A 199,908-nucleotide genomic window follows, 5' to 3' on the forward strand; every position below is an offset into this window, starting at 1 on the left:
TTACCTTCCGCATGAACCTGAACGCGGGTAGCCTGCGCATGTTTGCGTACATTCAGTAGTCCCTCCCGGATACAGGCGAGCAGTTCCACTTGTTCCTTGGCAGAGAACGTTACACCCCTGAGGTCCCAATGAATCTGTGCGCCAGGTACCGTTTCCTTGACGAGCACTTCGACCTGCGCATGCAGTGAAATAATCTCGGGTGCCACCGTAGAGGAGGGAACAAAACGCAACTGGGCAATAGCTTGCCTTACATATGTATTGACTTCATGCACGGTTTTTTGAATCTCCTGGATCTCATGCTCATATCCGCTCCCTGCCAGACTACGGCCTGCTTTATCGGTCTTCACTGACAGCAGGAAAAGAGACTGAGATATGCCGTCGTGAAGTTCCCGTGCCAATTGGTCACGAGCCTCCAGCGCTGCTTTCGCCGCACGTTCCTGCTCCAGAGCAGCCCTGGCACCTTCGAGCATGTGGAACAATCGGCTGAGCAGTGTCACGCTGACGAGGTAAACGATAAGGGGTGTTAACCAGTTTCCTGCATCCATCGATAGGTATGGCATCAGAAACTGATGGCGAATGTATTCCCAAATGCCAACCGTGAATGTGGGGATCAGCAGAATCATCCATTTGATTTGTTTATAGGACATGAATGCAGAACTCCTTTGATCTAGGATTAGCTTAATTAGGTACTTTATTTATACAGGGATGGGACCATTATAACGCAAGGTTGTCCAAGACCCTAGTCTGTGTCTTTGGGGAATGCTGGGGAGGATCAGGGAGTATTTAGAAGGATATCTAAGAACGATAAGGGGTGAAATGTTGTCACGCTAGGTGAGGGTTGGTGTGACCAGCTGAGGAAGGCTGAGTCCGTTTTCCCTATCGGAGAAGGTCCTCTATACTTAATATAGAACGTGAATTCATTACAAAACATGTTAAGGAGTGACGCAACAACATGAGTCAAGAAGTATTGGAACGTCGCAGTGAATTGCTCAAAAAGAACATTCATCAGATGCTTGTTCAAGACAATCAGCACGGTATCAGTCGCCAAGACAACATGTTTTTGCAGCAGATGATTAAAGAGCTGCATCAGACCTCACATGAGCTGAATACCAAATCTTAATGTAGAATCTGCACGAGAATGAAGTTGTCTGGTGTACGATTCATTCCATGAAAATGAAAATGGCGCTATCTCCGATCAGACCGGGGATAGCGCTTTGACTTTTTCAGGGGGGATAGAAGAAGCTCCATTTATTTTACTGCAACTGTTGCTGAGCGGTTCTTTTCTCAATATATTGAATGAACAACTCGGCTAGCTCCGGATCGAACTGTGTACCCGAACATGAGCGTAGCTCCCGAATCGCTTCTTCCACGTTCTTGGTTTCCTGATACGGCCGCTCTGTCGTCATGGCATCAAAGGAGTCAATCACGGTCAGCATCCGGCAGAGCCGGGGAATCTCGTTACCCTTCAGGCCGTAAGGATAGCCTTTGCCATCATAACGCTCGTGGTGAAGTTCAATATACGGAATCAGATCGGCGAAGCGATCGTTCGTGATCACCATTTTTTTGCCCCAGGTGACATGTCCTTTGATCGTTTCCCATTCTTCTGCGGTGAGCTTGTCCTTTTTGTTCAGAATGGACCAAGGAATCTCCAGTTTGCCGATGTCATGAATCAGTGCTCCCAGCACGAAACGACGTTTTTCCGCATTGTCCAGTGCGAGCAATTCACTGATATCCAGTGCATATTTGTAGACCCTTTTGGAATGTTTAAACGTATCCATATCCTTGTATCTGAACAGATTGAGCTGCTGCTCGATGTCACGAACGTCCTGTACCAGATCAATCTCATGTTCCATGCCATCATTGCTGCCGTGGCGGTGCACGTTGTTCTTGCCCTGTTTCTTCGCATAATACAGTGCTTTATCCGCCTGATCCACCAGCTGGGATTTGTTATACATATCCACCTGATAGGGCGCGACGCCAGCAGAGAAGGAGAGACAACCGTGTGGAAACACTTCAACGCCTTCAAACGGCGTGTCGTTCAGTTGTTTACGCAGTTTGTTCATGAACCTGTAGGATTCGTCCAACTCCATGCCTGGCATGAGCAAAGTAAACTCTTCCCCTCCATAACGAAAGGCGGTAACAGGTGTGCCTTCCGTCTTTCGCATCAGAAAATCCCCCAGCAGGGCTAGCAGACTGTCACCTTGAAGGTGGCCAAACCGATCGTTATACTTTTTGAAATCATCAATATCAATAAGCCCCAGACAGAGCGGTGTTCCCTGCGTACGAGCGGTAGTCAGTTCATTTTCCAACATACTTTCAAAATAACTATGGTTGAACAGACCTGTGCGTTGATCCGTGTTAGCCTTCTCCTCAATGGTCTGATACATGACAAACAACTGCTTGAATGCATGGGAGAGCAGAATACTGAGACTCAGATACAACAACAGACCGAGCACGCCATTGTGTACAACCAGAATCGTCAGGACAAGTGCCAGAATCAGCGTACATAAATAAACCAGCAGGGATTCGGTAACGAATGCCCGCTTCATCTGCTGTAATGCATCCTTTGTTGAGAAATGAAAGAATAAGCCAAGTGTGATCGTGTTGATGATGAAGTAGGCTGCGAGCGCTGCAAAATAAGGAATCAGATTATAGCCATCCAGAGTTCCCGATTGCCCGCCAGTCCACTCAAAAACGGCAGCTGCTCCTGTAATCATGAGACTGTAGATGCTGAAATTGACAATGTGTTTCCACCAGGTGAGCTTGCGCTCTTTGATTAACAGGATGATGGAGACAGGAAGCAGTACAGATAAACTGAAAGCTCCGCCAAACATGAATATACAGGCAAGGTATACCGATGAATCCATGGATTGCTGATTGCCTTTGGGTGGAATCTGGAACGTGAAATAATCCAGAATTAACGCCGCACCCAGCATGGTGTAGACCATGACCCAATCCGCCGTGGTTAGATGAAGGTAAGACCACTTGTTCATGTACAGAAAAACACCGATCCCGGTACAACTAAGCAAAATAACATACAGACTGCTTCGATCTGCCTTATGGATAAGGTTACGAATAAAGTTCATAAAAATCTCCTGCTTGGGTTTAGTCTAATCTTGATGTGTTTATAATTGGTGTTCTTGTATCGGTGTATACTATATAGATGTATAACATACCAAGTTGCCTGGCAAAAATCCAGAAAGAAAAAACAGGCCGCTGGCAGCCTGTTTGTCTTGTTTGGCGGTATGGATACTAGCCGCCCAGCTTGTATCCCGAAGTTAACGCTACAACGACAGAAGCCACGATGATTGCGTTGATGACAATGCGGGAATATTTCACACCTTCAAATTTTTTCATGGAGAAGACCTCCCTTCCTTGGAGTCTACCTGTTTCTTCAAGCCTGATGAGTTTTAGCAGGTTGCACAGCCTTTTTGTCCCGATTCACCATCATGTATTGGATAAAAAGGAATATGCCAACGTTCATGACCACATCACCGATACTGATCACCTGAGTCCGTGGATAAGGGCTGGAGAGTGGGATGATATCACCGAGAAAAGGCAGATTTGTAGATGCATCCATCATAAAATGCTTTGATACGGCGCCGCCTTCCCGGAGCATGTCTACATAATAGGGTCCCAGTACAGCGGAGGCTTCCACAGAAACAGGCATGCGCCCACCGTTTACTGCCATCACGGCAAAATTGAGAAATACCCCAACCCAGATGAGCATGAAACCGGTATGGTGTCTGTTGAGCCACAGGAAAGCGAGCCCTGTGATGTAGACGGCAGCAAAGAGATATCCATTAATGGATGCCACCCATTCGAAACGTTCCTGGAGATAGAAAATAAAGAACTGGATTAGCAACAATACAGGGAAAATCCAGCCGCTTCGCAGCTTGAGTGCTGCAAACTGGTTGAGCCCATGCCGCAACCCGCCCCGAAAAAATCCAACGATCAAGCCTAGTAGAATACCGTCATATACCATGGAGTAACTCCTGTTCGTGCGGAGATATGCAATATGATTGCGTGTTTGTGTACATATAGGATTCGACCTTATATTGGTAATTCCTGCATGGGGAAAATGATTTTTTAGAAGAAATTTGCAAAATGCTGAACAAAAAACCGCCTTTACGAATCCAGGGGGCGAAATCCCTGTAAAATTCGGTAAAGACGGAGGTTTATAATGGCAAAATACGAGCTTTAATTCGGTTGGAGATGGAACTTATCTTATTCGGAACCACCGTTCAGATAGTTGAAGAAAGGTTGGTCGACCCAGAAGTCATACGTCGTAATGTCTGCATCGGGTGCCAGCTTCAGGAAACCTTCCCGAATGGCTTTGGCATTCTCTTTCAGAGAGAAGGACTGAGCATAGTAATTGCCAAGCGCGATCTTATTATTGGAAATGACCGGATAGTTCGCCAATGCGGTTGGTGAATAATACAACGGTTGCCACCAGGAGCTGAGAATCAGTGGAAAGGTACTGTCACTGTTCTTTTTAGCATATTTCAGCACAATGTCATTGAAGCGAACTTTGTCTGCCACATTGTTGAACTCAAACTGAATATCATATTCCTTCGCAGAAGCGATATAGTTGCCGTTCTCGATCTGTGTCACTTTATAATCAGGCGTTTCCTTTGGCTCGCCCCATTCCTTCAAATAAATGAAGGCAGATGTCTTCGGCTGGAATTGCACATCAGCATCAATACCTTCGCTACGCAGCAAACCAACCAACTGTACAGCATGTTGAATATTATCGTGGCCGTAGGTAAGTGTCAGTTCATCGATAAAGTTGGAATCAAAGCGGCTATCCTTCAGATTGTAACCTGTTACGAGATCATCTCGCAGGGCCTGATCCACAATTTTTCTCAGCTCAGGTGATTCGATCAGATCCGCTGTGCGATATGCAGCATACAATTTGGAATAGATGTCCGCATCGCCGGAACGCCCAATCTCATGTTTGTATTTCCCTTGACTGACCAGTACGCGTCCAAGCAAAGTATTAGCGAAATCTTTACTTGCTACGCCACCCTTAAGGAGAGCGGGGTACAGGCTTTCGGGAATGAGGCCTGTATCAATAGCCGCAGCCAGTTCCTGTGCGGCTTGTCCCTGAACACGGTTCGGGTTAATGCCAGCTTTGGCAAGCGCTTTGGCTGTTTTCTCTGTGGGATATGTATAAGCGAGTTCCTTGAATCCGGCTGCTTTCACCGCGATGAAGACGGCAGTATAAGTGCTCAGTTGATCCTTGGCACGTACTTCTGTGCCTGTAAGAACCCCACTATTGAATAAGGATACGGCAGCATCATAGGAAGAATCACCAGAGGCCAGATCGGTAAAGACAGGAGCTTTGGCTGCACTGTCACTTGCTTGAGTTGCTTCCGTGATGGCTGCAATGGCTTGAATGAAATCACCTTTGGTAATCTGTTGCGGCAATTGAATTTTGTATTTCGCTTGCAAGAATTGAGCAAAATCCGCTGCGCTTTCCGTGTAAGCAACTGGCGCCTGAGCTACCGGTCCTTTGACACTTTGTGAGGTGGTGGGTTTAGCCGGAGTTGCAGATGCTGCAGAAGCGGAAGCGGGCAAGCTAAGACTGCCTAGTGTTACCGGAGCGGCGAGTAGGGCCGCCAACGTGATCTGGGTGATTTTTTTCAAATGAATAGCCTCCTTAAAATGGGTTGGAAAATAATCAGCTTTGGGTTATAATTCTGACAATTCCTATCAGAATAGAATAATTGGATTGACTTTAGCACGGAGACGCGCTGGATGTCAACGAAAAAAAGCTTGATACAGAACGGTTTCCAATGCTTGGTAGAAAGCGAATTGTCAATTATATTCTATTTGAGTGTATACGCTCAAAGATTTATTGACAAGGATCGACAGTATCCGCTAGGATAAGAAAAAAGAATGTTGAAAAGGGGTATTTTCAAAATGAAAAGAGGTTTATCGTTCGTCTTATCGATCATCATGTTGGCTATTTTGTTGGCAGCTTGTGGGAATTCGGCTTCCAAAGACGAACAATCCGCCCAAGGCAGTGATTCGGAGAAATCTCTTCGGATGGCCCTTGTACTTCCCGAAAAAATAGGGGTTAACCCTTTCTTTGTACAGATGGATGAAGGTTTCAAAAAAGCAGGCGAAGAATTCAAAGTAGACACCAAGACGATTGAATCGACAGATCCGGCAGCATTTGAACAAAATCTGCGTGCTGCGGTTGCCGAGAATTATGATCTGATTATTACAGCCACTTTCCAGGCGGAAGATGCATTGAAGAAAGTCGCAGCAGAGAATCCGGACAAGTCCTTTGCGATTGTAGATACAACCGTTGATCTGCCTAACGTTCGTAGCGTTGGTTTCCGTGAATATGAAGGGGCGTACCTGCTCGGTGCAGCTGCTGGATTGTCCACCAAAACAGACAAAGTCGGCATGATTGCAGCAATGGATGTACCATTGATTAAGAAATATACGGAAGGTTTCAAAGCGGGATTGGAATCCGTGAATCCAGATGCAGAATTCCTCGTGAACTATGTAGGTGGATTTAATGACCCGGCCAAAGCAAAAGAATTGGCGCTGGTACAATTCGGCAAAGGCGCTGACTTCATCGCTGGCGCATCCGCTGTAGGCGATCTCGGCGTGTTCGAAGCAGCCAAAGAAAAAGGCTTCTACACTTCCGGTCAGGATACGGACCGTACTGTTGAAGACCCGGAACATATCGTATTGTCTCAATTGAAATCAACGGATACCGTTGCTTATGAGACTGTGAAAGATTTTGTAGAAGGCAACTTCAAAGCAGGTGCAGTAAACTATGGTTTGAAAGAAGACGGTGTAGGCCTGACGTACGTTACACGTGATAGCGAATCTCCGCTGAATGCTTTTGTTGGACAAGAAGTGATCGACAAGGTTAAAGCAATCAAGGATGATATCGTATCCGGCAAAATTGTAGTCAAAGATCCATTGCAACAATAGTTTTGAATGTTCTTTTCAATGAATGAGTGATGGAATTGATCAGCCGGCTGCCCGATCAGGCAGCCGGTTTTGCTGCTATTAAATGACCAGTATATGTTCAACTTATCGTTTACACGGTAACGAAGAGGACAGAAATAACCTGATGAAGCACAGCGTTCGCCTTTATCACCGGATTTTCCCCTTTATAAAAGGGAATCAAAAATCTGGGGATAACAGCGATCGGAAGGTTGTTCTGTCATCGTAGTGGCGAGTGTAACCTTTTTAAGTTGAACTGAGGGGAGCGAACGCGAGATATGCTGTTGGAGATGGAGCACATTACGAAGAAATACGGCGGCTTCACCGCTAACCGTGACATCCGTTTTAATTTGCGTGAGGGAGAGATTCATGCCCTTGTAGGTGAGAACGGGGCCGGTAAAACAACCTTGATGCGTATGTTGTATGGTATGGAACAGCCTACGTCGGGCACAATCAAAGTCCGTGGACGTGAGGTGAGCTTTGCCACGCCGTCTCAGGCGATGGCAAGTGGCATCGGTATGGTGCATCAGCATTTCATGCTGTTCCCTTCCTTTACGGTGGCGGAGAACATCGTGATCGGACGTGAACCGGCTAAGGCAGGCGCATTTGACCGCAAAAAAGCAGCGGCTCAGGTAAATGAGCTGGGCAGACAATATGGCATGCCGGTTGACCCGTGGAAAAAAGTATCCGAGTGCCCGCTTGGCATGCAGCAGCGTGTTGAAATTCTCAAGGTGCTGCATCAGGGCGCAGACATCATTATATTGGATGAACCTTCGGCGGTACTGACACCGCTTGAAGTGAAGGAACTGCTGGCGAATATGAAATCTCTCGCCAAGCTGGGCAAAACCTTTGTACTGATCACGCACAAGCTGCAAGAAGTCATGGATGTAGCAGACCGGATCACGGTGCTTCGGGATGGTCAGGTGACAGGTACGTTGGAAGCGAAGGATACACATGTGGAGGAATTGTCCCGTCTGATGGTTGGTCGTGAACTTGTGCGTATGGACAAGCAGCCATCGGTTCCAGCCGAAGCCGTGCTTCAAGTGGAAGGGGTTAATCTGTCCGGAGCGAAGGATCGTTCGGCGCTCAAGGAGATCCATATGGAGGTTCGAAAAGGTGAGGTCGTTGGTATAGCGGGTATCTCGGGTAACGGCCAGTCGGAACTGATTCAGGTCATTGCCGGACTACGTAAGGCGGATAGTGGTCGCGTTGTGCTCTCCGGGCAGGATACAACCAACTGGCCTGTACGGCGAATAAGGGAGCATGGACTTGCTCATATTCCGGAAGATCGCTACATGTGGGGAGCGGCCAAGGATGCGAGCGTTCGCGAGAACGGGCTAATGGGACACCATCATCGCTTACAGTCACGCGGCATTATCAAAGCCAAAGCAGCAAGAACGATGGTAGAGAGCTGGATCAAACAGTTCAGCATCAAGACAGGTTCTGCGGAAACCAAGGCACAGTTCCTGTCCGGAGGAAACTTGCAGAAGCTGATTGCTGCCCGTGAATTTGCACAGGATACACCGTTTCTAATTGCAGCCGAACCAACACGTGGTGTGGATATCGGTGCTATGGAGACGATTCATGCCGAATTGCTGCGCAAACGCAGTGAGGGTGCGGGCATTCTGCTCATTTCATCGGAGTTGTCGGAGATTTTGCAATTATCTGATCGGATTATTGTCATGTATGAAGGCGAAATTGCCGGAGAACTGAGAGCAGAAGAAGCGACTGAGGAACAGATCAGCTTGTTAATGGCAGGAGGGAAAGAGCGGATATGAATCGGGTAAAAGAAACACTTCGCGGACTCGTACAGCCGCTGCTTGCCGTATTCATCGGTCTGATTGCAGGGGCTGTAGCGATTCTGATCGTTGGCGGTAATGTGGTAGATACGTATGCGGAGATGTGGAAAGGAGCCTTCGGCAACTTCTACTTCTTCACCAATACGTTGGCTCGTTCCACACCAATCATCTTGGCGGGGCTTGGCGTAGCATTGGCATTCCGTGCCGGATTTTTCAATATGGGAGCCGAAGGTCAGATGATTCTTGGCGGGCTCAGTGCGGCGCTCACGGCGCTTTATCTGCCAGGCCCGGGCTGGTTTGTGTGTATTGCTGCGATTGTGGCTGGTATTGTTGCCGGTGGAATCTGGTCCCTGTTTGCAGGTTGGCTGGATGCTCGGTTTGGCATGAACTTGTTGATCACAACCTTACTACTTAATTATATTGCCATTTATTTTGGCGGCTACATGGTCTCCTATCCATTCAAGGATCGGACTGGATCTGCAGCGATGGCTCAGACACCCATGATTGATCAGAGTATCTGGTTGCCGAAGTTGTTCCAAGGCATGGGGCTGCATGCCGGCTTCATTATTGCCATTGTAGCGGCTATTCTGATCTACTGGTTCACACATAAAACGGTGACTGGTTACGAGATCCGCATGCTCGGCAGCAACCCATCCTTTGCAACCTACGGTGGTGTTCGCCGCATTCGCATGATGATGTTGTCCATGGTCATTAGTGGTGGACTTGCTGGACTCGCGGGTGCGGGGGAAGTGCTCGGTACACAGTACCGTTTCCTTGATGGCTCATTGTCATCGGCGAGTTACGCATGGAGCGGCATTATGGCAACGCTACTTGCCCGCTCGCATCCACTCGGTACAGCTGTGGCAGCTATTTTGCTGGCTGCGTTACAGACAGGTGCCATGGGGATGGAACGGAATACGGATGTGCCGCTGGAAGTTGGCAGTGTCATCCAGGCTGTATTGACGTTATTTGTATCAGCTCAGATCGGTTATTCATTCCTGAAGCGGAGAAAGGAGAAAAAGTCCAATGCAACAACTGTTTGATGCAGCCATGTTTGGCTCAACCTTGCGGATTATGACTCCAATCCTGCTTGCAGCGCTCGGTGGGGCTTTATGTTCCCGTGTCGGTCTGTTTAACGTGGGTCTTGAAGGACTGGTTCTGATCGGTGCGTTCTCCGCCATTGTCGGTAATTACCTGTTTGGCAATGTTCTGTTGGCTGTACTCTTTTCCATTATTATTGTGATGTTATTCTCGGCGCTCTTTGCCTTTATAAGTATTAACCTCAAGGCTAACGCCATCGTGGTCGGGATCTCGCTAAACTTCCTGGCTGCGGGGGTGACGACCTTTGCACTGCGTGCGATTTTTGATGTAAAAGGTGCATACTACGACAAAGACATGGTGGGACTTCCCAAGTGGGATATTCCGCTGATTAAGGACATCCCGTGGGTCAGCGATGTAATATCGGGACATAGTCCCCTGGTTTACCTCGGCATTGTGCTCGTGATTGCATTGCAATTTTATCTGTTCAAAAGTGTATCCGGCTTCCGCCTGCGCTCCGTCGGTGAGAACCCGATTGCAGCACAGAGCATTGGAATCAAGGTTCGCGGTATCCAGTATGGTGCCGTTCTGATGTGCGGTGTGTTGTGTGCTCTGGCTGGAGCACAGTTGTCGCTTGGTCAGGTGACGATGTTTACCGAAGGCATGACCGCGGGTCGTGGTTTTATCGCACTGGTAGCAACGATGCTGGGGCAAGCGAATCCGCTAGGCGTGATGGGCTCCAGTGTGCTGTTCGGCTTCATGGAAGCATTGAGTATTCGTCTGCAAGGATTCTCCTTGCCAACGCATTTCACGTTGATGTTGCCGTATATTGTAACGCTGGTCGCAATGTTCTTTTTCAAAGACCGTACCTATGCACAGGATGCACTGAAAGCGGGCGGAAGCTCGCGTTAATTCCTGAATGTCTATGTTAGAGGCAGAAGAAGAAGGAGGAATTCCACTTGCATAACAAGGCTGAACGTTTGAAAAAAAGTAAAACTCCGGCACCCAAAACAGGCAACGATCACGGAGATCGGCTGCCGCCAGGACAGATGCTGACGGAGAAATTCCCGATTCTGCATGAAGGGGAAGTGCCGGAATATGACCTGTCCACCTGGGACTTGAAGGTATTTGGCGAAGTGGAAGAAGAGAAGGTGTTCTCCCTAGCTGAGTTGCAGGCAATGCCTCAGGTGAACACAGTGAGTGATATTCACTGTGTCACACGCTGGTCGAAATTCGATACGCCGTGGGAAGGGATTCGCTTCTCCGATTTTGTGAAACTTCTGGGGGTTAAGCCGGAAGCGAAATACGTCATGATCCATGCGGATCATGATTATGAAACGAATGTACCGCTTGAAGAATTGATGCATGATGACGTACTGCTTGCATTCAAATATAACGGCGAGCCACTAACGCCCAAACATGGTTTTCCGCTGCGTATGGTCGTGCCACAACTCTACTTCTGGAAGAGTGCCAAGTGGATACGTGGTCTGGAGTTTATGACAGAAGATCGGAACGGATTCTGGGAAGTGAATGGTTTCCACCATTTTGCTGATCCGTTCAAGGAACAACGCTTCTCGGGTGAAGATCTGCCGATTCCGGAAGACGAGTGGACGAAGAAGGAGTTTGATTGATATGTTGATGCCTATTTTGCAGATTCATTCGGAAGACATGCCGGCATACGCCATCGTCTGTGGTGATCCGGCACGTGCGGAGAAGATTTCCGGCAAGCTGGAGCAGGCGAGAGAACTGGCGTTCAGTCGGGAGTATCGTACATTTGTTGGATTGTATGAAGGGGTACAGATCGCTGTGGTCAGCCATGGTGTAGGTTCACCTGGAGCAGCTGTCTGCTTCGAGGAATTGATTCGCGCGGGTGTAACAACTCTGATTCGTGTTGGTACAGCGGGATCGTATACAGCGGACTATCCAGCAGGCAGTGTGATTGTGAGTACAGCCGCTGTTCGTACGGACGGATTGACTCGCCAACTGGTGCCGGATGGTTTCCCAGCGGTAGCGGACATTGGGGTGACACAAGCGTTGATCGAAGCTGCTCGTGAGAAAGAAAGCGCGGATGCTGCAACATTTGCAGGCAAAGTGGGCGTTGGTATCACCGTAACGCTGGATGCGTTCTTTGCAGGCGTGGAAGAGATTCCACACCGCAAGTACAAGCAGGCTGGAGCACTTGCGGCTGAGATGGAAATCGCGGCGCTCTACATCGTCAGCACCTTGCGTGGCGCTCGCGCCGGAGCGATTGTCGCGATCGATGGATTCGCGGACAGTGATCTGGCTGCCGAGTATGATCCGCATACGGATGCGGTTGGACAAGCGGTGGAGCGCGAGATTAATGCAGCGCTACATGCGCTAGTCGCGCTTGCTCGTCAGGATCAGGCTTAGGTTGGTTAAAACAAGTATGCATTTTTGCTCAGTGTTACAAGCAAACCAGTAGATGATGTCCATTTGAGGTGGATAATATAAAAAGGGCGTCCCGTAAGGTCATGAATATGACCCAAGGGGCGTCCTTTCCTTTTAAGTTTTCCGTTTATAGTTAAGTGGCGCCTTTTTAAATAAACTGAAAAAGAAGAGGGGATGCAGGTACAGTAGCGAATTGTATTTCATGGCATGTTATTAAATTAGGAGAGTGATTAAATATGGGCTGGAGTAAATTACGTGAAATTCCTAATGAATACAGCGATGAGGTACAGCGGATTGATGAGCAACTTTTGAAACTGGTTGCAGCCAGAAAGGACATAACCGGAGCAGTCCAATACCAACCTCCTCAAAATACCATCGATGAATGGGTGAGCTTACTGGATATGAAGGAGGAAGATATCCGATATGTTCTCCGTAGCGTGCAACCGATGCCGCAAAGACACTACTTTCCAAGTGAACCTCTTCAATTGACAAGTGTGGTGCCGATTATGAAGAAAATGATTAAAGATTCGTGTGAGTATATGATCACGCATTCGATGCAATATGAAGGCGAAAGCCTCGTATATGTGGAGATTCAATATAAGGGGAATGAAGCTGAGCGTATACAAATGGTTCCACATTTGGCTCTGGAAATATTCAGCGAACAGAGACATATCACCATGAGACATGGCAGTCGTGGAGGAGGTGGGGAGACTCAAATTAGTTTCCGAGTGGTTCCTGCTCTTCCTTCTTCTCTGGAAAACGTTCGATTCTCCTTGATTCCCTCAATACCAGAGATGGAATACAAAGTAGAGGAAATCATTTTGGATAAACAGGTTGATTTCGATTAACGGGGAACAGGATATATCATGAAAAATGACGTATGGATAATGCGCATGTATTAAGGGCGCAAAATCTATACGTCATTATGTTTATCTGGGTAAATAACACCTTGTTCTTTCTCAAATTCATCAATATGTTGTTCAATAAGATACTCAATCTGCATTGCAATAGATCGTTTGTTTTTGTCCGCAATAACTTTAATTTTCTCAAAATTCTTTTCTCGCAACCTAAGTGTAAAAACTCTTTTATCTGTAGCCATGAAATAAAATCTCCTTAAAAAGTAATGTTCATATTGTATCATTAATTCAAGTAACACATAACTTGGGGACGGCCTGATCCTCAAAGAGAATGATAATGCAGAAAGTGGGCACGTTATATAAAGGAACATCAACCATGAATACGAAAAAGGGAGGACTCTATGATGACACAGAACAATCAACCTCAGGACGAGGCGGAAATTCGCAACAAGCTGGATGAAGACGGGGATTCCTTGATGGAGAAAAAGAAGATTTTGAGCGGAGTGGACATTGAGCCGCAGGCGGATGAATGGGCCGCGAAGCCATCACCTGTTGCTTTTAATGAAGGAAATACTTCTTCGAAAAAATAAGCAACATGAGCATCACATTCGCTTTGTGGAATGAAAATAAATTTAGCGAAGCAGGTACCCTTATGGTATCTGCTTTTTGGTTGTATAATAATGTAAAATTCAGTAGATGAAAGAGTGATGGGGATGAGTACAGGTACGATTAACATCAGAAAGGCAGAAATGAGGGACTACTCTGGCGTGTCATTATTGATGGATGAGTTGCACCAGATGCATGTCGAGGGGCGGCCCGATCTATACAGAGCGTTAGAGACCAGAATGGAGGAAAAGGAGTTCACCGAACTGCTGGAAACGGATAAGCGTTACCTGTATGTTGCCGAGTCTTCGGAAACGGGTTTGATTCTGGGTTACGGGAGTGCGCAGTTAAGTGTTATTCAAGATAACTCGTTGATGGTGGATCGTAAGTTGCTGTACATCCATGAACTTGTAGTGGATACCAAGCATCGGGGCCAAGGAACAGGCAAACAGTTACTACAAGCATTCATCGAGCTAGGGAGAGAGCTTCAGGCAGACAGCGTGGAATTATCCGTGTCGACTTTTAATTCTGGGGCACAGGCTTTCTATGAACAGATGGGTCTGGTCGTACGCAGTAGCAGGATGGAGTATACCTTGTAAGGCACAACCAGTGGAGTGAAAGGAACATCGGCATGGAGGGGAGGGGAACGAAGGATATGGGAAGTATTAATGAAAAAGAACAACTTAGCGAGAATAACATTTTGCAATCTTCTGAGGATGTGGAATATCTTGTTCGCAGTGTGCAGAAACTGTTGGAAGAGCCTGACGCAGTAATACAATCTTGGGAAGTTGAACCCATCAATCCGGGACGTCTTAATTTCACCACATCAGGTATTTATCGAATTCGTGGAACAGCTACTGCAGCTGGAGCATTACTATCATGGTCACTTATCTTGAAATGTATTAAACCGGACTCAGCAGAGAAGGAAGATGTTACATACCATAACTATTGGAAAAGAGAAGCTGAGATATTCTCATCAGGAATACTGGATCATTTGCCGGGACGTATCATAGCTCCGCGTTGTTTCTCTGTACAGTACAGATTGGACCACACCATTGGGTTGTGGATGGAAGATGTGTCTTGTCATTCGAAGTGTGATCATGTCTGGCCCCTGGATGATTGGGGATGGATTGCGGAACGCCTTGGTGAGTTTCACGGAGCCTATCTGACGGGAGCCCCATTACCTCAACAAGAATGGATCTGCCCGAGTTGGCTCAAATCTTGGGTTAGGGGATGTCGTCAGTATGCTCCTGTAATCCAAAAGCAAGCCCATTCAATCTGGCAGTGGTTCAACCAATATAGCGAGCAGTTGGACAAGGTTATAAATACACTGGACCAATTACCACGAGTATTGTCACATCAGGATTTGGGGCAAGGCAATATATTTATGCCAACAGAACGTCTGGACGATAGCGTACTTACTCTTATTGATTGGCAATTCATGAGTATTTCTGGTGTTGGTGAAGAATTAGGAAAGCTATTTGGAGTTAATGCAAGTTTGGGTCATATTGCAGCAGAGGACATATTTACAGCTAAAGAGGAAATGTTCGATCGCTACATGTATGGACTTCGGACAGCGGGGTGGATGGGCGATGAAAGACTTGCAAGGTACGGCTACTGTGTCGCCATTGCAGCTCGAAGTATGTGGGAAGTCCCTGAGTGGTTGAAATGGGTGGAACAGTCCCAGTCTGTTTCAGATATTAATGATGAGTTTAATCGGAAAATGAGTGTCCGTAGTCAGATCATTACTCTTCAGATAGAGATGTCATTCGAGGCAGCTGAACTATCTCATGCTCTATTTAATTAGGTAGGGATTCATCCATTTTAATAAAATATCAGAATACTCTTGAATACCCCCATGGGGTATGTTACTCTTAGAAAAGAACGAAAGAAAAGGGGTGTTCATGATGGATCATCAGAGCCATCCCGAGGAACCTTTGCAATCCTCCAAGTCAGATTCAACGGAAGCTTTGGCTACAGTCCAAGAAGAAGCGGTATCCTGTCATGCCGAGGGCAGTGATGGGAAGCATGTGCGCAAGAGTCACCATTCGCAGGAGATGAAGAGTAACCTGGTTTCTCGTTTGAACCGTGTGGAAGGTCAGATTCGCGGGATCAAAGGATTGATCGAGAAGGATACGTATTGTGATGATGTGCTGACGCAGATCGCGGCGGCTCAGTCTGCTCTTAATTCAGTAGGCAAACTTTTGCTTGAAGGCCATATGAAGAGCTGTATCGTTGAGCGTATTCAGGCTGGTGAACATGAGGTTGTGGATGAACTGCTGGTTACGATGCGGAAGTTAATGAAGTAAGCTGAATCAATTCACCTATTTAATTTATCATTTAATATACCCCAAGGAGGAATTTACAATGTCTAATGTTACGTTGAACGTTACGGGAATGTCTTGCAATCACTGTGTGAAGTCGGTTGAAGAAGCTGTGAAGAATACCGGTGCGAGTGGTAAGGTTGATCTGGCAGCGGGAACAGTAGCGGTGGAATATGATGAGCAGACGGTGAACGTGGATCAGATCAAAGCTGCGATTGAAGATCAGGGATACGATGTAGTCTAACGGGATCACAGGCTTAAACCGAACATGCTCATGGGCGAAAAAGAGGTCAGAGTACCTTTTTCCAAGAGTCAGGTTTAAGCCTAATTTTCTGTCTGATATATACCCCTCGGGGGTATAGTGCAATGCAACATACAAAAATTGAATTGACATGAAAGGAGCTGACATGATGGATAACTCAACGAATAAACCAATGGATAGATCATCCGAACCCACACCAATGCCACCTATGGCAGAAGCACCAGGACTGAAGGCAACACTTCACATCACGGGGATGACCTGTGCTGCGTGTTCGACGCGAGTGGAGAAGGGATTGACCCGCATGGAAGGGGTACATGAGGCCAATGTGAACCTTGCGATTGAACAGGCAACCGTATCTTATGATCCGAAGACAACCAACGTGAATGCGTTGCGGGATAAAGTAGAGGCTCTTGGCTACGGTACGGTGTCCGAATCAGTTGATTTGAACATCACCGGTATGACGTGTGCCGCCTGTTCTGCCCGGATTGAAAAAGGTCTTTCCCGACTACCGGGGGTATCTCAGGCGAATGTTAATCTGGCGCTGGAAACAGGGCATATCGAATATGCCGCTGGTGCATTGAAACCTTCGGATATTACCGCCAAGATCAAGCAGATGGGCTACGGTGCTGAACTACAATTGACGCAAGAAGAGACCACATCGGTTCGTGAACGTGAGCTGCAACGCAAAAAGTGGAAATGGATGATCTCTGCGTTGTTATCGATTCCTTTGCTGTGGGCAATGGTGGGGCATTTCTCGTTCACATCCGGAATCTATGTCCCAGATCTGTTCATGAACCCTTGGTTCCAGCTGATTCTGGCAACGCCAGTACAGTTCGTGATTGGATGGCAATTCTATGTGGGGGCATACAAAGCCTTACGTAACGGCAGTGCCAATATGGACGTTCTCGTGGCACTGGGTACCAGCGCAGCGTTTTTCTACAGTCTGTATCTGACGTTATCCAGTGGGTACTTACCTTCTACGACGACGATGGATCACGGCGCAATGGGAACGAGCACAGCCGCCATGCCTTCGGTAGAACTCTATTATGAGACAAGTGCAATTCTAATTACGTTAATTTTACTGGGAAAATGGTTCGAAGCTGTGGCGAAAGGTCGCTCTTCACAGGCGATCAAAAGCCTGATTGAACTGGCTCCACGTGAAGCCCGTGTCATCCGTGATGGACAGGAAGTTATGGTTCCAGCCGCATATGTTGCGGTGGGTGATCTGATCCTGGTGAAGCCGGGGGACAGTATCCCGGTGGATGGTATTGTTGAAGAGGGCCAATCCTCTGTGGATGAATCCATGTTAAGCGGAGAGAGCCTTCCCGTGGATAAAAAGCCAGGAGATCCCGTTACAGGTGCTACGCTGAACAAAAACGGGGTATTACGACTACGTGCGACCCGAGTGGGATCGGACACGGCTTTGTCCCAGATTATTAAAGTAGTCGAGCAAGCTCAGGGCTCCAAAGCACCGATCCAGCGGATTGCAGATGTCATATCGGGTATATTTGTTCCGATTGTCGTGGGTATTGCCGCGCTGACATTCTTGATCTGGTATCTGTTTGCAAGTCCAGGTGACTTCGCTGGTTCCCTTGAAAAAGCGATTGCCGTGCTTGTCATTGCCTGTCCATGTGCACTGGGGCTGGCAACACCGACCTCTGTCATGGCTGGATCAGGACGTGCGGCTGAATATGGCATTCTGTTCAAGGGCGGCGAACATCTGGAGTCGGCACAACAGATTCAGACCGTGGTGCTCGACAAAACAGGTACAGTGACCCAAGGTAAACCCGTCCTTACTGATGTTGTTACGGCTCCGAATTGGACGGAATCCGATCTGCTTGAGCGAGTGGGAGCGGCCGAACAGAGTTCCGAGCATCCGCTGGCAGAGGCGATTGTTGCGGGTATACGTGCCAAGGGTCTGGAGTTAACCCCAACAGAGAAGTTTGAGAACATACCGGGATACGGCGTGCGAGCTTCATTAAAAGGACAGGAAATTCTGGTCGGCACACGGCGGCTGCTTGCGGATGAACAGGTGAATGTCTCAGAGGAAACTGTTCAGCAAATGAACCGACTGGAAGAGCAGGGACGTACAGCGATGTTGGTTGCGGTGGATGGTCAGTGGGCAGGTATCGTGGCTGTGGCTGATACCATCAAGGATACCTCTCGCGAAGCCATCGGTCGTCTTCAGGCGATGGGGATCGATGTTATCATGATCACGGGAGACAATGAGCGAACAGCTCGCGCTGTAGCAGAACAAGCAGGGATCCGTAAAGTTCTGGCTGAGGTTCTGCCGGAAGGCAAAGCAGCGGAAGTGAAGAAACTTCAGGAGAGTGGCCTGAAAGTTGCGATGGTAGGTGACGGCATTAATGATGCTCCGGCACTTGCTACTGCTGATATTGGGATGGCCATCGGAACAGGAACGGATGTAGCGATGGAAGCGGCGGATATTACGTTGATGCGTGGTGATCTGAACAGCATTGCAGATGCGATTGAGATGAGCCGGCGCACGATGGGTAACATCAAACAAAACCTGTTCTGGGCACTTGGATACAACGTTATTGGTATTCCTATTGCGGCAGTTGGCTTCCTGGCTCCATGGCTGGCAGGGGCAGCGATGGCGTTCAGCTCCGTGTCGGTTGTACTGAATTCGCTGCGTCTGCAACGCATGAAGCTGAAGAGAAGTGAATAACTGACCTTTGTTTGGAGATATATTCAACGCCTCATTGTCAATGAAGTGAGGATGAATAAATACGCGGTTCGCTGCGGCGGACCGTGTTTTTTTGTTGAGAAAAAATACAGTTGAGTCGCCAGAAAGTAAGCCTGAATCGTTGGTATAGATGTTCTTTTCTACAGAGAAATGATAGCATAATGCTCTTTTGTGAAAATGGATCAATTGCATTCATGAATAAAGCTTATATTTTCTGAATTTTTCAAAAATGAGTTGACAATATGGACATATTCACATAAAATTTAAACGATCGTTTGATTCAAACAACTGTTTAAATCAAATTAGAACTATTTGAGTAATGGAGGACACCTTTTATGTTACAGGCTTTACGTACATTGTTTAAAAAACCGCCAGTGATTGTAGGGATCGTAACAGCACTTATGTTCCAAGTGATCTTTAGCGTGATCTGGATGACCGCATATTCGGGAGTAAACGACCGCACGAAGGAATTGACGGTTGCGATTGTGAATGAGGACGGCGAAATGTCCAAAGGCATCGCAGATTCCCTCGCAGGAACACTACCTTTCCACACCGTATCTAATCTGAGTGCGGCTGAAGCGTTGGACCAGCTGAATCATCACCAAGTACACATGGTGCTCGATATCCCGGCTGGATTTAACGAATTGCTTCAGACGGCTGGCTCAACCGCCGAGATTAAATACACCATTAATGAAGCGAACCCGGTTACGATCAAAAGCATGATGCAAGGTGTATCACAAAGTGTGACAAACACAATTAACAAACAAGCTACAGCACAAGGGGTACAGACAGTGTTGACCGCTTCAGGCGCGCCTGCCGAACAGGCTGCTGAAGCCGCTACAAACCTGACTACCCGAGTGGAAGGAACGACAACGTCCATCAACCCGGTTAACGGGATGAATAATCAGATGGTGCCAATGATGATGGTACTGGCTTCCTATGTAGGTGCCATGATCATGGGGATGAACCTCCAGACAGCCATGGGTATGCTGTCATCTACCTATTCCCGCTTGACTTTGTTTGGCGCGAGAGTAGTCATTAACGTGGGTTCTGCATTGGTCGTTTCCTTGCTGGGATCATCGCTGATCGTGGCACTGGGAGGACAGATTGCACAAGGATTCGTTGCATTCTGGTTGTTCCAGGCGCTCTTCCTGTGCACGTTCATGTTCTTCTCCCAGTTTTTCCTGATCTGCTTCGGACCAGCAGGAAGTCTGTTCAACATCATCTCACTGTCCTTGCAACTGGTATCTTCCGGCGCAATGGTACCGCGTGAATTGCTGAACAGTTTCTATAGCGGCATTGGGCAGTACCTGCCTGCAACATACGCCGTTCAGGGTATTCTGAGCGTGCAGTTGGGAGGCCCAGGAGTTCAGTCTGCTGCGGGCTCTATCGTGATTGTATTGTTGGTTGCCGTTGCGTTGTCACTGGTTGTGACGTTGTTGAAAAAACAACGCATGCCAGCTATGGCTCCAAGCCCTGCTCAAGCAAACAACTAATACAGCAGATGCATACCACTGCATCATAGGATAGGACAAGCACCCCGATGATTTTCATCGGGGTGCTTGGTGTAATATAATAGACAGATGAATCGCTGGCTGCAGTCCTTGAGCTGGAGCGAATAAGATGAACGGACAAGAGGGAGCGGGACGGAATGACGGAACCGGAGTTGGATATCAAAACGAGGATATTGCTTGCAGCCAAAAAGCTTTTTGCACAGCAAGGGTATGACGGGACGAGTGTTCGTCAAATATGTGATGAGGCAGGTGCCAATGTGTCGTTGGTGTCTTATCATTTTGGCGGCAAAGAAAAGGTGTTCGAAGCATTATTTGAGCATTTTTTCCCGGGGCATATGATGAACTCGCTGGCGGAAGAGTCGATGTCCTCGCCTGTGGAAGGTATCCGCCGAATTATTGGTGAAGTTGTGAAGTTCACGATGACGGATCGGGAGATGAGTGATATTGTGCAGCTTGAAATTACACTGCGTACACATCGTACAGCTACCGTATTTCGTTTTCTAGACCCTGTCTGGACCCGAGTGAGGGAACTGCTGCAAGAGGGTAAGGATCAGGGATTGTTCCAGGTCGAGTCCGTATCTTATGCGATGCTTCAGGTTATGGGCGTGGCTTTGGCGCACAAACGGGCCAAGAATTCACGATTTGGCTTTGATTATCAGGATATGAATACAGACGAGCTCGCTGAGCAGACGATTGAGTTCGTACTTCGAGGATTGGGAGTGAACCACCATGAATGAAACCATTGAGTTGATGATGAAACACCGCTCTGTACGCAAATTCAAGCCAGACCCGGTAAGTGAAGAGCAGCTTGCAGCCATCGTAGCGGCTGGACAGATGGCTTCCTCTTCAAGTAGTGTGCAAGCCTATACCGTAATTGCTGTGACTGACTTAGAGAAAAAAGCCAAGCTGGCTGAATTGGCAGGCAACCAGGCCTATGTCAATGAATGCCCGGTGTTTCTCGTATGGTGTGCTGATCTGTATCGGCTGAGTGATGCTGCGAAACGTCATCTTCCTGAGAAGGAATCGTATGCCGATTCAACCGAGAATTTCATGGTAGCCACGATTGATGCTGCTCTGGCTTCCCAGAATGCCGCTCTTGCAGCAGAGTCGCTTGGTTTCGGAATCGTATATATCGGCGGGCTTCGGACCCGGATTGAGGAAGTAGCCGAGTTGTTGGGATTGCCGGAAGGGGTATATCCGGTGTATGGCATGTGTATTGGTGTTGCAGATCAGGAAACGGGGATTCGTCCACGTCTGCCACTGAATGCAGTTCTGCATCATAATCGCTATAATGCCGAGCAGAGCATCAAGGGTGTTGAGCAGTATGATGAGACAACGACGGCCTACATGAAAGAACGGACTAACGGTGAAAGAACAACTCCATGGTCCGAACTGATGGCGAAGCGTCTGACTGAGCCGACAAGGTTGCAAGTGAGACCGTTCCTGGAAGGCAAAGGCTTCTTGAAGCGTTAAGTTGAACTGAAGGTAGTTACACTTGCCACTCCGATGACAGAACAACCTTCCGATCGCTGTTATCCCCAGATTTTTTGATCCAATTTTTGTGAAGGTGAAAATCTAGCGATAGCGTATGCTTCCGAAGTAGCTTTCTTTCAGAAAGCTTTTAGGCGACCGCTCTGCTTCCTCAGGTTATTTCTGTCCTCTACGTTCCTGTGTAAAAATTCAGTTCAACTGATATATATAGTAAATTAGAAGTCAGTCGGAGCGAAACCGACTGGCTTCTTTGTGCTTTGTTGTAAAGTGCTGTGTTGGCAGGGCAAGCGAGAGTGCTTGCTGCTACCAGCTGGTAATCAAGTTAAGCCATAGAAACGCTTTGTGTTCTGATAAAAGAGACGGGCTGCCCGCTCGGTTCCCATGCCAGTGATCTCACTCCATGCCTGGATGACCTGTCTGGTCATGGCAGGGTGTGTCATTCGTCCCTGAAATGGTCCTTCGAAGGGCCAAGGTCCGTCGGTCTCGGCCATCACTTGTTCCGATGGATATTGCCGGGCGAGTTCGCGAATCTCTTCTTCATACAGAATATCCGGCGTGAAGGAAATGAAATAACCGTTGTCCGCCATGCGCCTTACGGTTTGGCGAGAACCTTTGAACCAGTGGAAATGAGCACGTCGGAACTGATATTGCTCCAGCAGATCACAGACGATATCGGCATCATCGTATACCGCATGAAGGACAAGTGGTTTGTTGTGCTTTTTGGCAAGTTGGATGAAACGTTCAAGCAGCTTGATATACCCGCTCTGATCGAAGTGCTGCCCTGCCTGCTCCGCTTCCTGACGATTGTAATAGGGAAGGCCGACTTCTCCTATGGCTGTGGCTTGTCCCATATGCTTCTCGATCCATTGGAAGAACAGGTCCATTTCTGCAACGGATGGTAGTTCCTGTTCCGGATGGAAACCGAAGGCCGGATAGATGTTGCGTGGATGTTGCTTTGCAAGCTCCAGGTTGGCCTGGGCAGAAGCGAGATTCATGGACACGGCGATGACTGCCTCGACTTGTTGAGACGGGAAAGATAGCAGCATCTCGCGTTGTTCGTCAGGGGTATACTGATCGAAGTGAATATGAGCATCAATTAATGGTGCAAAAGCTTGAGAATGCACGCGGGAATTCCTCCTTGTGGTCATTTATATTCTAACTATGTTACGCAGAATTTCTTATGGTGGATCACCCAATAAAGGAAAATAATAACTTTAAAAACCCGCGCTATTATTATAGGCGGGCTTTCTGCTGTTCTTCTCTCATCCACTGAGCAATCTGCCGTTTACGCTCCAGAAAAGCGGATTCCTCCGTAATTTCTTCTCGTCTTGGGCGATCAAAAGGAACATGTACCTCGTGCAACACTGTTGCAGGTCGGTTGGATAATACATAGACCCGATCCGCTAGCAGTAATGCTTCTTCGATATTATGGGTGATGAACAGCACCGAGCGGCGGTTCTGTTCCCAGATATCAAGTAGCCAGCGCTGCATGTCGCTACGTGTCAGTGCATCCAGTGCGCTGAAGGGTTCGTCCAGTAGCATCAGCTCCTGCGGACTGAGCAGGGCGCGCAGAAAAGCAGCACGCTGCTGCATTCCGCCCGACAGCATATGAGGATAGGCCTGCTCAAACCCGGCAAGACCCACGCTGCTTAACCACTTACGAGCTTCCGCAAGTGCTTCGGCCCGAGGGGGAGCACTTGAAGCTACTTCACCAGCAAGCAGTACATTGTCTTCAATGGTACGCCAAGGGAAAAGAGCGGGTTGTTGCGGCATATAACTAATCTTGCCACGCTGTCCCGTTACATTCTGACCGTTCATAAGCACTTGGCCTTCCTGTGGCTTCAGCAGACCACCGATGATATGGAACAGGGTGCTTTTGCCACAGCCAGAAGGTCCAACGATAGCAACAAACTCGCCTTGCTCCACAGTCAGGGACAGGCCGTTCAGAACCGGTAACCTGCTCCGCCGTTCACGGAATGATGCATGAACATTAACAACGTCCAGTGCAGGTGGAACCGGAGCAGGAGTGGCAGGTCGATCAGGCGTAGCCGGGTGGAGTTTTTCATCGTACTTTGGCTCCATTACACTTGCTCCTCGTCCAGGCTGGACTTGTTTTTCCTGTTGCCGATTCATATGGTCATCACTTCCTAATATACAGATTACATCTTTACTACCGCTTCTGTGGCCGCCAGCGCACGAGCAGCTTCTCCAGTAGTGCAATGAGCAGGAAGAGCAGTAAGCTGAGAGCGACAATAATCATGATTGCCACGAATAAACGATCGGTGCGATAAGCCGACTTTTGCAGCATCATATAATAACCAATACCCTTGTCTGCACCAATCCATTCGGCAATGATGGCACCCATCACGCTATAGGTAGCGGCGATTTTGACACCGGAGAACACGGATGGCAGCGCATGGGGAAGCTCCAGCTTCCAGAAAATCTGATGACGTTTCGCACCAGCCATGCGCATATAGTTCATCATCGCCGCGTCAGTACGGGTCAAGCCATCCATCGCCGCCACTGCAACAGGGAAGAAGCAGACGAGGATGATCGTAATCAGCTTGGGCAACAGCCCGAATCCGAACCAGATTAACAGGAGTGGCGCGAGCGCGATGGTCGGGATATTTTGACTAAGAATAAGTAAAGGGTACAGGGCTGACTTGAGAAAAGGGACCAAATGCAGCACCATCGCTATCAGTAATCCGACCGCTGTGCCAGCCGCGAATCCAATCAGCGTTAACTGAATGGTTGCGGAAGCGTGCATGCCAAGCCGTTCGGCCTGGGTTGCCGCTTCGCGGGCGATGTCGGACGGTGCAGGCAGCATCCATTTCTCAATATGGAAGAGGGAGACGGCTCCCTGCCATATCGCTATAAAGAGAATAACCGCCACAATGGGCGGCCATACACTTTTGAAATAGGCAGGCATTAGCGATACTTCTCCGTCAGGGTGTCCATGCTGAAGCCGGTAGGGCTATGGGCGATTTTGATCTGGGAGATGATGCTTGGGCTGCCAGCCTCCACGAGTACCTCGTGCATTTTACGGACAACCTCCAGCAGTTCCTCCAGTTCCCCCTCCATCGTGGTGTCGAGCGCGTTCACCTGATATTTCAGGCCGGATTGCTGAATAACTTCAATGGCGCGATCTACATAAGGGTAAGAATTCTCGCCATTTGGCGTTTTGGGAATAACCTGAATGCTAAGTAATGTGCTTGCCATGAGAGATCACTTTTCCTTTCGTGATAAATTGCATGAATTGAACCAGGTTTACACTCATCACTCCGATTGCAGTACCCTCTTACGATCACTGTTATCCCCGGATTTCTTTAATGAATTTCAATGGAGGAAATCCGGGGATAAAGGTGAGCGCTTCGCTTCTTCAGATGGGTTCTGCACTCTTCGTTCTTGTGTAAAAAAGTTAAACTTAAGCAAATTTTATTGGGGTAAAAAATCGTTCGTATATGCCTTGCTCACGTCGATCTGTTCATCCAGCAGTTTTTTGCTAAACATCCAGTCGGTGTAATTCTGCCATACTTCCTGCTTTTGCTCACCCCAGCGCGGGGCGTCATCCGTGTACTTTGGACTAAGCCATTTCTGGCTTGCCAGTACCAAGTCTTTATCTAGATCCGGTACGGCCTTGATCAGAATGTTCGCTGCGTCTTCGGGATGATCAATCGCATATTGATACCCTTCTGAAGTGGCTTTCAGGAATGCTTTCACCAACTCAGGGTCGTTTTGGATCGTCTGCTCGTTTGTTACAAGGACAGGTGTGTAGTAATCCAATGCATCTGAATAATCCTTCACATATAACATGTCGATCGGTTCTCCGCGCAGTTCGGCTTCAATACCTGTCCAGGCGTAGAAAATCCACGCGAAATCAATGTCCCGTTTCACTGCGGTGAAAAAGTCAGCGTCACCCATATTAATGTTTTTCACTTTGGATACATCGGCTCCGTCGCCTTCCATAATGGATTGCATCACGGCTTCTTCGACTGGGGAACCCCAACCGCCATAGGTTTTACCTTCAAAATCTTTCGGTGATTTGATATTCCGATCCGCCGGAGCAGCGAACCCGGATGTATTATGCTGAATAACTGCTGCGATGGAGACCAATGGAACACCCTGTGTGCGGGCTTGAGTTACACTCTCCTGATAACTTACGCCAAAAGGCACTTCATTCGAGGCAACCATTGTATCTGCGCCACCGGCACCTGGTTGTACAATCTCTACATTCAAGCCCTCAGCCTTGTAAAAACCTTGATCTACAGCCGCATATAGGCCGGTATGATTCGTATTCGGTGTCCAGTCGAGCACCACTTTAATATCTTTCAGGGCGGCAGTGTCACCTTTGTTACTGCTTTCCGCATTTGTGTTGCTGTTCTGTTCTGCCGGGGCAGCTTCTTTGCCGCCACATGCGGCTACAGTCACCATAAGCACGCATAAGAGCATCAATCCCATCGTTCTACGCCATTTCATCTGTAATTCTCTCCTTCGATATGTCCGGCCGAGTGGCACGGGGTACTCCTTGGCTTCATATCCAATCATCTTGCATAAATCAACAGATTTATACCAGTTGAGATCTGAATAACGTCACTTTTTTTAGCTCTCTGGCTATATAAAAGAACATTAAAAAAGCGTCCCGTATTCCGGGACGCGTGCAGGCGTTAGAGAGGTGGCGTTCAGCCATAGGGCTGTGCCATTTCGATATACTCCGATTCCTACGCTGGCATGATCCAGATCAGGTCTAAGGGTTAGTATCTTGGTGGGATACACTCTCAGCCGGCCAATTCCGACTCCCCTGGGAAACTATGAAGTTACGGGCATTACTAGGTGTAATTATAGGCCAGCGGGTGGAACGTGTCCAGTCAGGAACTGGATGGGGACACGTATGAACTTATCAAACAGGCCGTTATACATATGTATATCAGCCTGTTTAGATGTGTTATTTTCATTAATTATCGTGGCGAATCATATAAGGCAATCTGGCTGAGTGCAAATGCATCGGATTTTGGGGCATAACCTACCTGTTTCTGAGTGGTTTCCAGATTCAATCGTTTAAACCGATTATTCGAGATCCCATGCAGTATGGTGAAGGGCTCCAGATTGGTAGCTGTAATTGCTTTGAACATCAAATCACACAAGTCAGCCGGACTAATATACGCGCTCATATCCCTTGCTTCCAGCGCTGGTCCGTCCGGTTGAAAATCATCATATGCACCTATACGTATTGCTACACTTTGTAAACCTTCGGTATACGCAAAATAGGAAGCGAGCGATTCTCCAAAACATTTGCTAACCCCGTACAAATTCCGTGGGTGTGTTGGCATGTCCGGATAGACTTGAGCATCAATGGGATACCCCTCAATCGTCTGTGCACTGCTCGCCAGAATGACTCTTTGCACACCTTGGTCCTTAGCTGCACGGAATACATTAAATGTACCTTTGATATTGATGTCCAACAACGATTCATAGAATCCGGCATTCGGGGAAGGGTCTCCCGCCAGATGTACTACCACATCCATGCCTTCGCAAGCATGCTGACAGGCTTCAGGGTCTGTCACATCCAGTGTCATGATCTCATGGTCGGTTTCTTGATACGTATGCAGTCTGTCGATATTCAAATCCGTTAGTCGCAGGTGATATGCTTCTGACAAGTGTTGGGACAAGTCCCGGCCAATTTTCCCGGCTGCGCCGGTAATTAAAATGTTCATGAAATCAACTCCAATTCTTAGCGCTGGAAGAACTCAATCCATTCCTTTTCAGGTCCATAGATGAAGAAATAGCGGTAACCGTTAGGCAGTGTAATAATCTCTCCATCAATAAATACGGCTTTGGTGGCTTGGATGCGTTTGTACTCAGAATCAAGATCATCTACATGGATCGCAAAATGGTGTACCGTACCTTCGGAAGGCAGCTTGTCGCTGTAACCTTGAATTAACTCAATCTCAGTCTCATTACTTCCATTGAAGCCAAGGAAGGCGAGCTGAATGACGCCGTTGGTATGGGTTACCCGGTCTTTCAATTCAAGACCAACAATCTCCGTATAGAAACGCAGCGTGGTCTCCAGATCACGCACAGCAATGCCGACGTGGTCAATGCGTTTTTGAAAACTCATAATCCAAATCCTCCTTATACTATGAATCTTTCTACCATTTTAAGGGATATCATAGGGCTGTACTACATGGTTGTCAAATCCGGTTTTAATTTGGAAAAATTATAATTGTTCACAGAATGTTCACTTATGTGGTGGGTTTCCTCATCTCTATAATTACGAAGGTAAACAGAGAGGATGAGAGAATTGCCAACAAGCAAGAAGGAACAAATTATTTTCGGATTAATGATGTGTACAGGAATGGTCTTGGTCATGATGTTCTTCAATCTATGGCACAGTGGGTTACTCGGCAAAATGTCCCCGCTTGAGATACTGCTTCAATTCATATTATGTTTTGTCATCGCGTTTCTGGTGGAGTCTTTCATTGTTGGCCCTGTGGCGAGAAAGATTGCATTTTCTATGCCCTTCGACAAGTCCAATAAGATTCTAGGTGTGCTGGCTATGTCATTTTTTATGGTGATTGGCATGGTTCTGATCATGTCTTTGTATGGAATGATCTCGGCATATCTCGCTGATCAATTAAGTGGGTCATCCGTACTCCGTACGTATCTCCATACAATCGCTCGTAACTTCAGCCTGGCGCTTCCATATCAATTGATCATTTTGGGACCACTCGTACGATATGTATTCGGTAAATTCATCAAGGATAACGGGCCCGTAATGCCTGTCGTTAACAAAAGTGTGTGATTCGGTTGGCCATAAGTATTTCCTGGGCAATCTTGTGCAAAAGAATAGATATTATTCTCACCTTTAATGAAAGGTGAGAGAGAGGCAAAAATAGGGCACTTGCCACGATGATTACAGCGCTAACGAATCGAGTACACCTTATTAGTCCAGTTTTTAGGGAATAAAAAATCTAACGAATCTCAGCGGCGTTATTATGCAAAAAACCTCCAACGAGACCTTGAATTTGAGATAATTATCTATAATAACGTCTCTAGGATTCGTTAGATTTCAAACATGCAGAAATGGAGGGAAATAGCGTGTGCTAGGTTCGTTACAACAGAGTAACGCTACAAAAAAATGTCCACCGTCAGGTCATGACAGTAGACATTTCAATCTCAATCTCAATAATAGGTAATTCTAATTCTCAGGACTGCAACGACACATAACTGTTAAGTCGCTGGATCGACCACATGTTTGTTCTGCCATTGATACGTGATCACGCTAATGACAAGCAGGCCAACTGCAAAGATCGCAAGCATCCATGCAGACTGATTAACTGCCAGATGATCAAGACTCCATCCCGTAGTCAAAGGCAGAATGGCACCGCCAACTCCACCTGAGGCAATCAAAATGCTGGGTGTGGATTCTTCTGTTCCGGGCAGCAGTTTACTGGCGAAGACAAGGGCAATGGAAAAAATACCTGACATCGCAAGTCCAAGCAGCAAGATGATGAGAAATGCAGACCAAATTTGGTTTGTAAATGGAAATACCATTAACAAAAGAACAGATGCAAGACAACTGTACAGGACATAGACGCGGTATTGGAATTTCTCTGCGATATACCCGGCGAAGAGTCGTCCCACGGACATGGCAATCCAGAAACAGGTGACACTAAGCGCTGCTCCGGCTTCCTTCATGTTCATTTTCTCAATCAGAATCGCTGGCATGAAGTTCGCAAGACTCATCTCTGTGCCAACATATAGGAAGAAGAAGAGGACGAATAATACCAGAAGAGTTCTGTTACGGCCACGATAGGTTGGACTGGATGTACTTGCAGATGCGGGATGCATCTCACCCGATGTCCCAGCAGTGTGGGCATGTACTGAACCGTTATTAGAACTACGTCGCTCCAGAAACTTATCGAGTTCACCGAATGATCCTTTTGCCCAGAAAACAAAGGTCAGCGCTGCGCAGATCGCAACAACGAGAAAAGAAAGGCGCCAGTATCCGGCAGCAATCAGACCGCTGGCAATGAGCGGCATGACCATCGCTCCGATCCCAAATAACACTTCCAGTCGACTCATGGCAACGGCTGTATTGTCTTTAATTGCAGCGATGATAATGGTGCCAATAACAGCTTCAACCATTCCGAATCCAAAGCCGGCAGCGGGTGCAATGACGAACATCCAGCCCCATGGTGGCAACAACATATAGGATAATTCTGCAATGCAGAGCAACGCTGTGGCGATTAACAGGCCTCCCCGTTTACCAAAGCGTCTGTTCAGCCATGGAGATAACAATACACCACCGAGGAATCCGGCAAATTGAGCAAAGATCAGCGTTCCGCCTTGGCTATAATCTTTGCCGTAATGTTCAAGTGCAACCGGTAAAATGGAACCGAGCACAACGTGGGCAAGTCCAATCAGGAAATAGGACAGACATCCGATCCAAAGTAATTTTTTCATAAAGAACTCCTTCTACTTATATACATAAATTGAGGATCACAATAAAGCGCAATCTTGAAGACAAAGTCTATCATAACAGGACATGTTACGATGTGCCATGAATTCCTGATCGATACAGAAGGTTGCAATTTGGTCCGGCGTTCGTATATACTGAGACCAACAATTACAGATCGGACCATGCCGTTGAAGAGCATCCAACTCGGAGGCGTTTTCGCCAGGGGAGCGATATTTCCCCAAGTTAACCGGAACCGCCCGTTATCGCGGACCAAGAGGCTGGAAGCAGGATATCCTGATTCAGCAAGTTGGGTGGCACCGCGAGCAGAGCGCTCCTCGTCCCAAGGGATGAGGGCGCTCTTTGTATTTTTACAGCCAAAGGAGACGGTGACCATGTTAGAAATGAAATGGATTCGGGCACATGCAGAAGAGGTTCAGGCCGCAGCAGACGGAAAAAAAATCAAGATCAACATTCGCACATTGTTAGAGCGTGATGAAGAACGTAGAACACTTTTGCAGGAAATGGAAGAAGGTCGCAGATTGCGCAATACGTTATCTGCAGACATTGGCAGACTCATGCAAGCTGGGAGTCGGGAACAGGCAGAGGGTTTGCGGGCCCAGGTGAAACAGATCAATGAACAGTTGGAATACGTGGAAGTGAAGCTCGCCCCTGTGCAGGAGGAAGTAACCAAGCTGCAATGGCTGGTACCCAATATCGTATCCCCGGATACCCCGAAAGGCACGTCGGATGCGGATAATGTGGAGCTGCGACGTGTGGGAGAGGTGCCAACGTTCGAGTATAACACCAAAGATCACGTGGAGCTTGGGGAGTTGCATGATCTGATCGATATTCCTCGTGGAGTTAAGATTGGCGGTACGCGAAGCTATGTATTGAAAGGTGCGGGCCTGTTATTGCATCGGGCAGTACAGCAACTTGCGCTTGATCTGCTGCTAAAGCACGGGTTTACACCGATGGAGGTACCGCTGATGGTCAGGGAGGATGCGCTGGTGAACACCGGATTCTTCCCAACCGGTCGAGATCAGGTCTATGAACTCGAAGGGGAGAACAAGTGGCTGGTGGGAACTTCTGAAGTGCCGCTGGTCTCGTATTATGCCGATGAGATTGTTGATGTTCAAGAGCCTGTGAAGCTGGCCGCGGTATCGACGTGTTTCCGCAGTGAAGTTGGCTCCGGCGGACGTGATGTACGCGGTTTGTACCGTGTGCATCAGTTTGCCAAAGTGGAGCAGGTCATCCTCTGTGCTCCTGATGCAGAAGAATCGGAGCGCATGCTGCAAGAGATTACGGGACACGCCGAGGAATTGCTGCAATTACTTGAACTGCCTTATCGTGTTGTCGCTGTGTGTACCGGGGATATGTCGCAGAAAACGTACAAACAGTATGACATCGAGACCTGGATGCCAAGCCGCGGTGCATATGGAGAAACGCATTCGTCGTCGAATCTGCATGATTTCCAGGCTCGCCGTTCAAATATTCGTTGCCTCGATGCCGAAGGCAAGTTGGCCTACTGTCACACGCTCAATAATACGGCGGTGGCATCGCCGCGTATCCTGATTCCGTTGCTTGAGAATCATCAGCAGGAGGATGGAAGCATTCACATTCCGCCAGCCCTGCGGCCCTACATGGGCGGGGCCGAGAGCTTGATTTTGCCAGAGCAGGATGAAGTGAAGTAGAGAGGTTAGGTAACGCTCTAGGAAGTGAAGAATCAGCAAAGGAACCCCTTGACAGGGGTTCCTTCTAATTAAACATATGATCTGTTACCCACTGGTACTCTTGTTCAAGTCGAGCTGCCAATTTGGGATCTTCTTCGGCTGCAACTTTTCTCATGTATGTTAAATCAATCGTATCAAATTGACTGTAAATCAGGTAACGTGCCCACTCCAAGCTTCGGGCATCTGTCCAGTACTCGGAGGCTCTCAATCGATCCAAAATAAGGTCGTCTATTCCAATTACGTAACAGTAGCCTTCAGGTGTTAATAATTTGATAATCTTGTCTTTTGAACCTTCCAGTGTATCAGAAGGTATTTCGATAGGGATGTCCATTTCGGAGACATAATAATGTCTTCCTTCGTGAACGAAACCCAGATGATCAAATAAACTTCGGGCCAAATCATCTCTGATCATGACCAGATCAACATCAGCTGTCTTGTAACTTCCAGAAGTGTATAGTTCAACAGCATGTCCTCCAACAATAATGGCTGGATCTGCATCTAAATCATCAAGAATAGGAGTAATAATACCCATCACATAGAACTCTTTTAAATCACTTTTGGTCACATCAGCTGCAAGTTCCTTCAATTTTTGTTTAGCCCATTTAATTCTTTCCTGCATTTCTGGTGTTTGAATACGTTCCATGGTTCACCTATATTCTTTAACGCAGCTTCCATTCACGCTCGTTAATGATTTCAATTTGTCCAGATTCAAGGGCTTTTTTGAAACGATTGCGGGCTGTTTTCATCAATAGAACCATTTCGTCTTCAGGACGAATCTTGGTGGATGTCGAAGTGACTATAGCTTTCATACGTTTACGGTTATTTTTAGGTGAAACCATATCAAGCAAATTCTTTTCGATCATACATACCCCACCCCCATCTTTTAGGTTTATTAAAACAGTATTACGCGGCCTTCCCATATTATACAATGAAAATCATGAATTGTTCCAAGACTCCCACTTACGAAATTCAACTTTATGCAATTCGTATCCGATATAATATAATAGAAGTAAAATATTGGATTATGGGAGATGGAGATAGAAATGAGTAGAATCAAACTGGCGCTTCGAGGCACACTTGCTCTAATTATGACATTAACAATACTGGTCCCTTCGTTGGCCTTGGCGGCTACTGGTGACGTGAAGTCGATTGAAATAACCAATAGCAGCCCGCAGAAGATGAGTGTTTCCGAAACAGCTGCGCTTCAGGTGATGGCAACGGTAGAAGGTTTTGATAACAAGCAGGATGTTACCGAGGGCGTGACTTGGTCCACCAGTAATGCAGCGGTTGCGACGATGGTGAAAGGCAAAGTCAAGGCTGTAGCCGCAGGCGAAGCAACCATTTTTGCAGAGGTAGACGGGGCTAAAGCCCAGTTGGTTGTCAAGGTGCAGGAGAAAATCAAAAGCATCAAAGCTTCACCGAAATCCTACAGTTTCGTTAAAGGCAGTGAAAGTACACTTCCCAAAGTAAGCATTGTACGGGCGAACGGCAAGGAAGAAGATGTGACGTCCGAGATTGTGTGGTCTGTATCCACTTCTTCGGCTGTGCTGGAAAACGGTAAAATCAAAGGCGTTACACCCGGCAGAGTAATGCTGCAAGGCAAATACGGCTCAGAGACAGTGAAAGTTCCCGTTGCCGTGACGGACGAGATTACCAAAGTTGAGGTCACTCCTGCCACAATGCAGTTGAACATCAAGAAGTCCAAGGCGTTGAAGGTCATCGGCACCTATGCGAATGGCAAAACCATTAACCTTTCGAAACAAGTGATATGGACCTCTTCCAATACAAATGTAGCTATCGTGAAAAATGGAGCAGTCAAAACGCTGACAGAAGGACAAGCCACCTTGACAGGAACTTATCAAAATCAGACAATAAAGGCAGAGGTTACCGTTGTACCTTTGCTCAAAAAGTTGATTACAGGCCAGAAAAAACTGGTTTTGTCCCCACAGGGAAGTACAACGCTGAGTGTGATGGCACAGTATGATACGGGTAAAACCACTGTTGTGACGAACAGCGCGGTGTGGAGCAGCACAAAGCCGGGCGTAGCGACAGTAACAAATGGCAAGATCGTGGCTGTAGGCAAAGGTAAAACGTCTATCACGGCCAAGTGGGGCAACAAAAAAGTGACGATCCCTGTTACGGTAAAATAAATCTTCATATAATGAAGTGCTTTGCATCAATTCAAAGATAAAATCAGTACATGACACGTTAAAATCATCAATATCATCAATGTAACAGACAACTAGGGGCGTAGACATACGCTCCTTTTTGGATATATAGAAATATGTATCTGGAATGTCTTCTGCTAGAACAACAATATAACTGGATTGGATGGGATGAATATGAAAGCTTCGATTATAAGCTCAGACTCTAACTCTAGTGATCTGGCTTACCTGAAATATCTTCTTTTATCCCTAAGTTCCACACTTACATTTCAACGGAGTACTACGATTGAGCGCATGAAGCAACGCACCTATGAAAAATACAGAGAAGGTTACCATTTAAAATGTCATGGTGAAGAGGAGGTGCCTGAATGAAAGATCCAATGCAACCAGAGAACTGGCCTGCCTGGGCGACAGAGTCGGTAGAGATTGCTCCGGCCAACCCCAACTGGGACGCACAGGCTCAGGAAGAAATCCGGCAACTCAAACGTCTTCTACAGCAGTTTAATATCCATCAATTCGAACATATAGGAAGCACGTCCATTCCAGGGTTACCCGCCAAACCCATTATTGATCTGATGGCAGAGGTACAGTCATGGGACGACATGGATCTGATTGCCGATCAGCTGAATCCGGCGGGCTGGAATTACGTTCCGCCTGAACTGGATGGACGGGAGTACAGACGATTCTGCGTCAGGGTTAAGGATGGAAAGAGAGCTGTACACCTTCATCTAATGCGCCCGGGAGAAGAACGCTGGGATCGTCAAATTCAGTTTCGGGATGTGCTGAGAAAACGCCCAGATCTGGTGGAAGCTTACGCCGTCCTGAAGACGAAGCTTGCTGATGAGAACAAGGAAGATAGGGAATCGTATACCGCTGCCAAAACGCAATTTATTTTACAAGTGCTTGATGAAGGCGTGTGATTGATTGAAAAGCGTACTTATCAGAGACAGGCTGATCTATTTCTTCGCAGTCATGATGACCATGGCGGCAGGACTCGCATCCAGACACTTTGGTGAACGAATGCCGGGTTGGGTACATGAACATTTCGGGGATGCATTATGGGCGGGCATGATTTATTTCGGAGTACGCATGGTGTGGCCTCATCGCAGCTTGGTATGGGCGATGTGTTTGAGCTGCGTATTCAGCTGGATGATTGAGTTCTCGCAGTTGATTCAGACGGCTTGGCTAATTGAGATACGCTCAACCGTATTAGGTGCTCTTATTCTGGGACATGGTTTTCTGTTAATCGATCTGATTCGATATTCGGTCGGTATTCTGTGCATGGTTATGATAGATCGTTATTTCCTGAGAAATAAGATGGCTGGATCATGAAATCAAGTGAATCATGGAGGTGTGCTGAATGAATGTAGAAAAACTTTTTGCCGAATCGCCGGAATTCGAAACACAGCGGTTAAAGCTGAGACGCCTTGCCATGGATGATCTCGATGAATATTATGCATTTGCCTCTGATCCGCGAGTGAGTCAGCAAAGCTTGTGGAACTGTCATGAGACGGTGGAGGATTCAATTCAATATATTCAGCGGGTACTGGATAATTATGAACGGAAAACGGTACATATCTGGGCTTTTGTCCTGAAGGAAACAGGGACCTTGATCGGGAGGGGGGGCGTCTTTCATCTCAACGAACCCATGCAGAGTGCTGAACTGGGATACGCGATAGCCAGCAGTCAATGGGGTAAGGGGCTTGCAGCAGAAGCGATGCAACCTATCGTGGATTATTGCTTTCGGGAACTGGACTGCAATCGGTTGGAGGGGAAATGTAATGCAGGCAACATAGGCTCTGCACGCGTAATGGAGAAGCTGGGCATGTCGTACGAAGGTTTGTTACGCAAACAGTTGAAGATCAAAGGTGTATTTACGGATCAAAAAGTGTACTCCCGTATCCGGGATGATCTATAATACTTCCAATGACACATAGGGTACATCGCAGAAATTGAAGGAGGCGGAACCATGATCTATAGTATTATTTCCCGTTCGTTGTGGGAGCAAGTGTCAAAGGGAAGTGAGTATGCACCAGATAGCCTAGAGACGGACGGATTCATTCATTGTTCCACCAAGGAACAGATCCCATGGGTAGCCGGGCAATATTATGCAGGCCGCACGGATTTATTATTACTTAGTATTGATGAGAAGGCGTTGAAGCCGGAACTGGTATATGAGGATCTCTACGAATTGAATGAGCTATTTCCACATATCTATGGAGAACTCAATCTGGATGCTGTGCGCAAAGTCATTCCATTTGAACCGAATGCAGACGGCACATTCTCATTTCCTGAATAAATAACATGTGACTCTTCTGTTTGGACGTGATCAGGGGACAACATACTTTTCCGAAGGGTGGTTAACGGATGGATATGAATCAGGTTTTTCTGGAGACAGCGGAGAAACAATTCCTGTATTACAAGCAGCTCGGGGAAAAAGCCATGGCACAACTGGAGTCCGAGCAATTGTTTCAATCCTGGAATGAAGACGCGAACAGCATTGCGGTAATTGTAAAACATCTATGGGGCAATATGCTGTCCCGTTGGACGGATGTACTGACAACAGATGGTGAGAAACCGTGGCGTGAGCGAGATGCTGAATTCGTGAATGATATTACATCCCGGGAAGAGTTGCTCGCTAAATGGGAAGAAGGCTGGACATGCCTACTCGAAGCCATTCGTTCGTTTACCCCGGAACAATTGTCTCATATCATATACATTCGAAATGAAGGTCATACCGTCATGGAGGCAATTATTCGGCAATTGGCGCATTATCCGTATCATGTCGGGCAGATTGTATTTGCCGCGAAAATGCTTAAAGAAACAGCTTGGGACAGTCTCTCCATTCCGAGAAACGGGTCTTCTCAATATAATGGCGGCAAATTTGCCAAGCCGAAGGCACGCAAACATTTTACAGAAGATGAACTTCATATAGAAAAAGGTGAGGAACAACAATGACTCAAATTGCATTGATTCGCCATGGAAGCACAGCGTGGAATAAGGAAAAACGTTCGCAGGGGCAGACGGATAACCCGCTGGATCAGGATGGCAGGGAACAGGCCGTTTTACTTGCTGCGAGACTAGCCGAAGAATCCTGGGATGCCATCTATGCAAGTGACTTGGAGCGTGCAAGTGAGACGGCTCGCATCATTGGTGATCGCTTGGGTATTCAAGAGATTCATCTGGACCCTAGACTTCGCGAGATGGGCGGAGGACAGGTCGAAGGAACGACGGAAGAGGAACGGTTAGCCAAGTGGGGAGTGGACTGGAGTACTCTGGATCTGGGACGTGAGCTTGCAGATGCAGGGACTGTTCGAGGCAGTGCGGTGCTTGAAGATATTGTACAGCAGCACCCCGATGGAAGAGTGATCGTTGTCAGTCACGGAGCCGTTCTGCGGAATACACTGCGAGGTCTGGTGCCTGAGCTTGATATCAGCGTGAAGCTGTCCAACACATCCATTACCCGGATTGCCAAGAAAGATGATACGTGGCAATGCGAACTATACAATTGCAGCGTGCATTTGAATTCGCCCAGGGAGTCTTAATAGATGGATGCTCTGACGTTAAAACAAAAATTACAGCATATTCAGTCGTCTAATCATTCCATTGATCATGAAGAACAGCCTTACGAATTGGCACTGCATATGATGCAGCATATTGGTAGTACTGACCCTGTCCTGCGGGATGAATTGATCTATGTTACGTTTGCAACCTGGATTGGACAGGGTGTATTTTCGGTAGATCAGCTAAGGCATGTGTTGCAGTTGGCGCTGGACGATCAGCACCTGTGCTATGGGATCGGAGAGCAGGGAACGGATAGTGTGTTTACGCGGACGTTCTCCGTATTGTTACTGCCTCCAATTCTGAATGTGGATCGTCAGCGACCTTTCCTGGACAAAGAGGATATCGCAGGGATTCATCATCGGTTGACTACATATCTGGAACGTGAAAAAGATGTTCGCGGCTACGCTGATAATAAGGGCTGGGCGCATGCCCCTGCACACGCGGCGGATGCGGTTGAAGACTTGGCACAATCGCCATATCTGGAGCGAACGGATCTGCTGGAACTTTTGCATGCACTCACTGTGAAAATAACGGAATCAAGTGTGGTTTACATCCATGATGAAGATCAGCGAATAGTGCATGCTGTAATTACCATTCTGCGTCGCAATCTGTTGGAGCCAAAGGATATTACGGTATGGATCGATTCCCTTCATCAAGGAGATCAGGCGGTGAACAGATCACTTCTGGAAACCAGTCATAGGAGCCTGAATGTGCGTCTGTTTTTGCAGACACTGTATCTCGCGATACGTACAGAAGAAGACGAGCCTTTTTCGTTGGTTCGTTCACTGGTATTGCAGGCATTGGAGAGAGATAAATAACGATACGCTAAACGTGTGGACAAAAGGGGAGATGGCGCATGACCAAATTGACGTATGCATGGACGGAAGAAATCTTATCTCCGCTGGGTGAGACAGCAGTTATCATTCAGTGCGGAGATCAATTGTCTGACGCGGTGCAACGCAGAGTGATGTCTGTATGTGCTTTGCTGGAAAAATGCACTCTGTCAGCCATGATCGAATGGGTGCCTTCATATACGTCCGTTACAGTATTTTATGATCCGTTCATCTCCCCGTACCCCGAGTTATGCCGTATTCTGCTTCAGCAGTTGAATCAAATGAAGGAATCCGTCCAAGACAAACCCAGAACGGTCACGATTCCCGTATGTTATGGTGGCGAGTGGGGGCCTGATCTGGACTACGTTGCCAGTGAACATGGACTGACCCCAGAAGACGTTATTGCGATTCATACATCCGGGGATTATCTCGTACATATGATTGGATTTGCACCGGGTTTTCCGTATCTCGGCGGGTTGTCTGAACAGATTGCTACGCCCAGACGGGCAACGCCAAGGCTTCGGGTTGAGGCGGGCACAGTAGGTATCGGTGGCAAACAGACGGGAATCTATCCAGTGGACACACCCGGAGGATGGCAATGTATTGGACGAACGCCACTCCAGTTGTTTCGGCCGGATGAGAACGTACCGAGTTTGCTGGCAGCAGGTGATCGGGTTCGATTTGAACAGATTACGATGCAGGACTATCTGGCGTTGAAGCGGAAGGAGGGCGAACGATGAGTATCGAAGTGATTCGCCCTGGTCTGATATCTACCGTTCAGGATGAAGGCAGAACCGGCTATCGCCGGTATGGTATTCATCCTGGCGGGGTCATGGACACCTTTGCAGCCAGAGCAGCCAATATGCTTGTGGCCAACTCCCGACATGCGGCAGTGCTTGAGATGACGATGACAGGGCCAGAGCTTCGATTTCAGGAGAGCCAGCTTATCTCATTATGTGGGGCCGATCTGACGGCAACGGTGGATCATCTGCCTGTACCTTTGTGGCGTCCGGTGCTGGTGCGGGCTGGAAGTGTACTGAAGTTTGGTCAATGTCGTCATGGTTTGCGTGGATATCTGGCGATTGCGGGTGGAATAGCTGTGCCTGAAGTGATGGGCAGTCGAAGTACAGACCTCAAGACAGGTCTTGGCGGTATGGATGGGCGAGCCTTACGCGTGGGGGATCTGTTATCCATAGGTGAACCTTCTGGTGAAGCGCAAGGTTGGATGCAGCGTATGGAGCAGCAGGTAAAGGAGAGTGAGCGGGACCACCGAATATTGGCGCCTGCGTGGCTTTTATCTGAACGGGAAAGACCTGACTATTATGGGCAACCTGTTATTCGTGTGATGGAGAGCAAGGATAGTTCGCTGTTCAGCCAAGAAAGTCTGGGACAATTCTATGCCGAAAAATACGTGATCACTTCACAATCCGATCGGATGGGCTATCGCTTGCAAGGCTCCAGACTGGAGCTGGATCAGGCCCTGGATCGGCTGTCAGAAGCCGTTACCTATGGCACAGTGCAGGTGCCACCTGATGGCCAGCCCATCATCTTGATGGCGGACCATCAGACGATTGGAGGTTATCCTGTCATTGCACAGGTAGCTCGGGTGGATATACCTATCCTGGCTCAGGCTAGGCCAGGAACCCAAATTTCTTTTAAAAAGATTATGCATGATCAAGCTGGACAGTTGTATATGGAACAGGAAATCAATATGCAGCTCATGGATAAGCTGATACGCAGAAGAATGGCAGGAATGGAGGGCACTTAATGAATACCCCCAAAACCTTGGATATCAATTGTGATCTGGGCGAAAGTTATGGTATATATCGTACTCTGTCGGACGAAGCCATTCTACCCTTGATTACATCAGCCAATATTGCCTGCGGGTTTCATGCAGGAGACCCGGCTACAATGCGGCTGACGGTGGAGAGGGCATTGGAGCATCGCGTTGCGATTGGAGCCCACCCCGGGTTGCCGGATTTGCAAGGGTTTGGCAGAAGACGTATGGACATTACCCCACGGGAAGCATATGACATGGTGGTATATCAGATGGGTGCGCTGGATGCCTTTGTCCGTGCAAGTGGGGGGCACATGCATCACGTAAAACCACATGGTGCCTTATACAATATGGCCGCAGAAGATGCAAAGCTTGCTGAAGCCATCGCCGAGGCGATCTATCAAGTAAAGCCTGACCTGTATTTGTATGGTCTGGCGGGTAGTGAGTTGATTCACGCTGCGGATCGCATCGGTATTCGCAGTGTGAGCGAGGTGTTTGCAGATCGAACCTATGGGGCGGATGGTAAGCTAACCTCTCGAAGCCAAGCAGGAGCTGTCATTGAAGAGTCGGGACAAGCGATTGCTCAAGTACTCCAGATGGTAAAAGACGGCGTGGTTGTATCCACGGACGGTACGCTGGTTCCCATTAAGGCAGAGACGGTCTGTATCCACGGTGACGGAGCGAATGCTCTCGCATTTGCTCAAGAGGTTCGTCGTGTGCTGGAATCGGAAGGCATTAAGTTATCCGTGCATACAACAGAATGATACGCCTGTTCAGCAGAACATTAGTAGTATCAGGTTGTTCGGATTGAACTTTGAAATCTTGGAATGACAAGGAGTGAATGAACAGAATGAAACCCATACGCAACTCGGCGAAAGCTGTCATTGTGCAGAATGGACAATTGTTGGTCATCCGGCTGGAAGATCAATATGGTACTGCTTATGTGTTCCCAGGTGGAGGACAGGAGAAAGGTGAAGAACTCAAGGATGCGGTCGCGCGCGAATGTCTGGAGGAGATTGGTCAGGCCGTGAACGTGGGAGAGCTGTTACATATCCGGGAGTATATCGGAAAAAATCATGAATTCGCCGAGTGGGATGCAGACATCCACCAGGTTGAATTTTATTTTGCGTGCAGCCTGATAGATCCGGAGGCAACCGTTTTTGAAGGCTCCAATCCAGACGACCACCAAGTCGCTGTGGAATGGATTGCACTTGAAGAGCTGTCCCAGATTCGTTTATATCCAAAAACAATTGGCGAATTGCTTCTTAAATCGGATTCTTCATCAATCTATCTTGGAGATCTGAATTAAAAAGATCCTAGGAACAATACGGGATAATCCCTTTATGTAAACATTTTAATAATCAGCTTTGCCGATTTTGTCACGTTTGCGTACAGGTTTAAGGGATTCACCATAGGTGAGGTGGGTACACTATAAGTACAGGCTTATTACAGAGTTGCATTAAGCTGTCTCTAGTTATAAGCGATTAATGAACTGTCATTAAACAAAAAGAGATAGTAACAATTACACTTCTCTTTGTACTTTTATTAATCAACCTTAATTGGGAGAACGGTAGACGTAGTGGAGGGGACGGAATCGATTCTGAGGAAGCGAAGTGTTCGCATGTATCTTGGATTTTCAATCATATATCCTTTGGAATTAAGCATTCACACGATAACGGAGAGGACAGAAGAAACCTGAAAAAGCGAAGCGCTCGCCTTTATCACCGGATTTTCCCTTTAGAAAAAGGGAATCAAAAAAATCTGGGGATAACAGCGATTGGAAGGTTGTTCTGTCATCGTAGTGCCAGTGTGAATCGGTTTTAATCCAATGCATATGAGGAAGAGATCAGGATCATTGAGAGATAACAGCGATCCAAAGAACGATCCGTACCCGAAACGGCCGCCTACAAGAGTCCTTCCAATATACCTCCAAAACCGAAAGGAGCACTTCCCATGAACCAGACTGAATTGGAACAAAACATTGTAAAAGCATTGGAAAACAACCCTTTTTGCAGCTTCTCCACTGTGGAGAATGGTAAACCGAAATCCCGCTATATGGCGCTTTTCAACGAAGGACTGAACATTCATCTGGCAACGAACCGCCGTACACACAAAGTAGAGGAACTGGAGAATAATCCGAATGTTAGCCTGCTACTTGGTTATGAGGCTGGTGGTTCCAAGGAAGTAGTTGAGATTGAAGGAACCTGTGAAGTGACAAAGAACGAAGGCTTGCGTGAGCAAGTGTGGAACGACGAACTGAAGGCGTGGTTCGATGGACCTAATGATCCAAACTATGTCATTCTGGACATTACCCCTACTCGTATTGAATACACAGGGAAAGATCATGAACATCATGTGTGGGAACAATAATCCGAATATGAACATAACCTCTGCAAAGTAGCGTCCTTATGCGAAAATACGCGCAGAGTTTAATCCAACCGTGAAAGCCATTATGGTTTCACGGTTTTTGGTATGGATGAATAACGCATAATTGGACATACATGTAAGACACATGTAATATACGTATTTTAAAGATAATAAGCACTATATACCTACTAAAATGTTGAAAAAATTGTCGAAATCACGCATGATAATGTAAACTCGCCTAGGTATGTGCGTGTAATGTAAAAAATAATGCTTTTCAATGGCTGAACATTGCGTTATGATTTGGAATGTAAACGACAAGCACAGACATAAATAGATGTTCATGTGAGATAAACTTACCTGAAATTCCGATGCATGTCATCAGAGCGTCAGTACGCACAACCCATGAAATCTATCTTTTTTCTGCGCTCTTCGTTTGCCCATTAATGCATGATTCAATGTACATAACCGGGAGGGGTTATTTTGAAAACGAGTAAAAAAGTATTATCAAGCCTGACTGCCGCTTTGGTTGCATTAAACGTGCTTGCGGTGTTTCCGGTACCTGTATCGGCTGCGGATGCTGCCAAAGTTAAACTGCGGATCATGGAAACCACAGACATTCATACCAATCTGGTTAACTATGACTACTATTCCGACAAAGAGACAGACCAGTATGGACTTGCCAAAACAGCTACACTGATTAAGAAAGCCCGTGACGAGGCGAAGAACAGCCTGCTGTTTGATAATGGGGATCTGATTCAGGGGAATCCGCTGGGAGACTACTCTGCGAAAATTGATCCACTGAAAAAGGGTGAGACTCACCCTGTATATAAAGCGATGAATCTGCTCGATTATGATGCAGGTAACATCGGTAACCATGAATTCAACTATGGTCTGGATTTCTTGGACATGACGCTGGAGGGAGCAAACTTCCCTTACATTAATGCCAATGTCTATGTAGACGATGGTGATGATGATGAGACAAATGACAAGAATTACTTCACACCGTATGAGATTTTGGATAAAAAAGTAACGGATGAGACTGGCAAAGAACATACGATCAAAGTGGGTGTGATCGGATTTGTGCCGCCTCAAATTATGCAGTGGGATAGCGCTAACCTTGAAGGTAAAGTGATCGCCAAGGATATTATTGCTACCGCGAAAAAATTCATTCCAAAAATGAAGGCCGAAGGTGCCGACATTATTGTAGCCATCCCTCACTCCGGATTTGAGGATATCCCTCAAACGGATCTGATGGAGAACTCAGTACTGTACCTGAGCCAGGTAGAAGGCATTAATGCGATTCTGTTTGGACATGCTCACAAAGTATTCCCAAGTGCTGATTTTGCCGGCAAAAAAGGGGTAGACCTTGAGAAAGGTACAATTAATGGCGTTCCTGCTGTAGAACCAGGGTTCTGGGGTGATCATCTTGGTATCATCGACCTGGATCTGGAGCTGGTTGATGGCAAATGGAAAGTGGTGGATTCCAAAACGGAAGCACGCCCAATCTATGACACAGCCAACAAAAAACCATTAGTAGAGGCTGATCAGGACATCATTGATGCGGTTCATGAAGAGCATGAAGGTACATTGGAGTATGTTCGTGGTCCGGTGGGCGAAACGACTGCACCTATTAACAGCTTCTTCGCTCTGGTTCAGGATGATCCATCCATTCAGATCGTAACGAATGCACAGAAATGGTATGTCGAAAAACATATGCAAGGTACGGAATATGAGAAAATCCCTGTATTGTCAGCAGGTGCACCATTCAAAGCCGGTGGACGTTCAGGCGCTTCGTATTACACGAATATCCCTAAAGGCACCATTGCGATCAAAAACGTTGCTGACCTGTACGTATATCCAAATACGGTACATGCTGTAATGGTTAACGGCGCAGAACTGAAAGAATGGCTGGAATGGTCTGCAGGCCAGTTCAACCAGATCGACCCGGCTAAAGGTGGACAACAACAACTGATCAACAATGACTTCCCAACGTACAACTTCGATGTTATTGATGGTGTAACGTATCAGATTGATGTGACGCAACCAGCCAAATACGATAGCAAAGCTACGATCGTTAATGCATCCGCAAGCCGGATCAAGGACCTGAGCTTTAACGGAAAACCGGTTGACCCAGCTCAAAAATTCATTGTAGCGACAAATAACTACCGTGCTTCTTCATCCAAACTGGCTAACCCGGACGGCAAACGGATCGTTCTGGCTGCACCGGATGAGAACCGTCAAGTGATCATCGACTACATCCGTGAGAATAAAACGATTAATCCGGCAGCGGACGGCAACTGGTCCCTGGCACCAATTAAACCATCTGCTGGTGTAACCGCAGCAGCACTGAATGATCTTGAAGTTGTGTTTGCTTCTTCCCCGGATGCGAAAGGTCTGGTTGAAGCGAACCCGGCGATGTCATTCATCGGTACAAACAATGAAGGTTTTGCAGAGTATGGCTTGAAACTGACAGGTGAAGCAACGACAACACCTGAAACAGGTACGGAGCCAGCTCCAACGCCTAAACCAACGCCAACACCGACGCCTAAGCCACAACCTGAGAAACCGGCAACCAACAACAAGGTTGTATATGTAGTGAAAAAAGGGGATAACCTGTACCGCATTGGTTTGAAATATGGTGTGGACTGGCGCAAACTTGCGACAGCTAACAAAATCTCAAATGTGCATAACCTGAAAGTTGGACAGAAAATCGTGATTCCCGCTTCTTAAAGTTTAATAAGTGGTGAGGAGACCGACAGTCATCAGACTGTCGGTCTTTTTTTCTGCAAATTTGAATATATTTGTTCCAAGAACCGTCATACAGGAAGTCATCAAAACAGTAGAGATTAATTTTAAGACCCATGATATAATATTTACAAACTTTGGGTATATACAAGTGAACATTAATGGACATGGAATCTAAATTGGCAAGGGGGGTCCTACATGAATTGCAGTGGCTGCAGTCCAATCTATCCTATAGAGGGCCAAGGTACCTTGTACTTGCGTCCCATTTCCCCCGCTTTGCTGGAAGCGCTACAAACGCCGGGAAGACTTATCGAGACGTCGGATGACATGATGTGGATGCATTTTTCGAATCTGGAGACGGTTCAGAGCTTAATAGAAAAGATCGGCGAAATTGATCCGACATTACGTGATTCCCTAACTGTTCAGATTATGCCTATATACGAACAGGCTAATGAAGAAAGCTGGATTAGTCTAACCATGCAGGAGTCCCGTTTCAAACATGCGGAGCTTGTTTCCATTATTCTGGAGCATCAATTCAGCAGTCATATGCAACCCATCGTTGATGCATCGGAGCAGATTATCGGATATGAGTTTTTGCTTCGTCCTGCTGAGAATGGAAAATCCTTCAGTTCCTATGAATTATTTGAAGTTGCGCGTGAGACCGGACTACATTCTTTTCTGGATCGATTGGCGCGTATTACTGCTATTGAGACCAGTGCCCTTTTTCTGCCGCATGGTGTCAAACGCTTCGTAAATTTCCTGCCTTCCTCCATATATAATCCCGAATATTGTCTGACACATACATTTGAAGCGATTGAACGCCTTTCGCTGGACCCTAAAGATTTTGTGTTTGAAGTCGTGGAAACAGAGCAGATTCAGCATATGCCCATCTTACAGCAAATATTTGAGGTATATCGTTCCCGTGGAATGTCGGTTGCACTGGATGATGTGGGTGCCGGATATTCGACAATAGAGTTGATGAATCGGTTAGAACCGGATTTTGTCAAAATAGATCGAAGTCTTATTGACCGTTGTGATCAGGATTCGACCAAACAACAGCAAATTCTTCATATTGTTGAGATGTCGAGTCGATTTGGAGGGCAAGTCCTTGCCGAGGGGATTGAACGGATGGAAGAGTTTGAATTCTGTCGTTCCATAGGTATTGAGCTTGCCCAGGGCTACTATTTTGGTAAACCCTCGGCACAACCGCCAGGCGGTCCGTACTCCAATACTTCATCTAATTCATGGAATAATTAGTAACCTGTACCTTGTACAAGTCGCTTCTGATCAGAGGTGGCTTGTTTGGCGTGCCTGCACATTTTTCTCTCAAATAAAAACCCTCATTTAGCCGATATATAAGATAAGCCTTTTAGATTGATCCATACATACAAAGAAAGAGGGCATTTTTACATTTTGAGGGGGAGAAAGACATGAGTGAAACTCAGGATAATAAACCAATGAAAGCAGCGAAACCTGCCAAACCAAAACATAATCAAAATAAAAAGAAGAAAAAGAAAGGTTTTGTCTGGAATATAAGGAACAAACTATTGGTCTCCTTCCTGGCCGTTCTACTCCTGCCAAGTTTGGCAATCGGCTTGATCACACTAACGATGGCTGAAGATGGCATACAAGAACAATTAGTGGATAGTGCCATGCAAAGTGTGAGCACTGCCAATACCATTGTAGAAAGCCAAGTGAATTACAAGATTCATGACATTAACTATTTCGCGGATGCCCTTGATCCGAGCCTGATCAAAGGGGAGAACGATAGTCCTGAGCTTCAGGTGAAGCTGGAGCAATACCTGGGCTTGCATCCTGATGCCATGAATATTTTTGTAGGAACAACAGATGGAGTCATGGTTCGAGGTAAACCAACAGCGAGCAGCACACGGGGAGATGCATATGATCCTAGGGAGCGGGAGTGGTACAAACTAGCGATGGACAAGCCAGGTACAGCTGTTGTATCAGCTGTGTCTGTTAATACCGATGGTGTTGCAGTTGTATTTATCTCCAAAACATTAAAGGATCAATCCGGTGTTATCGGTTTATCTCTGGACCTGACAGACCTGCAAGAGCAGGCATCCATTAAGGTAGGTAAAGAAGGCTACGTTATTATTATGGATGCAAACAAAAACTATGTCGTATCCCCTGTAGCAGATGCAGGTACGCCGGAAACGAGTGGCTTGCTGGATGAGATGTATGAAGGTCCAGAAGGTCAATTCGATTATGTGTTCAACGATCAACCGAAGATGATGATTTTTTCAACAAATGAAGCAACAGGCTGGAAAATTGCCGGCACGATGTTCAAGAGTGAAATAACTAATGCAAGTAAGGATATCCGCATGGTCACATTTATTGTTATTCTGGCGGCTACGTTCCTTACACTCCTCTTTATTATCTGGTTTACACGCTCCATGCTGCGTCCAATTAAACGACTGCAGGAATCAGCCAGAGCTGTAAGTAAAGGTGACTTGACCGTGAAAATGGAAACAGGACGTAAAGATGAAGTCGGAGAACTTGCGAAGTATTTTGAGCGTATGGTTGATAACCTGCGTATGATGATTCTGGGCGTACAGGAAACGACAGAGCAGGTATCTGCTTCTTCTCAAGAGTTGTCTGCCAGTGCAGAACAAACCACCAAAGCGATTGAACATTCAACACAGGCCATTCAGGAACTGGCTGAAGGTGCAGAGCAGCAGGTAAACAGCGTGAAAGACGGATCGGGACAGATGAGCCGAATGGCAGAAGATGTTCGAATGATGTCGGAGCGTGTGCAATCGATTACGGCCAATATGCGGCATACGTCCGGAGCGGCTTCTTCTGGGAATGAGGCAGCAGGACAGGCTGTGGAGCAGATGAACAGTATTCAGGAAACAGTGGAGCAGCTGGGAACGGTGGTTCAATCTCTGAATGCCCGTTCCGTTGAGATTGGTAGCATGGTTGATGTCATTGCATCCATCTCCAAACAAACGAACTTGCTCGCATTAAATGCTTCTATTGAAGCAGCAAGAGCGGGGGATGCGGGTCGTGGGTTTGCAGTTGTAGCCGGTGAGGTACGCAAACTGGCAGAAGAATCCGGAAGTTCGGCAGCGCAGATTGGTGAGGTGGTTCATAATATCCGTCAGGACATGGATGCCGCTTTAATCGCCATGAATGCGGCTCAGACTCGGGTAGGAGAAGGAATTCAGGCCGTGAATACGTCAGGACAATCCTTTGCTCAGATTCGGGAGGCGGTGGAAGATGCGGTTCATACATTGGATGACTTGTCCGCAACAACGAAGCAACTGGAGAGTGGTGCATCCCACGTTGCCAAGGCAATGAGTGATATTTCGAATGTGACGCAGGAATCGGCTGCAAATACAGAATCCGTGTCTGCATCTTCGCAAGAACAACTGGCATCGGTAGAAGAGATTGCATCATCGTCGGCACATCTGAACAGTATGGCAGAACAATTGCAAGGATTACTTGGCATGTTCAAGATGGTGGAGGATACGCCGAAGGATAAGGGCAAAGAGTAAATCCTAGCATTTCAACACCACAATTTACCACACATTTTATAATAGAAGAAAATAAAGATAGACAATGTTCCTGTAGCCCTGTATAAATATATCGTCTGGTTATTCCGCGCATATAGCGGTGTAATCTAACAATATAAGATCGAATTAACGAATAATATATTGATACAGGGTACAGCAGGAGGCTTTATGGTATACGTAGCAATACTGATTTTTGTAGTGACAATCACCTTGGTAATCTGGCAACCCCGTGGGTTGGGCATCGGTTGGACAGCCTCGGGTGGGGCATTACTTGCCCTGTTGTGTGGAGTCGTCAGCTTGAACGATGCCTCGGATGTGGCATCCATTGTATGGAATGCAACGCTGGCCTTTGTCGGCATTATTATGATTTCTCTCATTCTCGATGAGACGGGTTTCTTCGAATGGGCTGCCCTTCATATGGCGAGGCTGGCTGGAGGAGACGGTCGCAGACTGTTTTTCTACTCCATTCTGCTGGGAGCGGCGGTGTCTGCTCTGTTCGCGAATGATGGTGCGGCGCTCATTCTGACGCCAATTGTGCTGGCGATGGTGCGTGCATTGAAGTTTGATGAGCGTATGGTACTGGCTTTTGTGATGGCGAGTGGGTTTATCGCGGATACCACATCATTACCGCTGGTCGTCAGCAATCTGGTTAACATTGTATCGGCCGATTTCTTTGGTATTACCTTTGTGGAGTATGCGGTACGCATGGTTGTGCCCAATCTGTTCTCAATCGTAGCGAGTACGGGGATGTTGTTTTTGTTCTATCGCAAAAGCATACCTCTTCGCTATGATATTTCAGCAGCGCGTGATCCGAAGGAAGCGATACGTGATCCACGGATGTTCCGAATCGCTTGGTTCATGCTTGGGCTGTTACTCGTGGCCTATGCATCCAGTGAGTTTCTGCCGATTCCCGTGTCGGTTATCGTTGGCTCTGTTGCGCTGCTGTTCGCTTTATTGGCACGCAAGAGCGAGGCTGTTGATCTGAAACGCGTAATCAAGGAAGCACCTTGGTCGATTGTGGTGTTCTCGGTAGGCATGTATATCGTCGTATATGGACTGCGTAATGCAGGGTTAACGGATCATCTGAGCCGCTGGCTGGATGCCATAGCAGAGCATGGTCTGCTGGCTGCTTCGCTCGGGATGGGCATCATCGCTGCTGTATTATCCTCGGTGATGAACAACCTGCCGACCGTGTTGATTAACCTGCTAGCCATCCAGGGCGCGCATACCGAAGGTATTATTCAGGAAGCATTGATCTATGCCAATGTCATTGGTTCCGACCTGGGTCCCAAAATGACCCCGATTGGATCTCTTGCCACATTGCTGTGGCTGCATGTGTTATCCCGCAAAGGTGTGAAGATTACATGGGGGTATTATTTCAAGGCAGGCATCATCCTGACCATTCCGACATTGTTAATTACCCTAGCCGGGTTGGCATTGTGGTTATGGATTCTGGGTTAGTAAAATTAGATTTACATTAAGCATTAATAAGATAGTCTATTGTAATGTAAAAGGCTGCTCTCACAGCTGGTGCTAAGCACTGGCAGTGAGGCAGTTTTTTTGTTTCTTCTATAGAAGAATTGAATTCTCTATTTCAATTAAGCAGTTAAGCATTTACATAAGGCCAGCCCATTGTAGGGCTGGCCTTCTTTGCCTACTCCCCAGGCAGGAGATTGAAATGCCTGAGATCCAACGAGCGCTGACACAGCGAAGGGAACAAAATCGATTCTGAAGAAGCGAAGCGTTCGCCTGAAAGCTTTCTGTAAGAAAGCTGCATCGGAAGCATAAGCTGTCTCCTAATTACAACAATTAAAATTATTAATCAAAGAAATTTGGAGACAACAGCGATCAGAAGAACGATCCGTAACCGGAACGGCCACTCATGGTATGAGCTACTTCACAATACGGATTGAAACAACGTCCGTTCCCGAAGCGACCTCTTCAGGGCTTGATTAAATCCCAGATATTTCAATATACAGCCGATATTTTTAACATTGCGTTTACAAAACACTGATTTTAAGATGACATACCGAAACTACAATGAGTAAAGAGTTGATGGTGAACAAACAAATTCACAAAACGCCATCACTACATTGGGGGAGGAAAACAAAACATGTTTAAAAAGTTGCCGTTTATTTTGATGACCTTAACGTTCGTACTGGTTCTCGCAGCATGCGGATCGAAAAATGACGCTGGTACAGAGGGTGCCGCAAGCAATGGATCAGGAGAAGCTGCTACTGAGCTTAGCGGTAACATTCTGGCAGTCGGATCGACAGCATTGCTACCTCTGGTAGAACAAGCTGGACAGAAATTTATGGCAGTTGATGAATATAAGAACGTAACGGTTCAAGTTCAAGGTGGCGGTAGTGGTACTGGTTTGACACAAGTATCTGACGGACAAGCTACAATCGGTAACTCTGATGTATTTGCAGAAGAGAAACTGGAGGACGAAGCCAAAGTAAAAGAATTGGTTGACCATCAAGTAGCAGTAGTAGCCATGGCGCCAGTTAGCAACAAAGATGCAGGGGTAGAAGATTTGACGAAGCAACAACTGATCGACATCTTCTCCGGTAAAGTAACGAACTGGAAAGACGTTGGTGGTGCGGATCAAGCAATCGTTATTGTAAACCGTCCAAGTAGTTCAGGTACTCGTGCAACTTTCGAGAAGTATGCATTGGGTGCGAAAATGGATGATATCCAAGGTTCGATTCAAGAAGATTCTTCTGGTAACGTAAAAAAATTGGTATCTGAAACGCCAGGTGCTATTGGTTACCTCGCCCTGTCTTACTTGGATGACAGCTTGCAAGTGTTGAAATACGAAGGTGTAGAAGCAACAGTTGAGAACGTAGAAGCAGGAACTTATCCAGTATGGGCTTACGAGCACATGTACACAAAAGGTGAGCCTGATGCAGCAACAAAAGCATTCTTGGACTACATCTTGAGTGACGAAATTCAACAAAACGACGTGACAGAACTTGGATACATTCCAATGTCAGGTATGAAAGTAAAACGCGATGCAGCAGGTAATGTGGTTGAGTAATCTTTGAACTTGCGCATACAGCGAAAGAGGCGGACTTAGGTCCCGCCTCTTTACGCGGTTTGCTCTAAAATAATCCCATATTTTGCATTAATTCTACTATAGAAGGATGGTTGTTATGGAACAGACCGAAGGGGGAACGGTAATGAATAACAAGTTGAAACCGCGCCGGCCCTTAAAAGAGAAACATTATTGGGAAGAGTGGACGGGACGGATCTATACGTCGATTTGTGTCGTTTTCCTGATCGTTGTCATGTTTTCCATTGTTTATTTTGTAGCGTCCAAGGGACTATCGACATTTTTCCAAAATGGAATAAGCATAAGTGAATTTCTTGGTGGGAAAACGTGGAATCCAACTGGAGAGCCTGCGTTCTACGGGGCATTGCCGTTCATTACAGGTTCTTTCATTACAACCTTGCTTGCAGCATTGATCGCAAGTCCGCTTGGCCTGTGTGCAGCACTCTTCATGACAGAGATTGTACCGGGTAAAGGGAAAAAAATCTTGCAGCCTGCGATTGAGCTCTTGTCCGGAATTCCATCCGTTGTGTACGGATTTATCGGTCTGAGTGTCATCGTACCTTTGTTGCGCAGTATCTTCGGTGGAACAGGCGTCGGGATTGCAGCCGGATGTCTTGTTCTCGCGGTAATGATACTTCCTACGGTGACAAGTATTATGGCAGATGCCTTGTCCGCGTTGCCAAAAGGATTGCGAGAATCCTCCTACGCACTGGGTGCCACTCGCTGGCAAACCATCTACCGTGTCATTATTCCAACGACTTTGCCAGCTTTGTTGACAGGTGTCGTATTGGGGATGGCCCGTGCTTTTGGTGAGGCTCTTGCTGTGCAGATGGTTATCGGTAATGCACCGCATGTTCCAACATCCTTGCTCGAATCCGCTTCAACATTAACAAGTGTAATTACACTCAGCATGGGTAACACCACGATGGGTTCTGTTCATAACAATGCACTGTGGAGTATGGCGCTTGTCCTGTTGGTGATGACATTTGTCTTCGTCATTCTGGTTCGCCTGCTTGAAAGGAGAAACCGGGTATGAAAATGAAGGCAAAGACGGTAGATAAAATTGCAACATCCGTTATCGTTGTACTGGCCCTGTTCATTGTTATTCTATTGCTCGGTCTGCTTGGCTTCATCATGTATAGAGGTATTGGGCATATTAGCTGGAACTTCCTGACAAGCGCACCACAGTTGCTTAAGGGTGGCGGCGGGATTGGTCCACAGCTCTTCAACTCCATATTCTTGCTTGTCTTGACCTTGATTGTTACCATTCCACTCGGATGGGGCGGAGGGATTTACATGGCGGAGTACGCCAAACCAGGCAAGATTACCAGCTTCATTCGTCTGGTCGTTGAAGTATTGTCATCATTCCCATCCATCGTTATCGGTTTGTTTGGTCTCTTATTGCTTGTAAATACATTTGGTCTTGGTTTCTCCCTGATCTCAGGTGCCTTGGCTCTGGCGATCTTTAACTTGCCACTGATGGTACGGACAACGGAACAGGCCTTCCGGGCCGTTCCGAAGGAACAGAAGGAAGCAGGTCTGGCGCTTGGACTGTCCAAGTGGAAGATTATTACTTCGATTCTGCTACCTGTGGCATTGCCGAGTTTGATTACGGGTACGATCCTGGCTTCCGGCCGGATCTTCGGTGAAGCAGCAGCGCTGATGTTCACCGCAGGTATGAGTAGTCCACCATTGGACTTTACAGATTGGAATCCAACGAGTCCAAGATCACCGCTTAATCCTTTCCGTCCGGCAGAGACACTTGCTGTCCATATCTGGAAAGTGAATAGTGAAGGTATTGGGCCAGATTCCAAAGAAGTGGCAGCAGGGGCGTCCGCCGTGCTTGTCATTCTCGTGCTGGCGTTCAATCTAAGTGCACGCTGGATCGGTCGGGTTGTATTCCGCCGCATGACAGCTTCGAAATAAGGAGGAACCAACATGGCCATACCTTTTGGTACGGAACAGTTAAGCATATATTATGGACATTTCCAGGCAGTCAAGCAGATTAGCCTGACGTTTCCTGAAGCAAGCGTAACGGCTCTTATTGGGCCGTCTGGTTGCGGTAAATCCACGTTCCTCCGGTCGTTGAACCGGATGAACGACGAGATTGCCGGTTCCCGTACAGAGGGACATATCTGGATGGACGGTAACGACCTGAATGAGCCTGGAACCGATGTAATCAAGCTTCGTCAGAAGATTGGCATGGTGTGGCAGAAGCCGAATCCTTTTCATAAGTCCATCTACAACAATATCGCGTTTGGCCCCCGCTACCGCGGTACGAAGAGTAAGAAGGCACTGGATGAAATTGTGGAAAAAAGCTTGCGTCGTGCTGCGCTCTGGGACGAAGTGAAAGACAGGCTGAACGAGTCAGCTCTGTCTCTCTCGGGTGGACAACAGCAGCGTCTGTGTATCGCCCGCGCCCTGTCTGTTGATCCGCAGATTCTGCTGCTCGACGAGCCTGCATCTGCACTTGACCCGGTATCTACGGGTAAAGTTGAAGAGTTGATTACCGAGCTCAAGAAGGAGCTGCGGATCGTTATTGTTACCCATAACATGCAGCAGGCGGCGCGCATCTCGGATTATACAGCTTATTTCTATCTGGGAAGTATGGTTGAGCACGGGGATACAGAGCATATTTTCACGAACCCGGACAATCGTCTGACGCAAGAATACATTATGGGTCGTTTCGGTTAATTGGATCATGGAGTGTAACATAGAGCAATAGACAGAGAGATTAAGAAATAATAGAGACAAAAGAAAGCACAATGCCTGGACGGTTGTTCGGGGGTTGTGCTTTTTTAATTTATAATTTTAGTGGGATTTTCTGTATGCGGGATAAACATTATGCTACGATATTTAGTGTGAAGAGAACGTTTACATGACTTCGAAGGAGATGTTGATAATCACTACGAATCAGATGTCTTACGACCATATGGCAGCTCAGATTATACAGAACTACACTATTGAGAAACCTGTCGTTTCATATATTCGCCACAATGAGAATCTGACATATCATGTCGTCGATGAAGCAAGCGGGAAGAAGTATCTGTTACGTATCCATCAAGCCGCATATACAAGTATGACAGGCATTCAGCATACGCTTCCTGTTCTGAAGGCAGAGATGAACCTGCTTCATGAGTTAAATGCAACGACGGAATTGCGCGTGCAGCATCCGGTACGGAATGTATCGGGAGACTGGGTCACGGTATGGAAAAGTGAAGCGGGTAAAGAAATCTGCTGTACAGTACTGGAGTGGATTGAGGGAAGGGACATCCAGCAGGGAGAACGCCTGACAACAGAGCAGATCTATGATCTTGGGGCACAACTGCAGATGCTTCATCAATATGGGCGTGAGCAGAATCAGACAGATCGAACAAAGGTGCGGCCGGCATATGGCAACATCCATGAGAACTTGGTCATGCTAGGGCAGCTAGAGGAAGGCGTCCGACTGGGGATTTTTACAACGGAAGACTTCGACCTGCTTCGTGAGACGTTTGAGAACATTAATGAACAGTTAGAAACATACCCGCAGCACGCAGGAACATGGGGGATCATTCATGGGGATATTACTCGCAACAATCTGCTGATAACGGATCAGGGCATATCTATGATTGATTTTTGTCTATACGGGTATGGGTACTATCTTTTTGATGCTGGAGGAGCAGCACTTATATTCAACCGGGAGGAACGAGATATATTCTTATCCGGTTATACCAAACAGATCGCACCACTGACGGATCGTGATATCCGATTAATGGAAGGATTCATGTTGATTTTTACACTGGGTTATTATGCCTTTCAGATGGCGAATGAGTCGAGGCACGAATGGATGAAAGATCGCATGCCGAAGCTATGCAGCAAGTATTGCAGACCTTATGTACAGAACGAGAGCATATTTTATGAACTGTGATTTATAATCCAGATGTGCAGACTCGGATGGGTTAGTGAGCAGTGTGGATCAAAGATTATGGTTGCCTGAATACCCGAACGGTTTCATGGACAATATCATAAATAATAGTAAGCACATCATTGATTGAAGTAGAACGAAATGAGCTGTTTAAAAGATCTTTTTAACGTATTAATGTAATGAAAGCTGACAAAATATTCTGGTTATCATCGCTTCAATAGGAAATGAAGGAAATACACCCAAAGAAATCGTTAAGTTTGTTGACACTGATCTTCCGGTCGATTAATCTTAATGAAGAAGAAATTAATGACTTCCATGACTGTTCTGACATAAGCTCAGAATGGTTCCATATAGCGGATGATAACGAGCGGGAGAGACCTGGGTTAGCCGAGCACAATGGCTAGTATTCAGGCACCGAAGGAGCAAGCTGCTGCGCACCCGGCGCAGTGGTTAATCTCTCAGGTAAATGTACCATCGTTGGACGCAACTCTGGAGAGTGCGCGAACTGCGCCACCCAAGGGGTATATGATCAGTGGGACCGGTGAACTTGTCTGTAATCGCAGGCAATGCACCTTGTCGTGAGACACTGCTGATCGTGAAACTCTCAGGTATCGAGGACAGAGAGAGGGCCTGAGGCCTTCTTCTGTCCTTTTTTGATGTCATCATTCAGTAAATAAGGAACAATATGGATTAGATTCTGGATGGAAATGACGAATACAATTGGAGGGTTATAAAGTGCGATTTAAAGATGTTTTCTCAATTATTGGTCCGTCCATGACAGGGCCTTCAAGTTCACATACAGCTGGAGCGGCAAGGTTAGGGAGAATTGCTCGTCAGTGGCTTGGATGTACGCCAGAACGTGCCCGGCTGACGTTATATGGTTCATTCGCTGACACGTATCAGGGGCACGGAACAGATCTGGCACTGATCGGCGGTCTTTTGGACTATGTCACAGACGATCCACGTATCCCGGATGCAGAGCAATACGCAGAGGAAGCAGGCATGGAGGTTGAGTTTTATACAAGTGGCCTGCCTGCTCCTCATCCAAATACGGTCAAAATTGAGTTATGGCATGGAGAACGTGCCTGCTCCTTAATCGGTGCATCCATTGGTGGTGGCAGTGTATCGGTGCATGCGATGAATGATTTTCGTGTTCAGATTAGTGGTGAGTTTCCAACACTTGTTCTGCGACATGCGGACAAAGCAGGGGTGCTTGCATCTGTAACGTCCACGATCAGTTCATCCGGGGTTAACATCGGGTATATGCAGGTGGACCGGAAAGCCCGTGATGGCGAAGCGCTTACCGCGATGGAAATGGATGGTGTGCCTAATCCCGATATGCTCAGGCGTCTAAGGGAGCTGGACCATGTGCTGGACATTCGTGTTATCGATTTGAAGAGAGGAGTTGATTCGGATGCGGTTTAAACATTTGCACGAACTGAATACGATCTGTACAGCAGAATCCAAAACCATTGCTCAGCTGATGATCGAGGAGCAGGTTCAGGAGACCAATACACCGGAAGCGGATGTTGTGAAACAGATGTCTGAATATTATCAGGTGATGAAGGAAGCGGTACGCAAAGGGTTAACGGAAGATACGACATCACGCAGTGGGTTAACGGGTGGAGACGGTAAAAAAATGGCCGAGTACATTCGCAAGGGTGAGACTTGCTCAGGAGATGCTTCCGCACTTGCCATGGCGTATGCCCTGTGTGTATCTGAAGTGAATGCCTCCATGGGTCGGATCGTGGCAACACCAACAGCCGGTTCCTGCGGCATCATCCCCGGTGTTTTTATTAGCTCACAGGAGCGTTTTGGCTGGACGGACGAACATTTGGTGAACGGGTTGTTCTGTGCGGGAGCGATTGGTTATGTTATTGCCAACAATTCATTTATCTCCGGGGCCGAGGGTGGCTGTCAGGCGGAAGTGGGTTCCGCGATCGGCATGGCTGCGGGTGCCATGGTTGAACTGCGTGGAGGTACACCGGAACAGGTCGTTCATGCCGTTGGTTTGGCGTTAAAAAATACACTGGGCCTTATCTGCGATCCGGTCGCAGGCCTTGTTGAAATCCCGTGCATCGTCCGTAATGGACTGGGTGCGGTTACGGCGCTGGCTGCGGCTGACATGGCCTTGGCCGGAGTGCGTAGTGCCATTCCGTCAGACGAAGTCATCGACGTCATGCTGGAAGTAGGAAGTGCGATGCCGAGCCGCCATCGGGAGACAGCCCAGGGCGGACTGGCCCAGACGCCAACCGGCCGCAAAATGATGCAAAAGCTGGCTAAACCAAAGGCAAAGCGTGCCGAGCCTGAGCAGGAGTCGAAGCCAGCGGATTCTGACACAACTACAAGTGGGGCGGAAAATGCTCAAGTGGACAAGGATACTCAGGTTTAAGCTGAACCGGGACCACCGATATATAAATCAGTGACATTATTATGTATAACGGCGAATACAAAAATACAAAAACAAGCGTCCGCGAACCCGAATCCGGGTTATGCAGGACGCTTGTTTTATGCTGCCAGATGAAGCGAAGATAGGATACTTATATCAGATGAATGTGTATTATGACTCTAGTTCTGGCTCACAGCCGTACTCAGTACGGCATATCCATACGCAGGCAGTTCAATGGCGAGTACGCCATCTTCCTTGGCGGTACGATGGTTTCCGCCGAATAACTCGGTCCATTCTTCGTCATCAGCCTCCAGCTCGACAATAGCCGTCTCTTCTGACCGATTGAACAGAACCAGAATGCGTTCCTCCTCACTTTGCCGCTCAAATACCAGTTGGCTGCCATCGGGCCGAGCCTGCAGGAAACGAACGGTGCCTTCTGCACGCAGGGCAGGATGAGCATGACGCAGGGAGATTAGTTTCTGATAAAAGACGAGCAGCTCCCGGTCCTGCTTCGCTTCGTCCCATTCCATGCATTTACGGCAGCCCGGATCATGTTCGCCGTCCATGCCAATCTCGTCTCCGTAATAGATGCAAGGAGCACCCATGTAACTGAACTGGAATAACGCAGCCAGCTTCATCTTGCGTTGGTCGCCTTCACACAGCGTGAGCAGCCGTGGGGTATCGTGGCTGTCCAGCAAGTTGAACGCCACTTCGCTGGCCTGAAGCGGATAACGGGATAACTGTCGTCCGATGGAGTTCGCGAACTGTTCTGCGTGCATTGTATTTTTCACAAAGAAAGCATTTACGGCATCGGTAAACGGATAGTTCATGGACGCATCGAACTGGTCGCCTTGCAGCCAGGCAGAGGACTCATTCCATACTTCGCCCAGAATATAGGCATCCGGATTGGCGGCTTTGACTACACGGCGGAAATCACGCCAGAATGCATCGTCCACTTCGTCTGCGACATCCAGCCGCCATCCGTCCGCACCCACTTCCTTGATCCAATACTCGGCAACCTCCAGCAGATAGGCCTTAACCTCGGCATTCTCCGTATTCAGCTTTGGCATATGCGCTTCGAATCCGAAGGTCTCATACGTAGGAATGCCGTCCTTCACGTCCAGCGGGTATTCATGTACATGGAACCAGTCCTTATATTTGGATTGTTCTCCGTTCTTCTGCACATCCACAAACGGCGCAAATGTCTTCCCGGAATGGTTAAACACAGCATCCAGAAGTACACGAATTCCACGTGCATGGCATAGCTCGACCAGTCGTTTCACGGTATCTGCGTCACCAAAGTGCCGGTCTACCCGCAGGTAGTCCTCAGTATCGTATTTGTGATTGGTGGTGGCTTCGAAGATGGGTGTGAAGTAGATCGCATTAATGCCAAGATCGCTGATGTAATCCAGATGGTCGATCACGCCCTGAAGGTCACCGCCGAAGAAATTGAAAGGTGTTGGCTCGCCGCCCCACGGCTCTACCTTTTCCGGACTAATATCCGGGTTGCCGTTAGCGAATCGTTCAGGGAAAATCTGATAGAACACGGCATCCTTAACCCATGCAGGGGGTATGAATACAGCTCCGGCATGAATATAAGGGAACTGGAACATACGACCCGGATCGTCCGGCTCTTCTTCCTGGAAGTCCGTCTCGGTCATCCAGATCTGATCTTCGCCGCTTTTGAGCAGAAAAGAGTATTTGAGTCGGTGGTAGGGAGGTTTCACTTCACCCTCGTAGTAATCGAACATGGAGTCAGAGGTGAACTTGGTTAGGGGAACCAGCGCTTTGGTTGCATCCCACGCATATTTATCCCCGGTCAGGGCATGTACCTCGGTCAGATCATTCTTTTTGGCACGCAAACGCAGATGGATTGTATCTTGGTCATAGGCATAGGCCCAGTTTCGTTTCGGTTGATGATAGATGGCTTCCAGCAGCATAATGAATTTCCTCCCGTCAGGTGTGGATATAGTATGTACTTGGTAGACTTGATTAATATGACATTCCCCACGTTAATGAATACGCTATAATTAGAATGTGTGGTAACGTAAAGGACTTTAACATTGTTTCAACAAGACATGAATCCATATGTTATAGACAGCTTTTACCATGATGATGCTCAGATATATCATTAACCCAATGGGGGCAGAAAGGAAACGAATATTCGGATGAAAACCAAACTGTTATATATTGAAGATGATACGGAAATTGCGACTTGGGTCAGAGCCGATCTGGAGGAGCGCGGTTATGAGGTGGTATGGCTCGGCAGTGGTGAAGGTGCAGCGGAGGCTGCTGTCGGTTGCTCACTCATTATTCTGGATGTCATGCTGCCTGGGCTGGATGGATTTACGGTGGGACAGCGACTGAAAAAAGAACATCCCGCCGTGCCCATTGTCATGCTCTCGGCCAGAACGTCCATTGACGACAAGTTGCACGGTCTTGATTTTGCCGATGACTATGTGACCAAACCATTTCACCCCGATGAACTGGCTGCCCGGATTGAAGTACAACTGCGTAAGGCAGGAACGGCGGTATCCACGGATGCTGCCCTGAAGCTGGATCATCTCTCCATCTATGAGAAGGACAACCGGATCGTCAATGAGGAGACGGGAGATGAGATTATTTTATCGGGAAAACAGTTCCACATCTTCGCCTACCTGCTACGACATATGGGCATGATTCGAACCAAAGAGCAGATCTATGAAGCCGTCTGGAACGAGCCCTATCTGGATGGGGACAAGACTTTAATGGTACATATTCGGCATCTACGCGAAAAGCTGGAGCTTGATCCGGCCAATCCTGTAGTTATTCAGACGGTCCGTGGTGTGGGATATCGTGTGAAGAAGCCATGATTCGGTGGTTCAGAGAACGGAAGATCATGAAGGGAGAACGAAGTATGGATCAAAAGCAATCCGGGCGGCGCAAGCTTCGCTTTGGGCGATCCTTGATGTCCAGATACATCCTACTGATCTTGGCGGCTGTATTATTTGTGCCCGTTGTCCTTCCGATCATATCCGTTATATATATTGTCGTAGTGAATAACACGAATACGAACCGCGACGCGCCTTACGGTGATGTTACCCGGATCAGTAACCTCTGGTCACGTGAAGCGAAGACCCTGGATGGTGCTTCGGATGAAGAGATTAAGGCCCGGTTGGAGCAATTACATGGCTCGTATCCCAAATCTTCCATGTATCGTGTGAATGTGAGCGGTGAGACCCTCTTTATTCTCGGTGGTGAAGATGTAACGCTTCTGAAATCCACGTCGCCGGATGGCAGAACAGACACGACATTGAGATGGTCACTGGATTCCGGGCAAACGACAGAGACTCATATTCCATCCTTATGGAATGTAAACAATACGGTGCAATTCATGAAAGAAGCCTCCTTTCGCGATCCACTGACCGTAGTTGCATATATTGGCGGAGCTGAGCAGGACAAAGGACAGGGATTCATGATCATTGAAGTGCCGCGGTCACTTCTGCAAATGAATCAGAGTAACTGGCCGATGGAACTCTTGTATCTTGGTATCGTAATGACCCTCATCTTTCTGATCTTCATCATTATGTCGATTCTCTTCTTCGCACGCATTCGCAAACGACTTATTCGTTTGCAGACGGCCATGATGACCACAGGCAAGGAAGGCCTCCCGCTTCCGGTAGATATCCGCCGGTCAGACGAGATTGGTCAACTGGAAGAATCCTTCAATCAGATGGTGCATCAACTGTCCGACAGCCGCCACCGTGAACGAGAGGAAGAACAATTGCGCAAACGTCTCATTGCGGGGCTTTCTCACGATCTGCGTACCCCGCTAACGGTGATTCGTGGACATATGCATGCTTTGCACAAGGAAGAGCTGAGCGAGCAAGGTGACCGTTCATTACATCGCATGGAAGCAAAGATGGAGGACCTCGGTGGGCTCATTGACAACATGTTATCCTACAATTTGCTCACGAGTGGGAAGTATACACTGAAGCTGGAAGAGAAAGATATACTGCGGATCGTCAGGGAAACGGCGGCCGCCTGGTACCCGGTCTGGGAGAAAGAGCAATTTGAGATTGATATTGACCTGCCAGAGGAACCATTGATCTGGCATATGGATGAACAGGGCATGCGCCGTATTCTTGATAATTTGTTCCAAAACGTGATCCGTCATGCCGCCAGCGGGAAATATATTGGTATATCAACTCAGGAGATTCAGGGTGAGACGGCCGTCGTTATTCAGGATCGGGGTCCGGGAATGCAACCGAATTCCGACACAAAAGGCACAGGTCTAGGCTTATCCATTGTAGACCTGTTGATTCGTGAGATGGGCCTGCGCAAGCGGGTAGACAGTTCCAATACGGGTGTCCAGACATATATCTACAGTGGTAAGGGAAGCAACAAACCGCTGAAATAACTTTTTTAAACTAAACTTAAACTGGAGACTACCTTGGCTTTAACCTTGGAAGGTTACGATAGTTCCGAGGTGATCATACAGTGAGTGAAAATATTATTCAAACGGCGAATTTATGGAAAACATACCGGGACCGTGCAGCGGTCCGTGAACTTGATCTGCATATTAAAAAGGGAGATATCTACGGCTTCCTCGGTCCCAACGGTGCCGGCAAAACAACAACGATTCGCATGCTTCTCGGCTTGATTAAACCAACCAAAGGTGTGATCCGTATCTTCGACAAGGATATCCGCAAGGATCGCATGGATATTTTGCGGCATGTGGGTTCCTTGGTCGAATACCCGTCCTATTACGGACATCTGAACGCAGTAGAGAATCTGGAAACTTTGCGCCGCATCATCAATGTACCAAAATCAAGAATTGCTGAAGTGCTGTCCATTGTAGATCTGACCAAGGATGCCAAACGTTCAGTGAAGGGATATTCCCTTGGGATGAAGCAACGTCTGGGTATTGCCAGCGCTTTGCTGGGTGAACCGGAATTGCTGATTCTGGACGAACCAACGAATGGTCTTGATCCTGCCGGTATTCAGGAGATTCGGGAACTGATCAAACGCATGCCTCTGGAACATGGCATTACCGTTCTGGTTTCCAGCCACTTGCTGAGTGAAGTCGAACAGATGGCAAGTCGCGTTGGTATTATCCGTGAAGGCAAGATGGTGCTTCAGGATACCATCGCAAGTCTGCATAGTCAGACGGGTAGCTCTATCCGGTTAACGGTTTCCGAGCCGGAAGAGGCTATGAAGCTGGCGAGAGAACAGGGACAATTTGGTCAGCAACAAGGTTCTGCGTTAACGTTCCCTTATATGGATAACAGTTCAGTGGCACTGCTTGTGCGCCGATTAATTGAGCAGGATCATGATGTGTATCGTGTAGAGGAACAGCGTCAGTCGCTGGAAGATCTGTTCATGCGGGTCATTGGCGAGGGGGCTTCCATATGACCGGGCGTGCATTATCATCAGACTGGCTCAAGATTCGGGGGAAAGGGATCTGGTTTCTTGTCTTTCTGGCCCCTCTTGGATTAACAGCGATGCAGGCGCTTAATTTTGGCTTACGGCTGGACTATCTGAAAGAGCAGTATGCAGATAACCTGTGGGGCGGATTGCTGGGCAATGTGGTGGTCTTTGTGCCCTTGTCTCTGATGCTGGGAGCAACCATTCTTAGCTCCATGATCGCTAATGTTGAGCATGAACAGGGATCATGGAAACAGCTGCTCGCGATGCCGATTCCCAGACCAGCCGTGTATTTAGCCAAGTTCCTGCTTGCTTGTGTGCTGCTGGTGATCTCCTGCCTGCTGTTAACCGCAGGAATTGTGGGTCTGGGTCTGATCCTCGGATTCCATGCCAGCGAAATACCTTGGACACATGCGATCAAGCTGGGGCTATTGCCTTTGGCTGGTGCACTTCCCGTGTTGTCACTGGAGTTGTGGCTCACGATGGTTAACAAGAATCAGGCACTTCCCGTCACCCTGGGCATCGTTCTCGCGATAACGGGCATGTTCGCACTCAGTATCTCACCGAACTTTCCACTCGCTTGGGCACAGATGGCCTGGAATGGACCCAATCCATATCTGTATGCAGGCATGGGGGCAGGTCTAGGGTTATTGATTCTGTTGCTGGGTATGGTGCACTTTAGCCGGAAGGATGTGGCCTGACATGAGCTTTGCGACAACTTACTTCCGAATTTTGTCCGCTGAACGATTGAAAATGGGCAAGTCCCCCATATGGCTTCTGATTCTGCTGAGTCCACTCATTGCGCTGCTCATCGGACTGTTGTCTACTCCATCGGGAAATTGGCAGGTATTGATGAACACGATGGTTTTCCTGCACGGATTGTTATTATTACCGATGCTGACTGGCGTGTTTACGTCCTTTGTCTGCCGTTTTGAACATGCAGGTGGAGGGTGGAAGCAGATGCTGGTTTTACCGCTCACACGTTCAGGCGTATATGCAGGTAAACTGACGATTGTGCTCATGCTTCTGGCGGGTACACAAGTATTATTGCTGATGTCCATTCTGCTGGCAGGCATGATTCACGGCATTACGATACCTGTACCTTGGGGATTCTTGGCGAGCAAACTGCTGCTTGGGTTGCTAGCTTGTGTACCCTTGGCTGCCCTGCAGATGTTCGTTTCATTGGCGTGGAGCAGCTTTGCCGCACCGCTCGCACTGAATTTTGCACTGACCATACCGAATATTCTCATTGTAAACTCGGCGACATATGGGCCGTATTATCCATGGGCACAACCGATGATTCTGATGACACCCGTGGACGGCGCAGGTTTCGGAGCCTACAACGTGCCACTGATGACGATGCTGGCGGTTGTTGGAGGCAGTGCTGTTATTTTTATTGGAATCGGCATGATGTATTTTGCGAAAAAAGAAATATGAATAATCCGTTACACATTTGGTTATCGTAGATCAAAATCCTCTTTAAGCAAAACATGCAAAGCTCTATTGTATGTATGCTTCAGGAGGATTTTTTCTAATGTCTGACCCACCCATCATGAATGGTCAACTCCCGAATGATTTTGGCTGGTGCCCCGGCTACAAGTGTATTTTCGGGTACATCTTTGGTCACCGTGCTTCCTGCTGCCACAACTGCATTTCTGCCAATGGTCACTCCGGGCAAAATAAGCGCGCCTGTACCAATCCAGGCATTATCTTGAATCACAATCCGCTTGGCAGTCTGGCTCCCGTCATCCAGAGAGTCAATCCGGTGATAGGCACTGTCGAATATGCTAGTTCGAGGACCAATCATGACGTTATTGCCGATGGTCACTTCAACGTTAGCGGCAATCCCGACTCCTGCATTAATCATGACGTCATCGCCAATCGTTAATCGCGCGCCTTTGACTACGGTTAACTGGGTTCCCCATGGTTTGCCTATAATGTTAAGCCGTTTTCCCACCTGCAAGTCACCCAATCTATTCAGATAAACCTTACCCCTGATTCGTGGCAGCAGGCCCATAGAGGGCTGGATTTTACCAAAGATGGCCAAGCCTCTTAGTTTACCGTAAGCAATTTTAACTCTGTTGGGCAGCATGATTCATCCGTCCTCTCCGTAGTTGAAAATCGTTTTTTTAACGATTATAGCCTTTTTGATACAAATTGTATCGTTGATTTTATATCCAGGCATCGCAAGAGCAGATGATCTCTCTTTCCTTGAGAAGATTTTGCTTTAGGCGGGGGGCAGGTTTATCCTCTCAACTCCCTAACGAATCTAAGGAGTCTTATTCAAGGATTTGAAGTGATCTCAGAAATCTAAGAAACCTGAGACATGTTATATCCAATGAAACGACCGTTTGCAGCGTTTATGACAGGAGATTATGGGGATTAACGTGTCTGATGTTCTTTAAAATTTAAAAAGGCCACATGGACACCAAATAAGATGTCCTGAGTTCTTTAGAAAATCGTTTAGCCATTCGCCAGAATCAGCTGACTTGGAATTGAACTTCAAGCTTGTTAGAGGCTTACATTGATTCTTGTATAACTTGTCTTTCCTTGAAGACGTCTCCTGCGTAAAATCAAAATTTCCAAGTATTACATCACACATCATGTGAATTGGATCATAGATTGTAAGCAAAATGAGACGAGAATCTGGTAAAATAAAAAAAGCTGTTTCTAGGCTGGCTTACGTGGTTATTCGAGGGTAGGCCCATTTCTGTAAGGGATAATCTATCCCTGTTGTTAGATGAAGATATTGGCTGAGAAAAGAGGGGTAAGCCTTGGATATTAATAAAACGGAAACCCTAAAGCGCATTATTTCTGAGGGAAGTTCTTACCAATCACTGTTTTTTAACCATCCGGATGCCATTTATGTGATGGACATCCATGGAAACTATATTGATGCTAATCCCTCGGTAGAGCGGATATCAGGGTATACACTGGATGACTTGATTCGTATGAATCAGAGTGAGATCTGTCCTCCAGACAGTGAAAATTCACGGAAAGAATATATTAAAGAAGTGCTGGCTGGACGTTCAGTCAGTAATTCCATTACTTTTTATCATAAAGATGGTTCCCTGAAACAGGCAGAGATCACGTATGTGCCTATAACGGAGGGAAACGAAGTTGTAGGAATCTATGGTATTGCCAAAGATGTTACCGATATCCTGGAAGTGCAACGTGAGCTTAAGGAGGCACAGGAGAAATATCAGGTGCTGGCTGACCATGCGCAAGATCTGATTACGACTTGTTCTGCGGATGGAGAGTTGTTATATGTCTCCCCTTCCGTGTACGCCTTGCTCGGTTATAAGCCGGAGGAAGTCACGGGCAAGTCCTTCAAGGATTATTGTTATCCGGGAGACTATCCGGACCCTATGGATCTTTCCAAGATCGGCAATGGCTGCAAGATGCGTGTGTTGCACAAGAAGGGACACTATATCTGGATGGAGACATTGGCGAAACCTGTGGCTGGAGAGCGTGGCAAGAGTGTCCAGATTGTAAGCATCAGCAGGGATATCACCCAGCATAAGGATGCGGACAGACGTCTTCGGGAAAGCCGTCAGCGATACAGATCGTTGTTCGAACATAACCCGGCAGCTGTGTATTCATTGAATCTGGAAGGTAAATACAGCGCAGTGAACAGCAAACTGGTGCAAATGCTGGATATTCCGCGTAATAAGCTTATTGGCCAATCTTTTTTATCCAATCTGGATAAATGCGAAGTGCAATACGGCAAACATTATTTTGAAATGGTGAAGCAAGGCGAACCGCAATATTATGAGACACGAATCGTCAATTCAAGTGGTCGGAAGATTGAAGTATCTGTTACGAATGTGCCCATTATTGTGGATAAGGAAATGGTAGGCGTCTATGGGATCGTGTCCGATATTACCGAGCGCAAGGAATATACGGAACGGATTCAGGAGCTTAGCAAGCAACATGAGCTGATTCTCAACACGGTTACGGAAGGAATATTTGGTTTGGATGCGGATGGAATCACCATGTTTATGAATCCAGCAGCAGCTTCGATGTTCGGTTATGAGGCGAAAGAATTCATTGGCAAAAACTCACATCCAATCATCCATCACACCCGTGCAGACGGAAGTCATTTGCCACAAGAAGAGTGCCCGATCCACATGACCGTGTTGGATGGACAGAGACGTTCGATCAAGGAAGATGTGTTCTGGCGTAAAGATGGCAGCAGCTTTCTGGTGCAGTATCAGGTGACGCCGATTATTGAACAGGGACAGATTCAGGGTGCTGTGGTTGTGTTTAATGATGTGACTGGCGAACGTGAAATTGTACGTGCCAAAGAAACAGCTGAGCTGGCAGCTCAGGCCAAGTCAGAATTTCTGTCGATGGTTAGCCATGAGATCCGGACACCGATGAACGGGATCGTGGGGATGACAGAATTGTTGATCGGTACCGATTTATCGGAAGAACAGCGTGAATATGCCGAGATTATTCGAGACAGCGGCGATGCTCTGCTGAACATCCTTAATGATATTTTGGACTTCAGTAAGCTGGAATCCGGGAAAATGGCACTGGCTTATGAACCATTTGCATTACGCAAGATGCTGGAACAGGTTGCCGAGCTGTTTAAACCGCGTGCAGATGAGAAACATCTGGAGATCAGATATCGCCTCAATCCAAGCATCCCTGAGTTCATGGTCGGTGACGCTATACGTATCCGGCAGATTCTGGTGAACTTGGTTGGCAATGCGCTCAAGTTCACAGATCAGGGAAGTATTGATGTTAACGTAGATATTATCAAGGGCAGAAAGCCTGAAGACAGCGTTCTTGATTTTGCGGTGCAAGATACGGGAATTGGCATCCCGGCTGACAAGCTGGATCAGTTGTTTCAGTCCTTCTCTCAACTACACCCGGTGATTAACCGGAAGTATGGTGGTACCGGACTGGGACTGGTCATCTCCAAGCGACTCGTGGAGATCATGGGAGGCAGCATCAGTGTCGAGAGTATAGAAGGGGAGGGCTCAACCTTCCGGTTTGCTGTTCCTGCTGCGAGTGTAGATGCTTCAGCAGAACAGACAGCAAGTCAATTCCATCATGATCGTACACGTCAGAGTGATAAGGTCGCCATGCGTATTCTGGTGGCGGAGGATCATCCGGTGAACCGGAAGATTTTGCGAGAATATCTGGAGAAGCTCGGATACCAGGCAGATGTGTGTACTAATGGCGTGGAGGCAATTGATGCCATCTCTCAGAATGCTTATGATATTGTCCTGATGGATATTCATATGCCTGTGATGGATGGACTGAAGGCGACAGACCTGTTACACCGCCTAATTCCACAGGATCGCATACCTCCAATCATCGCAGTTACAGGCAATGCCAAACGTGAAGATAAGGAAGCTTGTCTGGAGATTGGTATGCGTGATTTTATTAGCAAACCGGTTATGCTGAGTGAGTTGAAGCGGGTGTTACAGCAATGGGGGCCAAGGGACGAACCTCAACTTGCGCCAAATTGAACAACTACTCAAATCAATTTCATAACTCACTAAAATAGATTTCTGTAACTAAATATAGACAAAATGAACCGTTTTGATCTATATCTAGCCTTGATTGAAGCAGCTGAAGGTATTATGAAATTGATTCATCTGGCTGTGAAAAATAATAAACGTAAACACGCCAATAATCCTCCACTGATGGAGTGTTATTGGCGTGTTTGCGTTGGCAGGCTTTTGAAGTTGAGCCGAAGCATACAAAAGTGGAGTAGTATACAAATGGCTTATACCAGTGTCAGACGATTGATGTTACCAGATAGGATTTCACAGGAATTGTTGAATTTCTCACGTTCCGTTGCATCCAGATTCAATTCGATAATCTCCTGAATGCCATTGCCACCGATGATTGCAGGAACACCGACGCAGACGTTGTGTTGCTCGTACTCTCCGTCCAGAATAGCCGATACGGCGATGATCTTGTGTTCGTCATTGAGGATGGAACGAGTGATGTGCGCGAGGGCATTGCCGATTCCGAATTGGGTAGAACCTTTACGGGTAAAGATTTCCCAACCGGCATCCTTCGTTTTGCGTGCAATATCGTCCAGATCCAGATGTTTGAAGCGCTCCTTGTGCTGATCCATGATGTGCATAATCGGTTTGCCACCGATGGTCACATGAGACCAGGCTACGAACTGGGATTCTCCATGCTCCCCGAGGGCATAACCGTGCACACTGCGTGGATCGATGGAGAAGACTTCAGACAGCAGCGTTTTAAGCCTTGAAGAGTCAATGGACGTTCCTGTGCCGATGACATGCTCACGCGGCAGACCAGATAATTTCCATACCATATAAGTTACTATGTCAACCGGATTGGCAGCGACGACAAAAATCCCGTTAAATCCACTTTTCATGATCGGGACCACGATGTCTTTAGCAATCGATTCCGCTTCCTCCAGAATATCCAGCCGTGTCTGTCCTGGCTTGGGATTCGCTCCGGCAGTTAAGACAATAACATCCATATTGCCACAATCCGCGTACGTGCCTGCATATACCTTGGTGCGGTTATGTGTGAAGTCCATACAATGGGAAAAATCCAATGCCTGTGCTACAGCACGGTCGTACGTCCGGTCCACCATCATAATTTCCCTGCATATCGATTGATTAATCATGGAATACGCACAACTCGAACCGACAAGACCCGCCCCGATCACCGCTACTTTGCCTGATTTGCCTAACACTGCCGTTCAGCCCCCATTTAGATTGATATTTATCCGTTACTAATGCGTCCTATGTTAAGTATAGTCCTTTATTTTATGCTGGAATGTACTTCTACGTTACATAAGATAACACATGGAAAAGCTGTGCAGCAATGATATCCGCTATCGCGGGAGCGTATTGGAGTAACGGAGTTAACAAAATTGACATGAATAATTCCTAATCATATGATTTGACGGCGTTTGCAACTGTGTCATTCGACATGACAGCATTCATGCTCATTGTCGGAATGGGGGTTATTTGTGCGGATCATATACCTGACAAAACTTCTTAGGAATCCGCAGAAACAGAACAAAACCGCCAAAGGGATCTGCCGAGAAGCTGACGAATACATACGGACAAGCAAAAGATAAGCCATACTTGATCCATGAGACAGGTTGCCCCGATCCGATGACGGTTCCAAAAAAAAGGAACGCTGAAGCCATAATGTTTTTATCCAAGAATCAATTTCATAACTCACTAAAGGTATTATGAAATTGATTCCCAAAAGACTTCATTCCGGGAGGGAATTAATGATGATTGAAGAAGCAGGAGCAACGACGGAAACGGCCAAGAGCCTGGGCATAGGTGCCAGTACTCTTCGTAAATATGCGGCGGCACTGGAAGAGCAGGGATACCGGTTCGAACGTTCCGCCAACAAATCCAGACTATTCAAGTCCGACGACATCGAATGCATTGAACGCCTGATGACTGAACTCAGAGAGCATAATCTACCCCTGGCTGATGCTGTGGTGACTGTATTGGCTCCAGAAGTACCTGTAGCTGTAGTAGAAGTAGATGTACCTGAGGTAGGGATCGAAGGTCTGTCAGAGTCGGAATGTGCAGCAACATCAATGTCATCCGTATTCCCTGAAGAACCTGAAATAATGGGTAATCTGAGATCCTATGAAGGTCTGGGGCAACTGGTAAGTGAGGTGACTTATGGTGCTGTAGAACAACAGCAGGATGATCGGGTACAGTTGCTGCAACAGCGGGTCGATGAACTGGAGCTGACCCTTCAGCATCTGGCGGAGACACATATGGCGCTCCAGGAACAGATGGAGAAACAGCGCCTGTGGATGAACGAGAAGCTGGAGGAAGAGCGAGATCGCGAACTCGTGACCAACTTGCGCAGCTTCCAGGGAAGAAAACGCAAACCAAAAGGAGTATCCCTGCGTATGTTGTTCGGGTTCCTACCCAAGAAGCATAAGGAAGCTTGAATGACAGGCTCTTGCTCATCGTGATTTTGCATTATGGGCCTGATATAATAAGCTCCATACAACATGAAGACTGGCAGCGGACTGCTCAGTATAGATAAAGACTGAGTGGATCAGGAAGCTGGCGTGGGAGGATCTGTGGAGCTGCGACGAAGTTGGCAAAGATTGCTCGGACTATGGACGGATCGTCCTCGGCGGGAAGGCACGACCATTGCTGAGCGTTATACAATAAAGGAATTGCTGGGTATGGGGAGCTATGGGCTGACATACCTGTGTACAGATGACCAGAATGGCAGGGAAGTGGCGTTGAAGGAGTCCAAACCTAGCAAGGGCAGACTCTCTGCGCACCTGTTGGAGCGGGAGGCGGACGTGATGAGGCGTCTGCATCATCCGGCGATCCCTGATCTATTGGATGTGTTCACATCCGGGAGACGAAGTTATATCGTTACCGAGTATATTCGTGGACAGACGCTGGAAGATTGCATATTTGAGCAAGGTCTTCGATATACGGAGCGGGAATGTCTGGAATTGGCAGGACAACTGCTGGTTCCGGTGGCTCATGTGCATGAGCAGGGATATATTCATGGAGATGTGCGGATTCCCAATGTTATTTTACGTGAAGGGGCGGTACATCTAATTGACTTTGGCCTGGCGAGACGCTTGGGGGAGCCGTTGTTGCCGGAGCTGAAGCGACGTATGCGTGAAGTCCCTGAGCCTGAAGATGAGCGGGCTACACCGGATCATGATTTGCAGGATATCGGCCACTTTCTTCTCTTCATGCTGTATTCGGCTTATGAGCCAGAGAAGGGCCGTGAACCCGCCAGCTGGCAGGAGGAACTTAAGCTTACGCCGGAATTGCACCAGATGCTGGAGCGACTCCTTGGACTCCGTCCAGGTTATGAGGGTGGGGCGACAGAGTTACAGGCGGAGATTGCGAATGTGTTGCTGAAATTACAATGAAATAAGCTCTGTAGGTGGACCTATATTTGTTATCCGTGACCTCTTCGTATGATATCTATAGGGGTCTTTTTCCTTTTTGCTATATAGAAACAAATAAAGGGGTGTTCTGCTGGCCGTAAGTACGGCTAGCGAACACCCCTTTATTACATATTCATTTATTGTAGCGTCTAATAAGCTGGCACGATCATTGCTCTTTAAAAGCAGTCGTGAGAGCAGCTTAGCTGGAGCTGTATTTTCTGCTTTTGTAATACCCGGAGCCACTGCGGCTGTCCCGGTATTTCACATCTGAAGAAGAATAGCGCTTGTAGGAACGCTTGCCTGAAGAACTGCTGTGACGTTTATAGGAGCGCCTGTCCGAGGAGCTGTAACGTTTGCGGTGAGATGAAGATTTGGAATCGATAAGTTTGCCGATAATCTTTTTGAACATGAGCTTTCACCCTTTCGACTTCAACTGTTTTAAGCATATACGTGGCTAGATCAGAAGGGGTTTCGATTTTTTCATGGATAATTGTATTCATTGGACAGGCGCTTGGCGTATAATAGGATGTTGCTGATTGCGCGGAATTTTTTATTTTGAGTGTTTAGCGTTACAATAGAGGACAGGATAAGATTTTAACGGACAGGAGTAGTTATTATGATTACATTGAAGACCAAAGAACAGATTGAATATATGAAAAAAGCCGGAGAAATTCTCGCCGCATGCCATAGAGAAATTGCAAAGATGATTCGTCCAGGCATTACGACACAGGAGATCGACCAGTTTGCAGAAGCTTTTATGAAGAAAAATGGCGCTACGCCGGAACAAAAGGGATATAACGGATACCAATATGCGACATGTGCGTCGGTTAATGATGTGATCTGTCACGGGTTTCCGGGAAAATATGCACTGAAAGACGGCGATATCGTTACAATCGACATGGTGGTTAATCTAAATGGCTGGCTGGCGGATTCGGCTTGGTCATATGCTGTAGGTGAAGTGACTCCGGAAGCACAACATCTGCTGGATGTAACCAAAAACTCTCTGTACAAAGGCATTGAACTTGCCGTGGTGGGCAACCGGGTCGGAGATATCTCCAATGCGATTCAAGTCTATGCAGAAGGTGAAGGCCTATCGGTTGTGCGTGAGTTTATTGGACACGGCATTGGTGAGAAGATGCATGAGGAACCACAAGTCCCTCACTACGGTCCGCCTCATCGGGGTCCGCGTCTCAAGGAAGGCATGGTTATTACGATCGAACCAATGCTGAATATTGGTACGTTCCGAAGTAAGCTGGATTCAGATGGATGGACTGCTCGTACTATGGATGGAAGTCTGTCTGCCCAGTATGAACATACGATTGCGATTACGGCGGATGGTCCAGTGATTTTGACAGCACAATAATAGCCAAAAGCAGCTACAATGTGACGATATTTGCATATTTCAAGGCGGCCCACGTTTGTGATCCGCCTGTTTCGGTTTAAACTATTAAGAAGTGATAACACAGAGCCAGTGGTAAGTGATCTCAGCTGACAAGGGTTAACCTTGCGTCCACTTGGCAACAAGGAGGTAATTTTGGTGTCTTTAAATAAACAGATCGTACTTGCGTCTCGTCCCGAAGGTGCCCCTTCCAAAGAGAATTTCAACTTCATTGATGCACCTCTTCCTGAACCGGAAGCTGGGCAAGTTCTGGTACGTACATTATATTTGTCGGTCGATCCGTACATGCGGGGCCGCATGAAAGATACAAAGTCCTATGCTGCACCGTACGCGTTAAATGAAGTGATCATGGGTGGAGCCATTGGGCAGGTTGTAGAATCTTCGGAACCCAATCTGCGCAAAGGAGATCTCGTATCCGGTATGTGGGGCTGGCAGCAATATGCCGCAGTGAATACGGGGGATCTGTCGCTGATCGATACGGAAGAAGCACCAATCACCGCTTACCTGGGTGCGCTAGGCCTGACGGGTCTGACGGCTTATTTTGGTATGGAGGACATCGGCAAACCGAAGGACGGCGAAACGGTCGTTGTATCGGGAGCAGCCGGAGCGGTTGGCATGATTGCAGGTCAGATTGGTAAAATTGTGGGAGCACGCGTGGTTGGTATTGCAGGCTCTGATGAGAAATGCGCTTATTTGAAAGAAAAGCTGGGCTTCGACGTGGTGTTGAACTACAAGAAGGAGCAGGATATGTCAGCGGCCATTGAACGGGCTTGCCCGGATGGTGTAGATGTCTACTTTGACAATGTGGGCGGTGACATCTCGGATGCAGTCTTGCGCCACATCAATCGGAATGCACGTATTCCGTTATGCGGTCAGATCTCATCCTATAATCTGGAGAAACCGGATATAGGCATGCGTCCACAGACGTTGCTGTTAACAAATACAGCATTAATGAAAGGTTTCCTGCTGGGTGACTATACGAAATCCTTCAAAGAAGGCCGCGCCAAGTTGGCGAAATGGATCAAGGAAGGTCATATCCAGTATGAAGAAAACATTGTGGACGGCTTCGAACAGACGCCGGAAGCATTCATGGGCCTCTTCTCGGGAGATAATCTGGGCAAGCAGCTGGTTAAGGTTGCAGATCCTGAATAGATATTGAATGGTTTACATGTACAAATTAGGTTGAAAACGAAAAGACACGTTCTGCACACCGAGGGTGCAGCAGAACGTGTCTTTTTATCTGTAAATCTGTGCGTGGTCTATGTAGGGTGACTAGTGTTCGGCGACCAGCACTTCTTTGTAGTGTTTGTACATATATACACGCCAGCGTACAATCATGCCAAAAGCCAGCAGGAAAAACAATCCGCCCGTTTGCGGAATACTTACATATCGCTGGATGACTTCATGCAGGATCAGGCGTACGGCCAACAATCCAAGCAAGATAAAAGCAAAGCTGCGAGAACGTGTGGCAAAAATTTCTTCACCTACTCGTTCAAACCGTGTACTGCGAATGAGGGGATAGGAAAAGAGGAACCAGCCCACCAGAAACGCAATGAATGCCCAGAGTAGAGGAACATGAGTCTCAGGTACAACAAACATGAGAAATCCTGTGCTCATGCCGAGCGGAGGAATAAGGATTTTACGAATGGTCACCGGTCTGTGACTGGCTTTCATGCGGATGAAGATGGCAAGCAGTGCCATGACAAGCATGCCCACGGTTGCTCCGATTTGCAGGTAGTACGGACTGATTTGAGCCACGTAGAACTCCCTCTTTCTGGAATAATATGTTATCCGGAGATCCGGAACCCAGTACGAATTGCCGGAATTTTCAGTTCCTATTATATCACAAACGTAGAAAGCCGATAGAAAGCTTAGTGTATCATATACCCGATATGTATTCACAGGGTGCATTTGAAAATTTTGTATTATTGTGCCCGTTGTAAGGCCGTTTATTCGATTAAGGGGAAATCATGCAATGATTGGACAACAATGGATGTATATCAAGCTTATCGGCTCACATCATAGAGGGTGGCTTATGGGTAATACAGATTGGTTAGTACATCTGGTCAGCCTTGTGTGTGCAAGTGTACTAGTTTTTTTGCTGGTTATCTACGGTTACATCTTATGGATGAAATATAGCAGTAGGCGCAGGGAAAAGGTTAAGACAGCGCTGATGCAGGAATTACTTTCCGAAGATTCGGTGTTACAGCGGTATTTGGGCCAAGGAGAAGTAAAAGTAGACTTATTGAATATGAGTGGAGATCAACAGAGCGTTTTGCAGCAGCTGTTATTGCAACGGCTTGCTCAAGGTCCGGTAGAGCACGAGACTCTGCGAATTCGTCTGTTATCCTGGCAAGTCTTTGGAAGTTCATACCGGTCGGTTCTGAAGACGAGAAAGTGGAGTGAACGGGTTAACACGTTGTTATATATTGAACAGTTTCATATGATAGAGCTTCTGCCCAGGTTAGAGGATATGCTGCGGGTTACTTCCTGTACGCCGCTTGAACGCTTCATCATTTTGCGCATATATGCCCGAACCGGTTATTTCAGAATCGTGAAGGAATTGTTGCGTGAGCAATATGTATGGTCCGATTCGCAGTATCTGCAGATTCTGTTGTTGCTTACCGATTCATCCTGGACTCGTCTGAAGGATCATTTCAAGGATGTACCTTATCAGGTCCAGTGTAATATCGTCCATGCCATTCGTATTCGGGATGACCAGACGGAGGGTGCTGTTGTTCTACTGGAGAAGCTCATTCTTGGAGAGGATGCGCTGCTGCGTACCCTCGCTTATCAGGCATTGGCTCAAGTGGGCAGAGGGCGTGAAGAGTTGCTGAAGGGGCTATTGCTGGTATGGAACGAATCTGGTGAGGAAAGGCAACGCTCGGAAAGACTAACAGTGACCCGGCTTATGGGTACTGTTCATGCGGATGCTTTTATTCCTAGACTGAAGATAATGATGGGTGATCCTTCTTTTCAGATCCGACAGGAAGCGGCGAATTCTCTTGCCCGGTACGAGCAGGGACTTGAAGAACTCCGGGAAACGGCTGTAAACCATCCGGATAAATATGCAAGGCAGATAGCGGAGGAAACGCTGGAAAGGATGCAGTATGGACGAAAGATGGATTGAGATGTTGCAGAGTTTTGTTTTGGCATGTTACGAGGGGGTATTTATCTATCTGGTGTTAGCGATTGTGATGTGCAGTGTTCTGGTAGTTGCTGCCGCTCGCACATTGATTCGCCAGAGGGATCTGGACCCGCTGCAATATCATGAGATGTTGGATGAAGAACTGGCTCCTGCGGTATCCCTGCTTGTCCCGATGCGTAATAGAGAGAATACGATCATACAGCGAATTAATTGTCTGCTGGATATTCAGTATGCACGCTATGAGGTTATTATCATTAATGATGGATCAGAGGATGGAACAATGCCACGGTTAATAGAAACCTATGATCTAGTGCCCATTCGGAGTAAAGTTCATTATTCGGGACTCGGCCAGGAGACGGCTCAGATTAAATGTGTCTACCAATCCAGGTTGCATCATCGTCTGATTGTGATCGACAAGGAATATGGAGGACGAATGGACTCCCTGAATGCAGGCCTGAATATCTCGCAATATCCTTATATCGCCTCTGTTGGACCCTGGACAGTTCTGGAACGGGATGCATTGGTGAAGATTATGAAACCCGTTATGGATGCTCTCCCAGGAGAAGAGGTCGTTGCTTGTAGTGGACGATTAGATCTCATGGCCCCCAGAAATACGGATCATGCAGATTTAACGGATAACAGCACAAGACTTACGGGCAGTACGTTGTATGTAATGCAGACCATTGAATACGTGCGTGCTTTTTTGATTAGTGGTGTGGGACTTGTTCGTTACAACATTAATGTGCTTTTATTTACGGCCCAAGTATTCGGTGTATTCAAAAAGAACCGGGTGTTGGAAGTTGGGGGTTACAAGCGCGACGACCAGGTCGCTCACATGGAACTGGTGATGCGGTTACAGAAACATATGAAGCAGATCCGGGAACATGGCCGTATTATATATATTCCCGATCCGATCTGCAGGGTAGAAGTACCCGGTACATGGCGTCAGCTGTGCAGACAGCGTATCGGTTGGCACATGCAGCTTGCAAGCAGTCTATGGACTCAGCGGAGCATGATCTTTAATCCGGCCTATGGCTGGATGGGGATGGTATCCATCCCTTATTTTATTCTGATCGAATTGTTGGGGCCTGTGATGGAACTGGGAGCGATTTTGCTGTTCATTGCAGGCATAGGGCTACAGTTGGTGGATATCAACCTATGCATCATTCTCGCTTTGCTGCTCACGCTCTATGGTTCACTGTTGTCCGCTGGTATGGTAATGTTCGAAGTATGGTGTTCACGCAAAGCGTACACGTCCAGAGCAGTGACGCGTCTGTTATTGTATGCTTGTTCGGAGACGTTCTGGTTCAGACCGCTGAACAATATATTCCGTATGTTTGGCATTTTGCAGGCTATGGGATTGCGGAAGGCAGAGGAAAAGGACAGCAGACATGGATTAGGGTAATCTAACGACCGATCCTGACAATACCTTGGAACAGAGCAAGGAGGAATACGCTTTATGAAAAAAAGTTACAGGCCAGCCACGATGTGGACGCTGGCTTGTTTTACAGTGGTATCGGTGGTGCTGGTTGTCCCCTGGATTATGTGGCAATCTCAGGCCCCTGTTCCACTGAACATTATGATTATTGACAAGAGCAGACCGGACTTGTCCTATCAGGGGCACAAGGGATTGGTCTGGCTTTTGAATCAACAGAAGATTGTACAGCACACAGGGGAATACTACTCGTATGAAGAGGATTATTACGGCTATGATCTTCAGGACGGGCTTCCACGAATGAAACAAATGCTGCCTGATGAGGTGACAGACACGGATCTGATCTATTTGACGGCGAATCGCAGTAGTCTGTCTGCACAGAAGAGTGCAGGGAAACAAGGCGGAATCTATGAAGGATTAACGATATATGATGTGCAGAAGATCCGCGAGGCTGCGTATAAAGGGGTAACGATTGTCGCCGAATACAGTGCCTTGGCAAATACGGCTTCGAAGATGACCAGGGAGCAACTGTATCCCAGTTTGGGAGTGAACAGCAGTGGATGGCAAGGGAAATCGGTATCTAATCTGCAAAGTATAGAAGAAGTCCCCCGGTGGGTTCGGGCGAATTATGAGCAGCGGGAGAAGAAGAAATGGTCATATTCCGGAGCAGGTATGCTGCTGATACATATGGATGGACAGGTCATGGTACTGGAGAAAGGTCCGGATGTGAAGACAGGCAATATACAGATTGCATTTACACCGGAAGGCAGCGATTGGAGCGGTATAACCCAGGATATACATTACAATGGCTGGTTCGATATCATTGTGCCGCAACAGAAGAATTCCATACTGGCCTGGTATAAGACGGATTTGACGAAGGCAGGCGAGCAGAAACTGGGGAATGCAGGAATACCCGCGGAATTTGCTGCACTTGTCCGCTACGATGACTATAATCGGTCGTATTACATGGCAGGGTCATTTGGTGAGATGAAGCATTATTCCTTCTGGCGCCGAATCCGGGGATGGGAGGTCGTCCGGTCCAAGCTTACGCCAGATCAGAAAGATATCCCTGACATGTTCTACTGGAAGGTGTACGTGCCAGTGATGAAGCATATTTTGAATGAAGTGCAGGATGGACGGCAGCAATGGCCATAGGGTGGGTGTAAAGAAAAACGTTCGGATGGAGAGCAGGTAGTGAAAGGCCGTTCTTCTGGAGTGAGGACCGGGAGATGTACATATTAGAGAAGCGCGTAGATGTGAGGGGCAGGAGTTTTGAGCGGAGCACGATATGTATCAGGCGGAAATTGAATTGCAATGTGTAATGCGATGCCGCTATGGCATCATGAACTGAAGTAACATATGTAGCAGACTCTAACGAACTTAGCACGTCTTATTCGGCCTAATTTGCTACGTTGGTAGATCTAACGAATCACAGACACGTTAAATGACGGAATATGCTCATTTTGTCTGTCCTACTGCCAGTTTTCTGCGAAATAGGATGTGTGGAGTTCGTTAGATTTTTCTATCCGCTCTAATTGGCGTTATAGAGTGTCCTGGGTTCGTTAGATTTTGGCAAGAAGGTGGAACAGCAACGTAAAAAGGACTGCAGAGGATCTGCAGTCCTTTTTCATGATACAACCCGTGCGTACTAGTTTTCGTGAAGATGCCGGAGTCCGTGCAGGAAGGCGGATACGGTCAGACGCAGACTTTCGTCCGGATCAAAGTTCATGCCGAAGCCGCCCTGTGCCTCAATGGAGGCAAATCCATGGCAGAGGCTGCGCAAACCACGAACGGCGTGCAATGCTTCCGCTTCGGTTAGCGGGTAGGGCTGCAAGCTGTGCAGCAGCAACTCCAGTGTGGCTGTGCTGGCCGCGGCGAGCTGTGGCTCCTCGCGGTCCGGGGCATGAAATGAGGCTTCGTAGAGCCCGGGGTGCTCGCGGACGAAGCCAATGTATGCCGCAGCGATGGCCTGAATGGCATCGTCGCCTGTGCGGTCAGCGATAGCCTCGGTTAATGCGCGGCTGAGCTGTTGTACGGACATCAGCGCCATTTCCTGGCGAAGCCCGGGAAGTCCGCTGATGTGGTTGTAGAGCGACGGCGAGCGCACATCCAGCCGCTGTGCCAACGCGGCGAGTGTCAGCGCCTGAAAGCCGTCGCTGTCAGCAAGCTGGATCGCGGCGCTGAGCAGAGCGCCGCGATCCAGCCCTTGCCGGGGGCTCATAGTTGCCCTCCGGCAAGATCAAACCGCTGCTGTGCATCAGCGGTTGCCGCGCGCATGGCGGCAGCGGGCTGGCGCAGCATCCGTCCGTGGCCTACAGCCAGCACGGACGGTTCCAGCTCCGCAAGACGCTTCGCGCTGGCCAGAGCCGCTTCGCGGTTCCACGTCGCCAGCGCGGGGAACGGGAAGAGCGGGCGCACGCGGCCGGATACGGCAAGGCCGCCTTGCAGCTGGTACGCGTCGCCAGCGATGAGCACGCGGCTGCGCGTATCCATGAAGGCCATATGCCCCGGCGTATGGCCTGGTGAGGCAATGGCGACTAGTGAACCAATCTGCTCACCGTCATCCAGCAAGTGGTTTGGCTGGGTTCGCACCGCTTTGGGCTTAGGCACTCCGCCGCGTACCGGAGTTTGTGGCTCACCGGGAAGAAGGGAAGTATCACCCGCCAATAGCCGGGCATCCCGTCTGGAGATGAAAACCTCGGCTTGGTGCATTGCCCCTTTGAGACGATCCAATGCACCAATATGGTCGCTATGCGCGTGAGTCAGAATGATCTTGGTAATGGGCTTTCCAAGGGACTGGGCAGTTGCCAAAATCCCCTTAAAACTGAACGGTATTCCGGCATCAATCAGGGTTAATCCATCTTCCTCTTCGACCAGGTATACGTTCACAGGGAAGAGTCTTGGAAAAAACGAAACTTGAACGACATCATATTCTCGGGTAATGCGCATCGTTGAACCCTCCTTAAAACTAATGGTATTAGTATAATAACTAATGTCATTAGTTTTAGCAATACATGTCGTTCATTTTATTCAAATAAAAAAAATTTAAAATAATGATGCACTTTACAAAAAAAGCGTTTTCAAATTGAAGATTACCGATTATAATAATCACGTAAGCCCTTTCATATGTCTATCTTATTGGAGCCCTTCGCGTAGCGAAAGGCTCACTTTTTTGTTCTTTTGGATTAAATGGAAGACGGGATGTTAATCCTAGCTTAATTGTGTTGATGAGCTGTAAGTATTGGTATAACAGGAAAAATCACGTTTGATCTCCATGCTGGGTGAAAGTTGACAAACATAACTGTTATTCATATAATGACAGTTATACTTACCTTGGGTTGGAGTTCATCGGTGTTGTAAGCCGGGAAGGAGTAAGTTATGAACAGCGAATTTACCATAGCGGTGCATTGTCTTGTTTTTCTGTCGATGAGAGATGAGTGTATGGCCAATAGTGAAGATTTGTCCCAGAGTGTGGGTACACACCCGGCCAGAGTCCGTAAGGTACTTAGTGTTCTGCGCAAGCATGGTTACCTGACGACCAAGGAAGGTGCTCATGGTGGGTACTTGCTTAGCCGTCCAAGTGAAGAGATCAAGCTGGGAGAATTGTACAGACTGGTAGCTGGTGGTTCACTCGGTCCCAACTGGTGCTCAGGGGAGTCCGGTTCATCGTGCGTGGTATCTTCCAATATGCAAGATGTGATGGGGAACATATATAACGGAGGCGAAGAGGCGCTCAGCGCTTATTTTGACCGTATATCCATTCAAGATGTGAAAGAGCGCATAGGTCATGGGGAAGCGATAACCTTGTCGCTAAATGGATTGCCTGCAAAGGAGAAGTCCTGACGGAGTCCACAACGAATGGTCCTTCATGACATGGCCTTGGTTTAGTCAGGCATGGTTGGACAAGTTATGGCATTGGCGTGTGCTCCGGTGAAAGATCCATTGATGTTCTCAGGCGATTCCGGGCATAACGTGAACACAGATGGGGAGAGATCGTCTGCGCTGATGTTATTTTCGGAAGGCAAATCCTTGGTAGAGTATACTTCAAGATCACCTTGCGAAAGTAAAAGAAGTATAAACAAATTAGATTCTGGGGAGTGGAACACATGTCAGGCATTGAAAAAAATGAAACACTTCGCGTTATTAGCGAACGCCATGCTGTCAAAAAGTACGAAAAAGGATTTGAATTGCCTGAAGCTGATCTCAATGCGATTCTGACAGCAGCTGCGGAAGCACCATCTTCATGGAACCTGCAACACTGGAGATTCCTCGTGATTGAATCCGAAGCAGACAAAGCGAAATTGCTGCCAGTTGCTTACGGTCAAAGTCAGATCGTGGAAAGTTCAGTTACGATTGCTGTTCTTGGAGATTTGGAAGCAAACCGTAACACCGTAATCTACGATCAAGCTGTTGAAGCAGGCGCACTGACTGCTGAGGTTCGTGACGCATTGGTTGGACAGATCAACGGTGCTTACCAAAGCCCGCAGATCGCTCGCGATGAAGCGATCCGCAATGCATCTTTTGCTTCCCAAAATATTATGCTTGCTGCACGCTCCCTGGGTTACGATACATGTCCAATCGGTGGATATAATCCACAAAAACTGATCGAAACATTCAACATTCCTGCACGATTTGTGCCTACGTTGTTGATTACTGTAGGTAAAGCTGCACAGCCAGCTCGCCCGTCAGGACGTTTACCGTTGTCTGAGGTTGTTGTTAAAGGTTCTTTCTAAGTTAGAAAGTTAAATCTGATGATTTTGCATCAGTGATATAAGTATAATACAAACAGCCGCACTTTCCTGTTGAGGGAAGGTGCGGCTGTTTGGCATATTGAGGTTGTATGGAAAAGTCTACTAACGGTGACTCCAATCGAGCGGATTCACCACTCAAGTGAGTTCTTAGCTCCTACCATGAAATGATTACTTCTCAGGTGTTTCCGGGATTTGTGGTGCATGGAACGATTCCATGTACTCGATTGCGTTAAACATCATCACTGCTGCTTCAGCGCGAGTAATCGTTTGTTTGGGATTGAAGTTTCCGTCGGCATCCAGTTCATTGATTTTGAGAACGAGTGAACGCTGAATGGCACCTTGATACTCTGGCGTAAGTTCCTGTTCGTCGGTAATGTCCACAGGTTTGATATTAATCATCGGCAGACCGCCTTTGGCCTCGATGCCTTGCATCAGGAACAGTGTGAATTGTTCACGAGTAAGCGGTTTGGACGGATCGATATCCTGTGACATCTGAATGCCATTATATTGTGCGCGGATAAATGCATCACTGTACCAAACGCCATCTTTTACATGAGAGAAGTGGTCACTTGGTAGCGGCTGTTTGATAAAACGGATCGTGTCCAGATTCAGATTCAGTCCGTCCGCAATCAGTTGAATACCCTGAGCGGTATTTAACTCCAGTTCAGGTTTGAACAAGCTGTCACTCACACCTTTGATGAATCCATCCTGATGGAGAGATTCGATTTTGTCTGCTCCTGCGATCCCTTGAATATCCGTGAATTGGGCCTGCGCAGCGTTGATCGGGCCTGCACTTAGAGACAGCGTGAGTAGAGCTCCAGCAGTTAATGTAGCAAGTATATTTTTTTTCATGATAGGTTCGCCTCACTTTTCCAGGGATGATCCCTTTATATAAAAGTTATTTGCTCCTATAGACGACCCTTCTGTTCAAAAGGTTGCTGCAATTTTCCAACTGAATTCATAATCATTTAGAAAGGGCTAAGTGAAGGCACTGCCTCTAACCTTTGGATTTATTTCGATAATCTGTGGGTGAACGTCCCATCATTTTGCTGAACAGACGGGAGAAGTAGTACGGGTCTTTAAATCCAAGCTCGGAACTGATCTGCTTCACGGTCCAATCGGTAAAATCCAGATAGCGGCAGGAATGCTGAATCTTAAGCCGTAGGAAATAATCGATGGGCGAATGCCCCGTAGCTTGCTTGAACAACTGTGAGTAATGAGGGACAGACAGTCGCGCGTGAGCCGCCAGTTCCTTGAGGGTGATTCCATTCTCCAGGTGCTCCAGCATATATTGAACGGATTGTTCAGCCGCACGTTTGCTGCTCACGATCCCACCATCTGTTCCTGTCGTCTCCGGTCCATAAGCGAGCATACCAAGCATATAACCGATAATCTGGGAGGCATATGTCATCGTCTGCATGGAGTAACCTGTCTCTAGTGCGCAGTAACATTCATGAAAAAGCTCAAGCCATTTTTGAGCCTTGGCCGGTGGCATGGTAGTGATATGATGGGTTAACAATGGTTCTATGTAAGTTAAAGCGTGTTCCCCGCGCAGATGAATCCAGAAGATGCTCCATGGTTCAGCTGTGTTGGCACCATACACATGAGGAACATGTGCAGGCAATATGACAAGGTTTCCCGCGCTGACATCATATGTCTTGCTGCCATCCATCGTATACCAGCCTGTGCCTTGGACACAGTACATCAGAATGTGTGATTCACAACCATCGGGACGATCACGGTAATGATGCTCCGCTTCGTGAAAATAACCGATATCGGTAACATATAGTCCGGACGTGACTGGATAAGCTGCGGTTTCTTGCAGCAGTGAGTCTGGAAGCACAATGAGTTTTTGCATACGAAATCCGTCAGATTTACGCTGTAGGGGTGGTCTGTTGTTAGGTCTCATACTTTGTATTATGGTGAGAGGGGATAAGGGAGTCAATGACGGATATGAGAGCGCTCACCGGGGTTGTTATCGATTTAGAAAGCCACGTTACAGGAAGTGAAGCAGTTGCCTGTGAATTGGGTAAGTACATATCAGTGGGAAGAATCAGAACAGTGAATATACAGGATAAGGGAGAGATTAGATATGGAACCAGTCACAACTCAGGAAACACTTTTCTATACAGGTACGTATGCGTCAGCGGATGAACCAGGAATATTCCTATGTGCGTTGAATGCGGATACAGGAGAGATGCGAATCGTCAATCACATGGATGGTGTGGATAATCCGTCTTATCTGGCACTATGCCCGGATGGAAACTGTCTGTATGTGGCGAGTGAGACGGACGAGGGAGAGGTGTTGGTCTATCGGAGAGATGCGGCAACGAGTGAGCTGCACTTGATGGATCGAAAACAGACCAGAGGGGCTTCTCCATGTTATGTGTCTGTCTCCACGGATGGTCAGTGGGTGTTCTCATCCAACTATAGCAGCGGCAGTGTCAATGTATTTCCTGTTGGCGATCAGGGGACGCTTGGTGAGATGAGTGCATGGGTGGAGCACACGGGAAGTGGAATCAACGAAGAACGCCAGGAAGGGCCGCATGCACACTCCATTCAACCAGATCCTTCCGGGCAGTATGCTGTCGTATGTGACCTCGGTCTGGATCAGATCATTGTGTATCGGTTGGAAGAGGGACGTCTGGTTACCCATCGTGAGATGGATCAGCCACCGGGCGCAGGGCCAAGACATCTTGTGTTCCATCCCAACTCGAAGTGGGCTTATGTGATCAACGAATTGGACAACACGGTCACGGCATTCCTGTACGATGAGCGCAGAGGGGAGTTCACTACGGTGCAGCACATTTCCACACTTCCAGAAGGGCATAAAGGAGAGGGTACGGCTGCAGATATTCGTGTATCTCCATGTGGACGTTTCCTGTATGCATCCAATCGGGGAGATGACAGCATCGTACTCTATCATATTGATCAGGAGAGCGGCGAGTTGGAAGCCGTAGAGTGGACATCCACGATTGGGCAGACACCACGTAACTTTAATATTTTGCCAGGCGGGATTCTGGTCGTGGCGAATCAGGACAGCAATAACCTCGTAGGTTTCCAGATCAGCGAAGAAGACGGACGTCTGACGCATAATGGATTCAAGCTGGAACTGCCTCGTCCGGTATGTATTGCGCCTGTAGTATAAGATGTAATACGGTGAAGTGAAAGTGGAATATTACATCTGAAAAGTGGTCTATAAGCTGTGAAATCATGGAGAAACACATGGTTTTACAGCTTTTTTAGGCTAACATGGGAATCGTCCCATATCCGTGAGTCAGTTGATTGCGGTTCCAGTCGACTGAAGCAATTCGAAGAACGGGCAACGGCTAGCCGAAGGAGAAATCCTTTGGCGTTTTTCATATGCCAACCATCCAATTACTAAATTAGACCTATAGATGGAATTATATGTTTAATTTAAAATAAATATATTAAAGCGCTTACATAAAAGATGGCGCTACAAGGGCATCGGGCTTACCAATACAATTGGGGAGGCAATTGTTTATGGGAAATCGTTCATCATTGTGGAAGCGCACATTACGTACAGCGGGAGTGTCCCTGCTGAGCTCCGTGCTACTGGTGACTTCGCTTGGCCTTGGTAACACGCCGGTTACACATGCAGCGGGTGCGAGGCAGATGGAATATCTGGATCGCGGTGTGGTGGCTGTGAAGACCGGGACAGGTGTGTTTGTCAGTTGGCGGCTTCTGGGTACGGAAGGTTCGAATGTATCATTTAACGTTTATCGGGATGGAACCAAAGTGAACGCTACGCCCATAACAAACAGCACCAACCTTCAGGATGCAAGCGGGACAAGCAGTTCCAAATACACGGTTCGCGCTGTAGTGAGTGGAACGGAGCAGGCTGCTTCAGCGGCAGCGAGCGTATGGGGCAATAATTATCTGTCCGTACCGCTTAGTGTACCCGCAGGTGGGACAACGCCTGATGGAGTAGCCTACACCTACAGTGCCAACGATGCCAGTGCAGGTGACCTGGATGGTGATGGTGAGTATGAATTGATCGTGAAGTGGGACCCCTCCAACTCCAAGGATAACTCCCAGAGCGGTTATACCGGGGAAGTGTTTATCGATGCCTACAAATTAAACGGAACACGCCTCTGGCGAATTAGTCTGGGCAAAAATATCCGTGCCGGCGCTCACTACACCCAATTCATGGTGTACGATCTCGACGGTGACGGCAAAGCCGAGGTTGCGATGAAAACAGCCGATGGCACAAAGGATGGTACTGGGGTGGTCATCGGTGATGCCAGCAAGGATTACCGCAATTCCAGCGGTTATGTATTATCTGGCCCCGAATTCCTGACGGTTTTCAATGGGCAGACCGGCAAAGCACTCTCCACGGTGAACTACGAACCGGCGCGCGGCAATGTGTCCGACTGGGGAGACAACTACGGCAACCGGGTGGACCGATTCCTTGCTGCCATTGCTTATCTGGATGGAGAGCGCCCAAGTCTGGTCATGGCGCGTGGGTACTACACCCGTACCGTACTGGTAGCTTATAACTGGCGGAATGGACAGCTAACCAAACAATGGACATTTGATTCCAATACCTCCGGTAACTCGGGTTATGCCGGGCAGGGCAATCATAATCTGAGTGTGGCGGACGTAGACGGAGATGGGAAAGACGAGATCGTTTATGGTGCGATGGCGGTGGACGATAACGGCAAAGGATTGTACACGACAGGACTTCATCATGGCGATGCCATGCATCTGAGTGACCTCGACCCGGACCGCCCTGGACTTGAGGTATTTCAGGTTCATGAGACACCGTCCAATGCCGGAGTGGAGTTCCGGGATGCAGGCACAGGTCAATTAATCTGGGGAGTCAAAACAACAAAGGATATTGGACGCGGCATGGCGGCAGATATCGATCCAAGATATAAAGGTGCCGAAGTATGGGCAGACGGCAGTCTGTATACGGCCAAAGGGCAGAAACTAGGAACAACCCTACCTTCCTCCACGAATTTTGGGATCTGGTGGGATGGTGATTTGCTTCGTGAACTGCTGGACAGCAACCGAATCGATAAGTGGAACTATGCCAATAACACAACGATGAACCTGCTCACCGCTTCCGGCGTATCTTCGAACAACGGAACCAAGTCTACGCCGAATCTGCAGGCCGATCTGTTCGGGGACTGGAGAGAAGAAGTGGTATGGCGGACGAATGACAGCTCAGCACTGCGGATCTATACCACAACAGCAGTTACGGACAAACGCATCTACACGCTGATGCATGATCCAGTGTACCGTCTTGGCATCGCTTGGCAAAATGTAGCCTACAATCAACCGCCGCACACCGGTTTTTATCTAGGGGAAGGCATGAACACACCACCCGTACCGAATATCCGGTATGCAGGCAGATGAGGAATGGACAAGGTGTGGCCGTCCAATTCCGTTCATGTTTACAATAGTCAGCGAAGCATAGGATTCGCTGAAGGGAACAACGGACGATGGTTCGTTGTTCCTCTTTTTTTGCCAATAGCCCAGAAATACGGTAAAAATCGGAAAAAACGTTTGACAGGTATATAGACTGCCTTTATTATACGTATATAACTTACTAAACAGGTAGGAATAATAAAAATGAATCTGTTTTCATTGTGAAAACGGTCATTTTACAGACAGATGCAACCATGCAACCTGAACAGAATAACGTTCTCACCGTATAGACGGAGGAACACCGCAGCGCATCCTTTCCGGATGAAGCATGCACGGCCTTAAGCCGGCATGACTTTATGGGGAGAAGTGCGCGGGGGTTCCTCCGTCTTCTTGTTTTTTTACGGGGCGTTCGATCCTGTTCAGCCGGCCTGAGGTAGTCATGCAGATCTATATCGGGGGGAGTATTATTCATGAAAAAGAGAATTCATAAGGGTATTTTGGTTGGTCTGGCACTGGTATTAACAGGAGTTCTGGCAGCATGCGGATCGGATAGCGGCGGGTCCAGTGCGGCAGGAACATCGGGGGGAGCGGAAGGCGGCACAGAAGGGCCCAAGGCCATCGAACTGCTGAATGTTTCCTATGATCCAACGCGGGAACTCTATGAACAATATAACAAAGCGTTTGCGGCGCATTGGTTGAAAGAGAAAGGCCAGGAAGTGACCATCAAGCAATCCCATGGGGGATCGGGCAAACAGAGTCGTTCTGTTATTGACGGACTGGATGCAGACGTGGTGACGCTGGCATTGGGATACGATATTGATGCGATTGAAGATAAAGGTCTGATTAACGAAGGTTGGCAGGATAAATACGAGCATAACAGCTCTCCGTATACCTCTACGATTGTATTCCTTGTGCGTAAGGGTAATCCAAAAGGCATCAAGGACTGGGATGATCTGATCAAAGGGGATACGCAAGTCATCACACCGAATCCCAAAACGTCCGGCGGGGCGCGCTGGAACTATCTGGCGGCATGGGGATATGCCCTTAAGCATAATAACAATGATGAAGAGAAAGCGAAGGAATTTGTTGGTGAATTGTTCAAACATGCGCCTGTGCTGGATTCGGGTGCTCGCGGATCTACGACAACGTTTGTTGAACGTGGCATCGGGGATGTGCTGCTTGCCTGGGAGAATGAAGCTTTCCTATCGGTAAAAGAGTTGGGTCCGGACAAATTCGATATTGTCGTGCCTTCGGTTAGTATCTTGGCTGAACCACCCGTTGCAATTGTGGACAAAAATGCAGACAAAAAAGGAAGCCGCGACGTGGCGGATGCCTATCTGAAATATTTGTACAGTGAAGAGGGACAGACGATTGCGGCTGAAAATTATTACCGCCCAACGCTGGACAGCGTGGAGGAAAAATTCAAGGATCAGTTCCCGGCGCTTGAACTGTTCACGTTGAAAGATGTATTCGGTACATGGCGGGATACTCAGGCCAAACATTTCAATGACGGTGGTATCTTCGACCAGATTTATGTTCCAGGCAGCTAAGGTTGCTCTGTTCAATGAACACCCGATCAATCGCGCTGTGAGCGGCCAACCAGCCCTACCGGCTGAAGGCAGAGAGGATGAACGTGCATGAGCAAGGTGATGGTGGCGCGGAGACGCACATTGCCGGGATTTGGATTAACGATGGGTTACAGTGTGTTCTACCTGAGCCTGGTTGTACTTATTCCACTGGCTGCGCTGTTGTTTAACTCAACAGGGCTGACGTGGGCAACCATGATTGAGGTTGCGACCAATCCCAGGGTGCTGGCCTCCTTCCAGGTCAGCTTTCTGACCGCAGGTGCAGCGGCCCTGATTGATCTCGTGCTGGGGTTACTCCTGGCATGGGTGCTTGTTCGGTATGAGTTTCCTGGCAAAAGGCTGTTTGATGCGGTCATTGATCTGCCTTTTGCCTTGCCAACAGCAGTAGCGGGGGTTGCCCTTACGGCGATCTATGCCGGCAATGGCTGGATTGGGCAGTTTGTAGAGCCTTTGGGCATTAAACTGGCCTATTCACAGGCCGGGATTACACTGGCGCTGATGTTTATCGGGATTCCGTTCGTGGTTCGCACAGTGCAACCGGTGTTGGAGGAGCTGGAGGCTGAGGTGGAAGAGGCGGCTGCCACACTGGGAGCAGGAAGATGGCGGATATTCCGTACCATTCTGCTGCCGGATCTGATTCCGCCACTGCTGACCGGGTTTGCTCTGGCTTTTGCCCGGGGCATTGGTGAATATGGCTCCGTTGTATTTATCTCAGGTAATATGCCGATGAAAACGGAAATTGCCCCCTTGCTGATCATGGCCAAGCTGGAACAGTTCGATTATGCAGGCGCTACAGCTGTAGCTCTGCTGTTGCTACTGGTTTCTTTCATCCTGCTGCTGATTATTAATTCCTTGCAGCGTTGGAGTCGGAAGGCGGGCAGGGCATGAGAATGAAACATGATGCAATAAGGATATTAGAAGACGTCACTCACCCAAACCAAAGGAGGTGCAGCATATGGCGGGTTCTGTCCCACTGAGCCCTGTTCCACCCGTACGAGCTGGCCGCGGAACGAACCGTGCAACAACGGAAGCTCCATGGGTCAAATGGTTATTGATTGGACTGGCGAGCTTGGTACTTATATGGCTGCTTATATTGCCACTGGCGATTGTGCTCATGGAGGCGTTGAAGCAGGGATGGGGCGTGTATATTGCCGCTCTTACCGAGCCGGATGCCATGTCTGCACTGAAACTCACATTATTGGTTGCGGCGATTACAGTGCCGCTGAATACGATATTTGGTGTGGCCGCTGCATGGGTCATTACCAAGTTTCAGTTCAAGGGCAAGGGACTTATGATCACCCTGATTGATCTTCCCTTTTCGATCTCGCCTGTGGTGGGCGGGTTGATCTTTGTATTGGTCTTTGGTTCAAATGGGTGGTTTGGGCCGTGGCTGTCCGAACATGATATCAAAATCATTTTTGCGCTGCCAGGCATTGTGATTGCAACGCTGTTTATTACCTTCCCCTTTGTAGCCAGGGAGTTGATTCCACTAATGGAGGACCAGGGAACCCGGGAAGAGGAAGCGGCGGTTACGCTGGGTGCTTCCGGGTGGCGAATCTTCTGGAGTGTAACCTTGCCCAACATCAAATGGGGGCTGTTGTACGGCATTATTCTGTGTAATGCCCGTGCTATGGGTGAGTTCGGAGCGGTATCTGTGGTATCCGGACATATCCGTGGAGAGACCAATACGCTGCCGCTACATGTGGAGATTTTGTATAACGAATATCAATTCTCAGCTTCGTTTGCCGTAGCTTCGCTGCTCCTGATTCTGGCTCTCGCCACGTTGCTGCTCAAGAGCTGGCTTGGACATAAAGCCGTTTCAGAAAAGTGATGATGAGAAGAAGAAAATACAGATTGACAGCTACTGGAAGCCCTGATAATGTATAAACCAAGTATATAGGTTGGATAAGAATGATTTATAAATCCGTTGGATGACAGCGTACTTAGGAATATGGCGGGCGGTAGCCCGAGAAGAGGAGGCGGCTCTATGGCTAAGCCGTTAAAAGTGGATGAGGTATGGTTGGACCGAATTGCCGGACAGCTGAATGACATGGAGTTTGGTTCTTTGCACATCGTGGTGCACGAAGGTCAGATTGTGCAGATGGAGCGGACCGAACGCAAGCGTTTTGAGAACACGCCCTCAGGCAGCGCCTCCAAATCCGGAAGCACGGCACGAAGCAGTTCAGCCCGTTCACTGCGCGGATCAAATGCGAGTGCAAAGGGATAGAGAGTTCTGTTGTGTCAGGGAAGGATTGGTGTATAGGAATACACATGTATAATCCAGAAATTCATGGGAAATGTATGTTTCACACTGTCCTACCTATTGCGCACGACTTGTTTCCTTATGCTCCTTATACCAATGATTTGCTTCAAGCAGCACCTGTTGCCCACCTGCATCCTTAAATTCTTCCACATAAGTATCGAAATACCCCACAGGCTGATCGCCTGTGATGATGGAGATATACGCTCTGTCTCTCATGCGAATCAGCTCAGATGAATATTCAATCAGGGCAGGGGTTGCAACCTCCAGGCGATTATAGATACCATTCTCCGTCAACCCTGAAGATGCAGCCCACTGTTCACGTTTGTCCGAGGGTACACCTGGAACCGTCATGCCAATACTTGAGCCGATCATATTCGTATAATTCTCCATTCGGTTGTATGGATAAAGTAAGTAGAACGAGCTTGAAGCATCGGCGCTCCAATTCCAGTGTTTTCCTGGAAGGCCATACTCCATTTTGATCTGCTCCACCGGATCGGGGTTGGCACTTACATAATCGAGGATCTCCAGAATTTTCTCCAGTTTTCCCGGCTCCTTTGCAGCCTCAGCGCCTATAGCAATAAAATTCATCAGCAGATTGTTCCCTTTTGAACCGCTACGTCCATCTGGACCAATAACAGGAGAACCAAATACAACCTTTGCAGTTGCGTTCTTCTGTAGCAGCTCATTGACATTGAACGAGGGTTCCACCGGGGTTTCCTCGCCATTTTCATTGAGGACACTGTAATCTCCCTCTTGATTCCAATGATAATAGTTGCCCATCGAGGTCATCCCAATTTTTCCATTAATAAAAGCATGGGATAGATGTTTATAACCGCCTTTGTTTTCACCGGTTATGAACTCAGGGTCGATAATCCCGTCCCGATACCATTTTTGCATATAAGTCAGGGCTTTTTTCATCTCCGGCTCCAAAGCACCGATCACAAGTTGGTTGTTTTTTTCATTAAAATACAGCTGCTCGGTGAAAACGGACTGTCCAAAAGAGCCAAACACTACATTTAAGCCCTCTCTGGATAGGCCATACGTATCCTGTTTACCATTCCCGTCCGGATCATCTTTGGCAAAAGCATACATAACCGTTTCAAATTCATCTAAAGTCTTCGGAACGTCCAGACCAAGCTTTTTAAGCCAATCCTCTCGGTATACGACTGGAGTTCGATAGATGTTGGTCTGATTGATGGCCGGTATTCCATATAAGGAGCCGTTTATTTTTCCATACTCTAAGTAACGTGAATCATAATCGCGAATCCGCTGTACGATATTTGGCGCATATTGCTCAAGTACATCCGGGGGGATTTCCGCTAAAACCCCTTGCATCTGATACTTAAGCAGATCATGCGGTTGTCTGATTCGGAACAGATCCGGTATTTTACCTTGAGCCAGCTCCAGATCAAGCAGTTCCTCGTACCGCTTGTTCTCCAGGTTCCATACCTCCAGATCGACATCAAACCGATCCTCAATATATGCAATCATCTCAGCGTCCTCAGGAACAGGGATATTCTGATGCATGGTCCAGGATATCGTATACTGCGATGCTGTATCCTTCTCAGGGCTTGCTAGATGGTCCTGCTGTTGCACTTGTGATCCTTCCCTGTTTAGAAAGGTACAACCACTTGTAAATGCGAGAAGGAGAAGCATTGCGGAATATAGACATATCTGTCTTGAAAGGTTGATGTTCATAGCAGCTCCTTTACTAATTTTAAATTCTATATAGGTTCAATTTAACATTTACACAATAACGGAGAGGACAGAAAGAACCTGAAGAAGCGAAGCGTTCGCCTTTATTCCCGGATTTCCCCTTTTAGAAAAGGGATCAAAGAAATCTGGGAATAACAGCGATCGGAAGGTTGTTCTGTCATCGGAGTGTCCGTGTAAATATTCCTAATTGACCCTATATAGATCCCTGTTCCATTAGACTGCGCATGAAGTTTTTTGGCGTACAGCCGTGAATTTCTTTGAACTTCTTAATGAAATAGGCAGGGGTACGGTAACCGACCGTACTTGCGACCTGCTCAACCGTAATCTCACGTTGTGTCATGAGTTCCCGTGCGCGTTCCATTCTTTGATTCGTAACATATTCGGAATAAACAATCCCGGTTTCTTCCTTGAACAGTTTACTGAGATATTTAGGGCTGATGAACACTTGCTCTGAGACATGATCCAGCGTGAGATCGCCCGATAAGTGCTCTTGAATATAGGCTTTGACAGCCGAGATGGTATCCACACTGCGCACCTCGCTGCGCTTCTCCATATGCATCACAAATTCGGTCACAAGATGAATCATCCACTCTGAATAGCGGTTGATATTGTAGAACAATGAAAATTGCTTGTACATACTTAATGAACTCGCTTCGGGGGGTTGCCAACGCACCTGATTAATACACTCAGCGTAAATAGATACCGTTTTTAATAAGATGATCCGACTGTATTCGGCTGAATAGGAGTCTTCCTTTAGTGCCGCGACCAATTCCTGAATGGCCTGAACTGTACCTTGCACATCCCGAGTCTGCAATTTCTTTTCAAAGTTTACGAGGTATGACTCCGGAATCTCCAGACTGCTGGCTTCCCTGCTCAGAAGATCAAGATCCTGAATGGCAGACTGCTCGGGAAAGAAGTAGCTGTATCGAATCAGGGTATTCGCTTGATGATAGCTTGTGTGAATCTTCGTGAAGTGTTCTACCCATCCGCCTAACGATAGTACAAATTCAAGACCAAATCTGCTGCTCGCCTCAGTGTGAATAAAGTCTACAATGTGATCAGAGAGAGGTTCTTCGGGTTGGTTGGTACAGATGATTACTGCTATTTTGTGATCCTGCAATTCCTCTGCCAGCAGTTGAGTTCCATCCATTTCTGCGATCTCCAGTTGCTGGATCATCGTATACAACGTATGCTGCAACTGTCGTGGCTGCAGATCCTTCCACTTCTCATTAACGGGGTCAATGACGATGCAACGGAAGCGAGAGTAGGCCATTGAAATGTGAACAGACTGGAGCTGTTCCGTAAGTTCCTCGGGTGTAAATCGATTATTTAACATATTGAGCATAATACTATGCTTAATCATTCTGTGATTGGCCTGTAAGGTTTCTTCAAGACTATCAACTTTATTGGACAGACTGTTAAACGTTGTATCGATGAACCGATATTCGTCCTGTTTTAAGCTGGTTGGGCTATCCATCCGGCTCTTGATGTTATTCAGGATTCGCTTAAGAGGACTATAGTTGGCCCTGGTAAAGATGGACGACATCGCTATTCCAACTGCAACAGCCAATAAACCGAGAAGAACCGAAATCTCCTTCAAGCTATCCAATTTATAATAGAAGCTTTCATTAGGTGTGGTTGTGTAAATTCTCCATGTATTTCCTTTAAATTGATCTTGGGTAACGACATGAGAGTCATAGTTAAATACAGGTGTGAAGCTCTCATCTGAAGAATGATAGGAAAGGAGCGACTGCGTTAGATTCTCCTCCGTGGAGGTGCCTAGCAACGTTTTGTCCGCTGCAGAAATGACGGTTCCATCCTGATCGATGATTAATGTATTCGCATAGTCAGCAGGGAGCATATTTTTAATGATCTGACTGATCGCTGATTCTTTGATATCAATCGCAATCATGGCCTTTCTGTCCTGTCCAGAAGATTGAAACGGGTAACTGTGGACATAGGAAATTAGAGGGCTCATCTTGCCCTGTTCCCGTGATTCGATATAAACATCCTGAGGCACCATACGAGTCTTCATCCATAAGGAGCTTTCTGGAGTCTCTTTCATTGCAGCAATCCAATCCGACGTATGATCCACACTCGAAGGCGTGTCCTCATAGAGCAATAGCCCATATACAGATGAGACGATGAAGTGGTTCTTCGTATCGTACACATGAATAGCTTCAATGAGATCGGAATAATTTTGCACCATATTTTTGAGGGACTGTTCGATGTCCAGGATTTTGCTATGGTTTCCTTTTAAGCTATCTAAGTCGATACTTGCAGCGTTACCGAGTGCCAGGGACAGATAGACCTGATTCACCTTCTGGATAACGGAGCTCTCAATATAATTAACAGTGCTTTTCAGCGACAATTGATTATTGATTCGGATCTCTTTGCTGTATTGATGGGAGAAGAAGAAATATAAAATGGAGCCGAAAAGAAGCGCAATGACAAGAACAACAGCGAGGTAGGAAAGAACCATCTTGGATCTCACAGACTGAAATGGCTTACGCATTCTTTTTTCCCCCTTCATTTCTCGTTTCTAAACAACTTCATCATTATATAGCAGGCCGAGGACTAGAAATCATGTTGATCGAAATTTAACAAACTCCCACTGAATAATTTACTTTCAGTTAATAAAGCGTTTACAAAAGTAGGTATTTTAATTGATAAATGTAGTATCTAACTCCATTTTTCTTGGCATATAAGCTCCGGAACATACGATTTTGATATAAAACGGAATTTGTTCTATAGATGCTAAACGCTCCCTAATGCTACAGTAACGGCAGATCAGACATCTGTATAGAGTCTTTCTTACTCATTTGCAGATGCAGAAGCAAAAAAATAATTTACCATAACAGGAGCGTGTATTTGCAAGCCATGAGAAAACCACTTAAAAAGTCACTGGCATTACTTCTAATGTTGTCTATGGTAGGTCCGACATTTGCAGAGAAGAGTTTTGCAGCCGATCAGAAGATTCAGTTCTCTGATATTAAGGGACACTGGGCGGAAGCGAATATTCAAGCATGGGGGGATGAAGGATTAATTCGAGGTTACCTGGATCGTTCATTCAAACCGAACACGTATATTACCAGAGCAGAATTTATGAATTTGGTAAACGGTGCTTTTGGATATTCCGGACAAGCTAAAATTACCTTTAACGATGTGTCTGAGAGTGCATGGTATTACGAAGCAATTTCTATTGCAAATGCGAATGGATATATAGATGGATACACCGATGGCACAATGAAGCCGCAAGATCCGATCACCCGTCAAGAAGCAGCTAAAGTGATCGCTGGCATTTTGAATTTGGAGTTAAATGAAACAGCAGCAAATGTATTTAGCGATTCATCGTCTATTGCGGCGTGGAGCAAGGGAGCTGTAGGTGGAGCGGCAGCAGCGAAAATTATCTCTGGTTATGCAGACGGAAGCTTCAAACCGCTTAATTCCATTACTCGTGCCGAAGCGGTGTCTGCGCTCGTTAAGGCGGTGGAAACAGATGCTACTACAGCTGCCAAACCAGCTAAGCCAAAAGGAACGGCAACCGTACTGAATGTTAATCCTCCAGCAGATGAAGCTCGGTTGTCCGCCGTGAAGCACGGAGCCAATGCCGGAGACGACACCTTAAAAAATATTGCGGAAACCAATCCGTTTATTGATATTTTGGACGGTTTTGATCAAGTGTGGTCCATGAACCAAGCGGATTGGAGAGATGGAACAGCGGCAACTAAAATTGGAGCTGACGGAAAAAATGCAAAGTATGGAGATGGACCGTCCCCATATTATGACGGCTTTAAGAATGATCCAACCGTAGCTGTCGCTGATCAGAAAACATATGCAAATGAAGAGATCCGAAACAAAGCAACTTGGGAAGCCAATATCAAATATGTAGAAAAGGTCACGCAAAATCGCACAGGTGAAGAGACATTGGCAGCCTATTATGATGACCAAAGAGATAAGATCTATAGCGTGATGGAGGGCTTTGGTCCGTTGGCTAACACGTATGTAGATATCATCAAGCCAAAGACAAACGTTGAACGAACGGTGGACGAGATGAATGTGGTATTGACCGAAGAAACAGTGGAAGATGAAAGCCAAGGCATTGGAGATTGGGAAGCAAAGACGGAACTTTCAGACTTGGTCAATTTAGTTGATCTGGCTCGATTCAAAATTCCTGCCTCATCTAATCCCTCTAAATATTTCTACTCTTCCCCTAGACCGTGGAGAATGAATTCCAATGGAGAAGTGAAAGAAGTTGTTGACAGCAAGGGACTGCCTGTATGGGAAACCTTGGGCGAAGGTGAGAAAAAAGAAGTACCTTTGGCTTCAGGCGGCACCAAATCAACAGGAGAAAAACATTACCAGCAATACGAAACCAACGTTAAGCTTATTCCTGCGTTAACTTATGTCAAACGAATCGCTGAGGATGGAAGAGGAAAAGATGGCGGATTTCCGAGCGGACATACCAGTGCAGCTTACTTATCCGTATTTCCTTTGGCATACGCTACACCAGAACGATTCACTGAATTGTTAACGAGAGCAGCTCAGTTGGGCGAGAATCGAATCGTAACGGGGATGCACTCACCGCTTGATGTTATAGGAGGAAGAATACAATCCACAGCCATGGCTGCATATGCACTTAATCAGGCTGAGAATAAAGATGTGTTAGAGAAAGGTTATGAGAATGCAGGAGAAGTATTTGGAGCTGCAGCCAAGGAAAAAAATATGAGTCTGTATGAGTATGCACATACCGTAACAGAGGATTACACGTTCAAGAGTGCTTACGATGAACACAAATGGGAAGATCATGATGCCAATAAAGCCTTCTATAGAGAAAAGATGACTTACGGTCTGCCACAAACCGGAACCAAAGGTTTGGCTCCAGTTGTCCCGCAAGGAGCAGAAGCCCTGTTGGAAACACGTCAACCGTATTTAACAGATGAGCAACGCAGACAAGTATTGTATACAACATCCATTGACTCTGGATATCCTGTACTGGATGAATCCAAAGGCTGGGGTAGAATTGATCTGGTCACGGCTGCGGATGGATACGGTGCATTCTTGAACAATGTAACTGTGGATATGGACGCTTCCAAAGGGCGCTTCAATGCACAAGACTGGTGGAGAAATGATATCACCGGTAGTGGAATGCTTACGAAAAAGGGAACAGGAACCCTTACATTGACAGGGAAAAATAGCTACAATGGCGGAACATTGCTGCAAGCAGGAACGCTGGTAGCCGAATCTGCAGCTGCTTTTGGTACAGGTGATCTGTATGTAGAAAATGGAACAGTTGTTGTAAATGTCGATGGAGCATTAACCTTGAATAGAAACTTCACCATGGATAAGGGGACACTGGAATTGGTTGTCGCTGATGGAAACAGTCAACTGAATGTTGGCAGAAAGCTCTATATTGATGGAGGAAACCTGAATCTGGACTTGTCCAACTATAAGATTGAAGGTTCCAAAGATATTACGTTAATTACGGCTAATGGAATTACAGGTGAGTTCGACAGTGTAACGGCAGATGGTTATGACGTGACTGTCACGTACGAAAATGGTCGTGTCATTGCACATGTTGTAGCCAAATAAGTGAAGTAATTATGCATGATACAAAGTGAACTAATAAACGGTACACATGCCACTTCGATGACAGGGTAACTTTACGATGATTCTTCGCAAGACAAAATAAGTAATATAGAAAAGAGCTGAAGCTACAATGTAGTTTCAGCTCTTTTTGCGTACAGACTTGCAGAATTTAGAGCGTGACTTCAAACTTACTGAAAGCCGAGGCGCCCTGAACAGGTACGGAGTAAGTAAGCGTACTGCACATTGGATGTTTGAGTAGGGGATCAGGATGCCGCGCGGCTTTACTATTTTCCTCTAACAATGAAATTTCGCTTCGTACGAGAGGGACACGGGGTGGTCCCTCTCAGTCGCGCTTGGAACAGAGCATGAGCAGCGATTGAGCGCTAACGAATCTGAGACACGTTATATCGAAATGTATGGCGTTTTAGAGCGTTTTTATCGAGCGATTTTGGGAAATAACGAATCTGAGGTTCTTTACAATTTTGAAAGAGGCTGTAGAGGTAATATAAGACGTCCTGTGTTCCTTAGAAAATCGACTGGCTACTCAATAGGAACAGCCAGACGGGAGCTCGATAATTTTGGGACACTGACATTCATCATCGTATAGCATGCCGAGTAAGGAGACACGACCTGATCGGTGGAAATCCAGTCGAGAGAGGAACGAGTCTCGTATCATCGAGGTGAGTATCTAAGTTTAATCATACGGAAGCGGCTGGATGCGTAGGTTATTCGTCGGTTTTGGTACCAGATGTACGACGTGTATTTCCTTCCATCTCCGCAGAGACTTGCTTCGTTGGTTCCAGATCCGTATGTCCTGCGTAGGGACGGTCACTGCGAGAGCGTGTCCCAGTCAACCCGAAACCCGAAGTAAATATAATCAGCTGTAATCCCAGAGCATAGGGAGCAGCAACAGGTCCAATCAGATGGAGCAAGGAGCATAGCGCGATCAGCAAGGAGAGCAATTTGGTTACTGTACGTGGCCTATCCCGGCGTGGGCTGGCCCAGAGCAGATAACCATATATTATGGTGATCATTAGGGAAACCGCGCGAATCCATGGCAAGATGCTCACCCATGAGTCTACAGGCACGTCCAACATTCGCTGACGAAATAACATATCTGTTACGAGAAACCCTGTGGCCGCCAGTGCGGTTGGTTCGGCTACGGGCCGAAGGATGGTCCAGAGCGCAGTGCCCCAATGATCTGCATGAGTATCCCGGCTGAGTTCATCCGATAATAAGGTGCATTCCCGTTCCAGTGCTCTGTGCATCAGTCCGATTCTGGCAGGATCATGATCCTTAATACAGTCACGGATCTGGTCCTGTAGCTGAGGGGATAGGTAAGATGCAGCTTTGCAGGCTAACATTGCTGTTATCAGATCATTATGTTCGCCTTCCGACCGTTCATAATTCCGATTTTCCTGGATGGTAAGTTGTCCCAAGAGGGCTGTACTTATGTATAATGTATCTCGTATCCTTTGCATTCGCCTTTCATGGCTGCGGCGAACTTCAGTGGCAGACCATATGTATATCCCCAGAAGCAAAGCCATGACTCCAAACAGCACAGCCACAGTGCCTGGGCGCGATGTTAGATCTTCAATCCAACGTTGAAACACTCTTGTTCCTCCTTTGCACCAACTTCATGTATCATGAAACACGCTTCACGTAAGCTTTCTCTCACTATTACACAGGAAGTAGATGAATTCAAGCAGAAAGGGGCACAATTCATGGATCATGTGAATATTGAACACACACCACCCGCAGCAGTGGAGTATCTTGCCTTGCGGCAGATTGCCGGCCTTAGTGCAATGAGCAGGGAAGGGGCGGAGATTGGATTACCGAATAGCCTGTTTGCCGTATGTCTGCGTGAAGAGGATATGCTGATAGGCATGGGGCGAGTGATTGGAGATGGAGGTTGTTTCTTTCAGGTCGTCGATATTGCTGTACACCCGGATGTTCAGGGAATGGGGTATGGAAAACTGATCATGAGCGAGATTATGAATTATCTGCGTAAAGCAGTTCCAGCCCGTGGTTTGGTCAGTCTGCTGGCGGATGTTCCGGCTGATCGGCTGTATGCTCAATTTGGATTTGAATACACCAGCCCAAAATCGGAGGGGATGTGGTGGAGGCAGGGAGACTAGCGAACTAGTTAAATAACATATTCGGCGAACCTTTGGATAAATCCAAAGGTTTTTTGCTTTACAACCAATTATTTACAGGTATAATGTAATTTAAAACCAATTTACGATTTACAAATTACGATATACGCGTGTACTCGTGAAGAATGGAGGAATTAAATATGTACAATGACCAGAAAGCTCAGTTTAACCAGATGGTGGAACGATCTGTGGAGCAGGCGAACAAAAATCTTTCGGGAGCCAAGGGAGTTGTTTCCGTTCGATTAAGTCAGGAAGAGATTGATATCATAGATCAGCTTGTATTTCTTGAATTAGCGAAAAACCGTTCTGATGCGACTGCAATGTTGATTAGGGAAGGCATACGAACCCATCAGACCTTATTGAACGAGATACGCGAGTATACGGCTGAACTGGAACGGGTAAAAGCCAAGATACAACAGACCATTCGAGATTCAGGTTTGGTTACGCGTCTGCATCGTATTAGTGATGATGAATCTGTTACGTACGAGGGAGAGGTGCGTGAAAAAGATGAAAAATGAAATTCGCGGCGACAGCTATCGAGCGGTTTTGCGCCTTCCTTCTTTTGTTGTGCTTCTTGTTGGTAGATTGGTTTCTGGCGCAGGTCAGATTTTATTTTCTATGGCGACGATGTGGTATATCCTCCAATTAACAGAGTCGGCACTCGCTGCGGCACTGATTCCGATGCTGCCGTACTTGATCTATGCATTTTTGGGCATTCCCCTGGCAACGATCAGTGATCGCCTGCCCAAAAAGCAACTTTTGATCTGGACAGATATATTGCGTGCAGGCATAGCCTGCATATTGGCGCTTTTGTTCATGACAGGATCCATGCTTCCGTGGCATATTTACGCAGCCAATCTGCTCATTGCAATCCTTGGTTTTTTGTTCAATCCGGCAACCCAGACAGTCATCCCCGCTATTTTGCCAGAACCTACAAAACAATTAGCTCCAGCCAATGCACTACTGAACTCTTCCTCCAAAACGATTGAATTGCTTGGATACGCCTTGGGGGGGATATTGATCGCGCTCATCTCCGTTCAGTCCATCCTGTTCATCTATGCCGTTACATTTCTGCTATCCGCCATATCCATTTTCTTTATCCGCATCCCTGTAACCAAAGTAGTGAAACAAAAAGGAGTCTCTGGTTTTGTTAAAGATAGCATGCAGGGAATTACATTCCTGTTTTCCCGTAAAATTTTGGCCTGTTGCATTATCTTTGGAGCTATTATCAATTTTGCGGGGGCGCCACTGCACATTTTCACGCCGATTTTTGCCAATATGGTGCTGCAAGCCGGACCACAAGGCTACGGTCTGCTTCAGTCAGCCTTTGCCGCTGGCAGTATTGCAGGTTCTCTGCTCAGTGGTAAATATGCCAAACGACTCTCGCTCGCTCACTGGTTTTTGATCAGTTATCTCATCTCAGGTACAAGTCTGCTGTTCATGCCGATGTTTCCTAACCTGTATATCGCGATTGCATGTTCATTTTTGTTGATGATGGGACTAGCTCTTGTGAATGTACCATTGGTTACTTCCATTCTTTTATCCACCCCGGAAGAAAAGAGAGGACGTGTCATGAACAGTATGGGTGTTTTGATGAGTGGCATTAGTAATCCGCTTGGGCTGTTGCTGGGAGGGTGGTTCATTGAAACGTACAACCCTTCATGGGTGTACATGGGGATTGGTACATTTGTTATTTGTATGGGCATGGCAAGCCTATTTGTCCGACCTTTCCGTGAAGAACGTAGCAAGCGTACCCAGCGTACCCGGCAACAAACGACCTCGATGTAGTCTGGAATCTGATGTCATATTGCACCTCTTTTTAGTCTGAGGAAACAAGTAATTTGACATGATCAGGCGAAATAAATGGATTAAGTAAATAATTTATGTAAAATAATTCAATTAAAAAGAAGGAATATCAAATTTTATGTAGAATTTGGTTTATAAGAGGGGGAGACAAATGGGAGGTAATATATCATGGAAAACAAGGAAATTTTATCTGTACAGGATTTGATGGCACTAGAGGTTGAAGAGGATAACAACATGTTTGAGGAAACAAGCTTGTGTACAGTGTGCAGCTGGACTAGCTCACAAACAATCGTTGTTGAGAGCTAGGAACTTCTTTACACGCTCTATTCACTGAATCATTTGAAAGATAAGTCTTTGATTTTCGCGCATTACTAAAATAATTGTACCTCCCCCTCTTACTTTATTCAAAAAGGAGTGATTCTCATTGAAATTCGCAAGCGTAACCCCCAAGAAGGACGCCTTTGAGAACGCTTTGGAACATATAATCCGGGAACTTCCCCAATCCATCCAATGGTCGAATGACGGCCATTGGATTTGTTTTAGACCGGAAGAATTAAGGCTTCCCGCACAGGGCTGGAAAATTCATCTGTCTGTTATCCCTGTGGAAGGAGCTGAATTGCTGCGACGCATTGCACCTGTTCTCACAGAAAATGATGTGCAATGGAAAGTAGTGAGCAGCGGTCTGAAACTGATTGAAACATCTAACGGTTCCATACCTCTCCCTCAGACTGGGAAGTGTGTCACCATCTATGCACGAGACGAAGAGCAATTCTTGAAGTTACTTGAGCTAATGCATTCATGTACAAGCGATCTGAAAGGACCAGCTATTCCGACAGATCGGGCATACCTAGGTAGCCAGTGTGTATTTTATCGTTATGGTGCATTCACTGATCGTTTCTACTATGACCGGTACTCGGGTGCAAAAGTGTATGCCATCCAGAATCCAGAAGGCATGCTGGAGGAGGATCGAAGAACACCTGGCAGGTATAAACCGGAGTGGGTGAATGAACCTGAGGAGTTACTGCGGATTCAAGCTATGGAGAAGAACCAGGCTGCTTCTCGTCACTCCGATTCCAATAACAATGAGTTTGGTATACGAAATATTCGTGTGAGACGTGTTCTCAAGAAGTCCGGCAAGGGAGGAGTATTTCTCATCTCTGGTACATCCTATGAACAGGCTGTCATGAAAGAAGCGGTTTACCGCATGCGTGTAGACGGTGGTGGGCGCTCTGCTCATAACTATTTGGACAATGAATATCGCGTGCTTGATCTGATGAAGGATACGGGGGTTACCCCAAGGCCGCTTGATCTGTTTAGTACTGAAAATAACCGCTATCTGATCCTGGAGTATTTTGAAAGCATCAGCTTGCGTGAATATATCCATCGCAGACATGTAGCCGCAGATTACAACCGGGCGGATATGCATCGGATGGGTATACATATTCTCAATATGGTGCAGCAATGTCACGATAAAGGAATTGTGATCAATGATCTGACGCCCAACAATATTGTTGTACTGACGGACGGAAGTGTACGCCTGATTGATCTTGAACTGGCTTATGTCAGAAGTGATGAGAGTCAGGCTGATCCATTGACTGGTCATACTCCGGGCTATGTACCACGGGGACGTGAGCACAGCAGGCGATCCAGTTATGCGGATGATCTGTATGCACTGGGAGGTGTCTTCTATTACATGGCTTCATCCATCGACCCCTATCTGAAATATCGGCAATCCCATCTGGAAGCTGCACAGGCTTATCTGAATCATCAGAGTATTACACAGCTTCGTGGCTTGGGAAGTCTGGGCATCGAGATCATGTCTGGCGGATATGTGGAGTTATCAGAAATTCGTGAAATACTGGTTGCATTGCTGGAGCAGCAAGAGGTCAATTCAGGAGGAAGCATGGATGTAATAGAGAAAAATGAATGCAATATGGAGCCAGAAGAAGTACTCCGTCAGGCCGAGCGTATGGTAAACACATTGTATACTTCTCTTGATTTTAATAGCCCCTTGCAACTGTTCCCGGAAAACAGCATGAGCAAGATGTTTCATCCGGCGAATTTCAACTTTGGCTGGACAGGGATGATCTTTGGTTTTAATCAGCTTGGTCAGATTACACAAAACAGACAATACCATCAATATGCACGTGAAGTATTGGAATGGATTTTGACGAATTACCCTTACGTTCCAGATGAGACACCTGTAGCATTATACTTTGGATATGGCGCTGTTCCCTGGGCAATGGCAGAGACGGCTGAACGAATAAATGATCCATCGTTGCTTCGACGTGCAGAGGATCTGGCATTGGAAATCACCCGGCATGAGCCGGTACAGACCAATATTAGTCATGGAGCAGCGGGGTTGGGATTGATGCTGCTTGAGATATACCGTATTGGTGGCCGTCCTGAACTACTGGCAAGAGCAGAGGCACTGGGTGTTTATATTTTGGAACAAGAAGAGCAGACAGATGAATCATTGAGTTTGTGGAAAGTGAAAGATAAATCGGACAAAAAAGGCCATTATTCCCTTGGATTTTCTCATGGCATCGCAGGTATCGGATATTATCTGCTTGCCTTGGCGGAGCGTACAGGAAAGGAAGCGTACTATTCTGCTGTGAAGCGAATTGTAGATACACTTGATCGTACGAGTCATGGAGGACAGAATGGCGTGAGCCTGTGGCCTGCATCCCCCGAAAAACCGGATACACTCTGGGTACATTGGTGTAATGGATCGGCGGGTATTGGGCGATTTTTGATGGCAGCGGCTGATATTTTGCAAGATCCCCTCTGTACCAGACTTGGACTTCAAGCAGCAGATGCAGTGGCACAGTCAACGGTATTTGCTTCTTTTGGGCAGTGTCACGGAATTGCAGGCAATGGAGATTTTCTGCTCTTGGCTAACCGCAAGTTCCCAGGCAGATATGAAACCAAACTAGCTGAGTATACACAGAGCTTGTATGTATTGCGAAGTGATCCACAGGAAGACATATGGATGTGGCCTCTGGAGGACATGGAGTCCTTCTCCCCGGATTATATGACCGGTTATATGGGGATCTATACATTCCTGCTACGCCGGTTTTATCCGTCTGTTGCATCCGAACCACTGGTTTATTCAGGTTTCGATTATAACAGGGAGGGGAAAGCGTATGATGCTAACATCCATATCTGATATCCTGCCGCAATGCCAGCACGAATCGGGGAAGACCGGGGATCGCTATTATGCAGTTGAACCTGGAAATGAGGATACCCTATCTTCGTTCATGATGATTGATCAGGGTGAGGGGCAGTACACATTGGATTTATGGAGTGAAGCACATTCCAATCCTTATTGGGGAGATCGGATGTCATCCGTTTTGGATAAAATCACATGGTCCTCTCTATATGCAACTGCTCCTGCCTCATTTCCGTGGGAGAAGCTTGGATACCGGGCGGATGTTCTTGCCCATCGGTATCGATTTTTCGGCAAGTTGAGGGACGTTCCCGTGCCGGCTATGCCTAATGAAGACGCGGTTTGGATGTCTGCGGAGGGGCAGGCGGATTCCCTTGCACACTTGCTCCAGGCCAGTGATCCTACCTGTCCAGGTTGGGAAGCTGCTCGTCAAGCTATCGGAGATATTTATCAAGGGGTATATGGCAAGTTGCTGAAAGGTTCCGGGCTTGTGGAACTGGAGGGAAGTAAGATTGGGGGCTGCCTGTTAAGCGATGAGTTTGGGAGTGTACTCCTTGCTCATATATTCACAATACCAGAAGCGAAACGTCAAGGATGGGCCCGATGGCTTGCTGCATATGGTCTCCATCGGTGCAGTTCAGATCCGGATCAGCGAATTAAAGCTTCACTTGATGCAAACAACCGGGGCAGTTATCAATTGATGACGGCGCTGAATTTACAACAGGTGCCTGAACTTATACACGTATGCCGAATCACGAAAGAGAGTGAACTTTCATGATGCCTGTCTCACTGGAAAGTACGGATTATCATGATCTGAGAAGTAAATGGTTTCGTGTGAGTCATGAACCTGGATTGTTTGTTGTTGAAGGGACATCAGATGTGGTGAAGCATGAAATTCACAAACTGAGAACGCATTGGCAGGATAAGGTTATACAAATTGCGGTTGGTGATCCGTATGCTACTCTCCCGCTGATCTATCAACTAAATCCATTTCAGCCAATAGATGATCTTGTGGCATGTAAAAATGCGTTATTGAGATTCCAAAGATCAGGGTGGACGCCTGGTAATCGGAAATGGGTTCTGGTTGAAGTATCTTCCTACCTTCACCCTGCGGATCTGGGAGCCATCCACTATATCCTGTATCGACAGAAACTAAGGGGAGTAAGTGTAGTGCTTTTTTTTCATCGCTATCCAACCATGGCGAATAATCCTGAGGATATACCCAGACTTCCGGTATCTATTGTCAGGGATACGCCCGATCAGACCCGACGTTTGTTGGAAGAACAGCTACAAATGGTAAGCAAGGATAATGGAAAGGAAAAAGAGGCAGCGTTGGCGCTCTACAATAGGCTGGCCTGGGTTTTGTTGTCCAAATCGGCTGATCCGGCCCGTTACAGGTCCTGTTTTCATTTTTTCGACCATAATTCTTTATTTCAACGGTTGTCGGCGACACAGCAGGCAGTACTCTGGTTTGAGTTGGGTCAGCTGTTGACCAAAAACGGGAAGCAGTATACCGAAGCACGACACTGTTATTCGAAAGCTCGGGAAATCATTGACCATGAAGAACTAACTGAAACGTATCGTACTGGGAAATGGGCTGCGCTTGATAATGGTGAGGCATTAATTGAGATGCAGGAGGGCAATGTAGAACGCGCAATTATGCTGGAGCAACAGGCGGGCCAGCGTATACGCCAGCTTTCTGATGGACCCGATAAGCGAGTTTTTCAGATTCAGACGTTACTAAACATTGCGGGCTTGCAGCTCCGGGCGGGTCTCTATGCAGAGGCAGGTAAGACGTTGCTGGCTGCGGAGAAGTTATGTGTTGATGCGTATGTAGATTGGCTGGGGCATGTACTGCAATTAAAAATGGTATTACATCAACAGCTGGGTGAGCAGGAGCAGGAATATGAACTGTTGATTCAGTTGTTACGTATGAAGACAAACACTATCCATTCCAAACTGCTTGGCCGTGCGGTGGAAATCGCTGGTGCGCTGATTACTCAAGGGTTAGAGGAACGGGCATCCCGAGTGTACCGTCTATTGATGATGGGGCTGCCGGTTGCCAGTCTGCCACAGATCAGATTGATTCGGGAAACATTAGGCAGACTGGGGACCGTTACTCCCCTAGATGCATACACGCAGGACCAGTATATTGATAAACTGGAATCGCAATTGGAGGGATGGGAGCAGTTAAAGTGCTGGAATGAGAGGAGGAAATCCGGTTGGGCTATCCATTCCTGACACGAATGAGTGTGAACAAGGAACGAACGAGTATGCTCTTAGGCTATGATGACAATACATGCGAATGGTGCAGTCTTGATGATACAGGCCGCATGGATAGCCGTCAGAGCCTTTCTGAACATGGGACAGAGTCAGATCAGCACACGCATCATATTCAGTTTATGGGCAGGAACCGTGTTCTGGTGATCACACAGGACAAGTCGGGGAAATGGCTTCATATATACGAGAATGAGAAGCAAGCAATTCTGGTTCAGAGCCTATTTGTGAAGTTTCCATTTCCTGTGATGCAGGCCGCTTGGCAAGAGGGGCAGTTAATTCTGCTATTTTCCATTAGACGTTCAGGAGCTGTCCGTATAGGTCTTTACGATCCCGAGAAGGATGAGGCGCGATGGGTTACTCCTGATCTGGACAACCCGCAATTTGTATTCTGGTCTGCATCAACACGAGAGGTTGGTGTAAACGTTGGTGGATTCGGAAGAGTGTACTCATATTCCAAAGATATCCTTCCATCATCCGAAATACCCTACACGGAGTATGCCTACCCTGTGATGGATAAGCAGGGGGATCTGATAGCCGTTTCTATTCCTGTGGAAGATGGCTTCCAGCCGGGATGGATCAGGCAGGGAGAGGATCGGGTGCATGAATGTTCAACGGATAGCCAACCCTTCTCTGAAATGATTAGAATGCAACTCGATCTACATCAACAGCTAGTCCTCTGCGAAGGGATAACCTGCGGCAGGTGGCAATATGTTCAATATACATTGGACAGAGAGAAGAGGTATGAGCTGTATGATTATCCGGGAATCTTGACACAGGCTGTACTCAGCAGGGACAGGCAGGGCTTGATCGGAAAATATGAATCTATCGTAAGTCCTCCGGTGCCGGGGATATACCGGTTTTTGGAACAAACGCGTACGATTACCCGTTTCCCGGTTGAGCGAGATGAGAGAATTGGCAAGCATCCTGACGAGGAACCCGATGTAATCTATGGATGGGTTCGTTATGGACATGAGATGATTCCGTACATGGACATACACCCGGAGGGCGCAGAACACGTGGTCATCTATCTTCATGGCGGACCTCATAATTGCCTGTTTGACAGCTTTAGTCCGGTCATCAGCGGATTATATCAGGCAGGAGTGCGGGTTATCGGGCTGAACTATCCCGGTAGTTCAGGGTTCGGCATGGATTACAGGATGCGCATTCAGAACGATTGGGGCGGCGTGGATGCAGATGTCATCCAGTTCATGCGGGAGCAGATGTTATCTTCCTATTCACACGTATCTCTCTATGGGGTGAGCTATGGGGCTTATCTGGCATTGCTGGTAGCAGGTAAAAGTCCGGCGTTATGGAGTACTGTGGTTGCCTGTGCACCCTTTACGGATCTGGAAGGACTGTACGCAGGCGGAGGAACGAAGCTGAGGTCATTCTTGGAAACTGAAATCGGTGAGCTTTTGCATGATCAATCTGCCCTGCGGGATAGAAGCCCAACAGCTTATGTATCCGGGCTCAGTGAGGTGAATATTCAGCTCATTCACGGTCAGTCTGATCAACTGTGTCCCGTAGAACAGACGGAGAGGTTATATCTGGACATCATGAAAAACAAGCAGATGTCTGGAGCTGTAGGCAGGATTGAGCTTCATATTGTACAGGATATGGCGCATGAGGCTTATTCGGAGCGAATCTGGGCGCAGAAGGCTGTTGATTTTCTAACCTATAGTAGAGTATCCACGTAGAAAAATACGTGATGTTGAAGCCGCAAATGCGGCTTTTTTGGCGATGTTTAAGGTAATGATATGGAAAGGAAAGCAGTTGGGGAAGTATTGTTCGTGGTCTGGTGCATAGTTTGAGAGGTTAAGCGGATGAACATTAACGTTTACAAGATGTCTCATCCGGTTTAAGATGGCGTGAGCCGTTTAAGGTATATAACAATAGGATTAAGTATTAAAATAACGGTAAGTTGATGAGAAGATATCTACAGAAAAGAGGGAATTTATATGAAAGTAGCCATTTTTGGAGCAACCGGAGCGATTGGTAAGACAATACTGTGGGAGCTGATGGATCGTGGGCATGAAGTGACAGCGGTGGTGCGTGACCCGTCCAAAATTGAGATGGTGCATGAGCGTTTGCGTGTAGAACAGGGAGATCTGCTTAACCCGGATCAGGTGGCTGATTTTGCAGCGGGTCAGGAAGCGGTTGTGAGTGCATATGGACCGAAGTTTGGTGGTGAAGAAGAGATGCTGGAAGTGACACGTTCGTTAATCGAGGGTGTGCGCCGGGCAAAAGCAGGACGTCTGGTTGTAGTTGGTGGAGCGGGAAGTTTGCTGACCGATTCCGGAGAGATGCTGATGGATACGCCGGGATTCCCGGAAGAAGTTAAGCCACTTGCGAAAGCCCATGCAGAAGCATATGACCTGATTGAAGCGTCAGGTATTCACTGGACCTACATGAGCCCTGCTGCAACAATCACAACAGGACGTCGGACTGGCCAGTTCCGAGTTGGTATGACCCGTGTGATTACAGATGATATCGGGGAAAGCTCAATTTCCGTTGGCGATTTTGCAGCGGCTTTGGTGGACGAACTGGACGATCCGCAGTTTATTCAGGCACGATTTACAGTAGGTTACTAAGCGTAGACAGGCTTTGGAATGGATAATTTAATCTGAAGGTCTCGTACACGGAATCGATAGAGTTTCCGATGATGTATCGATTGGATTGTGGTAACTGGATGGGGTAAGGGAATATAGTGATACACTTACAGAACACAGCGTTTAGGTGCGAAGTTGTTGCTTTTAGGTTTGAGATGAGCTTGTCACGGGGAGGGATGAACATTGTTTATCGTAACCGCTGAACAGATGAGAGCTGTGGACGAGCATACCATTCATCAGCTCGGTATTCCGGCAGCTAGTCTAATGGAGAATGCAGGCCGTGCCATAGCCGAGGAAGTCATCAAGCTGTGCCGGGAAGGGCAGGCAGAAGGCCGGCTTGTGGATTCAGGGCAGCTTGGCTATAGCAGCAAGACAGGTGTGAGGCGGGCACACACCGGGCCCGGTGATCGGCAAGGTTATGGTGGCGACATCATCGCCGATCCGGCGCTGGTGATGGAGCGTCCAGGAGATCAGCAGTGGTACATGCTGATCGGCAAGGGCAATAATGGCGGCGATGGACTGGTGGCCGCGCGCCATTTGGTTGAAGCAGGGCTTGGCGTGACATTGGTCTACGCCGATGCCCCTGAGGCACTGCGTGGCGAAGCTGCAGTGCAACGGGATGCCGCTGCTCAGCTCGGCATCCCTGCTCTTGTCCACGTGCGCGAAGCCGTGGACTTCAGCCGGTGCACAGGCATCGTGGATGCGCTGCTGGGCACCGGGTCGCGGGGAGCGCCGCGGGGGGCTTACGCGGCGCTGATTGAGGCGGCGAACGACAGCGGCAAGCCGGTCGTGTCTGCCGATGTGCCAAGCGGGCTGGACGCCGACACCGGAGAGGTGCACAAGCCCTGCATTCAAGCCCGGGTGACCGTATGTCTCGCGCTGCTTAAGCGCGGGCTGGTGCAGTACCCGGGCGCTTCTGCCGCGGGGCGCATTGTGGTGCGCGCCATCGGCATTCCCGCGCGGCTTGCGCCAGAGCATGGCCCCTCGGTCCGTCTGCTGACGGACGAGGTGCTGCGCGGTGCGCTGCGCGTGGATACAGGCCGCCGCCGGGCACCGGACGGTCACAAGGGCACCTACGGCCACGTACTGCTGGCCGCAGGAAGTCTGCCGATGAGCGGCGCTGGCCTGCTCTCGGCCAAAGCCGCGCTGCGCGCAGGTTGCGGGCTTGCCACATGGGCGCTGCCCGCGGCACTGCTGCCGCATGTCATCGGCACCGTGCCCGAACTCATGCTCGCTGCCGCCGCCGATGGCGACAGCGGCGAATGGAACGCGGCTTCCGCGGGCGTCGTGCTGCGTCTCGCGGAGAGCCGCGACGTGCTCGCGACCGGCCCGGGCCTCGGCCGCTTCAAAGGCGACACAGACTGGCTGCGCTGTCTGTGGCAACAAACGGATCGTCCGCTCGTCATCGACGCGGACGCCCTCAACATGCTGGCAGACGCTGGCCCACATGGGCCTCGCGACTGGGGCCAGCGAAGTGCGGCGACAATCCTGACGCCGCACCCTGGCGAAATGGGTCGACTGCTGGGCATGTCGACCCAAGAGGTGCAGCGTGACCGCATTGGACACGCTGCAAAATACGCCCGCGAGCAGGGCGTGACCCTTGTGCTCAAAGGAGCACGAACGGTCATCGCAACGCCATCCGGCGAGGCGTACATCAACACCACCGGGCACGCCGGCATGGCGACTGGCGGTGCCGGGGACGTATTGACCGGCATCATCGCCGGTCTGCTCGCCCAAGGGCTCAGCGCGGAGCAAGCCGCCACGTTCGGCGTATATCTCCACGGACAGGCCGCCGAACGAGCAGCCCTGCTGCGCGGTGACCCGTCGTCCCTGCTGGCCGGAGACATCATCGAAGCATTGTGAGGATGGGACAGGTATGGGACAAGCTCGCGGTTTTGGGTTACTGCCTATGCCGATTCATTTTCAAACTGCAAGTAATCCAACGAACCAAAGAACCAGCGCAACAGCGCATCAAAAGTAGATGAGTGCACGTTGATCATTGTCCATTATTCAATGATCAGTACTCAATGCCTAATGCCCAATGCCCTAACGAACCTGATTCACCTTATACCGCGCTTTACATCGAGGGTCAAAAGCTAACGAATCTCATCCACGTTATTTCTGCGTATTTCAGAGAAAACACTGAAAAACCAGGCTAAATTAGGGAATAGAGTGCCTGAGATTCGTTAGATTTAATAATCTGCAATTAATGGCCCAATAAGGTTTGCACGGTTCGTTAAACTTTGGATCTGAAACGCTGATGCCTTGTATCTATATAAGTTGAACTAAAAGAATATTTACACTAGACACTCTGTTGACAGAACAACCTTCCGATCGCTGTGATCCCCAGTTTTTTCTTTTATAAATTAGGAAATCCGGGGATAGCGTATGCTTCCGAAGCAGCTTTCTTTCAGAAAGCTTGTAGCTCCGCTTCTTCAGGTTTTTTCTGTCCTCTCCGTTTTTTGTATATGTTTAGTTCAATTTATATACTTTCATATCTTTGAAACGAATTAATTTTTTAGATGAAACGACAACGATCAGTTACTGAAAAGGGGAGCCCTGTCATGATTCATGACGGAGGCTCCCCTTTATTTGTTTGTTTGTATGCTCACGCTGCCTGATCCTGGCTCGGATCTAACCTGCCTATAATCTGCCTGAAATTTGCATCTAACCTGCATCTAATCTGCATCTAAACTACATCCGGCCTACGTCCGTCCCGAATTCTCCCGGCATCCTGCTTATAGCCGGAATCGCAGCAGTTCCTGATGCATCTCCGCACTGATATCACGCAATGACTTCACTTTGATACTTGCATCAGCGAAGGAACGTTGTTGTTCCGACGTGGAGGCGGTAATCTCTTCACTGCTGGCAGCCGACTGCTCGGTGATAGCACTGATATTTTCGATGGCCTGTTGCACCTGTGTACTGAGTTCATTGGAGTGTTGCATGTCCTCAGCAAGCTGGTGGATACCCGTACTAATACGCTCCACACTTTCACGAATGGCAGAGAAGGATTCACGAGTCTGGCTGGTAGCTTGTTCCTGTTCGCCGAATAACTGCATGCTCTGTGCTACCGAGTTCTTCACCTTGTCCATGGAAGCCGTGATCTCGCCCACAGCCGCGTAGATATGTTTCACCGATTGCGCAGATTGTTCGGCGAGTTTGTTCACCTCGCCCGCAACAACAGTGAAGCCACGTCCGGCTTCTCCAGCGCGAGCAGCTTCAATAGAGGCATTTAACGAGAGCATGGTCGTTTGTTTGGCAATCTCCGATACATATGCCGTCATCGTAGTGATTCGAACCGCGCTTTCTTCCAGTTCCCGCACCGTTTCTTCCACCTCGGACATCGCCATGCGATTCACTTCGGCCAGGCGGAGTTGCTCTGCTACAGCCTTATTACCTTCCTCAACGGTAGTTAATACTTCACGACCATCGATCACCGATTGGGAAGTGGCCTCCAGATTGCTATTGAAAGTAGACTGCATTTTGTCCACAACCATCACCGTCTCACTTAGATCCTCGGCAATCTTTTGACTGCCAATCGAGAGTTCCTCCGTGGTGCGGGATACTTGCTGCACGATCGCTTGGGCTGTATCATTACCGCGGTCAATATCTTGCGCCATCCGATCGACACGATGACCCGCTTCACCAATGGATTGAATAATGCCGCGGATATTATGAGTCATGATACCGAAGGAGCGACTCAGGTCATCGAGTTCATCTTTGCCCCGAGCTTCCGGTAATTGTCCGGTCAGGTCACCGTCCGCAATTTGTCCCGCGGCGTCTTTGAGCGTACGAATACGCCGGGCGATTTGGCGTGAAGTATACATATTAAACAGCATTACGGCGACGAGCAATACGATGGCTCCTACCAGAGCGGCTTGCCATGTTTGCTGAATGTCATGTTCCAAATCGACGGTGTATTGATCATAACGATCCCGAGTCATCTCATCTAACGAATAGATATCATTCTGTATGCCCCGAACCCGAGTGCTGTAACGTTTTGCTTCCGCACTGTTCATTGCACTCATCGCTTCAGTGGCTCCCTGGTTGAGAGCTTGTAATTTTGTCTCGATGGACTGTATTAGTTGTAACTGCTGATCGGTTTCAAGCAATCCGTCCGTGAGCTCCTGAATCATCGTTTGGCCTTCATCCAGCAAGCGGAGTACTGCGTCCTGATTTCCTGCTGTCATGGAGAACGAATAGACATCCAATGCCTGCTGGGTCTGAATCTGATTGGCATTCAGTTCACTAACCTTGAGCATGGCTGGTACCAGATTTTGATTTTTGGCATTCATACCGAGCAGTTGCATGATGATATAAGCGACCAGCACAAGGCTTAAAAGTAGTGAAATTAGAGCATTAAGTATCAGTTTTCCCTGTAGTTTCATGTGCGTACCTCCTTGTATCCGATGGGTTATTGATCAAGCTTAATTTTGATTTGACCGGAAGAGATCTTTGCCTTCAGATCTTCGAAGGTTTGCTGTTGTTCATCACTGAGCGTGATATTATGTAGAGCAGTCAGACCCACGGCGTTCTCCGCCAGCCCCTCCACGATTTCCTTTTGAGGGAAGGTATGATTGTTTTGGACAAACGTGTTAACGGCATTATAGATAGAGACATCCACATTTTTCAGCATGGACGTAAGAATGGCTTTTTCCGCCAAAAAGAATTGATCGGTATCTACACCGATGGCGTATTTCCCTAATTTCTGAATCTCCGTCAGTGCGCCCACACCTGTGAGACCGGCAGCCACATAGATCACGTCAGCGCCCTTTTCCTGAATCATCTGTGCAGCCAGTTGTTCACCGAGCTCGGCATTACCGAAGTCCCCTGCGTAGATAGCATCAACGGTTGCATCCGGCTTGACAGCCAGAACACCTTGTTTAAAACCCTGCTCGAAATTACGAAGGACCGGTATCTCCATTCCACCAAGGAAGCCGACATGATCTTCCTTTGAAGCCATAGCGGCAATAACACCTGCCAGATAACTCCCTTCTTCGGCCCGGAATGAAATGGAGGCGATGTTAGGCAGTTCGGACTGACTGTCAATCATGAGGAACTGTTGGTTAGGATATTTGGCTACAACTTTCTCCATATCCGCTTGAACTGTATCACTTAGGCCGATAATCAGATCGAATTTGGCTTCTGAAAACTCCTCAAATGCAGCTTCGGCAGTTAAATTGTCGCCCGGTTCACGATAGTCAAAGACAATGCTTTTCTCATTTCTGGCTTGAACCAGCCCATCAAAAGCAGCATCATTAAAAGAACGGTCACCCAGACCCACTTCCGTAAGCACGATCCCAACCTTTGTTCTTGTGTCTGTTGCCGTTGTTGTATTATTGGCTGAACATGCCCCCAGGATCAGTACCGTCAGGATCATCATTAGGGTGAGACCTAGACCTGCGCGTCTGTTCTTGTTTGTTTTCATGTGTGTTACCCTCATTTCTGTAGTCGCATTTTTCTTTTTTTGCATGGTTCCTTAGCTCCAGGGAATGACGTGTACATGATGACACGTATGGTGAGGATTTCCCTTTATCTATATCGGCAGAAAGGCACTGTGATTTATGGTATGTAGTGAAAATTTACGAAAAAATAAATATTTTTCATGAATTATACAGTATTTTTACATTTCTCTGGTTAAAAGGGTACATAAATATCTACAGTATGTTGTTTGCTGATGTTATAAGTCCAAAAAAGGCACAAGAGAGATGAAATGGATCATCTCTCTTGTGCCATAGAATAGCACCCTATACGGATGATAAGGTGATCATCCTATGATAAAAATTACGCGAGTTTTACCAAGCCGCAATCGAGCCATCCGCTCGGGTTTCCGTACCCCCGCATAATACGCCATTGTCCGGGTTGCGCCAGATGATCTGACCGCGTCCAAACTGAGATGGATCAAGCGCCACTTGAATATCATGTCCTTTGCGGGCGAGTGCCTGTGCAATGTGCTGCGGGAAACCCGGTTCCACGAGAATTGTTTTGCCTTTTGTCCACTGCCAGCGTGGAGAATCTAAGGCGGCCTGTGGGTTCAGATGATGATCGATCGTATTCATGACCACCTGTACATGACCCTGCGGCTGCATGAAACCACCCATGACACCGAATGGCCCGACCGCTTCGCTCCCGCGGGTGAGGAACCCCGGAATGATCGTGTGATACGTCCGTTTACCCGGCTCCAGGGCGTTTGCATGATTCGGGTCCAGTGAGAAATTATGTCCGCGGTTTTGCAGAGCAATGCCTGTCCCCGGAACAACAAGTCCGGACCCAAAGCCCATGTAGTTACTTTGGATAAAGGAGACCATGTTGCCTTCACCATCCGCTGTAGCCAGATAAACCGTTCCGCTTGCTCGTGGAACACCTACTTCGGGTGCACGTGCGGTAACACCAATGAGTTTGCGCCGTTCTTCCGCGTAGGCCTCGGACAGCAGTTCCTCCACCGTCACACCCATTTTGCGTTCTTCAGTAATATATTTCTCCCCGTCGGCAAATGCCAGCTTCATAGATTCAAGTTGCCGATGATATGCCAGAACGGATTCTTTCTCGTCAAAATCATATCCCTTCAGGAGATTAAGCGCCGCCAGAGCAATCAGTCCTTGTCCATTCGGCGGAATCTCCCACACATCGTATCCGCGATAGGAGACGGAGATGGGATCAACCCACTCGGGCTGGAATGCCGCCAGATCATCTTTGGTCAGATAACCACCGTGTTCTGCCATAAAGGAATGAATGCGCTCTGCCAGTTCTCCTTCGTAAAAGTCTCGCGCTTCGCTCTCGCCAATCTGGCGCAAAGTCGCCGCATGATCCGGCGATCGCCACATCTCTCCAGCTGCGGGAACACGCCCGCCTGGAGCAAATGTCTCAAACCACGCACGCCCTGCCTCCGCATCACCCTGGCGTGCATAAATCTCGGCTGCCCTTGCCCAGTGGCGGGCCAGCCCAGGCGCAAGCGGGTAACCTTCCTCCGCATAGCGGATGGCCGGTTCCAGCGCTTCCGCCAGCGTGAGCCGCCCAAAACGGCGGCTCAGCTCAGCCCAGCCCGCCGGTGCGCCAGGCACCGTCACCGGAACAACCCCAAGCTTCGGCATCTCCGTATAGCCTGCCGCTTGAAGCGCCTCAATGGATATGCCCTGAGGCGCAGGGCCGCTGGCATTCAGGCCATGCAGTTTGCCCTCGGTCCAGACGAGGGCAAAAGCATCGCCTCCAATGCCATTAGACGTAGGCTCCAGCACGGTGAGTGCTGCCGCAGTTGCAATGGCGGCATCAATGGCGTTGCCGCCTTTTTTCAAAACATCCAGACCGGCTTGTGCAGCCAGTGGCTGAGACGTGGCGACCATGCCTTGCTTGGCATACACAGGCACGCGGTAAGAGGGGTACGGTTGGTAGAGTGGGTCGAAGTTCATCAGGTTGTTCAGCTCCTTGTCGCTAGATGTCAGGCTCCGGCATAACCGGATCATACTCCTAACCCTCTTCGCAACTGGACACCCGATATCCTGCCACACCTGCCAAATCCAACCTGACATCAGCCTAAGTCGTTACCATATCGCCGCCATTTACATGAATGCATTCACCTGTGACGTAGGATGAATCGCGGGAAGCGAGATAAACGTAGGCTGCCGCCAGTTCGTAAGGCTGACCAGCTCGACCCATGGGTGTATCTGTTCCAAATACCTGTACATCCTCAGCGGAGAAACTGGCAGGGATGAGCGGTGTCCAGATGGGTCCCGGGGCGACGGAATTCACACGGATTCCCTGTGCAGCGAGTGATTGGGCGAGTACACGAGTCAGCGATACGACGGCTCCTTTGGTAGAAGAGTAGTCGATCAGTTGGGTATTGCCTTTATATGCTGTAATGGAAGCCGTATTGATAATGGAGGCACCTCTGCACAGATGGGGGAGAGCGGCCTGAATCAGAAAGAAATAAGCGAACACATTGGTCTGAAAGGTGTGATACAGCTGTTCTTCTGTAATATCAACGATGCTGGGCTGTACATACTGTACGCCATGATTGTTGACCAGAATATCGATCTTCCCGTAGGTTTCCATGGTTGTGCGAATAACGGCTTCACAGTTTTTCTTTAAGCGGAGATCAATCTCGATTAAGAGACAGCGCTGTCCCAGCTCTTCGATCCGTTCACGAGTCCTTTCGGCATCTGTCCGTTCATATAGATAAGCAATGACGATATCCGCACCTTCCTTGGCAAAAGCGATGGCGGCCGCCCGGCCGATTCCACTGTCACCACCCGTAATAATGGCAACTTTACCTTGGAGTTTGCAGCTGCCGATATAGGCAGGATCTTCACTGATCGGTTCAGGCACCATCAGGGTTTCCAGACCAGGTTGCTGGTCCTGATGCTGGGGTGGAAATGCCAGCTTTTGCTCCTTGCATACCGTTTTCTCACCATAAAAAGGATAGACAGGATTCATTCGCTTTACATCCTCCTCGAACGTTCATTGATACGGATAACCTATGCATTCGCCCAGAAGAAGGTGCGGGAGGAAGCAGCAGAGCGGTTGTTTTTTGCACAGAATATACCATAATAAGGATAGATCCTTAAATTGATGGAGGTGTCAGGAGCCACATGAATATTCAAGGAATTAATCATTTGTGCTTTTCCGTATCCAATCTGGAGCGGGCCATTACCTTTTATGAGCAGGCTCTCGGTGCCCGAATTCAGGTGAAAGGACGCAAACTGGCTTATTTTGAGCTTGCCGGTCTGTGGATTGCCCTGAATCAGGAGGATGTTATTCGCAACTATACGGAACGAACCTATACCCATATTGCATTTACCGTTACAGAAGAGGAGTTCGACGCGTCTGTGCAGCAGCTGCGAGCAGCGGGGGCTGACATTCTTCCCGGAAGGCCAAGAGATCCGCGGGATGCATTATCTGTATATTTTACCGATCCGGATGGTCATCTGTTCGAACTGCATACAGGTACGATGAAGCAAAGGCTGGATTATTATCGCGAAGACAAAGCTCATATGACCTTTTATACGTGAGTTTCATGTACAAATCGAGAAAATCTGGAATTATAACTCACATATCTATTGTCTAAACATTGGCATTACCTATAATATGGACAAATGGTACCTTAATTTACCAATGTTAAATTCGTTGGTTCCATTCCAAGGAGGTTTGTCATGATTCAGTTCCCTAAACCGGATGTTGAGCAATATTTTCAGACGTACCGTATTTCGCATTTTGCCGTATCGGCAGACGAGAAACGTTTGTTCATGGACAGCAATCTGAACGGTCAGCCGAATATTTGGGCGATGGATTTGCCTGGAGGATACCCGTATCCTTTAACGTACTTGAATCAGAGCAGTCAATTTATCAAAGCAGACCCGCAAGGACGTCATCTTCTTACCGCATTTGATCGAGATGGAGATGAGAACTATCATCTGTATGCACTTCCACCCGAGGGTGGCGTTCCACTGCCTGTGGTTTCGGCAGAACCAAATGATCGCTGTTATTTCTCTGAGTTGTCCGAGGATGGACAGCGTCTCTATTATGTCACCAGCGCGGGTAATCCAAATTATCTGAATTCACGCCGCATCGATCTGGAGACAGGGGAAGATGAACTGTTATACAGTGGAGAAGAGGTTACGAGCAGCCTGTTTGCTGTAAGCCCTGACGAGAAAAGTTTTGTTATTTTAAAGATGTACTCCAATACGTATCAGACGGCGCATCTGTATCGTAATAATGAAGAAATGGAGATTCTGCCAGCTTCAGAACGTCATAGTCAGGTATCTGATCTGATTTTTGCAGATGACAATCGTCTTCTGTTCATTACCAATGATGACTCCGCATACGCCTATGTGGCTGAATACCGTATCGATACCCGCGAATTCCGTTTATTGTGCAGAATCGAAGGGGAAGATGTGGAGTTCATCCGCTGGCATCAGGCTTCCGAGACCTTATATTTCTGGACACTCACAGGGCCGGAGAATCGTATGTACGTATTGGGCAAAAACGCCGATGAGCCTCGGCGCATAGAGATGCCGCTGGATACGATAGAACAGGTGAACGTTACGAAGGCTGGCAATGTATATATCCTCGGACGTGGAGCGATCCAACCGCATAACATTTATCGCAAAATCGCAGGTTCTGAGTCCTGGGAGCCGCTGACTGCCAATCGGGTAACCGGACTGGACCCAAGTGATCTCGTGTACCCTGACGTTATTCGGTATAACTCCTACGACGGACTGGAGATCGAAGCTCTCTTGTTCAAAGCAAAGCCAGAGCAGGCCAATGGCTACACCGTATTTTGGCCTCATGGTGGGCCGCAAGCATCCGAAGCGAAGTTTTTTCGGCCGATGTTCCAGATGATGCTCGCTCAGGGCTATCATGTCTTTGCACCGAATTTCCGGGGCAGTACCGGATATGGTGCGGAATTCGTCAAAATGGTTGAGCGTGATTGGGGTGAGGGTCCAAGGCTGGACTGTGTTTCCGGGATCAACTGGTTGTTTGATCAGGGAATTACATCGCCAGAGCGGTTGTTTGTGGTAGGTGGAAGTTACGGGGGATATATGACCCTGTTATTGGCAGGTCGCCATCCGGAGCTGTTCCGGGCTGCGGTCGATATTTTTGGGCCAAGTAACCTGTTCACATTCCTGGAATCCGTACCGGAAGACTGGAAGCCGATGATGGATAACTGGCTGGGTGACCCGGTCCGTGACCGCGAACGTTTAACGAAGGATTCACCCATTACGTATCTCGATCAGATGGTTAACCCCATGCTGGTCATTCAGGGTGCCAATGATCCAAGGGTCGTGAAGGCCGAATCTGATCAGATTGTGGCTGCGCTCCAGTCCAAGGGAGTTGATGTGGAATACATCGTTCTGGATGATGAGGGTCATGGCTTCTCCAGAAAAACAAACGAGATTCTCGTGTACCGCCGGATGCTGGAGTTTTTGCAGAAACATCAGGAGTCACCCGTCGCACAAGCTTAGTTGAGAGATTCCATCGTTGACTTAAATATAGTGAGATGAGGAAAACCGCCAAAGATCAAGGATGATCTTTGGCGGTTTTATGCGTGCGCCAGGATGTTGGGCGACATATATGGAATGATACATTCTACTAATCTAGCAATGTGACAATCGAATTAATGGACTGCTGCGCCCACTGTGCAAAAGGCAGGTCGGCTGCCCACGTCACTTGTCCTGTCGCTTTGGCTTCCCCCCACCACAAGATACGTTGATAGAGCAGATGCATGCTGAGACGTGTGCGGAAGTGTTGGCATTTCTCCTCATCTGCTGCACAGACCAGATCCCGGTAGCAGCGAAGGAACTGTGCGGCCAGTTCTGGTTGACCCTCACGAACATACCTGGTGGATATTTTGGTTAGGTCAGCTGTGCCGTCTCCGAAATAGGCAGTTGTAAAATCGAACAGACCACTAATTTGCCACCCTGAAGTACGGTCGTCCAGATTTTGAATCAGAACATTCTCGACCTTGAAGTCTCCCATGACAAAACCCGGAACAGCTTTGGAACGAAATGCCGGTTCAGCATTCTGGAATTGCTCGTCCACCCACTGAACATCTTCATCCGTAATTACCGAGTACTGTTCAGCATCATGTAACCAGTGACGAATGGTTCCGTACAACCAGTCCAGATAATCGCCTGCAAAGGAAACAATCTGCTGCGCTACAGGATCATATTCCCCTGCATCAGGAACCTTCCAGCGGTGCAGTTCTGCCAAAGTATGGGCAAACATACAGGCGATCTCTTCCTGATCTTGCTGTGACAGTGAAGCCTGGAATGCTGGATCATACAGGTGATTTCCGGGCAGGCGTGGCATTATGGCATAACTCCAGCCTAGCAGATGGGTATCTTCATGTAATAGATATGGATCAGGGACAGGAATGGACGTATGTTTCGCCAGTTGTTCTACAAAGAACTTTTCTTCCTGTAACTGTCCTGCATATAAAGGATTGCCTTTCAGAATATACTCTCCACGGGAAGAGCGAATGAGCAGTGTCTGACCCATAACACCTTTATCCGTTCGTCGATAATCTTCAAGTTTTCCCAGGTCAAGCTCATTCAGCGCATCCTGCAATGAAACTGCGGCCACTTCGCCAAGTTGATTGGAACCAAAATATATACGGGTTGTCATATGGCCGGACCCTCCTGGATTTTAGTCCTCATTCTCTTCGTCAGACAGGTCATACGTATCCTCATCGACCAATCCACGGATGAAAGCTTCAAAATTCGGCGCAAGATATGTAATCTCATAATCATTTTCTTGATCCACATGGACTACACAGGGTTCGCCTTCAGGACCACAGAAGCGATAATCCAGCATAACGACATCATGACCAGCGGATGGACAATCACAGATCACAATACCCAGATCGGGGTATCCCCAATCTTCGATCATGAACCGACTTCCCATCTCACCAGCGAGTGCGTATATTTTATCGTGTCCGATTCCCATAATGCTTGAAATGGCTATGTGATCCTCAGCCCAGGAAGTTGCTTCTTTGGTGGGAAATACAGTGAGTGCAGGGATACCGCCGTTCTGCGTATTCATTAGTTGAATATAGGATGCGGGCAGCTTGTAACCTAGTTCTTGCTCAATAGATACAATTTCTTCTTCGTCAAAAGGTTTTGATACATGGTTGTCCAGTGCATAATCGCTCTGTACCCAGAACGTTGCCGGATCATAGGTCCCTGAAGCGGCTCTTAGATGATTCTGTGTACCGCTCTGCTCTAAAGCTGCGATATTCTCCTCATGGCGTTGACGATCCAGCCGCATCTTCTCCGCTTGGGGACGAATCTGGCGAAGGAATTCAAGGGTAGATTCATCATGGGGCAGAAGTTCATCAGCTCTCTCAAAAGCCAGTAGTGCCTGTTCATAACTTGCGATGTAACAGTATGCGTAACCCAAGCGATATTGCCAGAGCGGGTCGTTTACCCCTTGCTCCTCTACAGACAACAAATGTTGAATAGCTTCGCGGTAACGTGCGTCATTATTATAGGCTCTGGCGAGTTGACCAATCAGATCATAATCCCGCTCTGAGACGGGGATACGTTCAATACGTTCAATAATCAGACTGAATTGGTCCTGCTCATGCCACAAGTTGATTTGTTCCAGCAGTTCTCTTTCCATGAATAGGCCTCACTTCCGTAGAGGGGTATGAATCTCTTTCATTATATAATAAGTGTGTGTTGGTTGGAGAATGTATAAATCAAGCTCTTCGTAGCATACTGTTTAAGTATACTTTAAGTTTAATTTATATAGTTTAAGTTATGTTTAACTTTATTTAAGTATTATGTTGAAAGTTAAACTTTACTATCCTATACTAGGAGTGTGAGGTGAGATGGATATGGGAATCACAAGAGTTGAGAAGAATATATTTAGTCAGAACACGGATGAGATCGCTTCTGAGTTAGTTCAGAGCTTGAGTAATTCGGATAATAGTATTTTACTTTTCAAAGTGCTGGCACTTGCAGTCAAAAATAATGCTGAATTTGTTCGTAGCCTGGATGAATCTATCTTTGAAGATGCTGATATTTTTAGAGAAAAGTATGTTACTCTTCTCAAACACGCGTTAAGTCAAGCAGTGGATGTACCGACAGGAATTACAGACAGTGGTGTTCCTTCTACTGAGGTTGTACGTTCTTATACTCCTAAAGAATTATCTGTGTTTTTTGGAGTGAGTATTACGACGATTTTCAACTGGATTGATCAAGGCCGTTTTATGGGGATTCAAAGAGCCGGGTCCAACAAACATAATCTCATCCCAGACGATACTACATATGTGTATGGATCAGGTAAGAGAACGACGATTAAAGACATTGTGACTATGTGGAAAAAAGAAGAGGCAGAACACCAATCCACAATAGAAGTCAGTGACCTGGATTACCACACGGGGCAAATTGCCTTATATGAAGATAAATACAAAGGGGAATTCGAACGGACACTCGGAACTAAATTGAACTTAACACCTGAAGAAGAAACCGATGCACAAGTTTGGAAACACCATTTGGGGAGGCAGCGTCTTGGCTTTAAAAATACCGAAAAGTAATTTTCGTTTTATTGAGAATGATTTTTCAGATATTATTATGGAGATTCGAGATGGTGCCCAGGGTCTTCCGAGCAGCGCTAGAACTATTCGTAAAACAATTGTCTTTAATGATTTATCGAAGATGTACTGTGTAGAGGAGATAGATCGAAACGGGGGATTCATCGAGTTATATTGGTATGATTGGTATGATGATCAAAAGGAGTTGATTATGAAATTCCATGCTCATTATCATCCTGATGAAACACCCGCTAATATCACGATGTATGACCCGTTTCATATTCATACAGCAAATGAAAGAAGATTGAACAATGAAAATTTCAAGAATTATATACGATTCTTGAATTTATTAGATTAAGAAATATCTCTATTAAGTTATAATAGTTCAACGCTGATATGATGTTTGTACATACGAATTAAACAACACTCCCTGAACTTAGGCATTATAGCCACAGTTCAGGGAGTGTTGTTTTTATTTATATTCTATTTTTTATTACAAATCGTCAAATCCGTTATCGTCGCCAACTTTACCGTAGTTACGGGATTTAGCTTCGAAGAAGTCGGTTTTGGTTGCATTCAATGCTTCATCGGAGAATGGTTTGATCCAAGGCATGCAGTTTACATCTACACCTTCATATGCTTTTTCCATACCCATCAGACGCAGACGTTTGTTGGCGATGTACTTGATGTAATCTTCCAACTCGTTCAGGTCAATACCACGTACGTTGCTGAGTGTGTAATGTGCCCAGTTGGTTTCAAGCTCAACAGCACGATGGATGGTTTTGTATACGTAGTCCATGTTCTCAGGTGTGTTCAGTTCAGGGAAGTCTACCAGCAACTGTTTGTACACTTCAGCGAAGAAGTAACAGTGTTGGTTTTCATCGCGCTGGATATACGAGATCATCTGGCTGGTTGCCATCATTTTCTGGTCACGGGCCAGGTTGTAGAAGAAGGCAAACGTACTATAGAAGAAGATTCCTTCGAGTACCAGATCGGCTACCATAGCCTGGAAGAACGTCTGTGGAGATGGCTCGTCCCGGAAGTTCTGATAGATATCAGCGATGAAACGGTTGCGGTCAAGCAGGACTGGATCATGTTTCCAGTATTCGAAAATTTCCTTTTGCTCCCGATCAGATACGATCGAGGACAGGACGTAGGAGTAGGATTGGTTATGAACGACTTCCTGTTGTCCGATAATGGCCGAGATCGCTTCGAGTGAAGAATCGGTAAAGTAACGTTTTACATCACCAACAAACATCGTCTGCATGGAATCAAGTACCGCGAGCAGGGAGATGTTGATTTTAAACGTACGTTGCTCTTCCTCGTCCAGTTGAGCAAACTGGGAAGCATCTTTGGACATTGGAATCTCGTCTGCGATCCAGTGGTTGAGCAGCAGTACTTTGTACAATTTGTACATATGAGGCATGCGAATGTCGTTCCAGTTTAGGATACCGGAGCATTCACCTTCAATAATACGGGTTGATTGGTTAGGGGCTTCGGTGTTGAAAATTTTCTGTACTTGCATAGTCCGTTCACTCCTTGAAATTTCATAATGTTCTGCTGACAGAACTTTGGGGACTCATCTATATCAACATCTTGCGATGCTGTGATCGTGTTTTAGGCAAAAAAGAACCAGGGCAACGCCATTTTGCAATCAAAACAGGATGCCCTGGTGGTCATCGTGAATCTAGTCAATCTTCTCTATCATGGATAAAACTTAGCTTGCGCAAGAATCGCATTCTTCAATGGTTAATGCCCGGCTACGAACGTAATACGTCGATTTCATGCCGGCTCTCCAAGCGTGCAAGTGCAGTTCCAGGAATTCCGTTGCTTTGATATCCGGACGAACATACAGGTTGAAGCTCTGTCCCTGATCGACGTGGCGCTGACGCGCAGCAGCCATATTGATGGAAGCATGTTGATCGACCATGAATGCCGTTTTGTAATACCAGATCGTTTTTTCGGACAGATCAGGTGCCGGATTGGCAATCTTGTATGTTGTTTTCTCTTCATAAGACAACAGCTCATAGAGCGGGTCAATGCTGGCCGTAGAGCCGGCAATGATGGACGTGGAACCGTTTGGTGCAATGGCGAACATCCAAGCATTACGAACACCGTTTTGCTGTACTTGGGTTTGCAGTTCTTTCCACTGTTCGGTTGTTACGAACTCGCCTACGCGCTCACCTGACGTGTACTCGCGTTGGTCGAAGTAGTGACCACTTTCCCAATCGGAACCTTTGAATTTCGGATAATGTCCTTTTTCTTTGGACAGCTCCATGCTGGCTTTCACAAGCAGGTAGTTAATTTTTTCGTACAGATTATCGTTATACGTTACCGCTTCATCAGATTCCCAGCGAATGCCTTCGAGGGCAAGCAGATGGTGAAGTCCGAATGTTCCCAGACCGACTGCGCGATATTGGCTGTTGGTGTATTGGGCTTGCAGCACTTCGATGTTGTTAATGTCGATAACGTTGTCCAGCATACGTACCTGAATCGGTACCAGACGCTCCAATACATTGTGAGGCACGGCACGTGCCAAGTGAATGGAGTTCAGGTTGCAGACAACAAAGTCGCCAGGCACTTTGGAAATCACGATGCGAGTTTGTCCATCTTTGGTTACGAGTTCTTCCTTTTCTACCACAGTGGCAGATTGGTTCTGCATGATCTCGGTACAAAGGTTGGAAGAGTAGACCATACCATGTGCACGGTTCGGGTTCGCACGGTTAACGGTATCCCGATAGAACATGTACGGTGTACCTGTTTCGAGCTGGGATTTCATCACACGTTTCATAATATCAATCGCCTGAACGGTGATACGGGACAACAGCGGGTGGTTAACTGCTTCTTCGTATTTATCACGGAACGCACCTTCACCAAATGACTCATCGTAGAAATCTTCCAATCCGAGTGGACGACCGTTCTCGTCTTTCCAACCCATCACTTTCTTCGTTTCGTGCGGGCAGAACAAGCTCCATTCGCCGCGGCTAGATACGCGCTCCATGAACAAGTCAGGCAGACAGATTCCGTGGAATACGTCATGTGCACGCATCCGCTCGTCACCGTTGTTCAGCTTCAGATCGAGGAACGCCAGAATGTCTTTGTGGAAGACATCCAGATATACGGCAATGGCACCTTTACGTGTACCAAGCTGGTCTACGCTGACCGCTGTATTGTTCAGTTGGCGAATCCAAGGTATTACACCGGAACTTGTGTTTTTGTGTCCACGGATATCTGATCCACGTGCTCTTACTTTACCGAGATAAACGCCGATGCCGCCGCCCATTTTGCTCAGACGTGCTACATCTGTATTGGAATCGAAGATACCTTCAAGTGAGTCGTCTACGGTATCAATGAAGCAGCTTGAGAGCTGTCCAGCTACTTTTTTACCGGCATTGGACATCGTAGGTGTAGCTGCTGTCATATACATGTTGCTCATCGCCCAGTAAGCTTCCTTAACGAGATCCATACGTTTCTCAGCAGGCTCCTGATGCATCAGGTACATGGCGATAACCATGTAACGCTCTTGAGGCAACTCCATCACTTTTCCGTCAAAATCGTGAGCGAGGTAACGTTCTGCCAGTGTGAGCAAGCCGATGTAATCGAAGAGCAGATCGTTGCGGTAGTCAATGCATTCAGCAAGTTCGTCGATCTGTTCTTTGGTGTAACATTCCAGCAATTCTTCACGGTAGATCCCTTTTTTCACGAGATCTACAAGAAGAGGGTGGAATGCGCCATAAGGCTCGTCCGGATAAGACTTGTATCTGCGGTTGGTAGCCGCTTTTTTGTACAGGGAAGTGAGCAGGGAGCGTGCCGCTGCAAATTTCCAGTTAGGCTCCTCTTTGGTTACCAGTTCCAGTGCGCTCATCATAAAAGCGTTGCTGATTTCGTCTCCGGTAACTTCATCACGACGGAGCTTGCTGTTTACCCCGCGTACCAGACGTTCCTTGTCGAGCATGTCCAGTCCTTCCAGAATACGGTCGGCATATACCGAGATGCGCATATCATCAAAGGCAAGCTGGCGGTTGTTCGGCTTGGTCACAACTTGTGGCATGAATATTCCTCGCTTTCGCATGTTTAAGAGATAAATTGGAGAAATTCTTTATATAAAGAATTGAGTGTCTTCTTACGGTGAGAAAAAGAAATAGGTTACGTTTTGCGGACTGAAACGGCGGTGACAAGTTCATGTCTTAAATCGCTCAACTTGAGGTGCACAAAGCAGCACAATGCAGAACATGCTCATATAAAAAGCATTCTCCCGCCTCGCGGCTGAAAATGCCCATGGATGCTCTGGCTTCCTTACTGTCTTAGAGGTTCAGGATATCGACAGAAAAGAGTGCTTATGTAAGCTTTTGTCTATATGCAGATGTGCCTGTAGTTTGAGGATACCGGATGCAGTCCAAACAGCCCCGTTAACCTCCGTGTCAACTCTGTTTCGAGAAAGCGATTTACACCTACAGGGACGTGCCTTTGGAGGTGATTTCATCCTGTTTTTCGCGAGATTGCAGAAGGTGACTATTAGAAGCGGAGAAATCTAGTGTTACTACATTTTGTAGCTGTCAACATACTGTAACCCAACATATTGTGTTTGTAAAGTGGGCAGAACCAGTAAAACGTAATTCCGAGTATACCATTTAAGCCAGGAATCCGCAAAGGAAAAGGACTGGAAGATTTGAAGATTTATCAAAAAAAATTTTTGAACAATTTGAATGACGTCTTCACGTCAGTTTGAATTGTAACGCATTCAACTGGTAGAATAAAAGTAGTCAAAAATCGACTAAAATCAGCGGCAGCGGTTGTTCACGGGGCCCAGAGGAGGCGGAGCAAAATGGCAATAGCAGAAGTGACTGTAATTCCAATCGGAACGGGTACAACCAGTCTAAGCAGTTATGTGGCGGACATGCAAAAGGTATTGGAACATCAACGGGGCATTACATATCAGCTAACTTCCATGAGCACCATTATTGAGGGACCGCTTAACGAGATCTTTACAGCAATTGCGGCTCTGCATGAAGCACCGTTTTTGTCAGGAGCTCAGCGTGTTTCCACATCCGTCAAGATTGACGACCGTCGTGATAAACCGGATGCCTCAAGTATACAGAAGTTACAATCGGTTCAGGATAAACTGTCGTCACATCAGGCAAGACCCAATTAGTTCCTAATGTAAATACTTTATATCCCTAAAGCGAATGTCAAAAAGACCAGTCTTTTAAAGAGCTGGCCTTTTTGTATACTCATTTAACATTTTAATTAATCTGCAACTACCAATGAGGCTCCAATTAACGTGGCGTTGGTGTAACCACCGCCAACATTTTCAAAAGAGAAGTTGGTAATTGGAGCACCGATAACAGTGGCATAATCACCATCAAGCAAATCTCCGGTCGTTGCAGGATATAACGCTATAATATCGTTTCCGTTCTCATCCATGACATGAACGATAGAGAAAGTTGCTCCGAGAGAGCTATCTTCTTCAACGGAAATGACTTCCCCGTTAACTTGTACGAAAGTATTGTAATAGTTGGCTACATTTTTATTCAGATGACGGGTCGTTACATTGGAGTCAACGAGCCCCTGTACCTTTTTGCTTAGTTCTGCCGTAATGGCCGGGAATACATCGTTATGTTTACCAAAGAAATCATAAGATGCCTGCTCCATAAAGGCTGTGTCTTCTGTAATGTAGGGAGTTAACTCATTAAAGAAATCCGCAGCTGATGTTGTGGCAGATGTATTTCCAGTCGTTGCAGTTGTTGCTGTTTGCTCCAGAGGAACAGTAATGCTTAGGGAATCCAAGATATCTTTGATCTCATCCTGATTATAAGTATCCTTGGCGTAGGTTAACGTCATGGTATAGAGTTCTGTATTGGTCGGAATCAGATATTGGACAAGGACAACATCTGTACCCGAGGTGTGTTTATAGGCTCCTTCCAAGACACCCGCGCTATATTCTTTATAAGGCTTGTTTGTATAGCTAGTTTTTTTATAATCGGAAATGCCGATGCTTGAACCGTTTTGTGTGTAATAATCCACTATATTATTGGCGTATTCTTCAGGATTGATTGAACCGGTTGAGCTGGCCTCAATCGTCAGATTAATATTATCTGCAAATGTGGCTGATGAAGATTGGTCTGAAAAAGCAGCTTTAATGGATGGAACATTCATTTGACTTGTATCTACGCTTTTCCAGGATTCAGGATATGCAAAAGAAAATCCTTCTCCACTATATGTAGTGTATTTCGTAGCTTTTGCTTCTGTTGAGACAGTTTCAGTTGCCTTGGATGCTTCGGTCGTTTGGCTATTGGTTGTTGTGTTTGTTTCTGAATTACCACAAGCACTAAGCAATGTGGCTAATGCCAAAATCGTAATAAGTTTCTTCATTATGTCTAATTTCTCCTAATGTGCTTCCCATCGGTTGGGATTTTTTCTAAGGTCTTCATTTCGTTTTGGATAATCTAGTTTAAGTGGTGAGCATAGAAACTCCTTTCTACTTTATTAGTAAAATAATAACATAAATAAAGATTTTAGTATTCATAATTACTAAAAAGGTAATTTATCTGTATTTAACAAGTTAGAAGCTAATAATATACCGTATTGGTATCCATTTTGAACGATAGTACATACATTTGATGGATATAACCGTGAGATTTAAGTATGACTTAAATGTATTTGAATATAACTTTCAGACTTAAGAACTGACCCTTTATGTAGGTGCAATTAACGAATCGTCGGTGGAAAAAACAGCCCATTTTCGACCTGAGCCCGGTCCCATGTGTGATTGGTGCATATAGTGAACTGTACCTCAAATCAAAGGAGGGGTTTACATGAGTGGAGTAGTAGGTGGATACGGCGGCGCATGGACATCGACTGGCGCGATCTTGGTTCTCTTTATCTTGTTGGTCATCATCTCTAAAGCATTCTTGATCTAATAAACCGCTTGGACCCTAATATATTTGCAAAGGAGGGTTCTGCATGAGCAACGTAGTTGAAGGCGTAGGATACGGCGGCTGGACATCGACTGGAGCAATCCTGGTTCTGTTCATTCTTCTCGTAATCATCACTAAATCATTCTGGGTATAATATGACGAGCTCTGCCGGGCAACCGGTGGGGTTTTTTTCTAGAGGACAAGCATGGTGGAGAGCCAGGAAGATAAGATAGCGTGTGGTTGAAAGGTAGAATTGGTGGAATTCAAGTAATGGAATGACGGCGTATGCTTGGAAAATGGGGAAGGTACCTAATGGCTAAACGCCCATTTTGTCAAAATGAGGGCGATAGCCCGGTCCAGAGGTAGGCTGAATACATAGCTTAGGGGTGTAGGCAAATGTTAAGGAGGAATGAACAATGAGCGAAGTAAAACCGAATTCACCGAACGGACAGGGACACGTATACGGACATATGGGAGGTTATGAGCATATGCAAGGATACCAATACACAGGTCATGAAATGCATGGGTATGGATATGGTTGTGGAACAATGCCAATGGGATATGGCTATGGATACGGACACCATGCCAATCAGGCTCCAATGATGCACGGTTATCAACAGGGTTGTGGAGTATCCTATGGTCATGGCGGCGGAAGCTGGGGTTCGATGGGTACGATCCTCGTACTGTTCATCTTGCTGGTCATTATCTCCAAAACGATGTTTATCTAAGAATTTGTGAGTGCAAGGAGACTTTGCTGATCGTGGATCGTTGCGATAGGTGCTCTAAATAAACTCCGAGTTTGAGTTCCATGTTGGGGCATAACGTACCTATGATTTAGAAAGGGACAGCGTAGGATTTCATCCTGCGGTGTCCCTTTTTTATTAAAATTAAGTGAAGGAGCGTTGGGAGTACTTTCTTTAACGAACTCCACAGCCTCTATTCCATGCATTTTTGCCATTTCACAAGTTTAACGAATCGCAGACGTCTTAATTCCTCAATCTGGGCATGTTTGGAGCCTATATCCATGAAGTGACATGGATTAACGTGTCTGAGATTCGTTAGATTTTACATAGCACAGAAATCCACAATATAAGGTGTGCATGATTCGTTAGCGTCTGGTGAGCGTAAACATTTGCTTTATAAGCAGGGGTTATTTGCACAATTGGAGAAGTAAGGAAGTAAGGAAGTAAGGAAGTAAGGAAGTAAGGAAGTAAGGAAGTAAGGAAGTAAGGAAGTAAGGAAGTAAGGAAGTAAGGAAGTATCGAGGAGTGCAGTCAGTGGGAGAACGGAAAAGTTTTAAAAGCAGAGCCGAATATATCTGGTTAGTCTGATAAGTGAAAGGAAGACTTTTCTCAATGGTGGGGGGCGATTGTCTGTAGATGTTGCTAAATTGAATATGTAGACATGGATAAACACCCGGAACCCAATTCCGGGTGCTTTGTGTATGTTTTCAATCTTCTCAAGAATAAGTGATATCCAAAACAACAAAAGCCCTACCTCTCTTTTGTCCTTGCGGCTCCGATGACCGCGCCAGTGTGAATGGGAACATCTTGTGAAACTCTGTACTACCGGGTTATTGTGATTCAGGTTCTTCAATCTTCATAGGTTAGTTGTGCTTAAAATTCGCTGCGGTCGCAGCATGAAGAAAATATTCCGGGGTTTAAAGAAGACAGAAATCATATGAGGTTGTTTAATACAACTTTTATAGTATACCACAGGTTGTAATTTTCTGCAATAAAAAGGAAAGCGCGACCAGAGCAACTATGTTTTCGGACTGTTTTTATGTTAGAAAGTGAAAGATTGTTTTGAAAAGATACAGAAAATTTTTCAAACTATTTCTTCATAGGGGTAATCCTCTTCAAAAGATTCTGCGTAGGTTATAATAAGAGGGAAGAAACAGAAAGGGGCCCTCGCATGACTGAATCGATGGAGGACAGCAGGTTAATGCGGCAGATCGCGGAACGTGATGCCTCCGCACTGGAGCTTTTATATGACCGTTATGAGCGAGCGGTGTATTCTTTTGCTTATCGGATCGTTGGTGATTCCATGACGGCAGAAGAGACCGTTCAGGAACTTTTTATGCGGGTCTGGAATAATGCTGATCGTTACGATGCCTCACAGGGGAAGCTGACCACATGGATGTTTGCGATTACGCGTAACATTGCAGTGGACATGCTGAGGCGGAGATCAAAAGGGGCAGCGGCTACTTCAGTTGAACACGAGACACTGGCGGCCTATGCCGATGAAGATACAAACACGGAAGAAGAAGTGCAGCGTAAATGGGAAGGTACCCGGATTAAAGAGGCGTTGTCCCAATTGAACGGTGATCAGCAACAAGTTATAGAATCGATATATTATGCGGGATTAACCCAGCAGGAAGTATCCAGCCGATTCGGGATTCCGCTGGGTACAGTAAAGAGCCGTGTCAGGCTTGCCATGCGACAGCTCCAAAAGTTGCTGGCCGATGCTGAATTGCATCCGGACGCGGGAAGGGAGGGCATACATCCATGATAGAACGACATGAGGAGTGGTCTGATCTGGCACCGATGTATGTGCTGGGCGGACTGGAAGCAGAGGAAGTGGCGGCGTTTGAAGCGCATATGGCAACTTGCGAACCTTGCCGCCAGGAGGTAAGGGAATTGCAGGAAGTGACTGGCTTCCTGCCACTTGCGGCGGAACCTGTAGCACCGCCGCCAGGCATGCGAGCACGTGTGCTGGGCAACGTGCTCGGACATGCGCAGGAGAGCGCCGAGGCGAAGCCAGCGGCTGCTCCTGCAGAGCCTGAAGCACCCGTGGTGCTTCAGGAGGATCTTGCGCCGCAGCACGAACGTGCGGCGCAGCCCGGGCCAGGCTTGCCGCCGGCAACGGCGGTGCCTGCGGCCCGGGTGGAAGAGGCTGCCCAGGCACAGCCATGGCAGCCACAAGCGCGCGCGCGTGCGCGCAGCAGCAGCGCCTGGCGCATAGCCAGTGCCGGCCTTGCGGCCGCGGCACTGTTGCTGGGCGTGTACACGGCGCAGCTGCAGAGCAAGATCGACTCGCTGACGCAGCAAGCGGCGGGCTCGTCGGCTACGCAAGAGCAACTGGTGCAGGCACAGGCACAGAATGCACAGCTGCAAGAGCAGCTGGCATCAGCTCTGGAACCTGCACAGGGCATGCAGACTGGCGAGGCAGTGAAGCTGAATCCTGCAACGCAGGACATTGTAGCTCAGGGTCTCGCAACCATCGTTATTGACAGCAAAGGCACTCACCTGGTTGTGCAGGCTGAGAACCTGCCGAACCTGGAAGGCAACGAGGCTTTTCAGGTCTGGTTGATCAAAGGAGATACCCCTCAGAATGCGGGTACTTTCCTTAGTCGTGACGGAACGGGAGCGGTATATTACACATTGGATTCGGCCAACGACTATGATACGGTTGCCATCACGCTTGAACCGGATGCAATGGGAGATGAGCCGCGCGGTACAATGATTCTGGCTGCCAAGATTAAAGGATAAATATAGGATATATCAGCAAAGGCTGCTCCGTCGTGGAGCAGCCTTTTTGTGTTCTCCAGTTCTGGTGCCCACCCATTGGATTTTATTAATTTTTTTAGTCGGAGCAACCGATAAACAAATAGAAGGCAATACCCTTAATCTCCCTGTGTCTCAAGGGAGAACTGGTTGCACATAGAGAGTGAGGGGTTCAGTTGGAAGCATACCGTTCATTTATCTTTCGCCTGATACGCAATTATCTGATCGGTTCACTGGCAGCTGTTTTTGTTGTCGGTACAGTAGTTATGGTATCTACTCTGCAAATACCCAATATTCAATTTGTTCGACTCATCTTCATTGTACTGATTTCACTCTTGTTCATGCTGGTTGCAGAATTAATTACGCTGTGGGTGCAGCTTGGCCCCATAAGACAATTTTTCACTTCCGAGCATCATGAGAGAGACGAATTAAACCACATGTATGAGAAAATTCATCGCTTCCCGGGACAGACCATATATCGGATCATGGGTCCGCACATGCTTGGTTTTTCACTTCCGGCAGCCGGATTAACGATATGGATGATATCCACAGGGTGGCTTGAATTCCCTTACTTGTATATTGTCGTGGCCGCTGCGTGTGCCTTTCTGATTGCCATCATGCATGCGCTGATAGAGTATTACCTAACGGTGCGGGCGATTAGACCCCTGTTACTTGAGATTCGTCATCGAGGCAAAGTCCAATACGGGATGGAACCTTCACTGGGAGGGCGCATCCTGGTATCGATCCAGCGTAAATTTCAGCTAAGTACGGCACTGATTGGATTATTTCCTCTATTTCTATTTTTCCTGGCTACATATATCAGACTTCAGTATATGGACAGTGAATTTGCGAAAGAGTACATACTGTGGGGAATTCTCATCGTTGTTCTGGGCGCGGGGTTTGCGCTGGTGGGAAGCTGGCTGTTGATTCGTGATGTTCGTGATCCAGTTGCTGAACTGACGCATGAGATGAACCGAATTCAGGGGGGAGATCTTGGCAGACGAGCTCCGGATCTATATGCGGATGAGTTTTCGGCACTGATCTCCGGCTTTAATATGATGATTAATCGGCTGGAGATGAGACAGGAACGCAATCGACAGTTATTGCAAAGTTATTTTTCTACGTTGGCTGCTGCTTTAGACGCCCGAGATAAGTACACGGCAGGACATTCCATGCGTGTGGCAGAGTATTCGCTGATGATTGGTAAGCTGAGCGGAATGAATGAGGAACAGGCGGATTTATTGTACAAATCAGCCCTGCTTCATGATATCGGGAAAATCGGCATACCTGATGAGGTACTGCTGAAGGATGGAAAACTAAGCGATGAGGAATTCGCGATTATTCGCACACATCCCGTGCAGGGAGAGAGTATTTTGTTGCAGATAGAGCCTATTGATGCCATGGCCGACTTTCTGCCAGGTGTACGATCTCACCATGAGAGATATGATGGCAAAGGATACCCGGATGGGATGGCTGGTGATGATATTCCCCTTTTTGGCCGCATCATTGCGGTAGCGGATGCCTTTGATGCCATGACGTCTGATCGACCATATCGGAATGGGATGAGTCACGAGAAAGCGCTAACGATTTTGGAAGAAGGAAAAGGGACCCAATGGGACCCCTATTTTGCAGGTTTGTTTATTGATGAATGGAGACGACAACAGCATCTTCAGAAACCATCGAAGTGAGGGATCAGTTGATCCCCTCTGTCCACTTCGATTCTTTTCTGCGTCTCCGGTGTAGAGCGAGGCCTGTTATGATAGTGAGAACACATTCGCCGAGTATGACTGCACCCAAGGCGTCATAGATCACATGTTGTTTGATCATTAGCGTGGATACGATAATGGTTGCTGCCCCGGCGGCCACCAAAATCTTGATGGGTTTGCGGATGCTTGGAACCGAGAGAACGGCACGCATAACCAGATAAGAGTGAAGAGAATGAATACTTGGGAAACAATTATAAGGACGATCCTGGCTGTAGAGCCATCCAAGAACAGATGCTCCCAGACCTGTACCCGTCAGTTCCGGGCGCGGTACCATGGTCTGAAAGTTGAAGTAGATCAGATAACAGATCCAGACACAGATATTCATGGATAACAAGACGCGGTAGTACGTCAGTCGATCCTTGGCACACAGGTAAGCGAGCACACCGAATACAAACGGGTACCAGCCCAAATATGGAATGGACATGGCAGGTACGTAGGGAATGATCCGGTCGAGCGGCGAATCAAGTACTACGAACCCGCGTTCTGGACTATTAAGAATATCATAGAACAGCCCCATGACGGCCAAAGACAGCATTAAACTCAATGACAGCCAATAGGATTTGCTTTTTAACAATTGCACAACATCTTTCTCCTTTCATTCATGTTCCGACGAACATGACCCCAGCAAATAACTATATAAGTTGCACTATACTTTCATTTACACGAGAACGGAGAGGACAGAAATAACCTGAAGAAGCGGAGCTAAAAGCTTTCTGAAAGAAAGCTGCATCGGAAGCATACGCTTCGCCTTTATCCACGGATTTTCCCTTTAAGAAAAGGGAATCGAAAAAATCTGGGGATAACAGCGATCAGAAGTTGTTCTGTCATCGGAGTGGCAAGTGTAATTATTCTTTAGTTCAATCTATATAGTAGTTTAAATTTAAACAACAATATATTCTACTACGACCAGCGCACAAATTGAATCCTGATTTGTGTATTTTTGTGTATTTTTTTGACGAAGAAGGAATGCGGAAGTTTCAATGGGCATGATATGATAGAGACACATACGGACGAAGTCACTTTGGCCAGTAAAGTCGGTACAACAGGAGTGAGTGAATGCAATTTTCAAAAATGTTCGTATTGAATATGGGGATGCTTATTACCATTGCATATCTTGCTAGTGTGTTCTATAAATATGTCGTAATACGTACCTCTTCCCGAGTGAAGCAGATCAGTTCCGTACTTGTCCTTATTTTTGCAGGTTGGATCAGTACGGTTTTTGGGTTTCAACTCACCGATGAAGTGGTCTTTGACCTTCGATATGTTCCTTTAATTGTTGCCGTTCTAACGTATAGACAACCCTATAGCGTAATCATCGTGGGTATTGGAATTGGGCTGTCGCGGCTGACTTTTGGCATCACGGATGCTACATTGGCGGCAGTACTTAACATGTCTATTTTGGGCGTGATATGTGCAGGTCTGAATATATGGATGAGACGCAGCAACTACAGGCTGATTATTAAAGGAATCCTTGTTACAGTTATCGTCAATGTGGTCAATAGTGTAAACATTGCTATCGTTGGTGTAATCCCGGCTACATACTTCTTTTCACATATTATGCCTTATACACTCCCTACAGGCATTTTGCTGAGCCTTATTTTTGCATTTATTTTACGTGATTTTCAGAATGAACAGAATCGAATTTTGCTGATCCAGAGTACAAACCGGCTTTTATCTGTGCAAAAGGAAGAGTTACAGAAAGCCCAGATTGTACTGGAGGATCGAGCGAAACAATTGATGATTGCCTCACAGTACAAATCCGAATTTCTCGCCAATATGTCCCATGAACTGCGTACACCACTGAACAGTGTCATTAACTTTGCCCAGATGATCAGCGAGAATGCGGACACGATGGATCAGGAGGATATTGTACGTTTTGCCAATATGATCGACCACTCCGGGCAGGAACTGCTCACGCTCATTAACGATATTCTGGATCTCTCCAAAGTAGAAGCGGGGCGGCTGGATATTGTACTGGAGGATATCAGTGTCGCACAACTTACAGAAGATGCCATGAGCCACTTTCAGCTCGTTGCCGAGAAAAAAGGTATTCAGTTGGTTCTGGACAAAAAACAGGGACTGCCCGAGACGCTCTGGTCTGATCCCCAGCGGGTTCAACAGATTTTGCGGAATCTGATGTCCAATGCCGTCAAGTTCACGCACCGGGGGAAGGTCACACTGACCGTAAGCACCAAGCAGATTAAGAATGCAGGTATTCAGAATCGATGGCTTATTTTCTCTGTTCAGGACACAGGCATTGGCATTGCTGAGGACAAGCATCATTCCATATTTGAAGCATTTCAGCAGGCTGACGGGTCGATTAGTCGAAAATTTGGCGGTACCGGACTAGGCCTGTCGATCAGTCGGGATTTAGCGAGATTACTGGGGGGATCGATTGAACTGGAGAGCACTGAAGGTAAAGGAAGCACCTTCCATCTCTATCTTCCGTTGGACCGTGAAAAAATGAGTTGACAACCTTCGCGCCGTGAGTAGAATTTGGGATGACAACTAGCATCGACCGGCTTTTGAGACCCGGTCTAAGGAGTGTATCCCCATACAGAAGACGGTCAACGTTAACCCTCCCCCGTTAGCAAGCAAACCACGGCGCAAGGGTTCGACACAACGCACGAATTTATCGATTGCAACATGGGAGGGTGTACCGGCAATTATTTTACAGACCTTGCTGGGCGGCCCGTTTTTAACCGGATTTCTGCTGTACCTTGGGGCCGGGTCGAGACATATCGGCTTTGTGCTCGCGATTACAACATTTGTGAACATTGCCCAGATCGGAGCAGCTTACTGGATGCAGCGTATTCGCAGCCGTAAACGCATGCTGCTGCTGTTCGTGGGCACACATCGTATTTTGTGGAGTGCAACGGGACTGATTCCGTTTATATTCCCCAAAGAGTGGTGGGTAAGTGTATATATTGGCGTGTATACGGTTGCTTTTATATCAAATACCATCGGCGGTATGATCTGGACTTCACTGATTGGCGATATCGTACCTGCCAAGGTGAGAGGGCGTTATTTTGGAATTCGAAATACGATTCTGAATGCTCTTGGAAGCGTATGCTTATTCGCAGGCGGTATTGTTTTGGACCGTTACCCCGGAGAAATGGGCTTTCTGATCCTGTTTATTCCGGTTTGGATCTGTGCCATTGCCAACACAGTCATTTATTTCTTCTATCCGGACGTGCCATTTGAACGTTCTACCGAAAAGGTTTTCTGGCGGATGTTCATCAAGCCGTTCCAGGATCGTTCTTTCCTGAAAGCAACGCTGTTCCTGGCTGTCTGGTTATTGATCCAGACCTTGATTGTTCCGCTCTATTCCTATGTTATGTTGGATCTATTGAATATTAATTATCAGACGGTATCCCTGATCACGGTAGTCCAGACGCTGGTTATGATGGCCGGTTTCTATGTCTGGGGCAATCTGAATGCCAGATTCAGCAACAAAACCCTCCTTTTCTGGACATTGCCAGTCATTGCACTCTCCTGTCTGTCGTGGGGTTTAATGTCGTTCATGCCTGTATTGATCGCGCTATTTCTATCGCATATCTTCCTTGGGATTGGTGTAGGTGGATTCAATCAGCTGGCATTTAACTTTACGATTGGAGACACACCCAAAAGTGAAAGACCAATGTTTGTCGCGGTGTATTCGGCTCTGACCGGAGTAACTTCGTTTCTTGGGCCGTTGTTGGGTGGCTGGTTGTATGAAAAGATGGAAACCTGGTCCGATGCGCTCGCTTGGATCTCAGCCTATGGATTTCAGGTGGGGGTTGGTGTCGTGATGCTGATTCTGACATTTACCCTTGGACGTCGTGTACTGTTAAAATAGAAACGATATAATTTCAACTAATGAATATTTACACTGGCACTTCGATGACAGAACAACCTTGTAAATGTTTAGATTGATCATATGTATCTGGTATGACTTCAAAAAAGATGGCGAAGTGGAGGGATGTATTTGAATCGTCTCGAACGGAAAGCCATGGTGATTGGAGCCACGGGGCTTGTAGGCGAATTACTGGTTCATAATCTGCTGGAGCACTCGGCATACAGCCTGGTTCGGGTTCTGGTTAGACGTCCGCTTGAGCTGCAACATCCCAAACTGGAACAGCATGTGGTGGACTGGGAACAGCTGGAGAGCCAAGACCACTTATTCGATGGAATCGATGACCTGTATTGTTGTTTGGGTACAACGATCAAAAAAGCAGGCAGTCAGGACAATTTTCGTCAGGTGGATTATCATTACCCGGTTCGTGCAGCTACTATTGCGAAGCAACAGGGTGTATCACAGATGATGGTGATCTCCTCCATGGGAGCGAGTGCAGATTCCCGGGTCTTTTACAGTCGGACCAAGGGGGAAATGGAGGATGCATTGTCCGATATCGGTTTTCAGTCATTGCATATCTTCCGCCCGTCCTTAATCCTGGGGGATCGAAACGAGAAGCGGTTTGGTGAGCAGATGGCTGCCCATGCCATGAAGTTTCTGGATCGCTGGATGAAAGGCAGAGCGGACAAATACCGGGCGGTCCACGCCGCAACCATTGCACAGGCCATGACCAATATTGCGATGGTGCAAGCCAAGGGAAACCATGTGTATCCGAATGATGTAATTCATGTCCTTGGTGTGGACGGGGGCTAAGAAACCTTTGAACGAGCTGTTTACTTCATGTGGCTGGTGAGGAGCGTTTCTCGCTTGAGGTAGATCGTGGTATAATAGGCAACAATAATAAGTTCGAACCCTGACTCCATGCGGCAGCAGGATAACGAACATGAAGGAGAACTCGTCCATGAAAAAACCAATCTCTACCGATCAGGCGCCAGGCGCCATTGGTCCATACAGTCAAGCCGTTGATGCAGGCGATTTCATCTACACTTCCGGGCAACTTGGCCTGAATCCTCAAACGGGAGAGTTCGGCGCAGATGTACAGGAGCAGACACGTCTGTCCCTGAGCAATGTAAAGGCTATCCTTGAAGCAGCAGGAACAAGTATGGATAAAATCGTGAAAACGACGGTGTTCCTGAAAGACATGAACGACTTCGTTCCTGTGAATGAAGTGTATAGCACGTTCTTCGAACAGCCTTATCCTGCACGCAGTGCAGTGGAAGTTGCTCGTTTGCCAAAAGATGCACTGGTGGAGATTGAGGTTATTGCCCTGAAATAGGACAACCTTCATTCGCTAAGGTATACATAAAAAGCCGATTTCAGGTCAAATGACCAGGATCGGCTTTTTGCATTTTTGCGTTATATTTAAGCGCTATATCGAAGGAGAAATCTTAATCGCGATCCTGATTACGGGCGAAGAACAGCCATACCGCATAGATGGCCAGTACGATCGCAATGATGATTGCCGTATAATATACGGAAGTGACATCCTTTTGTTTAAGTGCAATGGCGATATATGCCCATGTAAATACAAGTGGATATACACTGTCCCGATAACGGAAGCTAACGAGTACAGCCAGTACCATACCCACAATCAGCATAATGATCGTCCAGGTTGGTTCGCTGAGACCAAAACCATCCCAGCCAATTTTATATAACAGCACAGCTGCATTGACAATGGTTGCCACGCTAATCCATCCAAGATAAATGCTGAATGGCAGCTTCACAAGCCAGATCTCAGCAGTGGTTGGCACAGTAATGGTACGTGTTTTTACATACAGCATGATAAGGCACAACAGAAGCAGTACAATAATCAGTAAAGCGAGACCGGTCTGCAAGTTTTGAAAAGCAAAAATCCAGGCTACATTGAAGGCACAGCTTGCCAGAAACCAATACTCGAGACGGGTAATCGAGTCCCTTTTCCAGGAAGCGGGCACGAACTGATAGATTACGAACCCTGCTAATAGCAGGTAGATCAGACCCCATATAGAGAAGGCATAGCCTGAAGGTGTGAGCAGCACAGGGTACATATCCGATACTTCTTTGTTGGTCTTGCCCCCGATTGGCAGAGCGTTGGAAAGGTAGTTCACGATAATTACAGCGATAAAACCAATGGCGTTTAACCACTTGTACGGATTGTTACGTGACATTGAGTTTCCTCCTTGGTTTAACGAAATGAATGAACCACGGGTCAGTCTACAATGAATATACCCAGTTCTTGCACATTCTAATAACAGCCGCAAAAAATTCACAAGTTGATCTTTCAGATTCTTGTGCTCTGCCACTACGTTGGAGCGTTACTCTGTCCCAATGTACGCGAAACGAAGCGGAAATATGTCCATGCCCATGATGTCCCACTGGAAGAGGAGGCAGAGAATGCTCACAAGAGAAACGATGGAGCAACAGCAAACCTGGTTCTATGTAGTTGCATTGTTCTTAGGAGCAGCAATAGGGCTGAGTAATCCGGTATGGGGGAATGTTTTACACTACACCGTGTCCCCGGTTCTTGCCGTTCTGTTATATAGCATGTTTGTACAGATTCCCTTTCTACAGTTAAAAGAATCCTGGTCCAACCTTCGATTTATGGGGGCGCTACTGGTGGCTAATTTTATCGTTGTACCTGTAGTTGTTTGGTTGCTTACATTGGTCTTTCCACAATCACCAGGCGTTCTGATCGGAGTTTATCTGGTACTGTTAACACCCTGTATTGATTACGTCATTGTGTTCACACAACTCGGCAGGGGCAATGAGAAATTGATGCTGGCCGCAACCCCCCTTTTATTTGTTATACAAATGATCCTGTTGCCGTTTTATTTATGGTTATTGATGGGTGCTGAGGTGGCGCAGGTCATGCAGGTAGGGCCGTTCGTGGAGGCTTTTCTGTTCCTGATCGTTATTCCACTGCTGCTCGCTGTTTTTACACAAGTTCTCTCAAGAGGTAAAGCGAGCGGGGAGCGGGTCATAAATGCGACGGCATGGCTCCCGGTTCCGATGATGGCACTTGCGCTGATCGTGGTTGTCGCTTCCCAGATTGGCAAAGTCTACAATGATATGGCGATCATCGTGAACGTGATTCCGATCTATGTTTCTTTTCTAATCCTTATGCCTTGGATATCTCGACTCATTGCTACTTGGTTTGGATTAAATCCAGGCGCTGGGCGGGCGTTGATATTCAGTTCAGCCACACGGAATTCGCTGGTTGTTCTGCCACTGGCGCTGGCACTCCCGCCAGAATGGGCAACCATAGCCGCAGCTGTTATTGTTACACAGACGATGGTGGAGCTTGCAGGGGAGCTAATCTACATTCGACTTGTACCTGCGGTGATTTTGCGGGATCGGTGAGCAGACTAGGGTATATCTATGTTATGATATATCACAATTAATAAAACCATTTTTGGTAAATAAAAGGGAGGTGAGAATCCCTATTTATCGGAAGATTATGTTTTACCTGGATATTGTCCTATTACTGTTCAGCCTCATCTATTTCCCCGTAGTGGCTCATAAGACAGGAAATAATATGGCTTATGGATTTATGGCTGTGATTTTAATCGGGACAATATCTCGGAGCGTATCCTATCTTAGAAAAGAAAGAGCCAACAAGTCGTCATGATATAGGCTATTTTCTGTAAAAGTAAAATAAAAAGAGTACTTCCGATGGGTTATGCCGGGAGTACTCTTTTTAATTCGGATCAGGTACTCGTTACGTACCAGCCTCCAATAATGTTTTACGATATTCAGCTGGCGTGATGCCCTCCATTTTTTTGAACACTTTGCTGAAATACTTTTCATCCTGGAATCCAACCATCTCCGAGATTTTGGCAACTCGCAGGGAAGGGTTTTGCAGTAGCAGCTTGGCGTTATTGATTCGCAGTTTGCCCAAATATTCCGACCAGTTCAGACCAAATTGCTGTTTGAATTTACGGGAGATATACTCCCGGCTCAGATAGAAACGCGCGGCAATCTGCTGTAAGGACAGGTCCTCCTGATAATGGGCGTCCATATAACGTGCAATCTCACTCATGGGATCGGGATTGGCGTGGTGATGAGCGGTGAGCGCCTTTCCTGCGGCAAGCAGTCGTTGTTCCAATAATGAACGAAGCAGGGGGAAGGATAAAAGTCCTTCAGCGTCCAAAGGTAACTCGGCAAAGGGAATAGACTGTTCCTCCGTCACTTCTTCCTCTTTGAATGACGAACCTGCCGTATCATCAAGCCAGCGGCTCAGCATCCATTCCAGCTCGTCGATCCATTGCTGAATCTGCTCAGCACTGACAACTTCAAGATCAGTAATCGGGTCAATCCACTCGGCGACCGCAGCAGATACACTGGAAGACCGGCAGCTCATGGCTGCCATACGCAGGGGTTCTTCATGGGCGGTTAAACGCCTGATTTTCTTCCCATTTGATGATTCCACTGACGCATGGATTCGCTGTTTAATTTGCACAGCATTACGTCTCCACAACCTTGAACTTGCTTCCAGATAGGCCGCTGAGATTCCGCCAGGGTAGGACTCACAGGTGGAGATGCCAAAATGAAGCCTGCGCTGAATCGTCTGCTCCAATCCATGATTGACCTTGTCCAGAATATGTTCCAATGAAGTGGATGAACCCCAATGTAGCAGAACAATCTCGTCCGGTTGATCCAACTGACGAAACATTACACCTTCGTCTGGTGTGGATAACATCTCGGCACAGATATTGAGCACCGAGAACACAAGCAGATCTGGTTGACTACGGTATTTTGCCAGACAATCTGCATCCAGATGGGACAGGCTGGTGACAGCGACACTACAGACAGGGATTAGACAGGGGAGATTTAACTCATCCTGCAATCGCTGCATGTGTGATGGGCTGCTGCCTCTGCCGACGGCAAGTTCGGTGAGCAGACGATCCTGGTAGTGGGGACGCATTCGATTAACGACAATGGATTGCCTGGTGGATTGTATCCGAATGGCGTCTTCCTCTTCCCAAGCTGTAACGGCCTTTAATAGAGATGCATTCAGCTCATCTGCTTCCACAGGTTTCAGGAGGTAGTCCATGCCACCATGCCTGATTGCATGCCTCACGAGTTCAAAATCATCATATCCGCTGATAACCAGCACCTTGCTGTGTGGGGCATGAGTCGATATCCATTCAAGCAATGCCATACCGTCCTTGCCTGGCATACGCATGTCACTGAGTATGATTTGAGGTTGATGTACCGTGATGGCGGCGATGGCTTCATCCCCGTCTGCTGCTTCAAGTAATGTATCAATGCCAAACTCTTCCCAATGACCAAGCAACCTTATGGCATCGCGGACATGTTTTTCATCATCTACAAGCAGTGCCTTCATGTTGTTCACTCTCCCGCGTATAGTTTAACCGTGATCTTCACACCATTGGGTTCCCGATTACTGATCTCAAGCCTGGCTGAGTGACCGGGATGTGAGTTCAATTGAAGTCGGCGTATTACATTTCGTAGACCGATGGATTCAGACTCGTCGGATTCTTGTGTGGATAACCCGGTTGTTGTATGACTTTGATGCAGCCATCCGCGGATCTCCAGTAATTTATCTTCAGGTATGGAGGGGCCGTTATTATTCAGTTCTAATTCAATCCAATGATCGTTGATCCGGCGGCTGGATAGGGATATGTGACCTTTGCCTGGCTGAATATCTGCTCCATGTTTGAAATAGTTTTCAATTAAAGGTTGTAACGTCATTCTTGGCATTTCGACAGACAGGGTATCTTCGGCAAAATCCAAATCCACCTCAAGGCGGTCACCAAACCGCTCCTGCTGCAGTTCCAGATATAATCGGGCATGCTCGGCCTCTTCGCGTAAGGTCACGCGGGTCTGATCCCGCATGCTGTAGCGCAGCATTTTGGACAGGCTAGAGAGTAGTATATACGCCCGTTGTCCCTGCTGTTGAAGGGCAAGTGTACCGATCGATTGCAGTGTGTTATATAGAAAATGCGGATGAATCTGCGCTTGCAACGCTTTGAGCTGATTTGTCTTATTGGCGATTTCGAGTCGATATTCCCGCAAAATAAGATTATTTACCGTATCCATCATATCTCGGAAATGACGAGCGAGCACCCCGAATTCATCGCGACTGGATAGATGGATATCCACATGCAGACGCCCGGCTTGAATCTGGTTCATATACCGCATGAGTTGCTTGAGCGGACCGGTGATTCGGATGGAGATAAACAAGGTTGCAATAATGACTAATACAAGTGCTGCGATGGCAATCATCGCGTTATTCCGCGTAAGTGTGGTGGCTCTGGCATATAACGTCTCATTCGGAATCTGTTTGACGATGGTCCAGTCAGCGTACGTGCTGCCAAGTTGCTGGTATACATACATGGAACGATCCTGTTCAAAATGTCCTGCGACATTCTGGGCTGTACCTGCGCTAGATCGCGCGATATTCAGTTCACTAGCCGTTTCCTCTCGTAGTGCATCCGTATGATTGACCTCGGAACGTCCTTGGTAAATGATCTGATTCTGACCATCCACAACATAGATTTGTTCCTTAGCCGGATCATACAGCCTGCCACAGATTGCTGCAATGGTATTCATATTCAGATCAATGGCGAGTACACCCAGGCGCTCGGTGGACGGAATATCCTTGATCACCCGATGCAGGGTAATGACCGTTCTGGCAGGGTCATCGGGGGAGGCTGCCTTGAATCCGTACGTGTGACTCATATGTGCCGATTCCACCCAGATGTCCGGGCTATCACCGCCTGTTTTTCCATGAAGCGAGCCGGAATAGGCCTGTTTGCGTTCCTCCCGCTTCGGAAAGGGATTTGTAATCAAGGTGGATTGATTGGCGGCAAAAGAGTGCAAATACAGCTGGAATACATCCGGCACAGCCGCGCGTATCGTCTGCAAAGTGGTGTACACCTCGGCAACCGCACGATAATCACCAGGAATTTTTGCCAAGTTGCGCAGAAAGTTCGGGTCATTATACACAGCCAGCGACGCTCTGGCCACGTTATCCACATAGTTGTTGAGATTGGTGGACGCTTGGTAGATCAGGCGTTTGTTCTCTTCAACAGCCTGTTCCCGCAAGGCTGTCTTGGTCTGAATAAACGTCATGCTGATCGAAGCGAGCAGTGGAAGTGTGGTAGCGATGAGCATAAAGGCAATCAATTTGGTGCGTATACTGTAGTATTTGGACATCGGAACACCCCTTCTGGTTGCAGGTTAAGAGAGGACAATATTTTACCCCCAACTGTTCACGAGGGTCGGTGTTTCCCACGGCGATATTGGGGTTTAATAGAAAAAGAGACCAATTTCATCCATCTATAGAAGGGGAGAACGATATGAAGCATCGCAAATCTTCACAGCTGTTACAGCAGCTTGTGTTCGTGGGTCCCTCCATCGTGTTTTTTATTCTCATCATCGTGGTCCCTTTCCTGCTTGGCATGGTGTATTCCTTCACGGATTGGAACGGGGTATCCGAGAACATTAATTGGGTAGGATTCGATAACTTCGTGCATGTTTTTGCGAATGATCCCAAGTTCCAAACGGCATTTTGGTTTACGGTGCGCTTCACCGTGGTTGGTGTAGTACTGACCAATGTGATTGGATTTTTCCTGGCGTATTTCCTAACCAAACCGCTCAAGACGAGAAACATTCTGCGTACGATCTTTTTTATGCCTAACGTGATCGGTGGGTTGTTGCTCGGCTTTATCTGGCAGTTCATATTTGTGAAAGGGTTTTCAGCAGTAGGCGATGTAACCGGCTGGTCCTTCTTCAACCTTCCTTGGCTGGGAGACGAACCAACCGCCTTCTGGGGAATCGTGATTGTGTTTGTATGGCAGACCGCAGGATATCTGATGGTCATCTACATCTCATCTCTGACAAATGTATCCCCCGATCTGCTGGAAGCTGCAGAGATTGATGGCGCAAGCCGCTGGCAGGTACTGCGGAGCATCATTCTTCCGCTCATTATGCCGGGTGTGACAATCTGTTTGTTCCTGGCGATCTCCTGGTCGTTCAAAATGTTCGATCTCAATCTGTCGCTGACCAAAGGTGGACCGTTCGGATCAACAGAGTCGGTTGCACTTAATATTTACAATGAAGCCTTTGTGAATAACAGATATGGCATCGGAACCGCCAAAGCACTCGTGTTCTTCGTAATCGTTGCCATCATCACCATGATTCAGGTACGTCTGACGAAGAGCAAGGAGGTAGAAGCCTAATGGAGACGACGAAAAATTACCGCTTCAGTACCATTTTAACCGAGATTGTCATGGTACTCCTTGGACTTTTATTCCTGGTTCCGTTTTACTTCCTGTTTGTGAATTCGGTCAAAACCTTCGGTGATCTGCTAACCAATTCGGCTGCATGGCCGGAAGTGTTCCAGTGGGGCAACTATGCGAACGCTTGGGAGAAAATTAACTTCCCGTCCGCGCTGATGAACTCGCTTATCGTTACGGTGGTCAGCAATCTGTTGCTTGTGCTGATCAGTTCCATGGCCGCGTACCGAATGGTCCGCAGTGATACCCGGTTCAACCGGATTTTGTTCGGCATGTTCATTGCCGCCATGGTGATTCCGTTCCAGTCTATCATGATTCCACTCGTTACTGTAACCAGTAATCTGGGATTGATCGACAGCCTTGGCGGACTCATTATCTGTTATCTCGGTTTCGGGGCACCGATGTCTGTCTTCCTGTTTCACGGATTCGTAAAATCCGTCCCACTGGAGATTGAGGAAGCGGCACGGGTGGATGGAAGCTCTGCCTACGGGGTGTTCTTCCGGATCGTATTTCCACTCATGAAACCGATGTATGTAACCGTCATCATTCTGAACACACTCTGGATCTGGAATGATTATCTTCTCCCATCCCTGATCCTGCAAAGCTCCAACCTGCGTACGATCCCGATTGCGACCTTTGCACTCTTCGGTCAATATACGAAGCAATGGGATCTGGCTTTGCCGGCACTTGTGCTCGGCATCATGCCGATCATTATCTTCTTCCTGCTGATGCAGAAGTATATCATTCAGGGAATTACCGCTGGATCAGTTAAAGGGTAAGTGCGAGTGAAAGGGTCGCTGGCGGGATCAAGCGTGGAGTGCGAGTGCAGGTCGCTGCGGGATCAAGTTGCGCTTTCGGTCGCTGTTGCTCCTCGGTGGTCTGAATGTATTGGGGCAAGGAAGCCACCGAGTATCAAAGGCGAACGCTCCGCTCCTACATCGCATCCTTGATCCCTTTGCTCTCACCTCGCATGGAGGTATGCAAAGGGGGTCATGCCCGCATGGCTTGGGCATGACTCCTAGGGAAGAGAAAAGACAGATAAAGAGAAAAGACCAAGAAAGAAGCTTGTATAGCCAGGAACTTCTTCTACAGAGTGAAGTGATGGTATGCTCCCTGTTCAAAGCGCTAACGAATCCACCGCACCTTAATAGGTAGATAATCAAGGAATACAAATTTTAACGAACCTCAGTAACGTTATTCGGGTACAAAAAGGCGTCAGAGCCTTGAAATTCGACCAAAACAACGAAATAGCGTCTCTGTAATTCGTTAGGCTGAAGATCTGTGCAAATAGGTGCGAATAACGTGCGCTCAGTTCGTTAGAATGAAAACACGCATCAAGGGAAGGTTATTCTGTCATCGGAGTGCCAGAGTAAATATTCATTAGTGGAACTGTTATACTGAAACTACTATAGGGAGAGTGTATGTATGAAAAGAATGACGAAGTTGACGTTGCTTATGCTGATTGCTTTTTCGGTAATGCTCGCGGGTTGTGGCAATGGGGACAAGAGTGGCAGTCCGGTCAACACGGATGCTCAAGGTGGCGGCGAGGCTGCTGCCGGGGATAAAACCATTAAAATCTTCCAATTCAAAGTCGAGATTGCGGAAGCGCTCAATCGTCTTAAAGCGGAATATGAATCCTCCCATCCAGGCGTCAAACTGGACATTCAAACCGTAGGCGGCGGTAGTGACTACGGTGCTGCATTGAAAGCCAAGTTTGCCGCTGGCGAACAACCGGACATTTTCAACGTAGGTGGTTATCGTGAGCTGGATACATGGCTTGAATATCTGGAAGATCTGTCTGGAGAATCATGGGCCAAGGATGCACTCGAAGTAGCCAAAGAGCCAATGACCAAAGACGGCAAGCTATATGGACAGCCGCTGGCGCTGGAGGGTTATGGTTTCATTTATAACAAAGACCTCTTCCAAAAAGCTGGTATTACCGAAATTCCAACGACATTGGAACAATTGGATCAAGCTGCACAGAAACTTCAAGCCGCAGGGATTACGCCTTTCTCGAACGGATATCAGGAGTGGTGGGTGCTGGGCAATCATAACGTAAACGTCGCATTTGCAAATCAGGCAGATCCGGTGAAATTCATCCAGGGACTCAACGAAAGTACGGAGAAGATTCCTGGCAACCAAGTGTTCGCCGACTGGATCAACTTGCTCGACTTAACGCTGAAATACAGCAACAAAAACCCGCTGACAACCGACTACAATACGCAAGTTACGTTGTTTGCGAGTGGAGAAGCGGCGATGATGCAGCAAGGGAACTGGACTCAAGTACAGATCGATGGAATTGATCCAGATCTGAATCTGGGTATCCTGCCAATGCCAATTAACAATGAACCAAATGACAAATTGTTTGTCGGCGTGCCGAACTACTGGGTTGTGAATAAGAATTCCCAAGTGAAACCGGAAGCGAAAGAGTTTCTGGAGTGGCTCGTAACTTCGGATATCGGGAAACAATACATGACAAAAGAATTCAAATTCATCCCGGCGTTCAGTTCCATCACAGCATCCGAAGAGGATCTGGGTGACCTCGCCACAGAGATCATGAAGTATAGCCAGGAAAATAAAACACTCAGCTGGAACTTCAACCGCTTCCCTGAGGGGGTTCCACAAGAGTATGGCAGCACAATTCAGGCTTACGTTGCAGGCAAATCGGATAAAGCCGGATTGCTCGACGCATTGCAACAGAACTGGGATAGTCTGAAAAAATAACGGCTTCCCCTTCAATGAATGAAGGTGTGGATAAGTAAAAACATATAAAAAGGTGACTCCAGATTAATCGGAGTCGCCTTTTTTTAATGAGAAAATTTCCAGTTAAAAAGTGCAAATATGAACCCAAATATCGACTAATACAGATGGTCGGGTGTTTGTATGGTGTCTACAACCTGTTGTTAGTACACATCATGGCAACAAATAGCCAAACTTTAAATATTTGTAATTTTTAGATTGACAGTTCCATGTGATATCCATATTATAGAAAAATATAGCAGAAAGTAAAGATATTTGAATCGGAGGTGAAGTTCTTTATGAGGGATATTGTATTCCTGTGTGACAAGCGGATTAACACCAAAACAGGGTTTCTCGAAGCCTTGTCCAAAATTTCGGACACAACCAACATTTTGCTGGTGGAACAGGGCTATGAACAGTTTGCTACATTACCAGAAGGGCTGTTCAGTGCAGTGTTCGAAGTGGGTGATATTACTCGGATTGACCAGGTGGAAGAGGTTTTTGAGCGCATTTTGGATGAATATGATGTGGAGCGCATCATTGCCCCGACTGAAAATGTGGTGGAGACAGGCGGGTATCTCAGAACACGTTTTGGTATCCCTGGTATTCAAAAGAATCAGGCTGAGACGGTACGTAACAAATGGATCATGAAGGAGACATTGCGGCAGGCGGGAATCCACACGTCACAGACACGTATTGCGTCCAATGCAGTACAGATCAGAAAGATTGTCGCAGGCATTGGTTTTCCCATCATTATCAAACCGATTAGTGGGTGGGCGACGATCATGACGTACAAGCTCAATAATCAAGAGGAGCTTGAGCAGTATATCAACCATTCCTGGAATCGGGAATCAGTGCTCATTGAGGAATTTATTACGGGTAGGGAGTTTCATATTGACTCCATCGTTTCAGAAGGTGAGCTTGTATTTTCCTCCGTCTCTGAATATTTGTTTAATTGTCTTGAGATTGTCCAAAATGATCGCCCTTCCGGTACGATCTGTTATCCCACTAATACACATTATGAATATGTAGAACGGATGCAGTCGTTTAATGAAGAGATCATACGGACACTGGGGATACGTAACAGTGTGTTCCATGCAGAGGTATTTCTTTTGCCGAATGGGGAGATCTGTTTTGGAGAGATTGGAGCAAGAATTGGAGGGATTGTCATCATTCCACCTATGGTGTTGAATTCCCATCAGGTTAACTTGTTTGATGCAGCCATTCAAACGGAACTTGGAATATATGAAGCGCCAACTTCGGTTAATACAGGCAAGTACACCGGTGCGGTTAATTTTCCATCTGCTGTAGGCAAGATCGAAAGCATCTCATCCGCAGAAGATTTCAAATCGATGGAAGGACTCATTGATATTCGAATTAACTATACATCAGGCCAGTCCATTTCAGGTGGTCGAGATACGATGTCCAGATCCGGATTTGCCATTGTGGAAGGCCCGGATATTGAATTCGTTAGAAAACAACTTCTAGAATTACATGACAAGTTTGTCCTGGTTCACCATTAAACCATTCTAGGAGGGCTTTGGGTTGTTGCTAGATAACGCTGATGTGAAGAGATTGGATAGTCATGATTGGAGAAAGCAGGAATTTGAGCATTTTGAAAAGGATATGACCAGTGACAGCCCTCGGTTTCCCTGCATTTTCGGTTCCATGGGATTCAACCGCAATGAGTTGCGATTCTCCTTTTTGGATGATGTAGAAGACCATTCCATAGAAGAGCTTGCAAAGGCATTGAGAGAATATGTGGAACAGGCAAGGAGCTTCGGAAACTACACCTCCATGGTTACATTTTTTAATATTAATAAGGATCTATCCATCCATGAATATCAGCATACGTTTTGGTCCATCCTGACCCGGCTGCACACCATCGACTTGAAAGAATGGCCAGAATTCATACCGAATGAAGAGAATGATCCTTTGTGGGAATTTTGCTTTCATGGGGAACCCATTTTTGTCGTTTGTAATACACCAGCACATGAGGTGAGAAGGAGCAGACATGCCAATACATACATGATTACCTTTCAACCACGATGGGTCTTTGAATCGATTGGCTTGGGAACACCAAAAGGAGATAAATCCAAGGATTTGGTGCGAAGCTTGCTTCGGCAATACGATGCCATTGATCCATTCCCGCATCTAGGGATCTATGGGAATCCGAATAATCGAGAGTGGCTGCAATATTTTATTCCAGATACCAATGAAGTTTCTGCTACAGCGCAATGCCCATTTCATCATATGAGGAGGAATAGTATGAGTTCAGTTCAATATATTAAAGGGTCTGACATAACACTTGAAGAAGCTGTAATGCAGTTGCTGCCTGTAACCGGTTCGGTAGAGGTTCAAAGAGATACACCATTCAGGGAGCACAAATCCCACACCCATCCTACAGACGAGACACTTCTGATTATCAATGGAGATATTACCTTCTTCACAGAAGAAGGAGAACTGCATTGCACGCCAGGTGACCGCATTTTGCTTCCGGCTAATACGGTGCACTCCTCCAAAGCCGGGGAGAAGGGAACGTTGTATATTATCGCTTTGGAGTTTGTGGAGCAGCCGAAAGAAGAGGTTCTGGCATGACTCGTTCCTCCGTTGGTTTGCTCATGAGAAAAGGCTTATCCCTGCACGGGGATCATATTGAAGCTCTGGGAAGAATTTTCGAAGAGGTCCATTTATGGACCTCTGTTTCTGGATTTGAACAAGATCCTCGCTTTCGTTCTGTTCAGCATATTCCCAAGAATGAGAATGTGGAAGAAATGATCGTGCAGGCGAGACAAATAGGCGTTCCGTTTTTCATTACCTGGCAGGAGACGGATATTGTACTAAATGCGAGATTAAATGAAGGATTGGGAAGACAGGATATTCCTGTCCAAGCGGCCGAAATTGCCAGAGACAAGTCCAGACAGCGTCAGTTCCTGAAGCAAGAGGACGTGGCCTGTCCTGAATTTTATGCCGTAAATACGTTGGATGAGGCTGTTACAGCCGCAGCAAGTGTAGGCTATCCGGTAATTATTAAACCCACACTGGCCGCATCCAGTAGCCATGTTGCGCTCGTTCATTCGCTTGCCGAATTGAAGGAGGCCTTCGATAGCATATCGCAACTTGCCATTTCGCAATCCGGGCTATATTTTGATGAGGAATGTCCTGCAATAGCGCTGATTGAAGAGTTCCTGCCCGGGGAAGAGATTACGCTGGATGGCGTAGTTGTGAATGGACGGTTTTATCTGGGAGGAGTACATAACAAGCTCAGAATGCCAGGTCCGTACTTTGAAGAGGACGAATATACGCTACCTTTTCAGGGAGAATCCAATGTGGAACAAGAACTTTGCGAGATGGCTCAGCAGATATGCACAGGTCTGAAACTTGAAAATGGTCTGTTTAACGTTGAAGCCAGACAAAACGCCAATGATGAGTATAAAGTGGTGGAGTTCAGCTGTCGTATCAGTGGTGGGCATGTCTATCGCAATATACGTGATGTGTATGGGATTGATCTGGTGACCGCTCATGCTTATGGTCTTCAGGGCGAGGAAACGTTGGCTGTCCATTTTGCGAAAAGAACAGCTCCCAAGTGTGCTACCTGTATCAAATTTGTATACCGTGATGGCAAGGTGTTGAATAATGCCAGCGGTGAGGCAGCAGATGATGTCAGGTACCGGGCTTATTATCCAGTGGCTGCCAAAGGTAGAGTGGTCCATTCTGCTCCGAAAGGATTCGATATTACAGGTCTGCTGTCTGTGCGTACCCGATATGAGGGACCTGAGGACATCGAGTCGGTAAAACAAGCCGCAAGATCTCTGGAACAAAAGCTGGATTTGCAAGTTGCTGAGGTGAGACAGCTTCAATGATACAGACTATTTTGTTCATACTATTTCTGTCGATTACCCTATGTGGAGATACGATTCTAAATATTACTCTGATCTGGTCTGTACTGGAGCAGGGCGGATCTATTACTCATCTGAGTATTATTATTACGATCATGAGTTTGGTACCTATTTTATTGCAAAAATATAGCTTTTTTCTCAAAACTGCGCTTAAAGAACGACCCTTGCTGATTTTCAGCTTGGCACGCATCCTGGGTATTGTGTTTCTGCTTGTGTTTTTAATTCAATTTGCGGGCAACACCAATGTGTATGGCTTATATCTGATTGGTGGCGTATTCTCCGTGATTCTGTTTTTGACCAATCAGAGCCTGGAAATCTACATGTCCCAGATGGTGCTGGATGGGAAAATCAAATCACACAAGGCCTCGCATGACTTGCAGACTGCGATTCAGATTGGTGCATTTGGAGGAAGTGCCGTAAGTGGAGTTTTACTCAGTATAGGCGGGTTGCCAATGATCTCAACGGTACTGATGGTGACACTGGCTGTCGGTATGATGGCTCCATGGCTCATTCCGATTCTGTCTCGATCCGGTCAGGCTGAGCAGAACATACAGAAAGAAAAAACGGAGGCTCCGCAGATTACATACTCCGACGCCGTGCGAAAAAAAGTACTGAACATGACCATATTGGCGGTAGTTGTATTAACCGTGCAATTGGGAGCAATTAATTTTATCGTACCGATTTTGTTCCACGATATCTTCAATTGGGACTCATCCCGTTACGGGGCCATCGGAGCAGCGATGGGGCTAGGTGCCTTTCTTGCAACGCTGATTCGTAAGTGGGAACACCGAATTCCAATGTATCTATTTATACTGATCGGCGTGATCGATATCATCATTGGCACGGTACAGGTGTTTGCGGTGTCGTTAATCTGTGGATTCATGCTTGGGTTTGTGTTTAACCGGACTCGTATTATGCAAAGGTCTGTCATGTTTGATAACTTACGCAGCCGCGAAGAGACCATGAAGTGGTCGGGGAGATCAACGTTCGCCACTCAATTTACAAGATCAGTTGTCCCATTGGTACTGGCACTTCCGTTGTCCCTGATGGGGCAGGAGAATACAGGCGTGCTGTTAGGAACACTCGGTGTTACGGTGACGATAATCCTGTTTGTCGCCATCCGATTGGAGAACAGATTGCCGCTTCAAGGTACCGAACCGATTATTGCTGGGGACAGTAAACCTTCGGTTTGAAGCAGGGAAACAAAAGTAACAGTTGGAAAATGAATTGTACGAAGGGTCAGCCGGGTGCGTTCTGGTTGGCCTTTTTTTGTTTTATTCACTGGAATACATGTGGATAACCCAAAAAGTAGTTTAATGATCTCATGACGTATTTAACACAGAGTTAATACTATATGTGGATATCCTGTGTGTATAACACTCTAAATGTGGACAAGTATGGAGTAGTTGGAGTAAGAGATCATCTTTTGTTAACAGAAAAACTTGTTTTTATTTAACTAGTACTATATAGTTCTAAATATGACAAATCAAAAAATGAACACGGGACCTGCCAAATCCAAGAGTTCCAATCCGGTGAACCGGACCAAGGCAGTTGAAGTGGCGGCACAATTATTTCTGCGTCAGGGGTACAGCTACGTCAGCATGGATGAAGTCGTGCGAGTGAGTGGGGTATCGAAGTCAAATATTTATTATCATTTTAAAAACAAGGAGGAACTGCTCCAGGCCGTGGTACAATACTGGATTGCCCAGTATGAGTCGGAGCTGTATCTGCTGCTCAGTCAGCGTGAGCGAGGAGTGGAGGAGCGTATCTACTCATTTATGGCATTGCTGTCGGCAGGTATTGAGGGCCGAAATTACGAAGGGAGCTGTCCTTTTGTTACGTTATATATGCAGACACCAGACAGTGCACCCCAAGTGAAGGAAAGCATATCCAGATTCTTTCGTGAGCTTAGACCTATGGTGGAGAAGTTGTTTCAGCAAGGTTTGGATCGTGGTGAATTTCGCCAGGGAATCGAACCGGGACCGGCTGCGTTGTTGTTTATTGCAGCATTGGAAGGTTCACTGATCCTAGCGGGAACTGCCCGTGATGTTGGGATTATAGAACAATCGGCACGTACGTTTTGTCAGATGCTTCGTTAATCGAAGCTCTTTTTTTGAATATAACTAGTACTATATAGTACTAAAAGGAGCCGTAACAGAATGATTGTACATACTAACCGTGTATCCAATGAAGTAAACACAGCAGCAAATTCAACAAACATGAATCAGGTAATAAGAAAATCTGATATTGCAGCCACGACCATTTTTATGACAGGAAGCACAGGTTTTATCGGCAAAGAAACGGTCAAACAACTCACGCAGGGAGGCGTAAAATTGCTCTTGCTGGTTCGTTCGGAACAGCGAGCCAGAACTGTGCTGAAGGCTTATGGAGTGAAGGATTTCGACCGAATTACTTTTATTACAGGTGATTTGTCCATGTCGGGTCTTGGCCTTACCCCAGCGGATCGGGAGCGTGCTCTTGAAGCAAATGTGATCATTCATGCGGGAGGAACGATGGACGTCACTTTGGAACGAAAAGTAGCTGAGCAGATATTTATGAACGGGGCCAGAGAAGTCGCACAGCTAGCACAGGAAATCCATCGTACTCATGGATTGAGACACTTTATCCACGTTGTTGGTTATATGAGTCCTTATGGAGAGCGAAATGAACAGGGGAATTATCTACAGGTTGAGCATGTGGATAACAATGAAAGTGCATATGAAGAGATGAAGTTCCATGCCGATCTGCACATTCGCGAGCATGCAGAACAGCATCACTATCCCTTATCCGTTATAAATCCGAGTACAGTGGTTGGACCACGTCCCACAGGTGAAACCGAGCAAACGGGTGGGATTGGACTGCTCATTCAGGCGATTCAGAAAGGACTTATGCCGGTAGTGCCGGGAGGTTCATCCTATTGGTTACCGCTTGTGGAGAATGACATTGTTGCACAGACGCTTGTTTTTCTATCCAGGGAAGCTGCTCCAGTTGGAGGAACTTATCCACTGTTGGCGCGGAAGGAAGACAGTCCCAATATGAAGGAACTGCTGCAACTCTTGGCGCAGCAATTGGACGTACCCAAGCCCAAAGGGGCTGTGCCACTACCATGGATTCAATGGATCATGAAATCAGGTGGTACACGTATCAGTGGTGTTCCAGCGGAGTCGGTTGCTTTTATTACTAACAGGTCATTCCCGGTTGAAGAGACGGAGGCTCTGTTCACACGTATGGGGCAATCCTGGCCGGACATCCGGGAACAGCTTCCGCTGGTTACAGCCGATCTGGATTATCGTCTTCGTTATACGCCGTTACCTGAGGGTTTTCCGACAGATTATACCCGGTCACGGAGCGGAGATATGGCTATGCTTGGTTGGGAGGGTAAGGGAGAGCCTTGGATTATTGTACATGGTCTGCTTCAATCTGCGGATGAGATGTTACCGTTAGGAAAACAGCTTAGGGACCGGACCGGGAACCCGGTATGGTTAATCGATCTCGCTGGATTCGGACGGTCCCCGGTGCATCAGGGGGATGAAGCGTTTGAAGGTCAGGTGGATGCACTGCTTACGGTTCTTGGTGAGTTTGAAGGTCCGGTGAAGCTGGTGGGCCATTCAATAGGGGCTGCTATTGCAGCTGCGGCACAGATGCGTAGCGGGCGGACAGACATTCGGTTAGGTTTGCTTCAGCCAGTTGCCAACAATTCGAATCCGAATGTGCTAAGATGGCTTTCCCATTTGCCAAGAGGGGTGATGCGCTCCCTGCTGCGTGGACGATCGGAGAAAAGTTGGAATCAAATGTTCAGTTCACATAGCGGTGTAGGCGACAGCAGTGTTATGGCCCATACCATGGGCAAGAGAATACGTTCCAGTCTCCAATCCCCTCGCATTGCAGGAGCACATGCAGACTTGTTGCGCTGGATTCACTCGGGTCAGAGGAAAGGCGCCAGATCAACGTTGTGGGCGAAAATGGAAAGTCAGCATTATGCCAAGAATGCATTAGTTGTATGGGCCAATCAAGATCGGGAATATCACTATCCCCAGGATATGAACTCACAGGTCAAACGGATAGATGTACCCTATGGACATTACTTTCCGACGTTTCAGTATAAGGAAACAGCTGCAATTCTCGCCGAATGGGCCGATACCTTAAGGTGAGTTCAGGTTTGGACATGCAGGAATCCCGTGCCAATTGTCGAAAGGGTCAAGTCGACTTGTGAGAGCTGAACCAAAGACAGGAGAGATGAATGTATGAGCAAGCAACGTGTGGAAATCAGTAAAAATGTGCTAACGGAATGTCTCGGACTGCGCAGCGGAGAGAATCTGGTAGTTGTCGCAGACGATATGAAACGGGATCTGGCTGAATCCATCTATGAGGCAGGCAAAGCACTTGGTGCAGAGTCGGTCCTGTTAATTATGGAGGAACGCAGCAGATCTGGAGAAGAGCCACCTGCGCCGATTGCAGAGGCCATGATTCGAGCAGATGTAGCTGTGTGTGTAACGCGATATTCATTAACACATACCCAGGCACGCAAAAAAGCCGCTGCTTCAGGGACCAGAGTGGCAACCATGCCTGGTATGACAGAGGATATGTTTGTGAACGGAGCCATTACAGCTGAATATTCGCAAGTAAAGGCGTTGACAGAGAAGGTAACGGCTCTATTAACCGCAGGTCGCCATGTGCGAATAGAGAAGCAGGGCCATAGTCTTTCCTTTTCCATTGAAGATCGTGACGGTGTACCAAGCACAGGTATGTATTTGAACCCTGGTGAATCGGGCAACTTGCCGTCAGGAGAAGCCTATATTGCTCCCGTTGAGGGCAAGGGCGAGGGCAGTATTGTTGTAGATGGTTCCGTTGCTGGAATTGGGGCACTCCGTGAACCGATGTTATTGACCGTTAGTGAAGGACGGTTGGTGTCAGCTGAAGGACCAGATGGGGCTCAATTACTGGAAACGCTTGGTGAGGGCGACGGTCGTTTTCTCGGCGAATTCGGTATTGGTACCAATAACAAGGCACGAATCACGGGTGTAGTGCTGGAAGATGAGAAGGTGTATGGCACAATTCATGTAGCCTTTGGCAGCAATAACACATTCGGTGGAACAATTGCTGCGGGTGTTCATATTGATGCGGTTGTGCAAAAGCCTGATGTGTATATCGACGATAAGCTGATCATGCGTCAGGGTGAATTGGTCGAATAACTACAGTGAAGGAAATTGGGCATGTCCACAACGTGTCCACAGTAAGGGATAACTGAAGCGGAAATTCGGATTTTACGTCAGATTTACAAACAAATACACAACATGTCCACATTAAATTAATGAATATCCACATGAAACGCCAAAGATATCCACAACATGTGTGCAATATGTGCACAACTTATCCACAAATCAGGTATAACTCGTGTTTTCATCCGATAAAACAGTCGTTTTGGAGTAATAAAACAAGTTATCCACAGGAATATCGCTTTTTTGTTCCAAGTATTTGAAAACATAGAAACAGATCCATAATATATGGGGATAAAAAAAGACCAAAAATCGGCATAAAGCTGATCTTTGGTCTTTTTTTTGAATATAATTTTTCAATCCAATGTCAGGTTACTTACGCTCAATACTAAAACGACTAACTTCCACCACCCTCCATAATAGGGCAAATGAGCAGAGCGGAGACAGCAACCGTAATGCAACGTCTGTTGAAGTTGGCAAAATTGCTCTGAAGCCTAAACATTTGATCAAAAATAACCGATACACCAAAGTAACATCTAATGGGACGAAAGTACCTGTGGTGACTTGGTGAATGCGAACCACAAGCAGGTCACTTAGCCAAAATAAAGTGCTCTTCTTATGGTTTTGTTTTTATATTTTATAATGATCTGATTATACGGAATGAGAGGATATGGGGATAACTATGGACGAGGGAATGCAATATATTAATTTTTCGGTAGGAGACCAGATCTTTGCACTACGAATTGATGAAGTTCATGAGATCATCAGGATGGTGCAGGTAACAACAGTCCCATTTGGAAGCCCGGAGATCCGAGGTTTTGCTTCGTTGTATGGTAAGGTCGTTTCGGTTGTGAGTCTTCGTGTATTGTTAGGCATGCCAGACCAGGAGGATACCTCTTCTACACGTATTATTGTGGTGCCTTACAAAGGTGGATTTGTACCTTTGATCGTAGATATGGTCGATTCTGTCGTAAGTTACGATCGTTTCGAGGAACCAGCTGAGGAACACCGCCGTTTCATGCTTGGCGTTTTTGACAAAATCGGGTTCTGTGCAGATCACCGTGCAGGCATTTTGAACCTGGATGTATTACTGGGCAGCTTGATCAGATCATAGTAGTATAACGGTCCGTAATTCTTTCAATATTCAGTACAATCCTTCGGTTTACCCAAATGTTCCTCATCCGCTTTTCGGGAGAAGGGACATTTTTTTGTGCCGCTAGGGCGTTTTCAGACACGCCCTAACCATCGAAATAACCACTTTTTATGGGCAAAGGTTTTTAAATCCGGTCATTTTCGTATATGATGGAGAGTAACAATGCGAAGGGATGACGGGAGACTTTAATGATGCAATCGCTGTATGGAGTATGGCTTGGTGACGTATTTTTTTGTTTTTCCGGTGAAACATCGGAACCGCGTGTGGATGCATGGAGCCACGTGGTAAGAAGGTTGAATTTTGGCGACGGGGGTCGTCTGTTTCAGCCTGCCGCTCTGCGTCTTGCGGAGCTGCGCTGGCCGAATCCGCTGAGGAACAAGGCTGAAGCCAAGAACACGAAGCGGCGTCAGCTGCTGGGGCGCACATTGGAAGGATTGGCAGTCTCGCCTAAGGATGCCTTCAGGTTGCTGCTGCAATGGGATGACCGTTTGTTAAATGCAGCCGGAATTCAGGTTGGAGAAGAGATGCGTTACTGGATCAAAGCAGCGCAGTTCACACAGGAGCTGCTGTTGCGGGGAGCAATTGCTCCATCGGCTGAATTCGCAGCAAAGACCGGAGCACGGCGACGGACCGGGCAAGAGACATTAACAGGTGTATGGCGGCCACGCTTGCAGCAGGAGGAGGACATCGAACGCTTCCGCGATCTTGCAGAAGCGATGCCTCCAATTGGATTGGCTGCTCCTGGAGCTTATGCTTCATTGGAACCAGAAACGCGTGAAGAAGCAGGGGCTGCGGTATTATTTTCATTCATGAGTGGCATGATTCATGCTGTAGTGACAAGTGAACTGGAGGGCATGGACAGTGAACTGTCCCGTTATCGCACCCCATATCGACGCGGATCTTCGCCAGTAGCCGAACTCTGGTGGAACAGTCTGATCTCAATGTTCCGTCCTGTGACGGTGCAAGGGCCGACGGACGATATGACAGCGTTTATTCATACGCTGCAAGAAGTTGGTGGAACGTCAATGCCAATCGTGGGAGCAGAAGAGATGGCGCCTGCTGAAGGCCAATTAAAGCTGGTGCTCCGCTTGGAGCCTCCACTGGGCGAACATGAAACGATCTGGGGAATAAGCTTTTGGGTGGACAGTGAGCAGGAACCAAGCCTGAGGTTGCCTGCACGGACCATCTGGGCACATCCGGAGCGAGATCTGGACCGAGGTAAGGTGTTATATACCTCGGCGGCAGAGCAATTATTGATGGCACTCGGGCAAGCAGCAGAACTGGCACCTGAACTGGAGACGGCGCTGCTTACCGCCCGTCCGGAGGAAATTAAGCTGGAGCAGCAGGGTTTCTTCGAATTTCTCACGCATGCAGTTCCACGTTTGCAGAAGGCCGGGATAACCGTTCTCATGCCTTCTAGGTGGAGTCGTGCCGGGAAACGTCGTGCGGGACTACGTTTGCAGATGTTGAATCGGGGAACAGAGCGGTTGCCTGGAGCCACATCGGCACTGGGCATGGAACAATTGGTTGCTTTCAAGGCGGAGCCTATGCTGGATGGTAAACCGGTCACGGCGGAGGAACTGGCAGCGCTCGCTGAATCCACGGTCCCGTATGTTATGTTCCGCGGTGAATGGATTGAAGTGGATACAAAAGAGATTCGCCAAGTCCTGCGTTATATGAAAAAAGAAGAAGAACAATACATGCCTCTCTCCGAATGGCTGCATCTGGCAGCGGATGAAGGGGAGGATTCCGCATGGAAGGGTCTTTCCGTCTTTGGTGCCGAATCTGATGGGATGCTTGCTTTCCTGCTCGATGGACAGGTGCTTCGCAGCATTGAGCCTCGTCAGGTTCCGGCAGAATTGCATGGTGAACTAAGACCTTATCAGGAACGAGGCTACCAATGGTTATCCGCCATGCGCGAGTTGGGCTTTGGCGTATGTCTCGCGGACGATATGGGACTTGGGAAGACGATTCAGGTAATTACCTGTCTGCTGGACCGCAAACACGAGGAACGCCAGGCGGCTGAAGAGGAAGCCCGCGAGAATGAGCTGCTGAATGGATCAGATGATTCTTTCCCGGCGGATCAGCACACGAATGAGCAGCCTGTTCATCTGCCTGCACTTATTGTGTGCCCTACCTCGCTGCTTGGAAACTGGCAGCGTGAGCTGAAGCGGTTTGCCCCGGATCTGTCGCTATATATTCATCATGGCGGCCAACGGTTGCACGGGAATGATTTTCAGGCAGAAGCGCAGACGCATGACATTGTACTGACGACCTATCATCTGGCAGGCAGAGATGGCCCGGATCTGGCTTCATTGCACTGGTCCACCATTGTGCTGGATGAGGCACAATATATTAAGAACTACCGTACCAAACAAGCGCAAAGCGTCATGCGCTTGTCTACACTTCATCGTATTGCGATGACGGGAACGCCTGTAGAGAACCGGCTGAGCGAACTTTGGTCGATTTTCCAGTTTCTCAATCCGGGGTACCTGGGCACAGCTTCATCGTTCCGCCAGCGGTATACGGGACTGGGGCCATCCGAAGAAAATGCAGCATCCTTGCGTGAGCTTCATCGACTGGTATCTCCATTCATGCTGCGCAGGCTGAAAAGTGATCCGGATATTCGCAAGGATCTGCCAGAGAAGCTTGAACTGAAATCCTATTGTTCTCTTACGCCGGAGCAGACGGTGTTGTACCAGCGTGTGGTGGATGATCTGATGGGTGGTCTGGACGGCAGAAATGGCATTGCCCGGAAGGGGATTGTTCTGTCCTCCCTGACCAAGCTCAAGCAGATCTGTGATCATCCGGTGCTGGCGGACAGTAATCGGAAAGACCACGGTAAGGCAGAGGCATCCGGTAAGATGGAACGATTGCTTGAGCTGCTGGACGCCATCCGTGATAACGGGGAATCGGCCCTGATCTTCACGCAGTATGTCGCTATGGGAGATCTGCTGGTATCGAGGTTGAAACAGCGATATGAGGAAGAACCTTATTTCCTGCATGGTGGTGTGTCGAAGGCGCAAAGAGATGATATGGTGGAGACTTTCCAAAAAGGAGAGGGGCCGTCCATGTTTGTTCTATCTCTTCGTGCCGGAGGTGTGGGTCTGAATCTGACACGGGCGAGTCATGTCGTTCACTATGATCGGTGGTGGAATCCTGCGGTTGAGAATCAGGCGACGGACCGTGTATTCCGAATTGGACAGAATCGCAACGTGCAGGTGCATAAGTTGATCTGTCAGGGAACACTGGAAGAACGGATTGATGAGCTGATCGAAAGCAAGAAGGCACTCTCCGAGCAGGTCGTCGGTTCAGGTGAGAACTGGCTGACAGAGATGTCGGATGATGAGCTGCGTGGTCTAATCTCACTTCAGGGTGAGACGTGGCTGTGACCTTGAACTTTCAGAGGAATATAGATGTTGAGAAAGGGGGATTATTGTGAGCGAAAAATGGAAGATCGAGCTGCATATGTCCCCCGGTGGATGGACAGCAGAAGTCAATACAGCAGCGGAAGCGGACCAGGAAGTTTCCGTTTCCGCTTCCGCTGCTGAGGGCAAGACCGGATCGGCCGCAGGCATGTTCACGGTCACGGGAACGCCGGCGCGACTGAGCGAAGCCCAGCGCGAGGCTGTACTGGCTCAGCTGCGCAAACGCCCGCTGACGCTGTACGCCCTGCTGCGCGGCGGCCCGGCGCCCGAGGAACTTGCCGGGCTGCTGCCGGCTGCGCAAGCGCCCGATGGCTCGCCAGGCGCAGCAACGGCCAGCGCGGCCGTGGCGTGCACCTGCGGCCGCACTGGCTGCGCGCATGCCGCGGCCGCTGAGCGCGCCGTAGCCGCGCGCCTCGCGGCCGAGCCGCTGTTGCAGCTGGCGCACGCCGGCCTGCCGCGCGAAGCGCTGCTCGCCGGCGTGCTGGGGGCATGGGCGGAGGAACTCGCCCATGATCCCAGCGGCCCCGGCCGCGCAGCGGAAACGGCTGGCCGCCCGCAAGTGCGGGGCGGCGAAGGCGGCGCGGCCGTCGGCGAGTGGATCGCCGAGGCTGCCGCGGACGGCGCCATGCACCAGCCGGGGCCGGGCTTTGGCGCCGTTGAGGTGCGCCTCGCGCAGCCAGGCAAGCCGCCGGCGTTGCCGGAGCTGACGGCGCTGCTGCCGGGCGTGCCGGCCACCGCAGGGCTGGATTTGATCCGCGAGCGTGTAGCCGCGCGGATGTGGCAGGCTGTCCAGAAGAAGACGGACAGCCCGGCAACCAAATGATGCACCCATCAGAGCGGGGGAGATCTCAGATCACCCCTGCTTGTTTTTATTGCAGCATGTTGCATTATTCGATTTAATTCATTTCCCGGTACAAGATGAATTTTGTCTTTATCCAACAATGCCAATGCTCATTAGTAAAGTGCATCTCGGTATAATCGCTTTTTTGCATATTGGATATATGAAGGCATATTCCCACTTCACTTCTATTTGTGTACAGCACGGGGATGTTGCTCTAAAAGTCCAAAAAACGATCATACAGGCTGTACAGCCTGCATATGTTCATTCGGATCTCTTCTAAAGGACGTCTTTACCGGTGGAGCTTCGCTCCCAATTAAGGTATACTGTCGCAGGGAACACTGCACGCAGAGGACTATATAACATTTATATTATTGCGATAGGAGTTTTTACATGAAATCAACTACAGGAAGACAGCGCCGTATGGTGGTTATGCTGTCCTCATTGATGATATGCGGAGCATTGCTTGCCGCGTGCCAGAACGGTTCAGGCACAGAGGAGAGCCAGAATCCGAATGGAACAGGTAACACACAACAGGAGACGGACGGCACAACGGTTCATTTTACGGAGGATAAAGGAACGGATGGCGACAATGCTGGCGGCGATGACACATCATCTTCTGGCAACAGCGGTGAAGGCACGGATAGCGAGTCTGGGAATGCTTCAGCGGGCGAAGGGCAGGGCTCTTCGGACAATGGTAACGGGGCGACAGCGGAAGATCCATTGCTGGAGAAACGCAGTATCAGCGCACTGCAAACGACAATTGATGCAAAATCCGTGGTGACCAATGCCGAGTCTATGACCGTTATTGTGAACAAGCAACGGAGTCTGCCTGACGGTTACGAGCCGGACGATCTGGTAGAGCCGAATGTACCGTTCTCCTTCGACGAACCACACGAGAAGCGGCATATGCGCAAGGAAGCAGCGGAGGCACTGGAGAAGTTGTTTGCAGGTGCAAAAGCGGATGGCATTGAGCTTCGTGCGGTGTCCGGTTATCGTTCATATCAGCGTCAGGTATCCATCTATAACAATAATGTCAAAACCAAAGGTCAAGAATACACAGATCGCGTGAGCTCTGTGCCGGGCCGAAGCGAACATCAGACGGGTCTTGCCATTGATGTATCCAGCCCGAGTGTGGGCAATGTGTTGGAAGAGGTATTTGGCACATCGAAGGAAGGCCAGTGGTTGGCTGAACACGCTGCAGAATACGGATATGTCATCCGTTATCTGCAAGGTGAAGAAGATACCACAGGTTACGTCTATGAGCCTTGGCATATCCGGTACATCGGTACAGATTTGGCACCGGATGTGGCGAAGAGTGGGTTAACTCTGGAAGAATACTTCGATGAGGCTAATATCAAGTTGTAATTTGGATGTTTCATCCTTAAAGAAAAGATACTAATACTAATTCTCATAAATCCCCGAATGAACCGTCCTTGATCTAACCAATGGGTAGTCATTCAGGGGATTTTTTCTGTGCAAAAATGTTAATGGAGTTAAGATAGAATTAGACCTCATTCCATTGTTTTGGATGATGATAGACTGATATAATTCATGTTTAATCCGAAGAGACAAATACAACCAAAGCGAGGGACGAGAGAATGAGCAGACAGCAGGTATTTACGGGCTCCCCATGGGAACCATTGGTGGGATATTGCCGTGCCATCCGTGTAGGGAACCGAATTGAAGTGGCGGGTACAACCGCGATGCAAGATGGTGTAGTTGTTGGGGCGGGTGATCCGTATGCACAGACAAGGTTCGTTTTGCAGACGATCGAGAATGCACTGAAAGAACTGGGGGCTGACATGTCGCATGTGGTGAGAACCCGGATGTTTGTGACCGATATCTCCAGATGGGAGGAAGTTGGCAAGGCGCACGGTGAATTTTTTGGACAGATCCAGCCTGTAGCCACCATGGTTGAAGTTAGTGCACTCATTGATCCCTTGTTGATGGTTGAGATTGAAGTGGAAGCGATTGTTGAAGATGAAGTCCAAGCCGATTGATTCTGACCGTTATCCGGAAGATATCTAAGGAACACAGGACGTCTTATTTGGCCATCAGGTCCTCTTTCTAAAATGTAAGGAACATCAGACACGTTATTTCCCGAATTCCTCTGATAAAAATGCTGTAAACAGCTATTTATTCAAACATAGCGTGCCTGAGATTCCTTAGATTTCTGCGGGTGCTTCAAATCCTTGAATAAGACGCCTCAGATTCGTTAGCGTTAACTCCGCTTGCTCTTACATTCAGTATGCAACGTATTTCGTATGCAGCGCACATCGCACGTGTCTGCTCCGGACAAGTTTCAGGTACGCTTCGCTTTGAGCAAGTTTGAAGACACGATCTAAAAAACTAAAAACTAAAAACTAAAAACCAAAAACCAAAAACCAAAAACCAAAAACCAAAAACCAAAAACCAAAAACCAAAAACCAAAAACCAAAAACCAAAAACCAAAAACCAACAAACCAAAAAATAACCTTACCCGTGCTTGTCAGAAGACAAGCGGGTAAGGTTATTTTGAATTGACTTCGCCGCCTGGCCGCACGGCTGAGCTCTTGATGCGCCAAACTCATTACACCGCGCGCCAGGAGCTACATGCGGATGGCTGGTCATTATGATGCTACACACTCATAACCCCGTGCTAAGCGATGCACACGGTCGTCTGCAACAACATATAACATGTGTTTCAGCCAGACGTTTTTCTAACCGTATTATTTCGCTTCCAGCTCTGCTGCAGGTGTTTCAACAAACACTTTCCAAGCTGTTCCGATCGGAGGCAGGCTGCGTGTCAACACAGGGCTGTAGAACCCAATGACTTTAGCGCCTTTGGTCAGTTCTTCGGCTTTCACCGTTTCACCTTCGTGGTTCACGATCATCGTGTCTTTAGCAATGTTCAGCACGACATGGTCAGGAGCTGTTTCTGTTAAGCGTGTACCTGTAATCTCAATCTGTGAGATGCTGCCTTCAGCTGTTGTTACATTTTCAATCGTACCCGCTGTCCCCAGAACGTCTTTCAATTGTGATTCCGCAGCGTCATCCAGTACAGTGACTTTGTAAGTCGGCGTTTGTGGTGGCAGACTGCGGGTGGTAATCAGGGAATGTTCAGCTTCCACGTTCATGCCAATGGCCAGATCAGTCAGTGCAATCTCTTTCCCTTCAACTGAGATGAATTTCGTCTCATCGCTCAGATTGAGCACAATACCATCCGTACCTGCACCGCCAATCTGGATGGACTTATATTTATCTTGGTTCGAGATTCTGGTAATTACACCACGTTCAGTAACCGTCTTCACGTCCTCTTCACTGGTGATCGTCACCTGATTTCCTGTTGTGTTCACTTGTCCATGCAGTGCTTTTTCTGCAAAAGAAACCGGTACATACAATTTGCCGCCTGTGATTTCGGGCGCTGTACCCAGCGTGAGCAGCATTTTATTTACGGAATATTGATCCTTGCCTGTGATTACCTGTGTCCAGAGAGCACCACGAGTCAGCTCTGCAGTTTTAGTTTCTTTATTCCATTCCAGTTCAATACCCAGTGCGTCGGTAAGATCACGCAGCGGGATCATGGCTACTTTGCCATCTTTGTTCCAATAACCATCAGAAATGGTTGCACCATTCACGGATACGTTTACTACACTCACTGCGTTACTATCTGCTGAAACGGATGTTTGATGGACTGGTTGTGTGTTGTCCAGTGTTGCTGCATAAGCGGCTCCACCACCCAATGCCATGGATAGGGCCATCAGTGCACTTACTTTTTTCATGTTGTTGTTCATCAATATTCATCCCTTCTAATCTGTGTACTGACGCGGTAAAATCTTCCTTAGGGCCGCGCTTCAAGTTAATAGACGGGACAAATCGTCTAAGTGTTGCAGTTGAAATGCAATGAATGTAAGCGGTAGATTATTTTAAATTAGAAATATCGCTTGTATTGCAGGTTATCCGCAGCAGGATCAGGTTAATTTCAGGTAAGTGACCAAACCTTTGTCCTATTTCACATTCAAGTACGAGGAGGAACGGATTAGATGAGTGATATGTTGGTAGCGCTCTATCGTTTACCGGAGCAAGAGAGTGGACTGAGAGCGTTGGAGGAATCCTCCATTGTGATTCGAAGAGCCATTGCCCCAGAGAAACAGCTTGTACTGGATTGGGTGAGGTCACATTTTAGTCAGGCTTGGGTGGATGAATGTGAGGTCGCTTTTGCGCGTCAGCCGGTGTCCTGTTATATTGCGGTTGAACATGGGAAAATGATTGGATTTGCCTGTTACGAAGCGACGTGTCGCAACTTCTTCGGACCGACAGGTGTGAGCCAGGATGCACGGGGCAAAGGTGTAGGCACAGCCCTGTTACTGGCCTGTATGCATGCGATGAAGGCGGACGGTTACGGGTATGCGATTATCGGATCAGCGGGACCTGTGGATTTCTATGCCCGGACGCTGGGTGCCGTGAAGATTGAAAATTCAACGCCGGGTATTTACGAAGGCATGCTGCGGGCAGACTAGACGATAATGATGTTGTGGAAGTTGTGGAAAAGGAAGGGAGGACGATGATGAGCACGAAACAAATGTTACACATCGGAATGATCGGTACAGGATCAATTTCGGATCTTCATATGAGGTGTTATGCCAAAAACGAGGATGCCGTCATCTATGCCATCTGTGATCTGAACGAAGAGCGGGCTAAAGCTGCTGCGCAGAAGTATGATGCTCAATCCGTATACACTGATTATCGGGAGATGCTGGAGGACCCGCATGTGGATGCTGTCAGTATCTGTACCTGGAATAATACACATGCGGAATTTGCCATTGCTGCACTGGAGGCAGGCAAGCATGTATTGCTTGAGAAACCGGTCGCAACCAATGTGGAAGATGCGCTCCGGATTGAAGAAGCGGTTAAGAAGAGTGGCCGTACCTTTATCGTTGGATTTGTGCGTCGATATGATAACAATATGCAGATGATGCGCAGATTCATTGATGCCGGGGAGTTTGGTGAACTGTATTATGCCAAAGCTTCCATTCTGCGGCGTCATGGCAATCCAGGCGGTTGGTTTGCTGACAAAAGCCGTTCCGGCGGCGGCCCCCTGATTGATCTCGGCGTACATATTATCGACCAATGTTGGTACCTCATGGGTAGGCCGAAACCTGTTTCGGTCAGTGGTAATACGTATCGGAAGTTGGGCAATCGTGCCCATATCGAACATCTTTCTTTTTACAAAGCAGCCGACTACAGCGCAGCTGTGAATGACGTGGAAGATATGGCGAATGCACTTATTCGGTTTGAAAACGGGGCTTCGCTGGCGGTAGATGTGAGCTTTACCCTGCATGCACGCGGAGATGAATCTTCTGTGAAATTATACGGCGAGCGTGGTGGGTTCGAACTGGAGCCGGAGACACTGATCGTCACGGAGAAAAATAATACCATCCTGAATATTGAACCCCAGACGGACAATACGGGTCTCCATATTCATAGTGCATTCCAGAACCAGATTGACCACTTTGTGGATTGTTGTCTGAACGGTACAGAGCCGATCAGCCCAATTGCGGATGGTGTGGCTTCCACGCGCATGTTGTGCGGAATCTACGAATCCGCTGAGAAAGGGCAGGAGATTCGTCTGGATTGAGTTCATTTTACATGGCAGTTGTCCTTCATCATATTAAAAAGCATGCGTCTTCCGCGTGATCTGCGGTTACGCATGCTTTTTGGCATCAGGTCATTTATTCAGTGGTGAATTCTCGTACCCAGGGTCATCGTAATCCGTATCCTGCAGCCTTGGAAGCACGTTCATGCTCTCAATTGCCTGCCGGGTATCCGGCGTGCCATGGTCATACAGAAAGGTATACAGCAAGGTCATGCCATCTGAAAATTGCTCTGTTGCCTCATCGTGGTCTGCTGATTTGTAGGGTACGGGAGCCCGTTGCAATGTATAGGCATCGTCATCCTCCAGCACCTTCATCAGATCTTTTAATCGGCCCAACTGTTCGTCATCCACCAACACCTCAAAGGGTGTAGATTCGTTCTTTGTTTGCTCAATAAGATTATGTGTTACCGATACATACAGCTGTTGTTTGCCGTCCTGCATAATCCAACCCCCATTCTGAAATGGAAAAAAGACGCTTCTACTGTTAATAAACAGCAAAAAGCGCCCTGAAACGAGCTATAACGGTATCCCGTTTCGTTTATTTCCCAAATCTCCCCGTTACGGGCACCTGGCGGGTACCGGCCTCCATCGATCCTGAACACAGGGGACAGGCGGGAGGGCCTGATGATGCCTTCTTGGTTGCTTTAGAAGGCACAGCTGGCTTCTGTCTTAGCCACGCTTTACAGGTGGATGAACTGCACTTCCAGACCGCAACGGTCTCCGTACGTTCAGCATTACCTGAACCTGAAGTGTGCGACTGTGAACTGGAGGAACTCGCAGCTGTCGGACTTATGCCTGTGGTGCTGAATGCCTTATGATTGCGAATTTCACCACTGCCACGCCGTTCACCGAGGCGATCCTCATCACGTTCGTTGTGGACCTCGAAGTCACGACGGTCACTGTGACTGATGGCTCGGCGCTGTGCCACATCCCGACCTTCGGAACGTGCACCCGAGAGAGACGAGCGAGCATACTGTCCATTACCTTTCCCATATGAAGTCTGGCCGCTCGTCCGGCTCTCCTCACGAGGTTTACGTTTGTCCGGAACTTCCATGCCGAAGGCTTCAAGCAGGAAGCGGGACACATCCGCTGGCTTTCCGTGATGGCTCGCCGGTGAGGTAACGTACAAGTACTGCTTGGCCCGTGTGATGGCAACGTAGGCGAGCCTGCGTTCTTCCTCCAGTGCCATGTCCAGTTCGGCGTCTGTCTGTTGCACAGCAAGCGCAGCTTTCTGATCCTCGGGGATATCCTGGCGTAGTGCGGTACTGTGGGGCACAATGCCTTCACTGGCTCCGATCCAGTACACACAAGGGAACTCCAGTCCTTTGGCCCGGTGAATGGTCATCAGTTGCACTGCGTCACTGTCCTGTGCACGGCGCAGAGATTCCATCTCACGGTGTCTGCGGGAGAGCTCATCCGCGAATTGGATGAACTCTTCCACGGTTTCGAATTTTTTGACGGCAGCTTCAAATTCATCCAGGGTTTCCAGCATCGTTTCCTTATAATGGGTGAAGATGCTGGGATCACCACTTTCCATATACTTGTCGTAGAACTGCCTGCGCATCTCCTGAATGGCGATGATGGGTTTTAGTTTGTGCAGTGATTTGATCAGCTTGATGCGTTCCTTGACCTGTTCCTGCTGGAACGGTTTCAGCTTGTCCCATTTCACCAGATGAATGAGCGGATATTTCTTCGCCTGTTGTTGTTCACAGCGCTGAATCCACTCCAGCCCTGCATCCCGTGATACATAGAGCGGTCCCAATGCACTGGGGAGAGCATCCATGGCACGTGGATCAAGGGACAGACGCAGATGATCCATCAGGGGTCTGATGAGAGACTGGTCATAGAACACCGGAGAAGCACCATGCTGTACAAAAGGTACATCTTTCAACACAAGCTGCTCGAATACAGCCCGGCTGCTGCTTGCTGTCCGGTGAAGAATCGCAATATCACGATAGGTGTGTTGTCCTTCTTCAACCTGTTGACACAGCTGGTTTACGACCCATGCCGCTTCTTCCTCCGCATTGGATGGTGTGGCGAAACGGGGCGCATCGCCGCGGTTTCCGGCGGCACGCAGCCGTTTGTCACGTCTGCGTTTATTACGGGCGACCAGTTCACTTCCGAGTCCCAGAATGCGTGCATCACTACGATAATTGATATCCAGCGTCACAATGCGTGCACCGGGGTATACTTTATCGAATTCCAAAATCGATTCCTGGCGTGCGCCATTAAAGGTATAGATCGTCTGGTCATCGTCTCCCACAACCATCAGGTTGCGGTGAGCGGAAGCCAGTTTTTGCACAATTTCATACTGTAGGTGGTTGGTATCCTGAAACTCATCGACCATAATGTACTGAAAACGCTTCTGAAGCGGCCCCAGAACAGCAGGGTCACGAAGCAGGGCGGCTGCCCGCAGTAAAATATCATCAAAATCCATTTTGCCCCGATCCTGTTTCCAGGCTTCGTAACCTAGCAGAACACGCTTGGCATCGCGTTCTTCCTGCGATTTTTCAGGCAGGTCGGTTGTTTCCGATCCTTGCATCTTCCATGCGGACAGCATGGCCAGCAGACTTTCAGGCTGGAAGGCTTCACTCATGCCATTTTGGCGAAGAAGCATCTTCAGAACCGTATGCTGAGCCCGCGACTCGCCAAAGATCTCTTCCTGCACACCGTAATGACGCAATAATGTCAGGGCAAAAGAGTGAAAGGTACGAGCCTGCACGGCTCTCGCGGCTGCCGGGCGTATACCTGGCAAAGCCGCGATCCGGTCTTTCATCTCGGTGGCGGCCTTGTTCGTGAACGTCACCAGTAGGATACTGCCAGCATGTACGCCGCTGACTTCTATGAGGTAGCCAGCTCTTGCAGCCAGCACAGTTGTTTTGCCACAACCGGCTCCGGCGAGCGTCAGAATCGGTCCTCTGCCGTGACGGACTGCCGAGATTTGTGGTGCGTTTAACTTGATGCCTGCCTCTTCCAGAGAACGAAAATAAAAGGCATCCTGTTGCTCATTACCCACGAGTTGCCGACTGGTCTCCAGCGGAGCAGACGGGGACTGGGGCAGGGACGCCGCCGGGGTAACCCCGAGCGGACGGGGGTAGAACGTTGAGTTCGGACTTAACATGTTTCATCCACCTCTGTATGCATTCAGGGATAGGAATATCCCGGTTAAAAGTAAACCATTTGCCCTTTTCACAATCGCATTGTAAATTGGTATGATAGAGTTAGTTGCCTAATCAGGCGGTTAAGTATGGTCAAAGCTTCATTATACCCGAACATATGGTCTTGACGAAAGCCCCCGATTTCATCCAGTATCGGTATAAAACGGGCACCTGCACGAGATTACGCAACTTTTTGGCATGATATCGTATAAGTTATATGCCTGAGCATTTTGCATGAAAGATGTAATATGCTAATTTACTACAAGTATGTGTTCAAAAAGTCTGGTTTTCAGTACCTCTTATTCGGCTGAATCCCATATTCGATGCTGAGGATGCCACTGGCATCCTTCGTAATCAAAAGCGGACTTTTTGAATAACCTCTAAAATTTGAAATGATAATATTGGTTTTGACGGGACAGAGGAGGAATGGTCATGAAACTGCTTCAGCGCATCAAAGACGGAGCGAACAAAGCAACAGAGCGTGCCCAGCACGCCGTTGAGATTGGGAAACTGAACAACCAGATTGTGGGCTTGCAACAGGAACAGGAAGTCCATTTTACAGATATGGGTCGCATCTTCTATGAGGGTTATCGGGCACAGGATATGACGCGTGCGGAAAAAGAAATGGTGGATCTGTCGCAGCTCTGCGACGAATTGCAGGACGAGATTGATGGTCTGCGCAACAAGATTGCACAACTCAAGAACGAACGGTTGTGCGAGTGTGGACACGTCGCTTCCCTGGATGCCAACTTCTGCCCTAAATGCGGACGCAAGTTGGGTGAACTCAAGACGCCAGCACCTACAGTAGGAGCTGCAGGAGTCGCAGGAGCCACCACAGCCGCGAGACAGGAGGCAGCTGTAGCTCAGACCCAAACTCCAGAGCCGGACTTCTACGATGCGCCACCTGAATTGGAACTGGAGGAAGATGAGCCGTATCACACGGTCATTCCGTCCATAGCGGATCTGGAGACAGAATCAGAATATAACAGTACGGAATTTACCCAGGAAGAAAAGGAAGCGTTCGATGCAGAGTGGGAACGTCGCAGAGATGAAGAGATGCAACGGGAACGTGAGCGTCAGCAAGAACTGGACGAACGCATCCGCTACTGGAAAGAAAACAACCCGATCGTGAACACGGTGGACGTACAGACCGAAGTATCACGTGAAATGGTGAATTGTCAGATTTGTGCAGCCGAGCTGCCCAAAGGTTCGAAGTGGTGCCCGCGTTGTGGTGCTGAACAGATCTGATGCAGTAGAAGCACTGCTGCATCATTGTGAGGCAGTGCGGGTTGCTGACAGCATGGGGGGACGGGAATATGGACCAACTGCTGCATCATTTGCGTCATCTCGGGTTTACCGAGATGGAATCTAAAATTATGGTGGAACTCGCCCGTCAGGGATCAGCCTCAGGATATGAGGTTGCGAAGCGGCTGGGCGTGTCCCGTTCCAATGTATATGCGACCCTGCAACGGCTGGAACAGCGTGGGTTCTTGCGGTGTAGTCCGGGGGAGCCGGCGAAGTATAGTGTGCTGAAGCCAGAGGAGATGACACGTATGATCTCCGATCAAATGCGTACCTCGCTGGATTATGTCCAGAGCAGCATGCCCAAGAGTGAACCGGAGAAGCCGGTCTTCTATAACGTCGAAGGGGACAAAAATGTGTTTGAGAATCTGAGCCGTGAATTGGCCGAGGCTCAGCATGAGATTGTTGTAGACGTTTGGCGTGAAGAGGCAGAGTTGCTACGTAATGACTTACAGCAGGCTGAAGCTCGGGGTGTGCGGCTGTTATGGTCGTGTGATGGTGGCGAAGGTATGCTTGATCAGCCTGTCCCTTGGCCGGGACTACCTTTGTATGGCACAGGTAATGGTCGGAAATTTTCCCTGGTGGTGGATCGCCGCTGGTGCATGTTAGGCATGCGCGGTGAATCATGCGCCACACAGGCAGTGGTGACGGAGCATCCGGTGATGACTGGACTGCTGCTGAATCATTTTGCTCAAGAGCTGGTGTTGTACGAACTGGAACAGGATATGGGGGAGGAACTGGAGTCCCGCTATGGGCACCGGTACGAAGAACTCTCTGCGCGTTATTGGTCTTCTCCTTCAGGAGAAGGTGACCAGAGCTAGACAGATCGGCGACTAATTTATCTCTGATGGAGTGAACATGCCAGCACAAAGGTATATCTTGATGAAACGAATACGTGTGTACATAAAGCAGGCGCTGCCCGGAGGCAGACGCCTGTTTGTGCTGGTTTGAGATATGACAGTGATGTTCGTCACAGCATCTGTTTCCAGTCAAGTCGATAGTAAAGGTATGAAGTTATGCTATTTTTGAGAAAATGAAGCTATGAACATTCGATTGAACTGGATCGGGTTGAACTGGATCGTACATGATCACTCTTTGGGCACGTGATACAGAGCTTCCAGCACATCGATATAATAAGCTGTACCATGGGGTACAAATTCCGTTGCCCGAATCTCGCGAACGACACGCTCAGGTTTATAAGCTGCCTGATCGCTTAACGGGTGGGTCTGAACTCCAGTAGCTTGAATGACGTCTATCTCATTACGAAACAAAGCGAGTAGATCATCCAGCGGCACTTCATACAGGCTATCCACCTCGCTGGGCTGCAGAACGTAGGCTTCGAGCGGCTGGTTCAGACATAGTCCATAGACGGCGCTGAATTCCCGATCTATGAATGGGACACCACGGACCTCTCCTTGGAGCTGCTGTGTAGCCGTGAGTAGATAGGTTAATGCCTCGAATGGAGTATAAACACCCAGTTCTTCCTCCAGCTCACGACTGGCGTCTTGCAGTTGTTCACCTGCGGTAAGATGGCCTGCTGCTGTAATGTCGTAACATCCGGGGAAGGTATCCTTAATATCACGCCGCCGCTGAAAAAGAACCCGTCGTTGCTCGCCTTTGTCACGCACAATCCAGCAGTGGAATGAACGGTGCCAATATCCTTTGGCATGGACCTCGCTGCGTAGTGAAGTGCCGATCCAATTTTGCTTATCGTCATAAATGTCGAAACGTTCTGGTGTCATGAAACGTATCTCCTTATATAGCAGATTTTAAAGTTCAAAATTTCACAAAGTATGTTTTAAACGAAAGGGGAACGATCGTATGGAATGCATTGTACACTTTCAGGTGATTTATCCGCAACCTCAGGAACGTAAAAGTCTTAGAGGACTTATATTTGTAGGGCAAGGTCAGGAACCGGCTAACAGTCAGTTAAGCAGCATGTTTAAGGATATGGGATTTAATGTACGTTTGGAAGATGAGGCCCAATTGTTGTTCAAGCCAGTGGATGCTTCGGCAAACTTTGAATATATTCGCGTGACAGAACTGGATACCGGGGAAGAAGTTTACAAGGAAGATAAGGATCTGAAGTCGATCCTGGAGCATTTGCTGCCACGCCGGTTCTAGTTCATGAGCATGGCTGCAAATGACATTCACGGGGGAGCACGTGTAACACATGTATGTTAGGCACAAAAAAAGGCCCCACCTTTACGGTGGAACCATCAAACCTTTAAGCTGCGCAACCATTGTTAATGAAGCCCATATGGCTTTTCATACATACACCCTAGCAAGTAAGAGGTTGTCCCCCGCATCAGGATTTATATCCGTAATTCAACTCGGTGCGTCTTTAAACGTTCATTGTGATTATGCTAGAGCGCCGGTGCCTTCAGCTTCGAGCTCTGAAGTACAGTGTGAGCAGCGGGTAGCCGCGGCTGGAATTTCCGATAGGCAATACTTGCAAGCCTTGGTCGTTTTTTGCGGCTCGGGCTTTTTGTGTTCTTTGCTTTTGATATAGTTGATGCCCTTCACAAGCATGAAGATACAGAACGCAACGATAATAAAATCAATCATGACGTTGATGAACTGCCCGTAAGCAATTACGGTTGCGCCAGCTTCGTTGGCTTGTGCTAATGTCTTGATTTCCTGCCCGCTGGCGGTTTTCATATCCCAATCCAGATTGAAAATCTTCTGGCTGAAATCAACCCCTCCAAGCAGTTTTCCAACTGGAGGCATAATGATATCATTCACAAGGGACGTGACGATTTTACCAAAAGCAGCCCCAATAATGACACCGACCGCCAGATCGATGACGTTGCCGCGGACGGCAAATTCCTTGAATTCTTTAAGTACGCCTTTCATGTTTGCATATCTCCTTTGATCATTCAATTCAAAATATAGGTCGCGTTTCCATCCATTCTCCGTTCAGATCCGCGCTTCCGTTCTCATATTGTACATAAAAAATAGATTCCAATCACCCCCTGTTTGCAAATTAAGACAAGTTTCCGCAACTTCCATGAAAATACTTCTTTATTTCACGCCGCCGATTCGGTATACTTCTAACATTGTCAGTTATGTTTAACCTTTTACATTCAGGTTCGCGATCATACATTGTAACGAATCATGGAGCCAAAAAATTAAATATGCCGTTACTCGTATATGTGCAGGAATAGGCCTGCATGTCTCTACCCGATCACCGGAATGATCGGACTACGGGAAAGATGTTGCAATGTTTTGTATGGTTGGCATGAGATTATTCTCAGGCAGTTTGACTGAAGAGCAGGTTCAAGTAATTTCTATCTGTTTCTGATCACACTGTTTGGAGTTTCTCACGTCAGGAGTTATATCCTGTCATTCTGTCCATCCAGTACACTTGCAGCATCCATACGGCTTGTCCATATACGTACAAGTCCGTCTTTCCCGTCTCCGGTTATTCCGCAGCGTGTGAAAAGGCGGGCTTTTTGCTTTTTTACCATGCGATTGGAAGAGCGTGTGAGCTTCTGTGCGGAGGGCATTCAGGGGGAAGAATTACAATGCAATTGTTAAAAGACAAGGTAAGACAGGAAGGCATCGTCCTGTCCGAGCAAGTACTCAAAGTGGATTCATTCCTGAACCACCAGATGGACCCGGTTCTGATGAAGGAAGTGGGCAAGGAATTCATTCGCCGCTTTGAAGGTGAGAATATCACACGTGTGCTGACAATTGAGTCGTCAGGGATTGCACCAGGCATCATGACCGCTTTGGAGCTGAACGTACCGCTGATCTTTGCACGGAAGCAGAAGTCGCTCACACTGACGGAAGACATTCTGGTGGAGAAGGTCTACTCCTTCACGAAGCAGGAGACCAATGAAATCACCGTTGCCAAGAAATTCATGAAGCCTGGTGATCGCGTGCTGATCATTGATGATTTTCTGGCGAATGGTGAAGCAGCATTTGGTCTGGCTCGCATTGTGGAGCAAGTTGGAGCCGAAGTGGTGGGTATCGGTATTGTTATTGAAAAAGCATTCCAGCCGGGAGGTCGCTTGCTGAAAGAAGCAGGATACCGTGTGGAATCGCTGGTTCGCATCGGGGCACTGTCGGATGGACAGGTTACATTTGCGGACGAGGAGGGCACGAACTAATATGGCACGCGAACGTATCTTTCAACGGCATCGGCATCCAATCAAAACGTTCTCCCTCGGACTACAGCATGTGCTTGCTATGTATGCAGGAGCCGTCGTTGTCCCATTGATCGTCAGTAACGCATTGGGCTTTACACAGGAACAACTAACCTATCTCATTGCCATTGACTTGCTCGCATGTGGTGTGGCTACACTGCTTCAGGTATGGGGAAATAAATATTTCGGCGTAGGGCTGCCTGTCATGCTCGGTTGTGCATTCCAGGCCGTGTCTCCGATGATCCTAATCGGGATGAACAGTGGGGTATCTGCCATTTACGGAGCAATTATTGCCTCAGGGCTGTTCGTATTGATCTTCTCCGGAATCTTTGGGAAGCTTATTCGGCTCTTTCCACCCGTGGTTACGGGTTCGGTGGTTACGATCATCGGTTTGACCTTGATTCCGGTTGCTTTCCACGATCTGGGCGGCGGTCAGGGGTCAGAAGATTTTGGCAGCGGAGTGAACTTGTTACTCGGTTTCGGCGTGCTTCTGTTTATCATTCTGATGACTCGTTTCACAACTGGATTTATCCGTTCCATCTCGGTACTGATTGGTCTGCTGGTAGGTACGGTGGCAGCAGGGTTCATGGGTGAGGTTAATTTTGCTCCTATTCGTGATGCAAGTTGGTTCCACGTTGTTCAGCCGTTTTACTTCGGTACACCGACATTTGAGATTGTACCGATTCTGACGATGATTCTGGTGGCGATTGTCAGCGTGGCCGAGTCCACAGGTGTATTTATGGCTCTGGGCAAAATACTGGACAAGGACCTGTCGTCCAAGGATCTGGCGCGCGGTTATCGCGCAGAGGGTCTGGCCATTGTGTTGGGTGGTATTTTTAACTCGTTCCCGTATACAACGTATTCGCAAAATGTAGGACTGGTACAGATGACACGTGTGAAGACACGTGATGTCATTGTGGTGGCTGGTGGAATCCTTGTGGTCATTGGATTTGTACCAAAAATTGCAGCCCTTGCACAGCTCGTTCCAGGGGCAGTACTTGGCGGAGCGATGGTGGCCTTGTTCGGCATGGTGGTATCATCAGGCATTCGGATTATCGGCAGTCAGGTCGATCTGAACCGACATGAGAATCTGTTTGTCATCGCTTGTTCTGTAGGTATGGGGCTTGGGGTTACCGTTGTACCTGAGTTGTTCGCAGGTGCACCGGCCTGGGCTCAGATTATGCTCGGTAATGGTATCATTGCAGGCAGCTTCACAGCGATCTTCATGAACCTGCTGTTTAATGGTCTGGGTACCAAGGAAACAGCCACCAAAATGGCTGAACAACAGGCAGATGCCATCCTTGGAGAGACGGGCAAGTCAGCTTAATTAGCCGAATTAGGCCAGGATTATTATCCAGCAGGATTGTTATGTTAACTGTTATAGATAGACGATTCACAAGATGAATAATGAATCAGATTAATCATGAAGATATACAGCATGAATGGTTTATGACATACATCGTTTATGCTATGAATGTTCAAGCGCATGAACAAGCCCTCTTTATATGTGAAACACCGAAGATCCGTTGAAGTGGGACATATAATCAAAAGACGATCCAAACCCCGTTTGAAAGGGGATGGATCGTCTTTTCTTTTGAATCATGTCTTCCTCAAATTACAGATGACGCATCTGTTTCTCTGCAAAATCGCCAACCCACGGCAGCTTCAACCATTTCCCCTGCAGGCTGGTAACGACCATAATAAGCCAGACCACTACACCAAGCAGGGATAACAGCGATGCCACCAGTGGTCCAAACAACGGAAGGAAAGCCGATAATACATGCCCGACCATAATGATGCCAAAGACCGTTACAGATTGCAGCGCATGAAATAACACGAACCGGCTCCGCTTCTCCACAGCGAGGAAGACAATCCCACCTACAAAGGTAAACAGATAACAAAGCATACCGGCAATATTTTCATCCAGACCGCTAGACGATTTCATGGGGGACATCCGGTCCAGCCTCCTTTGACCTTTTTAACTAGGTTATGAGAGAGATGGACAGAACTGAACCGATGAATTTATTTGCCTGTGAACGGATGGGGATGCAACACATAGGAAAAAGCAAACAGGGGCAGAGCAAGCCATTGTACAGCTTGCTCTGCCCCTATTGTCGTTTACGAATAATACGTTACACGAACGAAATCGTTATCCGCCCTCGATCTGTCTGCGAGGGTTTGTAATCTTGCCAATTTTATCGGTGTCGTTTTCTTTGGGAACCAACCGCTCATCGGTTCGTCCTTCGTGGTGATTATCATATGCATATTCGGTCAGTTTCCATTCCGACTTGCCAAGAACGGGATCGGCCGGGAAATGTTGCCCCCGGTGCAGATGTTCCTCACGTCCGGCTTCATTGATGTAAACTCCGTCTACTTCCACCTTTTCATGCGAAAGGGGCAGCATATCTTGTTCTTTGCGGTCCATGAGACGACGCCTCCTTTGGATACCAGTAATTTAACTGTATGGGTTGTCCGTGATAATATCCCCCGAATAGTTCAGTGTTATGCTGGATATATTAATTCCGTATAGAATGGCGGCATTCATAACATATGATTCGGAATTAAACTTTTTGGGCATGAAAACCGTTATATTTATTAGAGGAAATCGTCAAGTCGTAAGATACTTCCGAATATGCTACAATAAGATTATGATTCATTCCGAATCATATCGGGTATTTATAGTGTCAGGTACTTGCTTTCTAGCGAGGTTCCCGACCTAAAGCTTGCTTTAAGCCGCGCACACAACTTCATGGATGGCATTTAAGACTTATTCGGCATTCTCTAAACGGAGCATTCACTTTCAACGTTTTGGGAGGGAATTACAATGGCAACGAAAGGTCACAATGAGGTCAAAGAAAGTTTGAGGGAAATGACTCGGATTTTCCGTCCTAAAGATCCAAAAAAATTCGTGAAGGAGTACGTGAGAAAATACCGGATTACGGGTGGATACGAGGAAGAATTGACTTCTGTGGTTGAGCATGAGCTTGTCAAGATGGATTCTTCCGTGTCCTGAAACAACACACAACTCTGATTATACTGTTCCGATAATGAATAGAACCGTCTCCCGGGCGATAAGCTCCGGCAGGCGGTTTTTTTTGCGTTCCTGCTGCATATATATGGGAGTACACCTACAGCGGGAAGGATGAATGCATGTGGACCCTATTTTGAAAACCAAAGAAGAGATTGGCTACATGCGGGAAGCTGGACGGATTTTGCGAAGTTGTCACCAGCATATTGAGCAGTGGATGATCCCCGGTATCACGACAGCAGAGATTAATGAGCGGGTGGAAGAGTTTCTGGCAGCACGAGGAGCCACACCGGAGCAAAAAGGGTACAAAGGATATCCGTACGCGACGTGTGCCTCTGTTAATGAAGTGGTCTGCCACGGATTTCCGGGGGAAGAGGAGCTGGCGAGCGGGGATGTAGTGACCATCGATATGGTGGTGAACAAAGACGGCTGGCTTGCTGACTCGGCCTGGACATATGGAATTGGTGAAACAAGCAGATCCATTCGCAAGCTGATGAGACGCACGGAGAAGGCACTTGAGCGGGCGATTGCCCAGGCAGTTCCAGGGAATACACTCGGAGATATTGGAAGTGCCATTGAACGAACAGCCAGATTGTATCGGTACGGAATTGTGAAGCCTCTCATTGGTCATGGGATTGGTCAATATATTCATGAACCCCCAAATGTTCTGCCTTATGGCAAACGCAGAACGGGCACGATGCTCACCGAGGGCATGGTTATTACGATTGAACCAATCTTTACAAAGGGCAGTTCCGGGGCCGTTGTGTGGGATGAAGATGGATGGACGGTAAGGACGGTAGATGGCAGCTGGGGGGTCCAGTATGAGCATACGGTTGCGATTACTGGGAATGGCCCCTTGATTCTGACCGATGGCACGTGAGATGAAGTCAGTGAAGAAGAGGACTTGAGTTGAACTTTCTCCGAAATGCTCCATGCTGTTTTGAGCTTGAAGATAGCGGTATGGAGCGATAGGCATGTCTTCTGAATGGATATGGAAGAGGTTTTCCATAAATTCTGATCTTTCTTTTGCATAATAGCACATGTTTTCAATGTGAGAAAAATCACCAATAAATCGAGTTTTATCACCGAAATTTGGCAAAAATTTTCAAATGTAGAGTGTAATACTTTTAACTGAAATCGTTTGCAAATCAAGTTGTAGAGCGGTTTTTTACATAAAGTGAACAATTTGTGAACATGTGTCCAAAGATTGACAAAATCATACCCTCAACTTATATTTAATAAGTGATTGAAGCATATAGAATGAATTGGAAGAATGCGCAGACATGCCCTGAGCAGGAAATCACGGGAGTACTGGAAGCGTTATTTTTGTAAGCGTTCTGTATGATGAAGAGGATTATGCGTATCGTGCTGAAACGTACCTTTTGTTGCCTTTCTACCGAACGACAACGGTAATCTACGAAAACGTAAAAAAGTGGGGTAGATCAATGATGAAACAGTGGCAGGTTGCAAAGCGAATTCTCCCCTTGCTGGCGGTGTTCTCTTTGCTGCTATCCGCATGCGGGCGGGAAGACTTGTCGGTAATGAAACCTCAGGGTCCTGTAGCGCAAGGCCAATATGATCTGATGAAGTTATCCATCGCGATTATGATCGTGGTGCTCATCATTGTATTTGCCATAGCGGCCTATGTTCTGATCCGGTTTCGTAGACGAGCCGGGCAGACTGAGATGCCCGAACAGGTTGAAGGTAATTTCAAGCTGGAAGTAATCTGGACAGCCATTCCGTTATTGCTGGTTATTGTTCTGGCAGTACCGACGGTCCAAACGATTTTTGCCCAAGGCGAAGATCTGTCCAATGACAAAAACGCACTTAAGGTCCAAGTCACCTCACATCAGTACTGGTGGGAATTCACTTATCCTCAATATGACGTAACCACCGCTCAAGATCTCATCATCCCGACCGGAACAAAAATCGCATTCGAATTAAAAACCGCTGACGTGCTTCACTCCTTCTGGGTGCCGTCACTTGCGGGCAAAATGGACACAAACCCGGATGGAACACTTAACAAGTTCAGTTTCTCTGCACCGAATGAAGGCGTTTACCGCGGTAAATGTGCCGAATTATGTGGCAGATCGCATGCTTTCATGGAGTTTAAGGTAAAAGCAGTGAGTCAGGAATCGTTTGACAGATGGGTGAACCAGATGAAAGCACCCGCAGTCCTTCCTGAAGACACTCAATTGGCCGAAAAGTTCAAAACAAACTGCCTTTCTTGCCACGCTGTTGGTGATCAAGGTGGACCGGTTGCACCTAACCTGACGGGAATCGGCGGCAAGGAATCTGTCGCAGGCATTTTGCTGAATTCTCGCGAGGGACAGGAAGAAGGTAGTCCGGTACTGGATAACATGAAAGAATGGCTCCATGATCCACAATCCGTGAAGCCGGGCAATACTATGCCGAATCCCAAAGATCTTGGGTTGACGGATGAAGAAATCGACGGAATTGCCGAATATCTGGCCAACTACAAATTGGACTATGAATAGAACAGCAAGGACGAAGAAGGGGGTACACAACCTTGGCTCATGCGCATAGCGTCAAGAGGTACAGGGGCTTGATGGATTGGATCACCACCGTCGATCACAAAAAAATCGCCATTCTCTATTTGGTTGCGGGTGGATTTTTCTTTGGAATCGGCGGCATTGAAGCCATTTTGATTCGGATTCAACTGATGAAGCCTATGAATGATTTTGTATCGGCACAGGTCTTCAACGAATTGATTACAATGCATGGAACAACGATGATTTTCCTTGGTGTCATGCCACTTATTTTTGCCATTATGAATGCTGTCGTACCTTTGCAGATCGGGGCACGGGACGTTGCTTTCCCGTTTCTTAACGCGCTGGGTTTCTGGACATTCCTGTTTGGTGGATTGTTGCTGAACCTGAGCTGGGTTATGGGCGGAGCACCGGATGCGGGCTGGACCTCATATACGCCGCTTTCGGGCAGTGAGTACAGTGGAACGCACGGTGTGGATTTCTACACCATCGGCCTTCAGATCGCGGGTCTGGGAACGCTCATCGGGGGCATTAACTTTCTCGCAACGATTATTACAATGCGTGCTCCAGGCATGTCCTACATGCGGATGCCGATGTTTACATGGACGACATTTATTACATCTGCCATTATCCTTTTTGCTTTTCCTGCCATCACGGTAGGGCTTGTACTTTTGACGTTTGACCGTATACTGGGAGCGAATTTCTTCGATGTCGCAGGTGGCGGTAACCCCGTACTCTGGCAGCACATCTTCTGGATCTTCGGGCACCCGGAAGTATACATTCTGATTTTGCCCGCATTTGGGATTATCTCGGAGGTTATTCCGACCTTCTCGCGTAAACGGTTGTTTGGATACAGCTCCATGGTATTTGCCACCATCCTGATTGCCTTCCTGGGCTTCATGGTATGGGCGCATCACATGTTTACAACAGGTCTGGGTAATGTAGCCAACGCGCTTTTCTCCATCTCCACGATGTTGATTGCCGTACCTACCGGGATCAAAATCTTTAACTGGCTCTTTACGATGTGGGGTGGACAGATCCGCTTTACAGCGGCAAATCTGTTTGCTGTTGGATTCGTTCCAACCTTCGTTATGGGTGGCGTTACAGGCGTCATGCTGGCATCTGCTCCAGCGGATTTCCAGTTCCATGATACGTACTTTGTTGTAGCCCACTTTCACTACGTTATTGTAGGGGGACTGGTGCTCGGCTTGTTCTCGGGACTGCATTACTGGTGGCCGAAGATGTTCGGACGTATTCTGAGTGAAACACTGGGCAAATGGACGTTCTGGACGTTTATGATCGGTTTCCAATTAACGTTCTTTGTACAGCATTTCCTCGGTCTGATGGGGATGCAGCGCCGGATCGTTACATACTTGCCGAATCAGGACTTTGACCTGCTTAATCTGGTCAGCTCCGTCGGTGCGTTTCTAATGGGTGTTGGGGTTATCATGTTCCTCGTGAACATCGTAATCACAATGAGAAAACCGGCTGGCGCGCCAAACGATCCGTGGGAAGATGGCCGTACACTGGAATGGTCTATTCCATCTCCGCCGCCGGAATATAATTTCAAGCAGACGCCGCTGGTACGCGGAATTGATGCATACTGGAAGGAAAAAATGGCAGGACATACGGAGATGACACCGGCAGAACCTGTAGGTTCGATTCATATGCCTTCAGCAACGCCGTTGCCGTTTGTAATGTCAGTAGGTATCTTTATCGCCGGACTTGGCTTGATGTTCAGCAAGGATGAATTTGGTAATGCATTTATGAATGTCATTTTCAACAATTATATTGTAGTTATTATTGGTCTCGTAATCACATTTGGCGCAATGGCACTTCGTTCACTTTATGATGATCATGGCTGGCATATTGAACCGGAGGATCAGGATGAGAAGGGGGCTAGAACATGACAACCTCACATGCCGAACCGGTGAACAACAAATTGCCGCATGAACCGGAGAAAGCAACGCTTGAAGGCCGTAACAAGCTTATCGCCTTCTGGTTGTTCCTTGGCGGCGAGACGGTACTGTTCGGTACACTCTTTGCTACCTTCCTGGCTCTTCGTGGCCAAACCAATGATGGACCTACGGCGAATGAACTGTTCCACCTGCCACTCGTGGCCGCTGCAACGTTCATTCTCCTGGTCAGTAGTTTGACGAGTGTATTTGCGATTCAGGCCATGCATAAGGGCAAGCGAGATGCACTGGCGTTGTGGCTTGGCATCACGGTAGTACTGGGTATGGGATTTCTCGCACTGGAAATTTACGAGTTCTACGAGTATGTGAAACATAAAGAGTTTGGAATGACCACGAGTGCATTCAGTTCAGCATTCTATACACTCGTCGGGTTCCACGGAGCCCACGTTGCTTTTGGTATTGTGTGGATAGGGATCATTATCGGTCAGCTGTTCAAAAAAGGATTGACGGTCGTAACCGCACCTAAAGTATACGTCTCCGCAATGTACTGGCACTTTATTGACGTGGTCTGGGTGTTCATCTTTACGGTCGTGTACCTGCTCGGAAAGGTGGGGTAGCACATGTCGGCACAGGATAAGACAGATCAACAGCCTGTGAAACACCGTCACCGGACGGAAGGGCCACAGAAACACGTCGTGGTGTTTATCTTCTCCATTATTCTCACGCTGATTGCGTTTGCGGCTGCTTCTGCCGGAGGGGTCAACACAACCTTTATCATTATTATTTTGCTCGTCATGGCTATTCTTCAAGTATTCGTTCAATTGGGTTATTGGATGCATTTGAAGGACAAAGGGCACTTGATGCCGATTCTATTCATGGCCTTTGGTTTTTTCGTAGCCTTTACGTGCATCATTATGGCACTCTATTGGGTCTGGTGGTAAAAGAGATGGCGGCGGCGCATTGCCGCCGTCTTTTCCCCTTTTTGGCGAATGAATCTTCACAAAGTAATGAAGGCAACAACCAAATCAGGTCACGGGGAGGTTTCCCGTATGCTCGGGTTGCAATACTTTAGCTTCAACGACTTATGGAGTCCGCTTATATTGGCTTTATTTCTGATCATTGCTGCGGCGTATTTGGTGCTTGTGGGACCGTTAAGCGAGCCAATAAAGGATGCAGAACCTGCGACTGCTGCACAGAAAATCATGTTTATTACAGGACTGTTTGTCCTGTATCTGGCTCAAGCTGGCCCATTTAATCTGCTTGGTCACGTAATGTTTAGCTTCCACATGGTGAGTATGGCGTTATCCTATCTGGTAGCGCCGCCGCTGATGATGAAAGGTTTGCCGATCTGGGTATGGCGCAGAATCGTACGCTGGTTGCCAACGCGCCAGCTATCGTTCCTGGCTCATCCGATCGTTGCGGCTGTGATCTTTAACGGGCTTTTCTCGCTGTATCACCTACCGATTGTACATGATTATGTCATGCTGAATTTTACCGTTCACCGGTTGTATTATATTGCACTGTTCATCACCTCGATGCTCATGTGGTGGACATTGCTGAATCCGTTGCCAGAGGGTAGACAAGCGTCGGGGTTATCCAAGATTGGTTTTATTTTTCTGAATATGGTACTGCTCACGCCTGCGTGTGGATTGATTATTTTTGCGTCCGAGCCGTTGTATCAGACGTACAGCAACCCGGCAGTATGGGCTGAAGCCATGCGGTATTGTGTGTCTGGAGATTCTACGGCGTTACTTCGCTCATTCGGTGGGCCTGCGTTCTTCAACTTCCTGTCTTCCGCGAAGGAAGATCAGCAGGTTGGTGGCATTGTAATGAAGTTTATTCAGGAAGGAATCTTTGCCTCCATGCTGGCTTATGTCTTTTTCCAATGGTATCGGAAAGAGAAGCAGGAAGATGATGATGATTCGTATCCTGCAGGGGGCGCAGGGGGGCCGCTCAATCCGGCTGCCAAATAATTAAGTCAATGTTCTGACAAGAGGGGGAACACACGATGGATATGTATTTTTGGCTACCCACGATCAGTACTTCTTTCATTGTGATTAGTGCAGTACTGGTGGGGATTGGATGGGTACTGATTATTCGGGGTAAACGTGAGGCTCATCAGTCCGCCATGGTAGCAGGTGCGATTGCAGCTCTAATTTTCTTTGTGATCTATATGTCGCGAACGGTGTTCGTGGGTAATACGGCTTGGGGCGGGGACCCGGATCTGGAGATCTTTTATCGGATATTTCTGATCTTTCATATTATCCTCGCTACCGTGGCAGCGATATTCGGCATCTCCACACTGGTCCTGGGGTTCAAAAAGAAGTTCGGAACACATCGCCGCTGGGGCAAGTTCACGTCCATGATCTGGTTCGGATCAGCGCTAACAGGTGTTGTCGTGTATGTTCTTCTATATCTCTTATATCCTGGTGGTCATACACGTCCCGTATGGGAAGTTATCCTCGGCGTATAAAAGTATAGATATAACCTCCGGCTACTTGGGCGTGTGTCACTATGACCTTCTGAAACTATGAAAATAGACGAATCTAGTAGACGATTCGTCCACGCTCCCTCTCTCATTCATTCATAGAATGAGTTTGAGAGGGGGAAAGTAAATGAAAAAAACAGTCAATGTCAGTCAAACGTATCCACGTCTCACGGTGTATTCTGAAGAGAACTACAGAGGGAGAAGCCGCATTTATCGTGGCAATACGGGGCTCCGCAACCTGGACAATATTTTGGATGGGGTGGAGAGCCTACGCTTTTTCTCAACAAGTTCGAATGCAACGCTGGTTGTGTTTACGCGTCCTAACTTTCAAGGTGGATTCCGTGTCTTCCGTGGCAACACCAACTTGAGAGATTTGGATGATCTGATCCGTGGCAATGATGTGGAATCCCTGATCTCCACCAATCAACGGTTAACGCTGGCTCAGATTCGCGCAATCCGCAGGGATCGCAGTCTGCCTAGTGGCTACAACCTCATTTAATCGTAAGACCTCTTCTGTAAACAGGTGCTAGAGAACGGCAAAGGGCTGTATCCGTTATTGTGTGTGTACACAATAACGGGTACAGCCCTTCTTTTGTGCTTGGGGAATTTCGTATATTCCCCTAATCCCCGCCACCCCCACTGTCGCCGCCGCCACTATCCCCACCACTGTCGCTGCTGCTACCACTATCGCTGTTGTGATGAGAATGTGTGTCTGATGAAGAATCCGACTCATGATGTTTGTGATCCGGTGTGTGTCTGGAATGTCGATCGTAGGAGTCATCTCCTGTAATGACCGGATATCCCGAAGCAGAGTCGGTATAACCGTTGTTACGACGGATGCGATGTCTCCCTTTTTTGGCAGAATGACGATGAGGCTCATCCCGGAGGACCAACCAGATAACGACAATGAGGAAAAGGAGGACAAATCCGATCTCTACCAGCCAATCCATAGCTGTAACCTTCCTTTCTTTGAATCGTGACTTTAATTTATTTTAACGTAAATTCGTACTGTGTCCCATCCCGTCTTCCTGATTCAGGAAATTTAAGGGTTGACGGGATGAGAATTCGGTCTGTATACTGTGTATATTGATATATACAGTAAACACAGTGAACACAGTAAGCAAGATGAGTGAGTGAATGACAGGTGAAAGGCAGGCAGGCATATGAACGAATGGAAGCAGGCGTGGTGGCTGACCCGCAGTCAGATGAGTAAGGATAAGCTCCAATGGCTATGGTCTGCAATATTCATGATATACACTGGCAGCATGAGCGGTGTGATGTTAGTAGGACAACAACAGACAGATTTCATTAATCCGGTGGTGGATGCCTTCTTTTTACTTATGTTGCCATTTCAAGGGTTTATGTTCTGCAGGCGCTCCTTCCGTTACATACATGAGGATTCCTATACGCAGATGCTGGCCTACTATCGCAGAATTCCTATCCCTGAACAAGCGGTGATGTGGTCCAGGTTACAGCAGTCTCTAATGGCGTTTGCTTACAACGGTATCTTTTTCTACGGATCGTTATATGTGGTTAACCTTCATTCCGAAGGATTCCGATGGGATCAATATCTGGCCTTTAGCCTTACCTGTACAGGTTATGGACTTGTGGTAACAGGATTGTATATTTACGGAGAGTTTCTGAACAGTGGCAAGAAATATTTGCTTCTCAGTACGCTTTTTGTACCAATCGCCATTGGCATGTCCTTACTGATTCGAATGTCAGGCAGTTACGGATTACGGCTTGTACTGGATGAAAGTAAATCATGGGGGCTACTTTCCCCGATCATGTGGATTGCTCTGGTGGCTGGCGTAGCGGGACTATGGCTGTTTAGTCGCTTGACGCTGAAGAAGCTGGTTCAACGGGATTTGAATTAAAATGAGAATTGAGCTTATGTACGAATACAGGATGAAACCGGCACGGTCAGGTAACAGACTGGAGTGTACCGGAGGGCGAGGTGCAAGATGTGAAAATACCCATTCAAATTAATGAAAATAGCGCTGAACCTTTATACCACCAAATTGAAAATCAGTTAAGATCGTTAATTATTACGGGTCAGTTGGGGGAGGGAACACATTTGCCGTCCATTCGTGAGTTCGCCGGAGCACTGAATTGCAGTGTTATTACGGTTAGACGGGTCTATCAGGATCTGGAGAATGAAGGCTTGCTTCGTACGAAGCAGGGGACAGGTACATTTGTGGCCCAGGTAGAAGCCGGCGACAGAGAGAATTATAGATTAAAGGCCGCACAGGAAGCGATGCAAGCAGCGGTGCAGTCTGGGAAATCGGTAGGCTGTACGGAAGAAGAGATGGAGAGCCTGTTCCGGGAAGTCCTGAAGGCTATTTACGCGAAGTAAGGGAGTGATTCATACGTGGAACCGATAGCAATCCAGTTGAACGGCGTATCCAAAATGCGAAAACGCAGAGTTATTGGCCCAATTGATCTGACCATCCCGGAAGGGTATATAGTCGCTATTCTCGGTCACAACGGTTCAGGCAAAAGTACCCTTCTTAACATGCTGCAGCAAGTGGTGCTGCCAGATGCTGGGCAGATTATATGGTTTGGTCAGGAACATGATGGGCCACTTCCCATTGAACTGAGACAACAGATTGGTTTTGTGGCAGATAACGCTGGTTCAGAAGAGAACCGAATAACAGCACAGGAAGCAGCCCATTTCCGGGCGTACTGGTATCCACGTTGGGATATGAAGTTGTTCGACCAACTGATTCATGATATGGAAGTACCTGTTGATGTGAAGCTGAACAAGATGTCCAAGGGAGAACGGCGAAAATTTGAGATTGCAGCTGCAATTGCAGCTCGCCCAAGACTATTGCTTTTGGATGAGCCTTCATCAGGACTGGACCCCTTTGCCTGGAAAGTGATGGTTGAGCAGTTCCGTACCTTCATGGCGGGGGGAGACACCACGATTCTGATTGCCACACATATTGCGGACGAAGTCAAAAGGCTTGCGGATTACATCGTATTGATGCACCGTGGTCAGTCGCTGGGGATGGCCGAGAAAGATATGGTGCTCGATCAGTGGAAAGAAGTCTGGTATGAAGGAGATTTAAGGCCAGAAAGTATTCCTGGTGTTGTGGAATCTTCTTTGGAAGAGGGAGGTCTGGTTCGCGTAATTACAACCCGGGTCAGCGAGGCGCAGGAGAGGTTGGAGCTGTCCAATAACCGGGTATTGAAAATCCGTAACTTGGAATTGGATGAAGTGCTGGCATTCTGGATTGCCGGGTATGCACCCGTACAGTGGAAATAACCGAAGGGAGACGATAAATGATGAACCGATTGGAATTGAAGCAAGTCGTCAAGCAATATGCAGACAAAACAGCCGTTAATGGAGTCACTCTCAATGTAAAAGAGGGAGAGATTTACGGACTGCTCGGAGCCAATGGTGCAGGTAAAACGACAACAATGCGCATGGTGCTTGGACTGATTCACCCTGACGGAGGGAACATCCTTTACAACGGCAAGCCCTATAATACGGAGCTGCAACAGATTATGGGTTATCTTCCGGAAGAGCGCGGATTGTACCCGAAGGTGAAAGTCAGCGAACAGATTAATTACCTGGCACGACTTCGTGGCATGAATGGTAAGGACGCAGATCAGAGCCTCAAGTACTGGCTGAATCGGTTTGAGGTACCTGAGTATTACGATAAGAAGATCGAGGAGTTATCCAAAGGTAATCAGCAGAAAATGGGCTTCATCGCGGCTGTAGTGCATAGACCGCAGATTCTCATCCTGGATGAAGCGTTCAGTGGACTGGATCCTGTGAATGTAGAATTACTCAAGTCCACCGTCAAGGAGTTGCGTGATGAAGGCACAGCTATTCTGTTCTCGACACACCGCATGGAGCATGTTGAAGAGTTGTGTCGTCAGATCACCATTCTGCATCGTTCCAACACGGTGGTACAAGGAGAGATCAAGGAGATCAAGAGCCGGTATCCGCGTGAACAGGTTTTCCTGGGTACGATTGGTAGTGTGGAAGGGCTCGAACAATTGTCTGGTGTGAAGAAAGTTGAGCGGAATGAGCGCGGGTACCTGATACATATTAGTCAGGTGGAAGCTGCTCAAGAGATTCTGAGAACAGCCATGACCCAGACGACAGTGGAACACTTTGAACTGAAGGAACCAACGCTTAACCAAATCTTTATTCGTGAGGTAGGTGAGTCGAATGAATAAAATGGGAACGATTACGGGTTTTACATTTAAAAACAAAGTTAAAACGAAATCATTCATGGTGACGACCATTGTACTTGCACTTTTAATTTCAATCGGACTCAATGTCCCGTATTTCATTACCTTATTTAATGGAGGTTCCATTGGTGGAGCTTCAAGCAGTAATCCTGTAAATATTGGTCTTCTGAGTACAGGGCAGCCTGAAGTTTCCGAGAAACTGGAGAGCTTCTCTGCGGCTCAAGGGGATCAGGCCTATCGATTCATTGCCAGCGGAGACAAAGATGAGGTGGCCCTTGCGGCGGATGTGGAAGCAGGGCTTACCGATGGTTATCTGAAGTTTGAAGCTGTTTCCGGGCAAGAGTTCCCGCAGCCCATTCTATATTCAGCAGAAGACGTATCACCTCAGATCATTGCATCCATTGAAGCGGCATTACAGAGTGTGAAGCTGGATGTGGTTGTGAAGGATGTACTCACAGCGGAGCAGAAGGAACTGATTACAACACCTGTGAAGCTCACCGAGCAAAGTTTGAGTACAGATGAGAGCGGAGCAGGTACTGAGTCTGAAGGTGCAATGAGCCCGATTAACTATATTGTGGTGTACTTGCTGATCATCCTGCTGTTTACCTCAACGATGATGACAGGTAACATGATTGCCTCCGAGATTACAGCTGAGAAGAGCTCACGTATTATGGAGATTTTGATTACGAGTGTATCACCGCTCAGTCAGATGTTTGGTAAAATCATCGGTATTTTCATGGTGGGGATGCTGCAAATCGGGATCTTCGGAGCGGTGGTTGCCGGAAATATCTTGCTGCCGCATAACCGTGCAGTATTAGGTGACTTCAATATGAGTCTGAGTGATGTGAATAGTGCAGTTATTGTGTACGGACTTATATTCTACATTCTGGGTTACTTCCTGTATGCCGTGTTGTTCGCTGCCATTGGTTCAATGGTAAGCCGTACTGAAGAACTTGGTCAGGCTGTTCTGCCGATCACGATGTTGTCGCTTGTTTCATTCTATATTGCGATCTTCAGTATTTCTACGCCGAACATTCTGTTGTTGAAAATCGCAAGCTTCATTCCATTCACGTCGCCGACCGCGATTCTGGTACGAATTGGCGCAGGAGTTGCGCCAACTTGGGAGATTCTAACGTCCTTAGCGATTCTCATTGTATCCATTATCATCTTCGGATGGCTTGCAGCGAAAATCTATCGCACGGGTGTGCTGATGTACGGTAAACGCCCAACCTTCAAGGAATTGTTTAAAGCCATGAAGGCATATAAGATCTAAGATAAATGGTGTTTTTTAAAAAAAGGGTCAGTGTGCGTGCGGCTGCTGTCATATTAGAACGAGTTCAGGAGAGGGTTAATGATCATGCAGCAGTTAAAAGGGTTCTTTATACAGTTCTTGAGGGAACCGCTGTGGTTTAAAGCACTAATTCTCTCTACACTGCTACTTTCCATTGTATTTAGTAGTTCAGCCTTTTCAGAGCAGGGCTACTACCAAAGCATCTCTAAATTAGCTATCGCTATTTTCTTCGTCGCATATGGAGTGAAGCTGCGGGGGAATCGGAAGATTGCTATAGCGTTCTTTTTCCTGGCACTGATCAGTATCTATTTATCATGGAATGGCTTGGACTTGTGAATATCTAGCATCGAACATATATGACGGTTTCGTATTTATTGTTTCTTATCTAAATGAGAGTAATGAAGGGAGAACGTGCTGCTCCGTTTGTGGAGTGGCACCAATTCCCACTTTTATCCGTAGTATCTAAGTATGTCTATTCTATTAAAAATTGGATTGGCAACTATATTCAATAAAGGAGATTACATAATATGAAAAATTGGAAACGCATGCTCTTATCTCTTACCATCTCGGCAGGTTTGCTCGCATCTGCAGTACCAGCTATGGCTGCTCCACAAGGAACTTCCGTCAAGGTTAATGACCAAGCTGTGAAATATGCTACAGGAGCACCAATCCTGGATAAAGGTACAACATTGGTTCCACTGCGGACTACGCTGGATGCTATGGATGTGAAGTTAACAACTGCGACAGATGATACGATCACGGCTGTGGTAGATGGCAAAACGATTACACTCAAAAGCAAGCTTACACGTATCAACGGTGTAACGTATGCGCCAATCCGCATCGTCGGTGATGCTGCGGGTTATGAAGTACGCTGGGATGCTGCAACGCGCACCGTGTTGTTGGTATCCAAAGGTGGAGCAACGGAAACTGCTCAAACCGGTGGACGCGGCTTCATGTGGGAAGTTGAAAGCAATGGCAATACGGTATATCTGGTAGGGTCCATGCATATTGCGGATGAGAGCTTCTATCCATTGCGTCCGGAGTTCGAAGAAGCCTTTACGGAAGCCGACTATCTCGGGGTAGAGATTGATATTAGCAAAGCCGCTGATGAAGAGCAGCAAAAGCTGGTTCTAAGTCTGGGTTCGTACCAGGATGGCACAACACTGAAAGATCACATTTCCAGTGAAACGTATACTAAGCTGGGCGATGTATTGAAGAAAAATGGTCTGGAGTCTAACGCTTTGGATGCATTTAAGCCTTGGGTAGTAGAGAGCACACTTGCAAGTTTGAAGTCCACCACAGCAGGATACGAAGCGTCAGCGGGAGTGGATCTGTATTTCATCCAGAAAGCGATCGAGCGCAAACTTCCAGTTATTGAGTTGGAGAGTTATCAATCTCAACTTGGCATGTTTAACGACTTTTCCAAAGAAACACAAGAGGAAACACTGAAAGCGACAATTGAAAACTTCGACGTGTTGGATAACAGTGTGAAAGAAATGGCTGAGATGTGGAAAACGGGTAATGACGAGCAACTGCTTGAACTGACAAACAGCTTCTCCACTAACGAGGAATATAACAAAGCAATGCTGGTTGATCGTAACATTGGTATGGCGGACAAAATCGATGGTTACTTGAAAAACGGCAAAGGCGAGGAGTATTTCATTGTTGTTGGTGCGGCGCACTACTTGGGCGATCACGGCATCGTGAAACTGCTTGAGGATAAAGGATATAAAGTAGAACGTAAATAAATATAGATTACTATAGAAGGTAACCCTTTCGTCTCGAATATAAGAGTTGAGAGGGCTACCTTCTTATATATAGAAGAAAGACAGATTAAATAAAGAAGATCAAGCTGTAGGATAATAGAATTGAACCTAGGAGTTCAATGTAGATTCATGGCCCTTAATATGGTTAGATTGTGGATTTGATATGTTTTGAAATTAACTCTTTACAAGTGTGTGTGTCGCATGGTATATTCTATTTCCGGCCAAAAAAAACACAAGATACACGGTGCGGCAAGCGAATGAAATAAGCTTCGAAAGAAAGTTAAAAAAAGAGCTTGCAAAGTTGGTTCGGACATGATATTATATAAGAGTTGCTGAAGAGAACAACATTCGGTAACAAAACAAGTTTGATCTTTGAAAACTGAACAACGAGTGAGTAAATATTCTGCTTGCAGAATGAACGCGAAAGTTTGAGACAAGCCTTGGCTTGAATCGGCTGGAGCACAAATGAGATTTTTAATCTCGTCAGATTCAAAATGAGCTTATCGCTCTTTTCAATACTTTATTGGAGAGTTTGATCCTGGCTCAGGACGAACGCTGGCGGCATGCCTAATACATGCAAGTCGAGCGGACTTGATGGGAAGCTTGCTTCTCTGATGGTTAGCGGCGGACGGGTGAGTAACACGTAGGCAACCTGCCCTCAAGTTTGGGACAACTACCGGAAACGGTAGCTAATACCGAATA

General features: G+C 47.5%; 179 protein-coding genes, 1 rRNA gene and 3 riboswitches (1 of these 183 running past the window's edge). Of the genes, 130 read left to right on the top strand and 50 right to left on the bottom strand.

Translation table 11 applies throughout. The annotated features are described in order from the left end of the window. Positions 1-647, bottom strand: partial view of a sensor histidine kinase gene (locus BLS69_RS26690; RefSeq protein WP_091038125.1) — the 5' portion only. It extends 184 nt beyond the left edge of the window; the window shows 647 of its 831 coding nt (coding positions 1-647); its start codon is at positions 645-647; its stop codon lies beyond the left edge, outside the window. 305 nt (positions 648-952) lie between these two features. On the opposite strand from BLS69_RS26690, the gene BLS69_RS32335 reads away from it, so the two are divergent. Continuing rightward, entirely contained in the window at positions 953-1,120 is a 168-nt protein-coding gene (locus BLS69_RS32335; protein WP_017691019.1) for a hypothetical protein, read from the top strand. Positions 1,121-1,253: 133 nt separating this feature from the next. On the opposite strand, the gene BLS69_RS26695 is transcribed toward BLS69_RS32335, so the two are convergent. The 3 genes from BLS69_RS26695 to BLS69_RS26705 all read right to left on the bottom strand — a co-directional run bounded on the left by BLS69_RS26695 (position 1,254) and on the right by BLS69_RS26705 (position 5,649). Next, entirely contained in the window at positions 1,254-3,086 is a 1,833-nt protein-coding gene (locus tag BLS69_RS26695) for a bifunctional diguanylate cyclase/phosphohydrolase (protein WP_091038126.1), read from the bottom strand. Positions 3,087-3,394: 308 nt separating this feature from the next. After that, positions 3,395-3,985: a DUF5317 domain-containing protein gene (locus BLS69_RS26700; protein ID WP_091038128.1), complete on the bottom strand. Its 591-nt coding sequence runs from the start codon at positions 3,983-3,985 to the stop codon at positions 3,395-3,397. A gap of 242 nt (positions 3,986-4,227) precedes the next feature. Then, positions 4,228-5,649: a hypothetical protein gene (locus BLS69_RS26705; protein ID WP_091038129.1), complete on the bottom strand. Its 1,422-nt coding sequence runs from the start codon at positions 5,647-5,649 to the stop codon at positions 4,228-4,230. Positions 5,650-5,925: 276 nt separating this feature from the next. On the opposite strand from BLS69_RS26705, the gene BLS69_RS26710 reads away from it, so the two are divergent. From BLS69_RS26710 to BLS69_RS26740, 7 genes are all read left to right on the top strand, one after another. Further along, the gene (locus BLS69_RS26710) at positions 5,926-6,957 is read left to right on the top strand and encodes a BMP family lipoprotein (RefSeq protein WP_017691014.1); all 1,032 of its coding nucleotides are present in this window, start codon (positions 5,926-5,928) and stop codon (positions 6,955-6,957) included. 293 nt (positions 6,958-7,250) lie between these two features. Next, complete coding sequence (locus BLS69_RS26715; RefSeq protein ID WP_091038131.1) at positions 7,251-8,750, top strand: ABC transporter ATP-binding protein; 1,500 nt, start codon at positions 7,251-7,253, stop codon at positions 8,748-8,750. Then, the gene (locus BLS69_RS26720) at positions 8,747-9,814 is read left to right on the top strand and encodes an ABC transporter permease (protein ID WP_017691012.1); all 1,068 of its coding nucleotides are present in this window, start codon (positions 8,747-8,749) and stop codon (positions 9,812-9,814) included. The genes BLS69_RS26715 and BLS69_RS26720 overlap by 4 nt, the downstream gene beginning before the upstream one ends. After that, the gene (locus tag BLS69_RS26725) at positions 9,798-10,721 is read left to right on the top strand and encodes an ABC transporter permease (protein WP_091038133.1); all 924 of its coding nucleotides are present in this window, start codon (positions 9,798-9,800) and stop codon (positions 10,719-10,721) included. Before BLS69_RS26720 ends, BLS69_RS26725 begins: the two co-directional genes overlap by 17 nt. A gap of 47 nt (positions 10,722-10,768) precedes the next feature. Beyond that, positions 10,769-11,440 (top strand): sulfite oxidase-like oxidoreductase, encoded by a 672-nt coding sequence (locus BLS69_RS26730; protein ID WP_017691010.1) that lies wholly within the window; start codon positions 10,769-10,771, stop codon positions 11,438-11,440. 1 nt (position 11,441) lies between these two features. Next, positions 11,442-12,200: a nucleoside phosphorylase gene (locus BLS69_RS26735; RefSeq protein WP_091038134.1), complete on the top strand. Its 759-nt coding sequence runs from the start codon at positions 11,442-11,444 to the stop codon at positions 12,198-12,200. Between the two features lie 254 nt (positions 12,201-12,454). Continuing rightward, positions 12,455-13,066 carry a hypothetical protein gene (locus tag BLS69_RS26740; RefSeq protein WP_091038136.1) on the top strand — a complete coding sequence of 204 codons (612 nt, stop codon included), beginning with the start codon at positions 12,455-12,457 and terminating at the stop codon, positions 13,064-13,066. 65 nt (positions 13,067-13,131) lie between these two features. Here the strand turns inward: BLS69_RS26740 and BLS69_RS26745 are convergent, their stop codons facing one another. Beyond that, positions 13,132-13,317: a hypothetical protein gene (locus BLS69_RS26745; protein WP_091038138.1), complete on the bottom strand. Its 186-nt coding sequence runs from the start codon at positions 13,315-13,317 to the stop codon at positions 13,132-13,134. A gap of 162 nt (positions 13,318-13,479) precedes the next feature. On the opposite strand from BLS69_RS26745, the gene BLS69_RS26750 reads away from it, so the two are divergent. From BLS69_RS26750 to nfsA, 9 genes are all read left to right on the top strand, one after another. After that, positions 13,480-13,665 carry a hypothetical protein gene (locus BLS69_RS26750; RefSeq protein ID WP_036616704.1) on the top strand — a complete coding sequence of 62 codons (186 nt, stop codon included), beginning with the start codon at positions 13,480-13,482 and terminating at the stop codon, positions 13,663-13,665. Positions 13,666-13,788: 123 nt separating this feature from the next. Further along, positions 13,789-14,277, top strand: coding sequence for a GNAT family N-acetyltransferase (locus tag BLS69_RS26755; RefSeq protein WP_176873055.1), 489 nt, complete (start codon positions 13,789-13,791; stop codon positions 14,275-14,277). 56 nt (positions 14,278-14,333) lie between these two features. Then, entirely contained in the window at positions 14,334-15,485 is a 1,152-nt protein-coding gene (locus BLS69_RS26760; protein WP_091038141.1) for a protein kinase family protein, read from the top strand. A 100-nt stretch (positions 15,486-15,585) separates the two neighbouring features. Then, a complete protein-coding gene (locus BLS69_RS32875; RefSeq protein ID WP_283945829.1) occupies positions 15,586-15,987 on the top strand; it encodes a metal-sensitive transcriptional regulator in 402 nt (133 codons plus the stop codon). Between the two features lie 58 nt (positions 15,988-16,045). Continuing rightward, on the top strand, positions 16,046-16,246 hold the full coding sequence (locus BLS69_RS26770; RefSeq protein WP_017691004.1) for a copper ion binding protein: 201 nt from the start codon (positions 16,046-16,048) through the stop codon (positions 16,244-16,246). A gap of 217 nt (positions 16,247-16,463) precedes the next feature. Then, complete coding sequence (locus BLS69_RS26775) at positions 16,464-18,953, top strand: heavy metal translocating P-type ATPase (protein WP_091038369.1); 2,490 nt, start codon at positions 16,464-16,466, stop codon at positions 18,951-18,953. Positions 18,954-19,306: 353 nt separating this feature from the next. Further along, the gene (locus BLS69_RS26780) at positions 19,307-20,467 is read left to right on the top strand and encodes a YhgE/Pip domain-containing protein (RefSeq protein WP_091038143.1); all 1,161 of its coding nucleotides are present in this window, start codon (positions 19,307-19,309) and stop codon (positions 20,465-20,467) included. A 155-nt stretch (positions 20,468-20,622) separates the two neighbouring features. Then, a complete protein-coding gene (locus BLS69_RS26785) occupies positions 20,623-21,222 on the top strand; it encodes a TetR family transcriptional regulator (protein ID WP_091038144.1) in 600 nt (199 codons plus the stop codon). Beyond that, complete coding sequence (gene nfsA, locus BLS69_RS26790) at positions 21,215-21,958, top strand: oxygen-insensitive NADPH nitroreductase (RefSeq protein WP_091038146.1); 744 nt, start codon at positions 21,215-21,217, stop codon at positions 21,956-21,958. Before BLS69_RS26785 ends, nfsA begins: the two co-directional genes overlap by 8 nt. Before the next feature lie 335 nt (positions 21,959-22,293). On the opposite strand, the gene BLS69_RS26795 is transcribed toward nfsA, so the two are convergent. From BLS69_RS26795 to BLS69_RS26825, 7 genes are all read right to left on the bottom strand, one after another. After that, complete coding sequence (locus BLS69_RS26795) at positions 22,294-23,124, bottom strand: TatD family hydrolase (RefSeq protein ID WP_091038148.1); 831 nt, start codon at positions 23,122-23,124, stop codon at positions 22,294-22,296. 85 nt (positions 23,125-23,209) lie between these two features. Further along, positions 23,210-24,109, bottom strand: coding sequence for an ABC transporter ATP-binding protein (locus BLS69_RS26800; RefSeq protein WP_176873058.1), 900 nt, complete (start codon positions 24,107-24,109; stop codon positions 23,210-23,212). A gap of 37 nt (positions 24,110-24,146) precedes the next feature. Beyond that, positions 24,147-24,905, bottom strand: a complete 759-nt coding sequence (locus BLS69_RS26805; protein WP_091038150.1) for an ABC transporter permease — start codon at positions 24,903-24,905, stop codon at positions 24,147-24,149. Then, complete coding sequence (locus BLS69_RS26810; protein ID WP_017690996.1) at positions 24,905-25,195, bottom strand: thiamine-binding protein; 291 nt, start codon at positions 25,193-25,195, stop codon at positions 24,905-24,907. Before BLS69_RS26810 ends, BLS69_RS26805 begins: the two co-directional genes overlap by 1 nt. A 216-nt stretch (positions 25,196-25,411) precedes the next feature. Continuing rightward, positions 25,412-26,452 carry an ABC transporter substrate-binding protein gene (locus BLS69_RS26815; protein ID WP_091038151.1) on the bottom strand — a complete coding sequence of 347 codons (1,041 nt, stop codon included), beginning with the start codon at positions 26,450-26,452 and terminating at the stop codon, positions 25,412-25,414. 221 nt (positions 26,453-26,673) lie between these two features. After that, positions 26,674-26,786: riboswitch (TPP riboswitch) on the bottom strand. Positions 26,787-26,931: 145 nt separating this feature from the next. Beyond that, the gene (locus tag BLS69_RS26820) at positions 26,932-27,687 is read right to left on the bottom strand and encodes an NAD-dependent epimerase/dehydratase family protein (RefSeq protein WP_091038153.1); all 756 of its coding nucleotides are present in this window, start codon (positions 27,685-27,687) and stop codon (positions 26,932-26,934) included. 17 nt (positions 27,688-27,704) lie between these two features. After that, positions 27,705-28,091: a VOC family protein gene (locus tag BLS69_RS26825; RefSeq protein WP_047840371.1), complete on the bottom strand. Its 387-nt coding sequence runs from the start codon at positions 28,089-28,091 to the stop codon at positions 27,705-27,707. A gap of 174 nt (positions 28,092-28,265) precedes the next feature. Here BLS69_RS26825 and BLS69_RS26830 point away from each other — a divergent pair, with 174 nt between their 5' ends. Continuing rightward, positions 28,266-28,775 carry a DUF2798 domain-containing protein gene (locus tag BLS69_RS26830; RefSeq protein WP_371129103.1) on the top strand — a complete coding sequence of 170 codons (510 nt, stop codon included), beginning with the start codon at positions 28,266-28,268 and terminating at the stop codon, positions 28,773-28,775. Positions 28,776-29,203: 428 nt separating this feature from the next. Here the strand turns inward: BLS69_RS26830 and BLS69_RS26835 are convergent, their stop codons facing one another. Beyond that, complete coding sequence (locus BLS69_RS26835) at positions 29,204-30,439, bottom strand: MFS transporter (RefSeq protein WP_091038155.1); 1,236 nt, start codon at positions 30,437-30,439, stop codon at positions 29,204-29,206. 387 nt (positions 30,440-30,826) lie between these two features. Here BLS69_RS26835 and serS point away from each other — a divergent pair, with 387 nt between their 5' ends. Beyond that, complete coding sequence (gene serS / locus BLS69_RS26840; RefSeq protein WP_091038157.1) at positions 30,827-32,125, top strand: serine--tRNA ligase; 1,299 nt, start codon at positions 30,827-30,829, stop codon at positions 32,123-32,125. Between the two features lie 64 nt (positions 32,126-32,189). Here serS and BLS69_RS26845 read toward each other — a convergent pair whose 3' ends face one another. Then, complete coding sequence (locus BLS69_RS26845) at positions 32,190-32,807, bottom strand: hypothetical protein (RefSeq protein WP_091038159.1); 618 nt, start codon at positions 32,805-32,807, stop codon at positions 32,190-32,192. Between the two features lie 16 nt (positions 32,808-32,823). After that, on the bottom strand, positions 32,824-33,027 hold the full coding sequence (locus tag BLS69_RS26850; RefSeq protein WP_076253873.1) for a hypothetical protein: 204 nt from the start codon (positions 33,025-33,027) through the stop codon (positions 32,824-32,826). Positions 33,028-33,207: 180 nt separating this feature from the next. On the opposite strand from BLS69_RS26850, the gene BLS69_RS26855 reads away from it, so the two are divergent. The 24 genes from BLS69_RS26855 (at position 33,208) to sdaAA (ending at position 58,505) form a co-directional block, all read left to right on the top strand. Then, complete coding sequence (locus tag BLS69_RS26855) at positions 33,208-34,314, top strand: Ig-like domain-containing protein (RefSeq protein ID WP_091038160.1); 1,107 nt, start codon at positions 33,208-33,210, stop codon at positions 34,312-34,314. A 383-nt stretch (positions 34,315-34,697) separates the two neighbouring features. After that, a complete protein-coding gene (locus BLS69_RS26865) occupies positions 34,698-35,249 on the top strand; it encodes a GrpB family protein (RefSeq protein WP_091038163.1) in 552 nt (183 codons plus the stop codon). 4 nt (positions 35,250-35,253) lie between these two features. Then, positions 35,254-35,661, top strand: coding sequence for a ribosomal maturation YjgA family protein (locus tag BLS69_RS26870; RefSeq protein WP_091038165.1), 408 nt, complete (start codon positions 35,254-35,256; stop codon positions 35,659-35,661). 28 nt (positions 35,662-35,689) lie between these two features. Then, complete coding sequence (locus tag BLS69_RS26875; protein WP_091038166.1) at positions 35,690-36,247, top strand: GNAT family N-acetyltransferase; 558 nt, start codon at positions 35,690-35,692, stop codon at positions 36,245-36,247. A 51-nt stretch (positions 36,248-36,298) separates the two neighbouring features. Further along, positions 36,299-36,628 carry a DUF952 domain-containing protein gene (locus BLS69_RS26880; RefSeq protein ID WP_091038169.1) on the top strand — a complete coding sequence of 110 codons (330 nt, stop codon included), beginning with the start codon at positions 36,299-36,301 and terminating at the stop codon, positions 36,626-36,628. Between the two features lie 68 nt (positions 36,629-36,696). Continuing rightward, positions 36,697-37,287 carry a DUF1572 family protein gene (locus BLS69_RS26885; RefSeq protein WP_091038170.1) on the top strand — a complete coding sequence of 197 codons (591 nt, stop codon included), beginning with the start codon at positions 36,697-36,699 and terminating at the stop codon, positions 37,285-37,287. Further along, positions 37,284-37,874 (top strand): histidine phosphatase family protein, encoded by a 591-nt coding sequence (locus BLS69_RS26890; RefSeq protein ID WP_091038172.1) that lies wholly within the window; start codon positions 37,284-37,286, stop codon positions 37,872-37,874. Before BLS69_RS26885 ends, BLS69_RS26890 begins: the two co-directional genes overlap by 4 nt. Positions 37,875-37,877: 3 nt before the next feature. After that, positions 37,878-38,711: a DUF2785 domain-containing protein gene (locus BLS69_RS26895; RefSeq protein WP_091038174.1), complete on the top strand. Its 834-nt coding sequence runs from the start codon at positions 37,878-37,880 to the stop codon at positions 38,709-38,711. Positions 38,712-38,749: 38 nt separating this feature from the next. Continuing rightward, positions 38,750-39,466 carry a 5-oxoprolinase subunit PxpB gene (gene pxpB / locus BLS69_RS26900; protein WP_091038176.1) on the top strand — a complete coding sequence of 239 codons (717 nt, stop codon included), beginning with the start codon at positions 38,750-38,752 and terminating at the stop codon, positions 39,464-39,466. Then, positions 39,463-40,494: a 5-oxoprolinase subunit C family protein gene (locus tag BLS69_RS26905; protein ID WP_091038178.1), complete on the top strand. Its 1,032-nt coding sequence runs from the start codon at positions 39,463-39,465 to the stop codon at positions 40,492-40,494. Before pxpB ends, BLS69_RS26905 begins: the two co-directional genes overlap by 4 nt. Next, on the top strand, positions 40,494-41,267 hold the full coding sequence (locus BLS69_RS26910) for a LamB/YcsF family protein (protein ID WP_091038179.1): 774 nt from the start codon (positions 40,494-40,496) through the stop codon (positions 41,265-41,267). The genes BLS69_RS26905 and BLS69_RS26910 overlap by 1 nt, the downstream gene beginning before the upstream one ends. 86 nt (positions 41,268-41,353) lie before the next feature. After that, positions 41,354-41,812 carry an NUDIX domain-containing protein gene (locus BLS69_RS26915; protein WP_091038181.1) on the top strand — a complete coding sequence of 153 codons (459 nt, stop codon included), beginning with the start codon at positions 41,354-41,356 and terminating at the stop codon, positions 41,810-41,812. Between the two features lie 644 nt (positions 41,813-42,456). Beyond that, positions 42,457-42,873 (top strand): pyridoxamine 5'-phosphate oxidase family protein, encoded by a 417-nt coding sequence (locus BLS69_RS26920; protein ID WP_091038182.1) that lies wholly within the window; start codon positions 42,457-42,459, stop codon positions 42,871-42,873. Between the two features lie 477 nt (positions 42,874-43,350). Then, positions 43,351-45,600 (top strand): bifunctional 2',3'-cyclic-nucleotide 2'-phosphodiesterase/3'-nucleotidase, encoded by a 2,250-nt coding sequence (locus BLS69_RS26925; RefSeq protein ID WP_091038184.1) that lies wholly within the window; start codon positions 43,351-43,353, stop codon positions 45,598-45,600. Positions 45,601-45,813: 213 nt separating this feature from the next. Then, positions 45,814-46,872 (top strand): EAL domain-containing protein, encoded by a 1,059-nt coding sequence (locus BLS69_RS26930; RefSeq protein ID WP_091038185.1) that lies wholly within the window; start codon positions 45,814-45,816, stop codon positions 46,870-46,872. Positions 46,873-47,045: 173 nt separating this feature from the next. Beyond that, on the top strand, positions 47,046-49,133 hold the full coding sequence (locus BLS69_RS26935; RefSeq protein ID WP_091038187.1) for a methyl-accepting chemotaxis protein: 2,088 nt from the start codon (positions 47,046-47,048) through the stop codon (positions 49,131-49,133). Positions 49,134-49,319: 186 nt separating this feature from the next. After that, positions 49,320-50,612: an arsenic transporter gene (locus BLS69_RS26940; RefSeq protein WP_047840355.1), complete on the top strand. Its 1,293-nt coding sequence runs from the start codon at positions 49,320-49,322 to the stop codon at positions 50,610-50,612. 652 nt (positions 50,613-51,264) lie between these two features. After that, complete coding sequence (locus BLS69_RS26945) at positions 51,265-52,191, top strand: phosphate ABC transporter substrate-binding protein (RefSeq protein ID WP_091038188.1); 927 nt, start codon at positions 51,265-51,267, stop codon at positions 52,189-52,191. 115 nt (positions 52,192-52,306) lie between these two features. Next, positions 52,307-53,242, top strand: coding sequence for a phosphate ABC transporter permease subunit PstC (pstC, locus tag BLS69_RS26950; RefSeq protein ID WP_017690972.1), 936 nt, complete (start codon positions 52,307-52,309; stop codon positions 53,240-53,242). 2 nt (positions 53,243-53,244) lie between these two features. Next, a complete protein-coding gene (pstA, locus tag BLS69_RS26955) occupies positions 53,245-54,132 on the top strand; it encodes a phosphate ABC transporter permease PstA (RefSeq protein ID WP_091038374.1) in 888 nt (295 codons plus the stop codon). Between the two features lie 12 nt (positions 54,133-54,144). Continuing rightward, positions 54,145-54,900: a phosphate ABC transporter ATP-binding protein PstB gene (gene pstB, locus BLS69_RS26960; RefSeq protein WP_091038190.1), complete on the top strand. Its 756-nt coding sequence runs from the start codon at positions 54,145-54,147 to the stop codon at positions 54,898-54,900. A 184-nt stretch (positions 54,901-55,084) separates the two neighbouring features. Further along, on the top strand, positions 55,085-56,116 hold the full coding sequence (locus tag BLS69_RS26965) for a phosphotransferase enzyme family protein (protein ID WP_091038191.1): 1,032 nt from the start codon (positions 55,085-55,087) through the stop codon (positions 56,114-56,116). Positions 56,117-56,471: 355 nt separating this feature from the next. Further along, positions 56,472-56,596: riboswitch (glycine riboswitch) on the top strand. A gap of 252 nt (positions 56,597-56,848) precedes the next feature. After that, complete coding sequence (gene sdaAB, locus BLS69_RS26970; RefSeq protein ID WP_091038193.1) at positions 56,849-57,538, top strand: L-serine ammonia-lyase, iron-sulfur-dependent subunit beta; 690 nt, start codon at positions 56,849-56,851, stop codon at positions 57,536-57,538. Beyond that, entirely contained in the window at positions 57,528-58,505 is a 978-nt protein-coding gene (sdaAA, locus tag BLS69_RS26975) for an L-serine ammonia-lyase, iron-sulfur-dependent, subunit alpha (protein ID WP_091038194.1), read from the top strand. The genes sdaAB and sdaAA overlap by 11 nt, the downstream gene beginning before the upstream one ends. 176 nt (positions 58,506-58,681) lie before the next feature. Here the strand turns inward: sdaAA and BLS69_RS26980 are convergent, their stop codons facing one another. After that, complete coding sequence (locus BLS69_RS26980; RefSeq protein WP_091038196.1) at positions 58,682-60,442, bottom strand: alpha-glycosidase; 1,761 nt, start codon at positions 60,440-60,442, stop codon at positions 58,682-58,684. A gap of 228 nt (positions 60,443-60,670) precedes the next feature. Between BLS69_RS26980 and BLS69_RS26985 the strand changes: the two genes are divergently transcribed. From BLS69_RS26985 to BLS69_RS27005, 5 genes are all read left to right on the top strand, one after another. Continuing rightward, positions 60,671-61,354 carry a response regulator transcription factor gene (locus BLS69_RS26985; RefSeq protein WP_091038197.1) on the top strand — a complete coding sequence of 228 codons (684 nt, stop codon included), beginning with the start codon at positions 60,671-60,673 and terminating at the stop codon, positions 61,352-61,354. Between the two features lie 44 nt (positions 61,355-61,398). Then, positions 61,399-62,901 (top strand): HAMP domain-containing sensor histidine kinase, encoded by a 1,503-nt coding sequence (locus tag BLS69_RS26990; protein WP_256332435.1) that lies wholly within the window; start codon positions 61,399-61,401, stop codon positions 62,899-62,901. Between the two features lie 80 nt (positions 62,902-62,981). Beyond that, a complete protein-coding gene (locus BLS69_RS26995) occupies positions 62,982-63,896 on the top strand; it encodes an ABC transporter ATP-binding protein (protein WP_091038201.1) in 915 nt (304 codons plus the stop codon). Further along, entirely contained in the window at positions 63,893-64,609 is a 717-nt protein-coding gene (locus tag BLS69_RS27000; protein WP_091038202.1) for an ABC transporter permease, read from the top strand. Before BLS69_RS26995 ends, BLS69_RS27000 begins: the two co-directional genes overlap by 4 nt. A gap of 1 nt (position 64,610) precedes the next feature. Beyond that, on the top strand, positions 64,611-65,345 hold the full coding sequence (locus BLS69_RS27005) for an ABC transporter permease (RefSeq protein WP_091038204.1): 735 nt from the start codon (positions 64,611-64,613) through the stop codon (positions 65,343-65,345). A 94-nt stretch (positions 65,346-65,439) separates the two neighbouring features. Here the strand turns inward: BLS69_RS27005 and BLS69_RS27010 are convergent, their stop codons facing one another. Continuing rightward, the gene (locus BLS69_RS27010) at positions 65,440-66,000 is read right to left on the bottom strand and encodes an acyltransferase (protein ID WP_091038205.1); all 561 of its coding nucleotides are present in this window, start codon (positions 65,998-66,000) and stop codon (positions 65,440-65,442) included. A gap of 682 nt (positions 66,001-66,682) precedes the next feature. Here BLS69_RS27010 and BLS69_RS27015 point away from each other — a divergent pair. After that, the gene (locus BLS69_RS27015; RefSeq protein ID WP_091038207.1) at positions 66,683-69,391 is read left to right on the top strand and encodes a PAS domain S-box protein; all 2,709 of its coding nucleotides are present in this window, start codon (positions 66,683-66,685) and stop codon (positions 69,389-69,391) included. A gap of 260 nt (positions 69,392-69,651) precedes the next feature. Here BLS69_RS27015 and BLS69_RS27020 read toward each other — a convergent pair whose 3' ends face one another. Together BLS69_RS27020 and BLS69_RS27025 are read right to left on the bottom strand one after the other, a co-directional pair. Beyond that, the gene (locus BLS69_RS27020; protein WP_091038209.1) at positions 69,652-70,605 is read right to left on the bottom strand and encodes an L-lactate dehydrogenase; all 954 of its coding nucleotides are present in this window, start codon (positions 70,603-70,605) and stop codon (positions 69,652-69,654) included. 273 nt (positions 70,606-70,878) lie between these two features. Further along, positions 70,879-71,082 (bottom strand): hypothetical protein, encoded by a 204-nt coding sequence (locus BLS69_RS27025; RefSeq protein ID WP_143023635.1) that lies wholly within the window; start codon positions 71,080-71,082, stop codon positions 70,879-70,881. 72 nt (positions 71,083-71,154) lie between these two features. On the opposite strand from BLS69_RS27025, the gene BLS69_RS27030 reads away from it, so the two are divergent. Both BLS69_RS27030 and BLS69_RS27035 read left to right on the top strand, forming a co-directional pair. Next, positions 71,155-71,841, top strand: a complete 687-nt coding sequence (locus BLS69_RS27030) for a hypothetical protein (protein WP_091038212.1) — start codon at positions 71,155-71,157, stop codon at positions 71,839-71,841. Between the two features lie 135 nt (positions 71,842-71,976). After that, a complete protein-coding gene (locus tag BLS69_RS27035) occupies positions 71,977-72,798 on the top strand; it encodes a serine/threonine protein kinase (protein WP_143023636.1) in 822 nt (273 codons plus the stop codon). A gap of 217 nt (positions 72,799-73,015) precedes the next feature. Here BLS69_RS27035 and BLS69_RS27040 read toward each other — a convergent pair whose 3' ends face one another. Next, positions 73,016-73,225, bottom strand: a complete 210-nt coding sequence (locus BLS69_RS27040) for a hypothetical protein (RefSeq protein WP_017690946.1) — start codon at positions 73,223-73,225, stop codon at positions 73,016-73,018. Between the two features lie 207 nt (positions 73,226-73,432). On the opposite strand from BLS69_RS27040, the gene map (BLS69_RS27045) reads away from it, so the two are divergent. Together map (BLS69_RS27045) and BLS69_RS27050 are read left to right on the top strand one after the other, a co-directional pair. After that, positions 73,433-74,179, top strand: coding sequence for a type I methionyl aminopeptidase (map, locus tag BLS69_RS27045; protein WP_091038215.1), 747 nt, complete (start codon positions 73,433-73,435; stop codon positions 74,177-74,179). A 174-nt stretch (positions 74,180-74,353) separates the two neighbouring features. Further along, complete coding sequence (locus BLS69_RS27050; protein ID WP_091038216.1) at positions 74,354-75,367, top strand: NADP-dependent oxidoreductase; 1,014 nt, start codon at positions 74,354-74,356, stop codon at positions 75,365-75,367. 120 nt (positions 75,368-75,487) lie between these two features. On the opposite strand, the gene BLS69_RS27055 is transcribed toward BLS69_RS27050, so the two are convergent. Further along, positions 75,488-75,973, bottom strand: coding sequence for a CcdC family protein (locus BLS69_RS27055; RefSeq protein WP_176873064.1), 486 nt, complete (start codon positions 75,971-75,973; stop codon positions 75,488-75,490). A 217-nt stretch (positions 75,974-76,190) separates the two neighbouring features. Here BLS69_RS27055 and BLS69_RS27060 point away from each other — a divergent pair, with 217 nt between their 5' ends. The 3 genes from BLS69_RS27060 to BLS69_RS27070 are packed head-to-tail and all read left to right on the top strand — an operon-like array spanning position 76,191 to position 79,953. Further along, entirely contained in the window at positions 76,191-77,345 is a 1,155-nt protein-coding gene (locus BLS69_RS27060; RefSeq protein WP_091038218.1) for a HEAT repeat domain-containing protein, read from the top strand. Then, positions 77,326-78,768 (top strand): glycosyltransferase family 2 protein, encoded by a 1,443-nt coding sequence (locus tag BLS69_RS27065; protein WP_091038220.1) that lies wholly within the window; start codon positions 77,326-77,328, stop codon positions 78,766-78,768. The genes BLS69_RS27060 and BLS69_RS27065 overlap by 20 nt, the downstream gene beginning before the upstream one ends. 54 nt (positions 78,769-78,822) lie before the next feature. Then, positions 78,823-79,953 carry a hypothetical protein gene (locus BLS69_RS27070; RefSeq protein ID WP_091038222.1) on the top strand — a complete coding sequence of 377 codons (1,131 nt, stop codon included), beginning with the start codon at positions 78,823-78,825 and terminating at the stop codon, positions 79,951-79,953. A gap of 493 nt (positions 79,954-80,446) precedes the next feature. On the opposite strand, the gene BLS69_RS27075 is transcribed toward BLS69_RS27070, so the two are convergent. Together BLS69_RS27075 and BLS69_RS27080 are read right to left on the bottom strand one after the other, a co-directional pair. Next, positions 80,447-81,019, bottom strand: a complete 573-nt coding sequence (locus BLS69_RS27075; RefSeq protein ID WP_091038223.1) for a TetR/AcrR family transcriptional regulator — start codon at positions 81,017-81,019, stop codon at positions 80,447-80,449. Then, positions 81,016-81,747, bottom strand: coding sequence for an MBL fold metallo-hydrolase (locus BLS69_RS27080; protein ID WP_091038225.1), 732 nt, complete (start codon positions 81,745-81,747; stop codon positions 81,016-81,018). The genes BLS69_RS27075 and BLS69_RS27080 overlap by 4 nt, the downstream gene beginning before the upstream one ends. Before the next feature lie 429 nt (positions 81,748-82,176). Between BLS69_RS27080 and BLS69_RS27085 the strand changes: the two genes are divergently transcribed. Together BLS69_RS27085 and BLS69_RS27090 are read left to right on the top strand one after the other, a co-directional pair. Next, positions 82,177-82,641, top strand: coding sequence for an RrF2 family transcriptional regulator (locus tag BLS69_RS27085; RefSeq protein ID WP_091038227.1), 465 nt, complete (start codon positions 82,177-82,179; stop codon positions 82,639-82,641). A gap of 263 nt (positions 82,642-82,904) precedes the next feature. Next, a complete protein-coding gene (locus BLS69_RS27090) occupies positions 82,905-83,531 on the top strand; it encodes a nitroreductase family protein (RefSeq protein WP_076215923.1) in 627 nt (208 codons plus the stop codon). Positions 83,532-83,717: 186 nt separating this feature from the next. Here BLS69_RS27090 and BLS69_RS27095 read toward each other — a convergent pair whose 3' ends face one another. After that, positions 83,718-84,401 carry an S-layer homology domain-containing protein gene (locus BLS69_RS27095; RefSeq protein WP_091038228.1) on the bottom strand — a complete coding sequence of 228 codons (684 nt, stop codon included), beginning with the start codon at positions 84,399-84,401 and terminating at the stop codon, positions 83,718-83,720. A gap of 145 nt (positions 84,402-84,546) precedes the next feature. After that, complete coding sequence (locus tag BLS69_RS27100; protein ID WP_176873067.1) at positions 84,547-85,407, bottom strand: AraC family transcriptional regulator; 861 nt, start codon at positions 85,405-85,407, stop codon at positions 84,547-84,549. A gap of 234 nt (positions 85,408-85,641) precedes the next feature. On the opposite strand from BLS69_RS27100, the gene BLS69_RS27105 reads away from it, so the two are divergent. The 6 genes from BLS69_RS27105 (at position 85,642) to BLS69_RS27130 (ending at position 92,756) form a co-directional block, all read left to right on the top strand. After that, positions 85,642-86,697 carry a lactonase family protein gene (locus BLS69_RS27105; protein ID WP_091038231.1) on the top strand — a complete coding sequence of 352 codons (1,056 nt, stop codon included), beginning with the start codon at positions 85,642-85,644 and terminating at the stop codon, positions 86,695-86,697. 356 nt (positions 86,698-87,053) lie between these two features. Further along, positions 87,054-88,931, top strand: coding sequence for a rhamnogalacturonan lyase (locus tag BLS69_RS27110; RefSeq protein WP_091038233.1), 1,878 nt, complete (start codon positions 87,054-87,056; stop codon positions 88,929-88,931). A gap of 482 nt (positions 88,932-89,413) precedes the next feature. Next, positions 89,414-90,493 carry a sulfate ABC transporter substrate-binding protein gene (locus BLS69_RS27115; protein WP_091038234.1) on the top strand — a complete coding sequence of 360 codons (1,080 nt, stop codon included), beginning with the start codon at positions 89,414-89,416 and terminating at the stop codon, positions 90,491-90,493. An 87-nt stretch (positions 90,494-90,580) separates the two neighbouring features. Then, on the top strand, positions 90,581-91,417 hold the full coding sequence (gene cysT / locus BLS69_RS27120; RefSeq protein ID WP_017690928.1) for a sulfate ABC transporter permease subunit CysT: 837 nt from the start codon (positions 90,581-90,583) through the stop codon (positions 91,415-91,417). A gap of 67 nt (positions 91,418-91,484) precedes the next feature. Continuing rightward, positions 91,485-92,360, top strand: coding sequence for a sulfate ABC transporter permease subunit CysW (gene cysW, locus BLS69_RS27125; protein ID WP_074093283.1), 876 nt, complete (start codon positions 91,485-91,487; stop codon positions 92,358-92,360). Between the two features lie 156 nt (positions 92,361-92,516). Next, entirely contained in the window at positions 92,517-92,756 is a 240-nt protein-coding gene (locus BLS69_RS27130; protein ID WP_036607453.1) for a YezD family protein, read from the top strand. Positions 92,757-92,849: 93 nt separating this feature from the next. Here the strand turns inward: BLS69_RS27130 and BLS69_RS27135 are convergent, their stop codons facing one another. Together BLS69_RS27135 and BLS69_RS27140 are read right to left on the bottom strand one after the other, a co-directional pair. Beyond that, positions 92,850-94,388: an extracellular solute-binding protein gene (locus BLS69_RS27135; RefSeq protein WP_091038236.1), complete on the bottom strand. Its 1,539-nt coding sequence runs from the start codon at positions 94,386-94,388 to the stop codon at positions 92,850-92,852. A gap of 313 nt (positions 94,389-94,701) precedes the next feature. After that, complete coding sequence (locus BLS69_RS27140; RefSeq protein WP_091038238.1) at positions 94,702-97,023, bottom strand: helix-turn-helix domain-containing protein; 2,322 nt, start codon at positions 97,021-97,023, stop codon at positions 94,702-94,704. 365 nt (positions 97,024-97,388) lie between these two features. Here BLS69_RS27140 and BLS69_RS32880 point away from each other — a divergent pair, with 365 nt between their 5' ends. Next, on the top strand, positions 97,389-100,100 hold the full coding sequence (locus tag BLS69_RS32880; RefSeq protein WP_176873085.1) for an S-layer homology domain-containing protein: 2,712 nt from the start codon (positions 97,389-97,391) through the stop codon (positions 100,098-100,100). 722 nt (positions 100,101-100,822) lie between these two features. Here BLS69_RS32880 and BLS69_RS27150 read toward each other — a convergent pair. Beyond that, positions 100,823-101,710 carry a hypothetical protein gene (locus BLS69_RS27150; protein ID WP_091038241.1) on the bottom strand — a complete coding sequence of 296 codons (888 nt, stop codon included), beginning with the start codon at positions 101,708-101,710 and terminating at the stop codon, positions 100,823-100,825. Positions 101,711-101,821: 111 nt separating this feature from the next. Here BLS69_RS27150 and BLS69_RS27155 point away from each other — a divergent pair, with 111 nt between their 5' ends. The 10 genes from BLS69_RS27155 (at position 101,822) to BLS69_RS27195 (ending at position 113,980) form a co-directional block, all read left to right on the top strand. Then, positions 101,822-102,235 carry a GNAT family N-acetyltransferase gene (locus BLS69_RS27155; protein WP_091038243.1) on the top strand — a complete coding sequence of 138 codons (414 nt, stop codon included), beginning with the start codon at positions 101,822-101,824 and terminating at the stop codon, positions 102,233-102,235. 158 nt (positions 102,236-102,393) lie between these two features. Then, the gene (locus BLS69_RS27160) at positions 102,394-102,771 is read left to right on the top strand and encodes a ribbon-helix-helix domain-containing protein (RefSeq protein ID WP_047840324.1); all 378 of its coding nucleotides are present in this window, start codon (positions 102,394-102,396) and stop codon (positions 102,769-102,771) included. Continuing rightward, positions 102,761-104,041, top strand: a complete 1,281-nt coding sequence (locus BLS69_RS27165) for an MFS transporter (protein ID WP_256332437.1) — start codon at positions 102,761-102,763, stop codon at positions 104,039-104,041. Before BLS69_RS27160 ends, BLS69_RS27165 begins: the two co-directional genes overlap by 11 nt. 186 nt (positions 104,042-104,227) lie before the next feature. Beyond that, on the top strand, positions 104,228-104,365 hold the full coding sequence (locus BLS69_RS32340) for a hypothetical protein (protein WP_161799395.1): 138 nt from the start codon (positions 104,228-104,230) through the stop codon (positions 104,363-104,365). Between the two features lie 118 nt (positions 104,366-104,483). Further along, positions 104,484-107,228: a lanthionine synthetase LanC family protein gene (locus BLS69_RS27170; protein WP_091038245.1), complete on the top strand. Its 2,745-nt coding sequence runs from the start codon at positions 104,484-104,486 to the stop codon at positions 107,226-107,228. After that, complete coding sequence (locus BLS69_RS27175; protein WP_091038247.1) at positions 107,206-108,006, top strand: hypothetical protein; 801 nt, start codon at positions 107,206-107,208, stop codon at positions 108,004-108,006. Before BLS69_RS27170 ends, BLS69_RS27175 begins: the two co-directional genes overlap by 23 nt. Next, entirely contained in the window at positions 108,003-109,469 is a 1,467-nt protein-coding gene (locus tag BLS69_RS27180) for a tetratricopeptide repeat protein (protein ID WP_091038249.1), read from the top strand. Before BLS69_RS27175 ends, BLS69_RS27180 begins: the two co-directional genes overlap by 4 nt. Then, positions 109,451-111,205, top strand: coding sequence for an alpha/beta hydrolase family protein (locus BLS69_RS27185; protein ID WP_091038250.1), 1,755 nt, complete (start codon positions 109,451-109,453; stop codon positions 111,203-111,205). Before BLS69_RS27180 ends, BLS69_RS27185 begins: the two co-directional genes overlap by 19 nt. A 261-nt stretch (positions 111,206-111,466) precedes the next feature. Continuing rightward, positions 111,467-112,099 carry an NAD(P)-dependent oxidoreductase gene (locus BLS69_RS27190; RefSeq protein WP_091038252.1) on the top strand — a complete coding sequence of 211 codons (633 nt, stop codon included), beginning with the start codon at positions 111,467-111,469 and terminating at the stop codon, positions 112,097-112,099. A gap of 201 nt (positions 112,100-112,300) precedes the next feature. Then, a complete protein-coding gene (locus tag BLS69_RS27195) occupies positions 112,301-113,980 on the top strand; it encodes an NAD(P)H-hydrate dehydratase (protein ID WP_091038254.1) in 1,680 nt (559 codons plus the stop codon). Positions 113,981-114,855: 875 nt separating this feature from the next. Here the strand turns inward: BLS69_RS27195 and BLS69_RS27200 are convergent. The 4 genes from BLS69_RS27200 to BLS69_RS27215 all read right to left on the bottom strand — a co-directional run bounded on the left by BLS69_RS27200 (position 114,856) and on the right by BLS69_RS27215 (position 120,550). Then, the gene (locus tag BLS69_RS27200) at positions 114,856-116,508 is read right to left on the bottom strand and encodes a methyl-accepting chemotaxis protein (protein WP_091038255.1); all 1,653 of its coding nucleotides are present in this window, start codon (positions 116,506-116,508) and stop codon (positions 114,856-114,858) included. Positions 116,509-116,534: 26 nt separating this feature from the next. Further along, on the bottom strand, positions 116,535-117,548 hold the full coding sequence (locus tag BLS69_RS27205) for a BMP family lipoprotein (protein ID WP_091038257.1): 1,014 nt from the start codon (positions 117,546-117,548) through the stop codon (positions 116,535-116,537). Between the two features lie 367 nt (positions 117,549-117,915). Beyond that, entirely contained in the window at positions 117,916-119,526 is a 1,611-nt protein-coding gene (locus tag BLS69_RS27210; protein ID WP_091038376.1) for a gamma-glutamyltransferase family protein, read from the bottom strand. Positions 119,527-119,650: 124 nt separating this feature from the next. Continuing rightward, positions 119,651-120,550 (bottom strand): glucose 1-dehydrogenase, encoded by a 900-nt coding sequence (locus tag BLS69_RS27215; protein ID WP_036607429.1) that lies wholly within the window; start codon positions 120,548-120,550, stop codon positions 119,651-119,653. 155 nt (positions 120,551-120,705) lie between these two features. Between BLS69_RS27215 and fosB the strand changes: the two genes are divergently transcribed. Both fosB and BLS69_RS27225 read left to right on the top strand, forming a co-directional pair. Beyond that, positions 120,706-121,125, top strand: a complete 420-nt coding sequence (fosB, locus tag BLS69_RS27220; RefSeq protein ID WP_091038258.1) for a metallothiol transferase FosB — start codon at positions 120,706-120,708, stop codon at positions 121,123-121,125. A gap of 141 nt (positions 121,126-121,266) precedes the next feature. Beyond that, positions 121,267-123,078, top strand: a complete 1,812-nt coding sequence (locus BLS69_RS27225) for a S9 family peptidase (RefSeq protein WP_091038261.1) — start codon at positions 121,267-121,269, stop codon at positions 123,076-123,078. Positions 123,079-123,205: 127 nt separating this feature from the next. Here the strand turns inward: BLS69_RS27225 and BLS69_RS27230 are convergent, their stop codons facing one another. After that, entirely contained in the window at positions 123,206-124,240 is a 1,035-nt protein-coding gene (locus BLS69_RS27230) for a phosphotransferase family protein (protein ID WP_091038263.1), read from the bottom strand. Positions 124,241-124,261: 21 nt separating this feature from the next. Further along, on the bottom strand, positions 124,262-125,236 hold the full coding sequence (locus BLS69_RS27235; RefSeq protein ID WP_091038265.1) for an SMI1/KNR4 family protein: 975 nt from the start codon (positions 125,234-125,236) through the stop codon (positions 124,262-124,264). A gap of 211 nt (positions 125,237-125,447) precedes the next feature. Here BLS69_RS27235 and BLS69_RS27240 point away from each other — a divergent pair, with 211 nt between their 5' ends. Together BLS69_RS27240 and BLS69_RS27245 are read left to right on the top strand one after the other, a co-directional pair. After that, positions 125,448-126,155: a MerR family transcriptional regulator gene (locus tag BLS69_RS27240; protein ID WP_091038267.1), complete on the top strand. Its 708-nt coding sequence runs from the start codon at positions 125,448-125,450 to the stop codon at positions 126,153-126,155. Then, the gene (locus BLS69_RS27245; protein ID WP_091038269.1) at positions 126,130-126,510 is read left to right on the top strand and encodes a toxin-antitoxin system TumE family protein; all 381 of its coding nucleotides are present in this window, start codon (positions 126,130-126,132) and stop codon (positions 126,508-126,510) included. The genes BLS69_RS27240 and BLS69_RS27245 overlap by 26 nt, the downstream gene beginning before the upstream one ends. 135 nt (positions 126,511-126,645) lie before the next feature. Here the strand turns inward: BLS69_RS27245 and BLS69_RS27250 are convergent, their stop codons facing one another. Both BLS69_RS27250 and BLS69_RS27255 read right to left on the bottom strand, forming a co-directional pair. Further along, positions 126,646-127,677 (bottom strand): ribonucleotide-diphosphate reductase subunit beta, encoded by a 1,032-nt coding sequence (locus BLS69_RS27250; protein ID WP_062837278.1) that lies wholly within the window; start codon positions 127,675-127,677, stop codon positions 126,646-126,648. A gap of 192 nt (positions 127,678-127,869) precedes the next feature. Then, positions 127,870-130,203 carry a ribonucleoside-diphosphate reductase subunit alpha gene (locus tag BLS69_RS27255; RefSeq protein ID WP_091038272.1) on the bottom strand — a complete coding sequence of 778 codons (2,334 nt, stop codon included), beginning with the start codon at positions 130,201-130,203 and terminating at the stop codon, positions 127,870-127,872. Positions 130,204-130,977: 774 nt separating this feature from the next. Here BLS69_RS27255 and BLS69_RS27260 point away from each other — a divergent pair. Then, positions 130,978-131,304, top strand: coding sequence for an MTH1187 family thiamine-binding protein (locus tag BLS69_RS27260; RefSeq protein WP_091038274.1), 327 nt, complete (start codon positions 130,978-130,980; stop codon positions 131,302-131,304). Positions 131,305-131,399: 95 nt separating this feature from the next. Here BLS69_RS27260 and BLS69_RS27265 read toward each other — a convergent pair whose 3' ends face one another. Then, positions 131,400-132,524: a PsbP-related protein gene (locus BLS69_RS27265; RefSeq protein WP_091038276.1), complete on the bottom strand. Its 1,125-nt coding sequence runs from the start codon at positions 132,522-132,524 to the stop codon at positions 131,400-131,402. 443 nt (positions 132,525-132,967) lie between these two features. Between BLS69_RS27265 and BLS69_RS32425 the strand changes: the two genes are divergently transcribed. The 6 genes from BLS69_RS32425 (at position 132,968) to BLS69_RS27285 (ending at position 138,263) form a co-directional block, all read left to right on the top strand. Continuing rightward, on the top strand, positions 132,968-133,072 hold the full coding sequence (locus BLS69_RS32425; RefSeq protein WP_017690880.1) for a hypothetical protein: 105 nt from the start codon (positions 132,968-132,970) through the stop codon (positions 133,070-133,072). 43 nt (positions 133,073-133,115) lie between these two features. Continuing rightward, a complete protein-coding gene (locus BLS69_RS32430) occupies positions 133,116-133,223 on the top strand; it encodes a hypothetical protein (protein ID WP_017690879.1) in 108 nt (35 codons plus the stop codon). A 262-nt stretch (positions 133,224-133,485) separates the two neighbouring features. Beyond that, on the top strand, positions 133,486-133,797 hold the full coding sequence (locus tag BLS69_RS32795) for a hypothetical protein (protein ID WP_017690878.1): 312 nt from the start codon (positions 133,486-133,488) through the stop codon (positions 133,795-133,797). A gap of 1,186 nt (positions 133,798-134,983) precedes the next feature. Beyond that, complete coding sequence (locus BLS69_RS27275) at positions 134,984-135,580, top strand: RNA polymerase sigma factor (protein WP_091038277.1); 597 nt, start codon at positions 134,984-134,986, stop codon at positions 135,578-135,580. Beyond that, a complete protein-coding gene (locus tag BLS69_RS27280) occupies positions 135,577-136,560 on the top strand; it encodes an anti-sigma factor (protein ID WP_091038279.1) in 984 nt (327 codons plus the stop codon). Before BLS69_RS27275 ends, BLS69_RS27280 begins: the two co-directional genes overlap by 4 nt. Before the next feature lie 191 nt (positions 136,561-136,751). Continuing rightward, entirely contained in the window at positions 136,752-138,263 is a 1,512-nt protein-coding gene (locus tag BLS69_RS27285; RefSeq protein WP_091038281.1) for an HD domain-containing phosphohydrolase, read from the top strand. Positions 138,264-138,267: 4 nt separating this feature from the next. Here BLS69_RS27285 and BLS69_RS27290 read toward each other — a convergent pair whose 3' ends face one another. Next, positions 138,268-138,921, bottom strand: coding sequence for a phosphatase PAP2 family protein (locus tag BLS69_RS27290; protein WP_091038282.1), 654 nt, complete (start codon positions 138,919-138,921; stop codon positions 138,268-138,270). A gap of 476 nt (positions 138,922-139,397) precedes the next feature. Between BLS69_RS27290 and BLS69_RS27295 the strand changes: the two genes are divergently transcribed. From BLS69_RS27295 to BLS69_RS27310, 4 genes are all read left to right on the top strand, one after another. Then, the gene (locus BLS69_RS27295; RefSeq protein WP_091038285.1) at positions 139,398-140,813 is read left to right on the top strand and encodes a sensor histidine kinase; all 1,416 of its coding nucleotides are present in this window, start codon (positions 139,398-139,400) and stop codon (positions 140,811-140,813) included. 208 nt (positions 140,814-141,021) lie between these two features. Then, a complete protein-coding gene (locus tag BLS69_RS27300) occupies positions 141,022-142,179 on the top strand; it encodes an MFS transporter (protein ID WP_197997917.1) in 1,158 nt (385 codons plus the stop codon). Between the two features lie 123 nt (positions 142,180-142,302). Then, positions 142,303-142,989 carry an oxidoreductase gene (locus tag BLS69_RS27305; RefSeq protein WP_091038289.1) on the top strand — a complete coding sequence of 229 codons (687 nt, stop codon included), beginning with the start codon at positions 142,303-142,305 and terminating at the stop codon, positions 142,987-142,989. Positions 142,990-143,137: 148 nt separating this feature from the next. Continuing rightward, positions 143,138-143,512 (top strand): RidA family protein, encoded by a 375-nt coding sequence (locus BLS69_RS27310; RefSeq protein WP_017690870.1) that lies wholly within the window; start codon positions 143,138-143,140, stop codon positions 143,510-143,512. 112 nt (positions 143,513-143,624) lie between these two features. On the opposite strand, the gene BLS69_RS27315 is transcribed toward BLS69_RS27310, so the two are convergent. Further along, on the bottom strand, positions 143,625-144,383 hold the full coding sequence (locus BLS69_RS27315) for a tryptophan-rich sensory protein (protein ID WP_091038291.1): 759 nt from the start codon (positions 144,381-144,383) through the stop codon (positions 143,625-143,627). Between the two features lie 226 nt (positions 144,384-144,609). On the opposite strand from BLS69_RS27315, the gene BLS69_RS27320 reads away from it, so the two are divergent. Further along, positions 144,610-145,575, top strand: a complete 966-nt coding sequence (locus BLS69_RS27320) for an arsenic resistance protein (protein ID WP_091038292.1) — start codon at positions 144,610-144,612, stop codon at positions 145,573-145,575. 358 nt (positions 145,576-145,933) lie between these two features. Here BLS69_RS27320 and BLS69_RS27325 read toward each other — a convergent pair whose 3' ends face one another. Together BLS69_RS27325 and BLS69_RS27330 are read right to left on the bottom strand one after the other, a co-directional pair. Beyond that, positions 145,934-147,562, bottom strand: coding sequence for a response regulator (locus BLS69_RS27325; protein ID WP_091038294.1), 1,629 nt, complete (start codon positions 147,560-147,562; stop codon positions 145,934-145,936). 5 nt (positions 147,563-147,567) lie between these two features. After that, positions 147,568-149,397, bottom strand: coding sequence for a cache domain-containing sensor histidine kinase (locus tag BLS69_RS27330; protein WP_091038295.1), 1,830 nt, complete (start codon positions 149,395-149,397; stop codon positions 147,568-147,570). Between the two features lie 143 nt (positions 149,398-149,540). Here BLS69_RS27330 and BLS69_RS27335 point away from each other — a divergent pair, with 143 nt between their 5' ends. The 15 genes from BLS69_RS27335 to BLS69_RS27410 all read left to right on the top strand — a co-directional run bounded on the left by BLS69_RS27335 (position 149,541) and on the right by BLS69_RS27410 (position 169,755). Then, positions 149,541-150,422 carry a carbohydrate ABC transporter permease gene (locus BLS69_RS27335; protein ID WP_036607341.1) on the top strand — a complete coding sequence of 294 codons (882 nt, stop codon included), beginning with the start codon at positions 149,541-149,543 and terminating at the stop codon, positions 150,420-150,422. After that, positions 150,422-151,258 carry a carbohydrate ABC transporter permease gene (locus BLS69_RS27340; RefSeq protein WP_091038297.1) on the top strand — a complete coding sequence of 279 codons (837 nt, stop codon included), beginning with the start codon at positions 150,422-150,424 and terminating at the stop codon, positions 151,256-151,258. Before BLS69_RS27335 ends, BLS69_RS27340 begins: the two co-directional genes overlap by 1 nt. A 646-nt stretch (positions 151,259-151,904) precedes the next feature. Further along, positions 151,905-153,203: an ABC transporter substrate-binding protein gene (locus tag BLS69_RS27345; RefSeq protein WP_036607334.1), complete on the top strand. Its 1,299-nt coding sequence runs from the start codon at positions 151,905-151,907 to the stop codon at positions 153,201-153,203. Positions 153,204-153,517: 314 nt separating this feature from the next. After that, positions 153,518-154,741, top strand: coding sequence for an ATP-grasp domain-containing protein (locus BLS69_RS27350; protein WP_091038299.1), 1,224 nt, complete (start codon positions 153,518-153,520; stop codon positions 154,739-154,741). A gap of 22 nt (positions 154,742-154,763) precedes the next feature. Further along, a complete protein-coding gene (locus tag BLS69_RS27355; protein WP_091038301.1) occupies positions 154,764-155,816 on the top strand; it encodes a YqcI/YcgG family protein in 1,053 nt (350 codons plus the stop codon). Beyond that, positions 155,813-157,081 carry an ATP-grasp domain-containing protein gene (locus BLS69_RS27360; protein ID WP_091038303.1) on the top strand — a complete coding sequence of 423 codons (1,269 nt, stop codon included), beginning with the start codon at positions 155,813-155,815 and terminating at the stop codon, positions 157,079-157,081. Before BLS69_RS27355 ends, BLS69_RS27360 begins: the two co-directional genes overlap by 4 nt. Beyond that, on the top strand, positions 157,078-158,310 hold the full coding sequence (locus tag BLS69_RS27365; protein ID WP_091038305.1) for an MFS transporter: 1,233 nt from the start codon (positions 157,078-157,080) through the stop codon (positions 158,308-158,310). Before BLS69_RS27360 ends, BLS69_RS27365 begins: the two co-directional genes overlap by 4 nt. 339 nt (positions 158,311-158,649) lie before the next feature. After that, positions 158,650-159,216 carry a TetR/AcrR family transcriptional regulator gene (locus tag BLS69_RS27370; RefSeq protein ID WP_091038378.1) on the top strand — a complete coding sequence of 189 codons (567 nt, stop codon included), beginning with the start codon at positions 158,650-158,652 and terminating at the stop codon, positions 159,214-159,216. A gap of 60 nt (positions 159,217-159,276) precedes the next feature. Next, positions 159,277-161,268: an alpha/beta fold hydrolase gene (locus tag BLS69_RS27375; protein WP_091038306.1), complete on the top strand. Its 1,992-nt coding sequence runs from the start codon at positions 159,277-159,279 to the stop codon at positions 161,266-161,268. Positions 161,269-161,361: 93 nt separating this feature from the next. Next, positions 161,362-162,309 carry an aminopeptidase gene (locus tag BLS69_RS27380; protein ID WP_091038307.1) on the top strand — a complete coding sequence of 316 codons (948 nt, stop codon included), beginning with the start codon at positions 161,362-161,364 and terminating at the stop codon, positions 162,307-162,309. A gap of 706 nt (positions 162,310-163,015) precedes the next feature. Beyond that, complete coding sequence (locus BLS69_RS27385) at positions 163,016-163,447, top strand: chemotaxis protein CheW (protein ID WP_176873076.1); 432 nt, start codon at positions 163,016-163,018, stop codon at positions 163,445-163,447. A gap of 227 nt (positions 163,448-163,674) precedes the next feature. Beyond that, a complete protein-coding gene (locus BLS69_RS27390; protein ID WP_091038310.1) occupies positions 163,675-166,878 on the top strand; it encodes a DEAD/DEAH box helicase in 3,204 nt (1,067 codons plus the stop codon). 46 nt (positions 166,879-166,924) lie between these two features. Beyond that, entirely contained in the window at positions 166,925-167,737 is an 813-nt protein-coding gene (locus BLS69_RS27395) for a hypothetical protein (protein ID WP_091038311.1), read from the top strand. 408 nt (positions 167,738-168,145) lie between these two features. Then, positions 168,146-169,120, top strand: a complete 975-nt coding sequence (locus BLS69_RS27405) for a M15 family metallopeptidase (protein WP_091038315.1) — start codon at positions 168,146-168,148, stop codon at positions 169,118-169,120. Between the two features lie 233 nt (positions 169,121-169,353). Further along, positions 169,354-169,755 carry a RidA family protein gene (locus BLS69_RS27410; protein WP_091038316.1) on the top strand — a complete coding sequence of 134 codons (402 nt, stop codon included), beginning with the start codon at positions 169,354-169,356 and terminating at the stop codon, positions 169,753-169,755. Positions 169,756-170,118: 363 nt separating this feature from the next. On the opposite strand, the gene BLS69_RS32345 is transcribed toward BLS69_RS27410, so the two are convergent. Both BLS69_RS32345 and BLS69_RS27415 read right to left on the bottom strand, forming a co-directional pair. Continuing rightward, the gene (locus BLS69_RS32345; RefSeq protein WP_176873079.1) at positions 170,119-170,325 is read right to left on the bottom strand and encodes a hypothetical protein; all 207 of its coding nucleotides are present in this window, start codon (positions 170,323-170,325) and stop codon (positions 170,119-170,121) included. Between the two features lie 138 nt (positions 170,326-170,463). Then, positions 170,464-171,528: a copper amine oxidase N-terminal domain-containing protein gene (locus BLS69_RS27415; RefSeq protein WP_091038318.1), complete on the bottom strand. Its 1,065-nt coding sequence runs from the start codon at positions 171,526-171,528 to the stop codon at positions 170,464-170,466. Between the two features lie 249 nt (positions 171,529-171,777). On the opposite strand from BLS69_RS27415, the gene BLS69_RS27420 reads away from it, so the two are divergent. Both BLS69_RS27420 and BLS69_RS27425 read left to right on the top strand, forming a co-directional pair. Then, positions 171,778-172,254 carry a GNAT family N-acetyltransferase gene (locus BLS69_RS27420; RefSeq protein ID WP_017690853.1) on the top strand — a complete coding sequence of 159 codons (477 nt, stop codon included), beginning with the start codon at positions 171,778-171,780 and terminating at the stop codon, positions 172,252-172,254. A gap of 47 nt (positions 172,255-172,301) precedes the next feature. Then, positions 172,302-173,372 carry a Gfo/Idh/MocA family protein gene (locus tag BLS69_RS27425; RefSeq protein ID WP_047840275.1) on the top strand — a complete coding sequence of 357 codons (1,071 nt, stop codon included), beginning with the start codon at positions 172,302-172,304 and terminating at the stop codon, positions 173,370-173,372. Positions 173,373-173,462: 90 nt separating this feature from the next. Here BLS69_RS27425 and BLS69_RS27430 read toward each other — a convergent pair whose 3' ends face one another. Together BLS69_RS27430 and BLS69_RS27435 are read right to left on the bottom strand one after the other, a co-directional pair. Further along, positions 173,463-173,831: a hypothetical protein gene (locus BLS69_RS27430; protein ID WP_091038319.1), complete on the bottom strand. Its 369-nt coding sequence runs from the start codon at positions 173,829-173,831 to the stop codon at positions 173,463-173,465. A gap of 97 nt (positions 173,832-173,928) precedes the next feature. Next, entirely contained in the window at positions 173,929-176,511 is a 2,583-nt protein-coding gene (locus BLS69_RS27435) for a UvrD-helicase domain-containing protein (RefSeq protein ID WP_091038321.1), read from the bottom strand. A 469-nt stretch (positions 176,512-176,980) separates the two neighbouring features. Between BLS69_RS27435 and BLS69_RS27440 the strand changes: the two genes are divergently transcribed. Both BLS69_RS27440 and BLS69_RS27445 read left to right on the top strand, forming a co-directional pair. Next, positions 176,981-177,796 carry a zinc ribbon domain-containing protein gene (locus BLS69_RS27440; RefSeq protein ID WP_091038323.1) on the top strand — a complete coding sequence of 272 codons (816 nt, stop codon included), beginning with the start codon at positions 176,981-176,983 and terminating at the stop codon, positions 177,794-177,796. Between the two features lie 68 nt (positions 177,797-177,864). Then, positions 177,865-178,671 (top strand): TrmB family transcriptional regulator, encoded by an 807-nt coding sequence (locus BLS69_RS27445; protein ID WP_091038325.1) that lies wholly within the window; start codon positions 177,865-177,867, stop codon positions 178,669-178,671. A 267-nt stretch (positions 178,672-178,938) separates the two neighbouring features. Here the strand turns inward: BLS69_RS27445 and BLS69_RS27450 are convergent, their stop codons facing one another. Then, a complete protein-coding gene (locus tag BLS69_RS27450; protein WP_091038327.1) occupies positions 178,939-179,592 on the bottom strand; it encodes an NUDIX hydrolase in 654 nt (217 codons plus the stop codon). 79 nt (positions 179,593-179,671) lie between these two features. Between BLS69_RS27450 and BLS69_RS27455 the strand changes: the two genes are divergently transcribed. Continuing rightward, positions 179,672-179,974 carry a hypothetical protein gene (locus tag BLS69_RS27455; protein ID WP_017690846.1) on the top strand — a complete coding sequence of 101 codons (303 nt, stop codon included), beginning with the start codon at positions 179,672-179,674 and terminating at the stop codon, positions 179,972-179,974. A gap of 237 nt (positions 179,975-180,211) precedes the next feature. On the opposite strand, the gene mscL is transcribed toward BLS69_RS27455, so the two are convergent. Next, positions 180,212-180,706 (bottom strand): large conductance mechanosensitive channel protein MscL, encoded by a 495-nt coding sequence (mscL, locus tag BLS69_RS27460; RefSeq protein ID WP_091038329.1) that lies wholly within the window; start codon positions 180,704-180,706, stop codon positions 180,212-180,214. Positions 180,707-180,977: 271 nt separating this feature from the next. Then, a riboswitch (purine riboswitch) is annotated at positions 180,978-181,077 on the top strand. A 300-nt stretch (positions 181,078-181,377) separates the two neighbouring features. Here mscL and BLS69_RS27465 point away from each other — a divergent pair. Continuing rightward, a complete protein-coding gene (locus BLS69_RS27465; RefSeq protein ID WP_036613196.1) occupies positions 181,378-181,965 on the top strand; it encodes a xanthine phosphoribosyltransferase in 588 nt (195 codons plus the stop codon). A gap of 1 nt (position 181,966) precedes the next feature. Further along, the gene (locus BLS69_RS27470) at positions 181,967-183,328 is read left to right on the top strand and encodes a nucleobase:cation symporter-2 family protein (RefSeq protein ID WP_091038330.1); all 1,362 of its coding nucleotides are present in this window, start codon (positions 181,967-181,969) and stop codon (positions 183,326-183,328) included. A 288-nt stretch (positions 183,329-183,616) separates the two neighbouring features. On the opposite strand, the gene BLS69_RS27475 is transcribed toward BLS69_RS27470, so the two are convergent. Together BLS69_RS27475 and BLS69_RS27480 are read right to left on the bottom strand one after the other, a co-directional pair. After that, positions 183,617-183,955, bottom strand: a complete 339-nt coding sequence (locus tag BLS69_RS27475) for a DUF4870 domain-containing protein (protein WP_062837331.1) — start codon at positions 183,953-183,955, stop codon at positions 183,617-183,619. 195 nt (positions 183,956-184,150) lie between these two features. Continuing rightward, positions 184,151-184,426, bottom strand: coding sequence for a transposase (locus tag BLS69_RS27480; protein WP_091038332.1), 276 nt, complete (start codon positions 184,424-184,426; stop codon positions 184,151-184,153). A gap of 399 nt (positions 184,427-184,825) precedes the next feature. On the opposite strand from BLS69_RS27480, the gene BLS69_RS27485 reads away from it, so the two are divergent. The 9 genes from BLS69_RS27485 (at position 184,826) to BLS69_RS27525 (ending at position 192,442) form a co-directional block, all read left to right on the top strand. Beyond that, on the top strand, positions 184,826-185,014 hold the full coding sequence (locus BLS69_RS27485) for a hypothetical protein (protein WP_017690840.1): 189 nt from the start codon (positions 184,826-184,828) through the stop codon (positions 185,012-185,014). Between the two features lie 133 nt (positions 185,015-185,147). Next, a complete protein-coding gene (map, locus tag BLS69_RS27490; RefSeq protein WP_091038334.1) occupies positions 185,148-185,909 on the top strand; it encodes a type I methionyl aminopeptidase in 762 nt (253 codons plus the stop codon). A 565-nt stretch (positions 185,910-186,474) separates the two neighbouring features. Then, complete coding sequence (gene coxB / locus BLS69_RS27495) at positions 186,475-187,527, top strand: cytochrome c oxidase subunit II (protein WP_047840266.1); 1,053 nt, start codon at positions 186,475-186,477, stop codon at positions 187,525-187,527. A gap of 71 nt (positions 187,528-187,598) precedes the next feature. After that, positions 187,599-189,449 (top strand): cytochrome c oxidase subunit I, encoded by a 1,851-nt coding sequence (ctaD, locus tag BLS69_RS27500; RefSeq protein ID WP_371129104.1) that lies wholly within the window; start codon positions 187,599-187,601, stop codon positions 189,447-189,449. Beyond that, positions 189,446-190,072 carry a cytochrome c oxidase subunit 3 gene (locus tag BLS69_RS27505; RefSeq protein ID WP_091038337.1) on the top strand — a complete coding sequence of 209 codons (627 nt, stop codon included), beginning with the start codon at positions 189,446-189,448 and terminating at the stop codon, positions 190,070-190,072. Before ctaD ends, BLS69_RS27505 begins: the two co-directional genes overlap by 4 nt. A 3-nt stretch (positions 190,073-190,075) precedes the next feature. Next, a complete protein-coding gene (locus tag BLS69_RS27510) occupies positions 190,076-190,396 on the top strand; it encodes a cytochrome C oxidase subunit IV family protein (protein ID WP_036613178.1) in 321 nt (106 codons plus the stop codon). A 108-nt stretch (positions 190,397-190,504) separates the two neighbouring features. Further along, positions 190,505-191,428: a cytochrome c oxidase assembly factor CtaG gene (gene ctaG, locus BLS69_RS27515; protein WP_091038339.1), complete on the top strand. Its 924-nt coding sequence runs from the start codon at positions 190,505-190,507 to the stop codon at positions 191,426-191,428. Positions 191,429-191,463: 35 nt separating this feature from the next. Continuing rightward, a complete protein-coding gene (locus BLS69_RS27520) occupies positions 191,464-191,928 on the top strand; it encodes a DUF420 domain-containing protein (RefSeq protein WP_036613174.1) in 465 nt (154 codons plus the stop codon). A gap of 142 nt (positions 191,929-192,070) precedes the next feature. Further along, positions 192,071-192,442, top strand: coding sequence for a hypothetical protein (locus tag BLS69_RS27525; RefSeq protein WP_091038341.1), 372 nt, complete (start codon positions 192,071-192,073; stop codon positions 192,440-192,442). A gap of 121 nt (positions 192,443-192,563) precedes the next feature. On the opposite strand, the gene BLS69_RS27530 is transcribed toward BLS69_RS27525, so the two are convergent. Next, the gene (locus tag BLS69_RS27530) at positions 192,564-192,893 is read right to left on the bottom strand and encodes a hypothetical protein (RefSeq protein WP_091038343.1); all 330 of its coding nucleotides are present in this window, start codon (positions 192,891-192,893) and stop codon (positions 192,564-192,566) included. Positions 192,894-193,106: 213 nt separating this feature from the next. On the opposite strand from BLS69_RS27530, the gene BLS69_RS27535 reads away from it, so the two are divergent. The 8 genes from BLS69_RS27535 to BLS69_RS27570 form a co-directional block, all read left to right on the top strand. After that, positions 193,107-193,820: a hypothetical protein gene (locus tag BLS69_RS27535; protein ID WP_091038344.1), complete on the top strand. Its 714-nt coding sequence runs from the start codon at positions 193,107-193,109 to the stop codon at positions 193,818-193,820. Positions 193,821-193,909: 89 nt separating this feature from the next. After that, positions 193,910-194,299 (top strand): GntR family transcriptional regulator, encoded by a 390-nt coding sequence (locus tag BLS69_RS27540; RefSeq protein WP_091038380.1) that lies wholly within the window; start codon positions 193,910-193,912, stop codon positions 194,297-194,299. A gap of 15 nt (positions 194,300-194,314) precedes the next feature. Beyond that, positions 194,315-195,211 carry an ATP-binding cassette domain-containing protein gene (locus BLS69_RS27545; RefSeq protein WP_091038346.1) on the top strand — a complete coding sequence of 299 codons (897 nt, stop codon included), beginning with the start codon at positions 194,315-194,317 and terminating at the stop codon, positions 195,209-195,211. Between the two features lie 20 nt (positions 195,212-195,231). Then, a complete protein-coding gene (locus tag BLS69_RS27550; RefSeq protein ID WP_036668607.1) occupies positions 195,232-196,134 on the top strand; it encodes an ABC transporter ATP-binding protein in 903 nt (300 codons plus the stop codon). Beyond that, a complete protein-coding gene (locus tag BLS69_RS27555; RefSeq protein ID WP_091038348.1) occupies positions 196,127-197,422 on the top strand; it encodes an ABC transporter permease in 1,296 nt (431 codons plus the stop codon). Before BLS69_RS27550 ends, BLS69_RS27555 begins: the two co-directional genes overlap by 8 nt. A gap of 78 nt (positions 197,423-197,500) precedes the next feature. Further along, complete coding sequence (locus tag BLS69_RS27560) at positions 197,501-197,776, top strand: hypothetical protein (protein WP_091038350.1); 276 nt, start codon at positions 197,501-197,503, stop codon at positions 197,774-197,776. A gap of 191 nt (positions 197,777-197,967) precedes the next feature. After that, on the top strand, positions 197,968-199,188 hold the full coding sequence (locus BLS69_RS27565) for a TraB/GumN family protein (RefSeq protein ID WP_091038351.1): 1,221 nt from the start codon (positions 197,968-197,970) through the stop codon (positions 199,186-199,188). Positions 199,189-199,726: 538 nt separating this feature from the next. After that, a 16S ribosomal RNA gene (locus BLS69_RS27570) occupies positions 199,727-199,908 on the top strand; the annotation flags it as partial.

The organism is Paenibacillus sp. CF095 (genome assembly GCF_900101225.1).
GTDB lineage: Bacteria > Bacillota > Bacilli > Paenibacillales > Paenibacillaceae > Paenibacillus.

What these genes read in the sequence shown, in the direction of transcription:
- BLS69_RS26815 (WP_091038151.1), bottom strand. Translation starts at nt 26,452, where the DNA reads ATGAAATGGCGTAGAACGATGGGATTGATGCTCTTATGCGTGCTTATG.
- BLS69_RS27240 (WP_091038267.1), top strand. Translation starts at nt 125,448, where the DNA reads ATGGATATGGGAATCACAAGAGTTGAGAAGAATATATTTAGTCAGAAC.
- BLS69_RS26895 (WP_091038174.1), top strand. Translation starts at nt 37,878, where the DNA reads ATGGATGCTCTGACGTTAAAACAAAAATTACAGCATATTCAGTCGTCT.
- BLS69_RS27155 (WP_091038243.1), top strand. Translation starts at nt 101,822, where the DNA reads ATGGATCATGTGAATATTGAACACACACCACCCGCAGCAGTGGAGTAT.
- BLS69_RS27250 (WP_062837278.1), bottom strand. Translation starts at nt 127,677, where the DNA reads ATGCAAGTACAGAAAATTTTCAACACCGAAGCCCCTAACCAATCAACC.
- BLS69_RS27070 (WP_091038222.1), top strand. Translation starts at nt 78,823, where the DNA reads ATGAAAAAAAGTTACAGGCCAGCCACGATGTGGACGCTGGCTTGTTTT.
- BLS69_RS26850 (WP_076253873.1), bottom strand. Translation starts at nt 33,027, where the DNA reads ATGATCGAAAAGAATTTGCTTGATATGGTTTCACCTAAAAATAACCGT.
- BLS69_RS27175 (WP_091038247.1), top strand. Translation starts at nt 107,206, where the DNA reads ATGATGCTAACATCCATATCTGATATCCTGCCGCAATGCCAGCACGAA.
- BLS69_RS27365 (WP_091038305.1), top strand. Translation starts at nt 157,078, where the DNA reads ATGATACAGACTATTTTGTTCATACTATTTCTGTCGATTACCCTATGT.
- BLS69_RS27525 (WP_091038341.1), top strand. Translation starts at nt 192,071, where the DNA reads ATGAAAAAAACAGTCAATGTCAGTCAAACGTATCCACGTCTCACGGTG.
- BLS69_RS27350 (WP_091038299.1), top strand. Translation starts at nt 153,518, where the DNA reads ATGAGGGATATTGTATTCCTGTGTGACAAGCGGATTAACACCAAAACA.
- BLS69_RS27010 (WP_091038205.1), bottom strand. Translation starts at nt 66,000, where the DNA reads ATGCTGCCCAACAGAGTTAAAATTGCTTACGGTAAACTAAGAGGCTTG.
- BLS69_RS27340 (WP_091038297.1), top strand. Translation starts at nt 150,422, where the DNA reads ATGGAGACGACGAAAAATTACCGCTTCAGTACCATTTTAACCGAGATT.
- sdaAA (WP_091038194.1), top strand. Translation starts at nt 57,528, where the DNA reads ATGCGGTTTAAACATTTGCACGAACTGAATACGATCTGTACAGCAGAA.
- BLS69_RS27480 (WP_091038332.1), bottom strand. Translation starts at nt 184,426, where the DNA reads ATGGACCGCAAAGAACAAGATATGCTGCCCCTTTCGCATGAAAAGGTG.
- BLS69_RS26915 (WP_091038181.1), top strand. Translation starts at nt 41,354, where the DNA reads ATGAAACCCATACGCAACTCGGCGAAAGCTGTCATTGTGCAGAATGGA.
- BLS69_RS32880 (WP_176873085.1), top strand. Translation starts at nt 97,389, where the DNA reads ATGAGAAAACCACTTAAAAAGTCACTGGCATTACTTCTAATGTTGTCT.
- map (WP_091038334.1), top strand. Translation starts at nt 185,148, where the DNA reads ATGCATGTGGACCCTATTTTGAAAACCAAAGAAGAGATTGGCTACATG.
- BLS69_RS27505 (WP_091038337.1), top strand. Translation starts at nt 189,446, where the DNA reads ATGACAACCTCACATGCCGAACCGGTGAACAACAAATTGCCGCATGAA.
- BLS69_RS27280 (WP_091038279.1), top strand. Translation starts at nt 135,577, where the DNA reads ATGATAGAACGACATGAGGAGTGGTCTGATCTGGCACCGATGTATGTG.
- BLS69_RS27325 (WP_091038294.1), bottom strand. Translation starts at nt 147,562, where the DNA reads ATGAAGGCACTGCTTGTAGATGATGAAAAACATGTCCGCGATGCCATA.
- BLS69_RS26930 (WP_091038185.1), top strand. Translation starts at nt 45,814, where the DNA reads ATGAATTGCAGTGGCTGCAGTCCAATCTATCCTATAGAGGGCCAAGGT.
- BLS69_RS27420 (WP_017690853.1), top strand. Translation starts at nt 171,778, where the DNA reads ATGAGTGATATGTTGGTAGCGCTCTATCGTTTACCGGAGCAAGAGAGT.
- BLS69_RS27485 (WP_017690840.1), top strand. Translation starts at nt 184,826, where the DNA reads ATGGCAACGAAAGGTCACAATGAGGTCAAAGAAAGTTTGAGGGAAATG.
- BLS69_RS27215 (WP_036607429.1), bottom strand. Translation starts at nt 120,550, where the DNA reads ATGAATCCTGTCTATCCTTTTTATGGTGAGAAAACGGTATGCAAGGAG.
- BLS69_RS27440 (WP_091038323.1), top strand. Translation starts at nt 176,981, where the DNA reads ATGAAACTGCTTCAGCGCATCAAAGACGGAGCGAACAAAGCAACAGAG.
- BLS69_RS26885 (WP_091038170.1), top strand. Translation starts at nt 36,697, where the DNA reads ATGGATATGAATCAGGTTTTTCTGGAGACAGCGGAGAAACAATTCCTG.
- cysT (WP_017690928.1), top strand. Translation starts at nt 90,581, where the DNA reads ATGAGCAAGGTGATGGTGGCGCGGAGACGCACATTGCCGGGATTTGGA.
- BLS69_RS27180 (WP_091038249.1), top strand. Translation starts at nt 108,003, where the DNA reads ATGATGCCTGTCTCACTGGAAAGTACGGATTATCATGATCTGAGAAGT.
- BLS69_RS26810 (WP_017690996.1), bottom strand. Translation starts at nt 25,195, where the DNA reads ATGGCAAGCACATTACTTAGCATTCAGGTTATTCCCAAAACGCCAAAT.
- BLS69_RS27410 (WP_091038316.1), top strand. Translation starts at nt 169,354, where the DNA reads ATGAGCAGACAGCAGGTATTTACGGGCTCCCCATGGGAACCATTGGTG.
- BLS69_RS27030 (WP_091038212.1), top strand. Translation starts at nt 71,155, where the DNA reads ATGATGATTGAAGAAGCAGGAGCAACGACGGAAACGGCCAAGAGCCTG.
- BLS69_RS27560 (WP_091038350.1), top strand. Translation starts at nt 197,501, where the DNA reads ATGATCATGCAGCAGTTAAAAGGGTTCTTTATACAGTTCTTGAGGGAA.
- pstA (WP_091038374.1), top strand. Translation starts at nt 53,245, where the DNA reads ATGAAGGCAAAGACGGTAGATAAAATTGCAACATCCGTTATCGTTGTA.
- map (WP_091038215.1), top strand. Translation starts at nt 73,433, where the DNA reads ATGATTACATTGAAGACCAAAGAACAGATTGAATATATGAAAAAAGCC.
- BLS69_RS27335 (WP_036607341.1), top strand. Translation starts at nt 149,541, where the DNA reads ATGAAGCATCGCAAATCTTCACAGCTGTTACAGCAGCTTGTGTTCGTG.
- BLS69_RS27060 (WP_091038218.1), top strand. Translation starts at nt 76,191, where the DNA reads ATGATTGGACAACAATGGATGTATATCAAGCTTATCGGCTCACATCAT.
- BLS69_RS26865 (WP_091038163.1), top strand. Translation starts at nt 34,698, where the DNA reads ATGAAAGATCCAATGCAACCAGAGAACTGGCCTGCCTGGGCGACAGAG.
- BLS69_RS26715 (WP_091038131.1), top strand. Translation starts at nt 7,251, where the DNA reads ATGCTGTTGGAGATGGAGCACATTACGAAGAAATACGGCGGCTTCACC.
- cysW (WP_074093283.1), top strand. Translation starts at nt 91,485, where the DNA reads ATGGCGGGTTCTGTCCCACTGAGCCCTGTTCCACCCGTACGAGCTGGC.
- BLS69_RS27165 (WP_256332437.1), top strand. Translation starts at nt 102,761, where the DNA reads ATGAAAAATGAAATTCGCGGCGACAGCTATCGAGCGGTTTTGCGCCTT.
- nfsA (WP_091038146.1), top strand. Translation starts at nt 21,215, where the DNA reads ATGAATGAAACCATTGAGTTGATGATGAAACACCGCTCTGTACGCAAA.
- BLS69_RS27450 (WP_091038327.1), bottom strand. Translation starts at nt 179,592, where the DNA reads ATGACACCAGAACGTTTCGACATTTATGACGATAAGCAAAATTGGATC.
- BLS69_RS27200 (WP_091038255.1), bottom strand. Translation starts at nt 116,508, where the DNA reads ATGAAACTACAGGGAAAACTGATACTTAATGCTCTAATTTCACTACTT.
- BLS69_RS27315 (WP_091038291.1), bottom strand. Translation starts at nt 144,383, where the DNA reads ATGTCACGTAACAATCCGTACAAGTGGTTAAACGCCATTGGTTTTATC.
- BLS69_RS27565 (WP_091038351.1), top strand. Translation starts at nt 197,968, where the DNA reads ATGAAAAATTGGAAACGCATGCTCTTATCTCTTACCATCTCGGCAGGT.
- BLS69_RS27100 (WP_176873067.1), bottom strand. Translation starts at nt 85,407, where the DNA reads ATGCAAAAACTCATTGTGCTTCCAGACTCACTGCTGCAAGAAACCGCA.
- BLS69_RS27345 (WP_036607334.1), top strand. Translation starts at nt 151,905, where the DNA reads ATGAAAAGAATGACGAAGTTGACGTTGCTTATGCTGATTGCTTTTTCG.
- BLS69_RS26805 (WP_091038150.1), bottom strand. Translation starts at nt 24,905, where the DNA reads ATGCCTGCCTATTTCAAAAGTGTATGGCCGCCCATTGTGGCGGTTATT.
- BLS69_RS26775 (WP_091038369.1), top strand. Translation starts at nt 16,464, where the DNA reads ATGCCACCTATGGCAGAAGCACCAGGACTGAAGGCAACACTTCACATC.
- BLS69_RS26740 (WP_091038136.1), top strand. Translation starts at nt 12,455, where the DNA reads ATGGGCTGGAGTAAATTACGTGAAATTCCTAATGAATACAGCGATGAG.
- BLS69_RS27535 (WP_091038344.1), top strand. Translation starts at nt 193,107, where the DNA reads ATGAACGAATGGAAGCAGGCGTGGTGGCTGACCCGCAGTCAGATGAGT.
- BLS69_RS27310 (WP_017690870.1), top strand. Translation starts at nt 143,138, where the DNA reads ATGAAAAAACCAATCTCTACCGATCAGGCGCCAGGCGCCATTGGTCCA.
- BLS69_RS27225 (WP_091038261.1), top strand. Translation starts at nt 121,267, where the DNA reads ATGATTCAGTTCCCTAAACCGGATGTTGAGCAATATTTTCAGACGTAC.
- pstB (WP_091038190.1), top strand. Translation starts at nt 54,145, where the DNA reads ATGGCCATACCTTTTGGTACGGAACAGTTAAGCATATATTATGGACAT.
- BLS69_RS27005 (WP_091038204.1), top strand. Translation starts at nt 64,611, where the DNA reads ATGAGCTTTGCGACAACTTACTTCCGAATTTTGTCCGCTGAACGATTG.
- BLS69_RS26800 (WP_176873058.1), bottom strand. Translation starts at nt 24,109, where the DNA reads ATGAATCGGCAACAGGAAAAACAAGTCCAGCCTGGACGAGGAGCAAGT.
- BLS69_RS27550 (WP_036668607.1), top strand. Translation starts at nt 195,232, where the DNA reads ATGAACCGATTGGAATTGAAGCAAGTCGTCAAGCAATATGCAGACAAA.
- BLS69_RS27425 (WP_047840275.1), top strand. Translation starts at nt 172,302, where the DNA reads ATGAGCACGAAACAAATGTTACACATCGGAATGATCGGTACAGGATCA.
- BLS69_RS27330 (WP_091038295.1), bottom strand. Translation starts at nt 149,397, where the DNA reads ATGTCCAAATACTACAGTATACGCACCAAATTGATTGCCTTTATGCTC.
- BLS69_RS26825 (WP_047840371.1), bottom strand. Translation starts at nt 28,091, where the DNA reads ATGAGTTTTCAAAAACGCATTGACCACGTCGGCATTGCTGTGCGTGAT.
- BLS69_RS27520 (WP_036613174.1), top strand. Translation starts at nt 191,464, where the DNA reads ATGGATATGTATTTTTGGCTACCCACGATCAGTACTTCTTTCATTGTG.
- BLS69_RS27140 (WP_091038238.1), bottom strand. Translation starts at nt 97,023, where the DNA reads ATGCGTAAGCCATTTCAGTCTGTGAGATCCAAGATGGTTCTTTCCTAC.
- BLS69_RS26985 (WP_091038197.1), top strand. Translation starts at nt 60,671, where the DNA reads ATGAAAACCAAACTGTTATATATTGAAGATGATACGGAAATTGCGACT.
- BLS69_RS27105 (WP_091038231.1), top strand. Translation starts at nt 85,642, where the DNA reads ATGGAACCAGTCACAACTCAGGAAACACTTTTCTATACAGGTACGTAT.
- BLS69_RS26875 (WP_091038166.1), top strand. Translation starts at nt 35,690, where the DNA reads ATGAATGTAGAAAAACTTTTTGCCGAATCGCCGGAATTCGAAACACAG.
- BLS69_RS32875 (WP_283945829.1), top strand. Translation starts at nt 15,586, where the DNA reads ATGGATCATCAGAGCCATCCCGAGGAACCTTTGCAATCCTCCAAGTCA.
- BLS69_RS27405 (WP_091038315.1), top strand. Translation starts at nt 168,146, where the DNA reads ATGAAATCAACTACAGGAAGACAGCGCCGTATGGTGGTTATGCTGTCC.
- BLS69_RS26695 (WP_091038126.1), bottom strand. Translation starts at nt 3,086, where the DNA reads ATGAACTTTATTCGTAACCTTATCCATAAGGCAGATCGAAGCAGTCTG.
- mscL (WP_091038329.1), bottom strand. Translation starts at nt 180,706, where the DNA reads ATGAAAGGCGTACTTAAAGAATTCAAGGAATTTGCCGTCCGCGGCAAC.
- pstC (WP_017690972.1), top strand. Translation starts at nt 52,307, where the DNA reads ATGGAACAGACCGAAGGGGGAACGGTAATGAATAACAAGTTGAAACCG.
- BLS69_RS27415 (WP_091038318.1), bottom strand. Translation starts at nt 171,528, where the DNA reads ATGAACAACAACATGAAAAAAGTAAGTGCACTGATGGCCCTATCCATG.
- BLS69_RS26845 (WP_091038159.1), bottom strand. Translation starts at nt 32,807, where the DNA reads ATGGAACGTATTCAAACACCAGAAATGCAGGAAAGAATTAAATGGGCT.
- BLS69_RS26750 (WP_036616704.1), top strand. Translation starts at nt 13,480, where the DNA reads ATGACACAGAACAATCAACCTCAGGACGAGGCGGAAATTCGCAACAAG.
- BLS69_RS27130 (WP_036607453.1), top strand. Translation starts at nt 92,517, where the DNA reads ATGGCTAAGCCGTTAAAAGTGGATGAGGTATGGTTGGACCGAATTGCC.
- BLS69_RS27115 (WP_091038234.1), top strand. Translation starts at nt 89,414, where the DNA reads ATGAAAAAGAGAATTCATAAGGGTATTTTGGTTGGTCTGGCACTGGTA.
- BLS69_RS26910 (WP_091038179.1), top strand. Translation starts at nt 40,494, where the DNA reads ATGAATACCCCCAAAACCTTGGATATCAATTGTGATCTGGGCGAAAGT.
- BLS69_RS27000 (WP_091038202.1), top strand. Translation starts at nt 63,893, where the DNA reads ATGACCGGGCGTGCATTATCATCAGACTGGCTCAAGATTCGGGGGAAA.
- BLS69_RS26940 (WP_047840355.1), top strand. Translation starts at nt 49,320, where the DNA reads ATGGTATACGTAGCAATACTGATTTTTGTAGTGACAATCACCTTGGTA.
- BLS69_RS27430 (WP_091038319.1), bottom strand. Translation starts at nt 173,831, where the DNA reads ATGCAGGACGGCAAACAACAGCTGTATGTATCGGTAACACATAATCTT.
- BLS69_RS27320 (WP_091038292.1), top strand. Translation starts at nt 144,610, where the DNA reads ATGCTCACAAGAGAAACGATGGAGCAACAGCAAACCTGGTTCTATGTA.
- BLS69_RS26710 (WP_017691014.1), top strand. Translation starts at nt 5,926, where the DNA reads ATGAAAAGAGGTTTATCGTTCGTCTTATCGATCATCATGTTGGCTATT.
- BLS69_RS27445 (WP_091038325.1), top strand. Translation starts at nt 177,865, where the DNA reads ATGGACCAACTGCTGCATCATTTGCGTCATCTCGGGTTTACCGAGATG.
- BLS69_RS27065 (WP_091038220.1), top strand. Translation starts at nt 77,326, where the DNA reads ATGGACGAAAGATGGATTGAGATGTTGCAGAGTTTTGTTTTGGCATGT.
- BLS69_RS27085 (WP_091038227.1), top strand. Translation starts at nt 82,177, where the DNA reads ATGAACAGCGAATTTACCATAGCGGTGCATTGTCTTGTTTTTCTGTCG.
- BLS69_RS27435 (WP_091038321.1), bottom strand. Translation starts at nt 176,511, where the DNA reads ATGTTAAGTCCGAACTCAACGTTCTACCCCCGTCCGCTCGGGGTTACC.
- BLS69_RS26785 (WP_091038144.1), top strand. Translation starts at nt 20,623, where the DNA reads ATGACGGAACCGGAGTTGGATATCAAAACGAGGATATTGCTTGCAGCC.
- BLS69_RS26890 (WP_091038172.1), top strand. Translation starts at nt 37,284, where the DNA reads ATGACTCAAATTGCATTGATTCGCCATGGAAGCACAGCGTGGAATAAG.
- BLS69_RS27305 (WP_091038289.1), top strand. Translation starts at nt 142,303, where the DNA reads ATGTATTTGAATCGTCTCGAACGGAAAGCCATGGTGATTGGAGCCACG.
- BLS69_RS26905 (WP_091038178.1), top strand. Translation starts at nt 39,463, where the DNA reads ATGAGTATCGAAGTGATTCGCCCTGGTCTGATATCTACCGTTCAGGAT.
- BLS69_RS27190 (WP_091038252.1), top strand. Translation starts at nt 111,467, where the DNA reads ATGAAAGTAGCCATTTTTGGAGCAACCGGAGCGATTGGTAAGACAATA.
- BLS69_RS32795 (WP_017690878.1), top strand. Translation starts at nt 133,486, where the DNA reads ATGAGCGAAGTAAAACCGAATTCACCGAACGGACAGGGACACGTATAC.
- BLS69_RS26835 (WP_091038155.1), bottom strand. Translation starts at nt 30,439, where the DNA reads ATGAAAAAATTACTTTGGATCGGATGTCTGTCCTATTTCCTGATTGGA.
- BLS69_RS27095 (WP_091038228.1), bottom strand. Translation starts at nt 84,401, where the DNA reads ATGAAAAAAAATATACTTGCTACATTAACTGCTGGAGCTCTACTCACG.
- BLS69_RS27075 (WP_091038223.1), bottom strand. Translation starts at nt 81,019, where the DNA reads ATGAGCCCCCGGCAAGGGCTGGATCGCGGCGCTCTGCTCAGCGCCGCG.
- BLS69_RS27090 (WP_076215923.1), top strand. Translation starts at nt 82,905, where the DNA reads ATGTCAGGCATTGAAAAAAATGAAACACTTCGCGTTATTAGCGAACGC.
- BLS69_RS26720 (WP_017691012.1), top strand. Translation starts at nt 8,747, where the DNA reads ATGAATCGGGTAAAAGAAACACTTCGCGGACTCGTACAGCCGCTGCTT.
- BLS69_RS27470 (WP_091038330.1), top strand. Translation starts at nt 181,967, where the DNA reads ATGGCACGCGAACGTATCTTTCAACGGCATCGGCATCCAATCAAAACG.
- BLS69_RS26935 (WP_091038187.1), top strand. Translation starts at nt 47,046, where the DNA reads ATGAGTGAAACTCAGGATAATAAACCAATGAAAGCAGCGAAACCTGCC.
- BLS69_RS27040 (WP_017690946.1), bottom strand. Translation starts at nt 73,225, where the DNA reads ATGTTCAAAAAGATTATCGGCAAACTTATCGATTCCAAATCTTCATCT.
- BLS69_RS27210 (WP_091038376.1), bottom strand. Translation starts at nt 119,526, where the DNA reads ATGAACTTCGACCCACTCTACCAACCGTACCCCTCTTACCGCGTGCCT.
- BLS69_RS27360 (WP_091038303.1), top strand. Translation starts at nt 155,813, where the DNA reads ATGACTCGTTCCTCCGTTGGTTTGCTCATGAGAAAAGGCTTATCCCTG.
- BLS69_RS26980 (WP_091038196.1), bottom strand. Translation starts at nt 60,442, where the DNA reads ATGCTGCTGGAAGCCATCTATCATCAACCGAAACGAAACTGGGCCTAT.
- BLS69_RS27275 (WP_091038277.1), top strand. Translation starts at nt 134,984, where the DNA reads ATGACTGAATCGATGGAGGACAGCAGGTTAATGCGGCAGATCGCGGAA.
- BLS69_RS27295 (WP_091038285.1), top strand. Translation starts at nt 139,398, where the DNA reads ATGCAATTTTCAAAAATGTTCGTATTGAATATGGGGATGCTTATTACC.
- BLS69_RS27080 (WP_091038225.1), bottom strand. Translation starts at nt 81,747, where the DNA reads ATGCGCATTACCCGAGAATATGATGTCGTTCAAGTTTCGTTTTTTCCA.
- BLS69_RS32345 (WP_176873079.1), bottom strand. Translation starts at nt 170,325, where the DNA reads ATGAGTTTGGCGCATCAAGAGCTCAGCCGTGCGGCCAGGCGGCGAAGT.
- BLS69_RS27205 (WP_091038257.1), bottom strand. Translation starts at nt 117,548, where the DNA reads ATGAAAACAAACAAGAACAGACGCGCAGGTCTAGGTCTCACCCTAATG.
- ctaG (WP_091038339.1), top strand. Translation starts at nt 190,505, where the DNA reads ATGCTCGGGTTGCAATACTTTAGCTTCAACGACTTATGGAGTCCGCTT.
- BLS69_RS27385 (WP_176873076.1), top strand. Translation starts at nt 163,016, where the DNA reads ATGGACGAGGGAATGCAATATATTAATTTTTCGGTAGGAGACCAGATC.
- BLS69_RS27235 (WP_091038265.1), bottom strand. Translation starts at nt 125,236, where the DNA reads ATGGAAAGAGAACTGCTGGAACAAATCAACTTGTGGCATGAGCAGGAC.
- BLS69_RS27455 (WP_017690846.1), top strand. Translation starts at nt 179,672, where the DNA reads ATGGAATGCATTGTACACTTTCAGGTGATTTATCCGCAACCTCAGGAA.
- BLS69_RS26965 (WP_091038191.1), top strand. Translation starts at nt 55,085, where the DNA reads ATGACTTCGAAGGAGATGTTGATAATCACTACGAATCAGATGTCTTAC.
- BLS69_RS27160 (WP_047840324.1), top strand. Translation starts at nt 102,394, where the DNA reads ATGTACAATGACCAGAAAGCTCAGTTTAACCAGATGGTGGAACGATCT.
- BLS69_RS26880 (WP_091038169.1), top strand. Translation starts at nt 36,299, where the DNA reads ATGATCTATAGTATTATTTCCCGTTCGTTGTGGGAGCAAGTGTCAAAG.
- BLS69_RS26780 (WP_091038143.1), top strand. Translation starts at nt 19,307, where the DNA reads ATGTTACAGGCTTTACGTACATTGTTTAAAAAACCGCCAGTGATTGTA.
- BLS69_RS27380 (WP_091038307.1), top strand. Translation starts at nt 161,362, where the DNA reads ATGAGCAAGCAACGTGTGGAAATCAGTAAAAATGTGCTAACGGAATGT.
- BLS69_RS27265 (WP_091038276.1), bottom strand. Translation starts at nt 132,524, where the DNA reads ATGAAGAAACTTATTACGATTTTGGCATTAGCCACATTGCTTAGTGCT.
- ctaD (WP_371129104.1), top strand. Translation starts at nt 187,599, where the DNA reads ATGGATTGGATCACCACCGTCGATCACAAAAAAATCGCCATTCTCTAT.
- BLS69_RS32430 (WP_017690879.1), top strand. Translation starts at nt 133,116, where the DNA reads ATGAGCAACGTAGTTGAAGGCGTAGGATACGGCGGCTGGACATCGACT.
- BLS69_RS26755 (WP_176873055.1), top strand. Translation starts at nt 13,789, where the DNA reads ATGAGTACAGGTACGATTAACATCAGAAAGGCAGAAATGAGGGACTAC.
- BLS69_RS26855 (WP_091038160.1), top strand. Translation starts at nt 33,208, where the DNA reads ATGAGTAGAATCAAACTGGCGCTTCGAGGCACACTTGCTCTAATTATG.
- BLS69_RS26920 (WP_091038182.1), top strand. Translation starts at nt 42,457, where the DNA reads ATGAACCAGACTGAATTGGAACAAAACATTGTAAAAGCATTGGAAAAC.
- BLS69_RS32340 (WP_161799395.1), top strand. Translation starts at nt 104,228, where the DNA reads ATGGAAAACAAGGAAATTTTATCTGTACAGGATTTGATGGCACTAGAG.
- BLS69_RS32335 (WP_017691019.1), top strand. Translation starts at nt 953, where the DNA reads ATGAGTCAAGAAGTATTGGAACGTCGCAGTGAATTGCTCAAAAAGAAC.
- BLS69_RS26760 (WP_091038141.1), top strand. Translation starts at nt 14,334, where the DNA reads ATGGGAAGTATTAATGAAAAAGAACAACTTAGCGAGAATAACATTTTG.
- BLS69_RS27230 (WP_091038263.1), bottom strand. Translation starts at nt 124,240, where the DNA reads ATGACAACCCGTATATATTTTGGTTCCAATCAACTTGGCGAAGTGGCC.
- BLS69_RS32425 (WP_017690880.1), top strand. Translation starts at nt 132,968, where the DNA reads ATGAGTGGAGTAGTAGGTGGATACGGCGGCGCATGGACATCGACTGGC.
- BLS69_RS26820 (WP_091038153.1), bottom strand. Translation starts at nt 27,687, where the DNA reads ATGAACATTTTAATTACCGGCGCAGCCGGGAAAATTGGCCGGGACTTG.
- BLS69_RS27260 (WP_091038274.1), top strand. Translation starts at nt 130,978, where the DNA reads ATGGCAATAGCAGAAGTGACTGTAATTCCAATCGGAACGGGTACAACC.
- BLS69_RS26745 (WP_091038138.1), bottom strand. Translation starts at nt 13,317, where the DNA reads ATGGCTACAGATAAAAGAGTTTTTACACTTAGGTTGCGAGAAAAGAAT.
- BLS69_RS27555 (WP_091038348.1), top strand. Translation starts at nt 196,127, where the DNA reads ATGAATAAAATGGGAACGATTACGGGTTTTACATTTAAAAACAAAGTT.
- coxB (WP_047840266.1), top strand. Translation starts at nt 186,475, where the DNA reads ATGATGAAACAGTGGCAGGTTGCAAAGCGAATTCTCCCCTTGCTGGCG.
- BLS69_RS26830 (WP_371129103.1), top strand. Translation starts at nt 28,266, where the DNA reads ATGAGAGAATTGCCAACAAGCAAGAAGGAACAAATTATTTTCGGATTA.
- BLS69_RS26770 (WP_017691004.1), top strand. Translation starts at nt 16,046, where the DNA reads ATGTCTAATGTTACGTTGAACGTTACGGGAATGTCTTGCAATCACTGT.
- fosB (WP_091038258.1), top strand. Translation starts at nt 120,706, where the DNA reads ATGAATATTCAAGGAATTAATCATTTGTGCTTTTCCGTATCCAATCTG.
- BLS69_RS27475 (WP_062837331.1), bottom strand. Translation starts at nt 183,955, where the DNA reads ATGTCCCCCATGAAATCGTCTAGCGGTCTGGATGAAAATATTGCCGGT.
- BLS69_RS27375 (WP_091038306.1), top strand. Translation starts at nt 159,277, where the DNA reads ATGATTGTACATACTAACCGTGTATCCAATGAAGTAAACACAGCAGCA.
- serS (WP_091038157.1), top strand. Translation starts at nt 30,827, where the DNA reads ATGTTAGAAATGAAATGGATTCGGGCACATGCAGAAGAGGTTCAGGCC.
- BLS69_RS26700 (WP_091038128.1), bottom strand. Translation starts at nt 3,985, where the DNA reads ATGGTATATGACGGTATTCTACTAGGCTTGATCGTTGGATTTTTTCGG.
- BLS69_RS26990 (WP_256332435.1), top strand. Translation starts at nt 61,399, where the DNA reads ATGGATCAAAAGCAATCCGGGCGGCGCAAGCTTCGCTTTGGGCGATCC.
- BLS69_RS26945 (WP_091038188.1), top strand. Translation starts at nt 51,265, where the DNA reads ATGTTTAAAAAGTTGCCGTTTATTTTGATGACCTTAACGTTCGTACTG.
- BLS69_RS26725 (WP_091038133.1), top strand. Translation starts at nt 9,798, where the DNA reads ATGCAACAACTGTTTGATGCAGCCATGTTTGGCTCAACCTTGCGGATT.
- BLS69_RS27390 (WP_091038310.1), top strand. Translation starts at nt 163,675, where the DNA reads ATGATGCAATCGCTGTATGGAGTATGGCTTGGTGACGTATTTTTTTGT.
- pxpB (WP_091038176.1), top strand. Translation starts at nt 38,750, where the DNA reads ATGACCAAATTGACGTATGCATGGACGGAAGAAATCTTATCTCCGCTG.
- BLS69_RS26795 (WP_091038148.1), bottom strand. Translation starts at nt 23,124, where the DNA reads ATGACCACAAGGAGGAATTCCCGCGTGCATTCTCAAGCTTTTGCACCA.
- BLS69_RS27465 (WP_036613196.1), top strand. Translation starts at nt 181,378, where the DNA reads ATGCAATTGTTAAAAGACAAGGTAAGACAGGAAGGCATCGTCCTGTCC.
- BLS69_RS26735 (WP_091038134.1), top strand. Translation starts at nt 11,442, where the DNA reads ATGTTGATGCCTATTTTGCAGATTCATTCGGAAGACATGCCGGCATAC.
- BLS69_RS27530 (WP_091038343.1), bottom strand. Translation starts at nt 192,893, where the DNA reads ATGGATTGGCTGGTAGAGATCGGATTTGTCCTCCTTTTCCTCATTGTC.
- BLS69_RS27110 (WP_091038233.1), top strand. Translation starts at nt 87,054, where the DNA reads ATGGGAAATCGTTCATCATTGTGGAAGCGCACATTACGTACAGCGGGA.
- BLS69_RS27255 (WP_091038272.1), bottom strand. Translation starts at nt 130,203, where the DNA reads ATGCCACAAGTTGTGACCAAGCCGAACAACCGCCAGCTTGCCTTTGAT.
- BLS69_RS27510 (WP_036613178.1), top strand. Translation starts at nt 190,076, where the DNA reads ATGTCGGCACAGGATAAGACAGATCAACAGCCTGTGAAACACCGTCAC.